Source organism: Actinoallomurus soli (assembly GCF_024055715.1).
Taxonomy (GTDB): Bacteria; Actinomycetota; Actinomycetes; order Streptosporangiales; family Streptosporangiaceae; genus Actinoallomurus; species Actinoallomurus soli.
This window is the reverse complement of record NZ_JAMXMV010000010.1, coordinates 54,448-278,348: the sequence shown is the minus strand read 5'-3', so window position 1 is coordinate 278,348 and position 223,901 is coordinate 54,448. Positions and strand designations below refer to the sequence as shown.

Below are 223,901 nucleotides of genomic sequence, written 5' to 3'. Positions count from 1 at the left end.
ACAGCGGCCTGCAGACGATTCCCGCGTCCCTGTACGAGGCCGCCGCGCTGGACGGGGCGAACGGCTGGCAGCGGTTCTGGCGGGTGACCTTCCCGCTGCTCCGGCCGGTCTCCGCCATCACCCTGCTGCTGGGACTGGTCTACACGCTGAAGGTCTTCGACATCATCTGGATCATGACTCGGGGCGGCCCGGCGGACTCGTCCACCACGTTCGCCACCTGGTCCTACCGCCTGGGTTTCGGCAACCTCCTGCCCGCGTTCGGCCCCGGCGCGGCGGTCGGCGACCTGCTGATCCTGATCGCCCTCGTCTTCGGCCTGATCTACATCCGCATCCAGCGAAGGCGGCCGCTGACATGACCGGCAGGACGACCTGGTGGAAGACGGGCGTGGGTCTCGTGCTGACCGCGCTGATGCTCTTCCCGGTGTACTGGATGATCAACGTGTCCTTCACCAGGGACCAGGACATGCGCAAGGACCCGCCGGACTGGTTCCCGTTCCACGGCACGGTGGAGGGGTACCGCGCCGTCATCGACCAGCAGCTGCCCTACCTGGGCACGAGCCTGCTGATCGGCCTGGGCACGGTCGCGTTGACCGTCGTCCTGGCGGCGCCGGCCGGTTACTCGCTGGCCAAGCTGCGCCCCCGGGGCGGGGGAGCGCTGAGCTTCGTGCTGCTGATCGCGCAGATGATCCCCGGGATCATCATGGCGATGGGGTTCTACGCCATCTATCTCTCCCTGGGCGTGCTCAACTCCCCGGTGGGTCTCGTCGTCGCCGACTCCACGATCGCCGTCCCCTTCGGGGTGCTGATCTTCACGGCGTTCATGTCCGGCATCCCGGATGAGCTCCTGCAGGCGGCCAGGATCGACGGCGCGGGGAGGTTCCGCGTCTTCTGGTCGATCGTCCTTCCGGTGAGCCGCAACGCGGTCGTCACCGTGTCGCTGTTCGCCTTCCTCTGGGCGTGGTCCGACTTCATCTTCGCCGGCACGCTCGACGGCGGCGGCGACCGCCGGCCGATCACCCTCGGGATCTACCACTACATCGGCAACAACAACCAGCAGTGGAACGCGATCATGGCGACCGCGGTCGTGGCCTCGATCCCCGCGACGGTGCTGCTGATCGTCGCGCAGCGCTACGTCGCCGCCGGCGTCACGGCCGGAGCGGTGAAGGACTAGTGGACTCCCCGCTCGAGAGGAATGAGAGACCGTTCATGACGGGCCCGGCCGTCTCCGTCCAGGAGATCCCCTTCAGCCACCACGGTTCGTGGTTCGACGTCTCACCGGTCATCGCGCAGAACGTCCGCGCGGACGACCTGCACCTCGTCTCGCACCAGACCGGCATGCACCCGATCCTGCGGTTCACGCCCACGGCGGGCGGTGCCCCCGTACGGACGACGGTCGAGGCGACGCCGAGCCGGCTCGGCTGGGCCGGTGACGGCGGGCGCGTCGACCTCGCCTACGAGGGGGCCGACACGATCCGGCTGCGCGGACGTGGCCTCGGCCTGCGCGTCGGCGCGGCCGAGCCCGAACTGACGCCCTTCAGCGGCACGTACCTCTACCGCGATCCCGTCGACGGCGCGCACGTCTTCACCGCGTACGAGACCGGGCGGCGGTACCGGGTGACGGTGCTGTCCGGCCGCGCCGAGGACGCGGTCGGCGTGCAGCGCCTGGGCCGCGGCGAGCGCGGCCTCCTGCTGACCGGTGACGGCGAACGCTGGGAGGCCGCCATCGAGGAGTTCGACAGCGCCCGGCGGCCGTACGCGCCCTCCGCCGCCTTCGACGAGGTCGTCGCGGCGGTGGAGAGGGAGTTCGCCGCCTTCGCCGACGCGGTCGCCCCGTGGCGCTCCGCCCGCACCCCGGCCGCCGAACTCGCCGCGTACGTGCTCTGGTCCGCCACCGTACGGCCGGCCGGGTTCCTGCGGCGCCCGGCCGTGCTCATGTCGAAGCACTGGATGGACAAGGTCTGGAGCTGGGACCACTGCTTCAACGCGCTCGCGCTGGCCGCGGGCGCGCCCGAGCTGGCCTGGGACCAGTTCCACCTCGTCTTCGACCATCAGGACGACACGGGCGGCCTGCCCGACTCGGTGACCCACTCGGAGGTCCTCTACAACTTCGTGAAACCGCCCATCCACGGCTGGGCCCTCCGCCGGCTCCGGGAACGCCTTCCCGGTGACCTCGATCCGTCTCAGCTGTCCCTCGCGTACCGGCGGATCGAGGCGTGGACGAACTTCTGGCTCACCGCCCGGCGCGCCCCTGGCGAGTCGTTGCCGCACTACCAGCACGGCAACGACAGCGGCTGGGACAACGCGACGACCTTCGATCCCGACCACGTCATCCAGACCTCGGACCTGGCGGCGTTCCTCATCCTGCAGATGCGCGAACTCGCCGGTCTCGCCGCCGAACTCGGGCGCGCGGACGATGCCGCCGGGTGGCGGCGGGCCGCCGACCGGATGCACGCCGACCTGCTGGAGCAGCTGTGGACGGGCGAGCGGTTCGTGGCCCGCGCGGTCGGGTCCGGGCGCACGTGGGGCGGTTCGAGCCTGCTCGACCTCATGGCGATCGTGCTGGGCGAGCACCTGCCTCCCGACCTGCGCTCCGTGCTCGCCGGGCGGATCGAGGCGCACCTCACGCCGTACGGCCTCGCGTCCGAACTCCCCACCTCCGATCACTACCGGGCCGACGGGTACTGGCGAGGCCCCATCTGGGCGCCCTCCACCGTGCTGATCGAGGACGGCCTGCGCCGGGGCGGGCGCGCCGACCTCGCCGACGAGGTGAGCGACCGCTTCCGCGCGCTGTGCGAGAGGTCCGGCTTCGCGGAGAACTTCGACGCCCTGACCGGCGCCGGGCTCCGGGACCGCGCCTACACCTGGACCGCGAGCGCCTATCTGATCCTCGCCGAGGCCTACGAACGCCGCCGCGCCGCGGGCTCGTGACCGCGCCGGGCGGAGGGCGCGGTGCGGGTCCGGACTCGGGGACGGTGGGCTGATTCGTCCCGAGGTGGGTGTTCCGTGCGACGATCGTGTCGTGAAGATCCTGATTCGAGTGGTCATCACCGCCGTCGCCCTCTGGGTGGCGACGCTGGTGGTCAACGGCATCGACGTCACGGCCGCCACGACACCGCGAAAGGTCGGCACGCTGGTCGTCGTCGCGGTGGTGTTCGGCCTGATCAACGGATTCCTCAAGCCGATCATCAAGACCGTCGGCTGCGCGTTCTACGTCCTGACCCTGGGACTGTTCGCGCTGGTCGTCAACGGCCTGCTGCTGTGGCTGGCGAGCTGGGCGGCGGGCAGGATGCACCTGCCGTTCCACGTGTCCGGCTTCTGGGCGGGGTTCTGGGGCGCGATCGTCGTCGGCGTGATCAGCTGGCTGCTCAACCTGTTCGTCCACGACGACGAGGACTGAGCCCGCTGGACGCCCGTCAGAGGAGGCCGGCGTCCTTGAGGTGACTCGTGTCGTTGAACGTCACGAGGCGCAGCTCCTCGTCCTCACGGGCCCAGACGGTGAGCGCGGCGTTGGCGACGACGGCGCGCTCGATGTCGAGCAGCTCCTCCTCGGAGAGGCGCTCGATGATGTACCGCGTCAGGACGACGATCGCGTCGTGCGCGACGACGAGGACCCGGCCGCCGGGGTGCTCCCGCTCAATGTCGGCGAGGACGCTGCGCAGCCGCAGGGCCACGTCGGCCCAGGACTCCCCGGCGGGCGGCCGGTAGTAGAACTTGCCGAGCCTGCGCTTGCGCTCCGCCTCCTCGGGGTGGCGCGCCTGGATGCCGCGCTGCGTCAGCATGAACAGCACGCCGAGCTCGCGGTCGCGCAGCCGCTCGTCCAGGACGACCGGCGGCGGGTCGGCCAGCTGCTCCAGGGCGAGCCGCGCGGTGTCCCTCGCCCGCAGGTACGGCGAGCAGACCACGGCCGTCGGCCGCTCCTCCGGGGGCAGCGCGGCCAGCCGGCGGCCGAGCGCGGTCGCCTGGTCCCGCCCGAGCGGTGACAGGGGGACGTCGGCGTCGCGCAGGGTCATGTCGACCGCGTCGAGCCCACGGGCCGCCGCGTCGTGCGCGGCGACGTTGCCGGTGCTCTCGCCATGCCTGGCCATGCCCAGCCACTGGAGTGACCTCACAGCACCGTGACCTTACCCGGACATCTCAGGACGCGGGACAGGTCTCCCCGCACGTGAGGCGGATCAGCATCTGCAGGAACACCTGCTGGACCTGCCGCGGGTCGAGGGTCACGAACGCCTGCCCGCCGGTCGCCGCGGCGATCCGCTGCAACGGGCCCGGGTCGACGTCCGGCCCGAACGCGATCGGAACGATCGCCACCGGCCGCATCGGGTCCCCGGCGCGGGCGAGCTCCTTCACGAGGGTCTGCAGCGAGATCGTACGGCCCGGGTCGTAGTTCATCCCGTCGGTCAGCACGACCACGACGTTGTTGTGATCGGGCTGGTAGGTCCGCACCGCCTCCTGGTAGGCGGCCAGCACCGAGTCGTACAGGCCGGTGCGGCTGCCCGGCACCGGCGCCGCCGCCTCGAAGGAGCGTTCCAGCAGGTCGCGCTGGGTGCCCGCGCCGACCTTGTCGCTGAGAGTGCGGTACGGCACGATCCGGCGGTAGTCGCGGGTGCCGTCGAGCCCGGTGGAGAACTCCCACAACGCGACCTGGGAGTTGTCACTGAGGATCTTGATCCCTCCGGTGGCGACCTTGGCGGTGGCCTGCATGCGCGTGTCCCGGGTCCCGGGGACCGGTTCGCTCATGGAGGGCGAGACGTCGAGGAGGATCAGCATGCGCGCGCCGAGCACCGTACGCTGCCACATCTGCAGGACCCGGCCGGCGTTGACCGGGTCGGGCGCCGGCAGCCGGGCCGGAGCGCGGGCCACGACGCCGTACCGCTCGTCGAAGCCGGTGCCGGCCACGCCGTCGGGAGTGCGCAGCCCGAGCCCCTGCAGGGCGACACGGGTCTGGGACTGGGCCAGCGTGGTCTGGAAGTCCTCGACCGTCCGAGAGCGTTCCCGGTCGGTCGTCGTGGAGACGTACGGGAAGTCGAGCGCGATCGTGCCGCCGCCCGGGTACAGCGCGGCGACGGGCGGGGCGTCGCCGGCGTGCGCGTGCCGCCAGACCGACTGTTCGGACAGGACGACCGCGGTCGGCGGCCGGGAGGGCGAGGCGATCTGCGCGTACGCGGCCCGCTCGTCGGGGAGGGCGGCGCCGAGGTCGGAGTAGAGGGTCACGGCGAAGGTGGACAGCCCGCTCCGGCCGGAGCCCGCGGCGTGCTGCGCGAGCAGCAGCGCGCCGAGACCGGCGGCGTCGCCGGCGGGGTCGAGGAACCGGACCCGGAGGGCGGGCGGCGGGCCCCCGGTCCCGGGCAGCCGGGGGGACAGCAGGAGCCGCCAGCCGGCGGTGGCGGGCGCGTGACCGCGCGGCACCGCGAGGACGAGCGGCGACATCGCGACCGACGCGCCGGACGCCCGTACGGCGGCGGCGCCGGCGGCGGTGCGGCGGGCGATCGGGAGCCACAGGGACGAGTCGGGGATCCACGCGTCGGGGCGGGGCACACCGGGTTCGGCTCCCTGACCGGACAGGGCGGCCGCGACGTCGGAGGGCCGCTGCCGGGTGATCGTGACACGGCACGAGTCTCCGGAGTCGTACCGGCGTGCGGCCTGCTCGATCGCCGGGGCGATCGACGGGGCGACCGCGACGGTGATCGCCCGGCCGTCGCACCGGCTCGGGCCGGAGCCGAGCGAGCACGCGGCCAGGGCGGGCAGCATCACCAGCAGCGTGCCCAGTGCCTTGGTCCCGGTGGCGCGGCGAGAATAAGGCATCCGCGGTGTCCGTCCGCTCATTGACGGCTTCCCGTCACCCGTCGGAAGAATTATCCAGTCGGCACCTGCGAATAACGCCTACTTCCGGACATTCCGCCCGAGGGGTCTCGACGGGCCGCATCCCTTACGTCACCGGCGTCCCGGACGTCGCATGATGAAACGCCAAACACAGGGCGGCGACCGTTTCCGGACATAACAGAATGAGATGACTGAAGTGCGGAATAACGGCTGACTAGACTCTTCGCCGTGGGACGTCATGTCTCGCCGCAGCGCATGCGGTCGCTCCGCGGGGTGACGGTCCTCGCCCTCGTCGGGATCGTCGTGCTGACCGGCGTCCTGGCCTTCGCCGGCCACTCCATCTGGGTGCGGGTCCGTGAGCCGGCGCCGACGCGGCGGACGACCGCGGCCGTCCGCGCCGCGACGCTCGCGCTGTCCGTCACCGGCCCGCGGTGCCGTGTCTTCGTCGGCGTTCCCGGCGGGGACATCCTGGTGAACCGCACTCTCGTGCGCGGGCAGACCCTCTGGTTCGCCGACGCGCGCCTCAACGTGGTGCTGAGCGACGCCGGGGCGGTGGACGTGCACGTCAACGGCGTCCGGCGCCCGCCGGGCGAGCAGGGCCGGCGCATCGCGTTCACCGCCGTGCGCGGCTGACGCCCGCCGGGGCGGGCAGGGCGGGCGTATCGCGTTCACCGCCGTGCGCGGCCCACGCCCGCCGCGCTCGCGCCGGGCCGTGCCCGCGCCGGGTGAACGACCCCGTCCGAGACCGCCGTGGGCGGTCTCGGCGAGGGCGGGCCGGTCAGTTACGCGAGGCGCGGCGCTTGCGGGAGAGCTCGGCGCCGCCGACCGCCGCGACGACGAGGACGGCGCCCAGGCCGACCCACCACCAGCCCGCGCTGGAGGTCTTCGCGGTCTTCTGCGCGGCCGGGGTGCTCGACGGCGTGGCCGCCGCCGACGGGTCACTGTCGGCCGTCGACACGGCGGGCGCCGATCCGGCCGGTGCGGGCGCCGACGCGGCCCCGCCCACGACCGTGAACTTGTACTCCCCCGTGACCGGGTGCCCGTCCTCGGCGACGACGCGCCAGCCGACCGTGTAGACGCCGGCGGGCAGGACGCCGGCCACCCGCTCGGTCACGGTGGCGCCCGACGCGTGCGCCTTGCCGGACTCGTGATGGCCGCCCTTGGCGTCCAGCAGGACGACGCCCGGGAACCGCACCGGCCCGGCGTAGGTCAGCTTGATCTGGGCCGGCGACGCCACCTTGGCGCCCTTGGCCGGCTTCGCCGCGACGAGCGTGGTGTGGGCGGACGCCGGCGACGCCGTGAGGAGGCAGCCGGCGGCCACGGCGGCGGTCGCCGCCGCCAGTCGGGTGAGGGACCTCCGGCCCGCCCGCGAGAGGCGGGGGAGTCGCGGGATGTGCATGGGATCTCTCCGTTCGTGATGATCGCTGAGCGTGCGGGGTGACCGGATCGGCCGGACCCGGGAGGGAGGAACGTGCGGCCCGGCGTTCAGCCGGACGCCGGGCACGGAGCGGGCGGTCCGCGCCGGGTGAGGACATGGCGCAGGCCCCGGTCCGGCGGGCGGGCGGCAGGGCCGCCGGCCCCGTGCCGCCGGTACGGGGCCGGCGGCGGGGGAGCGGACGTCGCGAGCAGCGCCCGCAGCGGTCGTACGGCGGCGGCCGCGGCCCTCCTGGCGAGCCGCCACACGGCGCGCTCGCCGCGCCGCAGCCACCAGGCGGAGACGACGGCCGCGGCGACGTGCGCGAGCGTCATCGCGGGGGCGCCGTGAGGGCCGTGGATCCCGGCATGGTGGGTCAGGTGCTGGCCGTGCTGCGCGGCGGCGAACAGCACGTGCAGCATGAACTGCCCGCCGAGCAGCCCGGCCAGGATCGTGCCCAGGGCCCGCTCGGTGCCCGCGAGGACGGCGGCGACGACGGTCAGCCCGGCGAGCCCCGCGCCGACCGCCGCGGGCGGAACCGGCCCGTGCGAGGCGACGGCGTGTCCGGCGACGGCGAGGGCCGTGCAGACGGCCGCGAAGACCACCGCGCGGGCCAGACGGAACACCGGATCGTTGGGCATGACCCCTCCATCCTCCCATCGCCGCGCTCCCGGGGACGGTTCAGCGAGCCTATTGACGTTGGGGATCATCCGTATCTAATTTTCATTAGGCCGAATCCGTCCGTTGATTCTTTACAACCCACGAACGCGGCAGGAGAGTCCATGCCCTCGCTCGTCCGCCGGTCCGCCCGTACGCGCCCTCGGGTCGTCACCGGGCTCGCCCTCGTCGTCGCCGCACTGGCCGCCGGACCGCCCGCGCACGCGGCCGGCGCCGGAGGGGCGTCACTGCGGGTCATGACGTACAACCTTCAGGCCGGCGCGGGCGCCGACCACGTCTTCGACCTCGAACGCCAGGCCCGCGCGATCGAGGCGCAGCATCCCGACGTCGTCGGGCTGGAAGAGGTCGACGTCGCTTGGGGGACGCGCAGCGACTACGTCGACGAGGCGTCCTGGCTCGCCCGGCGGCTGCACATGCGGGTGTTCTTCGCGCCGATCTACACGCTTCCCCCCGACCGGGCCGGCGCGCCCGACCGGGAGTTCGGCGTCGCGGTGCTGTCCAGGTTCCCCATCCTGCGCGCGGAGAACCACGAGATCACGCGGCTGTCCACGCAGGTGGCGAACCCCGTACCGGAGCCGGCCCCCGGCTTCCCCGAGGTGCTGATCAAGGCGCGCGGAAAGCGGATCTGGGTGTACGACACGCACCTCGACTACCGCGCCGACCCCTCCGTACGCCGGGCGCAGGTCGCCGACATGGCGGCCATCATGGCGCGGCGGCAGGGTCCTAAGCTGCTGCTGGGGGACTTCAACGCCGAGCCGGACGCGCCCGAGCTCGCGCCGCTCTGGACGCGGCTGAACGACGCGCTGACGGTCGCCGGGCAGTCCGCGACGCCCACCTTTCCGGCCGACGCCCCGGTCAAGCGCATCGACTACATCACCTTCACCCCGGGCCCGCGTGTCACCCGCGCGTTCGTACCGGACACGCTCGCCTCCGACCACAGGCCCGTCGTGGCCGACCTGAGGGGAATTCGCTGATGACGACACGACGTGGAGTGCTCCGTGGCATCGCCGCCGGCGGCGCGGCCGTCCCGCTCGCCGCGCTCGGCTCGACGGGCGCCCAGGCGGCCCCGGCCGCACCCGCCGCACGAGGCGGCGGGGTCCGTACGGGCTTCGAGGTGCTGCGCGCCGGGGGCTACCGCGAGCTGCGCGGCCAGAAGGTGGGAATGGTCGCCAACCCGACGGCGGTGATCCGTGACCTGAGCCACGAGGTGGACGTCATGCACGGGTCCTCCGGCGTGGACCTCGCCGCGGTGTTCGGCCCGGAGCACGGGTTCCGGGGCTCGGCGCAGGCGGGCGGATCGGAGGGGTCCTACAAGGACCCGCGCACCGGGATCCCCGTCTACGACGCCTACGCCAAGACCCCGGAGCAGATCGCCGACTACTTCACCAGGTCCGGCATCGACACCGTGGTCTTCGACATCCAGGACGTCGGCGCGCGCTTCTACACCTACATCTGGACGATGTTCGACTGCATGCGGGCGGCGATCCAGGCGGGCAAGCGCTTCGTGGTGCTCGACCGGCCGAATCCGCTCGGCGGTGTCGAGGCGACCGGGCCCGTGCTGCACACCGAGTACGCCTCCGGCGTGGGCCGCGAGCCGATCGCCCAGCAGCACGCCATGACCGTGGGCGAGCTCGCCCGCCTGTTCGACGGCGAGTTCCTGGGCGGGAAGGCGAAGCCGCAGGTCGTCCAGATGCGCGGCTGGCGGCGCGGCATGACGTGGGAGGAGACGGGCCTGCCCTGGGTGCTGCCCTCGCCGAACATGCCGACGATCAACACCGCGGTCGCCTACCCCGGCATGGGCCTGTTCGAGGCGGTGAACCTCTCGGAGGGGCGCGGCACCACCGTGCCCTTCGAGATGGTCGGCGCGCCGTACGTCGACTGGCACTGGGCCGACGACCTGAACGGCCTGGGCCTGCCCGGCGTACGGTTCCGCGAGGCGTACTTCGCTCCCACCTTCAGCAAGTGGGTCAACCAGAACTGCGGCGGCGTGCAGCTGTTCGTCACCGACCGGCGGCGCTTCGACCCGATCCGCACCGCCCTCGCCATGATCATCAGTGCCCGCCGGCTCTACCCGAAGGACTTCGCCTGGCGGGAGAGCAAGGCGCCCTACTGGATCGACCTCCTGACCGGATCCGACCAGGTCCGCACCGCGATCGACGGCGGCGCGAACATCGACCAGGTCGTCGCCGGCTGGCAGGCCGACCTGGCGCGGTTCCGCGCCCAGCGGCAGCGCTACCTGCTGTACCGCTGAAACTTCGCACACCTTTGCCGTACCGCTGACCTCCTCCGCCCACCCCCGCATCCCCCAGGAGAGACGATGCGCCGTGCCCTGCCGATCTTTCTCGCCCTCGCGGGCCTGTGCGCACCCGCCGCGGTCGCACAGGCCGCTCCGCCACCGGCCGCCCCGGTGAAGGGCGCCTCGGCCCCCGCGCGTACGACCACGGACGGACCGCCGACCGTCACCGCCGCCGACCTGAAGTTCACCCCCGGCCGGGTGCTGCGGGACGGCACGCCGCAGCAGGCGGGCCTGTCGCCCGACGCGGTCGCCGCGATCGGCAAGGACGCCGCGAGCTTCATGAACCCCTCGCCGACGATGCCGTACTACCCGGGTGCCGTCGTGCTGGCCGCCCGCAACGGCGTGGTCGCGGCGCAGGACGCGATGGGGTACGCGCTGCGGTACTCCGACGACAAGCCCACCGAACTGCCGCGGGACCAGTGGATCCCGATGCGCAACGACACGATCTTCGACCTGGCGTCCATGTCGAAGCTGTTCACGACCGTCGCGGCGATCCAGCAGATCCAGCACGGCCGTATCGACCTGAACCAGACCGTCGCGCACTACCTGCCCGCCTTCGGGCAGAACGGCAAGGACACGATCACCATCCGGGAGCTGCTCACCCACACGAGCGGCCTGCGGCCGGACCTGCCCTTCTACAACTATCCGGACCGCGCCTCCCAGGAGGCGGCGCTGTTCGCGGACACGCCGCAGGCCACGCCCGGTACCGCGTACATCTACTCCGACCTCAACATGATCACGATGCAGTTCGTGCTGGAGAAGGTGACCGGCAAGACGCTGGACGTGCTCGTACGGGACGGCATCACCCGGCCGCTCGGCATGCGCGACACCGGCTACAACCCGCCGCCGTCGGAGAAGCCGCGGATCGCCGCGACGGAGTACGAGCACAAGCCGTACGCCGCCCTCGACCGCGGTCTCGTCTGGGGCCAGGTCCACGACGAGAACTCCTACGCCCTCGGCGGCGTCGCCGGGCACGCCGGAGTCTTCTCCACCGCCCACGACATCGCGATCTTCGCCCAAATGATCCTCGACGGCGGCCGGTACGGCCACGCGCGCGTCCTGGACGAGGACTCCGTCCGGCTGCTGTTCACCGACTTCAACACGGCGTTCCCCGGCAACGCGCACGGGCTCGGCTTCGAGATCGGCCTGCGCTGGTACGAGGACGCGATGACCTCGCCGGTCACGATCGGGCACACCGGCTACACCGGCACCAGCATCGTGATCGACCCGATCTCCCGGTCGTTCGTCATCCTGCTCACGAACCGGGTCCACCCCACCCGTAACGGCCCCAGCATCAACCCGGCCCGCCGCGCCGTGGCCCGCGACCTGGGCCGCGCCGTCCCCGTACGGCCCGCCGAGGGCCGGGACGCGTGGTTCTCCCAGATGGCGGACGGCAAGACCGCGACGCTGACCGCGCCGATGCCGGCCGGCGCCACCAAGCTGTCCTTCGATCTGTGGTACGACACCGAGGAGACCGACCTCGGCGTGCTGGAGACCACCACCGACGGTACGACCTGGACGCCCGCTCCGCTGTCCCTGCGGTCCGGACGTAACAGCTGGACCGTGAACGGGTCGTTCTCCGGCTTCTCCGGACGACGGTGGGCCAAGGCCACCGCGACGCTCCCGGCCGGCGCGACCGCGGTCCGCTGGCGCTACACCTCCGACCCGGCCTACCAGGGCCGTGGCGTCTACGTCGACGGCGTACGGGCCTGGGACGCCGGCGGCCACGTGGTGTTCAACGGCGAACGCCCCGCCGATGCGGCCCGCTTCCAGCCGGCGGGCTGGGTGCTGAGCTCCAACTGACAAGCAGCGCCGAGGATCGTGGTCGCGTCAGCGACGACGATCCTCGGCACTGACGCCCGCGCGACCCGCACCGTCCGGACCGGCGCCCGCGTCAGGCTCGGTCGGCCTGCCGCTGTGCGATCCATGCGGTGACGACGCCTGTCATGACCAGAGCGCCACCGGTGACGCTCGCGGACGTCAGGTGTTCGCCGAGAAGTGCCAGGCTCCCCGTGACACCGACCAGGGGCTCCAAGAAGAGCAGGAGGCCCGCTCGGGTGCTGCCGATGCGGGCGACGGACAGGTTCCACATGAGCATGCCCGCCACGCTGGTGCCGAGGGCAAGAAAGGTCAGTTCGGCCCAGGCGCCGGGGGCGAGTGCGGCAAGACGGTGCGGGGCGAGTGTGCCGACGAGCGCCAGGTACGGGACGGCACCGATCGTTGTGGAGATGGCGGTGGCGGTGCGGGGGCCGTGAAGGGTGCTGAGCGGACGCAGGACGATCGTGTAGGCACCGAACAGCAGCGTCCCGAGGAGGACGAGTCCGAGTCCTTCGAGGGGCCGGGCGCCGGAGCCGCTGGGTACGGCCTCCGGGCCGGCGATGACGGCGACTCCGCCCAGGGCGACGGCGGATCCGATCCAGGCCCGGCGGGGAGTGCGCCGGCCGAGGAACAGCCGTGCCAGGGACAGGATCCACACGGGTTCGGTGGCCAGGACCAGGGCTGCCGTCGAGGCGGGAAGCCACTGGACGCCGAGGGCCACGGGCAGGTTGTAGCCGACCATTCCGAGAAGACCGGCGGCGATCGCGCGGAGAGCGCCGGCCCGGTTCAGGCGCCGCAGCCCGCTCGCGCACCAGGGCAGGCACGCGAGCCCGGCCATCATCGCGCGCAGGACCGTCAGGGGGAGCGGCGCCAGCTGGTCGACCGCCGCTCGGGTCGCCACCGGAGCGAGCCCCCACATGAATACGGCGGCCGTACCGCTGAGTGTCGCGATGACGACCGGTCCTGCCGCACCGGCCGCGTGCGCGGCCTCGGCGGTGTTCGTCGTGTCCGTGCGCGGGGGCGGATTCATGGATCCACGGTGCTGTAATGGCCTTGTGCAGTTCAACACTTACACGGTGGCCGGGGCCCTCGTCGCGGCGGAACTCGTCAACGAACCGTCGGCCTCGGCGGCGTGGCTGTCCGTCCTGCTGGAGCGCCATGAGGTCCACCGGCCGAGGATGGATCAGGCCGCAGCGGCCGAACTGCACCGCTGGGCCGACGCACTGCGGCCGGCCTTCGAGACGACCGGGACCGAGCAGGCCGCCGTGGTCGACGCGCTCTTCGTCGCCGCGGACTGCCGCCCCCGGCTGGTCACCCACGACGGGCTGCCTCATCACCTGCACTACGCGCCCCTCGACGCGGAGGTGCCCGCTCGGGTCAAGGCCCTCACGACGGCCGGACTGGCTCAGCTGATCGCCGACGGCGCCGCTGAACGGCTCGGCAGCTGCATGCGCGAAGGATGCACCGTCGTCTTCGTGGACACCTCGCGCAACGGCCGGCGCACGTTCTGCAGTGTGCGATGCGCGAACGCCGTCAACGTCCAACGCCACCGTGCGCGGCGACGGTACGGCGAGCCATGCCGGTAGCCGGCCGGCGGGGTTCGCCGCGCATCAACGAGAGGGCCGGCCCGCGAGCGGGTTTCCCTCGATAGGGGGAGGGCACTGTGCCATCCCGGCTCCGCCGGGGGAGTCGGACGGTACCGGTTCAACGAGATGTTTGCCATGGCCGAGACACCCGCTCTTCGGTCCGCTGAGCCGGTTACCCCTGGAGATCGCCATGCCCATGTCGCCTGCCCGTCCGACGGATGCGGACACGTATGTGAGCCTGTCGTCGGGGCGCACGGTGCCGGGCGTCCCCCGTTGGGCCTTCTGGGCCGCGCACGGAGCGGCGCTGGTGAACGTGCCGTCCGGTCTGTGGCGGGTCGGACTGGCCGCCGGATTCAGCCTCGGGCTGGCCGACTCGGAGATGAAGGCCCTGCACACTCCTGGCCGGGGTTCGATCTACCTGATCGCTCTCAGCGTGTTGTCGGAGGCGTTCGGTGCCCTGGCGCTCGGGCTCATCCGACCCTGAGGTGAGAGCTGGCCCCGGTGGATCCCGTTCGTGGGCGGCAGGACCATTCCGGTTCTCACCGCCACGATTCCGGCCGCACTCGGCGCGGTGGCCACGACGATCTATGGGGGGCTGTTCGTCTACACCTGCTTCCACGCCGAGATCAACGCCGCTGCCTGGGCGTCCTGGCTGATCAAGGTCGTGTACGCGCCGCTGGTGCTCTGGGGGCCCTTGCTCGCCCTGGTCACCGTCCATTACCACCTGCGCCGCCGTCGCTCCGCCCAATGAAACGTCGCGTTCGAATCCGGAGGGATTCCATGCACCTGAAAAAGGATTCCATGCACCTGAAAAAGATCGTCATGCTGTTCACGGTGGCCACCGCCGCCACCGTGGGAACCGCGACCGCGGTCGGCGCCGTTCCCGAACCCGAACACGGTCGGCCCGAAGTCGCGAGCGTCGCTGGAACCGCGCAGGTGCGGCTGACCTATCTCGCCGACAAGGACATCCGCACGTTCAGCATCAACGCGCACGGCGTGCCGTACACCCACGGTCCGGTGCCCGGGGCCGACGGGCGTACGCTCCCCGGATCACCGAACGATGCGACCGGAACAGTGAAGATCTCGCACTATTCCGCAGAACGTAATACGACCTACACCGCCGTCGGGCGGGTCGACTCGTTGATGACCGCCCCGGGGGTCGCGACCCTGACGGCGGTCATCACTCAGGTCAGCCCCGGCGGACCTCCGTGGGTGGGCATGCGGCTGGGGTTCAGTGTGTACGACGGCGGCAAAGACGCTCCAGGTCACTCCCGCGACCGTGTCGGATTCTCATGGGAGTACGCCGACATGGTGAAACACGACGGCATGTGGGGTGGCAACGAGGCCGAGATCGGAACCAGCATGGCACCGGCTCCGTTCGCCCCCGTGACCGAAGGCGGCTTCACCGTAGAGCACGCCGATCTGCTGCCGCTGCCCTCCGACACCGATCGTTCCTGACCGGACGGTCGCTGCCACGACCGGCTGGTGGAAGCCGGTGATGGCAGCGGATCGCTCGAACTGGATATGGTGGGACAAGAGGGGAGTACTTCCCAGCGCCCACCCGGTCAGTACGGGCCTCCCACGAGGTCCCCGGGCGGCGGTCCGCCGCGTGACGGCGGGTGAAGGAGACCTCGGCCGTATCGACGTGCCGGGAGTTCCCGTGTCTCAATCCGTCGCATCGCCGCTGTTGTGGGCGATCACCATCGCCGGGGTCATCGCGCTGTTCGCGGTCGACCTGATCATGACCCGCCGGCCGCACACCCCCTCACTGCGCGAGTCGCTGGCGTGGTCCGGCTTCTACATCGCCCTGCCGTTCCTGTACGGCGTCTTCGCCTGGAAGTGGTTCGGGGCGCGGACCGGGACGGAGTACTTCACCGGTTACCTGGTCGAGAAGTCGCTGTCCGTGGACAACCTGTTCGTGTTCATGCTGCTCCTCGCCGCGTTCGCCGTGCCACGGGCGCTCAGCCAGCGCGTCCTGCTGTACGGCATCGCGGGAGCCCTCGTGCTGCGCGCCGTCTTCATCGCGGTCGGCGCGGCGGCGTTGCAGGCGGTGGACTGGGCGTTCCTGCTGTTCGGCGCGGTCCTGCTCGTCACCGCGGTGAAGATCCTCAAGGACGCGGTCAAGGACACGGACCACGCGGTCGACGTCTCCTCACTGCGCTCGGTCCGCCTGCTGCGCCGCCTGATGCCGGTGACCGACGACTATCAGGGGCCACGGATGTTCGCGCGACAGGGTGGCCGGCGGGCGCTGACGCCGTTCGCGCTGGTCGTCGTGGCGGTGTTCGCCGCCGACATCGTGTTCGCCGTGGACTCGATCCCCGCCGTCTACGGCGTCACCCAGGACCCGTACCTCGTCTTCACGGCGAACGCCTTCTCCCTCTTCGGCCTGCGCGCGCTGTACTTCGTCCTGCAGAACACGCTCAGCAAGCTCGTCCACCTGGGCTATGGGCTCGCCGTCATCCTCGCGTTCATCGGCGTGAAGCTCGTGCTGCACTGGGCGCACGGTCCCTGGCCGCAGGTCCCGGAGGTCCCCACGCCGCTGTCCCTCGTCGTCATCGTCGTGACCCTGCTGACGGTGACCGCGACGAGCCTGTACGCCCGGCGGCGCGCCCCCGCGCGGCTGAGGGCCGCCGAGGATTGAGTAAAGGATCATTAAAAGGTCCAGGAACTGGTATCACCACTGGCATGCGCAGCAAAGCCGACCTGACGGCCGCCATCAGGGACGGCGGCCCGGCCGTCCTCGTGATCAACGCCCGGGCCCGTACCGGCGAGGCCCTCCTCCAGCACGCCCCCCGGCGGCTGGCCGAGCAGGGCGTCGCCGTCGCCCGGGTGATCAACGTGCGGCGACCAGGCCGCCTTCCGCAGGCCCTCGACGAGGCGGTCGCCGAGAAGCCCGACCTGCTCATCGCCGCCGGTGGCGACGGCACGCTGAGCACCGCGGGCAAGCGCGTGGCCGACCTGGACCTGGCGCTCGGCGTGCTGCCCGTCGGGACCACCAACAACTTCGCGCGCAGCATCGGCTGGTCCGGGGACCTGGACGGCGCGATCGCGACACTCGGATCCGGCAAGGTCGCCGACGTCGATCTCGGCCAGGCCGGTCCGGACGCCTTCACGAACATGGTCAGCCTGGGCGTGTCCGTCCAGGTCGCGGGCCGGGTGCCGCATCGCCTGAAGCGGCATCTCGGTCGCACCGCCTACCCGCTGACCGCGCTGGCGGCTCTCCCCGGGCATCGGCCCTTCCGAGCCCGCATCACCGCCGGCGACACCGAGTTGGAGTTCGAGACGCACCAGCTCAACATCGCCAACGGCGCCTTCCACGGCGGCCGCCGCATCGCCCGTGACGCCGACATCGACGACCGGCTGCTGCTGGCGTACCGCTTCGGCGCGGCCAGCCGCCTGCACCTGGTCGGCTCCGCCGTCCGGCACGCGCTGACCGGGTCGTACCTGAGCATGGAGGACGAGCCGTTCCTCACCGCCGGCGACCTGCGCCTGGAGACCGACCCCGTCCTGCCCCTCGACGTCGACGGCGAGATCCGCGGCAGCACCCCGGTCCACATCCGCGTCCGCCCCAACGCCCTGCGCGTCATGGTCCCCCAGGACTTCACCGACCGCTGAACCACCACCCCACTTCTGGCCGGTCCAGCCTTGTCCGGCGATCCTTATGCGGCCAGAGGCTTGATTCCCCTGCCTTCGCTACGGCCGGGTTCCTCGGGGCGCAGTGAGATTCGGATCCTCTTCGTCTTCGACCCGTGAACAGCTCAAAGCCAGCTGAGAGAAGCGCCGCCTGATCTCGCTCGCCACGGGTTCGAGGGTGTCCGGCAGCGGCCAGGGCGGTCTGATGAGCGATCGATCAGCGGCATGCTGGCGGACATGACGGGACCGAAGCGTTTCCGACCGGCGGGTGTCGGTCTGCTCATCGTCGTGCTCGCGGCCGGTTGTGGCGGCGGCCATGGGAAGCGGGACGACCGGCCGGCGCAGGTCAAGGCGGCGTGCGAGCGGTCCGTTCAGGACAGGCTGAGGGAGTTCCGGGCGGAGTTCTCCGGTGAGCAGGTGAACGTCGATTCCGGTCATGGCCGTGCGACGGTAGGGGGGTCCGTCCTCGCGGTCTTCCGGTCTCCGGGTCCGCCGGGTGCGCCGACCGCGCTCGCGGGCTACCGGTTCCAGTGCTCGGCCGAGCGGCGGAAGGGCGGCTGGCAGACCGTAGCGCTCACCGGCCTGCCGAGGCTCCCCGGCTGACACGCCCTCTGATCACCGGCGGTCACTGCTCCTAGAGCGCAGCGACCGCCAGTGCTCCGGTATTCAGCGGCCGCGGGGGGCGTACATGATGACGACCACGCCGGCCAGGCAGATCAGCGCGCCGATCACGTCCCACCGGTCCGGACGGAAGCGGTCGACGACCACTCCCCACGTGAGTGAGCCGGCGACGAAGACACCGCCGTAGGCCGCCAGGATCCGGCCGAAGTGCGCGTCGGGCTGTCCGCAGGCGACGAACCCGTAGACGCCCAGCGCGATGATGCCCGCGCCCGCCCAGATCCACCCGCGGTGCTCTCGGACACCCTGCCAGACCAGCCACGCGCCGCCGATCTCGAACAGCGCGGCGAGGACGAACAGGGCGATGGAGCGGGCGACGAGCATGGCGGCAGGGGATCCTTCCGGATGGCGGGTGGGCGGTCAGGTCGCTGCGCCGAACAGGTCGGTGAGCAGGGCGGCGCCGTCGGCGGGGGCGCGGACCTCCAGGTGCGCGACGGAGCCGTTCAGGTGGAGGCGGAAGTCGAAGAACGGGCAGCACCGCTGTTCCTCGGCGGCGAGCGCGGCCAGTTCACCCGCGTGCCCGGCGGGCAGCGTGAGGCGTACGCCGTCGTCGATGGGTTCGTGCTCGGCGCCGGTCAGGACCCGCTGCCAGTGCGCGGCGCGCTCGGTCACCTCCCGGGCGGTGAGCGAGCAGGCCACCGGGGCGGTGCGCCAGCGTTCCGTCTCCGTCTCCGACTCCGGTCGCGGACGCCGTTCCGTCTCCGTCTCCGGTCGCGGGAACGGTTCCGATGGCGCCGGTACGGTTCGTGCCGCCGGGTCGAGGAAGCCACATTCGGGATCGCACCCGCCGGCCCGGTCGGGCAGGGCGTCCAGGTGGGCCAGCGCCCGGTGGAGCGTCGCGGTGAAGGCGGTCAGCTCGGCGATACGACGCTCGGCTTCGGTAAGGCGGGCGGCCACGCGAGGTCGCAGGTCGGCCTTGACGTCCGCGCACGCGCCGGACTCCCAGACCGCGAGCAGGTCGGCGATCTCCTCCAGCGGCAGGCCCAGGTGCTTGGCGGCATCGATGAACGACAGCCGTTCGATCGCGTCCTGACCGTAGACGCGGTATCCGGCCGGGGTGCGATCGGCCGGCAACAGGCCCGCGGTCTCGTAGAACCGCAGCGTGGTGGCCGGGACGCCGGAGCGTTCGGCGAGCTGGGAGATGCGCATCGAGGTCACGGACCGACGGTAGACGTTCGAGTCGGCTCGAAGGTCAAGTCCGCCCGACGACCGCGGTTCCCGGCGGTCGGAGCGATCAGGTGGTGGCCGTGCCGATCACGACGTCCACCGAGTTGCAAAGAGGCTTTGCAAAGACTCTTTGCACCTGTTTATGATCGGGGGGTGGCAGATCGTCCTCCGGCTCAGGAGATCAGCGATGTGGCGGCGCTCCGGCTGCTCGTGCACCCGCTGCGGCACAAGATCGAGAAGTGCCTGCGCGACGGGCCGATGAACTCCGCGACCCTCGCCCGGGCGCTCGGCGAGAGCACCGGATCGACCAGTTACCACCTCAGGCAGCTCGCCAAGCACGGGTTCATCGAGGAGGTTCCCGAGCTGTCCAAGGGACGGGAACGCTGGTGGCGCGTCGTGCCCGGCGACCGGCGGTTCCCGCCCTACAGCCGCCAGACGCCGGAGATGCGCGTGGCGCTCTCGGAGATGGCGCGGCAGAACATCGCGGAGTTCGTCGAGTTGTTCTCGCGCTTCGCGGACGACCCTGAGGCGCTGGGCGAGTGGGCGGACGCGTTCCTGTTCTCCCGCGCCACCATTCGTCTCACGCTCGATGAGGTGAAGGAGTTCTTCGAGGAGTACATCGCGCTGGTCTACCGCTTCTCCCGGCCGGCGGAGGAGACGCCTCCCAGCGCACGCCCGGTGCATTTCCGGCTGCTCGGCATCCCCGAGGCGGCGGCCACCGAACCCGAGGCGGGCTCCGCGGAATGACCCGGGTCGCCGAGCGGCAACTCGGCGACCCGGTGTGCGGAGTCCGTGTCACCACGCCCATGCGGCGTGTCTTCGCGTACACGAATCCCAGAGAAAGGAGAGCACGTCATGCTGCTCTCGTTCAAATCCCGCCGCGTCCGCGCGGTCGGGTGGGCGATCGGCCTGCTGGTGCCGTCGTTGCTCGCGCTCGCGCCGTCGCCGGTGGCGCCGGCCCGAGCCGCGTACGCCGCCGCGCCGCGCGCCGCCCGCGACGGTCTCGCCCGCACCGACGTCTCCTTTCGCGGCGGCGACGGCCTGGTCCTGCACGGGACGGTCGTCGCGCCGAGCGGGACCACGGGTCGCGTTCCGGGCATCGTCCTGGTGGGCGGCTCGGGTCCGGGGCCCCGGCAGGAGTACGCGCAGGAGGCCGAGGCGTTCGCCCGTGGCGGCGTCGCCACGCTCGTCTACGACAAGCGGACCATCGGCTATTCCAAGATGCACCGCGACTTCTCCCTCCTGGCCGCCGACGCGCTCGCCGGCGTACGGACCCTCCGGGGCCGTCCGGGCGTCGACCCGGCGAAGGTCGGGTTGTGGGGGTTCAGCGAGGGCGGCTGGGTAGCGCCGCTGGCCGCGTCACGGTCCTCGGACGTCGCCTACCTGATCACGATCGGCGGCCCCGGCCGTACGCCGCTTCGCACGCAGACCTGGAACCTCGCCGTGCATCTGCGGCATGACCACGTCTCCGGATCACTCCTCGACACGATCATGGGGCCGGCGGCGCACCTCGTCGACGGCGCGGGCCTGTTCCCGGAGGGCGGGCACGACCCGGTGCCCGTGCTCCAGCGCCTGCGGCAGCCGGTGCTCGCGCTGTGGGGCGAGCATGACGCCCAGGTGCCGCCACGGGAGAGCGCGCAGATCTTCCAACGCGTCCTCGCCCGCGCGGGGAACGACCACGTGACCATCCGGTTCGTCGCCGGCGCCGGCCACAACGGCCACCGTACGAGCGACGGGTTCGAGAATCTCGGCGGCCCGCTGCTGGGCGGCCACCCGCTGGGTGCCCTCCCGCCCGGCTACGCGGACACGATGACGTCGTGGATCCACCAGGTCGCCGCCGGTCACCCGCCGATGTCCAGCGCCGCCACGCCCCCGCGGCAGGCGCTCACCAGCCGTGCCGCGTCGAACGGCGCCTGGTACGAGGCCAACGGCCTTCAGTGGGCCGCGATCGCGTTCTTTCTGCTGGCATTCGCCGGATACCCGGTCACCGGGATCGCGCGCCGGATTCTCGGGCGCACCGCAGCGGCCCCGGTCCGCCGACCGGCCCGCCTGCTCGCGGCGACGGGTCTGGTGACCGTCGCCGGAACCCTCCTGTACACGGTCGCGATCTTCGCGACCGGCGGGCGGCTGGGCGACCCGGTCCTCGCCGGTCGCCCGATCTCCTGGCTGATCCTCCAGCTCCTCGCCGTCATCGTCGCCGGCGCCACCGTCGTCACCGCCGTCTCCGCCTGGCGGGACCGGCGTACGCCGGCGGCCGGCGGCCGGGTCCGCGTCGCCGTGGTGGCGACGGCAGGAGCGATCTTCATCCCGTGGGCGGTGTACTGGGGCCTTCTCGCCTGGTGACGAACGTGATCACCGGCGGTCGCTGCGCCACGGCAGGCAGCGACCGCCGGGGATTTCGTCTCAGCGGCCGCCCAGGCCCTTGTCCAGGCCGGCGCGGCGCAGCGCGTCGGCCATCGCGCCGCCTCCGCCGCCTCCGCCTCCGCCGCCGGAGCCGCCGCGGTCGCGCCGCTGCCGGCCGCCCGTACGGTCGCCGCCGTCGCGACGGCCGCCCTGGCGGTTGCCGCCACCCTCGCGGCGGCCGGCGCCGCCCTGCGGACGGCGCTCGACGTCGTCCTCGATGCGGAGGGTGAGCGAGATCCGGTTGCGCGGGATGTCGACGTCGAGGACCTTCACGCGTACGACGTCACCGGACTTGACCACGTCGCGCGGGTCCTTGACGAACGTACGGGACATCGCGGAGACGTGGACGAGGCCGTCCTGGTGGACGCCGATGTCGACGAACGCGCCGAAGGCCGCGACGTTGGTGACCACGCCTTCCAGCACCATGCCGGGCTGGAGGTCCGCGACCTTGTCGACGCCCTCCTTGAACGTCGCCGTCTTGAACGCCGGACGCGGGTCGCGGCCCGGCTTGTCCAGCTCCTTGAGGATGTCGGTGACCGTGGGCAGGCCGAAGGTGTCGTCCACGAACTCCTGCGGCTTGAGCGAGCGCAGCGCCGTGCTGTTGCCGATCAGCGACTTCAGGTCGCCGCCGGTCCTGCTCAGGATGCGGCGCACGACCGGATACGCCTCGGGGTGCACGGCGGAGCTGTCCAGCGGGTCGTCGCCGCCCTGGATGCGCAGGAAGCCCGCGCACTGCTCGAAGGCCTTCGGGCCGAGCCGGGGCACGCTCTTGAGCGCCTCACGGGTGCGGAACGGGCCGTTGGCGTCACGGTGGGTCACGATGTTCTCGGCGAGCCCGGAGCCGATGCCCGACACGCGGGTGAGCAGCGGGACCGACGCGGTGTTGACGTCGACGCCGACGGCGTTCACGCAGTCCTCGACGACCGCGTCGAGCGAGCGGGACAGCTTCACCTCGGAGACGTCGTGCTGGTACTGGCCCACGCCGATCGACTTGGGGTCGATCTTGACGAGCTCGGCGAGCGGGTCCTGGAGCCGGCGGGCGATCGAGACCGCGCCGCGCAGGGAGACGTCCATGTCGGGCAGCTCGCGCGAGGCGTACGGCGAGGCCGAGTACACCGACGCGCCCGCCTCCGAGACGACGATCTTGGTGACCTTGGAGTACTTCTTGATCAGGTCGGCCGCGAGCTGGTCGGTCTCGCGGGAGGCCGTGCCGTTGCCGATCGCGACCAGGTCGACGTCGTGCCGCTCGACCAGGCGGCCCAGGCTGTCGAGGGCCTCCTTCCAGCGGCCGTGCGGCTTGTGCGGGTAGATGGTGTCGGTCGCGACCACCTTGCCGGTGGGGTCGACCACCGCGACCTTCACGCCGGTGCGGTACCCCGGGTCCAGGCCCATCGTCGTACGGGTGCCGGCGGGCGCGGCCAGCAGCAGGTCGCGCAGGTTCGCGGCGAACACCCGTACCGCCTCGTCCTCGGCCTCCTGGCGGAGCCGGAGCCGCAGGTCCAGGTCGAGGTGGACGAGGATGCGGGTGCGCCAGGCCCAGCGGACGGTGTCCATGAGCCAGTTCGCGCTCGACGGCACGCCGAAGCGGTGCGCGATGGCCAGCTCGTACGGGTTCGGCCGCGCCGGGTCGGGCTCCTCGGAGCCGGGCTCCAGGGTGAGGTCGAGGACGTCCTCCTTCTCGCCCCGGAACAGCGCCAGGACCCGGTGCGAGGGCAGCTCCGACAGCGGCTCGGCGAAGTCGAAGTAGTCGGAGAACTTCGCGCCCGCCTCCTCCTTGCCCTCCCGGACCTTCGCGACCATCCGGCCACGCGACCAGACGCGCTCGCGCAGGTCGCCGATGAGGTCGGCGTCCTCGGCGAAGCGCTCGACGAGGATCGCGCGGGCGCCGTCCAGCGCCGCGGCGGCGTCGAGGTCGGCGCCTGCGTACTTCGCCGCCTCCGCCTGCGGGTCGAGGCCGGGGTCGGCGAGCAGCGCCTCGGCGAGCGGCTCGAGACCCGCCTCGCGGGCGATCTGCGCCTTCGTGCGCCGCTTCGGCTTGTAGGGGAGGTAGATGTCCTCCAGCCGGGCCTTGGTCTCGGCGGCCATGATCTGCGCGCGGAGGGCGTCGTCGAGCTTGCCCTGCGACTCGATCGACTCCAGGATCGCCGTGCGGCGCTCGTCCAGCTCCCGCAGATAGCGCAGCCGCTCTTCGAGCGTGCGCAGCTGCGCGTCGTCGAGCGCGCCGGTCGCCTCCTTCCGGTACCGGGCGATGAACGGCACGGTGGCGCCGCCGTCGAGCAGCTCGACGGCGACCTGGACCTGTCGCTCGCGCACGCCGAGCTCTTCGGCGATCTTCTGGTGAATCGACGTCGACACGATGTGACCTCTCACTGAGCTTCGGGAAGCATTGTGCAGGCAACGGCCGCCGTTGTCGCGCCGTGTGCCGGACACGGCAGTGGTCGCGACCGGCGGAAAAGCCCATGGATCGAACCGGAGGCCGGGGTTACGCTGATGATCTCATGATCGTTACGGGGAGGCGGGATGACGGAAGTGACGGCGCTCACGGAGAACACCTCGGCGGGGGAGTACACGGAGATCACCTCGGCGGAGGAGCTGCGCGACCTGCTCGGTGAGCCGATGCCGCGCGCCCTCGCCAAGGAGCGGGTCCGGCTGCACGCGCGGGACCGCGAGTGGCTCGCGGCCTCGCCCCTCTGCCTCATCGCGACCGCCGACGCGACCGGCGCCTGCGACGTCTCCCCGAAGGGCGACCCGCCCGGATTCACCCACGTCATCGACGACGTCACGATCGCCATCCCGGACCGTCCCGGCAACCGGCGCGTGGACGGGTTCCACAACATCCTGGCCAACCCGCACATCGGCCTGATCTACGTGATCCCCGGCCGGACCGAGACGCTGCGCATCAACGGCCGCGCCCGGGTCGTCCGCGAGGCCCCTTTCTTCGACGCGATGGTGGTCAAGAACCACCGCCCCCGCCTCGCGATCGTCGTGGAGATCGAGCAGATCTTCTTCCACTGCGCCAAGGCGTTCCTCCGCTCGGAGCTGTGGAAGCCCGAGACATGGAACCCGGACGCCCTCCCGCCGCACGCGCGGATCGTCAAGGACGTCCAGTTCACCGAGGAGACGTTCGAGGAGCTCGACCGCTACTACAGCCCGGAGAACTACACCAAGCGCCTCTACGGCTGACCGGGTCCCGCCACCGTCAGGTGCGGGAGCGGGCGCCCCGGATCTCCAGGTCGGCGAGGAGGGCGGCGGTCGCGCGCGCCACCTCGTCGACCGCGCGGTCGAAGACGGCCTGGTTGTGGGCTGCCGGGCTCCGGAAGCCCGACACCTTGCGGACGTACTGCAACGCCGCCGCCCGAATGTCCTCGTCGGTGACGTCTTCGGCGGCCGGCGGCCGCAGCGTCTTGATGCTCCTGCACATGGGGCCATCCTGCACCCGGGGTCGGACAACCGGTCCCCGCGGTGATCGACTCGCCGTAGGCTGCTGTCCGGTTCGTCCGAGGTGATGGGGGATCGTGGTGGCGCTGCCGGAACATCTGGAGCTCTTGCTCACGGACGAGCCGGTCCTCGATGTCTACGCGTACGGCCCGTGGCGGGTTCCCGACGGGCTGTTCGAGGAGATCGCCGCTCGCATCGACGATCTGCTCGCCGACCCGCGCTGCGCCGACCTCACCACCGACGATCACAAGCTGCTGACGCTGCCCGCCTCGCTGGTCGCCGCGGACCTGTACCAGGTCATCGGCTTCCTGCCCGGGGTGAGCGCGATCCGCGCGGGTTCCCAATGCCAGCTGACCGACCGGCTGCTCCGCCGCCACCTGAGCGATCCCGCGCCGCTGACCACGTCGAACACCTGGTGGGGCACCTCGACCAACCTCTGGCGGCCGCCGCTCGACTGGCTGATCGAGGTGCCGGACCGCGAGCTCGCGATCCGGCTCGCCCGCGACTGCCTGGCCGTGCTGGAGGGCATCGAACCGCTCGAAGGCCGGCGGCGCGCGCTGCTGCGGCTGTACGACGCCCCGCCGGACTGCGACGTCAACCTCTCCAAGAGCGGACTGCGCGCGCGATGGGCCGCGCACGCCGACGACGAGATCCTCGCGGAGGTGCCCGAGCTGGCCGGGCCGGTCGGCTACCTGGAGTGGGTGTGGTCCGGGTTCCGGGCGGCGACCGACCACCTGTCCGACGTCGTGCCGAACTCCCGGCTCGTGGGAACCCACCTGAGCCGGCTGCTGCTGCAGTGCGGCCTGGACCGGGTGCCCGTCGAGCTGTCCGTCGTGCTCGGCCAGGACCTGTACAAGGAGGTGTCCGCGCGGTTCCGGCGGGAGCGGAGCGGATTCCGGGCCTCCGCGTGGCAGGAGGAGATCCGGCTGTGGCTGGCCGAGGCGCTGGTCGAGGGCGCCGCCGACGTCTGCCGTGCCTGGCTCGACATGGCGACCCGGATGGTGGCCTGCGCCCAGGGCCTGCCCGGCGAACCGCAGCGCACCGGCGCACGGGACCACACGCCGATCGACGAGTTCCAGCGCGACCTGCGGAGGCTGTACGGCAGGCGGCGCCGCGTCGTCAACCCGCTCGTGGACAGGCTCGCGGACGACCGGAAGGACCGGGAGAACCGGGAGAACCGGCCCGCGTCCCGTCAGGACGGCACCGCGTCCTCCGACGTGGCCACCGGCCTCGTGGGGCAGCCCGAGGTCACCGCCCTGCTGGGGGAGGTCACCGAGGAGAGCGGGACCGTGCGCGTGCTCCTGTCCGGGCCGGAGGGCACCGGCCGGCGCCTCGCCGTGGAGGAACTGGCGACGGCGCTGCGGCTGCCCCGCGAACCGCTCTGGCTGACCCACACCCTGTTCGCGGGCCGTCCCCTGTACGAGGCGGCCGCCAGGCTGCACGCCGACGTCCGCGACTCCGCCGGGGAGCGGCTGCTGGTCATCGACGGCCTGGACGAGTTCGCCGACGAGGCGGGCAACGGCCGGGAGCTGCTCGGTGAACTGCACCGCCTCCTGACGGTGCACCCGGACCTTCACCTGGCCGCGCTGTGCGGAGAGGACGGGGCCGAGCGGATCCGGGAGGCCGACCCCGCGCTGCTGCACCGGTTCCGCGTCGCCCGTACCCGGCCGTTCACCGCGGAGGAGTACGCCGAGCTCTTCGACCGTGAGGTGCGCCGGCGCGGGGTGCGGACGTACAAACGCGCCCGCGACGCCGCCGGTGAGCTGCTCGCCGCGACCCCGCCGACGCAGACGCTCCGCAACGCCCGTCTCGTCCCGGACCTGGCGGACCGGGCCGTGGCGGCCGCGCGGAGCCGTACGGAGCCGGGCGCCGAGCTCATCGTCAAGCGCGCCGACGTGCCCCGCGCGTTCGGCGCGGCGGCGGCCGAGGACGACCCGCTGGCCGAGCTGGCGGCCCTGACCGGGCTGGAGACGGTCAAGCGGGAGATCGGCCTGCTCGTCGCGATGACGCGTGCGGACCGGCTGCGCCGGGAGCGGGGGCTGCCCGGTACGGCTCCGACGCGGCACATGGTGTTCACCGGCGATCCCGGCACCGGCAAGACCATGGTGGCCCGGCTGCTGGCCCGGATCTACAAGCAGCTCGGGGTGCTGTCCTCCGGTCACCTGGTCGAGGCGTCACGGGCGCACCTGGTGGGGGAGTACATCGGCCAGACGGCCCCGAGGACCCGCCGGCTGGTCGAGCGGGCCCTCGGCGGCGTGCTCTTCATCGACGAGGCCTACACGCTCACGCAGCCGTCGTTCAAGAGCGACTACGGCCTGGAGGCCGTCGCGGAGCTGGTGAAGCTGATGGAGGACCACCGGGACGACCTCGTCGTCATCGTCGCCGGCTACGAGCGGGAGATGGCCGACTTCCTGACCGCGAATCCCGGGCTGGACTCGCGGTTCGCCCGGCAGCTGCACTTCGCCGGCTACACCGACGACGAGCTGTGCGCCGTCTTCGAGCGGCTGGCGGCCGGCGAGGGTATCGTCCTCGCGCCGGGCGTCGGCGACGCGCTGCGGGCGGTGCTCCGGCGTACGGCGCGCGGACCGTCGTTCGGCAACGGGCGGTTCATGCGCAACCTGCTCGACGCCGCCGTCGCCCGCCAGGCGCAGCGCGTCACCGGCCTCGACCGGCCCTCGCGGACGGACCTCGTCACGCTGCGCGCGGAGGACCTGCCGCCGCGCGCCGACCCGGAGGCCGAGACGTACGGCCACTATCTGTGACGGCGCGGGGCGGCCGGTCCGGGGCCGCCCGGAGGCGGGTCCGGATCAGGAGAGGCACTCCGCGAGGAACCCCGCCATCGCGGACCAGGCGCGCCCGGCGGTGCGGGCGTCGTACTGGATCCCGCGCTCCGGACTGTTCGCGAACGTGGCCATGAAGGCGTGCATCGCGTGACCGAACGCCTCGATCCGCCAGTCGGCGCCGGCCTCGGTCAGCTCGGCGGCCAGCGCCACGACGTCCTCCGGCGGGGCGAACGGGTCCTCCCAGCCGTGATAGATGGCGACCGCGCATTCGATCGGCCGTACGGGCCGGCCGGGCGGGGGCTTCAGCACCCCGTGGAAGGACGCGACGCCCCTGACCGGCAGGCCGGTCCGGGCCATGTCGAGCACGCAGAGCCCGCCGAAGCAGAACCCGATGGCGGCCAGGCGGGAGGGATCGACCTCGGGCAGCCCGGCGGCGACGGAGACCACCGTGGCCAGCCGGTCCGCGAGCATCGCGCGGTCCGCCAGGAACGGTCCCATGTTCGCGTCGAACCCTTCCGGCGTGGAGGCGCTGACGCCCTTGCCGAACAGGTCGACGGCGAACGCCTGGTACCCCAGCGGAAGGACGCGCTCCCGGCCGATCTGGATCACGGCGTCGCTGAAACCCTCCGCCCCGTGACAGATCAGGACCGTGGGTGCCGGAGCCGGGACCGCCTCGCTCGTGATGAGCAACCCCTCCAGGGCGGCGGAGCCGTGACGGTACGGGACGGGCCTCGTCACCACGGGCGGCGTGCCGGTCATGGAGCTCCGCTCGGTCATCGGGGGAGCACCTGGTCCGCGGAGTGCACCACGTGGTCGACGAAGCCGTACGCGCGGGCCTCCTCGGCGGTGAAGTAGCGGTCGCGGTCGGCGTCGGCCTCGATCCGCTCGACGGGCTGTCCGGTGTGCTGGGCGATGCGCTCGAACATGAGGCGTTTGACCGCGCGCATGTGCTCGGCCTGGATCCGGATGTCGGCGGCCACGCCGCGGATCCCGCCGGACGGCTGGTGCATGAGGATGCTGGTGTGCGGCAGGGCGTACCGCTTGCCCGCGGTTCCGGCGCAGAGCAGGAACTGCCCCATCGAGGCGGTGAAGCCCATCGACAGGGTGGCCACGTCGTTGGGGATGAACTGCATGATGTCGTAGATCGCCATACCGGCGGTCACCGAGCCGCCGGGCGAGTTGATGTAGAGGTGGATGTCGCGGTGCCGGTCCTCGGCCGACAGCAGCAGCATCTCGGCGCAGATCCGGTTCGCGATCTCGTCGTCGACCTCCTGCCCGAGCACGATGATGCGTTCGCGCAGCAGCCGCTGGAAGACCTGCTCGGTCGCGGGTGGCGCGGGAGCCTCGGCGGTGCGAAGGGTCGGTTCGAGGAGTATCTCCGGGTAGACGGTCATGGCGTCAGGAAAACGGCGGCTCAGACGCGGCGTCCAACAACTTCTGCGGCCGTTTGACAACCGGCGGTCGTCGATCGAGGCTCTCTCGCGTGGAACCCGATCTGCAGGGGATGCGGGCCTTCGTCGCCGTCGCCGATGAACTGCACTTCGGCAGGGCGGCCGCCCGGCTGTTCCTCACGCAGCAGGCGCTGTCCAAACGCGTCCGCCGGTTGGAGAACGCCCTGGCAGTGCCGCTGTTCGACCGCACCACGCGCCGGGTCGCCCTCACGCCGGCCGGCCGGCGGTTCCTGCCGCTCGCCCGGGACGCCGTCGCCGCGTACGACGCCGCCGTCGCCTCCGTCCGTGAGCCGACCGGGCCGCTGCGCGTCGAGGTGTTCGCTGAGCGCTTCACGCCGCTGCGGATCCTGCGGGAGACGGTCGGCCGCCTGCCGGGCCTGCGGGTGGAGCCGACGATGCGCCAGGGACTGGCGACGGCGCTGTCGGCGGTGCGGAGCGGGGAACTGGACGCGGCGTTCGGTCGCGTGCACGATCTCGGCCGGCCCTGGCCCACCGATCTCGACCACCGGCCCGTGCACCTCGAACCCCTGCACGCGTTCGTCGATGCGGATCACCCGCTCGCCGGCCGCCCGGTGCTACGGCTGGCCGACCTGCGGGCGGCGGGCATCGCGATGCCGGACGCCGGCGGCGCCGAGGAATGGCGCGGCTATCTGCTCCGGCTCCGCGACGAACTCCAGGTGCCGGTGCGCTTCAATGAGCCGGCGATCGGCGTCCGCGGGTACGGGGAGCAGATGCGCGGGGAGAGAAAGGCCGTCATGCTCAGCGAGGCGGGCACCGACCTGCCCGACGACCTGCGCATGCGGCGGATCCCGATCATCGAGCCGGTGGTGATGCACGTGTGGTCCGTCACCTGGCGCCGGGAGAACCGCGATCCCCGGCTGCGCGGCCTGCTCGCCGCGCTGCCCGTTCCGCCCGTCCCCGACCCCGGCGACGATCGTGTGTGGATCCCCGAGCCCGACCGCGCGGCCCTCGCCTGATGATCAGCCGTGCTCGGTCAGCAGTTCAAGGACGGCCCGTTCGGCGGGGCCGCGGGTGGCGAGGTCGCCGAAGTCGCGGTTCTCGCCGAGCCGTCCGAGGATCGGGGCGATGGTGACGCCGCGCTCGTACAGCTCGATGATCCTGGGGTCGATGTAGGAGGCCCGGGCGACGGCGGGAGTGTTGCCGAGATAGTCGGCGACCTCGCGGACGACACGGGCGACGGCGCGCTTCCGGGTGCCGTCCGCCGCGGCCGCGGGCTCGGACACCGCGAGGCCGACGGCGGCCAGGACGGTGGCGTGCCACGTGCGGAAGTCCTTGGCGGAGAACTCCCCGCCGGACAGCTCCCGCAGGTGATCGTTGATGTCGGTGGACGTGACGTCGTGCCAGCGCGGCCCGCTGCGGTAGGCGAGGAGCTCCTCCCCTCCGCTCCGGCGTCGTTTCAGGCTGCGGACGACGGCGCAGACGCCGTCGTCGGCGACGGCCTGCTCACGCTGCTTCGACCCCTTGGCGATGTAGTCGAAGATGATCTGCCCGCCGGTCAGGGTCACGTGCTCCTTGCGGATCGTCGCGAGGCCGTACGTGCCGTTCTCCGCCGCGTACTCCTCGCCGCCCGGCCGGAAGAACCCCAGGTCGATGAGGCGGACGGCGGCCGCGAGCACGCGGTCCCGGGTCAGTCCCTTCTCCGTGAGGCCGCGCTCGACCCGTTCGCGCACGCGGGGCAGTGCCCGGCCGAACTCCAGCATCCGGTCGTGCTTCTCCCGGTCCCGCTGCTCGCGCCACAGGTCGTGGTAGCGGTACTGGCGCCGCCCCGCCGTGTCGGTGCCCACCGCCTGGATGTGGCCGTCGGCATGGGGGCAGATCCAGACGTTCTCCCAGGCGGGAGGGATCACCAGGGCCTTGACCCGGGCGAGGGTCTCTGGGTCGCGCACCGGCTTGCCGTCGGGGTCGACGTAGCGGAAGCCCCGCCCGCAGCGGATCCGCCGGATGCCCGCGCACCCCAGATCGCTGCGCGAGAGTTCCACGTCGGTCGTTGTCACGCACCCCGTCTACCCCCGCAGGGGGCAAGCATTCGGGCAGACGGGATTATCTGCCTCGTCCCGGGAAAGGGCCTTCTTCACGGACGGCAGCGGAGGAGAGTCAGGGGGACGCATCGTGAACGGTCTGCTCTCCGGGGCGTTGGCGGGCGCGGCGGGTACGGCGGCGCTCAACGCGGTCACGTACGCCGACATGGCCCTGCGCGGACGTTCCGGCAGCCAGGTCCCGGAACAGGTGGTGGAGAAGACCACCGAGCGCGCCGGAGTGTCGCTCGGGGAGGACGAGACCGCGGAGAACCGCCGCCAGGCCCTCGGCGCGCTGCTCGGATTCGGCGTGGGCATCGGGGTCGGCGTCGCGTACGGCCTGATCCGCTCGCGCGGGAGGACCCTGCCCGACGCGCTGGCCCTCGGGGCGGCGGCGTCCGTGGCGAGCGAGGGACCGGCCGTGGCGCTGGGGCTGACCGACCCGCGTACCTGGGGGGCCGCCGGGTGGATCTCGGACGTCGTGCCGCACCTGGCGTACGGGATCGTCACGGCCGCCACCTACCGGGGCCTCCGCGCGAACCGCTGACCGAAGGGAGCAGGCGAATGGGCGCCAAGAAGCCGGAACGGGACGTGCCGCTCGACGAGGGCGTGGCGAACAGCCGCGACGTCGGCGGCGAGCCCGACCCGGAACAACCGGACCAGGGCACCACCACCGGGACGACACCGAACGAGACGTTCGTCGGCCGGGTACAGGGCCAGGACGTCGGCTACGCCGAGGAGACCGGCGCCGAACGCCGCGCCCAACAGGACGACTGACCGGCCCCGTTCAGACTTGCGGGCCGGAGGCGCCGGCGTGATCAGTGGTGGTGCCGAAGGCCCGGCGGTAGTCGCGGGGTGGCAGGCCGACGTGGCGGGTGAAGTGGTGGCGCATGGTGAGGGGGGTGCCGAAACCGCAGCGACCGGCTATGGCGGTGATGGGCAGGTCGCTGATCTCGAGGAGGTGTTGGGCGGCCAGGACGCGCTGGGTCAGGAGCCATTGCAGAGGGGTGTCGCCGGTCGTCTCGACGAAGTGGCGGGCGAAGCTGCGCTCGGACATGCGGGCCAGGCTCGCCATCTCCGTGACCGTCCATGGGTGGGCCAGGTCGTTCAGGACTCGTTCGCGCAGCTCCGACAGGCGGTCGGCCTGGCCGGCGCCGGTGGGAACGGGACGGGTGATGAACTGTGCCTGCCCGCCGGGCCGGAACGGCGCGGTGACCATGGTGCGGGCGATCTCGGCCGCGGCGGCGGCGCCGTGATCGCGGCGGACCAGGTGCAGGCACAGATCGATGCCCGCGGCCACGCCCGCAGAGGTCCACACGGCGCCGTCCCCGACGAACAGGACATTGGGGTCCACGGTCACATCGGGGTAGCGGCATGCGAGTCCCTCGGCGTCGAGCCAGTGCGCGGTCGCCCGGCGGCCTTTCAGCAGACCGGCCGCCGCCAGCAGGAACGCGCCCGAACACAGGGACGCGACGGTGGCGCCGCGTGCGTGGGCGGCGCGGAGCGCGGCGAGCACATGCGAGTGGACGGGCCGTGTGGGGTACTGAACGCCGGGTACGACGACCAGGTCGCACGCTTCCAAGCCGTCCAGACCGAGATCGGGAACGCAGGTCGCGCCCGGCTGCATGGGCACCGTGGCGCCCTGCGGGGAGCAGGTGCGCAGTTCGAACGGGGGGACGCCGCGGGCGGTGCGGTCGAGTCCCCAGACCTCGGTGGCCACGGCGTAGTCGAATACGCGGGTGTGCTCGGTGACCAGTACTCCCACACGCAGCATGGCGGAAATCTATCTCACGTTGCCGTTTCTGCCGCTCACGGCTCGGGCGGACCGCCGACCAGGCTGGAAGGCGATCTTTTCCGCGACGTGAGGAGTGCGGCGTCATGCCGTTGGCTTTGTTGGCTTTGGCCGTCACGGCGTTCGGTGTGGGGACTTCGGAGTTCGCCATCATGGGACTGTTGCCGCAGGTCGCCCAAGGGGTCGGGGTGTCGATTCCGGCCGCGGGGGGCTTGATCACCGGATACGCCGCCGGGGTGATCGTCGGTGCGCCGCTGCTCACCGCGGCCTCGGCCCGTTTGACTCGCCGTGCGACCCTGCTGGTCGTCGCGGCGCTGCTGGTGGCGGGCAGCGTCTTGTCCGCGGTCGCCTCCGGCTATGGCCTGCTGCTGGTGGCCAGGGTGGTCGCGGGCGTGCCGCAGGGGGCGCTGTTCGGGGTCGGGTCAGTGGTCGCGGTGCAGATCGTGCCGCCGGAACGACGTGGAACCGCGATGTCGATCATGTTCGGCGGGTTCACCATGGCGAACGTGGCCGGGGTGCCGGTGGTGACATGGCTGGGGCAGGCGGCAGGCTGGCGGGCCACGTTCTGGGCGATCGCGGCGTTGGGCGCGCTGTCGGGAGTCGGTATCGCCGCGCTGGTCCCACGCCGGCTGCGGTCCGAGGGCGAGGCCGGGCTGCGTTCGGAATTGGCGACGCTGCGGCGGCCGCAGGTCTGGCTCGCGATGGCGGTGACGACGGCGGGTTTCGGTGGTGTCTTCGCCTCTTTCACCTACGTGGCGCCGATGATGACCGACGTCGCGGGGTTCAGCGCTTCCAGCATGACGGTGCTACTCGTCATCTTCGGTCTGGGCATGGCCACCGGCAACCTGCTGTCGGGCCGCTACGCCGGACGACGGCTCATGCCCAGCCTGTACGTGTTCCTGGCCGGACTGACCGTCGTGCTGAGCCTGTTCGTGGTGACGGCGCACAGCAAGGCCCTCGCGGCCTGCACCCTGTTCATGCTCGGACTGTTCGGCTTCGCGACCGTCCCGGCGCTGCAGATGCGCATCCTGGACACGGCCGCAGGCGCCCCCACCCTCGCCTCCGCCCTGAACCTGTCGGCGTTCAACATCGCCAACGCGCTCGGCGCGTTCCTCGGCGGTACGGTGATCAGCGCCGGGTTCGGCTACACCAGTCCCAACGCCATCGGCGCGGTATTGGCCGCAGCAGGGCTCGCACTGGCCATCTGCTCAGGAAAGATCGACGCGCGCGCCAAGGGGCGATCGCACGATGACCGGCACGCCCGAAACCGAACGCTACACACCCGGCCATGACGCCTCCGCCATCGACTTCATGGCCGCCGGAACAGCCGCGACGCACGCGCGTTTCTTCCTGCCGCTCGGTCGACACCGGATCCCACCACTGAGCAGGTCACCGAAGGTGACGACGTGCACGGCGATTGTTCTGTCGGGTGGTGCCGTCGCGTTCTGAGGTGTCTACACAGAGGAGACGAATTCTTCTCCGTGTAGACGGCTCGGGAGGCGAGGCACTCGGCCGAGCGTGGGCAGTGCGTCGAGGCCGCCGCCGTACCTCAGGTGGCCGCCGTTCGCGAGGAGTACGCGCGCCGCCTGGTCACTTCGCGTTCACGGCCGCCGTGCGGGACCATACGGCGGCCGGTGACGTGCGGACGGGCGGTCAGGTCTTTGAGACCGCCTTGCTGACGCGGTTGGGGCCGTCGTACTCCTCCTCCGGGATCTTTTTCAGGTCGTCCAAGACCTCCTTCGGTGCGCCCTTCTTCTCGGCGTGCTCCAGGAGCTGCTCCTTGGACGCCGGGTAGTCGATGCCGGACAGATACTTCTGCACTTCGATGAAGTCCTGAGCCATCGTCAAGGCCCCCCTTTCTCGATGAGGTAGGCCCTACCCACGCGGGTCCGGGGACTCACTGGAGCGAGTCGCGGCCCACCTCGAAGCGCTCGTGGTAGCGCTCCTCGGCCTCCTTCAACAGGTCATCGCTCAGGGCGGCGACGGGCTCGAAGTCGGCGATGAGAGGCTCGTGGTCCGGGCCGAAGTCGCAGGGCTCGCCGGACAGGACCCAGGCATGGCGGTCGTCCCCCTTCTCGGCCAGGTGCGCGTACTTGCGGATCTGGCGGGCGATCCAGTCCTCCAGCGGCCGGCTCCACCACTGGGGTGCCTGCAAGGGGACGACCGACAGGCCCGGCAGTTCCAGTCCGCTCTCGTAGTCACGGCTGGTCCCGTCGGCGTCCGACTCGGGGCCGCCGGAGTGCCGCAGGTACAGGTCCTGCCGGCCGTTCACCAGCTCCGTCAGTTCGCTCAACTTCTCGATGCTGCGCATGGTGCCTTCCTTCCGTGCCGCAGACCACTACCCGGTGAAACGGGGACCTCACGGCCGGTTCGCGGCTTTTACCTGCGGTGGGAGCCCATCACGGGTGGGTCGAGACGATCGACTACACGGCCACCGACGTCGGCGCCGAACTACGCGCCCGCACCGGCGGGCGCGGCCCCGACGTGTGCATCGAGGCGGTCGGCATGGAGGCGCACGACACGGGCGCGCAGCACCTCTACGACCAGGGCAAGCAGCAGCTCCGGCTGCAGACGCACCGGCCGGCCGCGGTCCGCGAGGCGATCTACGCCTGCCGCAAGGGCGGATCGGTCTTCGTCCTGGGCGTCTTCGGCGGCGCGGTCGACAAGTTCCCGTTGGGAGCGATGATGAACACGGGGCTGACGGTGCGCGGCGCCCAGCAGCACGGCCAGCGCTACATCCCCCTGCTGCTGGACCGGATGGCGAAGGGCGAGATCACCACCGCTCACCTGGCCACGCACGTCATGCCGCTCGATCAAGGTCCGGAGGGGTACGACCTGTTCAAGCACAAGAAGGACGGCTGCGTACGGGCGGTGTTCCGGCCGGGGGACTGACCCCGGAGGGCCCCCGCCCCCGACCGGGGGACCGTGATGACCGAAGAGGACCTGATTCCGAAGTCCGGGGGGCTGTTCTTCGTCGGGAACGCCACCACCGTGATCCGGTACGGCGGGTTCACCCTGCTGACCGACCCCAATTTCATCCGCCGGGGCCAGAAGGTCCACCTCGGCTGGGGCATCATGACCACGCGGCTCCTGGATCCGGCGATCTCCGTGGACCGCCTGCCGCCGCTGGACGGCATCGTCCTGTCCCACCTGCACGGCGATCACTGGGACCGGGTGGCGCGGCGGAACCTCGACAAGGAGCTGCCGATCGTCACCACGACCCACGCGGCACGGCGGCTGAAGCCGCAGGGCTTCGGGAACTCCTACGGCCTGCGCACCTGGGACGAGCACGAGTTCGTCAAGGGCGACCGGGTCGTGCGGATCACCTCGGCCCCCGGGCGGCACGCGCCGGGGCCGTTCCAGCTGATGCTCCCGCCGGTGATGGGCAGCATCCTGGAGTTCGGGTCGCGGGGCGGGCGGGTCGACCTCCGGATGTACATCAGCGGCGACACCCTGATGTACGACGACCTCGCTGAGATCCCGCGCCGCTACCCGGACATCGACGTCGGCGTGGTGCACCTCGGCGGCACGAAGATCCTCGACACGCTGCTGGTCACCATGGACGGCAGGCAGGGCGCGGACTGGGTGGAACTGGTGAACGCCGCCCGCGTCGTCCCGATCCACCACAACGACTACACGGTGATGAAGTCCCCGCTGTCGGACTTCGACGGGGAGATCCGCCGGCGCGGCCTCCAGGACCGGGTCCAGGTCGTGCAGCGCGGAACGGTCATCGAGCTCTGACCAAGGAGCCCCGCCGGTGAGCGGCGCGGCCGCCGTTCACCGGCGGGATCGCGGTTCACCGGCGGGATCGCGGTTCACCGGCGGGATCGCCGTTCCCGGCGGGGCCGGCGCGTTCACCGGTGGCGCCGGCCCGCTCAGCCCTCGCGCCAGTCCGCGGACTGCAGGGCCCCCGCCGCCTGCGGTCCCATCAGCCCCAGCGCGCCGTCGACGAACAACGACGCCCCCGTGACGTACGAGGCCGAGGGGTCGGCGAGGAACGCGATCGCGGCGGCGACCTCCCGCGCGTGACCCGGCCGGCCGAGCGGGTAGCCGGGCCGGCTGCCGGGCTCGGGCGGCTGGTCCGCCTGGCCGGTCATCGGTGTGGCGATCTCACCCGGCGCGATCGTGTTCGCGGTGATCCCGTACGCCGACAGCTCCAGCGCCAGGACACGGGTCAGCATCTTCAGCCCGCCCTTGGCGGCGCAGTACGGGCCGGAGCCCACGCGCGGATACTCCTCGTGGACGCTCGTGACGTTGACGATCCGTCCGCCGCCGCCCTGGTCGATCATCCAGCGGGCGGCGCGCTGCGAGCACAGGAACGCCCCGTCGAGGTCCACCGAGACGACGGAGCGCCACTCGTCGTAGTCCATCTCCAGGACGGGGCGGCTGCTGCCGGTCCCGGCGTTGTTCACCAGCACCCCGACGCCGCCGAGCTCGTCGGCCAGTTCGTCCACCACCCGCGCGGCGACGACCGGGTCGGTGAGGTCGTGGCGGCGCACGGCGCAGTTCCGGCCGAGGCCACGGACCTCCTCGGCCGTGCCCTTCGCGCCGTCCTCGTCGGAGTGGAAGGTGATCCCGACGTCGTAGCCGCGCTCGGCCAGCACGACCGCGGTCGCCTTGCCGATGCCGGAGTCGGCGCCGGTGATGACGGCGATGCGCGGGTATTCGGTCATGGACACGGGTGCTTCTGGTCGGCTCATGCGCCGCCCCTACCCAGCGCCCCGGCCGCCACTCCGGTCAGCCGCTCAGCGGAGCGAGCAGGCCCTCCTCCAGCACCGTCCCGGCCAGCAGCTCCTTGTAGCCGACCTCGTCGAACACCACGGTGAGACGGCCCTCCTTGGCGCCGAGAACGGTGCCGCGTCCCCAATCCTGGTGCTCGACCCGGGCACCGGGCGCGAACGCCGGGCGTTCGGAGTCGGCGGGGGTGGAGCTCCCCGACGCGCAGTTGTCGCAGTTCCCGCACGGATCCTCGACCACCTCGCCGAAGTAGCGCAGCAGGAAGCGGCGGCGGCAGTCGGTCAGCTCGGCGTACCGGCGCATCATCTCGACGCGGGAGCGTTCCACCGTACGGTGCTTCTCGGCGATCTCGCGGGCGAGGGCGGCGGCCTCTGCCGGCGGCGGCGCGTCGGGGAGCGGCTCGACGCGCCGCCGCAGCCGCAGCGCGCCGGCCGTCTCCAGCAGGTTGAGCAGCGCGGTGACGCGCCGGTCCGACAGGTCCACGCGGCGGGCCAGGTCGCGCCGGGAGACCGGCCCGTCGACCGCCGCGGCGACGCGGGCCAGCAGCTCCTCGTCGGGCAGGCCCCCGGCGAAGAAGTGGCGCAGTCCGAGGTCCTCCGGTCGGTAGAGGCAGATCGCCTCCGCGGGGTCGCCGTCCCGGCCGGCCCGGCCGATCTCCTGGTAGTACTCGTCCAGCGACCCCGGCACCGAGGCGTGGACGACGAAGCGCACGTCGGGCCGGTCGATGCCCATCCCGAAGGCGCTGGTCGCGACGATCGTCTCGCCGTCCATGAACGCCTGCTGGGTCTCGGCCCGCTCGGTCTTGCGCAGCCCGGCGTGGTACGCCCGGACCCCGAGCCGCTCGGCGTACTCCTCGGTCTCCCGGCGGGTCGCGGCGTACACGATGCCGGAGCCGGGCAGTCGGCGGGCCAGGTCGACGACGGCGGCCGCCTTCTCGTCGGCGTCGTGGAACATCGTCACCGACAGGCGGATCTCGGGCCGGTCGAAGCCGCGGATGATCCGTGCCGGGTCGCGCAGCCGCAGCCGCTCGGCGATCTCCTCCCGCACGGGGGGCGCCGCCGTCGCGGTCAGAGCGGCGACCACGGGCCGGTGCGGCAGCCCCTCGACGATGCCGCCGATGCGGAGGTAGTCCGGGCGGAAGTCGTGGCCCCAGGCGGAGACGCAGTGCGCCTCGTCGATCGCGATGAGGGCGGGCGGGGCCTCGGCCAGCACGGCGCGCACGTCGGGCCGGGCGAGCTGCTCCGGCGCGAGGAAGACGAAGCCCGTCGCCCCCTCGCGGAGCAGGGCGTACGCCTGGTCGCGGCGTTTCTCACCGACGGTCGCGTTGACGCTGATCGCGGTGAGTCCCTGCTCCCGCAGCCCCTGCGCCTGGTCCCGCTGCAGGGACAGCAGGGGCGACACGACGACCGCCGGTCCGCCGAGGGCGACGGCCGCCAGCTGGTAGATCGCCGACTTTCCCGCGCCGCTCGGCATGACCACGAGGCAGTCGCGGCCCTGGACCAGCTCCTTGACCGCCTCCTCCTGCGCGGGCCGCAGCGCGTCGATGCCGAGCCGCGTGCCGGCGATCTCTCCTAGATTCCGAATCCCCGTCATGCGGGCAGGGCTACCCCGGAACGACCTGGGAGAACGCGGCACGGCCACCCGGTTCAGCCGCCGATGGCCAGCAGGCCGGCGACGCCCAGGGCGTACAGCGCGAGCACCGTACGGCTGTCCACGCCCATGCGGAGCCGGTCGCGCCGGGGCCGGAAGATCAGCCCCGCCATGTAGACCAGCGTGAGCAGGGAGCCGAGCGCGGTGAGGTAGATGTCCGACCGGTGCGCGTCGGGCAGCACCGGCCGGCCGGAGATCAGCGACGCGACGAGGAACAGCACCGGCAGGAAGGCGTTCCCGCCGAAGATGTCGCTGATCGCCAGCTGGTGGTCGCCCATCCGGACGGAGGTCAGCCCGGTGCTGATCTCCGGGAGCGAGGTGGCGGCCGCGAGCACGGTGGCGCCGAAGGCGACGCCGCTCATGCCCAGCCGGCCGAAGAACTCCTCGCCGCTGCGCTCGATGACCACGCCCGCGACCAGGGTGGCGATCGCGGCGAGGCCGAAGATCAGCGCGGCGTGCCGGGTTCCGATCCCCGAGGAGGTGGCCTGCGCCTCCTTCTTCGTCTTCGAGTGGCCCTTCCGCTCGGGCTGGGTGTCGGGGGCGTCACCGCCCTCGTGCCACGGCAGGCCCCGGCCGGCCCGCCTGAGCAGCAGCAGACCGGCCACCCAGACGACGGCGATCAGGACGGAGGCGGGGTCGAGCCGGGCGAAGTGGAGGTCGCCGGGCAGCTGGGTGCCCATGACGACCACCGCCAGCACCGCGACCACGAGCGCGCCTTCCAGGACGAGGCTGAGGCTCGCCGCGACGTACGTCAGCGGCGCGCCGGCGTCGGCGACGTCCAGGACGACCAGGACGACGGTCTGCGCCGCGATGCCGCCGAGGATGTTGCCGACCGCGACGTCGAGGTGGTGGGACAGCGCGGCGCTCACGGTGATCGCCGCCTCCGGCAGGTTGGTCGCGACCGCCAGGAGGATCAGGCCGCCGAGCGCGCTGCCCAGGTGCAGGCGTTCGGACAGGACGTCGGTCGTGTCGGACAGCCGTATCCCGGCGTACCAGATGACTCCGGCACTGAGCAGGAACAGGACGAGCAACACCAACGATGGCAGATCACCCATGAAGAGCGCTTTGCCCGAAGATTGCTGCTTCATGCAATGATCGCCGCGTCACGTGCCGACCCGGATGCCGCGAATTTCGGTGGCGCAGGTGGGAACAACGGCTCACCGGGTCCTGTTACATCTCACGTGGCCGGTGTGCCTGGTGTCCCCGGGCCTCACCTATCGCCTTCGCGGACTACCGTTCGGCTGGAGCCGCGTTGTGCCTTTCGCCGAGAGGCGACCCGCACACCGGTACACACATCGAGGGCCCCGCCGGGCGACGTTCCGGCGGGGCCCTCGTCCTTCCCCGGTTCGACGTCCGCGTCGATCCCGTCCGCGCGCAGCGGGCGCATGAGGTGCTCGATCTCGTTCGCCCGGCCGGCCTCCGCCTCCAGCCGCCACAGTCTGCGCAGCGCGATGCCCTCCCGCAGTGCCCAGGGACAGATCTCCAGGCGGCGCACCCCCAGGGCGGCCATGATCTCGTCGGCGACGACGGCGCCGGCCAGGATGTGGCGGGCGCGGGCGCGCGAGACCCCCTTGAGCCGCGCGCGCTCCTCGGTGGTCCGCGCCGCCAGGCCGGCGATCCGCCGTCGCAGGGCCCGGCGCTCGAGCGCCCGGCGGCCGTCCGGCCCGCGCTCCCCGCAGAGCTTGGCGAGCTGGGTGAAGATCTTCGACGTCGCGACCGCGTGGTGGCCGGAGGACCCGTCGGTCAGCCGGTCGACGCCGTACGCGGCCAGCCGCTCCGCGACGTGGGCGCGGAGCCGTTCGAGCTGCCGCCGGTCCGGCGGGTCGCCGGACAGCAGCTCCCGCGTGAGCCGGCCCGCGCCGAGCGGCATCGACAGCGCCGCGTCCGCCTCGGCCCCGTCCCCGGTGGCGATCTCCATCGAGCCGCCGCCGATGTCGGCCAGCAGGATCGGCCCGACGGACCAGCCGTACCAGGCGCGCACGGCCAGGAAGGTCAGGCGCGCCTCGTCGGGGCCGGTCAGGAACCCCAGCTCCACGCCCGTCTCCTCGGCGACCCGGGCGAGGACCTCCTCCCGGTTGGGCGCGTCGCGGATCGCGGACGTCACGAAGGGGAGAAGCTCGGCGGCGCCGATCCGCGCCGCCGCGTCGGCGGCCGCGGCCACCGACGCCACCACCCGGTCGGCCTCCGCCCGCCCGAGCCGGCCATCGGCCGGGATCGCCCCGCCCAGCCGTGTCGGCTTCTTGACGGAGACGACGGTCCGTACGGGGCAGCCCGGGACGAGGTCGACGACCTTGAGATGGGCGGCATTGGACCCGACGTCCAAGATGGCGGTGCGCATGATCGCTTCAGTACCCGGCTGCCGCGGAGCGAAGCACTTTGCCCGATTCATGCGCCGCCGAAACGTCGGTTACGGCACGGGCTGGACTAAGGTTCCTTCCATGGCGGCGGATCAGGAGACCGTACGGGTCGATGTGTGGATCTGGTCGGTGCGGCTCGTCAAGACCCGCTCGCTGGCCACGGCCGCCTGCCGGGCCGGCCACGTCCGGGTCAACGACGAGCGCGTCAAGCCCGCCGCCGCCGTGAAACCCGGAGATCAGGTGCGGGTGCGCCTGGCCGGGCGCGAACGCGTCGTCGTCGTGCGCCGCGTCGTACGCAAACGCGTCGGCGCGCCCGTCGCCGTCGAGTGCTACACCGACCACAGCCCGCCGCCGCCCCCGCGCGAGGCGCTGCTCCCGATCGCGCGCCGCGAACGCGGTGCCGGACGGCCCACCAAGCGGGACCGCCGGGAGATCGAGCGGCTGCTCGGCCGGGGGCCCGGCCGCGGCTGACCACGCCGCCGGCGCCCGCAGGCTCCGTCAGCGCACGCTGACGGCGGTGACGCCGCGCATCGTGGGGACGAGGACCAGCGACCCGGCGAGGGTCGGCGAGGCGAACCGGCTGACCTCTCCGATCCGGTGCGAGGCCAGCGAACGCCCGTCGGACTCGGCCAGGGCGTGCAGGACGCCGGCGTCGGTGTCGAGGGTCCACACCGCGCCGCCGCCGACCACGGGTGAGCCCTTGACGTTGCCCGGCGCCCGCCAGGCCCGGCGCAGAGCGTCGCCGCCGGTGACGTCCACGCGCTGCAGGCCCTCCTCGCAGGGCAGGAAGACCGAGGAGCCGTCCCGCGCCATGCCGCCGAAGGAGACGCAGCCGTGCAGGGAGGCGCGCTGGCCGCCGACGCCGCCGAGATCGTGGCCGTCGAGGAGGTAGACGTCGCCGGTCTTCCCGGCGATCATCACCCGGTCGCCGGGCAGCAGGAGGGGGCCGGTCGAGCCGAGGTCCTGGTCCGCGCTGTTCTCCGAGCCCCAGTTCTTCGGCGCGAAGTACGACAGGCGGCGGGACAGGTCGGCCGACAGCCGCAGCACCGAATCGCTGCCGTCGTACGCGCCGCCCAGGCTCGCGCCGTTCCCGACGGCCACGTAGACGTCGCCGGACGCGCCGACGGCCGGGCCGGACGGCGCCCACATGCCGCCCATCCGGCGCGTCGGGACCGCGTAGGACGCGACGTCCCCGCCGCCGTCGGCGCGCGCGGCGGCGACGTAGCCGACGTAGTTCCCGCAGTCGCCGTCGAGCCCGCCGAACGGGACGTACACCCGGCCGCCGGCGACCGCCAGGGCCCCGCGCTGCTGCTCGGACGTACGGTCCCGGCCGGGCACGACGTCGAGGTCGCGCCTGAGGCGCACCCGTCCGTCCGCGGCGTTCAGGCCGACGAGGGCGTGCCGCCCGCCGGTCGTCTCGGCGGCGACGAACACCGTGCGGGTGCCCGGGTCGTACGCCGGGGTCCCCGTGATCCCGAGCGGGTCGATGTTGCCGCACGGGAGCGCCGACCGGGGCACGGGCGTGCCGAGGCGCCGCCGCCAGACCTGCCGCCCCGTCGCGAGGTCCAGCGCGTAGACGGTGTCGTTCTCCGTCCCGACGTACGCGGTGCCGCCCACGACGATCGGCTGTCCGTACACCGCCCCGTCGAGGCCCGCCGTCCACGCGTCGCCGAGCGTGCGCGGCGCGGGGAACCCGGCGGCGAACCCCGCCCGGTCGTTCGCGCCGTGGTACGTCGGCCAGGAGACCGCCGGGCGCACGGGCGCCGGGGCGGTCCCGGCGGGCGCCGGTGCGGTGCTGTCCGCCCGGGACCCCCCACCGGAGCCGCACGCCGTCGCGGCGGTGAGGACGATCAGTGCGGCGCCGTACGCGACCCTGCCCATGCGCCCATTCTCACCGCGCCGGGCGGCCATCACACGGCGATCGGCCGTTCAAGAGCCTCCGACCGCCCGTGCACTCGCCGGACGACGGCTCAGCGGGGTTCGGGCAGCGCGGCGCCGGGCCGCAGGTGGACCATGGTCGTCGTTCCGTCCTCGGCGACGATCCGGATGTCGGAGCGTCCGGGCGCCGGCACGGCCGCGTCGACCTCGACGGGGCGGTGGATCATGCGGCGGAGCAGGACCGGGGACCGCGCCGAGTTGCCGCCGACCCCGATGACGATCACATCGTCCTTCCGGTCGTACGAGGCGTAGGTGAACGGCAGGCGCTCGGTTTCGTACTGGTCGCCGAAGTCCGTGTCGAACAGTTCGATGGCGGTGATGTCCCCCTGGTGGTCCGCGCTCAGCTGGTCGAAGAAACCGGCCCAGCCGTTCCGGTCGATCATCTTTGGCTCTGTCATCTCGATCACCTTTGTTCCTCCGCGGGAAAGAGGCCGTGGACGGCCAGGGCCACCGCGACGCCCGTGGCGGCGCCGGCAGCCACGTCCCCGGGGTAGTGCGCGCCGGTGTAGACGCGGGAGTAGGCGACCAGCGAGGCCAGCGCCGCGACCGGAACGCTCACCCGCCACGGCGCCTCGCACGCCAGCGTCGTCGCGAAGGCCGCCGCGCCCGCGCTGTGACCCGACGGGAATCCCGGCGAGTCGGGGACCCGGCCCGGCCGCCGCCGGCTCAGCGTCTCGGGAGGCCGCTCCCGGTGGAACACGTAGATCCGTACGCCGTTGGCGAGCGTTCCCGCGACGGACATCGCCAGCGCCGCGCGCACGGCGGCGCGCCGTGACCGCCGGCCGCCACCGGCCCGCAGGGTGCCCGCGATCAGCCACCACACGAGAAGCTGGTCGGCGACGCGCGAGGCCCGCGGCATGACCTCGTCCAGTGCCGCGCAGCCGGCGGAGGTCACCGCCCTCATCACGCGCTCGTCGACCCGGCGTACCCACCGCACCCGTCTCTCCTCCGTCCCGACGACCCGTACCTCCGCTGAGGGCCTACCCCGAGCGGCCGTCCGGATGCGGAGATCGCCCAGGTGAGGGGCATGACACCCGGTTCCGGCCGATTCATCGAAGCGCAGGTCAAAAGTCCGTAAAGGGATCAGTGCGGTGTGTAAGGAGAGTCTCCACGGGAAGCGAGGCGTGGGTAGACCGGCGACCGAAAGGGAGGCCAAGAGGCGGATGGGCGTGCGCACCTGGATCAAGGAGTGGCCGGTCTACCGGCAGTTCACCGACGGCGACCGGCTCAGCCGCGGCGCCGCCGCGATGTCCGCCACCACCCGGGGGCTGCGTCCGCGAACCGAGACCGCGGACAAGGTCGTCAAGTCCGTCTGCCCGTACTGCGCGGTCGGCTGCGCCCAGAACGTCTACGTGAAGGACGACAAGGTCGTGCAGATCGAGGGCGACCCCGACTCGCCGGTCAGCCGGGGCCGGCTGTGCCCGAAGGGCTCGGCGTCGCTGCAGCTGACCACCGGCGACGCCCGGCGCTACGAGGTCCTGTACCGGCGGCCGCACGGCACCGACTGGGAGCGGCTCGACCTGGACACCGCCATGGACATGGTCGTCGACCGGATCCTGGAGACCCGGCGCCGGACGTGGGAGTGGGAGGCCGACGGCAAGCGCGTCAACCGGACCCTCGGGATCGCCAGCCTCGGCGGCGCGACGCTCGACAATGAGGAGAACTACCTCATCAAGAAGCTGTTCACGGCGCTGGGCATCATCCAGGTCGAGAACCAGGCGCGGGTCTGTCACAGCTCCACGGTGGCCGGGCTCGGCACGACGTTCGGCCGGGGCGGGGCGACGACCTTCCTGCAGGACCTGCAGAACGCCGACTGCATCATCATCGAGGGCTCCAACTTCGCCGAGTGCCATCCCGTCGGCTTCCAGTGGGTGATGGAGGCCAAGGCGCGCGGCGCGACGGTCATCCACGTGGACCCGCGCTTCACGCGCACGAGCGCGCTGGCCGACCTGCACGTGCCCATCCGCGCCGGCAGCGACATCGCGTTCCTCGGCGGGATGATCAACTATGTCCTGAGCAACGAGGCCGACTTCCGGGAGTTCGTCCTGGAGTACACCAACGCCGCGGCCATCGTGAGCGAGGAGTTCGAGGACACCGAGGACCTCGACGGCGTGTTCTCCGGGCTGCACGAGGACACCCGCCACTACGACGTCACGACGTGGCAGTACGAGGGCACCGAGGTGCAGGCCGCCTCCGGCGAGCGCGACTCGCTGTACGAGGAGCGCACCGGGAACGGTCAGAGCGTCGCCGCCTCCGGCCGGTCGGAGTCGCACGGCTCCGGCGGCCCGGCGATCTCCGGTGAGGCGCGGCGGGACCCGACGCTGACGCATCCGCGCTGCGTCTACCAGATCCTCAAGCGGCACTTCGCCCGCTACACCCCGGAGATGGTGGAGGAGACCTGCGGCATCCCGCGCGAGACGTTCCTGCGCGTGTGCCGGACCCTGGTGGAGAACTCCGGCCGCGACCGTACGAGCGAGTTCGTCTACGCGGTCGGCTGGACGCAGCACACGATGGGCGCGCAGTTCATCCGCGCCGCGTCCATCCTGCAGCTCCTCCTCGGCAACATGGGCCGGCCGGGCGGCGGCATCCAGGCGCTGCGCGGGCACGCGTCCATCCAGGGCTCCAGCGACATCCCGACCCTGTACAACCTGCTGCCCGGCTACATCCCCATGCCGCACGCCCACGAGCACGAGGACCTGGACACCTTCGTCGAGGCGGTCCGCACCGACAAGGGCTACTGGTCGAACATGCGCGCCTACGCCGTCAGCCTGCTCAAGGCGTACTTCGGCGAGGCGGCGACGGCCGACAACGACTACTGCTTCGGCCACCTGCCGCGGCTGACCGGCTCGCACAGCACGTACGAGACGGTGCAGGCCCAGCTCGACGGCACGTGCAAGGGCTACTTCCTCCTGGGGGAGAACCCGGCGGTCGGCTCGGCCAACGGCCGGATGCAGCGCCTGGGCATGGCGAACCTGGACTGGCTCGTCGTCCGCGACTTCTCCCTCATCGAGTCGGCCACCTGGTGGAAGGACGGCCCGGAGATCGAGACCGGCGAGCTGCGGACCGAGGACATCGCCACCGAGGTGTTCTTCTTCCCCGCCGCCGCGCACACCGAGAAGGCCGGGTCGTTCACGAACACGAACCGGATGCTGCAGTGGCACTTCGCGGCCAAGGAGCCCGACGGCGACGCCCGCAGCGACCTGTGGTTCATGTACCACCTGGGCCGGCGCATCAAGGAGCGGCTGGCGGGCTCCGCCGACCCCATGGACCGGCCGCTTCTCGACCTGGCCTGGGACTACCCGACCGAGGGCACCATCGCCGAGCCGAACGCCGAGGCGATCCTCGCCGAGATCAGCGGCAGCCACGTCGGCGGCCGCCCGCTCGACGGGTACGACCAGCTCCGCGACGACGGGTCGACGTCCTGCGGCTGCTGGATCTACTGCGGCGTCCACGCCGACGGCGTCAACCAGGCGGCCCGGCGCAAGCCGTACACCGAGCAGGACTGGATGGCCCTGGAGTGGGGCTGGGCCTGGCCCGCCAACCGGCGCATCCTCTACAACCGCTGCTCCGCCGACCCCGAGGGCAAGCCGTGGAGCGAGCGCAAGGCGCTCGTGTGGTGGGACGCCGAGCAGGGCCGCTGGACCGGCCACGACATCCCCGACTACGTCGCGGACCGGCCGCCGTCCTACCGTCCGCCCGAGGGTGCGACCGGCGTCGAGGCGATCAGCGGCGTCGACCCGTTCATCATGCAGGCCGACGGCAAGGCCTGGCTGTACGCGCCCGCCGGCCTGACCGACGGCCCGCTGCCCACGCACTACGAGCCGCAGGACTCGCCGGTGCGCAATCCGCTGTACGAGGGGCAGCAGCGCAACCCGGTCCGGCAGGTCTTCTCCCGGCCGGAGAACCGCTTCCACCCCGGCCCCGGCGAGAAGGGCGCGGAGGTCTTCCCGTACGTCGTCACGACCTACCGGCTCACCGAGCACTTCACCGCGGGCGGCATGACCCGCTGGTCGCCGTACCTGGCGGAGCTGCAGCCCGCGTTCTTCTGCGAGGTGTCGCCGGAGCTCGCCGCCGAACGCAGCCTGGAGCACGGCGGCTGGGCGCACCTGGTCACCGCGCGCGGCGTCGTCGAGGCGCGCGTCCTGGTGACCGAGCGGATGACGCCCCTCACCGTCGGCGGCCGCACGGTGCACCAGATCGGGCTGCCGTACCACTGGGGGTCGAACGGCTACACGACCGGCGACTCCGCCAACGACCTGTCGGCCGTCGCCCTCGACCCGAACGCCCACATCCAGGAGGTGAAGGCGCTCAGCGCCGACATCAGACCGGGCCGCCGCCCGCGCGGCCCCGCCGTGCCGCGCCTGCTCGCCGAGTACCACCGCCGCGCCGGCATCACGGAGGAGACCGGAATGGAGGTCCGCGGATGACCGAGTCCCTCATCGGACGCAACCTGCTGGCCGGGAACGAGCCCGACCCGGCCGGGGACGCCGGCCACCGCGACCACCCGCCGCGCGTCGGGTTCTTCACCGACACCTCGGTGTGCATCGGCTGCAAGGCGTGCGAGGTCGCCTGCAAGGAGTGGAACGCCATCCCCGAGGACGGCCTCGAGCTCACCGGCATGTCCTACGACAACACCCAGGGCCTGGGCGCCTCCACGTGGCGGCACGTCGCCTTCATCGAACAGCGCAAGCCCCTCGGGAACGCCGAGGCCGGCGTAGCGCACGAGGACGGCGTCGCGCAGGAGGCCGGCGTCGCGCGCGAAGACGGCCTCGCGCACGAGGACGGCGACGCCACGGACCTGCGCTGGCTCATGGCCTCGGACGTGTGCAAGCACTGCACGCACGCCGCCTGCCTCGACGTCTGCCCGACCGGCGCGCTGTTCCGCACCGAGTTCGGCACCGTTGTCGTCCAGGAGGACGTCTGCAACGGCTGCGGCTACTGCGTGCCCGCCTGCCCCTACGGAGTGATCGACCAGCGGAAGGAGGACGGCCGGGTCTGGAAGTGCACGATGTGCTACGACCGGCTCGGCGCGGGCCAGGAGCCGGCCTGCGCCAAGGCCTGCCCGACCCAGTCGATCCAGTTCGGCCCGCTCGACGAGCTGCGGGCCCGCGCCGACGAGCGTGTGCGGCAGCTGCACGAGATCGGGGTCACCGACGCGCGCCTGTACGGCCGTGACCCGGATGACGGGGTCGGCGGCGACGGCGCGTTCTTCCTCCTCCTCGACGAACCCGAGGTGTACGGGCTGCCGCCGGACCCGGTCGTCACCACCCGCGACCTGCCCTCGATGTGGCGGCACGCCGGCGTCGCCGCACTGACCCTGCTCGGCGGGCTGGCCGCCGTGTTCGCCGCCCACGGTCGGCCGGAAGGGAAGCGATGAGCGAGTCGGACGTCACGAAGGACGGGATCCGCGGCGAGCGCCCGGACCGCGAGGCCCTGGTCGGCAAGGGCATGCCCCGCCGCCGTAAGGGCCGGCGGGGCGAGCGGGCCATGGTGCCGGAGGCGAAGTTCACCTCCTACTACGGCAAGCCCGTCCTGAACCCCCCGACCTGGGAGCCGCTCGACATCGCCGGGTACTTCTTCCTCGGCGGCCTCGCGGGCGCCGGGTCGGTGCTCGCCGCCGGCGCCCAGCTCACCGGCCGCCGCAGCACCGCGCGGGCGCTGAAGATCTCCTCCCTCGTGGCGATCACCGGCTCGGCCGCCGCCCTGGTCCACGACCTCGGCAGGCCGGAGCGGTTCGCCAACATGCTGCGCGTCCTCAAGCCGACCTCGCCGATGAGCGTCGGCTCGTGGCTGCTGGCGGCGTACGGCCCGGCGGCCGGCGCGGCGGCGGTCCTGGACGTCACCGGGTTCCTCCCACGCCTGGGCCGCGCGGCGACCGCCGGAGCGGCGGCCCTCGGCCCGGCGGTGGCCGCCTACACCGCCGTGCTCGCCGCCGACACCGCCGTGCCCGCCTGGCACGGCGGCTACCGGGAGCTGCCCTTCGTCTTCGTCGGCTCCGCGGCCGCCGCCGCGTCGGGCATGGCGCTGATCACCTCCCCGGCGCGGGAGAACGCCCCCGCGCGCAGCGCCGCCGTCCTCGGCGTCGCGCTGGAGACCGCCGCCGCCAAGGTGATGGAACGCCGGCTCGGGCTGGTCGGCGAAACGTACCGGCAGGGCAGGGCCGGACGGCTGATGCGGGCCGCCGAGGCGCTGTCCGTGCTCGGCGCGGCCGGCGCGGCCCTCGGCGGACGCCGCCGTACGACGGCGGTCCTCAGCGGAGCCGCGCTCCTGGCCGCCTCGGCCTGCACGCGGTTCGGCGTCTTCCACGCCGGAACGCAGTCGGCGGAGGACCCCAAGTACACGGTCGTCCCGCAGCGTCAGCGTCTCGAGGCCGCCGGTTGACCGGCTGTTTGGGCTCCCTTTGAGTGGATAGCAGGCTGGTACGGCCCCGGAGGGCCGGTCGGTCGCGGGTGGGCGGAGGGTACGCATGGCGACGGTCGAGGATCGGGTACGGACTCCCACCAGCGAGGTGCTGGCGGAGCATTCGCTGGGCAGCCGCATCGGGGAGGTCCTGGGGACGACGGACCACAAGGTCGTCGGCTACCTGTACCTGGCGACGTCGTTCGCGTTCTTCCTGGCCGGCGGGCTGATGGCGATGATGATGCGGGCGGAGCTGCTTCAGCCGGGCCTGCAGGTCATGAACGAGCAGATGTACGACCAACTGTTCACGATCCACGGCACGGTGATGCTGCTGCTGTTCGCCACGCCCACCTTCGCGGGGTTCGCCAACGTCCTGGTGCCGTTGCAGATCGGCGCGCCCGACGTCGCCTTCCCCCGCCTCAACGCGCTCAGCTACTACTTCTTCCTGTTCGGCGGGCTGATGGTGCTGGGCGGCTTCCTGGCGCCCGGGGGCGCGGCGTCGTTCGGGTGGTTCGCCTACACGCCGCTGTCCGACTCCGTGCGGTCTCCGGGCGCCGGCGGTGACCTGTGGGCGATGGGGCTGATCCTGTCGGGCATGGGCACGATCCTGACCAGCGTCAACCTGATCACCACGATCATCTGCATGCGGGCGCCGGGCATGACGATGTTCCGGATGCCGATCTTCACCTGGAACAGCCTGTTCACCAGCATCCTGGTCCTGATGGCCTTCCCCGTCCTGACCGCCGCCCTGTTCGCGCTGGAGGCCGACCGCAAGCTCGGAGCGCACATCTACGATCCGGCGCACGGCGGGCCGCTCCTGTGGCAGCACCTGTTCTGGTTCTTCGGCCATCCGGAGGTCTACATCGTCGCGTTGCCGTTCTTTGGGATCATCACCGAGGTGATCCCCGTCTTCTCCCGCAAACCGGTCTTCGGCTACATCGGGATGGTGGCGGCGACGATCGCGATCACCGGCCTGTCGATGACGGTCTGGGCGCACCACATGTTCGCCACCGGTCAGGTGCTCCTGCCGTTCTTCTCCTTCATGTCGTACCTCATCGCGATCCCGACCGGCATCAAGTTCTTCAACTGGATCGGCACGATGTGGAAGGGGCATCTGCGGATGCAGACCCCGATGCTGTTCTCGGTCGGGTTCCTGGTGACGTTCCTGTTCGGCGGGCTGACCGGGGTCATCCTGGCCTCCCCGGCCCTGGACTTCCACCTCACCGACTCCTACTTCGTCGTCGCGCACATGCACTATGTGCTGTTCGGGACGGTGGTGTTCGCGACCTTCGCCGGGTTCTACTTCTGGTGGCCGAAGATGACCGGCAAGATGCTCAACGAGACCTGGGGCAAAATCCACTTCTGGACGCTGTTCGTCGGCTTCCAGACGACGTTCCTCGTCCAGCACTGGCTCGGGGCCGAGGGCATGCCCCGCCGCTACGCCGACTACCCCCACCGCTTCGCCGCGCTCAACATGATCTCCTCGATCGGCGCGTTCCTCCTCGGCGCCTCCACCCTCGCGTTCCTGTGGAACCTCTACCGCACCCACCGCTCGGGGGAGCGCGTCACCGTCGACGACCCCTGGGAGTTCGGCGGCTCGCTGGAGTGGGCGACCTCCTGCCCCCCGCCCCGGCACAACTTCCGCGCCATCGCCAAGATCCGCTCCACCCGCCCGGCCATCGACCTGCACTACCCGCGCCTCGGCCGCGCGCGGCCGGTCGAGGCGCGGGGCCCCGAGGACTAGGCGGCGTTCACCCTGCGACGGACCGCGCCGGCGAGGCGTCCCGTTCCTCCAGCTCCCGGCGCTCCTCCGGGGTCGGCACCTCGGCGGCGTACTTGGTGTAGGCCCGGTTCAGCCGGGACCGTACCTGGGCCATGATCCGGCGGGGCGTCGGCAGCGGGATGATGTGGTCGGGAAGGGCCTCGACCAGGTCGTCGGGGTGCACGGTCCGCGCGACCACGGCCCGCTCGCGCTCCGGCCGGTCGTGGGCCTCGACGTACTCCCCGTTCGGCAGGCGCTTGATCGTGCCGCTCTCGACGCCCTCGGTGACCTTGCGGGCGTCGGACCGCTGAAGGGACAGGCACAGCCGCCGGGTGACGGCGAACGCGACCACGGGGAAGACGAAGAAGCCCACGCGGAAGAACCAGGTGGTGTACTCCAGCGGGACCTTGAACGCCTCCGCGAGGACGTCGTTGCCGCCGGCCGCCCACAGGTTGCCGTACCAGGTGATCGCCGCGACGCCGAGGGCCGTACGGGTCGGCGCGTTCCGCGGCCGGTCGCACAGGTGGTGGGGCCGCGAGTCGCCGATCACCCAGCGCTCGAAGAACGGGTAGAGGCCGATGAGCGTGAAGAAGCACAGGGGCAGGACGGCGGCGGGCAGGAAGACGTTCCAGGCGATCGAGTGCCCCGCGAAGTCCCAGTCGATCCGGGGCATGATGCGCAGGGCGCCTTCGAGGAACCCGACGTACCAGTCCGGCTGGGCGCCCGAGGTGTCGGCGTCGGGCCGGTAGGGGCCGTACATCCAGATCGGGTTGATCTGCGCGAACGTGCCGAGCAGCGCGAGCGCTCCCAGGACGTACAGGAAGAACGCGATCGTGTGCGCGAGGAACTTCGGGTACGTCGGGGCGCCGACGACGTTCTGCTCGGTCTGCCGCTCACCCGGCCACTGCGTGTGCTTCTGGTGCCAGACGATCATCAGGTGCGCGCTGATCAGCGCGAGCAGGATCCCCGGGATGAGCAGGACGTGCACGGTGAACAGCCGGGGGATGAAGTCGTGGCCGGGGAACTCCCCGCCGAAGACGAAGAAGCTCAGGTAGGTGCCGACGAGCGGGATCGACAGCACGATGCCCTGCATGATGCGCAGGCCGGTGCCCGACAGCAGGTCGTCCGGCAGCGAGTAGCCCGCGAAGCCCTCGGCGACGGCGAGCGCGAACAGCGTCGTGCCGATCACCCAGTTGATCTCCCGTGGCTTGCGGAACGCGCCGGTGAAGAAGATCCGCATCAGGTGGACGCAGATCGCGGCGACGAACAGCATCGCGGCCCAGTGGTGGATCTGCCGCACGAGCAGGCCGCCGCGTACGTCGAAGGAGATGTGGACGGTGGAGGCGTACGCCTCGCTCACCTTCTCGCCGTGCAGGAACGCGTAGGACCCGGTGTAGACCGTCTCCGCCTGCGAGGGCTTGAAGAAGAGGGTGAGGAACACCCCGGTGAGGATGAGGGTGACGAAGCAGTAGAGCGCGATCTCGCCCAGCAGGAACGACCAGTGCTCGGGAAACGCCTTACGGATGTTCCGCCGGAGGAACGCCGCACTGCCGAGCCTCTCGTCCATCGCACGCTCGGTCCGCGCGACCGCGCTCGCCGCACGCCTGTTCACCGCCATGTGAGCTCCGTAGGGGGGTTGGATCTCCTGGCTGAGCGCCTACCCGTGAGGCGGGAGGCGTAACGCGATGCGGCCGCCCTCCGGCCGTGGTCGCGAACGCCCTCGTCGGCAGGTGTGACGGCGTCCCTCGGGGTATGGCCGAAAGCGTCGGACCTTCACCGCGGAAGGAGCGAGGAATGCCCAAGACGACCAAGAAGGGGACGGCCAAGAAGAGCGAATTGCCCAGCACGATCGAGCGTTCGGACGAGAAGGCCCAGCGCACGTTCGCCAAGGCCCACGACTCGGCGGTCAAGGAGTACGGCGAGGGCGAGCGGGCCCACCGGGTGGCGTACGGTGCGCTGAAGCACACGCACGAGAAGGTGGGCGACCACTGGGAGCCGAAGGACAAGGGCGCCAAGGGGCCCTCCGATCCGCAGTCCGAAGGCGGCCGTGACACGTCGCGCAAGAGCGCCGGCGGCGTCGACATGAACGCGTCCAAGGAGCACCTGTACGACCTGGCCAAGAGGATGGACATCCCCGGCCGCTCGAACATGAGCAAGAAGGAACTCGTCGACGCCCTCCAGAAGGCCAACGACCGCAAGACGGCGAAGGCCCGCTCGAAGAGCTGACACGGAGACGGTTGAGAGGAGACGACGATGTCCGAGCACACCGAGGAACCCGAGCCCCGTCGGCCCAATCTCCGTACGGGCTCCGAGACGCCGATCGATCCGGAGGACCTGGCGATGGCCGAGGGCCGGGACCCCACCCCGGAGAACATCGAGCGCGCGCGGCGGCGCATCGAGAGGCTCGGCGCACGGGAGGCCGTCGACAGAGCCACCCCGTGACGACCGCGCGCTGCCGCCGTTCGTCCGTCGCGCACCGGCCGTTCCCTCGTGGGGGCGGCCGGTTTTCGTCGTCCTGCACGCGATGGTTCTTTGCGTGGTGCGGAAGCGCTTTTTCTCGTCTCCTCGCCGGGAGCGGGACGCCGCTCGCTTAACGTTCTGTCGGTGATCTGTTGGCGCAGGCTCGCCGGCCGGGTGCGGAATATGCGACGGGCCGGTTCTTCGGGGGAGACGGCATGAGCTTGCTCGGGAGGACGAGACCGCAGGAATCCGTGCGTTCACCGGCGAGCCGGGCCGGACGCCGAATTCGCTGGTGGCCGGTCGCGCTGTGCGGCGGCTGGCTGGCGCAGGTGGCGGTCCGGATCATTCTGGCCGCTTTCCATGGATTTCCAATTCTGATTCCGGACGAGTCGGGGTATCTGCTGGCGGCACGGCTGCTGGCCGGTGGCGCGTCGAGCGACCTGTCCGGGCGCGTTCTCTATCAAGCCGGTTATTCGCTGCTCATCTGCCCGGCGTTCTGGCTCAGCGGCGATCCGGTGACCGTTTACCGGATCGTCCTGGTCATCAACGCCGTGCTCGGCGCGTCGCTGCTGGTGCCCGCCCACGTGGCGCTACGACGGCTCGGCCTGTCACGACGGCGGGCCTTCCCGTTGGCGATGGTGACGGCGTCCCTGCCGTCGGTGGTCTACTACGGGCAGTACGCGATGAGCGACGCGGTGCTCCCGCTGGTGGTGCTCACCTGGCTGCTGTGCGTCCACTCCTGGGTCGCCCGGCGGGGGCCGGGATGGGGGATCGCCGCGAGCGCCCTGGCCGCCTACTGCTGCAGCGCGCACGTCCGCGGCCTGATCGTCGTCCTCGTGCACGGGGGGCTCCTGGTGGTCCTGCTGGTGCGCCGCCGGCTCCCCGGGCGCGACCTCGCGGCGTCCGCCGCGGTGCTGGCCGTCGGCGTGGTGGCCGGGTGGGCGCTGAACTCCTGGGTCCGCGCGGAGATCTACCCCGGCGGTCCCATGGCGCTGGGGCCGCTGGTGGTCGACCGGCTGACCACGTGGAATGGATGGGGCTGGACGCTCGGCCTGGCCGTGGGGAAGATCTGGTACCTCACCGTCTCGACCTGGGGGCTGGCCGGGGTCGGCCTGGTGGCCGCCGCACGGGCCGTGCTCGGCCGGAGCACGCCGCTCCCGACGCGGGCGACGGCGGGTCTGACCCTCGCGACCCTGGCCGGGATCGCGCTGGCGACCTCGGCCGCGACACCGGATGAGGGCACGGTCGCGAACTTCGCCTACGGCCGGTACGTGACCTGTCTCGCTCCCGCATTGTTCCTGGCCGGGGCCGCCTGCGTCGCACGCGCCACGCGGGTGACCGCGGCCAAGGCGGTGGCGGCCGCGGCCGTCCTGATGCCGGTGTGCGCCCTCGTGGTGTGGCTGCACGCGGGCGTCCGCCTCACCCGCTCCTTCTTCCTGTCCCTGGACTTCCCCGAGATGAGCGCGCTGACGTGGAGTTGGGACCGCCTGCGGCTCTGGTGGGTCACGGCGGCCGTCCTGGTGCTCCTCCCGGGCCTCGTCCTCGCCAAGGGCCGTAGGGCCGGACCGGTTCTGGCCGCCCTCGTCACCGCCGTGAACCTGGCCGTGGTCGCCGCGGTCGTCGGGCGGGACGCCCGCTACTGGGCGGACGCCCTCTTCAAGGCGAGCAGCCTGTCCGACGCCGGCCTCCGCCCTGAGGACCGCGTCGGAATCGACTACCGGGATATGCGCTGGCAGATTTGGGTCTCTCAGGCATTTCTGGTGCAAAGCCATCTGCAGCCGATCGACCGCTTCGACTCCCGGACGCTGCCCCGGGGACTGACGCTGGTCATCGTGCCCTGGGACCCTCAGCAGCCACCGAGGGGAACGTGGCCCGCCGCTCCCCTGGATTTCGTTCCTATCTCGGCTCATTGGTCCGATTCTGGGAGCTGGGTCGCCTGGCGGCGCCGGTGACGAACAAGTGGTACGCGTCCCCTAAGCCGTGAATCGTACGGTCCTGGGCCAAAGGTGACGGTCGCCTTTTCCGCGGGAATGAGCCTTGCTCGATCATTAACCGATGCGCGCGTCGGGCGGCGAGCTGCGGGGTATTCACATCGCGCAATCTTCGGTCAATCCGAAATCCAGCCTTCTCGACTTGTTATAGGTGTCCAAATTGACTGGTTACGGAAAACGAAGGGCGGCTCGCGGCAAGATGCGGTCGCGTGTCGTACCTCTGGCGACCGCCGCGGTGGTCAGCGGCCTCGGCGTCGCGATGGCACTGCCGGGGTCGGCCGACGCCCAGCGCATCATGCCCGGGGCGTCCTCTCTGCGGTCGGTGGATCTCCCGGCTTACGACTTCTGCGAAGAAAACGACATCAGCTGCTGGGAGAACCTCGGCGGCGGCGGCGACGGCGACGGCATCCCCGGAGTCCCGGCGCTCGGGAACGGGGGAGCCAAGGCGATCGTCAAGGGCGGCGGCCACGCGCTGCCCGGCATCGAGGGCGCGGAAGGCCCGCAAGGCCCCGAGGGACCGCGAGGAATCCGCGGCAGGAAGGGTCGCGAGGGCCGCATGGGCCGCCGTGGCGCCACCGGCCCCACGGGTCCGACCGGACCTGGCGGCCTGACCGGCGCCACGGGCCCGACCGGTCCCACGGGTCCGACGGGTCCGACGGGTCCGACCGGCCCGAGGGGCCGTCGCGGCAACACCGGTCCGACGGGTCCGACGGGTCCGACGGGTCCGACCGGACCTGGCGGCCTGACCGGCGCCACGGGCCCGACCGGTCCCACGGGTCCGACGGGCCCGACCGGACCTTCGGGCCAGACGGCCTGCATCGACTCGACGGTTCAGGGCAACACGAAGTTCGTCGCACTGACCCAGAACGGGCAGGTCTTCATTCAGCAGGTCACGCTGACGCCGACGCCCACGCCCGGTACCTTCCAGAACTTCACTTCGGTGTTCACCAACGCGTTCCCGGGATTCGTCCCGAACTGCGTCACCGTGACGACGATGGGCAATAACGTGCACGTCACCGTCCGCGGCACCAACAACCAGGTTCTGCAGTCCGCGTGCACCGTCAACCCGACGTTCACCTGCGGAACGCCGATCAACCTCGGCACGGCCGCCTTCCGCATGGCGCTCCTGCCGTCGCGGCAGCACAGGATCGCGGTCCTGGACCGATAGGTCGGCGAGCCGCCGGTCGTCGTCCATCACCGTGATCATGGGTCCCGGGCATCACGAGGCTCCCGATGCCCGGGACTCCGCACGTCGGTGCGGGATCGGTCAGAGGCGGTTCCACACGTAGGTGGGCAGGCCGTGCGCGGAGGCGATGGGCTTCCACAGGGCGACCACCCTGCGCTTGGCGGGACCGGCCTTGTCGTTGGCGGTGATGGCGTCCTGGTAGGGCGCCGTCAGCGGGGCGACCTTGCCGCCGCACCCGCGTGCCCGGACCTTCTTCGCCCACGCGAGGTACGCCTGGTCGGCCTCCAGTGAGTCCTGATAGGCCATGATCATCGCCTGACGGAGACGGGAGCCGTTCGGCAGCCGGTCGACGTGGAGTGCCTTCGTCCGGGACAGTTCCTGCTGCCGGTCCCGTACGACCCGCTGGAATCCGGCGACGCCCGCGGAGACGTCGTCGCACGTCCGCAGGCGGGCGGGCAGGTGCCCGCGTGCCGTCTGCCCGGTCTTGAGGACCTGGTCCACGGCGGAGGCCTGCTGCGCGGCGGTGTCGGCCGTCGTCTTCTGTGAGGTGGGCGTCCCGCCCCCGCTCCCCGAGGAACCCTGCGTCAGGGCGTAGGCGAGGCCGCCGACGACCACGACCGCCGCGGCGATCCCGCCGACCAGCAGAATCTTCCGGTTGTTCCTCTTACCGCCGGTGCCCGGCGGCTCCCCGGGCTGCCCGGCGGCCGGGGGAGCGCCCTGGTCCCAGCCGTTCGGGTGGTAGCCGGGCGGCGCGGCGCCGTACGCAGGGCCGCCGAAGGGCTGTCCGACGGGCGGACCGAGGTACGGCGCCGGGGCGGTCTCCGGAGCGTTCCAGGGGGCGGGGGAGGGCTGGGACGGCGGCGGACCTCCCACCGGAGGACCTGGGTGCCGGCCGGCCGGAGGCGGGTCGGCCGCCATCGGCCCGCCGACCGGAGGGCCCAGGATCTGCGTGGCGTTGCCGGGATCGGGCGGGCCGTCGTCCGCGCCGGCGGCCGGCCGGGGGTCCGGCGGTGCGGTCCAGGGGCGATCCTCGCTCGGCTCCCAGATCGACGGGAGGGGCTCGGTCCGCGGGTTGGGCGGTGCGGTCGGTGAGTCGCCCGGCATTCCCATGGGGGAGTGCGGGCCCGGGCCGGGGTGCTCTCCCGCCGACGGGAGCAGCGTGCCGCACCGCGGGCAGGCGGACCGGCCTGGGGGCACCTCGCTCCCGCACGCGGGGCAGTCCATGTGCGATCCCTTCTCCTCGACCGACGTGCTCAGACGGAACTCCGACGGAACATTGTGCCGCCCCGCGGTGAGAGGTCGGCCTCGGGCCCAGGGAGAGGAGGACCGCAGGCGGAGACGCGGCGGGTGAGGGAGCAGCCTCGGAGCGTCCCAAGACGGTCTCCGTGACGGCCCGGCACCGGCCCCGTATCGACCGAGGTAGGCAAAGCGCACATCATTACGCAATCCAGACGTGACCAAGTCGCCTGCCTGTCTTAATTGACCCCCACGAGGATGCCTCGCGTCCGATCTTTCTCTTCCGAGAGGACCACGGTGTCTTCTGTCCCTCTTCGCCATGCGGGCGCGCTCGGCGCAGTGGCCGCCACGCTGGCACTCGGCGCCCTGGTCGTCCCCCGGGTCGCCGGCGCCGCCCCCTCGTCCGACGCGCTGATCGCCGAGGTGTACGGGGGCGGCGGCAACTCCGGCGCCACCCTCACGCAGGATTTCGTCGAACTGGCCGACCGCGGCTCCCAGCCGGTGTCCGTGGACGGGTGGAGCGTGCAGTACCTGTCGGCCTCGCCCGGCCCGACCTCGAAGTGGCAGGTGACCAGGCTGACCGGCAGCATCCCCGCCGGCGGGCGTTACCTGGTCGCCGAGGCGAAGGGCAGCGGCGGCACGGTCGCACTGCCCACGCCGGACGCCACGGGCTCGATCAGCATGTCCGCGACGGCGGGCACCGTCGCCCTGGTCACCGGCTCCGACGCGCTGACCTGCCTGACCGCCGCGGACTGCGCGGCCGACTCGCGCGTGCGCGACCTCGTCGGGTTCGGCGGCGCCGTGGTGCGCGAGGGCACCTCCGCCCCGGCGCCGAGCAACACGACCTCGGTGAACCGCGGGGCCGGCCTCGCGGACACCGACGACAACGGGACCGACTTCGCCACGGCGGCGCCGACGCCCGCGAACAGCGGCGGAGGGTCCGGCGACCCGTCGCCGACGCCGACGCCCACCCCGACCGATACGCCGACGCCGGGCAGCGTGCGGATCCACGACATCCAGGGCACGACGCGGATCTCCCCGGACAACGGGAAGCCTGTCACGAACGTCCCGGGGACCGTCACCGGAGTCCGGGCGACCGGCTCGTCGCGCGGGTTCTGGTTCCAGGACCCGCAGCCGGACGACGACCCCCGTACGAGCGAGGGTCTCTTCGTCTTCACCGGCTCCGGCACGCCGGCGGTGAAGCCGGGCGACTCGGTGCTGGTCTCCGGCACGATCTCCGAGTACTACCCCGGCGGGGCCGCCGGCGGCAACCAGTCGGTCACCGAGCTGAGCAAGCCGAAGTGGACGGTGCTCTCCTCCGGGAACCCGCTCCCGGCCGCGTTCGCCCTCGGCCCGGACACCGTCCCCGCGGCGTACACGCCGGACGCGGGCGGGGGCAGCATCGAGCCGCTCGCGCTTCAGCCGTCCACGTACGCGCTCGACCTGTTCGAGTCGCTGGAGGGCATGCGCGTACGGGTCGACGACGCGCCGGTGATCGCGCCGGCCAACGAGTACGACGAACTCTGGGTCACCACGCGACCGGCGGACCACCGCAGCGCCCACGGCGGAGTCCTCTACTCCTCCTACGACGACCCGAACAGCGGGCGGCTGGAGGTCACCTCGCTGCTCCCCGACGCGGAGCACCCCTTCCCGCAGGCGAACGTCGGTGACGCGCTGACCGGCACGACCGAGGGCCCGCTGGACTACGTCGGCTACGGCGGATACGAGCTGCAGGCCACGACCCTGGGCGCCCTGCACGACGGCGGTCTCACCCCCGAGGTGACGCGCAAGCAGGAGAACAAGGAGCTCGCGGTCGCGACGTACAACGTGGAGAACCTCGCGCCGAGCGACGCGCAGTCCAAGTTCGACCGGCTGGCCAAGGGTGTGGTGCACAACCTGGCGACGCCCGACGTCGTCGCCCTGGAGGAGATCCAGGACAACAGCGGCGCGGTCGACGACGGCACGGTCGCGGCGGACGTCACGCTCGGGAAGTTCGTCGACGCGATCGTCGCGGCGGGCGGCCCCCGGTACCAGTGGCGGGAGATCGACCCGGTCAACGACGCCGACGGCGGCCAGCCGGGCGGCAACATCCGGGTGGCGTTCCTGTTCAACGCCGGCCGGGTGTCCTTCATCGACCGTCCCGGCGGCGACTCGACCACCGCGGTCCAGGTCGTCGGCGACCACGGCGAGGCCGGGCTGTCGGTGTCGCCCGGGCGCGTCGACCCGGGGAACGCGGCCTGGACCGACAGCCGCAAGCCGCTGGCCGGCATGTTCGAGTTCCACGGGCACCGGGTGATCGTGGTCGCCGACCACTTCAACTCCAAGGGCGGAGACCAGAGCCTGCACAGCCGGTTCCAGCCGCCCACCCGGTCGTCGGAGGTCCAGCGGAGGCAGCAGGCGGCGGTCGTCCACGGGTTCGTCGAGGACCTGCTGAAGACGGACCGCAAGGCGAACGTGGTGGTCGTCGGCGACTTCAACGACTACCAGTTCTCCCCGGCCCTGCAGACGCTCACCGCCGGTGGCGTGCTGGAGGACCTGATCGGCGACCTGCCGCTTCCAGAGCGGTACAGCTACGTCTACGACGGCAACTCACAGGTGCTGGACCACATCCTGACCAGCCCGCGGGTGAGCGGCGGCGCCGACTACGACGTCGTTCACATCAACGCCGAGTTCGCCGGCCAGACCAGCGACCACGACCCGCAGGTCGTCCGGCTCCGGCCGAAGGGCTGACCGGCGCTCGCCCGGCCTGAGCCGGATCGCCGTTCACGGCCGTGACCCACGCCTCCGCGCGGGTCACGGCCGTGCCGTGTTCCACGACCCCCTCACCGCCGCCGGGGAAGCGGATCAGATGGGGTACATGCGGCCGCGTACGTAGGCGTAGACCCGTTCGACCAGCCCCGTTCCGGTGTCGATGAGCGTGGTGAGCGACAGAGGGTCGGAGGAGCGCTGCCGGACCGATGCCTTCGCCTTCACCTCGGCCGCCTTCCGGCCGAGGGCGGCGAGCTCGTCCGCGCCGAGGTGCTCGGTGAGCGGCGGGAACAGCTTCTGCTCTTCGGACCGCATGTGGGCGCAGATGTTCCTTCTCAGCTCCGCCAGGACGCGGGTGAGCTCCGCGCTCGGAAGATCGTGCCTTTCCAGCCGCCTCACCAGCGCCTCGATGGTCTCGTGCTCGTCCATGAACGGATCGAGCAACCGCGGCCCCTCGGGCAGGCGGTCGCGGACCACCGGATACAGATAGGCCTCCTCGGCGACCGAGTGCCGGATCATCTCGGCGATCAGCAGGTCGACCAGCGAACGCCACAGCGGTTCGGGCGCGGTGAGATGATCCAGCTCACACAGGAGCTGCCGGAGTTCGTGGTGGTCCTCGGTCAGGACGCTGCACAGATCGTCCGATGGGCTCATTCCGGCACCTCGAAAGTCGCTTCCGCGACGGCCTCCTTGCGGGCCGTGCCCCGGCCAGGGGCGGCCAAACCCGGCGCACGGCGAATCCGCCGGCGCGGGCGGCGCGCCGGAGGAGGCCCGCTCGGCGAGCGGGCACTCGGGGAAGCAGGTCGCAACCCGCATTACTCTGGCGGGCATGGTCCCCCGCCCCGACGCTCCGCCGAACACCGCCGAGGTCAAGCTCGCCCGCATCCGGGCGATCACCGACGCGGCGCTCGCGCACATGGGCGTCGACGACGTGCTGGACGAGCTGCTGGACCGGGTGAGAGAGATCCTCGAGGCCGACACCGCGGTCGTCCTGCTGCTCGACCACTCCGGCCGGCAACTCGTCGCGACCGCCGCCAAGGGCATCGAGGAGGAGGTCTACCAGGCCGTCAGAGTGCCGGTCGGCAAAGGCTTCGCCGGGAGCGTCGCCGCACGACGGGAGCCGGTGATCATCAGCGACGTCCGTACGGCGGACATCGTCAACCCGCTCCTCATGGACAAGGGACTGCACTCGCTGCTCGGCGTTCCGCTGGTGAGCGGCGGCGTGCTGCTGGGCGTCCTGCACGTGGGGACCACCCGGGCCCACCGGTTCACCGGCGAGGAGGTCGAGTTCCTGAGGATGGCGGCCGACCGCGTCGCCCTGGCGGCGCGTTCGCTGTTGTCGGAGACCGAGCAGACGGCCGCCCGCGAACTCCAGCGGAGCCTGGTCCCGGCCGCGCTGCCGGAGCTGGACGGCGTCGAGATGGCCGCGCGGTACAGCCCGGGGCGGGCGAGCGTGGGCGGCGACTGGTACGACGTGTTCAGTCTGCCCTCCGGGGAGCTGGGCATCGTGATGGGAGACGTCGCCGGGCACGGTCTGCAGGCGGCGGTCATCATGGGCCGCATGCGCAGCGCGCTGCGCTCCTACGCCCTCGAGACCGACGACCCGGCGGAGGTCCTGCACAAACTCGACCGCAAGATGCAGCACTTCGAGCCGGGGGCCATGGCGACCGTCCAGTACGCGATCTGCGATCCGGGTCTGGAACGCGCCAGGGTGTCCTCGGCCGGCCACCTGCCCCCGGTCCTCGCCCGGCCGGGGGAGCCGACCGTGTCCCTCGAACCGCAGATCCCCTCCGGCCTGGTGATCGGCGCCGACGTCACGGTGAAGCGCCACACGTCCACGATCGAGATTCCACCGGGCGCCCTGATGTGCTTCTACACCGACGGGCTCGTCGAACGCCGCCACGCCTCCATCGACGATGGCATCCGCAGACTGTGCGACGCCGTGCGTCCCGACCGCCCCGAAGCGGTCTGCGCGGCGGTCATGGCGGCGCTCGTCGGCCGCGAGCAGATGCAGGACGACGTCGCGCTCCTCGCGGTGCGGCGCGCTTCCGCCTGAGGCGCCGCGGCGGGTCGCCGGCGCTCGGAGGGCCGCCCGCGCTCGGAGGGCCGCCCGCGGAAGAGGCAGGGACCTTCGACCGTGGCGCATCGGGCGACCGGCCGTGTCTGCTGGAGCGATCGGCACCGAGCCGGGCGCGCGCCCGCGGAGCGGGCCGTCCGGGCGAGCGTGAGGAGTGACTGATGCGGGTGGTCTCGGAGTCGCGGCTGGCGGCGGTGCTGGCGGGACTGCCGCACCGGCCGCGCGTGGTGGCCGGCGGGAACTTCGCCACCCCCTGGCAGGCGCTGGCGGTGCTGGATGCGGCGGTCGCGGAGTACCGGTTGTTCGTGCTCAACGGCCAGGCGGGCCTGCCGGATCGGGAGGGGGTCGTGCTGGAGACCCCGTTCGTCGGGCCGGGACAGCGCGGGCGCGCCGGTCTGCGGTACTTCCCGTGCCGGCTGTCGCTGGTGCCGCACCTGCTGAACGAGGTGCTGGTGCCCGACGTCGTGATCGTGCAGACCTCCCCACCGATAGACGGGACCTTGTCCCTGGGCATCGAGGTGAACGTGCTGCCGGCGGCGATCGAGGCCGCGCGGGCGCGTGGCGGGCTGGTCGTCGCCCAGGTCAACCCGCAGATGCCGTACACGTACGGCGACGCGGCCCTGCCGGTCGGTGAGATCGACTACGCGATCGAGGCCGACCGCGCGCTGGCGGTGCCCGTACGGCGCGAACGGGGTCCGCTGGCACGGGTGATCGGCGAACGGGTCGCGGCGCTGGTGCCGGAGGAGGCGACGCTGCAACTGGGCATCGGGGCGGTGCCGGACGCGGTGCTGGAGTCGCTGCGAACCCGGCGCGGACTGGGCATCTGGTCGGAGATGTTCAGCGACGGAGTGCTCGGCCTGGAGAAGGCCGGAGCGCTGTCGTCGGCGCACCCGATCACCGCGTCCTTCGCGTTCGGGTCGCAGGAGCTGTACGACTGGCTCGACCGCAACCAGCGGGTACGGATGCTGCGCACGGAGAAGACCAACGAACCCGGCCTGATCGCCCGGCAGCCGCGGCTGGTCTCGGTCAACTCGGCCCTGCAGGTCGATCTGTTCGCGCAGGCCAACGCGGCGCGGGTGCACGGGGTGATCTACTCGGGCTTCGGCGGGCAGACCGACTTCGTGGTCGGCGCGATGCACTCTCCCGGCGGCCACGCGATCATCGCGCTGCCGTCCTGGCATCCGAAGGCGGACGTCTCGACCGTGATCCCGAGGCTGTCCGGACCGGTCACCTCCTTCCAGCACAGCTTCATCGTCAGCGAGCAGGGCACCGCCGCGATCTGGGGCCGTGACGCGGTGTCCCAGGCGCAGCAGATCGTCGACCGGGTGGCGCACCCCGACGCCCGCGAGGAACTGCGCGAGGCGGGCCGGGACCTCGGCTTCCCGCTGCGCTGACCGAGGGCGGACGCGTCGTTGGACCGGCATGGCGGGCCGACGGCGGTACGGTCGTGGGCATGACCACCCCCATCAAGGTCTTCCTCCTCGATGACCATGAGGTCGTGCGGCGGGGTGTCGCCGCCCTGCTGGAGTCCGAGGACGACATCACCGTCGTGGGTGAGGCCGACACCGCCGAGCGTGCCCTGGCCCGGGTGCCGGCCCTCCAGCCGGACGTCGCGGTGCTGGACGTGCGGCTCCCCGACGGTGACGGCGTGACGGTGTGCCGGGAGCTGCGCTCGCGCATGCCGGAGCTGGCCTGCCTGATGCTCACCTCCTTCTCCGACGAGGAGGCGCTGTTCGACGCCGTCATGGCCGGCGCCTCGGGATACGTGCTCAAGCAGATCCACGGCTCGGATCTGGTGGGCGCGGTCCGCACGGTGGCGTCCGGCCAGTCGCTTCTCGACCCGAGCAGCACCGCGAAGATGCTGGAACGCCTGCGCCGCCCTGCCCGCCAGGACCCGCTCGCGGACCTCACCGAGCAGGAGCGCAGGATCCTCGACCTCATCGGCGACGGCCTGACCAACCGCCAGATCGGCGAGCGCCTGTTCCTGGCGGAGAAGACCGTCAAGAACTACGTTTCCGGGATCTTCACCAAGCTCGGCATGAACCGCCGCACACAGGCGGCGGCCTTCATCACCCGCCTCCGTACGGACGGCCCCGATGACCGGCCGGGAGGCGCTCGAAATAGCATCTGATCATGACGAATGAAGCAGGTAACGGACGCATCGTGGTCGGCGTGGACGGTTCTGAGCCGTCGAAGCGGGCCTTGGAGTGGGCGATCCGCCAGGCCCGCGTGACCGGTGGGAGCGTGGAGGCGATCGCGAGCTGGCAGCTCCCCACGGCGTACGGGTGGGTGCCGCCGGCGGACGTGGACTGGGAAGGCGACGCGGCCAAGGAGCTGACCGAGGCGGTGCGGGCCGTCGCCGGGGACCAGCCCTCCGTCCCGATCCGATCCACGGTGGTGGAGGGCAACCCGGCCGAGGTGCTCGTGAACGCCTCCCGTGACGCCGAGCTCCTGGTCGTCGGCAATCGCGGGCACGGCGGGTTCGCCGGGCTGCTGCTCGGCTCGGTCAGCCAGCAGTGCGTGCATCACGCGCACTGCCCCGTGGTCGTGATCCACGGCGATGCCCCGGAGCACGGAAGCGCCTGAAGTACCTGCGGAGGCGGGGACGAAGGTCCCGCCGGTGGCGCGGCTTTGGCCTCTGCGGCGGGCCGGGTGGTCCGCGGTTGAGTAAAGGCAGCCGGAACAGCTCCGGCACCGCCTGAATGAGGTGAAGACGATGGCCGTCACCGACCGCCGCTCCGCGACCCACCGCCCGCACGCCCGTCCGTTCCACGCCGAGCCGGTGACCGAGCGGCCGGCCGCCCGCTACGTGTGGGCCCTGGCCCGCATCTCGCTGGGCTTCGTGTTCGTCTGGGCCTTCCTCGACAAGCTGTTCGGGCTGGGGCACGAGACCACGGCCAAGCAGGCCTGGATCCACGGCGGCCACCCGACCCTGGGGTTCCTGAAGTTCTCGGCGGCCGGCCCGTTCAAGGGCTTCTACCAGAGCATCGCGGGTGTGTCCTGGGCCGACTGGCTGTTCATGCTGGGCCTCGCCGGGATCGGGGCCGCGCTGATGCTGGGCATCGGGATGCGGATCGCGGCCGCGGCGGGCGCGGTCATGCTGGTCATGATGTGGAGCGTCGTCCTTCCGCCGCAGAACAACGTGTTCATGGACGACCACCTCATCTACGCCCTCCTGGTGATCGGCCTGGCCCTGGTCGGCGCCGGCGACACCATCGGCCTGGGCCGCTGGTGGGCGGGGACGCGCCTGGTCCGCCGCCTTCCCATCCTCAAGTGACGGTGACGGTCCCCGAGGGAAGAGCGCGTGGCGAAGGCCCGCGCTCTCTCCTCGTTCGTCCGCGGCGCGGACTCCGGAACGACGTGAGACGACGAACGGTGCGCTGGAGCCCTCCGGCCGGCCGTTCAGCCGGCCTGGCCGACACGGCGGCCGGTGATGCGGCTCGGCCGGATCCGCAGGTAGAGCTCCCGGACACCGCCCGCCCACGGCTCGACGCCCGCCTCACGCACCGACGCGCGCTCCTCCTCGGACTCCACGTGGTGCAGCGAACCCTGGATCAGAACGCTCCACCCCGCACGCGCCGCCGGGTCCAGCTCATCGATCTCGAACGCGACCTGGTACTCGGCGTTCGAGATCCCGGTGCGAAGGTCCTCATCGGTCGGGCTGTCCTGGGCGGTCCGGAAGACGATCGTGCCCTCGTGCAGCTTGTAGTTGACCGGGAGGATCGTCGGACCGTACCGGCCGACGTAGGCCAGCCGCCCGACACCGCCCGACGAGATCAACCGCAGGCACTCGCCCTCGTCCAGAAAGACCGGCGGGGGCGCTCCGCTGTCCTGCCCCTGGCCCGCAGTCCTCGCCTCGGCCGAGCCGGCCGCCTCACCCGTCATGCGATCACCCACATCGATCAGTCCCATTGAGCTCAGCCGGAGCCGTACCACCCGGGACGTTCCCCGATCCCCGCCGCCGAACCCGCCCCGCCGGGGCCCGGCCGCGTGGGCGGGACGTGCCCCGAAGTTCCACGGGGAACCGCCGGACGGCATCGATGGGAGGTGCGGCGGGGGACGGGGGCGAAGCGGGCCGCACGCAGCGAAGTAGCAGACCCGCTCCGCCAGGGGGAACCCCCGCCGCAACACTACCTTTACGTGACGGTAGGGTGAAGCCCGGTCGAGAGCGGTCACCCTGCCCGGTCACCGGGTCGGGAGCGGTCGCCCCGTCCTGGTCATCGCGTCCGCTCATCGCGGCCGGCCGGACATCCTCCCTCTCTGCGCCCGGCACGCCGTGCGGGGCCGCCGCCTGCCGCCCATCGCCCCATCACGGAGGATCATCGTGCCCACCTACCGCGTCCGAACGAACGACGGGGATCTGCGGACCGTCCAGGCGCTACGACTGTGCGCCGACCTTCATCATGTCCGCCTGGAGGAGCGCGCCGCCGGGGACTGGCGGACGGTGCTGGAGGTTCCGCTCGGGGAGGTCGAGCAGGTCCAGCGCCGGCTCAACGAGCCGAACGGAAGCTGGATCTGGATCACCGAGAAGCTGCCGGCCGCCCCGTCCGCATGAGGCGGTGGGCCGCCGGCTCAGGACGCGGATTTCAGCGCGTCGGTGAGTTCGGTGGAGAAGCGTTCGGCGTCGGCGAGGCGGGTGCGGATCTCCTCGCAGCGCAGTAGGACCATGTCGCGGTAGCCGGTCAGTCGTCCGGTCAGTTCGGACCGGCGCTCGGCGCACGGGTCGGTCCGGAGTTCGTCCAGGACGCCGAGCAGGTCCCGCATCTGCTCGAGCGTGAAGTCGAGCGGCTTCATCCGCTTGATGACCATGAGCCGGGTGACGTCCGCCTCAGTGTAGAGACGGAATCCGCCCTGGGAGCGCGCGGAGGGCGGGGCCAGGCCGACCTCCTCGTAATGCCGGATGGTGCGCAGGCTCAGCCCGGTGCGGTCGGCGACCTCACCGATCTGCATGTGCGTTGCGCCCATCCACGTCCTCCAGCGTCATCACCCGCGTCGCCTGCCGTAATCGCTCAAGCTTGCCACTTCCCGTCGTCCGGCGCGATCTACGGCCGGCCCGGCCGCGGGGGCCGCCGGGCCGGTGCCTCAGTCGCCGATTCCGGCCGCGAGCAGCGGGGTGAGCGTGATGTCGGGGTGCTCGCGTTCGATGGTGCGCAGGCGCCACTTGTCGCTGAAGACGGCGAGGAGGGAGCCGTCCAGGACCCGGGTGAGGACCTCGACGCCCCGCCGGCCGGCGAGGGCCTCCACCGACGCCTGGTCGGTGACCCGGGCGGTGGTGTACTCCAGGCGGCTCAGCTCGATCGGCGCGCCGAACTCCTGCTCCATGCGATGCGCGACGACCTCGAACTGCAGCGGGCCGACGGCGGCCAGCACCGGGGCCTGGTCGCCGCGCACGTCGCTGCGCAGCACCTGGACCGCGCCCTCGGAGCCGAGCTGGTCGATGCCGCGGCGGAACTGCTTGGCGCGGCCGTTGTCCCTGGCCCGGGCGACCATGAAGTGCTCGGGCGCGAACGCCGGGATCGGCGGGAAGACGATGGGGGTCTTGACGTAGAGCGTGTCGCCGACGGTCAGGCCGGCGGCGTTCGACAGGCCGATCACGTCACCGGGATAGGCGACGTCCACGGTGGAGCGGTCCCGGCCGAACACCGTCTGGGCGTACTTCGTGGCCAGTGGCCGGCCCGTCGGCTCGTGGATCAGGGTCATGCCGCGCTCGAACCGGCCGGAGCAGACGCGGATGAAGGCCAGCCGGTCGCGGTGCGCCCGGTCCATCCCCGCCTGGACCTTGAAGACCTGTCCGGAGAAGGGCCCGTCGACCGGGCGTTCCCGCCCGTCGGCGCCGGTCCGGGGCGTCGGCGCGGGGGCGAGCGCGCGGATCGCCTCCAGCAGGTTCCGTACGCCGAAGTTGGGCAGCGCGGCGCCGAACAGCACCGGGGTGCAGATCCCCGCCCGGTACGCCTCCAGGTCCAGGTCGGCGCCGATCTCCGCGACGAGGGCGAGCTCCTCCTGCGCGGTGTGCCAGGCGTCGCCCTCCTCGGCCGCCGCCCGCCCGGCCGGCACGGTCTCCTCGATCGCCCGCCTGGCCCCGCCCGGCGTACGGCGGTAGCGGGTGTACGTCCCGCCGGCGCGGTCGATCAGGCCGCGGAAGTCACCGGCGACACCGACCGGCCAGTTCAGCGGAGCCGGCTGCAGGCCGATGCGCTGCTCGACCTCGTCCAGCAGTTCAAGGGGCTCGCGGCCGGGCCGGTCCCACTTGTTGACGAACGTGATGACCGGGATGCCCCGATGGCGGCACACGTCGAACAGCTTGAGGGTCTGTGCCTCCAGGCCCTTGGCGGAGTCCAGCAGCATGATCGCCGCGTCGACGGCGGCCAGCACCCGGTAGGTGTCCTCGGAGAAGTCGGCGTGGCCGGGGGTGTCCAGGAGGTTCAGGAGCGTGTCGCCGAACTCGAACCGCAGCACCGAGGAGGTGATCGAGATGCCGCGGTCGCGTTCCATCTCCATCCAGTCGGAGGCGACTCCGCGCCGTCCGGCCTTGCCGTGGACCGCGCCGGCCTGCTCGATGGCCGCCGCGTGCAGCGCCAGGGCCTCGGTCAGCGTGGACTTGCCCGCGTCCGGGTGACTGATCACCGCGAAGGTACGGCGCCGGCCGGCCTGCTCCACGACGTCCGTGACCCGTTCGGTCTCCTGCTCGACCGCTGTCACCCTGGCGTTCCCTCCCGTACGTGCCCGTCTTCTCCCACCGGGCGCCTACCCTAACGTTAGGGTCGATTGAGGGTGGACCGTCCCGGACGACCGCCGGACTAGACGGCGGTGCCGAGGAGATAACCGAGGGTGGCGGCCAGCAGCCCCAGGGCCAAGCTCCCGAAGGCGTTGAGGCCGGCCTCCAGGAGCGAGCCCTCCTCCAGGAGACGGGCGGTCTCGAAGCCGAAGGTGCTGAAGGTGGTCAGGGCGCCGCAGAACCCGGTGCCGGCCAGGGCGACGACCGGCTTCGGCAGGTCGTGGGCGGCGCCGGTGAGCAGGCCGAGGATCAGGCAGCCGATGAGGTTGACGGTGAGGGTGCCCCAGGGGAGGACGCCGTTGCCGCGCTGCTGGACGAACCGGTCGATCAGGTAACGGCTGGGCGCTCCGAGGGCACCGCCGAGCAGCACCAACAGGACGGTCACCGCTCCTCCTCTCCCTTGTCGCGGCCGACATAGCGGTAGACCTCGACCGGCTCGAGGGTGACCAGGCCCTCGTCGATGAGCTCGTCGAGTTCGAGGAGGAAGTCGACGATCTTGTCTTCGGCGTCGACGATCACGATGGCCAGCGGCAGATCGTCGCTCAGGGACAGGATCCGGCTGGTGTGGATCCGGGACGAGGCACCGAATCCCTCGATGCCGCGGAACACGCTCGCGCCGGCCAGCCCGCGCTCGCGGGCGCGGTGCACGATCTCGGCGTAGAGCGGCTTGTGGTGGTACTGGTCGGTCTCGCCGATGAGGATCGTCACGCGGCAGGCGGTGCCGTGGAGTCTCATGCCCGCTCACTCCCTCGGTTCCGGCGTACGGGCAGCCCGGCGATCAGGCGGGCCAGCGCCATCCCGCACCAGACCGCGACCAGACCGCCCACCAGGCTATTGACCGCGTACGCGTCGGCGAGCGTCCACGCGCCGTGTCCCGCCAGATTCCTGATCTCTACGGCGAAGGTCGAGAAAGTGGTGTAACCGCCGAGGAAACCGACGCCGAGGAAGGGACGGACGTACCGGTTCGGCGGCCACACGTCGAGGACGAGCACCATGAGCAGCCCGAGGGCGAAGCAGCCGGTGAGGTTGATCGAGAACGTGGCCCAGGGGAAGTGACCGGGCTTGACCGGCATCGCCGCGGAGATGAGGTAGCGCGTGACGGTGCCGAGCGCGCCGCCGAGCGAGATCACCGCCAGGACGCTCCACTGCCGGTCGCGGCGCGGCGATCGCCTGGGCGCGAAGACGTCGCGTTCGGGATGGGCGCCCTCGCCGCGAAGGTCGACATCGGGGTCGGTGGGCAGGCCGGCGGGCTCCTCGAGGGGGTGGCCGACCGGGCCGTCGGGGGACGGGGAAGTCACGGCATCCTCTCGTTCGGCTGCATGCCACCTCCCTGACCTCGAGCCAGGGACCGTCAGCGGCCGCACCGCGGTTCAGGTGAGCCCCATCACCTCTGCCGTCTTCCATTCTGCCCTATGTCCCGAGACGCGATGGTCCCCCGTACGGGCGCAGCCCTGTCGGGGGCCATCGCGGAGATCGAGCACGGTCACCAGTGGTCGTGGTGGAGCACGGTCTCCAGGGGGCGCCGGCGGCGCCAGCCGTGCCGTTCGAGGTCCGGCACGGTCTCCAGGTGCGTGACCGGGCCCAGGCACAGCCAGGCGACCGGACGGATTCCGGCCGGGACGCCGAGCAGCCGGCGTAGGTACGGCTCCCGGTAGAAGGACACCCAGCCGACGCCCAGTTTCTCGGCGGTGGCGGCCAGCCACAGGTTCTGGATGGCCAGGCAGACCGAGTACAGTCCCGCGTCGGCGATGGCGTGCCTCCCCAGCACCGCCGGGCCGCCTCGTTCGGGATCGTAGGTGACCACGACCGACAGGCTGCTCTCCAGCACACCGTCGATCTTGATCCGGGCGAAGCGGTCGGCGTCGGCGCCCTTGAGCGTGGCCGCGAACTCGGCACGTTCGTGCTGAACGTGGTCGTGGAAGGCGCGCCGGACGGCCGGGTCCCGCACGAGGATGAAGTCCCAGGGCTGGGACAGCCCGACGCTGGGCGCGGCGTGCGCCGCGGTCAGGACGCGGTGCAGGACCTCTTCGGGTATGGGCGCGCCGGTGAACTCGGCGCGTACGTCGCGGCGGCGATGGATCAGGTCGTAGATATCGGCGTTCAAGGGCATGCTCCCGCTGCGTACGAGGACTCGTCCGGACGTCGACCCGGTCCGGGATCGACGGAGATCACGATCTTCCAGTGTCGAGCGGCTCACGGTGCACGCCCGTGGGGCATGCCGGAGCGGGCGGCGTGCGGCTTGCAGACGATCGAGCGCCTCCTCACCCGGGCCCGGCCGGACGCCGGGCGCGGCGCTCAGGGAACGTCCGTCCGGTTCAACCGCCGAAGAGCCGCAGGCGGTGTGCCATGGCCGCGGCCTCCCCGCGATTGGCGACGCCGAGCTTGGCGAGGATCCGGGAGACATGGACGCTGGCCGTCTTCTCCGTGATGAAGAGCCTCGCGCCGATCTCCCGGTTGGAGTGACCGTCCGTCAGCAGCCGGAGTACCTCGGCCTCGCGCGGTGTGAGCCCGAGCATGTCGATCTTCCGGGTCTCCTCCGCCGCCTCGGAGGCATCGGGGGTCGGAAGGCGTACGCTCCGGGCCAGCGCGTCGATCTCCTCCCGGAGGAATCCGGCGCCGAGGTCACCGGCCTCCTCCGCGGCGGCCGCGAGCAGCGCCCGCGCGGTGCGGTTGTCGCGTACGGCGATGGCCGCCTCGGCGGCGCGTACGCGCGCGTGGCAGGCGAGATGGGGATTGCCCGCCTTCTCCCACGCGGTGACGACATCGTGCCAGGCCGGGCTGGTCGTCTCGAGGGAGTCCATCTCGGCGGCGAACTGCGCCGCGTAGGCGTGCCATGGCGGAGTGTCGGCCGGGAGGCGGGCCGCCACCGCGGAGAGGACCTCGGTGAGGCCGCCGGCCGCGTGAGACTCCGCGAACGCGCGCAGCCGCGTCCGCGCCCGTACCTCGACCATCGCGCCGGTGGTGACCAGCGCCCACGTGTGGACCACGAGCTGGCCGCGCTCCGGCGCCGCGTCGAGGGCCCGCGCCAGCACCCGCCGGGCGTGATCGATCCGGTCCTCCCGCAGAGCGATCTCCGCGTCGAGGCGCGCCATCGGCAGGAGACCGTCCTCATGACCGAAATCCGGGCCGAATTCACCGGCGGCCAGCGCGAGGTACCGCTTGGCGGCCGCCAGGTCGCCGCGCGCGAGCGCGAGGTCACCGCGCAGCAGGTGCAGATAGGCCACGAAGACACCGCTGAGGTTCTCTTCCGACGCCTCCATCGCCGCCGCGGCGTCGGCCCAGCGCCCCATCGAGAAGAGGGCCATGCCGAGGTTCGCGGTCAGGAAGGCGCCGAGAGTGGCGGAAAGGCCGCTCTTGTGCGCCGCGTCCAGCCCCTCACGGGCGACGGTCACCGCCTCCGCGTACAGGCCGACGGCCCAGAGCTGGACGGAGAGGTTGACGCACGCGCGTGTCAGCCCGGGCAGGTCGTTGCGGCTCTTGGCGAGCACCCGCGCCGCCTCGAACACGGTCACCGCGTCCTCGTGGCGGCCGTCATAGGCGAGCGCCGTGCCCTGCGTCGTCAGGGCGGCCACCTGGAGCTCGTCGTCTCCCAGGGCGCGAGCGATCCGCACGGCCTCCCCGCTCACCCGGCTTCCGGCGGCGGCGTCTCCCCGAGTGGTCAGCGCGGAGCCCAGGATCTCCAGCACGGTGCCACGGGTGACGGACGTTCCCGTCGGGACCAGCCGCACGGCCTCCTCCAGAGCGGGCACGGCGTCCGCATGACCGAGGCGGAGCAGGAGCCTGCCACGGCGTGCGAGCAACAGCGCTGCTCTCTCGGGTTGCCGAGCGCGGTCGACATTGGCCAGGGCCTGCTCCGTCAGGACGAGACCCTCCTCATGTTCGCCGGCGAGCCACGCCGCGTGCGCCGCCTCGTACTCGAGTTCGTGCCGGTCCGCCGCCTCCGGCACGTGCGCCGACAGGTCCAGCGCGCGCCGGAGCAACTGGTACTGCTCGACGTGCGCGCTCAGTCCCTTGGCGACGGCCGCGGCCCGCAACAGGGCCGGCAGCTCGCGGGTCGGCTCACCCGCTCCCGCCCAGTGGTACGCGAGGCTGCTCGGCAGGTGTTCCGGCGAGAGGAGCTCCGGCCGGCCCTCGAGCGCGAGGGCGTACGCGCGGTGCAGCCGGATGCGTTCGCCCGGCAGGAACTCGTCGAAGACCGCCTCCCGTACGAGAGCGTGCCGGAAGTCGTACCCCTCGCCGTCCGCCGCGAGCACGTACGCGTCGATGGCCGAGCGCAGGGCATCGAGCAAGGCCTCGTCCGGCATGGCGGCCACCGCCGCCACGACCTGATGGGACACCCGGGACCGCTCGATCGCGACGAGCCGGATCACCCGTTGCGCCGGTTCGGGGAGGCGCTCGACCCGGCTGACCAGAAGGTCGCGCAGAGAGTCGTCCAGGCTGGACATCCCGCTGCGCCATACCCGGACCAGTTCCTCGACGAAGAACGCGTTCCCGCCGGAGCGCTCGAAGATCCGATCGACGAGCGCGGGTGGCGGCTCGGTGCCGAGCGCGCTCGTCATCAGCTCGGCCGTCTCCGCATGGGTGAAGCGTCCGAGTTCGATGCGCTGGACGCCCTCCACGCGATTCAGTTCGGCCAGGAACGGCCGGAGCGGATGGCCCCGGAAGAGGTTGTCGGTGCGATACGTCGCGACGATGAGAGCGCGGGTGCCCCGGAGGCTGCGGGCCAGGACGTCGAGGAGCGCCCGCGTCGACCGGTCCGCCCAGTGCAGGTCCTCGATGAGGAGCACCAGGGGCCGCTCGGCCCCGAGCCGTTCGACGAACACGGCGAACTGGTGGAAGAGCCGGGCCTGACCGGCGGGCGTCTCTCCGGTGGGGCCCGGCAGCAACAGCTCGGGGAACAGCTGAGCGAGCTCAGGCAGGGAGGGCAGCAACGAGATCAGCCGGTCCACACCGAGCCCGCGGACGAGCCCGCGGAGCGCCGTGATGATCGGCGCGAGCGGGAGGCCCTCCAATCCGGACTCCACGCACGCCCCGGACAGGACCAGCGCGCCGGAGTCCTCGGCCGCGCCGGTGAACCGCTCGACCAGCCGGGTCTTGCCGACGCCCGCCTCGCCACCGACCAGCACGACCTGCGGCCTGCCCCCGGCGGTCTGGTCGAGCGCCGTGGTGAGCCTCTCGTACTCTCGCCGTCTGCCGATGAACGACCGGTCGGGCGTCCTGTCCATGCTTCCTCCCGATGTGGCGGTGGGCGGCCGACGGGGCCGGCGACCGCCTCGCCTGGACGACGCGGGGTCCGGTATTCCAACGATGCGTGACCTTAACCGGTGCCCGTGGTCGGGAAGAAGCTCGAACCGCGGAGGGCCCCGGCGAAACCGCCGGGGCCCTCCGCAGTCGCGCCAGCTGGATCGGCCGGTCAGGGCCACGGGTTGAGGCGAACGGAATTGATCGGCGTGAAGTCGTAGTTCACGCCGATCGCCTGAGCGGCGATATGGCCGTTGGGTACGGTGCAGTTCGTGCCGTTATAGCCATAGCACAGATCGAGACTCGCGCCGCCCGTCTGGTTATTCGCGATCTGGTGCAACCCGTATTCGTTGCTGAGGTTGTGGTATCCGTAGCTCCAGAAGACGGCTTCTGGGTTACTGGTGGTATTGTCCTGATTCTGCGGGTAGATGCAGACCGCGCCGTCCGGGCATCCCTCCCATGTCGAGGCCTGCGCGAGGGTGACCGGGCCGAGCGCCATCGCGCCGGTCGCGGCGATCGCGAGCGCCGCGACCTTCCCGGCCGTGCTCCGCCAGGCGTATGCGGACCTGCTGAATGTGCGCTTCATGGTTGCTCCTTGGGTTTCGCGGAGAGAGGAAGAATCCGCGAGTGAGCCAATCACGGTCGGTGGGCGTCACGCCATTACACTTTCGTGGCGGTTCGTTCGACCACCATCGGAATCCGCTTGGCCCCGATCATCGTCCACTGGTCATGAGGTTCGACCTCAGAAGGGGAGGCGACGCGGATTTCCCGATAGCGGCTCAGCAGCATCTCGAGCGCGATTCTGGTCTCCAGGCGGGCGAGCGGTGCGCCCAGGCAGAAGTGGATCCCGTGCCCGAAGGCGAGATGCCTGTTCGACGGCCGGTGGACGTCGAAACGATCCGGTGCGTCGAACAGGTGCTCATCGCGGTTGGCCGACGCCAGCCATACGTTGACGAAACGTCCGGCCGGTATCCGCCGCCCGGCGAGCTCGGTCTCCCGGGTCGTACGGCGGGCGGTGCTGGTGAACGGAGGGCGGCTCCTGAGCACCTCCTCGACGGCCGCGGGGATGAGCCCGGGATCCCGGCGTAGTCCCGCGGCGACGCCGGGATTCTCGTCGAGGCACAGCACGGCGTTGCCGAGCGTGACCGTCGTGGTGATGTGCCCGGCGATCAGGAGTGCGCCCGTGAACCCGACGATCTCGTCGTTCGAGAGCCGGCGCCCTTCGACCTCCGCCCGGACCAGGCCGCTGATCAGGTCCGGGCCCGGCACCGCCCTCCTTCGTTCGATGTGCTCGATCAGGTAGGGCTCCATGTCCGCCAAGTGAAGATCATCGTCTCCGGTGCCGGGCGCGGTGCGGCCCCCGGCCAGCAGGATGTCCGCCCACCGGCGGAAGAGCACCCGGTCCTCGGCCGGGACACCGAGCATCTCGGCGATGATGACGACCGGTAGGGGATGCGCCAGATCGTCGATGAGCTCGAAGGCGCCCCCGCCGTCGGCCTTGTCGAGCAGTTCGGCGACGACGGCCGCGACGCGCGGCGCGAGCCCTTCGATCATGCGAGGGGTGAACACGCGTGACACCAGGCCGCGGAGCCGCCCGTGCCGCGGCGGGTCCATCCAGGAGAAGTTCCCGCTGTAGAACAGCTCCAGGCCGTCCGGGGTCCGGATGCCGTCCATCATCGCGACGGAGAAGGTGGACCAGTCCGAGAGGACGGTCAGCGCCTCCGCGTGGGAGAAGACGTGCCAGACGTCGCGCCGGTGATCGTGCCAGACGGGATGATCATGGCGCATCCGGTCGAGCCAGTCGAACAGCCGGGACGGCCGGTAGCCGCGGCCGGCCGTACCGGAGCCCGCCGTACCGGAGCCGGCCGGCGCTGGTCCCTCGCCGGTCTCCTGGGATGGGGTGTCGGGTGCGCGCACGGCTCAGGCCCTCCCGTCTTCCCGGATACGCGAACGGAGCCGCTCCAGCCGGTCGAGCACGGCGGGCAGCGGCGGCGCGGCGTTTCCCCCGCCGCGTCCAGACGAGGCGCTCCGCCCTGGTACGGGCGGCACGACCTCGATGTTCGGCCGGTCTCCGAGGTCCTTCAGATGGCGCTGCGTCACCGGGTTGTTCTCGCCCCCGGGCGGCAGGGTCGGCGCGACGGCGATCGCGGCGGTCGTGCACTGGAGCGCGGAGAGCATCGGGGTGTCGGTGAATCCCAGCGCGAACCGGGCGATGAAGTGCATGGTCGCCGGGTAGACGACGATCGCGTCCGGCCACTCGGCGTACCGGACGTGCGGGACGTCGGCGCCCGGGTGCTCGGGCCAGGTGTCCAGCGGGACGTCACGGCCGATGAGCGGCGCCAGCGCGCCGCGCGACACGAAGCGCTCGGCGCTGCGGGTGATGACGATCCGCAGGTCCGGCTCGGGATAGAAGTTCCTGAACCAGTTGATCCAGAACGGCAGCAGCGCCGCGGCGAGGGAGCCGGTGCCGAAGAGCAGCAGGCGGTCCGCGGTGAACGGCGGTGGCGGCCCCAGGGCCGGCATGCCGGGAGAGGTCTGGTCGTGGTCGTCCATGACGGTGTTCGTCGCCTTCCTGGGCGGGGGATCATCTGGTGGGAGCCGGGGTCCCGCCGGCCGCCGGGCCCGGTGACGTGTCACGAGAGCAGCAGGATCCGGTCCCACGCCGCCACGTCCCCGTCGGTGCCGCGCCGTCCGGGTCCGAGCAGGTGGCCGGGGGTGACCGTCAGCAGCGCCGCGGCACAGCCCGCCGCGCCCTCGTACATCCCGGCGGCGTCCACGCCGGTCCAGCGCGTGACCCTGCCGTCCTCGATGTCCGGGACCGAGTGCCGGAAGACGAAGGGGGCGTCCTCATCCGCCTCGTCCATCATGCGGAGGGCCATCCGCCGGGCTCCGGCCAGCAGGGCCGGGTCCCGGGCGGCCGTACCGACGCGATGCAGTGCCTGGACCAGCCCGGCGTGGCCGTGGCACACGGTCGGGCCGACGAGCCGCCGTTCCTCCTCGGCCCGCTCCATGACGGCCCGCAACGCCTCGACGGCGAGGCTTCGCCGGCCGGCGTCGTCCAGGGCCACGCCCGCCAGGTGCAGGGCGGCGGCCACTCCGGCCGTCCCCGTGCACCACGCCGCCGTGGACCGGGAACCGCCCTCGCCCGGCTCCTGCTCGGCGCCGGTCCGGGCGGGCCAGTACGGCCCGTGGGCGTCCCGGCGGGCCTGGGCGACCAGCCATTCGGCCATGACCTCGATCGCATCGGCCTGTCCGCGTACCGTGTGGCCGCGGGACAGGCTGAGGGAGAGCAGGGCCAGCGGCCCCGCGACGCCGTGCGCCACGCCGACCTCGAAGACGTCGTTCGCGCCCTCGGCCGGGAAGGGCGTCCCCTTCGACGCCGCCGTCCACCAGCCCGGTCGGGTCCGGCCGTTCACCTCGATCGGCTCGGTGAGCCGTACGAGACGCCGCAGCGTCGACCGGAGGGCCGGGACCGTGTCGGGGTGGGCGGCGGTTCCGTCGTCCACCGCGTCCAGCAGCAGCCGCCCGACTCCGGTGCAGCCGCTGATGAGGTCGTGTTCCCGCCCCGACACGCCGGCCGTGCCGGGGGCACCGGCGGAGGCGTTCAGCCGTTCCCGCAGCCTGCCCGCGACCGCGCCGAGCAGGTTCCGGCGCAACCCGGCATAGTCACCCTCGCGCGCACCGCAGGTCTGAACGGCCGACAGCACCGCGGCCGGTCCGAGCGCGAGCCCGGCCGAAGGCTCCGATGAGATCGCGTCCACCGCCCTCCGGAGGTGCGCGTGTGCCGTGGCGGCCCAGCGTGAGTCGCTCCAGGCGAGGGTTCCGTAGAACGACGCGACACCGGAGTGGCCGCGGGCGAGCCCCGTCGCCGCCCAGCCGCCGTGTGCGGGCGTGCGGTCCGCGGTCGATACCGCGGCGACGGCCACCGGGTCGGCGAGGCGCTCCGCGATGATCTGGATGAGTTCGGCCGCGCGCTGGGCGTCCGCGCCGCTCAGCGGTCCCGGTCCCGGATCCGGCGCCGGTCGCCCGGGTGCGGCGCTCATTCGCCGGCCCCCGGCTCCGGGCGCCGGCCCGGCCAGGACGACCGGAGTTCGGCCGATCGCCCGTCCAACGCCTCGGGGTCGCACTCGACGACCCCGGTGAACCGCTCCGGCCGGAACAGCTCCCCGATCATGTGGATGACGTCTTCGGCCGGCGTGGCGGCCAGAGACGCCGGCAGACGTTCGAGGCGGGCGGTGTCGTGGCCGCACCGGAGCATGTGCGAGATCCACGTCGCGAGGGACGCCTGAGAGTCGCAGGCACGGTACAGCTCGCCGACCGCGTACCGGCGCGCTTCGGCGATCTCGCCCGCGGCCGGCGGTCGCGTGACCGCCCGTTCCAGCAGTTCCCGGATGGCGTGGAGCGTCTCGGCGGTCGTCGCGGTTGCGGTGGCGGCCTGGATCTGGACGATGGGCCGTCCCAGGACCACGTCGACGGCGGTCGACACGTGATAGGCGAGTCCCCGGCGCTCTCGGACGGCGGTGGCCAAGGGTGCCGAGGGACGGCCGCCGACCAGGAGGTCGGCGAGCCGGCCGGCCGGCCCGCCGGGGTCCGTGAGGCCGACGCCCGCGGCGAGGAGGGCGATGTGGCTCTGTTCGGCGCCCGCGCGACCGGCGGCGATCTCGATGCCGGGCTCCGCGGGCGGCCGGCCGTCCGGGAGCGCCGTGTCCGGCCGGGATGACGGCGCCCAGGCCGCCAAGGCGGTCTCGGCCGCGGCGAGCATGCGGTCGGGCGGAAGATCACCGACCAGCACCAGGGTCGCCGACTGCGGCCGGATGACGGACCGGTGGTAACGCAGCACGTCATCGGCCGCGACCGTGCGGAGGTCGGTGGGTCTCGGCGGCGTGAGCAGCAGTGCCCGCTCGCCGAAGAACCGCTTGTTGAGGAGGGCCTGGCCGACTCGTCCGGGCAGGGTCTGCCCGGCCTCCGCCAGCGCGGCCACGCGGCCGCGCTCGGCGGCGACCCGCCCGTATCGATCGCCGTTCGGGTTCGCCACCGCCTCCGCCAGCACCCGGAGCAGCGTGGTCAGGCGGTCCGAGCGGGCGTGGCCCGAGAAGACGATCCACTCCCGTTCCCGGCGGGCCCGCAACGCACCTCCGCTGTCGCCGAAGGCCGTCTCCGTGGCCTGGGCGACCGGTCCACCGGCGCCACCGAGGACCGTACGGCAGAGGAGCTCGGCGCGCGCGGCGTCGGCGGGGCCGGCGATCTCGTTCGGGAGGTGAAGCCGGAGCTCGACCAGCGGAGCCGAGCGGTCCGGTACGGCCACGACGCGCAGGCCGCCGGGCAGCCTGCGGTCGACCGCCTCGCGCCAGAGGGGCACGTCGTGCCGCCCGCCGGGCCGAGGGGATTCCGGAGAGGGCGTTCCCCGACGTGTCGGCCCGTGGGTGAGCACCGCCCGTGGCGCGCGCCGCAGCGACTCGGCCGCGGCGGCGACCTGCTCGGCGCTCACCTCGCCGAACCTCCTCGGCAGCCGATCGAGGAGCGTTCCGTCGCCGAAGAGGATCTCCAGCCTGCCGACGGCCCGGGCCTGCGCCGCCACGGGATCGTGGTCGCGATGAACGCCCGCCGCCCGTACGGTGACCGCGCGGGCGAGCTCCGCGTCCGACGGACCGCGGGCCGCGAGGTCGAGCAGTTCCGCGTCGAGCGCGTCGATGATCCGGTCCGCCTCGACGGCCGGCTCGTGGACGGCCGTCAGGAGAAGGGTGTCGGGGTGACGGGCGTCGAGGGGCCCGAAGAAGCCGCAGCCGGAATCGAGCGCGTGGACCTGCATCCCCTGGTCGTCGAGCCGTCGCCGCAGCCGCGCGACCGGGCCCCCGGTGAGCAGGTCCTGGAGGACGACGTGGGCGAGGTAGCGCTCGAGGTGCCGGCCCGGATCCGGTGCCCGGTAACCGATCGCCACGGCCGGCGCCGCCGGAATCCGCGCCTCGTGGTGCGCCCGGATCGCGGCCTCCGGCGGCGGCTCGTCGAGCGGGTCGGCCGGGACCGCCTCCCGCGGTGGGAGATCCCCGAAGTGACGGTGGACGAGATCGGCGGCGTGGCCGGGGTCGAACCGTCCCGCCAGGGTCAGCACCGCGTTGCCCGGGGTGTAATAGGCGTCGAAGAAGTCCGAGGCCTCCTGGGGGGTGACCTTCTCCAGCTCCTCGAAACAGCCGTAGCCGTCATGGGCGTTGGGGAACGTCCGGTACAGGACGGCGGGGAGCAACGGCCAGGGGAATCCGCCGTAGGGCCGGTTGAGGACCCTCAGGCGGATCTCCTCCTTCACGACGTTCACCTGACCGCGGAGGACGGTCTCGGTGATGCGCGGTCCGCGCATCCGGTCCGCCTCCAGCCGCAGGACGAGATCCAGGGCCTCGGGTGGCACGTGCTGGTGATATTCCGTGTAATCCTGATGCGTCGAGCCGTCGGCCGTGCCCCCGGCCCGTTCGATCTCCCCGAAATGGGACGCGACCTCGGCATCCTCGCCGCGGTGGAACATCAGATGTTCGAAGAGGTGCGCGAAGCCGGCTCGCCCGGGCGGCTCGGTGCGGAAGCCGACGCCGTAGTGCACGCCGACGCCGAGCGTCGCCCGGCCGCGGTCGGGTCGCAGCAGCACGCGCAGGCCGTTCGCCAGCGTGATCCGCCTTGTGGTGGTCTCCCGCGCGGAGGCGTTCGAGTCCGTTGTCATCAGCCTTACCAGGTGAGGGCGGCGGCACCGTCGGAGTCGATGAGATCCGCGACGAGCGTCAGCGATCGGCGCAGGGACTCCTCGTGCCATCCCGCGAAGGCGGCGAAGTCGTACGCATGCGTGAGGATCCGGACGGCGGCTGCTCGTCCGACGGACGGCACCGGCGACCGCCCGTAGCCGGCGAAGAGCGCCCGGGCGAGGTCGCCGGGGGGTGGAGTGCCGGGCCGGACCGCCCGGAGCCCGACGCCCAGCTCCAGGATCTCGCCGAGCAGCCAGCCGAGGTCGAACGTCCACGGACCCGGCGTCACGTCCTCACCGGTGAAGAGGGCCCCGCGGCCCGGATCCGAACGATCGGGAACCAGGGCGCCGAGGCTCGGGCCGCCGTGCAGCAGCACCGGCGCGCCTTCCGTTCGCATGAGTCCTTCGCACCAGGTGGACACCCGGCACAGGCGATCCGCGCCGAGGACCTCGTCGATCAGCGTCCGCAGCCGCGCCGTACGCCCCACCTCGTCCTTCGCGGAGAGCCGCTCGGCGAGACGGGCGGGCCCGCGGGGCGGGCGCGCGGCGACGTCGGCCGGCACGGGCGACTCGTGGACGCGCCGGAGCGTCCGGCCGACGCTTCTCAGCAGCGGTGCGGCGCCGGTGCGCGCCGGGTCGTCACCCGTGAGGAGGGCACCCGCCAGCGACACCGGACCCGGCGCGTCATACCGAACACCGTCCTGGACGCGCTCGGGAAGGGCCGGCCGCACGGCGTCCCGGGGCAGCCGCGAGATCAGGTCGCGGACGCTCGCCGGGGGCGCCGGGAGGGGCGTGGCCATGGCCGGCCCCGGGCTCCGGATCCAGGCGAACCCCGCGTCTCCCAGGTCGAGGACGCAGGTACGCATGAGGTCGGTCCCGTAGGCGGCGATCACCGGGTACGGGTGGTCGTGCGTCTTCGATCTCATGACCGCGCCGCCTTCAGGATCGCCGCGCACTCGTCCCAGGCCACGTCGAGTCCTTCGGCGAGCGCGACCCCCGCGGTGTTGAGGACGACCTCGTCGACGCCGAGGTCCGTGTAGCGGTCGAGAGCACCGGCGATCGTCTCCGGCGAGCCGGTGATGAAGAGGTCGTGGTGGATGAGTGCGGCGCCCACGTCGAGGGGGCTCATGCCCTGGAGGTCGACCCCGGCGCGGCGGAGCATGTCCACGTAGTGCGGCCCCGCGACGTGCGCACGGGTCGCGACCTCGGCGAGCGCGCGCGGGTCGCGCGCGGCGGCGGCCGACGCGACCTGGACGACCGCGACGACGCGTGGTGCCTGTCGTCCCGCCTGTTCGGCGCCCTCCCGCAGGGCCGGGATGAGCTCCCCGCGCAGGTAGGCCGGCGGCGTCAGCCAAGTGATCGCGACGTCGGCGACCTGACCCGCCAGGCGCGCCATCGCCGGACGCAGGACTCCGAGTCCGAGTTCGACCGGCGGATGATCGAGGGGCGGCAGCCCGGTGTGGAGCTGGACGTACGTGCCGGGCAACCGGGACCGCCGCCCGTCGATCAGGGCGCGCAGCGCCGTCATGTACTCCCGCGTCGCGGTGAGCGGGCTCTCGTAGGGAGCGCCCCGGAGCGCCTCCACCAGGCGGGCCGCGCCCGGCCCGAAGCCGGCGACCACCGGCCGCCCGGTCAGAGCCGCGATCGAACGGATCTCGATCGCGGCCTTGTACGGATGCCGCAGTGGCATCAGCGACACGCTGGTCCCGACGGGCGGACGCAGCCCCCGCCCCGCCAGGTACGCGAACGCCTGGTGACTCTCCAGAAGGAGGGATTCCCCCATCCAGAGACGGTCGGCCCCGGCATCCCGCGTGAGGGCGGCGAACGGCGCGATCTGCTCCGGATGATGCGCCATGAATGGCAGGAGGATTCCGTATTTCACAGCAGACATCCCTTCAAAGCAATCCACCGGAGCTCCGATGGACCGGGCCGCGTGACCGGCACGCGGCCCGGCCGGGCGGAGATGAGGTCACCACTGCTTCGGGTGCGTCCGGCGGCTGCGCGTTCCTAGGCCTCGGAGGGCCCCACGCAGCAGTCGGTGCAGAAGACGTACCAGGTGGAGGGGGTGAACGAGTCGGCGGCGATCTCGGCGGCGGCCGCCCTCCCGAGTTCGTCGGCGTCGGTGTGCAGGTCGTAACCCGCGACCAGGTCCGTTGCGATCATGTAATCCTCCGTGCGGCTCGGATCAGTGGCCGTCCAGGATCCCCGCGGCCGTGAACGAGGGGAAGGGACAGCAGGGCCAGGTGACGAGGGTGAAGGTGTCGGCGGCCATCTCGGTGGCGGCCGCCGTTCCGAGTTCGTCGGCGTCGGTGTGCAGGTCGTAACCCGCGACCAGATCGGTTGCGGTCATGAGGTCCTCCGTGGAGGCGATGGCGGGTCGGTGCTCCGGCGGGCGGATGGTGCGGCATCGGCCCGCCCGCCGGAGCGAGGTGCGGGACCGGGCGATCCGATGGAGCGGGAGACCCTCTCCCGGCGTCACCCCGGTCCCGCACAAGGCGATTCACCGTCAGCAGCTGACGTCGATCGTGTAGGTGACCGAGACACAGATGATGGTGATCGCGGTGAACGTCGCCGGAGCTTCGGTGGCGGCCGCCGTACCGAGCTCGTTGGCGTCGGTGTGCAGGTCGTAACCTGCGACCAGGTCGGTCGGGCTCATGAGACACCTCCTTTCGCGGTGCTGGTTCCTTCATCCCGGCCGGGTCGGCCGGAAGCTCTTCGGGCGTGGCGGTCCGGTGCCGCCGACCGCCCTCGCCTCACCCGCCGACCGGGGTCTCGGCGCGCGAGGTCACCCGGGGGAAGGGAGGCGAGTCGAGGTTGCGCGCCGGAGTGAGCGGGTCGATGTTCGCCGCGCGCATGGCCGCCGCCACCGCGGCGGCCGGGTCGGCCGCGTCGGGCGAGGTCGCGTGCGCCAGCAGACCGGTGGCCACCACGCGGGCGCGGTGCTCGCCGAGGCTCAGCGAGGTGAAACCCCGCCGTGCGTCCGACGGCTCCCAGGCCATGGCCACGCCATCGCCGAGCGGCTCGGCGAAGAGGGAGGTGGTCGTCCCGACGCCGGCCGTACGGCCCGCCAGCCGGAGGAGATCCGTGATGACCGATTGAGCGGCGCCGGCGTCGAGGTAGAGGACCAGGCCGTCGCTGCGGGCGAACATCGGAGAGGTCGAGACGATCTTCGCGCGGTAGCGGACGTCCGCGCCTTCCAGCAGCTCCAGGGCTGCCGTCCACAGCGCGGGCACCATCGCCGGGCCGGTCACGTGGACGTAGATCCGGAGAATCGAGGCGCCGTGCCGGGGGCCGTTCGATCCGTCGGCGAGGAAGAATCCCGGTGACAGCGCGGGACGCGCGGCGGGCACCCGTAGCTCGATCGGCCGGCCGACCTGGAGAGGCTGCCCCGGCCGTACGGCCTCGCGTGCGCTCAGCACCCGGACGCCGTCCCGCTCGACGACGAGCCGTTCGCCATCGGCCCGGATCTCCCGAAGGATCGCCGGGGCCCTCGTCGTCCGATGCGGCATCCCCGAGAGAAGGCGTTCCTCCAGGAGGGGATCGCGGCGCGTGGTCGGGCGGTCGTCGATCGCCGCCGGGTTCCTGACGTGCCAGGCGAGGTAGAGGGCCTGGCCCAGGACCTCCAGGAACTCGGCCGCGTCGGCGGCGTGGATCTCCCGGCCGCAGACGGAGCCGCGGTGGCGGCCGGCGTCGATCTCGACCTCCGGCAGGACGCGCTCGACGCGGGGTGCCAGCAGCCCGGTCATGAAAGATCACCCAGCCCCAGGGTCGTCGCCGCGTCGGCGGCGTTGAGCAGCACCCGCCGGCCGATCCCGAAGGCGGCTCGGTCCACGGCCCGGATCCGGGGAGTGTGCTCCGCCAGGGAGAGGACCCGGTCCAGCAGATGCCAGCCGGCGAACGCGGCCGAGCGTTCGGCCAGGCCGGCGTCGATGGCGCCGCGTTCCGCCCGATGGCCCGACCAGAAGGCGGCGATCAGCGGCCGTCTTCTCTCGATCTCCCGGGCGCCCGCGCTGAGGATCTGCCGGTGGGTCAGCGGCGCGTCCGATCCACTGTCCGAACGGGCGCTCTCCGGGATGGCCGTGATGGCGCGGTACAGCCACTCGCCGGCGAAGCCTCCGATGTCCCGCGCGGGATCGGCGAGGCGGAACTCCTCCCAGTCCGTGAGGTACAGCTCCGACGCGGACAGCAGGAACTGGTCGAGCCGCAGGTCGCAATGGGTCGCGGTCCTCACGGCGGCCGTCTCCTTCTCGCGCATGCGCGTGAGGGCCGCGATCAGCTCGTCATCGCCCTGCAACAGCCGCCAGACCTCCAGGGCGGCGGCGCTGGACGCGGTGAACACCGCATCCGGAAGGGCGTGCAACCACGGCACCGGAGGAAGGTCGGGCGGGGAGTCGTCGAGGTCCTCCGGATCGGACCAGGCGCTGTGCAGCCGGCCGACGACCCTCCCGGCGCGATGCGCCAGCGCGTCGTCGAACGCCTCGTCGGCCGCCAGGTCGTTGCCGGTCCTGGCGTCGGGGATGAGCTCGAACACCACCAGGCGCGCGGCTTCGTCCCAGCCGAGGCACCGCGGTGCCGGGAGGCCGGGATTCCCCCGTTCGAAGGCGATGAGGCGATGGAGCCGGCGCGCCGCGCTCTCCGCCTGCCCGTCGATCCGCTTGACGAAGACCTGCTCTCCCGAGGTGGTGCGCCCGCTCCAGTTGTCGTTGCGCCCGGGGAAGGCGCGAGCGTTCTCGGGCGTCAACCGGCCGAGACCGAGCCGGCCGAGCACCTCGTTCACCTCTGGCAGCCGGCCGGTGTCGATCGCGCGATCGGGTGTCCGCGCCGTGCCGGCGGCGCCTGGGGCCGCCGTTCCCGGCTCGGGACGCTCCGCACGCGGCTCAGGGGACGGCTGCGCGAGGGGCTCGACGGACGTCTCACCGTTGCGAACGGCGTTACCGGCCAAGAGAGGCTTCATACGGGCATCGCTCCAGCGGTTGGTTACGGGGACGACCCTGACAAGCCGCTGTTGTGACGGTGATGGGAAAACGTTGAATCGGCTGCTCGGCGGTGTCTTGGAGGCGTTGATCGCCCTTTCCCGGCCGGGATCCGTTCCCGTAAGAGGCGGCCGGAGAGAGCCGGCCGAGTTCTACCTTCGTGGGATGGCCTCGCCAGGGCGTCAATGGTTGTCTGTCAGTCGGTGGTGCCATCGGGGGCGCTCTCGATATCTCACCCGATTGAATGCCTTTTCGTCGGCCGGCCTCATCAGCGGATCGCCGACGAGACGTGACCGGCGGGGAGCGGAATGCCGATCGAACTCGGGATACTGGGGGAGACGTATGTCAGCGCGGGTGCTCAGCCGATCGACGTCGGCCATTCGCGGCAGCGAAGTGTGCTGGCCGCTCTGCTGGTCGACGTCAACCATCCCGTTTCGCCGGCTCGACTCGCGCAGCGTGTCTGGGGTGAGGACCCGCCGGAGCGGGCCACGGGAACATTGCGCAGCTACCTCTCCCGGCTGCGTATCGCTCTGTCGACCACCGTCGGCGCCGATATCGAACGCACTTCCGCCGGATATGTCCTCAAAGTCAATGAGGAAGCGGTCGATCTGCACCGATTCCGCGCCCTGACGGCGCGGGCCCGGGCCAGCGGCGACGTCGCCGAAGCGGGCCGGTTGCACGGTCTCGCCCTGGCGCAGTGGCGTGGCGAACCCTTCGCCGACGTCGACTCCCCGTGGTTGACGGAGATGCGGCACGCCCTCCAGGCCGAACGGCTGGCGACGCACCTGGACTACTACGAGATCTGTCTACGGCTGGGCCGGCACGCCGCGCTGATTCCCGAGATGCTGACGCTGGCGGCGGGGCATCCGCTGAATGAGCGCCTGGCCGGGCTGATCCTCCTCGCCCTTTACCGGAGCGGACGGCAAGCCGAGGCGCTCGAAGAGTACGAGCGAATCCGGCTCCGGCTCGCCGAAGAACTCGGCGTCGACCCCAGCGCCGCACTCCAGCGCATGCATCGGCAGATCCTGACCAACGATCCCGGCCTCGACCCACCGGCATCGCCGGTCTCCGGCGCCACGCGCGTCCCGCGCCAGTTGCCCGCGCCGCCGTCGCCGTTCATCGGCCGAACCGACGAGCTCGCCGCGCTCGATCGCGCACTGGGCGGCCGGAGCGGACCGGGCCGGACGGTCCTCGTCTCGGCGATCGGCGGCGGCGCGGGCGTCGGTAAGACCTGGCTGGCCCTCCACTGGGCGCACCGGAACATGGACCGCTTCCCCGATGGACAGTTGTACGTCGACATGCGCGGGTTCGATCCATCCGAACCGCCGATGACGCCGGAGACGGCGGTGCGCACCTTCCTCGACGCCCTCGGCACGGAGACCACGGCGGTTCCGGAGAGCCTGGACGCGCAGGCCGCGCTGTACCGCACGCTCATCGCGGACAAGCGCATGCTCCTCATCGTGGACAACGTCCGGGACACCGCTCAGGTGGCGCCGCTGCTGCCGGGCAGCCCCTCGTCCGTCGTGATCGTGACCAGCCGGAACCAACTCGCCGGACTGGTCACCGCACACGGTGCCCGGCCGATGACCCTGGACGTCCTGCCCCATGACGCGGCGAGCCGGTTGTTCGACAGCCGGCTGGGTCCACACCGGACTCAGGCGGAGCCGGGTGCCGTCGCCGACCTGCTCGCCTACTGCGGGGGACTGCCCCTGGCGCTGAGCATCGTCGCCGCCCGCGCGAGCATGCGCCCCGATCTCCCCCTGGCACTGCTCGCCGGGAAGATGCGCGCCGGCTTGGCGGGCCTTGACGCGCTGGACGCCGGGGAGGTGACCGCGGACCTCAGAGCCGTCTTCTCAGGGTCCTATCGCACGCTCACTCCTGAAGCGGCCCGGTTGTTCCGGCTGCTGAGCCTCCATCCCGGGCGGGACATCGCCCACCCGGCGGCGGCCGCCCTGGCCGGCCTTCCGCAGGACCGGGCACGGGCGCTGCTCGCCGAACTGTTCCGGGCTCATCTGATCACCGAGCGCGCTCCCGGCCGATTCGCCATGCACGACCTGCTGCGCGTCTACGCCGCGGAACAGGCCCGGACGTTCGACACGGAGGCCGAACGATCCGCCGCCTGCCACCGGGTGCTGGACCACTACCTGCACTCGGCGGACGCCGCCGAGTCCTGACCGGCCGGCCACGGCGGAGCACACCGGAGGTGACCTTCCACCTTCGTGGAATATCGCACCGCGTCCGCATGCACTAAGTTCGTCGTCACCAGCGGGAGTTCTTGTGGCATGAGAGACTCCGATGCGGCCCTTTCATCATGTGGAAGCGAGGCTCGGGGGGCTGATGCGTCGCCTTGGAACTGCATCTGCACTGGAACCGGTGGATTACCGTAATACCTTCGCCGTTCTCGAAGACATCGCCGATTCGGTCGGGGGTGAATACTTCTTCGACCAATTCCGGGAGTCGCTGGCGTCACGTCTGGGCTGGACCGACTCTTTGATCGTCGACATTCCCGCGACCATGGGCGGCTTCCCCGGGCGGGACGTCGCCATCGATCATTTTCACAGTAACCGCTCCACCCCTTTCCTGGAGGAGTATCTCGACCGCTGGTACATGCAGAACCCTTTCAAGACGCGCCGGGCCGACCACTTGCTCGATCGTGCGGGCCATGTCTCCCTCCGAGACGTACGGGCCGGCTCGACGATGCGCGAGTGGACCTTCGTCGGGCACTACCTGCGCCGGCACCGGATCGCGGATCTCCTGAACGGCCGTATGGTCGGCAAGACGGGCGGGGCGGCGCTCGTGTGCGTCTACTTCGATGACGAGAGCGCGCTTCGCGAACATGACCGGGCCTTGATGGGGCACCTGCGGCGTTATCTCGGGCCCTGGCTGGACGAGCATTTCTCCCGCTCGCGCGACCCCTCCCCGGTGCCGACGGGTCTTTCGGAGCGTGAAGAGCAGGTGGCGGCGCTGGTGGCCGACGGGCTGAGCAATGTCCAGATCGCCAGGCGGCTGCACATCACGGTCGACACCGTGAAGAAGCATCTGACCCATGCGATGGCGAAGACCGGCTGCACGAACCGGACGCAGCTCGCCCTGATGCTTCTGGGCCACACGAGCATGAGCGGCTAGCGCACCGCGTCGCCGCGGGGCCGCCGGGAAGGCCTGCGGCCGCATAAGGCTCGGCTGAGGGGGTGTGACTCGGAAATAAGGCCGATGTAAGGCCGATGTAAGGCTTCTTCCGGATGCCGGAAGGGCCTGCGGTACGTGATCCTCCGGGTATGTTCACGACATCGGCGGCAGGCCCGGTCCGGCTGGGCGATGCCGATCCGCTCCGGCCTGCCGATTACCGTCGCCTCTTCGCGGTTCTGGACGACGTGATAGAGGCCGGCGACATTCACGTCTTCCGGCGGACTCTGCTCGTCTCGCTGGCACGGCACTTCGGCTGGACCACGGCGACGATTCGCCCCGCCTCGGCCGAGAAGCCCTCGCCGCCGCCGGTTTCCGCTGCTCGTGGTGCGGATGGCGTGATCGCCGTCCGCATCGACGCGGGGACCGCGGGCGCCGAGTATCTCGTGGTGGCCTTCGAAGAAGGCACCGCGGGAGATCTGGAGCGGGCCATCCTGAATAAACTGGCACGTCAGCTGGCGCCGTTGCTCCAACGGCACCTCACCCGCTGCCGGCATGGGGAGAATCGCGCATCGCTCACCAAGCGAGAGGTGCAGATCTCCGATCTCGTCGCCGGAGGCCTCAGTAACGGCGAGATCGCCCGCGAACTGCACGTCAGTATCGATACGGTGAAGAAGCATTTGACACACATATTCGCCAAGACCGGGTGCGCCAGTCGCACCCAACTGGCTCTGTTCCGGAGCGGTGGAAGAGAAGGCAAGGGCAACGTCACATGACCGGCGACGAGAGCACCGGGACGCTTCTCGAGCAGCGTGAGGAGCTCACCCGGGCGGAGCGTGTTCTCGGCCCCGACCATCCGCACACGCTCGCCTGCCGCGATCGACTGGCCTCGTCGTACTACGACGCCGGTCGCTTCGAGGAGGCGCTCCCGCTCTACGAGCGGCTCGTCGCCGACCGCGAGCGGACGCTGGGCCCAGGTGCCTTCGACACCGCGCTGGCGCGCAATCAACTCGCGGTGACACACGAAGCGCTCGGGAACCTGGACGAGGCCGTGAGCCTGCTCGAACAGGTGGTCCTCGCCATCGTGCAGATCTACCCGGCGGACGGCCCGAGCGCCCTGCGGACCATGGGAAATCTCGCCGTCGCCTATCGCCGGGCCGGTCGCCCCGTGGACTCCGCCGACCTGCTCGAGCAGATGGTCACCGCGCAGGCGCACAAGCTCGGCCCCGATCACCCGGACACGCTGGAATCCCGCCACGAACTGGCGCGCGCGTACGCCGACGCGGATCGCCTCGCCGATGCCGTCGGGCAGTACGAACGTCTGATCGCCGATCGGGCACGCCTCCTCGGTGCGGACCATCCGGACACCGTGGAGGCCCGCGCGGAGCTCATTCCCGCTCTCGAGGACACCGGCCGAGCCGCCGAGGCGGTCGAGCAACACCGGCAGATCCTGGCGAGCCTCGTGCGGACGGCGGGCTCCGAGCACCCGGACACCCTCACGGCGCGCAACGCCCTCGCCGTCTCGCTCGACGACGCCGAGCACTTCGAGGAGGCGGGCCTGCTGTACGAGCACAACCTCGCCACCGCCGAGCGCGTCCTCGACCCCGGGGACCCCGAGCTCATCGTCTTCCGGCGCAACGTCGCGGTGACGTACAACGCGCTCGGCCGGTTCGATGAGTCGGCGCCTCTGCTGGAGCAGGTGCTCGCCGGCCGCGAACGCCTCTTCGGACCGGACCACCCCGACACTCTGGAGTCGCGCTGCGAACTCGCCCAGAGCCACGACGGGGGCGGGCGGCGCGGCGAGGCCCTCACCGAGTACGCGCGGATCCTCGCCGACTGCGAGCGCGCCCTCGGCCCGGACCACCGGCTGACCCGCAGGCTGGCGGCGAACCTCACCGATCCTCCGGCGGCGTGGCGGAACCCCGCGCCGCTCACCGTCCACCGGCTGTGGCTGGTCTCGCTGAGCGCGATCATGATCGAGCGATCGCAGTGCACGACGCACGCCTCGCTCTATCCGTACTCCTGGCTCAACCGGGCCGGCGCCCGGGACGTGCTCGCCGATAGCTGGGACGTGGCCTCGGAACAGGACCTGCTGGAGACCCTGAAGTGGCTGGCCGACGGAGGTCACCGCATGTCGCTCGCCGAGGACCTCGGGCACCCTCCGCTCGCCTGGGACGTCGCGAGGTACGTCAACAACGTGCGCTACGGCTTCGCGGCCGGCTTCCTCGACGAGGCGACCGCGTGGCGGCTTCTGCACGGGATCGCCGCGCAGACCGTGCGGTTCTATCCGTCCTGGGCCGCCTTCGCCGACGACTTCCTCGCCGGCCGGGCGCGGTGGATCGAGGGCCTGCGCGGCACACCCGACGAGACCTGGCCGACGTCGCATCGCAGGACGGTCGAGGCGGCCCGGCGGCTCCTCGACCCGGCCAATTCCCGTAGCCCGTGGAACGCCGTCGCCTGGTCCGCCATCGAACACCCTGACCGGCCCGGTCCGCCGGTGGTATAGAACAGCGGCGATCAATCGAATCACGGGAAGACAGGCGCACGTGGGACTGCCGGAGCAGCTGAAGATCCTCCTCGGCGACGAGCCGGTGCTCGACCTGTACGCGTACGGCCGGCCCTGGCGGGTGCCGGACGGCACGTTCGAGGAGATCGCCGCCAGGGCCGAGACGCTCATGGCCGACGAACGGGCCGGCGGCCGGCCGGACCTGGTGCTCGACGAGATGTCGAGCATCCTCCAGTACCTGCTCGGCGTCGGCGCGATCCGCGCCGGGAACCGCGCCGACCTGGAGGCGGAGATCTTCGGGCGGTGGCTGGATCGCACGCCGGCCCGCAAGTCGGACATCTGGGGCGCGTCGGTCACGACGTGGCGTCCGCCGTACCAGTGGGATCTGCGGGACGGTGAGTGGTTCATCCAGAACCACGCGACCGCCCGCGAGCTGGCCCGCGACTGCGTGGCCGCGTTCGCGGGCCTCGAACCGGCCGAGTCGCGGCGGCAGGCGCTGCTCCGCCTGTACGAGACGGCGCCGTACGACCCGGCCGTCCCGCCCGAGGACCGGCGTGAGCAGTGGGCGGCGGCCGCGGACGAGGAGATCCTCGGCGCTCTGCCGGAGCTGGCGGGCCCGCTGGACCACCTCCGCTGGGTCTGTGAGGGGCTCCTGCCCACCCACGACCATCTCCGTGACGTCGTGCCGCTGCCCGGACCGCCCGGCTACGGCATCGCCGGCCTGCTGCGGGCGATCGGTCGGGAGTCGGTGCCCGCCGAGGTGGCCGTCGTGCTCGGCGCCCGTACGGCGGAGGTGACCGAGGCGCTCGCGGAGGCCGACCCGCAGGACTGGTCCGGCCGGATCCGCACCTGGCTGGCCCAGGGGCTGGCCGCCGGGCAGGCCGACGTGTGCCGCGCCTGGCTGGACATGGCGGTCCGGTTCGTGTGCGCGGTGCACGGCCTTCCCGGCGAACCGGCCGACCCGGATGAGTACGGCGTTCCCGTCGGCGGCTTCACCTATGACCAGATCCGGCTCTTCCAGCCGCGGCGCGTCGTCGCCAATCCGCTCGCCGCCCGCTTCGGCGCCGGCGGCGCCGCCGAATCCGCGAAGGCGAGCGCCGAGACCGCCGACTACGGATCCGCGCTGATCGGACAGCCGGACGTCGTCGCGATGCTGCGGGCGATGGGCGCGGCGCGTTCCGGCCCGGTGCGGCTGCTCATCGCGGGACCGGACGGCACCGGAAAGCACGACGCCGCCCAGGAAGTGGAGCGGATCATGCGTGGCCGCGGGCTGCCCGGCGGCCCCCTCTGGATGTCGGACGCCATCTACTCGGGGCAGAACGACGCGGTGGCCGCCTTCCACGTCGCCGTACGCGACTCCTGCGGCGAACGCCTCGTCATCATCGACAACCTCGACGTTCTGGCCGGCGATCCGCAGAACGGCGGCGCCGTGATGGAGGAACTGCACCGGCTGCTCGACGTCTACGACGACCTGCACGTCGTGGCGCTGACCGAGGCGCGCGGCGACGAGCGGCTGCGGGAGGTCAACCCGGGCCTGCTCCAGCGGTTCCAGATCGTCCGCACCCGGCCGTTCACCGCCGAGGGGTACGCCGAGCTCTTCCGCCGGGCGGTGGAGCAGCGCGGCGGCACCACCGAACCCGACGCCGCGACCGCGGCCGGCGCGCTCCTCGCCCGTACGCCGCCGGTCCGCAACCTGCGCAACGCCCGGCTGGCGCACAGTCTCGCGGAGACCCTGATCGAGCAGGTCCGGTCCCGTACGACGCCGGGAACCCGTCCGGCCGTGACCCTCGCGGACGTTCCCGCCGCCTTCGTCGCCGACGGCGTCCACACGGACCCGCTCGCCGAGCTCCGCGCCCTCGTCGGGCTCGGCGAGGTCAAGCAGGAGATCGAGCTGTGGCTGGCCCAGGCGGAGGCGGCGCGCAAGCGCCGTGAGGCGGGACTGCGCGCCGTGGTCCCCGCCCGGCACATGGTGTTCACCGGCAACCCGGGAACCGGAAAGACCCACGTGGCACGGCTGCTCGCGGGCATCTACAAGCGGTCCGGCCTGCTGACGTCGGGCCATCTGGTGGAGGCGACCCGCTCGGACCTGGTGGGGCAGTACGTCGGCCAGACCGCGGTCAAGACCCGGCGCCTGGCGGAGCAGGCGCTCGGCGGCGTCCTGTTCATCGACGAGGCGTACTCCCTGGCCCGGTCGGACAGCCCCGACGACTACGGCCCCGAGGCGATCACGGAGCTGCTCAAGTTCATGGACGACCACCGCGACGATCTCGCCGTGGTCGTCGCCGGGTACGAGGCGGAGATGTTCGACTTCCTGTCCGCCAACCCCGGTCTGGCCTCCCGCTTTCCCACGACGGTGCGCTTCCCGGACTACGGCGACGACGAGCTGATCGAGATCCTGGAGCTGCGGGCGGCCGAGGCGGGCCTGCGGCTCGGCGAGGGCGTCGCGGACAAGGTCCGCGGGCTCATCCGCCGGCAGCCGCGGGGACGCTCGTTCGGGAACGCCCGGCTCATGCGCAACCTCCTCGAACGCGCGTCCGCCCTGCAGTCCCGCCGCCTGGTCGACGCGGCGGACGCGGACCCCGCCGAACTCCGCGCCGAGGACATCCCCGGCACGCTGAGCGGCCGCGTCCGCACCAGGCGGTCCGCCGACCCGATCGCCGAACTCGACGCGATGATCGGTCTCACGGACGTCAAGCGGGAGGTACGGCGGCTGGTGGCCGAGGCGCGGAGCGAGAGCCTGCGCCGGGAGGCCGGCCTGCCGGTGAGCGCGCCCGCCCGGCACCTGGTGTTCTCCGGCAATCCCGGCACCGCCAAGACGTCGGTGGCGCGCGTACTCGCCGGTGTCTACGCCGATCTCGGTCTGCTGTCGTCCGGCCACCTCGTCGAGGTCTCGCGCGCCGATCTCGTCGCCCGGTACATCGGCCAGACGGCCGCGCAGGTGACCGGCGTGGTCGAGCGTGCGCTCGGCGCGGTGCTGTTCATCGACGAGGCGTACACGCTCACCCCGCGTCAGTCGCCCTGGGACTACGGCCATGAGGCGGTCGCCACGCTGGTGAAGCTGATGGAGGACCACCGCGCCGACCTCGTGGTGATCGTCGCCGGCTACGGCGGGGAGATGGACGTGTTCCTGAACGACAACCCGGGTCTCGCGTCGCGCTTCCCGAAACGGCTGGAGTTCCCGGACTACTCGGACGAGGAGCTCGTGGCGATCTTCGCGTCCATGGCGGAGAAGGAGGGCTTCGCCCTCGCACCGGACGTTCGCGACGCGGTCGGCGCACGCCTCCGCCGTACGGAGCGCGGCCCGTCGTTCGGCAACGGCCGAATGATCCGGAACCTGCTCGAAGCGACGATCGGCCGGCAGGCCGAGCGCATCACCACGGACCCGGGCGCGACGGACCTGAGCGCCACCGACATCGGCGTCCTGCGCGTCGAGGACCTGCCGGAAGAAGACGCGCCCGAGACGGCCGAGGGGCGGCCCGGCCTGTACCTGTGACCTCACTCGGCGGGGTCGTCCCGCTCCGGCGCCGCACGGAAAAAGCGGGGAGAGCTCTCCCCGCCACTCTCAACGTATAGCGCACCGGGGGGCTTGCGGCAAGACCCCGGTCGTGCCTCAGGATTGGCGGCCGAAGCCGGAACCCGCGGAAACGGGGAACCGGCCGGCCGGTTGCGGCCGTCCGTTTCCCCGTGCACGGAATCTTCCCCGGGCACGGAATCGCCGGGCCCGGGATCGGCGGGCGACCGCACCGGCTTCCCGGGATCCCGTGTGGCCGGGACATCGCCAGATCCGGAGGGAATGTGGGGCGGACGCCTGCAAGATCGTTCGTGGGCCGGCGGCGGGAGTACGAGGTGCTCGCCGCCGCGCTCGACGAAGCCGCCATGGGCGATGCGCAGGTGGTGCTGGTCGGCGGCGAGGCCGGCGTCGGCAAGACCCGGCTGGTCGAGCGGTTCGCCGACGGCGCCCGGGACCGTGGCGTCACGGTCCTCACGGGCGCGTGCGTGGCGTCGGACCGGGACGGTCTCCCCCTCGCCCCGATCCTCATGGCGCTCCGCGGACTCATCGGCAGGATCGGGACGGACCCGCTGATCGCGTTGTGCTCCGGCCTGCCGGACCTCGCCCGGCTCCTTCCCGAGCCGGGATTCGCGCCGCCCGGCGGCGCACCCGCGGGCCAGGCCAGGCTGTTCCACCAGTTCGCCGTGTTCGTCCAGCGCCTCGGCGCCGATCACCCCGTTGTGATCATCGTCGAGGACCTGCACTGGGCCGACGAGGCAACGCGCCTGCTCCTCGACGTGCTCGCGCGCAACCTGCGCGACACCCGCGTCCTCATCATCGCGACGTACCGCTCCGACGACCTTCACCGAGGCCACCCGCTGCGGCCCTTCCTGGCCGAGTTCAAACGCGTGGAAGGCGTCCGGCACCTCGAACTCGGACGTCTCGGCCGTGCCGAGACCGCCGAGCTGATCGCCGCGGCTCTGGGCGGGCGGCCGTCGTGCACGCTCGTCCGTCGCGTCTTCGACCGTTCCGGCGGGAACGCCTTCCTCGTCGAGGAACTCCTCCGGGCGCAGCGCGGCGGAACCTCCTTCAGCCTGGACGACTCACTGCGGGATCTCCTGATCAGCCGGATCGAATGCCTTCCCGATCTCTCGCGTCAGGTGATCCGGCTCATCGCGATCGAAAGGTCGCGGGTGCCGCACCCGGTCGTCGCCGCGGTGGCCGGCCTGCCCGACGAGACGTTGCTCGACGCGCTGCGCGCGGCCATCGACGCGCACGTGCTCGTCGCCGACGGCGAGGGGTACGACTTCCGGCACGCGCTCGTACGGGAGGCGCTCGTCGCCGATCTCCTGCCGGGTGAGCGCATGCGGCTGCACCGGGCGTACGCCGTCGCGCTCGAGACCCGGCCCGAACTGCTTCCTCCGGAGCGGCTGCCGGGCGGCCTCGCGTACCACTGGGCGGGTGCCGGAGAACCGGCGCGCGCGTTGCCGGCCCTGGTGCGGGCGGCGGCCGTCGCCAAGCGCCTGAATGCGCACGCCGAGCGGTGGCGGCTGCTGCGACGGGCCCTGGACCTGTCGGCGCAGGCTCCGGCCGAGGTGGATCAGGGCGATCTCGCGTACGAGGCATCGCACGCCGCCTGGCTCGCCGGGGAGTACGAGCAGGGTCTCGGCCTGATCGAGCGGGCGCTCGCCGGCGCCGACCGGGCGCGGCGCCCGGAGCGGACCGCGTTGTCGCTCGCACACCGTGGCAGGCACCTGCTCGGCCTCGGCAGGGCGGGCGACGCCGTGCCGGCGCTGGAGGAGGCCGAGCGGCTGGTACCCGCGGGCGACTCCGTGGCCCGTGGGACCGTTCTGGAGATCCTGGCCTCCGCGCTGATCGGACACGGCGACGCCGTTCGCGGACGTGAGATCGCTGAGGAGGCCCTGCGGATCGCTCGTACGGTGGGCGACGGCGAACTCCAGGTCGCCGCGCTGACGACCCAGGGCGCCGCACTGGCCCGGGACGGGCGGTACGAACGCGCGGTGGCCGCCTTCGAAGTGGCGCGCACGCTCGCCGGGAGCCGCGGCGACCTGCCCGGGCTCGCCCGCGCGTGCGTCCACCTCTCGGGGGAGCTGTGGGCGGCCGGGCTGCACGCGGAGACGGTGACCGTCGCACGGGAAGGGCTGGCCGCCGCACGAGCAAGCGGGCTCTCCGCCACGCTCGGCGCCCTCCTGGCCGCGAACCTCGGCATGGCCTTCTTCGCGATGGGGCTCTGGGACGACGCCGACGCCGTCGCGGTGGACGCGCTGGAGGCCCACCCGAGCGGTGCCTTCGCCGGTCATCCGCGCCTGCTGCGCGGCGAGCTCGCGCTCGCACGCGGGGACCTCACGGCGGCAGCGCGGTCCCTCTCCGCCGCCTGCGGGGACTTCGGCCCGGACCCCCGCCTCGACGACGGTCTCCTGGCGATGGCCCGGCTGGACGCGGAGATCGCGTTCCGGGAGAACCGCGTCGACCACGCCCGCCGTACGGTGGCCCGCGCCCTCGGCTCGGCGCGGGTACGCGGCCGGCTCGCGGCGCACGCGTGGGCGCTGGTGACCACCGGAGCGATGATCGAGGCGGGGGTACACCCGCGCGTCCCTGCAGGACCCGACGAGATCGCAGACCTCACCGAGCTGCTCCGCTCGGTCGCGGCCGACCTGCCGACCGACACGCCGCCGTGGCGGGCCCATGCCGCGCAGTTCGCCGCCGAGCTGGACTCCATCGGCGCGGCGAGCCCGCTCTGGCACGACGTCGTGGCGGCGTGGGAGAAGGCGGGGAACCCGTACCTCGCCTGTCACGCACGGCGACGCGCGGCCGAGGCGGCCCTCGCGATGCGGGACGACCGCGGCGCACGGAGCCTGCTCACCACGGCCGCGAAGGAGGCCCGTGACCTGGGCGCGAGCATCCTCAGCGCGGAGATCGAGGCGCTGGCGCGGAGCTTCCGCCTGCCGATCTCCGATGCCTCCGGGGCGCCGGTGAAGGCACGGAGAGCCGACCCGCTCGGTCTCACGTCACGCGAACGAGAGGTCCTCCGACTGCTGACCGAGGGGGAGTCGAACCGGGGCATCGGCGCGCGGCTGTTCATCTCCGAGAAGACGGCCAGCGTGCACGTCTCCCGGATCATCGCCAAGCTCGGCGTCACCAGCCGAGGAGAGGCCGCGGCCACGGCGCATCGCCTGCGACTGTTCGCCGACTGAGAGCGTGCTGCGGTGACGCGGTCGTCACCCGGTCCGGCCTTCGCCGGGAGGACGACGCGGCGTGCCGTGCCCGAGGTCAGGCGGGGTCGTCGAGCCAGGCGGTGATCTCGTCGGTGTGCTCGCCCAGGCGGGGCGGGCGTCGCCGGTACCGCGCCGGGGTGGCGGACAGCCCGATCGGGTCGGCCACGAGGTTCAGATCCGGCCCGTCGCCGGGAAGGGGGGCGTACGGGGCGAGGCCCAGGCGCTCGGCGAGCCCGAACGCCTGGGCCAGGTCGTTCACCGGGCCGCAGGGGACGCCCAAGGGGGTCAGGCGGGCGAACCAGTCGTCGGCGCCCGCACGGCGCAGCCGCCGCGCCAGCAGGCCGGCGAGTTCCTCGACGTGGGCGACGCGGTCGGCGTTCGTGGTGAAGCGCGGGTCGTCGGCGAGTTCGGGTGCGTCGAGTCCGCGGCACAGCGCGGCGAACTGCCGGTCGTTCCCCACGGCGATGACGATGGGCCGGTCCGCGGTCGGGAACAGCTCGTACGGCGCGATCGACGGATGCCGGTTGCCCATCGCGGTGGGCACGGCGCCGGCGAGGGTGTAGCCGGCCGACTGGTTCACCAGGCTCGACAGCAGGGTGGACAGCAGGTTCACCTGGACGTGCTGGCCCTGCCCGGTCGCGTCGCGATGGCGCAGGGCGGCCAGGATGCCGACCGCCGCGTGCAGCCCGGTGAGGACGTCCACGACGGCGACCCCGGTCTTGACCGGCTCGCCGGGACCGGGGCCGGTGACGCTCATCAGGCCGCCGACCGCCTGGATGAGCAGGTCGTAGCCGGGCAGCGCGGCCCCGGCGCCCGCGCCGAATCCGGTGACCGAGCAGTAGACGACGCCGGGGTTGCAGGCATGCGCCTGCTGGTAGCCGAGCCCGAACCGCTCCATGACGCCGGGCAGGAAGTTCTCGATCAGCACGTCGGCCCGGCGCATCAGTTCACGGGCGCGGCGCAGGCCGGTCTCGTCGCGCAGGTCGAGCACGACCGATCGCTTGTTGCGGTTGACGGCCAGGAAGTAGGTGGCCTCGCCGTGGGCGTGCGGCGGCCCCCACGCCCGGGTGTCGTCCCCGTGCTCCGGCCGCTCGACCTTGATCACGTCGGCGCCGAGGTCGGCGAGGAGCATGGTGGCGTACGGCGCGGCCAGCACCCGCCCGAAGTCGGCGACCAGGACACCGGACAGCGGCAGCTCGGTCATCGGTACTCTCCTCCCCGGCAGAACCGTCGCCGGACCCGCGGGCGGGGACCTGAGGCCCGCGGGTCCGGCAACGGCGGCGTCAGGCGCCGAGATCCGGCGTGCCGTCGATGATGGACCGTACCGTCGTCACTGGGCGCCCTCACCGATCGGAGCGGCCTCGCCGGTCGCCGGGACGCCGGACCGCCCGGTGACCGCCAGGCGCTGGTAGGGACGGGCGAGCACGAAGTACACCGCGCCGATGACCAGGAGCACGACGATCACCATCAGGGTGATCCAGTCGAAGTTGAACAGGCTGCCGCGCGGGCTGGACAGGCCGGACGGCCAGACGATGTTGAGCAGCATCAGCGCCAGGTACGCCGCGGCCAGGATGCTGACCGGCCAGCCCCAGCGTCCGAGCCGGAACGTCCCGGCCGGCTGCCAGCCCCGTGCCCTGGCGATGATCGAACCCACCACGGTCAGCAGGAAGGACAGGTAGATGCCCGACACGCCGAAGGAGACGAGCAGGGTCAGCGCGTTGACGCCGGCGGGCAGCTCGAACCACAGGATGTGGACGTTGTGCGCCGGGTTGACGTTGACCAGCAGGGTGAACAGCACGGGGACGACGCCGGCGACCAGGAGCGCGTTGACCGGAGTGTGGAACCGCTTGGACACCACGCTGAGCTTGTGGCTGAACGGGACGGCCTTGTCCCGGGCGTAGGAGTACATCAGCCGCGAGCCCGCGCCCTGGACCGCGGTGCCGCAGGAGAAGAAGGCGACGCACACGACGACCAGGAACAGGTTCTGTGACCAGGACGGGAGCTGGCCGAGGATGGCGGGCACCCCACCGTCGAACGACGCGGCGTTGGCGTAACCCTTCGGGTCGGACGGCATGGCCAGCAGCAGGCCGATGACGAGGACGGCCGAGGCCACCCCGCCGTACAGCAGCGCCGAGCGCATCGCCCGGGGCACGATCCGCGACGCCGACTTGGTCTCCTCGGCGATGTCTCCGGCGGACTCGAAGCCATAGAAGATGTAGGCGTGCGCGAGCACCGCGACGAGCGCGGCGCCGGTGAGCCAGTGGCCGCCGAAGTCGACCTTGAGCGGGTTGGCCGACGCGTGCTCGGCGCCCTTGCTGGAGAACAGGAAGCCGAACCCGTGGTGGAACCCGGCGATGCCCAGCGCGATGGCGACCCCGAAGGTGCCGATGGTCTCGACGAACACGCCGAGCTGGGAGATCCGCCCCATCAGCTTGGCGCCCACGGTGTTCATGAGCGTCTGGATCGCGATGAGCAGCACCGTCACCACCAGGATGGTGCCGTGCGAGGTGCCGTTCAGGTGCGTCCCGAACAGGTTGTTCAGCAGCGCGGTCAGGTAGCTGACGATGCCGGTGTCGACGCTGGCGACGGTGACGAGCAGGGCGAGGCCGTAGATCCAGCCGATCCACCAGCCGTACCGCGGGCCGACGCTCCACTTCCCGTACTGGTACAGCGCGCCGGCGATCGGGTAGTGGCTGGCCAGCTCCCCGAACACCAGTGCCACGAGCAGCATGAAGCCGACCACCGGCACCATCAGCCACAGGTAGCGAGGTCCGGCGGTGCCCACACCGAGCACGAACAGCGAGTAGACCCCGACCATCGGCGACAGATAGGAGAAGGCCACGCTGAAGTTGTCGAACAATCCCAGGACGCGGTGCAGTTCCTGTTTATAACCGAGGCGCTCTAGATGAGCCGCGTCCTCGTCAGGTTCGGTCGACACGCCGGTGCTGTCGGTCATGATGGCCTCGTTGATCTGTCGGCCGGTCTGGCGGGACCGGGCGGGGGGCGATGATCGTGCGCCGCGCGCCCACACCGGTCCCGGCTCGGGCACCTGCGCTGACACGCTGCGCTACATGATCGTTGCGTTGGGCTCGCAAATCATCTAGCCCTAAATGTTTTAGTGTCAAGGTTCGATACCAGGACTTAACCGAGGAAGGTGCGAATGGCGTCGGCACCCCCCGTTTCCGGTCTCACCACCGCCGCCGTCCGCGCGATCCAGGCCCTGGGCAACGGCCAGTCCGGCCGGGCCGACCAGATCGCGGATCGGCTGGCGGAGGCCATCCGCCTCGGCCTGATCGCTCCCGGTGAGCGCCTGCCCTCCGAGGCGACGCTGTCCGACCAACTCGGGGTCGCCACCCTGACGCTCCGGGAGGCCCTGGCGACCCTGCGCGAGCGCGGTCTCGTCGTGACCCGCCGCGGCCGGGCCGGCGGGAGCTTCGTCGCCCGGCCGGCCGGCGGCCCCCACAGCCGTCCAGGGCACGCCGACCTGACCGTCCGGCAACTCCGCGAGCTCGGCGACCTGCGGCTGGCGGTCTTCGGCACCGCGGCGTTCCTCGCCGCCCGCCGCGCGACGGCCCCCGAGATCGAGACGTTGCGCCGCCGCGCCGCGCGGCTGGCCGCGGCGGACACCGCCGCCGAGCGCCGCCAGGCCGACGCCGAGTTCGGCGTCGCCGTCGCCCTGGCGGCCCAGTCACCCCGGCTCACCCAGGAGGAGGCGAACCTGCGCGCCGAGTGGGGCGACCTGACGTGGACCCTGCTCGGCGACGCCGACCACGCCGAGGCCGTACGAGGCCGGCTCGCCCTCGTCGACGCCATCGCCGCCGGAGACCCCGAACGAGCCCGGCGACTGGCCGAACAGCAGGTCACGGACGAGGTGGAACTGCTGATCCGGTGGCGTGTCGGCGTTTACCAGACCGAGGCGGAGCAGTGACGACCTCCCCCGCCGAACGGGCCTGGGCCTCCCTCGCCGACGACGTCGACCGGATCCTGCGGTCCCTGCGCGACACCGCCGCCGCCTTCGAGACCTCCTTCGGGGCCCGGCCCGACGCGTACACGCTCGGCGACATCGCCTCGCTGCGCCCGCGCATCCGCGAGACCCTGGACGCCTTCGAGGACCTGGCCATCGGCACCGGCATCGTGGCCGCCCCCGGCCTCCTGCGCGACGCCCCGTACTGGCTCGAATGGTGGTGGCGGCCGTGCGGCGGAACCCCCGAGCCGCTGCGCGTCAACCTCGACCCGGACGGACCCGACTTCTTCGACTACTTCCACGACGAGTGGTTCGACGCGCCGATCCGCTCCGGGGAGCAGCACGTCACCGGCCCGTACGTCGACTACGCGTGCACGAACGAGTACACCTTCACGCTGTCCGTCCCCGTCTTCCACGGCACCCGGCCGCTGGGGGTGGCGGCCCTGGACGTCCCCTGCGACCGCCTGGAACGCCGCATCATGCCCGCGCTGTGCGCCGAGCCGTCTCCGTACGCGTTGGTGAACCCCGACGGCCGGGTCATCGCCGCCAACACGGCCGCGGCGGCGCCGGGAGACCGGCTGACCGCGTGGTGTGACCCGACCGACACGGTGAACTCCGCCGCACTGACCCGACTGTGCGCCTTGACGGGATGGACAGTGACATCCCTGCGGCTGCAGTGATGGGTGCGGTCGCCGCCCGGTGATTCAGCCGGTGGTGCAGTTCGTGCCGTTGAGGGTGAAACCGGTCGGGGCCGCGTCATTGCTCGTCCAGGTGCCCTGGAACCCGAATGACGTGTTGGCTCCGGCGGCGATGCCGCCGTTGTACGACGCGTTCTTGGCGGTCACCGTCGCCCCGCTCTGAGTCACCGTGGCGTTCCAGGCACTGGTCACCTTGGTGTCGCCGGGGAAGGTGAACGTCAGTGTCCAGCCGTCGATGGCGCCGGTGCCGGTGTTCGTGATGGTGACGTTCCCGGTGAGGCCGCCCGACCACTCGTTCTTCGTGTAGTCGACCCGGCAGGAGGCCCCGCTGCCGGTCCCACCGCCACCGCCGGTCCCGCCGCCACCGCTGCCTGGGTGCAGCTGGACGACGACCAGCGAGTACGCGGGGATCGTCTGGCTGGTGGCGGTTCCGGTGGTGGTGGAAGCGATGGACGTGGCGTTCCGGGCGTAGGTGTAGACGGTGGGTGCGGCCGTGGACGGGGTGAACCCGCTGTAGGAGATGTTCGCCGTGTACGCGTTCGACGGGTCCTTGTTGATGAAGAGCAGGTCCACATCGCCGTTGGTCCGTTTGACCGCGTGCGCGGTCAGGAGGGATTGGCTGCTGCTCGACTTCACGAGGCTGTCGCCCGGCGCGCCGAGCTTGGTCATCATCTGGATGCCGTAATAGGGAGCGAACGGTGTCTCCGCGGGCGGCTCACTGCCGGAGGCGTTCGAGAGCACGCCTTCGTCGTTGTAGTCGGTGGCACCGTCGACGGTGCCGGTGCCGTTGGAGCCATTGTGGAGGTTCCACCAGTCGACGTTGAACGCGCCGTTCTCCAGCCAGGTCAGGTAGTCGTCCGGCGCGAACAGGGCGGCCGGGTGCGTGTCCTTGTCGATGGTGGAGTTGGTCTCGGTGACGGCGATGCCCACGTTTCCGGCGTTGGCACCGGCGTACTGGTTGATCAGCGATCGCAGCGTGCCGGTGATGCCGGCGATCTGGGCCTGGGGCTTGGTCAGCAGGTCGGCGGCGCTGTTGCCGCCCGGGTACCAGTGCACGATCACAAAGTCGATCTTCGAACCGGCGATCGACAGGACGGTGTGGTTCCAGTCGGCACTGTCACCGGGCCCGGTGATGCCGTCCGGCCAGCTTCCGGGGGTGGTCAGCACCGCGCCGATCTTGATACTGGGGTCGACCGCCTTCATCGCCGACGCGTACTGCAGCAGGTTCGTGGCGTAGGTGGTCGCGCTCTTGCTGGAGTGGTCGTCGTGCTCCCATCCGGAGCCGTACTCGCCGTTGCCGTAGACCTCGTTGCCGATCTCCCAGTACTTGGCGCCGTATCCCTTGGTCACGTTGGCGTACCGCACCCAGTCCGCGGCCTCCTGCGGAGTGCCGGACCCGTAGTCGGCGATGATGATCGGCTGTGCGGCAGCCGAACGGACCGTGCCCATGAACGTGTCGAAGTCGGTGCCCGGCGCCACGTATCCGCCGTCGGCGGTGTTGGTCTTCCAGTGGTAGATGTCGGCGTACGAGCCGCCCGGGTAGCGCACCGCGCCGATGCCCGCCCCTTTCAGCAGTCCTGGAACAGGGGAGTCGTTCATCAGCCCGTCGTAAACGGCCACGTTCATGCCGAACGCGGCGGACGGTATGGAGGCCAGGGACCGGCCGGCGTCGACCGATACGGTGGCGGCCACGGCGGCTGATGCGGAGGTCGCGCTGATCGGTGCCAACGCCGCCGCGGCGGACACGAACGCCGCCGCGAGCACACGGAGCAGGAACCGAGTCGGGGAAAGGGGTCCGCGTCGTCGAACGGGCACTCCTGCCATGGGAACCTGACCTTCATGAAGGGGGAGCAGCCGGGGCTGAACGAGGGAACTCGGGGCCTCACGCCTCGGTGATGGTCCATTCGTTGTTGGTGCTGGGGTTCGGGGTCCACAGGACGGTGGCTGAGCCGTTGGAGCTGCTGCCGGCGCCGTCCAGGGCGGTTCCGGTGCCGCGGTTGATGATCTGGTAGCGGCCGTTGCCGAGGCTGTTCAGCCGCCACTGCTGGTTGTTGCCGCCGTTCCAGGCCGCCTGCAGGCAGCTCGCGCCGTTGGCGGTGTTGCCCCAGCTGTCGGCCACCATGCCGTTGGTGCGGTTGACGATGCGGTAGTAGCCGTTGCCCAGGTCCACCAGCTGCCACTGCAGGTTGGTGGACCCGTCGTAGCCCCACTGCTTCAGGGCCGAGCCGGAGGCGACGTTGCCGCCGCTGTCCAGGGTGAGGCCGGAGGTGACGTTGGCGATCTTCGCCCAGCCGGTCGGAATGCCGCCTCCGTCGTTCCCGCCGCCCGACCCATATCCGGCGGCGACCAGGTTGGCCTGCACCGCGTTCTCCGTGGCGTCCGACGGATAACCGGAGACGATCGCGCCCTCGTAGAAGGTGCCCGCGCTGAGGTTGGTATTGCCGTTGCAGCAGTCACCGCCGCTCCCGAGGATGATGGCCCCCTGCTTCTTCATCGGGCTGTAGCCGTTGGGAAGGGACCCGTCCCAGAGCGTCGTCAGGCCGCCGGACTGCGCGTCACCGCCTTTGATCGCGAACCGCGAGGTGCCGTTGTTCTTCAGCATCGCCGTGACGTACCGGTTGCCGAACGCCCGCTGGTTCGGGTTCCAGGACGTGCTTCCTCCGGGGAAGAGACCCCATTCCAGATCCGCCTGGACCCAGGGACCGGATCCGGAGCATCCGCCGAACCAGCACGACGTGCTGAAATTGATCGAATCCATCGCGCCGGGACCGTCGGCCTTCCGGCTCGTCTCACTGTTGCCGTAGTCGAAGCAGCAGCCATTGTTGACGTGGGTGCCGCTGGTCACCATGTACATGCCCTCGGGTGCGCTGCCGGTCGGAACGCCCGTCAGATGGCCATCTCGCCAATAGCTGTTGCCGGGGTTGATGTAGAGCGAGTAGGCGCGGCTCCCGTTGAGCGTCAGCGACTCGCTGGTCGCCTTCGCGGGGGTGTCGGAGCCGCCGACCCCACCGGGCCCCTGGTACCAGAGGTCGTTTCCATGCCCGGACTGGTCGTAGACGACGGTGATGACGCAGGTGGTGCCCGCACAGAACGAGTCCTGCGCCGCGGCGTCGGCGACACCGCCCGCGCTCAGCACGCCGATGTTCTTCGTCGCGTTGTCCGACGAACGCCTGACCTGGTAAAGGTTGCCGCTGTACGAGCCGTACAGCGCACGCACCGTGCTGTGGGCGGCGACGCAGGGCGTACCACCTGAGGCGTACAGGTCACAGGGGCCCGTACCCGCAGCCGACGCCGGTGCCGCCCAGGTGACGACGGCCGTCAAGACCGTGGCCAGCGCCGCCAGCATCGACGCGGCGATGACCGCCGGGGAATGCGCACCACGAGCCGGGTGGCCCGAGAGAACGGACGAACGCTGCACCTGGTCTTCCTTTCCGCTCAAGATCGCTCAGCCGCGCCTGCTGGATCGTTGGCCGCCGCTCCAGGGAAGGGGGAGCCCTCCGGACGGGAGAATTCGGCGGGCAGGCGGAATCTGCGGGACTTTAAACATTCGTGGCCTCGTTCCCGCTGTTCGATATTTCGGACGTCGTTCGGAATGGTTCGCGTGGAGATTAAGTTGCGTGTCGCTACGTGTCAACGACCTTTCATGGCGCTTTCGTGGTCACCTGCCCCCATTCGCTGGTTGGCGTCACTGTCGGGGTGTAAGGAGCGGGCAGCGTGGGTTCTGCCGATTGGAGCACGCATGCGGTCGAGTTGGGGCCGCGAACGGTGGTCAAAAGGTTCCGGGAGGGAGGGCGAGACCGGTGCGAGCGAGAATGGCGCGCGTTGACTCTGCTCACCATCTACGCGCCGGGGCTCGCCCCTGAGCCTGTGGAGCTGGACGTCGCGGCTGCGCGACCGACCGTCATGATGTCCCGATTGCCCGGTGAACCCTTGCGCGGTGATTCACTGAGCGAACAACGGATCAGGTCTCTGGCAGCGGCGGTGCGGGAACTTCATGCCGCGCTGCCGCCGGAGATCTTGGCCGACGTCCCGCTCAGGCCGGGCCACCAGCGAGAACTCATCGCCTGGATCCATTCGTGTGCTGTGCCGCAGATCCTTGCCCGACTCTCCGGCAAGGTGGGCGAGGCCATCGACCAGGGATTGTCGTGGCTGGCCGGTTCGGGCTTGGAAACGGCTGTATCACTCGAAGTCCCGTCCGTCTTCAGACCTGGAGACGGCAACCTCGCCAACTACCTGTGGGACGGTTCCCGGGTACGAGTCGTCGACTTCGAGGAGTCGGGCCGTGGCGATCGTGCCTTTGAGCTGGCTGAGATCACCGAACACGTGGCCAGTTGGGTCGAGAATCCCTTCGACGTTGAGTTCTTCCTGGATCAGTGTGACCTGACGACAGCGGAATCCGCCCCGGCTGGATGAGTGTCGCCGGCTGCTGGCCCTTGTCTGGCTGTTCATGCTGGCTTCGGACGACGGGACGAATCCCCGCAACCCTCCTGGGACCGCCGAACGACAAGCCGACCGTTTGTCTCGACTGCTCGCCTGCATGGGTACGCACGAGTCATGATCTTGCTCAGTGATCCCCGGGTTCTTCGGGTCCCCGTGGTCGAGTGCGGTGAACCGCTTGCCGAGGTCGGTACGGTTCCGCGACTCCTCCTCGACCCGCGCGAGCGGGATGCCGAGGGAGCCTACGGCCGCGTAAGGATGGGTGTCCTGCACCGCCTGCGCTCTGCCGCTGCCGATCTTCCCGGTGGGGTCAGGTTGCTCATCATCGAAGGCCACCGCGCGACCGGTGAACAAGCCCGGAGGTTCTCACTCTACGAAGAACGCCTGAGGAGCCAAGGAATCAGCGACCCGGTCGAGTTGCGGCGGCAGGCGAGCGCCTTCGTTTCTCCCGTCGATGTCGCGCCGCACTGTGCCGGCGCCGCGGTGGATCTGACCCTTGTCGGTGTCGACGGCCGTGAACTCGATATGGGAGGCCCGGTGAACGGCCATCGTTCCGGCCAGGAGCACACGTGCCCGATCAACGCCCCGGTGTCCCCTGCGGCCCGTACGAATCGTGACCTGCTCGCCGATACGATGACGGCCGCCGGCTTCGTCAACTACCCGACCGAGTGGTGGCACTGGTCATTCGGCGACCGTTATTGGGCTCTGTTGACCGGTGCGAAGAACGCCGTCTACGGGCCGGTGTGAGTTCTGAGAGCCGGAGCGCCCCGCCGGAGGCGTTCGTCCGGTTCGGAAGTCAGCGCCTTCCAGCGAGCGGCGGAACCCCGGTGATGGTACGCCGGCGGTCCGCCTCGTGGGCGAGCACGGTGATCATGTCGTTGACCGCGTGGTCGCCGTGCCGCTGCTTGAGTTTGAGAAGGACGCCTTTGCGGCTGGCTTCGGCGAGCATGGCGGTGAGCGCCACGGAGGGGACCTCGCGACCGGCGGAATAGTCGTCATAGACGGCTTGGGCGACCTTGTGTAGATCCGCATGCGGGCCGGATTCCATGAGGACCATGCGCGAGGCGTCCTTGAGATCCATGCACCCGAGCCTAGGCTCCGAAAGGACATCCTCGATAGCGGAACAGTGTTCGAGCTGGTAGCCAGGCTTTTGTTTGATCAGGACGCGCGCCCTCGCGCAGCGGAGTGCTCCCGTGGACGCTGCTCCTCATCCGTAGTGCCGCGAGCCGGAGCGGGTCACTTGACCACGGTCAAAACGATCAGTTCCTGGAGACTGACCTGCCCGCCGGGCTTTTCCGACTGATCGGTCACCACCCAGTGGGAGGGCATCGCGACGAAGACGTGCCCTTGAGGGCTCAGCTTGATCCGGTCATCGGCGAACCCGAGCCGTTCCAGGTCGTCCTTGGCGACGGCGGCGTTCTTGCCGACCAGGTTCGGCATCGTGACGTTGCCCGTCCTGGCCGGCCGGGCGCTTCCGACACCCGCACACCCCGTCAGCACGGGCATCGTCGCAAGGATCAGTGCCCCTACCAGGACGCGCCGGTTCATCGGTTCCTCCCCGTTCCGCCAAGCCGGGTCGATGATCTCACCTTGCCGGTCACAGCGAGCGCCGCGGGCGCGTCGGCGTCACTGCGAGTGCATGTGCCGGCGGAAGCTGCGGAGGCTGGACGGGTTGTGTCTGCAGCAGTCGGTGTGCCCTACGCAGGGCGGCCGCGTTCTACCTCGGCGCCGAACCAGCCCTCGTGGCGACCACGCTCATCGGCCTGGTCGCAGGGGCGCCGCCGGGTTGCCAGAAAGGCGTGAAGGTCCCGATGGAATATGCTCTTCTTCTAGTGATTTGCGGCGGCCTCCCACTTCCAGCATCCCTTCCGCTTATATCGGCAAAACAATCAAACGCCGAAGAGGAGGATATTTCGTGCGACTCGGTCGAGTCTCGACAAGCTTGAACGGCGGCTCGGGGATGGACGCGCGTGAGGCGAAGGTGGACCGCTACTCGGCCTGGCCCGTCAGCCCCTCACTAGGTAGATCCCGGCTGAGTCCTGCGCCAGGGCGCGCGCGAGGGAACGGCTGCTCCGGTGCCGCCCGCCGCAGCTTGACCATTACGTACCGCCCCCAGGCCGGCTGGACCGTGACGCGCGTTCCGAAGTGTTCGCCCGGCCGTCACTCTCGTTAGCCCAACGTGGCGATGATCCAGTCAGTCACGACGACCAGGGCGGTGACCACGGCCAGGAGACCACCGGTCAGGAAAACCAGGCCGACGACTCTGGTGCGGATCCACTGTTGTGGGGTGATCGGCGCGTCGTGTCGAGGAGACGGACGCCATATCTCGTATTGCCGCGCCCACCAAGTCGCCAGCTCTCGGAAGTTGGTCAGTATGGCGATTCCGACGCCAGCAAGCCATAGACCGGCGACGCCCACTCCGGCCGATAGGAGCACTGCCTCGGTGGACCTCTGGATCACAGCTCGTCCCTTGCTTAGGGCCGGGGGCACTCGTCTGTTCGGACGCTACAGGTCCACCCGCCCGGTCATTCCCTCTGCCGTCGCTCCTTCAGGCCTTCCGGGTCGAGGCGGGGGGAGGGAATCCGCGGTTGGGCATTCGTTCGCCGGGGCCGCCCGATCGGCACGACGGGAGGGACCGGCACCCACGCCGCACGCCCGTAGGGCGTGCCGGAGCGGGTGACCTGAGGCGGCGTGGGGCGCCGCCGCCTTGACGGCCACGACGAAATGATGGTTCGACAAGATCGACGCTGCGTTGGTCGGCTAGCGTCGGAGCCCCCGGTGAGTACGCGGATAGTGCGCGATCATGGACATGCGGCTGCGTCCGGTGACATATGGCTGCACATGCGCGAAACCCCGGCTTCCAGCATCTGGGCTGGTGGGCCGGGGTTTCCTTGATCAGGATGCGCGCCCCCTGCTGGATTCGAACCAGCGCACCCGGCTCCGGAGGCCGGTGCTCTATCCCCTGAGCTAAGGGGGCTCGGGACGGATAAAGACTAGCAGCCCACCGACCCTGCTCGAACACATTCCGCGGTCATACGAGCCACCAAGGCGCACATGAGCTGGGTGAACGTCGCTCACCGGGGGTGAGAAAAGATCGTCTCGCGTGGTGGTCGCCGCTCGGTGGGTCGCCGGCGGGGTCGCTGGCCGGTAGCCGGGCGCCTCGTGCGCGCGTCGACGGACGCCGGGCTGAAGCTGAAGTCGCGCTCAAGATCACTGGCGTCTACTGCTCCCTGTCGGCAGTGGACACCAGTGATCATGGAACGCCCGATCAGGCGGAGCGGTCGGTCGAGCGGAGCGGCGGGGCGCGGGAGGGGCGACGGCAGGTACAACGTTCGGTGAAGCCCCTGACATTGCGGGTCGTACCGGGACGAATCGCCCGACAGGACGGGGTGCCCGCGAGCGTTCTGTCCTCCCCGGCCGCGCGAGGGCGTCGTGGAGGGGGGAGCTGCCCCTTCTGTCCGAGTTGGTCGGTGGATCGGCGGGGTGTGTGGCTGAGTGTGGCATCAGTGTGGCCGTTATCCGCGTGTCCCGGCCCGGGAAAGCGTTAGCTTGGCGGTCGTGACACTGGGACGTGTGCTGGTCGTCGACGACGACGAGGTGATCAGGCAGCTGATCGCCGTGAACCTCCAGTTGGAGGGCTTCGAGGTGCTGACCGCCGTGGACGGGCAGGACTGCCTCGACCGGGTGCGGGACATCTCGCCGGACGTGATCACGCTCGACGTCATGATGCCCCGGCTCGACGGCTGGGTGACGGCGGTCAAGCTGCGCGACGACCCCGAGACGCGGGACATCAAGGTGGTCATGATCACCGCGCGGGCCCAGGAGCATGACATCCGGCGCGGGCATGAGATCGGCGTGGACGCCTATGTGACCAAGCCGTTCGACCCCGCCGAGCTGATCCGCACGGTCCGCGAGCTGGCCGGTGCGGGTCCGGTCGTCTGACCTGGGAAGCGGACGGATGCCCGGATCCGGCGTCGCGGGCCGGAGAATCTCGCGTGACGACGGCCCACGGCGATCGAATGTCCACATGCTGGTCGGCTAATCTCATGTCGTGACTCCGGCCGAGTTGAACGCCGCCGTCGTGGCCGCCGTCCGCGGGGCGGTCGACGAGGGCGAGTTCGCCGTTCCCGTGCCCGGCCGTGTGCCCGTCACGGTCACCGCGGACGGGGACTACGCGACCCCGATTCCACTGCGGCTGGCGCGCGACGCCGGGCGGCCCGCCAAGGAGATCGCGGAGCTGCTCGCCGACCGGCTCGGCCGGATGCCCGGGGTGGGCGACGTACGTGTGACGGGGCCGGGATTCCTGTCGATCGGCGTGAGCGCCTCGCTGATCGCGCGCATCGACGAGACGTACGGCGTCGTGCCCGTGCCGGTGCCGCGGGCGACCTGGCCCGAACGCCCGCTGACCTTCGACAACCCCGGATTCGTCGTGCGGTTCGCGTACGCGCGGGCGGCCGCCGTGCGCCGGCAGGCCGCCGACCTGGGCGTGCACGCGGCCGAGGGGCCGCTGACCGACCCGCGGGAGAAGCGCCTGCTCGCGCTGCTCGCGGAGTTCCCCGGCCGGGCCGAGCAGGCGGTGCGGACGGGGGATCCGCGGCCGTTCACCCGGCGACTGGAGCTCATCGCCGACGCGTATCACGACGTCCACGAGTGGTGCTCGCCGCTGCCCAAGGGCGACGAAATCATCACCGGCCACCATTCGGCACGCCTTAGCCTGGCTGAAGCGGCGTACATCGTCCTGGGCAACGGCCTCCGCATGCTCGGCGAGACCCCGAACGACCGTCTTTGAGCCCCGACAGAGAGAGCAGTCGATGAGTCGAGTTCACCCGGCCGGCCCTCGGCACGCGGACGTGCTGCCCGAGGACCACCCCCTGCCGCCGCCGAGCGACCTGAACGCGCTCACGCCGAGCGTGTGGCCGCGCGGCGCCCGCCGTGAGGACGGGGTGCTGACGGTGGGCGGCGTGGACGTCCGTGATCTCGCCACGGAGTTCGGCACACCGCTGTACGTCTACGACGAGGAGGACTTCCGGTCCCGCTGCCGGGAGTTCGCGGCCGCGTTCAGCGACGGCGACGTCTACTACGCGGGCAAGGCGTTCCTGTCCGTCGAGATCGCCCGGTGGGTGAAGGACGAGGGGCTCGGGCTCGACGTCTGCAGCGGCGGCGAGCTCGCGGTGGCGCTCCGGGCGGAGTTCCCGCCGGAGCGGATCACGTTCCACGGCAACAACAAGTCGATGGCCGAGCTGGCGCGGGCGCTGGAGGTCGGCGTCGGCCACGTCGTCGTCGACTCCTACGAGGAGATCGCCCGCCTGGGCCACCTCGCCCGGGAGATGGGCGTCCGGCCCAAGGTGCTGGTCCGCGTGACGACGGGCGTCGAGGCGCACACGCACGAGTTCATCGCCACCGCCCACGACGACCAGAAGTTCGGGTTCGCCCGCGAGACGGCGCAGGAGGCCGCCCGCCGGGTCATCGGCATCAAGGAGCTCGAGCTCGTCGGCCTGCACTCCCACATCGGCTCGCAGATCTTCGACACGGACGGCTTCGAGCTGGCCGCCCGGCGCGTGGTCGAGCTGCTGGACGCCATCCGCGAGGAGCACGGCGTCGAACTGCCCGAGCTCGACCTCGGCGGCGGGTACGGCATCGCCTACCTCGAGGGCGACGACCCGCTCGATCCGAAGCACATCGCCGACAACCTGCGGGGCATCGTCACCCGCGCCTGCGAGGAGAAGGGCCTCCCCGTCCCGCGCCTGACCGTCGAGCCCGGCCGTACGATCTCCGGACCGGGCGGCATCACGCTGTACGAGGTCGGCACGGTCAAGCCGCTGGAGGGGCTGCGCACCTACGTCTCCGTCGACGGCGGGATGAGCGACAACATCCGCACCGCGCTGTACGGCGCGGAGTACACCGCCGCGCTGGCCTCCCGGCGCTCGGACGCCGAGCCGATGCTGAGCCGCATGGTCGGCAAGCACTGCGAGAGCGGCGACATGGTCGTCCGCGACCTGTGGCTGCCGTCGGACCTCGCCCCCGGCGACCTGGTCGCGGTCGCGGCGACGGGGGCGTACTGCCGCTCGCTCGCCAACAACTACAACCACGTGCCCAAGCCGGCGGTCGTCGCCGTACGGGACGGCAGGGCGCGGCTGATCCTGCGCCGTGAGACCGAGGACGATCTGCTGCGCCTGGAGGTGTCGCCGTGAGCCCCGTCCAGCCCCTGAGGCCACCGTTGAAGATCGCCCTGCTGGGCTGCGGCGTCGTCGGCACCGAGGTCGTGCGCCTCCTGGACGAGCAGGCGGACGACCTCGCCGCGCGGGTCGGAGCTCCGCTGGAGCTCGTCGGCATCGCGGTGCGCCGGAAGGACAAGCGGCGCGAGGGGGTGCCGCCGGAGCTGCTGACGACGGACGCGACCGGGCTGGTGACCCGCCCCGACGTCGACATCGTGATCGAAGTGATCGGCGGCATCGAGCCCGCCCGCGGCCTCCTGCTGGACGCGATGAAGTCCGGCAAGTCGGTCGTCACGGCGAACAAGGCCCTGCTCGCCGAGGACGGCGCGACGCTCTTCGGCGCCGCCCGGGAGCACGGCGTCGACATCTACTACGAGGCGTCCGTGGCGGGCGCGATCCCGCTGCTGCGGCCGCTGCGCGAGTCGCTGGTCGGCGACCACGTGCACCGGGTGATGGGGATCGTCAACGGCACGACCAACTACATCCTCGACAAGATGGACACCTCGGGGTCCGGCTTCTCCGAGGCCCTCGAACAGGCTCAGGCCCTCGGGTACGCCGAGGCCGACCCGACCGCCGACGTCGAGGGGTTCGACGCGGCGGCCAAGGCCGCGATCCTCGCCCAGCTCGCCTTCCACACGCGGGTGACCGCCGCGGACGTGCACCGGGAGGGCATCGCGGACGTCACCTCCGCCGACATCGCGAGCGCCCGGGCGATGGGCTGTGTCGTGAAGCTCCTGGCGATCTGCCAGCGGGTGCCGTCGGACGACGGCCGGAACGGCCGCGGCGTGTCCGTCCGCGTCCACCCGGTGATGATCCCGCGTACGCATCCGCTGGCGAACGTCCGCGAGGCGTACAACGCGGTGTTCGTCGAGGCGCAGTCCGCCGGGTCGCTGATGTTCTACGGCGCGGGCGCCGGCGGCGCGCCGACCGCCAGCGCGGTGCTCGGCGACCTGGTCGCCGTCGCCCGCAACCGGGTGCACGGCACCCGCGGCCCCGCCGAGTCGACCTACGCCGACCTGCCCGTCCTGCCGATGGCCGACACGGTCACGCGCTACCACGTCTCCCTGGACGTGGCGGACCGGTCCGGCGTGCTGGCGCGCGTCGCCGACGTCTTCGCCGACCACGGCGTCTCGATCCAGGCCGTCCGCCAGGAGGGCCACGGCCAGAAGGCGCAGCTCGTCATCGTCACCCACCGGGCTCCCGACGGCGCGCTCTCGGCCACCGTCGAGAACCTCCGCGACAAGGAGATCGTCCGCGAGGTCGCCAGCGTCATGCGCGTCGAAGGCGACGAGTGAGAAGGGCGAGCGAGCAGAGACCGGTAGAAGGGCGTACTGAGCGGGAGCGGTCGCACTAGCATTCGGGCGATGGCCGCCTCCGCCGCACCAGCCGACGAAGCCGCCGAGCCGGACCGCCCCGCCGTACGACGTGACGGAGCGCTCGGCGCGGCGCTGCTGCCGGTGTCGGCGCTCCGGCTCGCCGCCCGCTTCTTCGTGCCCCTGGTGATGTGGTTCAGCGCCGGGTCGATCGTCCGGTACGTCCTTCTCCAGGGGATCTCCCATCTCGGGAGCGGCCGTCATCCCGGGGCCCGGCAGGTCGCCGTCCTGCTGCCGCTGAGCGTCGCCGTGCTGGCCTCGCTCGTCGTGACGATCGGGATGTTGTTCACGCTCGGCCGCGGCCTGTCGGTGATCGAGGATCCCGACGAGCCGTACGTCACCGCGGTCGGCCGGACGCTGTTCCCATTCGTGCTCGTCTACTTCGGCTGGAACCTCTACACCACGGACCTGCGCGAGGTGCTGCGGGCGGACGCCCAGCGGCGGGTGAACACCGGCGACGTCATGAACGTCGGCAACGTCCTCGACCTGCCGATCGCGGCCTGCCTGCTGGTCGCCGCGGTGTCGTGGCTGCTGCGGGTCCTCTGCGAACGCCGGTACGAGGAGAAGCACGGCCGCGTGATGGGGATCCTCACCGCGTTCTTCGAGGTGAACTTCACCCTCTACACGCTGTACTCGATCATGCAGTCCGTCATGGCGGCCAAGCGGTGGCTCGCGGACCGGGCGTTCTGGCACGCGATCACCCGGATCGTGCCCGCGCCGAGTCCCGGGCCGGTCAAGGACGCCCTCGTCCTGCCGCTGGTGTGGCTCGCCATCGCCGCGATCGTGTACGGGCTGGAGATGCACGACCGGGAGGCGATCCGCGGCACGCCGCTGGAACGGCTGCCCGACCGCCTGGAGGGGCGGCGGCGCCGCCTGGCGGAGGTGGCCAGCCGGAGCCTGCGGGACAAGTACGTGCCGATCGTGCACGCGCTCCGGCTGGCGCACCGCGCGGGGGCGTACGTCTTCGCCTGGTTCTGCCTCTGTTACGTGGCGATCGGCGCACTGCTCGATCCCCTCCAGCGGGGCGTCGTCGCGCTGATCGGCACGGACCACACCGTACGGTTCTGGAACCTCGTCCTCGTGCCGATCGAGTTCGGGCACCGCATGGTCGGCGAGATCCTGCGGCTCGCCCTGCTGGCGGCGACGTTCGACCTCGTGCGGCGCAGGGTCAGCGACGGAACACCAGTTGCGGACCGCCCAGCGCCGGCGACAGATCCTGATGCTGGTGGCGCATGACCAGCTCGAACGTGCCGACCGCCCAGTCGGGGACGAGCCCCATCACGTACGCGGGGTCCGTGCCACCGGGAATGATCGACGTGTGCCACTCGAACGCGCTCCAGCGGTGGCCGGCGTGGTCGCGCAGCGAGAAGTCGATGGTGAGATCGCGGGGATTCTCGGTCAGCGGCTCGGCCCGCAGCGTGGCCACCACGAGCGTCTCGCCGGGCCGGACCGGCCACCCGATGAGGTCGGGCGGCAGGTCGCCGTGCTTCAACTCGGCCCTGCCGTAGCTCAGCAGCGTCCAGCGGATCTGCTGGAACACGGCCGGCCGTCCGGGCGCGACCGTCCGCGTGTGCGTGGCGGGCACGTCCTCGCGGTAGTAGGCCCACTCCGGGCGGAACGGCAGGTACATCGCCCCGCCCAGCAGCGCCAGCAGGCCGACGATCCGGGCCGGCCGCCGTACGCGGGCCGCGCCACGCCGCATCCGAGCCGCGCCACGCCGCGTCCGAGCCGCCCCACGCCGCGTCCGAGCCGCCCCACGCCGAACCCGATTCGCGCCGCGCCGCGCCCGAGCCGCGCCACGACTGCTCGGACCCGCGCCGCGCCGTACGACGGATGCGCCGGTCCGCACGACGGACGCGCCGCTCCGCACGGCGGTCGCGGCCCGTCTCACCAGGGCTGCCGCGCGGCTCACGACGGCTCCGGGACCGCGTAGCCGGAGGGCGGTCTGCTCGTCAGGCGGGCGGCTTCGGCGGGGTCGAGGCCGAGGTCGACGTGCACCTCGGCGGCGAAGCGCCGCGGGTCGTCGCGGTAGAAGCCGAACGGCGCCTCCTGCGCGTCGTGGTCGGACACGTAGAGCCGGGCTCCGGCCACGGCCGCGGCCGGCACGTCGAAGACGTAGGCGCCCCGGCGTGGCATGCCCGGTTCGAACCGGACGTAGCTCAGCGGCGTGACGAGGGGCATGGACAGGCCGCCTCCGCCGCCGAGCTTGTCCGTCGGGTCGTAGTCGCCGTACCGGGTGTGCAGCCGTGCCTGCCCGGCGTACACGAGGGAGTGCCGGGCCTCGATGGTGGCCAGGACGACGACGAAGACGCCGGTCGCCGGGATCTGCTGCGCCTTGGTGTGGTCGGTCGGCGGGACGTAGATCGTCCGTGCGCCGTCGACCCGGTCGACCCGGATCGTGAACCGCGGCTCGGTGACGGTCCGGCCGATCCGCCCGTTCTTCACGAACGGGCCGTACGCCCGGGTGTAGCTCCAGCGCGCGGACTGCAGGGCCACCGCGGCGCAGGCGAGGGCGACGGCGAGTGCGATCGAGGCGATCCGTCTCATGACCTCACCGGGAGTCTCACGTCGGCGACCAGGACCGGGATGATGTGCGTGACCCGTCCGGATCTGTGCGTCAGCGGATCCGTCTCGTACCGGGTCTCGTAGCGGCGGGGCTTCCACTCCCAGTAGCCGCGCGGGTCCAGGACGCCCGACTCGGTGTGCTCGTAGTCCGCCAGGGCGACGGTCACGCGGTCGGGCACGCGGGTACCGGCCGCCAGTTCGTACTGCACGGCGACGTAGGTGGGCAGACGCGGCTGCAGTGAGCGGAAGAGGGTGTCGCCCGCGATGGCCTGGGCGTCCACCTGCTTCGGCCGGGGCCCGTCCTGCGTTCGCCAGTGCAGGAACATGCCGTGCGCGAACACGTCGTCATCGACACCGTACGTCCCGAGCGTCTCGCGGGTCGGGTTGGTCACCCATGCGTTGATCACCAGCATCCGCGTGGACTGTCCGAACTTCTTGACCGTGGCCACGTGGGCGCCGACGAGCCGGGTACGGAAGAGGTGCTGGTCGACCTCGCGTCCGGGCGGCGTCGGGACCGGGGTGTCCGCCGGGCCGAGACCCCCGGTCGCCCAGAGGGCCCCAACGGCGACCAGGACGGTGGCCGTGACGTATCCGGCGACGCGTGCTCGGGGGTGCACGGTCGATGATCCTAATCCGCGGCGCGCCGTCCACGATGTGAAACGGCGTGAGACGCGTGCCCACGGTGCCCGTAGACTCGCTGAACGACAGCGCAGGTCAGGAGGAACATCGTGAGCAGGGCATGGCGTGGCGTCATCGAGGAGTACCGCGATCGGCTCCCCGTGACGGCCGGGACGCCGGTCGTCACCCTTCTGGAGGGCGGCACGCCCCTGCTCCCGGCGACGCGCGTCTCCCAGCTGACCGGCTGCGAGGTCTACCTCAAGGTCGAGGGCGCCAATCCGACCGGGTCCTTCAAGGACCGCGGCATGACGATGGCGATCAGCAAGGCCGCCGAGGACGGCGCCAAGGCGGTGATCTGCGCCTCGACCGGCAACACGTCCGCGTCGGCGGCCGCGTACGCCGTGCGCGCCGGGATGGTGTGCGCGGTGCTGGTGCCGCGCGGGAAGATCGCCATGGGCAAGCTGGCGCAGGCGCTGGTCCACGGCGCCAAGCTGCTCCAGATCGACGGCAACTTCGACGACTGCCTCGAGCTCGCCCGCAAGCTCGCGGTCGACTATCCGGTGGCGCTCGTCAACTCGGTGAACAAGTACCGGCTGCACGGCCAGAAGACCGCCGCGTTCGAGATCATCGACGCGCTCGGCGGCGCCCCGGACGTGCACTGCCTGCCCGTGGGCAACGCCGGGAACATCACCGCCTACTGGATGGGCTACAAGGAGTCCGACGCGCGCCCGCGCATGCTGGGCTTCCAGGCGGCCGGCGCCGCGCCGATCGTCCGGGGCGAGCCGGTCACGTCGCCGCAGACCATCGCGACCGCGATCCGCATCGGCAACCCCGCGTCCTGGGACTTGGCGCTCAAGGCACGGGACGAGTCCGGCGGAGCCATCGAGGCCGTCACCGACCGGCAGATCCTGGCCGCCTACCGGCTGCTCGCCCGCGAGGAGGGCGTGTTCGTCGAGCCGGCGTCGGCGGCGAGCGTCGCGGGTCTGCTGCAGGCCAGTGACGAGGGGCTCGTACGCCCCGGCGAGCGGGTCGTGTGCACGGTGACCGGAAACGGCCTCAAGGACCCCGACTGGGCCATCTCGGGCGCCCCGGCGCCGATCACGGTGCCCGTCGACGCGTACGCCGCCGCGTCCGCACTGGAACTCGCGTGACCGAGCGGAGCGAGGGAGCCGGTAAGCAGAGCACCTTGGTCATGGGGCCGACGAAGGAGGTCTCGTGACCGAGCGGAGCGAGGGAGCCGGTAAGCAGAGCACCTTGGTCATGGGGCCGACGAAGGAGGTCTCGTGACCGAGCGGCGTCCCATGCCCACCGCAGTCCACGTACGGGTCCCCGCGACCAGCGCGAACCTCGGTCCCGGATTCGACGCGCTGGGGCTGGCGCTCACCCTGTACGACGACGTGGAGGTCGAGCTCGCCGACTCGGGCCTGTGGATCGACGTCACGGGCGAGGGCGAGGAGACCGCCAGGCGCGGCGAGCAGCACCTGATCGTCAAGACGTTCCGCGAGACGTACGCGGCCATCGGGCCGGCGCCCGAGCCGGGGCTGCGGGTCCGCTGCGTCAACCGGATCCCGCACGCGCGCGGGCTCGGATCGTCCTCGGCCGCAACGGTCGCCGGGATCCTCGCCGCCCGTGCCCTTCACCCGGAGGGCGCGGGCCTCACCGACGCGGACGTCCTCGCCCTGGCCACGAGGATCGAGGGGCACCCCGACAACGTCGCGCCGTGCCTGGCGGGCGGCCTGACCATCGCCTGGGAGACGACCGCCGGACCGCGCACGACCAGGCTGGACGTCGTCCCGGGCGTACGGCCCGTGGCGTTCGTGCCCGAGCACCGGCTCGCCACCGAGCGCGCCCGGGGCCTCCTGCCCGACGTCGTTCCGCACGCCGACGCCGCGGCGAACTCCGGCCGCGCCGCGCTGCTGATCGCCGCGCTCACCGCCCGTCCGGAGCTGCTGCTGGACGCCACCGAGGACCGGCTGCACCAGGCGTACCGCGCCCCGGCCATGCCGGAGTCGGTCGCGCTGGTGGACCGGCTGCGTGCGCGAGGCGTTCCGGCGGTGGTGTCGGGGGCCGGGCCGACGGTTCTCGCGCTGGTCTCCGCGGGTGAGGTTGATTCGATCGCCTCGGAAGTGGGTACTTCGTGGCACATACACCCGCTGAACGTTGACCCCCACGGCGCATGCGTTCAGCCGATCAATCAGGAAACGCGAGTCTCCGGGGAATAGCAGTGTGCCCAGGTGATGTTAGGCTAAGTGCTGCACCAGATGCCCCGTACGGGGGCATGGGCTCGTCAGCCATTCCGGCTTACGTCGGCCGTGTGACGCGGATGTGGTTCCCCGGCAACGAAACCGCTCGTTGTTCAGCGTTCTACCAAAACTACGGACGTATCGGGATCGGGGATCTCTCGCGAGAACCTGCCTCCACCATCTGGATGTGGCCAGAACTCTTCGCCGATCACATGGAGATCAGCAGAGCTCGACTGATCCGGCGCCCCCGCCGGTTCGCACGACCGGGTTGCCTGGCCGACGGCGGCCACACCCGCTCCCTGGGAAGGACCCTTAGTGAGCGAATCCACCGAACTCCTCTCGGACGCAGCAGTCACGACGGCTCCTGAAGCCGCGTCCGCCGAGAAGGCGACGACGGCTGCGCCGCGGCGCCGCCGCTCGGGCACCGGCCTGTCGGCGATGGTGCTGCCCGAGCTCAAGGCTCTCGCCTCGAGCCTCGGGATCAGCGGTACGGGCGGAATGCGGAAGAGCCAGCTCATCGCCGCCATTCAAGAGCGGCAGGCGCAGAACGCCGGAGGCGGTGAGCAGGCGGCCTCCGCGAAGAGCGCCGCCGAGGCCCCCGCCCCGCAGGAGACCGCCGCGGCGCCCGCCGTGGCCGAGTCCGCGGCCGCGGCCGCGCCGAAGCGCGAGCGTCCCGCCAAGCGCGAAGAGGCGCCGGCGCAGGAGCAGCAGGAGATCAAGGTCGAGGCCGAGGCCGCCGGCGACGCCGGCGCGCGCGACGGCGCCGGCCGGGAGGGCGGCCAGCGCCAGCGCCAGCGCGAGCGCGGCAACCGCAACCGGGACGGGCAGGGTCAGCGCGAGGACAACCGCGGCCAGCGTGACGACCGGGGCCAGCGCGGTGAGGACAACCGCGGCCAGCGCGGTGAGGACAACCGCGGACAGCGTGGTGAGGACAACCGCGGACAGCGCGGTGACGACCGCGGTCAGGGCCAGCGCGGTCCGAACCAGCGCCAGCAGAGCGACTCCGACGACGAGGACGGCAGTGGCGGCCGGCGCCGGCGCGGCCGGTTCCGCGAGCGCAACCGCGGCCGTGGCGGGCGCGAGCGCTTCGGCGACTCCGAGCCGACGATCAGCGAGGACGACGTCCTCATCCCGGTCTCCGGCATCCTCGACATTCGTGACAACTACGCGTTCGTGCGGACCACCGGCTACCTGCCGGGCCCGCAGGACGTCTACGTCTCGCTCGCCCAGGTCCGCAAGAACGGCCTGCGCAAGGGCGACGTGATCACCGGCGCGGTGCGCCAGCCCCGTGAGGGCGAGCGCCGCGAGAAGTTCAACGCGCTGGTCCGCCTCGACACCGTCAACGGCATGGAGCCGGAGCAGGCCCGCGGCCGCGTCGACTTCTCCAAGCTCACCCCCCTGTACCCGCAGGAGCGGCTGCGCCTGGAGACCGAGCCGAACCAGCTCACCACGCGGATCATCGACCTGGTCAGCCCGATCGGCAAGGGCCAGCGAGGTCTGATCGTCTCGCCGCCCAAGGCCGGTAAGACGATGGTGCTGCAGGCGATCGCCAACGCGATCACCAAGAACAACCCCGAGTGCCACCTCATGGTCGTCCTCGTCGACGAGCGGCCGGAAGAGGTCACCGACATGCAGCGGTCGGTGAAGGGCGAGGTCATCCACTCGACCTTCGACCGGCCCGCCGACGACCACACGATGGTCGCCGAGCTGGCGATCGAGCGCGCCAAGCGGCTCGTCGAGCTGGGCCACGACGTCGTCGTGCTGCTCGACTCGATCACCCGTCTCGGCCGCGCGTACAACCTCGCCGCGCCGGCCAGCGGCCGGATCCTGTCCGGTGGTGTGGACTCCACGGCGCTGTACCCGCCGAAGCGGTTCTTCGGCGCCGCCCGCAACATCGAGAACGGCGGCTCGCTGACGATCCTGGCCACCGCGCTGATCGAGACCGGCTCGCGGATGGACGAGGTCATCTTCGAGGAGTTCAAGGGCACCGGCAACATGGAGGTCCGCCTCCGCCGCGAGCTCGCCGACAAGCGGGTGTTCCCGGCGATCGACGTCGACGCCTCCAGCACCCGTAAGGAAGAGATCCTGCTGGCTCCGGAGGAGCTGCGGATCGTCTGGCAGCTGCGCCGCGTGCTGCACGCGCTCGACACCCAGCAGGCGCTGGAGCTCCTCATCGAGAAGATGAAGGAGACCAAGTCGAACGCCGAGTTCCTCCTGCAGGTGCAGAAGACCACGCTCAACGACTGACCGCGCGGCGGGAATCCGCCTGACACGACGCCCCGGAGCACCCCTCCGGGGCGTCGTCATGTCCAGGGCCCGTACTGAGGTGGAGCGGCGCGTCCGAGGCGTACCGGCAGACGCGGCGCGACACGCTCCAGCCGTATCAGGTGGGGCTAGCCCTACCTGCCGGAGGCTGGGATGCTCCATGGTGGGAGACGCCGCCGTTCAGCAGGCTGGACCCGTACGCTCCTACGGCAGGAAGGACCCCGGTGAACGGCACCGTCGAGACGTCGGCCTCCTCCGGACGCGGCCCCCTGCGTCTGCTCAAGGATCCGCTGACCTGGCGGTCCGCGGCCTTCCTGCTGCTCCACGCGCCGCTCGGCCTGGCCTACTTCGTCGGCTTGGCCGTGCTGCTCTCGGTCTCGGTCGGAACGGTCGTGATCTGGGTGGGCGTCCTCGGCCTGGCGCTGGCGATGATCCTCTGGCGGGCCGCCGCGATGCTGGAACGCCGCCTCGCGCACCTGGCGTTCGGCGTTCGGATCCCCAGCCCGTACCGCGCGCTGCCGGCCGGGCACAACCTTCTGCGCAAGTGGCGGACGATGGCCGCGGACCCCGCCACCTGGAAGGACCTCGTCTACCTGCTCCTCGCCTTCCCCCTCGGCCTGGCCGAGTTCATCATGTCCATGGTGCTGTGGGCGACGACCGTCTCGCTGGTCACGATGCCGATCTGGATCACGCAGAGCCGGGGCGGCTACCTGTACGTCACGGTCGCCGGTCACGACATCTGGTTCGACGACCCGGTGACCACGCTGCCCGCGGTGCCGGTGGGGATCGGGGTGTTCGTCCTGGCCATGTACGCCGTGCGGATCGTGGGCATCGCGCACGGGGCGATCGCGTCCTACCTCCTGGGGCCGAGTGAGACGCAGGCGCTCCGGGCCCGTACGGCTCAGTTGCGGGCCAGCCGGGCGCGCGGGGTGGACGCCGCGGAGGCCGAGCGGCGGCGCATCGAACGCGACCTGCACGACGGCGCCCAGCAGCGGCTCCTGGCCGTCGCGATGGACCTCGGCCGCGCCCGGGCGAAGCTGGACACCGACCCGGTGGCCGCGCAGGAACTCCTCCAGCAGGCCCACGCGGGCGCCAAGGAGGCCATCGCCGAGTTGCGCAACCTCGCGCGGGGGATCTACCCGGCGATCCTCACCGACCGGGGGCTGGACGCGGCGATCTCCGCGGTCGCGGCCCGCGCCCCGATGCCCGTCGAGGTGGAGATCGACCTGCCGACCAGGCCGCCCGCCGCCGTGGAGAGCATCGCGTACTTCATCGTCTCCGAGGCGCTCACCAACGTGGCCAAGTACGCCCGCGCGACGCGGGCGTCGGTGACCATCACCCGGGACCAGACCTGGGTCATCGTCGAGATCTCCGACAACGGCGTCGGCGGGGCCGAGGCCACTCCGGGCGGCGGACTGGCCGGGCTGGCGGACCGCGCGGCCGGCATCGACGGCATCCTGACGGTGAACAGCCCTCTCGGCGGGCCGACGGTGATCCGCGCGGACCTGCCCTGCGTGTGGTGACGTTCCTCTAGTCTGGGAGCGTGCGGGTCGTGATCGCGGAAGACGCCGTAATGCTGCGCGAGGGGCTGATCCGGCTGCTCGCGGATGAGGACATCGAGACGGTCGCCACGGCCGGTGACGGCCCGGGGCTGGTCGCCATCGTGGAGGAGCACCGGCCCGACCTCGCCATCGTCGACGTGCGGATGCCGCCCTCCTTCACCGACGAGGGCCTGCGGGCCGCGCTGGAGGCTCGGCGGCGGGTGCCCGGCACGCCGATCCTCGTCTTCTCCCAGTACGTCGAGGAGCGTTACGCGACCGACCTGATCGGCGACGGCGCGGACGGTGTCGGGTACCTCCTGAAGGAGCGGGTCGCCGACGTGGCGGAGTTCACCGCCGCCGTACGCCGGGTGGCCGACGGCGGCACGGTCATCGACCCCGAGGTGATCGGCCAGCTGCTGGGGCGGCGGCGCCGCGGGGACCGGCTGGAGGCGCTCACGCCGCGCGAGCGGGAGGTTCTCGGCCTGATGGCCGAGGGCCTGTCGAACGCCGCGGTCGCCCGCCGCCTCTATGTCACCGACGGCGCGGTGGAGAAGCACATCTCCAACATCTTCCTCAAGCTGGACCTGCAGCACACCGACAGCACCCACCGCCGGGTCAAGGCCGTGCTCGCCTACCTCGGCCAGAGCTGATCCGTACGGCCCTGCGGCCGCGGACCGACCACGCCCGTGGCAAATGTCCGGCATGTTGCTAATGTCCCGGAAGTGACCACGGGGTTGACGGGGATGGACGCCCGGCTGGCGTTCGACGGGCGGCAGTGCCGCATGGACTACTCACCTTCCTCCGGCGGCTGGCTGCGCCGTCGGCTGGGCCGGATCGCCTTCCCGGTGACCGCGCTGGCCGGCGTCCAGCTGACGCCGCCGGGCCGGCGGCGGCTCGGACGGCTGACCCTCCTCCTGCGCCAGGGCGCGGATCCGTTCTACGCGGTGGCCGGCGCGATGATCTCGGCCGACGACCATCCCTTCTTCGTCGAGTTCCCCCCGGAGGGCGAGGCGGACGCGCAACGGCTGGCGGAGACCCTGCACGGGGCCGTCGTCTCCACCGGCCTGGCGCAGTCCGCCGCCGGCGAGTTCATGGTCGAGGCCGCTTGGCCGCCGGCGGTCGAGACCTACGACGGGACCTGTCACTTCGACGGCCGGAACGTCCGCCTGGACTGGAAGGCCGGAGGCGAGGGACGGACCTTCCCACTCGCCGCCCTCGACGCGGTCACCTGCGTGCACGGCCAGGGTAGGAGGGGCGACTTCCTCTGGTTCCGCGCCGTCGGCGAGCGTGCCGACCTCGTACCGGACCCGCGGGACGGCGAGCGCTGCCTGCCGTTCGCGTCCGAGCGGGCCGAGGTGCTCCTGTTCGCCGCGGGCGTCGCGACCGCGCTCCGCGGCCGGCAGCTGGACCTGAACGCCCCGCCGGCCGACGGCGGTCTTCCGCACGGGCTGTCCGGCGTGGGAGGGCCGGGCGGCGCCGGCGTAGTCCTGCACGGGCTGCACGGGCGAGCCGAATTCGACGGCGCCCGCGTGATCGTGAGCAGCCAGGGCATGACCCGCGCGATCCCGCTGGCCGCCGTCGACCAGGTCGAGCTCGTCGAGGCGAACGGAGGCGTCGGTCACGTACGGGTCCGGCTCGCCGGTACGGCCGGTGATCGGTCCGCGCCCGACCCGTCTCTGGACGTGGATGCGGTACTGCACAACAACGACCCGGCCGCGCTGGAGTTCACGCTGCAGGTGACGCGCGCGCTGCAGGGCGTCACTCGCGTCCCCGACTCCGAGTTGCTGCGCACCGCCGGCCTGCGGCCGGACGTCGGCGAGGCGCTCGCCCGGGCCAGCGGGCGCGTCCGCGCCATGGCCCGCGAGCTGGCGGCGCTGTCGGCCGCGCTGGAACCCGGCGAGACGGTCCGTGAGATCGAGCTGGCCGTCGGCCGGCGCGTCCTGGTCTTCTTCCTCACCGACCGGCACCTGCTCAGCATGGGGCCCGACGACGCCCTCGGCGGCCACACGGCGGTGCCGCTGCACATGTTCGCCGACGTCCGCGCGACCTGGGACGAGACGCACGAGGGGAACCTGGTGTGGATCGATGAGGAGGGCGACGAGATCCCCTTCCACGGCATCTACCACCCGGTCCGCTTCCAGCAGACCTTCCGCGCCCTCCGCTTCGGCGCGTACGGAGGGCAGGAGCCCGGCGCGCCGTCGCCCGCGTACGCCGCCGCTCCGGGCGCTGGACCCCATACCGCCGCGCCGAAGGCCGGACCGCACACTGGTGCACCGGCGGGAACACCGCAGGCGCCGCCCATGTCCCCGGCCCCGCCGCAGGCCGGACGGCCCGACGTCGCCGCCGCCCTGAGCCGGACGAGGAGCGACGTGAGCCCGTTCCAGCGCGAGCTGGCGGCGCTGCTCGGTGTTCTCGACGCGGGCGAACCCGTCAAGGAGGTGGAACCCGGGCGGTGGGGCGGCAAGGCAGGACTCCTGGCGCTCACCGACCGGCGCGCCGTCTTCGCTGATCAGGAGGGCGGCCTGAACGCGCTCGCCTTCACCGACATCGACTACGTCTCCTACGACACCGACTATGACGGCAGCCCGGGCAGGCTGACGGCCACGGACAACGACTACGACACCATCGAGTTCACCTGGCTACGCGAGCCCGAACGGTTCGCGCACGCCATCGACGCCATGCGGCAGTGCCCCCCGGAGCGCGTCCCGGCGCCCGCCGGCGTCTCGCCCGATGCCGTACGGGCACGGCCGGATGTCGCCGCGGCACTGTCCCGTTCCCGTGCCGGAGACCAGGCCGGCGCCCAGCAGCTCCTCCTGCTCGGCGCGGGGCTGGGGCCCGGTGACCAGCTCTACGAACTGGAGCCGGCGCTGTTCGCCGGTGAGAACGGTCTGCTCGCGCTGACCGGACGCGCGGTGCTGTTCGCCGGTCCCGGAGGCCTGCGGCGCGTTCCGCTCCCCGAGGTCGCCGGCGTGCGGCATCACGAGTGGAGGCGCCGGGGCGACGAGGACCTGCACCTCGAGACCGGGTCCGGCTCCTGGGACCTGGTCTTCCGGCTGCGGGGCGGTGAGCGTTTCGAGGCGGCGATCCACTCCCTTCTCGCGGGCTCGCCTGTACGGCCGTCGCCGGCCGGCCCGGGACAGCACCTTGCGGCGGAGCCCGCCGGTCCGGCGTCCCCCTACACGGCGGAGCCCGCCGGTCCGGGATACCCGTACGCGGCGGAGCCGGAGATCGGGCTGTCCGACGTCTCCGGGTGGCTCGGTGGGATCGCCGAGGCCGCCGCGCGGCTCACCCAGCTCGTCAACGCGCAGAAGAACGGGCTGCTGACCGAGGCGGAGCTGAACGCCAAGTGCGCGGGCCCCCTGGCCGACGGCGAGCGGTTCGAGGCGGCGGTCGACGCGTACCTCGCCGGAACCCCCGTGTGGCCGGAGGCGGTGCGCCATCCCGGACGCACGGCCGCGAGCAAGGACGAGGTCCGCGCGTGGGTGGGCCGCATCGGCGAGACGGCCGCGAAGCTGGGCGACCTGGTCCGCCTTCGCCAGGACGGACTGCTCACCGCCGAGGAGTTCGCCGCCAAGTGCGCGGAGCTGCGGCGCCGCTGAACCGGCCCCCCTCAGCTCCGGTCGAGGAAGGCCAGGACGGCCAGGACGCGGCGGTTGTCGTCGTCGGAGGGCGGCAGGTTCAGCTTCCCGAAGATGTTGGACGTGTGCTTGGCGACGGCGCGCTCGGTGATGACGAGCCGCTGGGCGATCGCGGTGTTGGAGCGGCCCTCGGCCATCAGCTCCAGCACCTCGCGCTCCCGGGGCGTCAGGCCGCCGAGCGGCTCGTTCCGCGCGTTGCGCGCCAGCAGCTGGGAGATCACCTGCGGGTCCATGGCGGTCCCGCCGCCCGCGACCCGGCGCACCGCGTCGACGAACTGGTCCGCGTCGAACACCCGGTCCTTCAGCAGGTAGCCCACCCCGCCACTGCCGTCGGCCAGAAGCTCCCGCGCGTACAGCTGCTCCACATGCTGGGACAGGACCAGCACCGGCAGGCCGGGGACCTCCCGCCGGGCGTGCAGCGCGGCCTGCAGGCCCTCGTCGGTGAACGACGGCGGCAGGCGCACGTCGACGACCGCCACGTCGGGCTTGATCGTCAGCAGCGCCCGGGTCAGCTCGGGACCGTTGTCGACGGCCGCGGCGATCTCGAAGCCGTACGCCTCGAGCAGCCTGATCAGCCCGTCGCGCAGGAGGAACAGGTCCTCGGCGAGGACGACGCGCATCACTCTCCCTCTCGGGGGGTCAGTGCCCGGGAGCGGTGAGGACGCACGGCAGCTCCATCGTGACCATGGTCGGACCGCCCACCGGACTGCTGAGGGCCAGAACACCGTCGAATGTACCGAGTCGGCGCTCGATCCCGAGCAGCCCCGTGCCGCCGGACGCGTCGGCGCCGCCGTGGCCGTCATCGGTGATCACGAGGCGCAGCCGGTCGTCCTCGTACCGTATGTCGATCCAGACCCGTCGCGCGCCGGAGTGCTTGGCGGCGTTGGTCAGCACCTCCGAGACCGCGAAGTAGGCCGCCGACTCCACCGGGGCCTCCAGCCGGCCGGGCAGCTCGACCGAGACCTCGGTGTTCAGCGGACTGGCCATGGCCAGCGCCCGTACGGCGTCGCCGAGGCCGCGCTCGGCCAGCACGGGGGGATGGATGCCGCGCACGAGGTCGCGCAGCTCGGTCAGCGCCTTGGACGACGACTCGCGCGCCTCCGCGAGCAGCCGCCGGGCCTTCTCCGGATCGCGGTCCATCAGGTGCTCGATCGCGCCCAGGCTCATGCCCATGGCGACCAGCCGCGCCTGCGCGCCGTCGTGCAGGTCGCGCTCGATGCGCCGCAGCTCGGCCGCCTGGGTGTCCAGGGCGTCGGAGCGGGACTCCGTCAGGTGCGCGACCCGCAGCTCCAGCTCCCGCTCCCGCGTCGGGGCGAGCAGCCCACGGGTCAGCAGGGAGCTCGCCCGCAGGAGCCTCGGGGCGAGCCACAGGCCGATCAGCGTGTAGACGACGCCGAGCAGCGCCGCGTTGTCGGCCGAGTTCTGGTCGACGACGTGGATGAACGTGTACCAGTCGCCGCCCCCGGACTCGAAGATCGGCTTCCAGACCCCCGCCGCCAGCACCCATCCGTACGGGCCGTACATCGGGACGGCGAAGGCGACGAGCCCCAGGACGGCGCCCACCGTCGCGTCGACGAACAGCCACAGCACGTCCCGCCAGGTCGCCGGGTCGGCCACGGCCCACCGGTAGCGCTGGAAGACGCCCCTCAGGCCGCGGCGGAACCGCGGCCTCGGCTTGTACGGCTCCTTGATCTCCACTCCGAACCACGTATACGCCAGCCGCCGGCGCGCGCCGGCGTAGCTGCGGACCCCGGCGATCACCACGGGGAACAGCAGGAACCCGATGGGGAACGTCACCGCGAAGAACACGACGGAGAAGATGAACAACGCCAGCGACACCGGCAAGGCCAGCAACGCCAGCGCGAGTCCCCGTACGGCCGCGAGCGGGGCGGCACCGATTCTCATGTTCCCTCCGATTCCGGGCTCCATCATCCACCGCCGAGCCTGCCGTGGGGGCGGCATGACGGTCACTGGGCCTGAGAACCGCGCGATGGTGGTGCCAGCACCACTCTTTACCGGGGGCATACCTTCCGGCCCCTAGGGTGCTGACCGGCTGGGCGCGACACCGGCGCGTCCCTAGTGTCTCGTGACAGTCAGCAACCCGATTTCACGACCGCTAGGGGACTTGCGTATGCCCGGAACCGCCACCCTGCCCAGGAGCGACTTCGCCCCGCTGATCCAGGAGGTGCGCGCCGCCGGTCTGCTGGACCGCCGCACCCGCCGCTACGCCGGAACGGTGGGCCTGGACCTGCTGCTGTACGGCGCCGTGTTCGCCCTGGTCGCCGTCGTCGGCGACTCCTGGTGGCAGCTGGCCCTGGCCGTCCCCGCGGCGGTCCTCACGACCCGGCTGTACTTCGTCGGGCACGACGCCGGCCACGCGCAGATCGCCGGGACCCGCCGCGTGAACCGCCTCATGGGGCTGTTCATCGGGAACCTGGCGGTCGGCCTGAGCTACGGGTGGTGGACCGACAAGCACAACCGGCACCACGCCAACCCGAACCACGTGGACAAGGACCCCGACGTCGGCGTCGGAGTCCTCGTCTGGACCGCCGAACAGGCCGCCGACCGGCGCGGCGCCCTCGTCCGGTGGCTCACCCGCAACCAGGGGCGGCTGTTCTTCCCGCTGCTCCTCCTGGAGGGCTTCAACCTCAAGGTCTCCAGCGTCCGGTCGGTGATCGCGGCGGCACGCGGCGAGAGCGGGGACCGGCGGCGTACGGCGCTCATCGAGGCGGTCCTGCTGGCCGTGCACGCCGCCGCGTACCTCGGCCTGGTCTTCAGCGTGATGTCGCCGGGCATGGCGGTCGCCTTCGTCCTCGTGCACCAGGCGGTGCTCGGCGTCCACCTGGGCTCCGCGTTCGCCCCGAACCACAAGGGCATGCCGATGCCGGGCCCGGGCGAGCGCTGGGACCACCTCCGCAAGCAGGTCCTGACCTCCCGCAACGTCCGCGGAGGCCTCCTCACCGACTGGTTCCTGGGCGGGCTGAACTACCAGATCGAGCACCACCTGTTCCCCGGCATGCCGCGCCCGAACCTGCGTCGCGCCCAGCCCCTCGTACGGGCGCACTGCGCGCGGCTCGGCCTCCCGTACACCGAGGAGGGCCTGTTCGAGTCGTACGCCCACGCGCTCGGCCACCTGCACGCCGCCGGCGCGCCGCTGCGCTAGTCCGGCGATTCTCCCCGGAATCGCTCAAAGGCCCCGCGGCCGCCACTACGTGTGGCCGCGGGGCCGATCCCTTGTGGAACGGGCGTTCCGGGCGTACCCTGCACTGAACATGTCTGGACAGGTTTCAGAACAGGGGTGGACATGGCCGACGACGTGCCCGGACTCAAGCACCGGAGCATCGCGGAGACTCTCGCGCGTGAGATCCGGTCGGGCCGGCTGAAACGCGGCAGCCGACTGCCGGGCGAGCATGCGCTGGCGGCCCGGTTCTCGGTCAGTCGTAACACGATCCGCTCCGCATTGACCGAGCTGAGCAGGGAAGGCCTCATCGCCACCCACTCCGGAAAGGGGTCGTTCGTCACCTTCGACGGGCGGCCGCTCGACGACCGCCTGGGCTGGGCCCGAGCGCTGGCCGACCAGGGCGTGTCCACCGAGACGAAGCTGCTGCGCCTGGAGAGAGTGGACGACCCGGACCTCGCGGAGCGGCTGGGCGCCGACTCGCCGTCGTTCTTCGCCATCGACCGCGTGCGCACGCTGACGCATGGGCCGGCGGTGTCGCTGGAGCGCAGCAGGATCCCCGGTGTCGGCGGCCTCCTCGATCTGCCCGCCCGCGGGCTGATCGGTGGCTCGCTGACCGCCACCCTGGCCTCCGTCGGGCTCGTCGCCGATCACGGCGAGGAATGGGTGTCGGCCGGCCCCCTGGACGAGACCGACGCCGCCGAGCTGGGCCGTCCGCCCGGTGAGTGGTTCCTGAGAGCCCGCCGCGTCTCCTGGACGGCGACCGGAGAACTCGTGGAGCACGTCGAGAGCCTGCTGGACCCTCTGCGGTTCCAACTGCACCTGCGGTTCGGGAGCGCGTCGTGACGCGGGCCGAGGAACGCGCGCGCGGAACCCTGCACGGCCTGGCCATCGGCGACGCGCTCGGCATGCCGACGCAATCGCTGTCCCGGCAGCGGGTGAAGGACACCTACGGCGTGCTCACCGGGTTCCTTCCCGCGGCACCCGATCACCCCCTCGCGGCCGGCATGCCCGCGGGATCCGTCACCGACGACACCGAACAGGCCCTTCTCCTCGCCCGGCTGCTGATCGAAGGCGCCGGCCACGTGGACCCCGTCGCACTGGCCCGATCCCTCCTCGAATGGGAGGAGGAGATGCGCCGACGCGGATCGCTGGACCTGCTCGGCCCCTCCACGAAGCGCGCGGTGGCCGCCGTCGCCGCGGGCGCACCGGTCGAGGAGGCCGGCCGCTACGGCGACACCAACGGCGCCGCCATGCGGATCGCGCCGGTCGGGATCACGGCCGGGAGCGATCTGACCGCGCTCGTCGACAGCGTCGTCGAGGCGAGTTCGGTGACCCACAACACGAGCGTCGCGCTGGCCGGCGCGGCGGCCGTCGCTGCGGCCGTCAGCGCGGGAATCGACGGAGCCGACGTCAAGGAGGCCACCCGTCACGCGGCGGACGCCGCCGCGGTCGGCGTCCGCCGCGGTCATTGGGTGGCCGCCGCCGACATCGCCTCCCGCATACGGTGGGCCACCGAACTCGTCGCCGGCCGACCCGCGGAGGCCGCCGCCGACGATATCTATCGCCTCGTCGGCACCAGCCTGGCCACCCAGGAGTCCGTACCGGCCGCGTTCGCGATCCTGGCCGTGTACCCGGACGACCCCTGGCAGGCGTGTCTGCGAGCGGCGTCCCTCGGCGGTGACTGCGACACCATCGCGGCGATCGCCGGCGCCATCGCCGGCGCGTGCCACGGCGTAGCGGCCTTCCCCGGCGACGCCATCGACACGATCCGCGCGGTGAACGCGCTTCCCCTCGACGACCTCGCGGGCCGGCTTCTCGCTCTGCGCCCGTGACCGGCCCCTCCTCCTCCCCAGTGCCAACAAGAGGTGCTCCCATGCAAAGCGCCAGCGACAACAAGGTCGGCGCCGTCGAAACCCGCGGCATCGAACCGGTCCCGAACGAAGAACGCCGTGGTAACCCGCTTCAGCTCTTCTGGGTGTGGTTCGCCGCCAACATCTCCATCCTCGCGCTGCCGCTCGGCGCGACCCTGGTCGCCCTGCGCGGCCTGAACATCTGGCAGGCGGTGCTCGTCGGCGCCATCGGTTCCTTCGGATCGTTCGCCCTGGTGGGCCTGATCAGCGTCGCCGGCAAATGGGGCGGGGCGCCGAGCATGACCTTGTCGCGCGCCGTCTTCGGCCCCCGGGGCAACCGGGGCCCGACGTTGGTGTCCTGGCTGTCGCGGGTCGGCTGGGAGGTGGTGAACACCACCACCGCCGCGTACGCACTGCTCGCCATCCTGCACATCGCGTTCGGAGTGGGAGCGAACTGGGCGCTCACCATCGTCTGCCTGCTCGCCTTCGTGGCCCTCACTCTTCTGGTGTCCGGGCTCGGCCACGCCACCCTGGTGTGGATCCAGCAGAAGGCGACGTACGTCTTCGGTGCCCTCAACCTGGTCGTCGCCGGCTTCCTCGTCACCAAGGTGCACTGGCACGCGGTCCTGCACGCACACGCCGCACCCGCCAGCGCCGTGATCGCCGGAATCGGGATCATCGCCGGCGGCACGGGCATCGGCTGGGCGAACGCCGGCGCCGACATGGCCCGTTATCAACCCCGCCGAGTCGCCGGCAGCCGGATCGTGGCGGCCGCCTCCGCCGGCGCCGGCATCCCGCTTCTCCTTCTCATCACGCTGGGCGGGCTGCTGTCGACCGGCGACCACACGCTCGCCGCCGCCTCCGACCCGGTCGCGGCGATCCAGGCGATGCTGCCCTCCTGGATGGCCATTCCGTACCTGCTCGCGGCCTTCGGCGGCCTGCTGCTGTCCAACCACCTGTCCGTGTACTCGGCCGGCCTCACGATGATCACCCTGGGGGTCCGGCTCCGTCGCACCTTCGCCGTCGGCATCGACGTCGTGCTGACCCTGGCCGGGGGCGTCTACCTGATGCTCATAGCCAAGAACTTCTACGGTCCGTTCATCACCTTCATCTCACTGCTCGCCGTGGCCATCACCTCCTGGGTCGCCGTCTTCCTCGTGGACATGATCAGCCGGCGCGACTACGACCCCGCCGGGCTGATGGACACCACCCGCGCCGGCGTCTACTGGCACCGTGGCGGTGTGGCCTGGTCCGCCTTCGTCGCGTGGATCGCGGGCATCGTCACCGGCCTGCTGTTCACCGTCGCCGAGACGTCCGACACCGACGTGTGGTTCGCCGGGCCGCTATCGAAGACCTGGCCCGCCCGCAACGGCCTGGGCTGGCTCATCGCCTTCGCCGTCGCCGCCGCCATCTACCTCGCCCTGCACGGCGCGAGGGGATCCGCCCGCGCGGCACGGGTGACCGAACCGGCCCGGTCCGTGCGGGGAGCCGCCTCGTGAGCGCCCGGATCGAGCGACTGGTCCACGTCGGTAACGTGCTGATCGACCTGGTCATGAACATTCCCGCGCTGCCGCGGGCCGGCGGAGACGTCCTCGCCACGTCCAGTCAGGTCACTCCCGGCGGCGGGTACAACGTCATGGTCGCGGCCTCCCGCCAGCGACTGCCGGTCGCGTACGGCGGCGCGCACGGCAGCGGGCCGTTCGGCGAACTCGCCCGCGCACGCCTCGCCGAGGCCGGCATCTCGATCCTCCAGGAGCCGACCACCGGCGTCGACACCGGTTTCGACGTCGCGCTCGTCGACGGCAGCGGGGAACGAACGTTCGCCACCAGTGTCGGGGCCGAGGCCACCTTGACCTACGAGCAGTTGGCCGGGATCCGCGTCGGCGCGACCGACGCGATCTACGTCTCCGGCTACGGGCTGGTCTTCCCGGCCAACCGCGCCGCCCTGGGCCGTTGGCTCGGCACCCTGCCCGACCGCGCGACCGTGGTCGTCGATCCAGGCCCGCTCATCGCCGACATCCCCGCCGCCGTTCTCGAGCCGGTGCTCGCACGCACCGACTGGTGGAGCTGCAATCTCCATGAGGCGAGGACCATGACCGGCGAGACCGACCCGGAGCGGGCGGCCACCGCTCTGGCCGAGCGCACCGGCCGGGCCGGTGTGGTGGTCCGCATGGGCCCGGACGGCTGCCTCCTCCTCACCTCTGATCACGGCATCCGGCACATTCCCGCGTTCGAGGTCGCCGCCATCGACAGCAACGGCGCCGGCGACGCGCACGTCGGCGTGTTCGTCGCCGCGCTGGCGGACGGCCTACCGCCGGCCGAGGCCGCACGACGGGCCAACGCCGCGTCCGCGATCGCCGTCACCCGGCACGGCCCGGCGACGGCGCCCGGCCGCGACGACCTCGATCGTTTCCTCGCCTCGGCACCCTGAGGCCCCGGAATCCGACCACGTCACCCGCCGGGGCCGGGGTACCGCGGTTCAGGGGACACGGTCATCGCCGATCGCGCCCCGTGGGGCGGGAATGCCCGGGGGCCTCGGCATGTTGTGCTGTCTGGCACACTGGAACACGCTGCGGTACCGGTTCACATCCCCGAACTCCCTCGAGGATGACCCGGCGACCGCCAGGAGCGAGGAGAGATAGTGAAGCCTGAGATCCACCCCGAATACGTCGTCACCACCGTGACGTGCACGTGCGGGAACACCTTCCAGACCCGCAGCACCGCGCAGAACGGCGTCATCCACGCCGACGTGTGCTCGAGCTGCCACCCGTTCTACACGGGCAAGCAGAAGATCCTCGACACCGGTGGTCGTGTCGCGCGCTTCGAGAAGCGCTTCGGCAAGAAGGCCGCGGGCGGCGCCAAGAAGTAGGTCAGATCGTCGCGCCGGCCGGAGGCACGCTGCTCCGGCCGGCGTTCCGCCTGTCCGCCCACACATCCGGCCGACCGAGGACCTGACGTGAATCTCGACGATCTCGTCGGCGAGTACGCCGACATCGAAACGCGGCTCGCCGATCCGGCCGTGCACGCCGACCAGGCGACGGCGCGGAAGCTCGGCAAGCGCTACGCCGAGCTGCGGCCGATCGTCGAGACCGCCCGCGACCTGCGGGCCGCCCAGGACGACGCGGCCGCCGCCCGCGAGCTGGCCGCCGAGGACCCGGCCTTCGCCCAGGAGGCGGCCGACCTCGACGAGCGCATCGACGAGCTCGAGGAGACGCTGCGGCGCCTGCTCGTGCCGCGCGACCCCAACGACGACAAGGACGTCATCCTCGAGATCAAGGCGGGGGAGGGCGGCGAGGAGTCCGCGCTCTTCGCCGGCGACCTGCTCCGGATGTACCTCCGCTACGCCGAGCGCGCCGGCTGGAAGACCGAGATCATCGACGCCCAGCACTCCGACCTCGGCGGCTACAAGGACGTCACGGTCGCCGTGAAGGCCCGGGGCACCGAGGACGGCGTCTGGGCCCGCCTGAAGTACGAGGGCGGTGTCCACCGCGTCCAGCGCGTCCCCGCCACCGAGTCGCAGGGCCGCATCCACACCAGCGCCGCCGGCGTGTTCGTCATGCCCGAGGCCGAGGACATCGACGTCCAGATCGACCCGAACGACCTGCGCATCGACGTCTTCCGCTCCAGCGGCCCCGGCGGCCAGAGCGTCAACACGACCGACTCCGCCGTCCGGATCACCCACCTGCCCACCGGCATCGTCGTGTCCTGCCAGAACGAGAAGAGCCAGCTCCAGAACAAGGAGCAGGCGATGCGCATCCTGCGCGCCCGGATGCTGGCGGTCGCCCAGGAGGAGGCCGAGGCCGCCGCGTCGGCCGAGCGCAAGAGCCAGGTGCGCACCGTCGACCGTTCCGAGCGGGTTCGCACCTACAACTTTCCGGAGAATCGCATCTCCGACCACCGCGTGGGCTACAAGGCATATAACCTCGACCAGGTACTCGACGGAGACCTGCACAACGTCACGCAGGCCCTCGTCGACGCCGACATGGAGCAAAGACTCGCCGAAGCCACATGACCCACCTGCTGTCCGACGAGATCGCCCGTGCGACGGCACGCCTTGCCGCCGCCGGGATTCCGTCACCGCGCGCCGACGCCGAAGAGCTCGCGGCATTCGTGCACGGCGTCAAGCGCGCCGAGCTGCACACCGTGCCCGACGCGGCCTTCGACGCGCGCTTCTGGGAGGGCATCGCGCGGCGTGAGGCGGGCGAGCCGCTGCAGCACATCACGGGCCGGGCGTTCTTCCGCTACCTCGAGCTGAAGGTGGGGCCGGGCGTGTTCGTCCCCCGCCCGGAGACCGAGGTCCTCGCGGGCTGGGCCATCGACACCCTCCACAAGATGGACGTCGGCGACCCTCTCGTCGTCGACCTCGGCACCGGTTCGGCCGCGATCGCGCTGTCCATCGCCCAGGAGGTCCCCCGCGCCCGCGTCCACGGCGTGGAGAAGGATCCCAAGGCGTACGTCCACGCCACCCGCAACGTCGAGGACCTCGACGAACGCGGCCGCGTCCGCCTCCACCTCGGCGACTTCGCCGACGCGCTGCGCGAGTTCGACGGCGCGGTCGACCTGGTCGTGAGCAACCCGCCGTACATCCCCATGTCGGAGTGGGAGTACGTCCCGGAGGACGTCCGCGACTTCGACCCGGCCGCGGCCCTGTGGGGCGGGGGAGACGACGGCCTCGACGCCATCCGCGTCGTCGAGCGCACCGCCCGGCGCCTCCTGCGCCCCGGCGGCTGGGTCGCCGTCGAGCACAGCGACCTCCAGGGCCACCCGGTCTACTGGATCTTCGCCGAAGAACACGGCTGGCGCGACGTCCGCAACCACAAGGACCTCACCGGCCGCGACCGCTTCGTCACCGCCCGCCTCGGCACCGACTGACGAGTTCCACCTCGCAGGGCTTCGTGAAGCGGGGGAGCCGGTGCCGGACCCGTCGACGGTCAGAGTGGCGTTGATCGAGGCCGCCTGAGTGCGGCCGAGCGACCCGCAGCCGGAACGGATGATCCCGCTCCGGGCCGCTGCGGGGCGGTGGAAGAATGGCGGGCGTGAGCCGACGATACGACTGTTCGGACCCGCTGGAGCGGACGAAGGGGATCGCGGACGCCGTCTCGGCGGTCCGCCGTGGTGAGCTGGTGGTCCTGCCCACCGACACGGTGTACGGGATCGGCGCGGACGCGTTCACGCCGAGCGCGGTGACCGCGCTGCTCGACGCCAAGGGCCGCGGCCGCGACATACCCTCGCCCGTCCTCGTCGGATCGGTACGGGCGGCGCAGGCGCTGGTCGACGACCTCGGCACGTACGGCCAGGACCTCATCGACGAGTTCTGGCCCGGCGCGCTGACGATCGTGTGCCGCGCCAACACCACCCTCGCCTGGGACCTCGGTGACAGCAAGGGCACCGTCGCGATCCGGATGCCACTGCACCAACTCGCGCTGGAGCTGCTGAAGGAGACCGGCCCGATGGCGGTCAGCAGTGCCAACCGGTCCGGCGCCGCCCCGTCGCGCACGGCCGAGCAGGCGGAGACGCAGCTGGGCGACTCGGTCTCGGTCTATCTGGACGACGGTCCGAGCGGCGACGACATGCCGTCGTCGATCGTCGACCTGACGGGCGCGGTCCCGCGCCTGCTCCGCGCGGGCGCCATCCCCGAGGAGCGTCTTCGCGAGGTCTGCGGCGTCCTCCTCAGCGACGAGGACGACCCGGCCCCGGAGCCGCCGGCCGAGCCGGCCGAGGACCAGAAGGACATCGCGAAGGCCGCTGAGAGCCCGCAGAACGGCCGCCCGCCGGAGGCCGAGCCGCAGGCGAAGGCGCCGGCTTCTGCGGAGCGCACGGACACTGAGAAGGACGCCCCGCCCGCCGACCGCTGACGCCGCCCGCATCTCAGGTCGCCATGCGCTTTCGCCATTCGCTGAGCTTTGCGCCCGAGGGTTTGCGTTGTTGTGGCGATGAGAACCCTCGGCGCCAGTGTTCCGGATGGTGGCCTGGTAGCCGTCGCGGGCAAGATCCGAAGCGACGTGCTGGGGAAAGCGCCATCAGCGATGCGCGGTCGGCACTACCGACACGAGGTGAGCGCCGCAGCGAAGCCTGTGGTCGACGCTCGTTCGGTGCGAGACGTGCGAATCGCGAGGGTACGCGCGGCGCGTACCGTCGAATGCGGGGAGAAGCACGGCCTGCGGTGACGATCTGTGGTCTTTGGTCCGTCCTCGACCCGCAATCGCCGAGCATTCCGTCCGCCCTGGGACAGGCCCGAGACATAGGCGCACCCGCCTGGCGGCGGACGGGACGACGTCAGTAGTGCTGGCGCCAGGCACCGCACTTCCTGGTCGTGAACTTGCCCTTCTTCCAGGTGCCCCGGCACTCCTGGACGTACATGTGCTTGATCCGGGTGGACGTGACGGTCTGCCACTTGTCCTGGAGCCGGTCGCCCGTGAGCGCGACGACCCGTACGTCGTCCTTCTGCTTCTTCGTACCGGTGAAGGTGAAGCGGAGCGCGGCGCTGTAGCCGTCCTTCTCCGTGTCCTTGAGGTCGAAGGTCAGCGTCACCTTGGAGGCCTCGGTGTTGTAGAACCCGTAGGCATCGACGCCGGACAGGCCAACGGTGCGCCAAAAGCCGACCGCCGCGTCCGCCGGCGTCGTGGTCAGCGAAAAGGTCGTGATCAGGACGCCGGCTGCGAGGGTCACCATCGCGATTCGCCGCATTGATCCCTCCAGGATCGCTTGGGCGGTACGAGTGATGATCTTAGCAGTTTGACTGCTTTGCTCCAGATAAAGAAGAAGAGCCCTGGCGCGCCCCAGGGCTCTTCCCGTCAGCTCAGTGTCAAGCGACTACCGACTCAGGCGGAGATCTTCTTCCACTTGCCGGCCTTCTTGACGTCGAAGCTCACGCCATCCTTGTTGCGGTTGCCCAGCACCTCGCGGATGTAGACGGTCTTCGCGCCGGTGCTGCCGCCCACCGAGAAGGTCTTCTTGCCCTTCTTCGGGGTGAAGACCTGCGGGTACTTGTAACCCGGCAGCCCCTTGATCTCGATGCCGGCCGACCTGCCGTCGGCCTTGGTGTCCTTGCCGTAGACGTACAGCACGACCTTGCCGCCGGACGTGCCGTACTTCCCGTAGGTGTACACACCGGCGATGTCGTAGGCCCCGGTCCAGCGGGTGTAGCCCTTGTGCTTCGAGCCACCGATCTGCCAGTAGTGGTACTTGATGGACGCCTCGGCGCTGACGCCGGACTGCAGGCTCTTGCCGATGACGGCCTTGGTGTCCGCGCTTGCGGCGCTGGCGGGTGCCGCCATCAGACTGATGGCAGCTGCGGCTGCGACGGCCCCCGTGGCGACAAGAGTCGCGAAACGACGCATTGATCCTCCGTGTTCGGAGTTGGAATGAACGGTCATGGACCGTAGCACTTCCGAAGATTCCGTTGTGGCGGTTTTTCGGGTGATTTTTGGCCGCCAAAGGACGGGAACCGATGGGTGGCTACCAGCATCTAACGGACAGGCGGGAGGTGTGCCCTGATGTCGGCGGCGAAGAATGTCGGGGGCGGGGTCCAGGGTCCTTCTTTCCTGCATTCAGGCCGCCGGTGACGCGCCGGGAGCCGAACCTTCGCGGGGTGTCGAGCGTCTGACCTGAGCAGGAGACATCGCCGCGGTGGGGCGATGATCGTAGCGGCACCGAAGAGGGGCGTGTCCGGGCGATGGGGCGGCGCGGCCGGGCATGTGATCATCGGCACACTCGCGGACGCCGGCACCGTCCACTGCCACCGCGGCCTGCACAGGACCATTCGATCGAGTCTCGCCCCGGACCGCCGGAGTGACCATCGCCGCTTGGTCATCGGGAATAGAGTTGGGTCCCGCACGGCGGGCTCGGCGGACGGTGGAGGGAGGCTGGCGGTGCGGGAGTACATCCTCACGTTCTTGACGGCGTCGATCGTCACCTACCTTCTCGTCCCCCTGGTGCGGAAGTTCGCGATCGCCTTCAAGGCGATGACGCCGGTCCGCGACCGTGACGTGCACGCCATCCCCACGCCGCGGATCGGCGGCCTGGCGATGTTCTTCGGGATGTGCGCCGCGCTGCTGATGGCCTCACGGCTGCCGCACATGCGCGACGTCTTCACCGAGAGTCCCACGTGGGTGGGGCTGCTGTCGGCCGGTGGCCTGCTGGTCGTGGTGGGCATCGCCGACGACCGCTGGGAGATCGACGCGCTGACCAAGATGGCCGGTCAGGTCGCGGCGGCCGGGCTGCTCATCATGAACGGCGTCCAGCTGCTGTGGATCCCGCTGCCCGGGGCGACCCTGGCGCTGCCGCCGTCGTACGGCGTGCCGGTCACGATTCTCCTGGTGGTCGCGACCATCAACGCGGTCAACTTCATCGACGGGCTCGACGGGCTGGCCGCCGGCATCGTGGGCATCTCGGCGCTGGCCTTCTTCGTGTACGCCTACCTGGTCACGGTCGTCGCGCACCTCGACCACCAGAGCGCCCCGGCGCTGATCGCGGCCGTGCTGACCGGCATGTGCGTCGGATTCCTCCCGCACAACTTCAGCCCGGCGCGGATCTTCATGGGCGACACGGGGTCCATGCTGATCGGGCTGCTGCTGGCCACGTCCATGATCACTGTCTCGGGCTTCGACCCGGCGGCCCTCAAGGGCTCCATCAACCGGTTCCCGACGCTGCTGCCGCTGCTGCCGGTGGCGATCCTGGTCGTTCCCTACGCCGACATGCTGATGGCGGTGGTCCGCCGGACGTACGGCGGACGGTCGCCGTTCGCACCGGACAAGAAGCACATGCACCACCGGCTGCTGAACCTCGGCCACTCGCATCGGGGGGCCGCGCTGGTGATGTACCTGTGGACGGCGTTGTTCTCCTTCGGGGTGGTCGCGCTGTCGGCGGCGAAGTCGCCGCTGCTCGTCTTGGCCGCCGCGAGCGTGGTCGCGATCGCCGCGCTGGTCGTGATGGCGTTTCCGCAGCTGCGACCGCACGGACGGCGACACCGGACGGGTGAGGAGACCCCCTCGGACAAGCGTCCTCGGCAGGCCGCGTGAGCTGCGGGTTTTACCATTACTTGGTAGGTCATTCCGAGCAGTGAGAAGCTTGTGATACCTTTCACGAGCGGGCAACCGAACACCCACCGTGAACACTCGGAGCACTCATGCACTCCAACGACGCCCGGATCCTCCGCGGCGCCGCGATCCCGACCGGGCTCGTCGGCCTGGTGGCGATCATCGTCGGCCTGCTCTTCGCGGGCGGCAAGGGAGCCCTGGGCTCCGCGCTCGGGACCGTCGTGGTGCTTGCATTCTTCACCCTCGGGGTGGTCGTCGTCAGCTATGTCACGAAAATTTCTGAACAGATGGTCCTGATGGCCGGCCTGCTCAGCTTCCTCGTGAAATTCGTCGTCGTGTTGGGCCTCGTCGTCGCGTTCAAAGGCGTGACGATCTGGGATTCTCGTGCCTTCGGCTGGACGGTGATCGCCCTGACCATCGTCTGGCTGGCCGCCGAGACCAACGCGACCCTCAACGCGAAGACCCCGTATGTGAACTCTGCCCCCCGGGCGCAGGAGCAGGACAAGCAGGGCGCATGATGACAATGGACTACTCCAATATGACTACGCGGGAGGTGGCCTGCTATCGTCCGAGACGCGATGACCGGGGATGGGCGTCAGCCCAGCGAAGCAGAGAACCGCAAGTTCGCCAACGACATGTCGGCGGCACCCGCCACCCTGCTGGGAGGCATGCTCGTCTACGGCGGGGCGGGATGGCTGCTCGCGCGCTGGCTCCACGTCCCGGCCCTGCTCCCCATTGGGCTGGTGTTCGGCCTTGTCTTCGCGAGCTACCTGGTCTACGCCCGCTACGGCCGCTGAATAAGGCCTGCGGAGCCGTAGCCCACCGAGACGACAGCAAGGTTGCCGCCTTGATGAGCTACGACTGCGAAAGGATCGCCGGGTGAGTGCGCCGCACCTCCTCGCCAAGGACTTCGAGGCTCCGGGTCTCGGTCTGTTCGAGTGGAAGCCCCTGTTCCACATCGGCTCGTTCGCCGTGGCGAAGCCGATCGTCCTGTGCCTGATCGTGATGATCGTCGTCGTGGCCTTCTTCTGGGCCGCGTTCGCCAAGCCGAAGCTCGTGCCCCGCGGCGCGCAGAACCTCGGCGAGGTCCTGTACATGTTCGTGCGCGACGAGATCGCGCGGCCGTTCCTGGGCAAGGACGCGGAGAAGTGGATGCGCCTGCTGGTGCCGCTCTTCTTCTTCGTGTGGCTCGGCAACATCATGTCGGTGATCCCGTTCGCGCAGTTCCCGGTGAACTCCCGGATCGCCTTCCCGGCCGTGCTCGCCGCGCTGGTCTACATCACCTTCTGGGTCGTCGGCGTCAAGCACCAGGGCTTCTTCGGCCTGCTGAAGAACGCGACCATGCCGCCGGACCTGCCGAAGCCGCTGTACGTCCTCGTCATCCCGATCGAGTTCGCCTCGACCTTCCTGCTGAGGCCGTTCACGCACGCGGTGCGGCTCTTCGCGAACATGTTCGCCGGTCACCTTCTCGTCGCGCTGTTCGCGACGGTGGGCTTCCACTTCCTCTTCGAGAAGCTGACCCCGCTCGGCGCTCCCGTCGGCGTCCTCGGCGTCATACTGACCATCGCGATGACGGCCTTCGAGCTGTTCGTCCAGGCCGTGCAGGCCTACGTCTTCGCGCTGCTGGCCGCGTTCTACATCAGCGCCGGCCTGTACGCGGACCACTGATCCTCGACCGGTTCAACCCCAGAACCTGACCGGCGGGACTTCCGCCGGCCGACTGAAAAGGAAACGGAATGTCGCAGATCCTCGCCGCCGCCGCCGACATCAACCCCGGCCTCAAGTCGATCGGGTACGGCCTCTCGGCCATCGGCCCGGGCATCGGTGTGGGTGTCGTCTTCGGCCAGGGCGTGCAGGCCATGGCCCGCCAGCCCGAGATGACGGGCGTCATCCGCCAGAACATGATCCTGGGCTTCGCCTTCTCCGAGGCGCTCGCCCTGATCGGTCTGGTCATGCCGTTCGTCTACCACTGATCTGAAATCCTGACGGAAGGCTGTGCACGCCATGTTCCTGGCGCAACACGTCGCGGGGCCGCTGGCCGCGGAGAACCAGAATCCGAACCCTCTGCTGCCCGACGCGGCGGAGATGGTCGTCGGCATCTTCGCGTTCCTTGTCGTGCTGTTCTTCCTCGGCAAGATCCTCATCCCGCGCATCCAGAAGGCGCTCGAGGAGCGCACTGACGCGATCGAGGGCGGGATCAAGCGGGCCGAGGAGGCGCAGGCCGAGGCTCAGCGGACGCTCGAGCAGTACCAGACGCAGCTGGCCGAGGCCCGGCAGGAGGCCGCACGGATCCGCGAAGAGGCGCGCGAGCAGGGTGCGCAGATCATCGCGGAGCTGCGCGACCAGGCGCAGGCTGAGGCACAGCGGCTCGTCGACCAGGCGCACACCCAGATCGACGCCGACCGGCAGCTCGCGTTCACCCAGCTCCGTACGGAGATCGGGGAGCTCGCGATCGAGCTGGCCGGCCGCATCGTCGGCGAGTCCCTGGAGGACGAGGCCCGGCGTCGCGGCACCGTCGACCGGTTCCTCGACGAGCTCGAGGACCGTGCGCGGGCGGGGGCGTAACGAATGATCGGAGCGGCGAGCCGACGAGTGAGCGGAGTGGTCGGCGCCTTCGACGCGAAGCGTCCCGCGCCGGCCGCGAAGCGAACGAGGAGGGGAGCGCGACCATGATAGGCGCGAGCAGGGCCTCGTTCGTCGAGGCCAGGGAGCGGCTCGAGGCCGCCCTGTCCGCCACGCGTGACGCGGCGGCGTTCGGCGGTGAGCTGTTCGCCGTGGTGCACCTGCTCGACCGGGAGCACGTGCTGCGCCGGGCCCTGTCGGACCCGGCCCAGCCGGCCGACCGGCGGGCGGGGCTGGCCACGGCCGTGCTCGACGGCAACGTCACGCCGGCGGTCCGCGACTTCGTCGGCGACGTCGTGCGGCAGCGGTGGGCGCGGTCCACCGAGCTGACCGACGCGCTCGAGGAGCTCGGCGTGACCGCCATCGCGGCCGCCGCGGAGGCGCAGGGGCGGATCGACGACGTGGAGGACGAGCTCTTCCGCTTCGGCCGGATCGTCGAGGCGCAGCCGGAGCTGCGGGGCGCGCTGGTGGACCGGCGGGTGCCGGGCGAGCGCAAGGTCGAGCTGGTGACCACGCTGCTGGAGGGCAAGGCCACCGCGGCGACGTTGCAGCTGGTCAGCGAGGCCGTCGCACATCCGCGAGGACGTAGTCTGGAGCGAGCGCTCGAGAGCTACGGACGGATCGTCGCCGAGCGCCGCAACCGGCTGGTCGCGGTGGTCCGTGCGGCGGTCGAGCTGGACGAGGCGCAGAAGACGCGGCTGACGGCCGCGCTGTCCGCGCAGTACGGCCGCGACGTTCACCTGAACATCGAGGTCGACCCCTCCGTCCTGGGTGGTATTTCCGTCCAGATCGGGGACGAGGAAATCGACGGCACCATCGCTCGCCGGCTGGAAGACGTCCGCCGGCGAATCGAACGGGCGAGCTGAACCAAGCATCGGACTCACGGAGAGAGACGAAGAAGACATGGCGGAGCTGACGATCCGGCCGGAGGAGATCCGGGGCGCGCTCGAGCGCTTCGTCCAGGCCTACGAGCCGGAGACCGCCGCGCGCGAGGAGGTCGGGACCGTCGTCGAGTGCTTCGACGGCATCGCCTTCGTCGAGGGCCTGCCCTCGGCCATGGCGAACGAGCTCCTTGAGTTCGAGGACGGCACGCGCGGCATCGCGCTGAACCTTGACGTTCGGCAGATCGGTGTCGTCATCCTGGGCGACTTCTCCAAGATCGAAGAGGGCCAGCAGGTCAAGCGGACCGGCGAGGTGCTGTCGGTCCCGATCGGCGACGGCTACCTCGGCCGCGTCGTGGACTCGCTGGGGAACCCGATCGACGGCAAGGGCGCGATCGAGACGACCGGCCGTCGCGAGCTGGAGCTGCAGGCGCCGGGCGTCATGCAGCGGCAGCCGGTGGGCGAGCCGCTGCAGACCGGCATCAAGGCGATCGACGCGCTGACCCCGATCGGCCGTGGTCAGCGGCAGCTGATCATCGGTGACCGGCAGACCGGCAAGACCACCGTCGCGATCGACACGATCCTGAACCAGAAGCAGGCGTGGGAGAGCGGCGACCCGAACAAGCAGGTCCGCTGCATCTACGTCGCGGTCGGCCAGAAGGGCTCGACGATCGCGCAGGTGCGGGCCACGCTCGAGGCGGCCGGCGCCCTGGAGTACACCACGATCGTGGCGGCTCCGGCGTCCGAGCCCGCGGGCTACAAGTACATCGCCCCCTACACCGGTTCGGCCATCGGCCAGCACTGGATGTACGAGGGCAAGCACGTGCTGATCGTGTTCGACGACCTGTCCAAGCAGGCCGAGTCGTACCGCGCGATCTCGCTGCTGCTGCGCCGCCCGCCGGGCCGTGAGGCCTACCCCGGCGACGTGTTCTACCTGCACTCGCGGCTGCTGGAGCGGTGCGCGAAGCTGTCGGACGACATGGGTGCCGGCTCGATGACGGGTCTGCCGATCATCGAGACCAAGGGCAACGACGTCTCGGCGTACATCCCGACCAACGTCATCTCGATCACCGACGGCCAGGTCTTCCTCGAGACCGACCTGTTCAACCAGGGTGTCCGGCCGGCCATCAACGTCGGTATCTCGGTGTCCCGCGTCGGCGGCGCCGCGATGACCAAGGCGATGCGCAAGGCGACGAGCAACCTGAAGCTGTTCCTGTCGCAGTTCCGCGACCTGGAGGCGTTCGCCGCGTTCGCGTCCGACCTGGACGCCGCGTCGCGCGCCCAGCTGGACCGCGGCGCCCGCCTGGTCGAGCTGCTCAAGCAGCCGCAGAACAACCCGTTCCCGATGGAGCAGCAGGTCGTCTCCATCTGGGCGGGCACGAACGGCGAGCTCGACGACGTGCCGATCGAGGACATCCGCCGGTTCGAGGCCGAGCTGCTCGACTACGTCAAGCGCAACCAGCCGGGTCTGCTGGACGGCATCCGGGAGACCGGCCAGTTCGGCGACGACGCCCAGGCGACCCTGAAGGACGCCATCGCGGAGTTCAAGAAGGGCTTCGAGACGACGAACCACGGCCTGCTGGTCCAGGAGCAGCCGGTCGAGGCCATCGCCGAGGGTGACGTCGAGCAGGAGAAGATCACCCGCGTAAGGAAGAAGTAAGGCATGGGTGCCCAGCTTCGGACGATCCGGCGCCGCATCGCCACGACGAGGTCGATGGCGAAGATCACGCGTGCGCAGGAGCTCATCGCCTCGTCGCGGATCGTCAAGGCACAGCAGCGGGTGCGGGAGTCGGGGCCGTACGCCCGGCAGATCACGCGCGCCATCTCCGCGCTGGTCAGCCACAACGTCGGTGTCGGCCACCCGCTGCTGACCGAGCGGAGCGACAGCAAGCGCGCCGCCGTGCTGATCATCACGAGCGACCGCGGATTCGCGGGCGGCTACAACGCCAACGTCATTCGTGAGGCCGAAGGGCTGATGACGATGCTGCGGGAGCAGGGCAAGGAGCCCGTCCCGTACATCGTCGGGCGCAAGGGCGTCGGCTGGTACCGCTTCCGCGAGCGCGAGTTCGCCGAGGAGTGGACCGGTTTCAGCGACAACCCGCGGTTCGAGAACGCCGAGGCGATCGGCCGCACCCTCGTCCGGGAGTTCGAGAAGCCCGCGGACGAGGGCGGCGTCGCCGAGATCCATGTCGTCTACACCGAGTTCGTGTCGATGCTGACGCAGACGGCGCAGGTCCGCCGGCTGCTGCCGCTGGAGATCGAGGAGTCCGAGCAGGCCCCGGAGGAGCAGACCCAGGGCGTGCTGCCGGCGTACGAGTTCGAGCCCTCCGCGGAGGCCGTGCTCGACGCCCTCCTGCCGAACTACATCGAGAGCCGGATCTGGCACATGCTGCTCCAGGCGGCCGCCTCCGAGCACGCACAGCGGCGGCGGGCGATGAAGTCGGCGACCGACAACGCCAACGATGTGATCGAGAACCTGACGCGTGTTGCGAACCAGGCCCGTCAGGCCGAGATCACGCAGGAAATCAGCGAGATCGTCGGTGGCGCGAACGCGCTCGCCGAGAGCTCCGCGGGGAGTGAGTGAGAGTCACCATGACTGCTTCGGTAGAAACAGCCACGGCGACGGGCCGGGTCGCCCGCGTCACCGGCGCCGTCATCGACGTGGAGTTCTCCGTCGACACGATGCCGGACATCTACAACGCGCTGCAGATCGAGGTCACGATCGGTGGTGAGACCCGGACGCTGACCCTGGAGGTCGCCCAGCACATCGGCGACAACATGGTCCGCGCCATCTCGCTGCAGCCCACCGACGGCGTCGTCCGCGGCGCGCCGGTGGTCGACACGGGCGCCCCGATCTCGGTGCCGGTCGGCGACGGCGTCAAGGGCCACGTCTTCAACACCATCGGCGAGTCCCTCGACGTCCCGACCTCGTCGCTGGAGGTCACCGAGCGCTGGCCGATCCACCGGCACGCGCCGGCGTTCGACCAGCTCGAGAGCAAGACCGAGATCCTCGAGACCGGCATCAAGGTCATCGACCTGCTCACCCCGTACGTCAAGGGCGGCAAGATCGGCCTGTTCGGCGGCGCCGGTGTGGGCAAGACGGTGCTCATCCAGGAGATGATCACCCGTGTCGCCCGCAACCACCGTGGTACCTCGGTGTTCGCGGGCGTCGGTGAGCGTACCCGTGAGGGCACCGACCTGCTGCTGGAGATGAAGGAGGCCGACGTCCTCAAGGACACGGCGCTCGTCTTCGGCCAGATGGACGAGCCGCCGGGCACCCGTCTGCGGGTGGCCCTGTCCGCGCTGACCATGGCGGAGTACTTCCGCGATGTGCAGAACCAGGACGTGCTGCTGTTCATCGACAACATCTTCCGGTTCACCCAGGCGGGTTCGGAGGTCTCCACGCTGCTCGGCCGTATGCCGTCCGCCGTGGGTTACCAGCCGACCCTCGCCGACGAGATGGGCGAGCTGCAGGAGCGGATCACCTCGACCCGCGGCCACTCGATCACCTCGATGCAGGCGATCTACGTGCCCGCGGACGACATCACCGACCCCGCCCCGCACACCACGTTCGCGCACCTCGACGCCACCACGGTGCTCTCCCGTGCGATCACGGAGAAGGGCATCTACCCGGCGGTGGACCCGCTCGACTCGACGTCGCGCATCATGGACCCGGTCATCCTCGGCCGGGAGCACTACGAGACCGCCCAGCACGTGAAGCAGATCCTGCAGCGCTACAAGGAGCTGCAGGACATCATCTCCCTCCTGGGCATCGACGAGCTCTCCGAAGAGGACAAGGTCACGGTCGAGCGCGCCCGCCGCATCGAGCGCTTCCTGTCGCACCCGATGTACATGGCCGAGGCCTTCACGGGCCAGCCGGGTGAGAACGTCTCGCTGAGCGACACGGTCGCGTCCTTCAAGGCCATCGCCGAGGGTAAGTACGACCACCTCCCTGAGCAGGCGTTCTTCATGGTCGGTGGCATCGAGCAGGCCGAGAAGAAGGCCCAGGAGCTGCAGAAGTAACGCCTCGCGCGTTCGGAGGAGAGCAAGTGGCAAAGCTGCACGTCGAGCTCGTCTCACCGGAGCGTGAGATCTGGGCCGGCGAAGCCGATATGGTCGTTGCCAAGACCATCGAGGGTGAGATGGGCATCATGCCCGGTCACGCGCCGGTCCTGGGCCTGCTGGTGGACGGCAGTGTCGTGCGGATCAAGCCCGCCGACGAGTCGGAGACCATCTCCGCGATGGTCTCCGGCGGGTTCTTCTCGGTAGCCTCCGACGAGGTGTCGGTGCTCGCCGAGTACGCCGAGCTGGGCGGTGAGATCGACCTCGAGGCCGCCCGCGCGGAGTACGAGCGGGTCTCCGGCCTGGAGGGCGAGGAGGCCGCGGTCGCGCAACGGCGGGCCCGGGCGCGCCTGCGGGCGGCCGGCCAGGAGATCTGACCGTCTAAGGACTCGTGGGGGAAGTAGGGGGGAGTTGGGCGAGTACCTGGCTTGGGACATCGGCGGGTTGCTCGCTGTCGTCCTGGTGGCGGTGCTCGCCGCGTTCGCCCTCCTGTCGCTGCGGCGTTGGCTGCTCGAACGCCGCGGCGGCACGGTGGAGTGCAGCCTCCGCGACCCCCACGGCCGTGGCGTATGGCGGCTCGGCATCGGCCGGTACAACGGTGACGAGCTGCTCTGGTTCGCGATTTTCGGCATTCGGCTGAGGCCCCGGCGGGTCGTATCCCGCCGGGGCCTCGTCGTATCCGGGCGCCGTAAGCCGGAGGCCGAGGAGGAGGCCGCGCTGCAGCCGGACGCCGGCATCCTCGAGATTCAGGACGGTGAGGGCACCGTCGAGCTGGCGATGAGCGGAGCGGCGCTGACCGGCTTCCTCGCCTGGCTCGAGGCCGCCCCGCCGGGCTCACCGATCGCCTGACGCCAGAAGGCCTCGGGCGTTCCGCCGGCCGCCTGACGCAAGGCGCCCCCGCCGGGCCCGCCGATCGCCTGACGTCCGGCGCCCGGCGCCGGATCGTACGGCGGGCGAACCGTCACTTTGGGCTCAGCGCTCGCCGCCCGGCTTCCACAGCACGTCGCCGCGGTCGCCGTTCGCCTTGCGGGCGAGGATGAACAGCAGGTCGGACAGGCGGTTGAGGTACTGCGCGGTCAGCGGGTTCATGTCCTCGTGGACCGTCAGCGCCGCCCAGGTGGTCCGCTCGGCGCGCCGGGCGACCGTACGGGCGACGTGCAGCAGCGCCGCTCCGGGTGTTCCGCCGGGCAGGATGAAGCTGCGCAGTGTGGCCAGGTCGGCGTTGTGCTCGTCGCACGCGGCCTCCAGCCGGGTGATGTAGTCCTCGGTGACCCGCAGCGGCGGGAACTTCGGCTCCGCGACGACCGGCGTGCTCAGGTCCGCGCCGACGTCGAACAGGTCGTTCTGGACCCGGGTGAGCAGCGCGGCGATGTCCTCGGGCAGGTCGCCCATGGCGAGCGCGACGCCGATCGCGCTGTTGGCCTCGTCCACGTCGGCGTACGCCGCCAGCCGGGGGTCGGTCTTGGCCGTACGGCTCATGTCGCCGAGGTTGGTCGTGCCGTCGTCCCCGGTCCGCGTGTAGATCTTCGACAGGACGACGGGCTGGTCGTCACGCTCTTTCGCCATGCCCGCCACCCTATGAGTACGCGTGCGGGGCCGGGCGGCCGCCCGGCCCCGCACGGTGCTAGCGGAGCACTCGGCCGGCGGGCGCGTGCTGGACGTGCGCGCGGGCCGTCCGCGGAGCGGCGACGCGGTCGCCGTTGACCGGGAGCGTGCTGCCCGCGAAGACCTGGGCGGCGTGGGCCGCGCCGTCCGCGAGCTGGTCGAGGATGGTGCTGTTGTTATTGGTGTAGGTGTCGCAGGCCTGGTGGTAGCACGGGTCGTACGCGACGCCCGCCTGACCGCCGTAGGTCTTCGCCTCGGCCTCCGTCTTGATGCCCTCCGCGCCGGAGTCGAGGCCGCCGGCCGGAATGCCGTTCTCGATGAACGGCCCGTAGTCCGAGCGTCCGTTGAACTCGCTCGGCGAGGTCGCGAGCTTCCGCCGGCCGTAGTAGTCGAGGAAGACCTTTTCGATCGCGCCGGAGCCGGGGGGCGGGTTGGTGCCCGCGCCCTGGGAGTCGTCGCCGTCGTACACGCCCCGGACGCCGTTGGGCGAGCCGAGCATGTCGAAGTTGAGGTTCAGGGCGATCCTGGCCTTCTGCGCGGCGGTCAGGTGCGTGACGTAGTACTCCGAGCCGAGCAGGCCTTCTTCCTCGGCGCCCCAGAACGCGAACCGCACCTTGTTCTTGATGCCCTTGCCCAGCTTGCCGATCTGCTCGGCGATGGTGAGGACCGTGGCGGTGCCGCTGCCGTTGTCGTTGATGCCGGGGCCGGTGGTGACGCTGTCGAGGTGCGCGCCGAGGACGACGACGTTGTCCGCGCGGCCGCGCTTGGTCTCGGCGATGACGTTGTGCGCCGTCCGCTGCTCGCTGAAGGTGTCCGTCTTGATGTGCAGCGTCAGGATCCCGGACGATGCCGCCTGCACCAGGTCGGTGCCGAGCCGGTAGGTCGGGCCGATCACCGGGATCTGCCAGGGGGTGCTGGCGGTGCCCTCCACGGGGCCCATCCGGTCGGGCGAGGCGCCGTCGTTGTAGATGGCGATGGCGGCGGCGCCGGCGTTCTGAGCGTTGCCGGCCTTCACCGAGAAGTTGCAGCCGCCGCGCTTGACCAGGGCGATGTTGCCCTTGGGAAAGCCGGTGAAGTCGTCGGCCTCGCAGCCGCTGCCCACGCCGGCGCCCGCCGGGTCGACCGCCGTCGCGGTGGCGGTGACGTCACCGGAGCCGGAGAAGTCCAGGGTCGCGTAGTCGGTGCCATAGACGTAGTTCGCGCCGCCGGGCCGGTCGAAGACCGCGGGTGTCTTCTGCTTGTAGTAGTCGAACGGGAAGTCCTGCACCGTCGGCCGGTAGCCGGCCTTCTGCAACTGCTTGACGACGTACTTCGTGGAGACCTCGAAGCCGGGTTCGCCCGCCGCGCGGGTGCCGCCGTTGTCGGTGGCGATCGTCTGAAGGTCCTTCTGGTGCCGGCGGATGTCCTTCACTTTCACCAGCCGGTCGAGGCGCGGCTGTGCGGCCGCGTCCGCGGGGGTGGCGGCCCCGATGGAGGCCGCCACCAGGCCGATGAGGGTACCGATGGCGAGTTTTCGCAACGCCGTTCCCTTCGTGGGGTAAAGCGGAGGTAATGCCGCGCATCCTGACATCGCCGGGTTTCGCGCGCCAGGCCATGAGATCGACTCGTTGCAGGGATGCCGGAAATCGGGGACTAGAACGTGATTCGGGCCACTGTCCGAGATCGTCCCTGATCGCTATCGTTTCGCGCAGGCTCTCGAGGCGTGGAGGCGGCCGTGTACGACTACGTCATCGTCGGTGCCGGCAGCGCGGGCTGCGTGCTCGCGGATCGGCTGACCGCGGACCCCGGCACGAAGGTCCTGCTCCTGGAGGCCGGACCACCCGACGACGCCCCCGAGATCCACATCCCGGCCGGGCTCGCGGCGCTGTTCAAGAGCCAGTACGACTGGGACTACACGACGACCCCGCAGCCGCACGCCGCCGGCCGCACCGTCTACTGGCCGCGCGGCCGCACGCTCGGCGGCAGCTCGTCGACCAACGCGATGATCTACATCCGGGGGCACCGGCACGACTTCGACACCTGGCGCGACGAGTACGGCTGCAAGGGCTGGGGATACGCCGACCTGCTGCCGTACTTCATGCGCGCCGAGGACCAGCAGCGCGGCGCGTCCGACTACCACGGCACCGGCGGGCCGCTCCGGGTCGAGGACCTGCGCTTCAAGCATCCGATGGTCCGCGCCTGGATCGACTCGGCGACCGACTTCGGCCTGGCCGCCAACGACGACTTCAACGGCGCCGAGCAGGACGGGGCGGGGTTCTACCAGGTGACGCAGCGGCGCGGCCGCCGCTGGTCGACCGCGGACGGCTACCTGTCCCGCGCCGCCGACCGGCCGAACCTCACCGTCGCGACCGACGCGCTCGTCACCCGCGTGGTCATCGAGGACGGCCGGGCCACCGGCGTGGCGTACCTGCGCGGCGGCACCGAGCAGCGCGCCGTCGCCCGGCGCGAGGTCATCCTGTCCGGGGGAGCGGTCAACTCCCCGCAGGTCCTCATGCTGTCCGGGATCGGGCCGGCCGACCACCTGCGCTCGCACGGCATCGACGTGATCGTCGACCTGCCCGCCGTGGGCACCGGGCTGCAGGATCATCCGATGGTGCCCGTCATGTGGCACACCCCGGACACCAAGGCGCTCTGGGAGGGCGTCAACCTGCGCAGCCTCATGCTGTACCAGGCCCTGGGGCGCGGCCCGTACGCCTCGAACATCGCCGAGGGCGGCGGCTTCGTACGGACGCGGCCCGACCTGCCGGCCCCGGACCTGCAGTACCACGTGCTCCCCACGCCGTACCTCGACCAGGGCCTCACCGACGCGAACAAGCGCGCCATGTCGGTGTTCGCCACGACCGTGGCCGTGGCCGGCCGGGGGAGCGTGACGCTGCGGTCCGCCGACCCGCGGTGGAAGCCGCTCATCGACCCGGACTACCTGGGCGACGAGGCGGATCTCCAGGTGCTCCTCGCGGGCGTCCGCCAGGCCCGGGAGATCGCGGCGACCGGGCCCATGGCCCGGATCGTGGGCGGGGAGTACGCCCCCGGCCGCGACGGCGACGACCTCGCCGAGTGGGTGCGCCGTCAGGTCGTGACGCTCTACCACCCCACGAGCACGTGCGCGATGGGCGGCACCGAGGACTCGGTCTGCGACCCCGAACTCCGGGTGCGCGGCGTGGAGGGCCTGCGCGTCGTCGACGCGTCGGTCATGCCGGTGGTGCCGCGCGGCAACACCAACGCCCCGACGATCGCGATAGCCGAGCGGGCCGCCGACCTGATCGCCGGCGGCCCGCTGCTGCCCCCGATCGAGTTCGCCTGACCGTGGGGCCGCGCCGCCCGCCGGACCGGGCGCGCGTTCTCTCGGCGGCGACCTGCGCGGTCGCGCCGGGCCTTCGGGGCGCGGTGGACCGGGCGCCCGCGCCGAGCCCGCGACGGCGGCCTGCGCGGCCGCGTCGAGCGCTGGGTCGGGTGCCCACGTCGAGCTCGCGGCGGCCTGTGCGCCCGCGTTGAGCCCCGCCCGGATGGAGGGCGCCTGTGCAGGCGGGGCTCGGCGTGGGCGCACAGGCCCTGAGCGGGTTCACCGGGCGCGGCGGCGCAGGAGGCCGCGGGGCCGCTCCGCCTCGCGCGCCTCGCGGTCACGCTCGTCCATCAGCGCCTTCAGAATGTCCGGGTGCATCGTTGGTGCTCCTCGTGGTGCGGGCCGGCCGGTCCGGCCTCGCACTCATAAGGTTCGTCCTAAGGCGGTGGCCGGGGCATCGGAACAATGCCTCATCCCGGTCGCCCTCCGGGCCTAGATCCGCGGGCCCGCCACCGGCAGCCGCCTAAGTCACCGCGGTGCGCCTAAGAACCACCATCCGTGGTCCGGCGCGCCCGCATCGCCTCGTGGAGGGCCGCCCAGACGTCCGCCACGGGACCCACGTGCCCGAGCTTGTCGGGGTTGAGCACCGTGCGGATCGTCTGGATCCGCCCTTCGGCGACGTCGAGCACCCAGGCGGTGAGGACGTTGCCGTCCCGGTCGCGGAAGATCGCACCTGGCTGGCCGTTCACCGAGTGGGGCTCCAGCTCCGCTCCGCTCCGGCCGAAGAGCGGGATGAGCGCGCCGAGCGCCCGGGCCACGTTCCGGACGCCGATGAAGCGGTCGGCCCACTGCGGGGCCTTACCGCCGCCGTCGGCGACCAGTTGGACGTCGGCGGCCAGCAGGTCCCGAAGCCCGTCGAGGTCCCCCTCCCGGAAGGCGTCGAAGAACCGGCCGGCGAGCTCCTCGCGGTCGCGCCGGTCGGCCTCGAACCGGGGGCGGCCCGCGTCCATGTGGCGCCGCGCCCGCACCAGGAGCTGGCGGCACGCCGCCTCCGACCGGCCCACCGCCGACGCGACCTCCGGGAAGCCGAACCCGAACACCTCCCGCAGCACGAAGACCGCGCGTTCGAGCGGGCTGAGCCGCTCCAGGAGGAGCAGCGCCGCCATCGACACCGAGTCGGCCAGCTCCGCCGACCGCTCCGGGTCCTGGTAGGGATCGGCCAGCAGCGGCTCGGGGAACCACGGTCCGACGTACTCCTCCCGCCGGACCCGCGCCGAGCGCAGCACGTCGATCGAGATCCGGCTCACGGCGGCGGACAGGAACGCCTTGGCCGAGGCGGGCCGGGTCGGGGAGGCCGAGAAGCGCAGCCAGGTCTCCTGGACCGCGTCCTCGGCCTCGCTCACGCTGCCCAGGATCCGGTAGGCGATCGAGAACAGCAGCGGCCGCAACTCCTGGAACTCCTCGACCCGCTTCACATCGGCGCCTCTCCGTGACCCCGCCGCCCCATTGACCATCGTCACCAGGGCAGCCGGCCCTCCGCGCCGAAGAACCCGGCGGTCGGTCCGTCCGGGCCGAGCGTGGCCAGGCGCACCACGACCGCGGCGCCCTCCGCGGGGGTGAGGGTTCCGGTGTGGGCGTTGCTGTCGGTGTCGACGAAGCCGGGGGCGGCGGCGTTGACGAGGACGCCGTCCTTCCGCAGCTCATTGGCGTACTGCACGGTCAGCGCCGTCACCGCGGCCTTGGAGGGCGTGTACGCGGCCGACGGCAGCAGCGCCGCGAACGGGCCGTCCGGGTCGCTGGTGAGGGTCAGCGACGCGGCGTGACTGCTGACGTTGACGACGCGCGGCGCCGGTGACCGCCGCAGCAGCGGCAGCATGGCGTTGGTCACCGCGATCACCCCGAAGACGTTGGTCTCGAACACCGTACGGACCATGTCCAGGTCGACGGTACTGGGGATCTGATCGTGGGCGTCGGCGGGCGAAACCTGCCCGGAGCCGGTGATTCCGGCGTTGTTGACCAGCACGTCGAGGTGGCCGAAGCGCTCCCCGACCTCCGCGGCGGCCTTCTGAACGGTGTCCGGGTCGGTGACGTCCAGGATGAGCGCGTGCGCGTCACCGCCCGCCGCGCGCAGCGCCGCGGCGGCCTCCTCGCCGCGCCGCGGGTCCCTGGCGCCGACCAGGACCGTCATGCCCAACGCGCCGAGTCCCTCGGCGATCGCGCGGCCGATCCCCTTGTTCGCCCCGGTGACCAGCGCGATCCTCCGGTGTGTGGTCTGCTCGCTCATGACCGGCTCCTTGCGGTGGAGAGATGTGTTCTTCGCGGAATCCGTCTTCGCATCCCGAGACGAGACAGCCCGGTCCCCTGTGACATGCGGGCGCAGAATGGTCGGGCACAGGAGTCCCGGGCCGTGACGAGGCGCACGCGACCCGGCGACTCATCCCAGACCCGGAGGACGCATGAAGATCAAGGACGCCGAGGTCATCGTCACCGCTCCCGGCCGCAACTACGTCACGCTCAAGCTGACGACCGACGAGGGCGTCGTGGGGTACGGCGACGCGACGCTGAACGGGCGCGAGCTCGCCGTCGACGCCTACCTGCGCGAACACGTCCTGCCACTGCTGGCCGGCCGGGACGCCTCCCGGATCGGCGACACGTGGCAGTACCTCTACCGGGGCGCGTACTGGCGGCGGGGGCCGGTCACGATGACGGCGATCTCAGCGGTCGACCAGGCGCTGTGGGACATCAAGGGCAAGGTCGCGGGTCTGCCGGTGTACGAGCTCCTGGGCGGCCGGGCACGGGAGGCGGCCACCGTCTACGGCCACGCGAGCGGCGCGGACGTCGACGACCTCCTCGCCGACGTCGCGCGTCACCTCGAACTCGGCTACACCGCCGTGCGCGTGCAGGCGAAGATCCCGGGGATGGACGCGACGTACGGGGTGCACACCGGCTCGCAGCTGTACGAGCCCGCCTCCGGCACGCTGCCCACGGAGGAGGTCTGGAACACCGCCGCGTATCTCGACTTCGTCCCCACGCTGATGAGGCGGGTCCGCGAGGAGTTCGGATACGGGTTCCACCTGCTGCACGACGTGCACCACCGGCTCACCCCGATCGAGGCCGCGCGCCTGGGCGCGGCGCTGGAGCCGTACCGGATGTTCTGGATCGAGGACGCGACACCGGCCGAGGACCAGACGGCGTTCCGCCTGATCCGCTCGCACACCGTCACTCCGCTGGCGGTGGGCGAGGTGTTCAACTCGATCTGGGACTGCCGGGAGTTGATCACCGAGCGGCTCATCGACTACATCAGGACCTCGGTGACCCACGCCGGCGGCATCTCCCACGTGCGGCGGATCATGGACCTGGCCGACCTGTACGGCGTGCGCTCCGGCTCGCACGGGCCGGGGGACATCTCGCCGGTCGGCCTGGCGGCGAACTTGCACCTCGACCTGGCCATTCCGAACTTCGGGATCCAGGAGTACATGGGCCACCGGGATCCGGCCGGCGAGGTCTTCGACCAGGGCTACCGCTACGAGAACGGCATGCTGTGGCCGTCGGACCGGCCGGGGCTCGGCGTGGAGGTCGACGAGGAGGCCGCGCGGCGGTACCCGTACGACCCGAAGTACCTGCCGGTCGCGCGGCTGGCCGACGGCGGCATGCACGACTGGTGAGCCGCCGCCGGCCGTACCGCGCGTCTACCGGTAGTGCTTGCCGTGCAGGAGGCTGACCAGCTGCAGCAGCCTGGCCATGTCCTTGTCGGTGCGCTTGAACGACGTGAGGTTCATCGGCGCGGCGAACCGCTGCCGGGTGATGGCCTTGGCGCGCGCGAACTCCCGCAGCCCGTCGGCCCCGTGGATGCGCCCGAATCCGGAGTCGCCCACCCCGCCGAACGGCAGCGCCGGCACGGCGGCGAAGGCGATCACCGCGTTGATCGAGGTCATGCCGCTGCGCAGCCGCCGGGCCGCCTCCATCGCCGTCGAGCGGCTGCGGGAGAAGATCGCGCCGGCCAGGCCGTACGGCGTGGCGTTCGCGCGCCGGACGGCCTCGTCCACGCTCTTCACCCGGTGCACCGTGATGGTCGGGCCGAACGTCTCCTCCTGGACGGCGGCGGAGTCGTCCGGGACGTCCACCAGGATCACCGGCTCGACGAACGGCTCCTTCACCGCGTCCGCGCCTCCGACGAGCGCGCGGCCGCCGCGGGCGAGGGCGTCGTCGACGTGGCGCTTGATGACGTTCAGCTGGCCCGGCATCGTGATCGGGCCGTACGCGGCGTCGCGGTCCTCGCCGGGCCGCAGCGCGCGTGCCTGCGCGGTCAGCCTGGCGACGAAGTCGTCGTACACGCGGTCGACGACGTACACCCGCTCGACGCCGACGCAGGTCTGGCCCGCGTTCGACATCGCGCCCCACAGGGCGGCCTCGGCGGCCTCGTCGAGGCCGGCGTCGGCGTCCACGATGAACGCGTCCTTGCCACCGCATTCGGCGACGATGGGGGTGAGGCGCTCGGCGCACGCCGCCATGACCGTGCGGGCGGTCGGCGCCGACCCGGTGAAGGCGATCTTGTCGACGGCGCCGCGGGCGAGGGCCGCGCCGGTGTCGCCGAGGCCGGTCACGACCTGGAACACCGGCTCCTCCGGGATGACGGCGGAGATGATCTCGGCGAGCAGCAGGCCGACGCCGGGGGTGTACTCCGAGGGCTTGAACACCACGGCGTTGCCCGCCGCGAGGGCGTACGCGATCGAGCCGATGGGTGTGAACAGCGGGTAGTTCCACGGGCCGATCACGCCGACGACGCCGAGGGGCTGGTACTCCAGGACGCATTTCTGGTTGATGGAGACGAGGCCCGGGAAGACGCTGCGGGGGCCGAGGACCTTCTGGGCGTTGCGCGCCGCCCAGTCCAGGTGCGTGATCGCCAGGACGGTCTCCAGCTGGGCGTCGGCCACCGGCTTGCCGGTCTCCCGGTGGATCAGGGTCGCCATCCGGTGCAGTGACCGGGTCAGGGCGCCCTTGATGTTGAGCAGCCGGACGCGGCGCTCCTTCCAGCCCAGGTCGGCCCACCACACGGACGCGAGGCGGGCGCGCTCGACGGCGGCGTTCACCGCGGCCTCGTCGTGGATCGGATGCTCGCCGACGACCTCGCCGGTCGCCGGGTTCAGGGAGCGGAACGTCTCGGCGGTCTTCTCGCTCGCGGTCGCGGTCAACGGCGTCACCTTTGTCCCAACGAGATGGCTGTAGTCCAGTAAGTTACCCGTTACTGGCCGGGGGCGGGGAGTATGCCCCGTTCGATCGCGGCCGTGACCGCGGCGGTCCGGTCGGACACCCCCAGTTTGCCGAATGCCCGTAGCAGGTGGGTCTTCACCGTCGCCTCGCTGATCAGCAGCTCCCGGCCGATCTCCGCGTTCGTACGGCCACGGGCGACCAGCCGCAGCACGTCGATCTCCCGGCGGGACAGCTCGACCGGCGAGCGCATCCGGGACACGAGCTTGGCGGCCACCGAGGGGGCCAGGACCGTCTCGCCGCGCGCCGCCGCCCGTACGGCCTGCGCGAGGTCGTGCCGTGAGGCGTCCTTGAGCAGGTAGCCGGCGGCGCCCGCCTCGACCGCGCGGAGGATGTCGGCGTCCGTGTCGTACGTCGTCAGCACCACGACCCGGACCTGCGGGCGCTGCGCGAGGACGCGCGCGGTCGCCTCCACGCCGTCGCCGCCCGGCATGCGCAGGTCCATCAGCACGACGTCCGGCTCGTGCGCGCGGACCGCCGCGACCGCCTCGGCGGCGCCCCCGGCCTCGGCGACGACCGTCAGGTCGTCCTCGGCCGACAGCATGCCGCGAAGCCCCTCGCGGACGACCGGGTGGTCGTCGACGAGCAACACCCTGATCACGCGGGCACCTCCACCGTGACGATCGTTCCGGCTCCCGGCTCGCTCCGTACGTCGAACGTGCCGCCGACCTGGCCGACCCGCTCGCGCATGCCGTGCAGGCCGAAGCCGCGCGCCGTGCCGGGGCCGAAGCCTACGCCGTCGTCGCGGATCTCCAGGCGCACCGACTCCGGGGCGTACGCGAGGCGCACCTCGACCCGGTCGGCCTTCGCGTGCCTGCGGACGTTGGCGAGGCCCTCCTGGGCGATCCGCAGCAGCACGACCTCCGCCCCGGCGGTCAGCCGCCGCGGTTGGCCGGTGACGTCGTAGTCCGCCGTCACCCCCAGCTCCTCCGACATCCGCTCCGTCAGCCGCCCGACCGCCTCGTCCAGGGACGACCCGCCGAGCGGCGCGGGCGGCAGCGCGGCGACCAGGGCCCGTGCTTCGGCGAGGTTCTCCCGCGCGGTGCGCGCCGCGAGGCCGACCTGCCGCCGCGCCTCCTCCGGGTCGCGCCCGACGTACGCGTCGGCCGCCTGCAGCAGCATCAGGATGCTCGTGAAGCCCTGCGCGAGCGTGTCGTGGATCTCGCCGGCCATCCGCTCCCGCTCGGCCATGACGCCCGCCTCCCGGCTCACCTCGGCCAGCTCGGCCCGCGTCGTCTCCAGCTCCCGGATCAGCTCCCGGCGTTCCGCGCTCTGCGCGATGATCCGCTCGATCCACAGGCCGAAGAAGGCGGAGAACCCGATCACCACGACGGTCCAGACCACGAACGACACGACCGTCCCCGCGTCGGCGCCGCCGCGCACGAAGCGTACGGCCGGAACCGCGTTGAGGAGCACGAGCGCGGCCACGCTCTCGCGCCAGCGCACGATCATGAAGCACTGCGCGCAGGCCGCGAACAGCACGAGCGAGCTCTCCGGGGCCGTCAGCGCCGCCGCGCCGCACAGCACGATGAGCCCGGCGACGTAAACGTACGGCCCCGGGCCGAGCGTCTCCCGCCCGAGGAAACGCCGGCCGAACAGGACGTACCACGGCACCAGGGCGAGGAGGAGACCCGCCGCGACCAGCCCTGTCGCCGTCGGATGGTCGTTCAGCACGTAGATGATCGTGGCGACGAGGACCAGGCCGAAGTACGCCTCCCATCGGCCCAGTCCCCAGTCCCACGCGTCCTTGGCGGACATGGTGCTCATCCGTCGCGGCGCTTCCAGCGGAATGTCGTCAGGCACAGGACCAACCCTGCGACACCCCAGGCGGCCAGCACCAGTCCGGTACGCCCGTGCTCCCAGGAGTGCGCCGGCTCGGCGGCCAGCAGCGTGTCCGGGAGCAGCGCGGACCGCAGCCCCTGGCTGATCCACTTCAGCGGGAACAGCGCGCCGGCCTGCTGGACGCCGGACGGCAGCGCGCCGAAGGTGAAGTACACGCCGGAGATGAACTGCAGGACCAGGTAGGGCACGTTCAGCACGGCGGCCGCGCTGCGGCCCGAGCGCGGCACGCTGCTGACCGCGATGCCGAGCAGCGTGCAGACCGTCACTCCGGCGACGAACACCCAGGCGAAGGTCAGCCACCGCTCGGGCGTCTTCGGCGCCTCCAGCCCGAACAGCAGGTGCCCCAGCACGAACAGGACGACCGTCTCCAGCAGCGACAGGACCAGCGCCGCGATCGCCTTGCCGATGAAGTAGGACGACCTCGGCATCGGCGTGCCGTACAGCCGCTTGAGGGTGCCGTCGTCGCGCTCCTGCGTGATCGCGACGCCGAGGCTGACGAACGTCGTCGACATGATGCCGCTGGCGATGATCCCGGCCGCGAAGTACTGCCGGAAGTCGACGCCCGTACTGCCGACCTCGCCCTTGAAGATCGTGCCGAAGATGAGCAGCAGGATGACCGGCATCGCGACGGTGAAGACCACCGCCTGCGGCTCTTGGAGGAACGTCCTGAGCTCCAGCCCTCCCCGGGACAGCCCGATCCGTGCGGCGGACGGCATGGCGACGGCGGTCATCGGCCCTCTCCGATCATCGTGAGGTACACGTCCTCGAGCGTGGGACGGGTGACGGTCAGCTCCGGCACCTCGCCGTCGAACTTGTGGCTCAGCTCGGTGACGACCTGCGTGGGGGAGTCGGTCTCGATCGACTGCCGGCCCTCCGGCCCGACCCAGGCCACCCGCGCGGTGGCGGTCGCCCGGCCGCCGAGCTCCATCGGCGAGCCGATCTCGAGGACGCGGCCGCCGGCGATGACGCCGACCCGGTCGGCCAGCGCCTCGGCCTCGTCCAGGTAGTGGGTGGTGAGCAGGATCGTCGTGCCGCCGTGCGCCAGCCCCTCGATCAGCCGCCAGAACCGCCGCCGCGCGTCCGGGTCGAAGCCGGTGGTCGGCTCGTCGAGGAAGAGCAGCTCGGGACCGCCGATGATGCCGAGCGCCACGTCGACCCGGCGGCGCTGACCGCCGGACAGGTGCGCGAGACGGGCCCCCGCCTTGTCGGTCAGCCCGACCGCCTCGATCACCTCGTCGACGTCCCTCGGCCGCGGGTAGTAGCCCGCGAAGTGCCGGAGGATCTCCCGGACGCTCAGCTCGGGCCGCTCGTTCGAGCTCTGCGGCACGATGCCCAGACGGGCGCGCCACTCCCGGGTCGGTCTCCCGGGATCGGCCCCCAGCACCGACACCTCGCCGCCGGTCCGCCGCCGGTGCCCTTCGAGGATCTCCACCGTCGTGCTCTTGCCGGCGCCGTTCGGGCCGAGCAGGGCGAAGACCTCGCCCCGGAGGATGTCCAGGTCCACGCCGTTCACCGCGTCGACGTCGCCGTATCGCTTGCGCAGGCCCCGGACCCGCACCGCCGTTTCGTTCATGCCCCCAGCGTCGCGGCGATCCGGCCGGTCCGGGATCGGCGGTCCGGTGATTCCCGTGTCCACCGAACGGTGGACACGGGATCGAGGGGCTCAGCCCGAGAAGCCGACGTTCTCCCAGAACCGGAAGAGCCCGTGACCGACCGCGATGAGGTCGGGGTCGATCCCGAACAGGTCGGTGAGGTGGTAGACGAGCGAGAAGAAGTGGTCGTTGACCGCCGGGATCCACAGCAGCGCGAGCAGCGCCATGAAGGCGTACCCGCCGATCCTGTTCGCCTGCGCGACCCACCGGCGTGGCAGGTACGGCTCGACGATGCCGAAGCCGTCCAGGCCGGGCACCGGGAGCAGGTTGAGCACGGCCGCGGTCACCTGCAGGAACGCCAGGAACGCCATCCCCGTCCAGAACAGCAGGTGCGCCGGGTCCTTCGCCAGGTTGGTGATCACGACGCCGAGGACGATCGCGAAGACGAGGTTGGCGATCGGCCCGGCCGCCGAGATGAGGCTGTGCCGGAGTCTCCCGCGGATCGCCCCCCGGTCGATGTAGACGGCGCCGCCCGGCAGGCCGATCCCGCCGAGCAGCACGAACAGCACGGGCAACAGGAAGCTCAGCGTGATGTCGCCGTACTTGAGCGGGTTCAGCGTCAGGTAGCCGTTGGTCGCGACGCTCCGGTCGCCGGACCGCCAGGCGAAGAAGGCGTGCCCGAACTCGTGCAGGCACAGCGACACGATCCAGCCGCTGACCACGAACAGGAAGAGGAACAGCCGGGCGGTCCGCTCCGGGCTCATGCCGTACCGCCAGACCGCCAGGCCGGACAGGGCGAACAGGCCGAGGACGAACAGGAACGCCGGGCTGGGCCGTACGGCGGACCGCACCGCGCTTACGTTGGACATCGATCAGGTGCTCTCTGTGAGGGCGGGGACGGCATAGACGCGCAGGAAGTCCCGAGGATCGCCGTCGTGGGGGAGAACGATCATCGAGGAGATGATCCGGAACAGGAACTCCACCGCGCCCTCCACCGTGATGTCCGCGCGCAGCAGACCCTCCCGCTGGGCCGTCGCGAAGTACGGCCGGACGCGGTCGGCGCACAGGCGCAGGACGCTCTGGGCGGCCCCGGCGACGGCCGTCTGGGTGTGCCCGGCGGCCTCGGGGGTGAGGAGGGCGGCCACCCGCGGCTCGCCGCGCACGAACGCGACCGCGTCCACCACGCCCTCGACGATGCCGTCGGACACCGAGCTCTGCGTGCCGAGCCGGGCGGCCAGCCGGTCGAGGAAACGGCGCAGGTCGCGGAGGAGGACCTCGATGATCACCTCGTCCCGCCCACCGGCGAAGCTGCGGTAGACGGTCGCACGGGACAGCCCTGCCGCCGCCGCGATGTCCTCGACGGTCGTCTTGGCGACGCCGTAGCGTGCGAAGCAGCGCTCGGCGGCGCCCACGATCCGCTCCCGGACGTCGGTGGTGGCCTGCGGCATGCCTGGCAGGGTACCGGTCCCACCATGAGGGAATGTGAACACGGATCCCGCGTAGCGCCGAAGCACGGACACGCTGCGCGGCGAGCCCGATGACGGCGGCTGAGGAGGATGCCGACATGAAGATCGCTGGCGCGACCGCCCTCGTCACCGGGGCGACCGGAGGCATCGGCCGGGCCATCGCGCGCGAGTTGGCGGCGCAGGGCGCGTCGCTGGTGCTCACCGGCCGCCGCACCGACGTGCTGGAACCCCTCGCCGCCGAGCTCGGCGCGAGAGCCGTCGCCGCGGACCTCTCCGACCGGGACGGGGCCGTACGCCTCATGGAGCAGGCCGGTCCGGTCGACATCCTCGTCGCCAACGCCGGCCTGCCTGCGAGCGGGCCCCTCACCGACTTCACGCTCGAGGAGATCGACCGGGCGGTGAACGTCAACCTGCGCGTGCCGGTCGTCATGGCCCGCCTGGCCGCGGAGGGGATGACCGCACGCGGGCGCGGCCACCTGGTCTTCGTGTCCTCGATCGGGGGCAAGGTCGCGGCGGGCGGCACCGCGCTGTACAACGCGACCAAGTTCGGGCTGCGCGGTCTCGCCCTCGGGCTCCGCGAGGACCTGCGGCCGCACGGCGTCGGCGTCTCGGCGATCTATCCGGGGTTCATCCGGGACGCCGGGATGTTCGCCGACTCCGGGGTGAGCCTGCCGCCGGGCCTCGGCACGAACACGCCCGGCGACGTCGCCCGCGCGGTGACCCGCGCCATCGAGCGGGACCGCGCGGAGGTCGACGTCGCCCCGCTGCCGGTCCGCTTCGGAGTGGTGCTGGGCGGCCTGGCTCCGGGCCTGTTCGCCCGCCTTCAGCGGCGGGGCGGCGCGGACCGGCTCACCCGGGCCCTCGCCGAGGGCCAGCGCGACAAGCGCTGATGAGGGGAGTCAGTCGAGCTCGTAGTCGAGCGAGTAGGAGTGCCCGCCGTCCTCGGTGACGATGATCTGGCCTTCGCCCCTGATCCCCCGGAGGTCGCCGGTGCCGCTCGTCTCAACGATCTTCCAGGTCAGCCACGGCCTGCCGCGCTCGCCCCCCGCGCTGTGCTGGAGGAGGAACGCGCCCGTGCGGCCGTCGAGCGTGCCCTCGAACCGCTCGATCCCCACGTACGCGGCCGGCCCGGCCCCGGTGCCGACGGTGGTCAGCTCGGCGGTGCTGGCGCCGGTGAGGCCGCCGCTGAACGTCTTCTTCACGTGCACCCGCGTGCACGTGACCCCGTCACGCTCGTCGTAGGGCTTCTCGGCGTCCCACACGTCGAGGACGAACGTTCCTTCTACTCGCTTGCTCATGGGGGATGAGCATGGCGCCAAAGGCTGCCATCTTCTGTCAGGTACTCAGAAGAGCGTGCCGTCCCGTTCGATGCCGCGCAGCGCGTCGTAGTCGAGGGTGACGCAGTCGATGCCACGGTCCGCGGCGAGCACCCGCGCCTGCGGCTTGATCTCCTGGGCCGCGAAGATCCCGCGGACCGGCGCGATGAGCGGATCGCGGTTCAGGAGCTCCAGGTAGCGCGTGAGCTGCTCGACCCCGTCGATCTCGCCGCGCCGCTTGATCTCGACGGCCACCGTCGCGCTCTTGTCGTCCCGGCACAGGATGTCGACGGGCCCGATCGCCGTGGGGTACTCCCGGCGGATCAGCTTCCAGCCCTCGCCCAGCGTCGTGATGTGCTCGGCCAGCAGCTCCTGCAGGTGGGCCTCCACGCCGTCCTTCTGCAGGCCCGGGTCGATGCCCAGCTCGTGGCTGGAGTCGTGCAGGATCTCCTCGATCGTCAGGATCAGCTGCTCACCGGACTTGCCGTGCGTGACGGTCCACCGGCCCTCTTCCTCCTTGAGGGTGCACGGCGGGTTCATCCAGTTCAGCGGCTTGTACGCGCGGTCGTCCGCGTGGATGGAGACGCTGCCGTCGGCCTTCATCAGGATGAGCCGTGGAGCCATGGGCAGGTGGGCGGTGAGCTTGCCGGCGTAGTCGACACTGCACCGGGCGATGACGAGGCGCACGGTCGCCCACCTTAGTCGCAGCGCGTACGTGGCCGCGCGCGTTCGCCCGCCTTGGCCGCAGGGCGTACGCGACCGCGCGCGTCCGGGCGTTCAGAGCGGCTGGACGATGGATCCGATCTCCTTGCCCTCGACCGCGTACTTGACGGCGTTCGGATCGGCGGCGCCGACGACGTGGATGGTCTTGCCGTGGTCGCGGGCGAGCGTCAGCGCGCTCGCGTCCATGATGCGGAGGTTCCGCCGGAGCGCCTCGGACGCGGTGACGGACGGCAGGAAGCGAGCGTCGGAGTGCCGACGCGGGTCCTTCTCGTAGACGCCGTCGACGCCGTGCTTGGCCATGACGATCACATCGGCCATGGTGTCGATGGCCGCGTGGACGGCGGGGACGTCGGTCGAGAACCCCGACACGCCCATCCCGCCGGCCAGGATCACGACCTCGTTCCTGGCGAGCACGGAGCGCACCTCTTCGCGGTGGTAGAGGTTGCCGCTGCCGCTGGCGGGCCCGCGGGCGAAGATGTGCGCGGGAACGCCCATGGTGTCGAGCATGCCGTCGAGGAGCAGCGCGTTGACCGCGGTGGCGGCCATGCCGACGGCGTCGGCCTGCGGGCGGTCCAGGTGCCATCGGGTGGCCTGGGCTCCGCGGTAGATGTTGCCGCCGCCGACGATGAGGGTGACGACCACTCCCATGGCGCGGATGGCGGCGACCGACTGGGCCACCTCTCCCATCCGCTCGGGGTCGAGGGGAGCGTCGCGGGAACCCAGTGATTCGCCGCTGACCTTTAGAACGAGACGCCGGTAGCGGGGTGCGATGGTCACAGCGTGCGCTCCTTCTCCGCCCAGAGCGACTGGGCGGTCTTCCAGACCAGGTCGTAGGGGTCCTGGTCGTCCGGGTTCTCGTGACGGACGCGGAAGACGCCCGTGATGGCGACCAGCCGGTGTGAGCCGCCGACGGCGAAGTCGAGAAGACGGGGATGGTCGAGCCCGTAGGACTCGAGGTCCTCCAGCTCCACGCCGTGGACGACCATCGCCGCCGGTTCGACCAGGCCGCTGGCCAGACATCTCAGCCCGAAGTCCAGGTCGCCGACCTGGACGTACTGGAACGGCCGGAGCTTCCACCATCCGGGGAAGCTGCGATTGAGGAAGTCCCACACGACGCCGCCGCGCGGGGTCATGAAGGTCATGCCGTCCTCGACGAGCTCACGAACGGTGACCGGCTCCCGCGGCTGCCGGTCACCGACACAGAGCAGTTTGAACCGATCGATCCGAAGGACGAGGACCTCGACCCGCTCGTTCCACTGGGCGATCGACCCGACCCGCGGATCCTGTTCGGACGACATCATCGCCGAGGAGAGGCAGACGCCGATGTGCCGGTCGGGGCCGTTCTCGGGAAAGGTGAGGTCGACGTCGGCGGTGCGCCGGCTCTCCGGGACGATGTTGAAGCCGGAGGCGACTCCGAGCCCGTCGCTGAGGTCCCGTAAATAGGACAGGCAGTTCGAAGTGCACAGAATGGGAATACGCCGGCTGACGGTCGTGGCGGCGTCGATCGCCGCCCGGGTCATCTCCGGTATCACCTCGAGGCGATTGACGAATGCCTCACCCGCTCTGGTGAGCCGATAGGTCTTACGCCCGAACTCCCGATCGAGGATATGGACCTGCTGAGTGTCCCAGAACGCCTGGTCCAGTCGTTGAAGCTGCTGGGACACGGTCCGTTCGTCCCTGCCGAACCGGCCGGCGATCTCCTTGAACGACCGGTCGTACCGGAATGACCGCAGCCATTCGATCACTTCGTAGCTGAGGGCCGCCAAGATCGGGTCGAGCGTGGATTCCGGCATGACGAGGTCTCCCAGGGGGTCAGGGGCGGTTGCGGCGGAAGAAGAAGAACGCCGCCACGGGGCCGGCCGAGGCGCTCAGCGCCGTGATGGCGCCTTCGACGAGGCTCGCGTCGAACCTGCCCAGCAGCCCTCCGATCACGACGAGGAGGAGGGTCGCGGAGGACGAGGTCGAGAGGATGACCGCGAGCAGATGGCGCGTCTTCGCGTCGATGTCGGGTTCGCGCGTCACCGATCCGTTCTTCGGAAGATCGGAGATCAAGTAATGCGGGCGATCGTCGCGCGGAATTTCCGACTCCTCGGCCGGGTCCGGCTCTTCGATCGGGTGAGGTACGTTACACGACATCTTCGACGCTCCCCTCGGCAGCGCATGTCGTGTCATCATGGGGTATTCACCATGCCTTCGCAACCACATCACCTGCGGTAATGGCATGCATGGCAGCGAAACTTGCGGTGAACGTGCCGCAGGGAACGTCACTGTTACCGTGATCTGTGGTATTCAGCATTGTGCGCTCGACACCATTCCCGTACGGTTGACTCATGATCACGCCATTGGAACGCACCAAAAGCCACGAAGGCGAAGATCGCGACTTTTCCGCGCATACCGGCCGGCCGAGAAATCGTGTGAGCATCTCGTTGACCGGAGAGGCCATGGCCGCCGCCGAGACGCTCGCCGAGGAGCACGGGATCACCGAAGGCGAGGCCGTGCGCCGGGCGCTCGCCGTGTTCAAGTTCCTGAGCGACGAGACGGCGCGCGGCACCGTCTTCCGCATGCAGCTGGCGAACGGAGAGTCCGAGCGCCTCCGCATCCTCTTCGCCTGACGCGCCTCGACGGCGGCGTCGGGCCCGAGCGGGGGCCCTCGGGGGAATGACCGCTCCTCAGCGGCCGTCGGGCTCCGACGCCTCGGTGAGCGACCGGACGCGGCGCCGCAGGAAGTCGCGCTCGACCGCGTTCCCGGTGCGCGCGATCGCCGCCTCGTACGCCGCCTCGGCCTCGCCCGTACGGCCCAGGCGGCGCAGCAGGTCGGCCCGCACGGCGTGGTACACGTGATGCCGGTCGAGGTCCAGGTCGTCGACGAGCGCGAGCGCCGCCCCGGGCCCCGCGACCTCGGCCACGGCGACGGCGCGGTTGAGCGCCACGATCGGGCTCGGGGCGAGCGCGACATGCAGGTCGTACAGCCGCAGGATCTGTCCCCAGTCCGTGGCGGCGGCGTCCGGCGCGTCACTGTGCACCGCGTTGATCGCGGCCTGGATCTGGTACGGCCCCGGCCGGTCGCGCCGCAGACACCGGCGGACGAGGTCCTGCCCCTCGGCGATCAGGTCCCGATCCCACCGGCTCCGGTCCTGCTCGGGCAGCGGGACGAGGAACCCGTCCGGCGCGGTACGGGCCGCCCGGCGCGACTGCAGCAGCAGCATCAGCGCGAGCAGGCCGGCGACCTCGGGCTCGTCCGGCATCAATTCGGCCAGGAGCCGCCCGAGCCGGATCGCCTCCCCGCACAGCTCCTCCCGGACCAGCCGGTCCCCGGAGCCGGCGACGTAGCCCTCGTTGAAGATCAGGTAGACGACGGCCAGCACGCCTCGCAGCCGGTCCGGCAGGTCCGCCTCGCCGGGGATCCGAAACGGGATCCCCGCGTCGCGGATCTTCCCCTTGGCGCGGACGAGTCGCTGCGCCATCGTCGGCTCGGGCACCAGGAAGGCGCGAGCGATCTCCGCGGTGGTCAGGCCGCCCAAGAGCCGGAGCGTCAGCGCGACCCGCGCGGCGGGCGCCAGCGCCGGGTGACAGCAGGTGAACATCAGACGGAGCCGGTCGTCGCGCACCGGGCCCTCCTCGGGCGGCTGGTCGGCGGCGTACAGCAGGGCGGCCTGGGCGTGCCGGTCCGCGCGCGAGGCCTCGCGCCGCAACCGGTCGACCGCCCGGTTGCGCGCGGTCGTGATGATCCATCCCGCCGGGCTCGGCGGTGCCCCGGCGGCCGGCCAGCGCCGCAGCGCCTCCGTGAAGGCGTCCTGGACCGCCTCCTCGGCGACGCCGATGTCGCCGAAGACGCGGACCAGGACGGCCACCGCGCGGCCGTACTCCTCACGGAACACCCGCTCGACCTGCGCGGCGGCGGAAGACGCGGACACGTCAGTCGTTCACCATGGGACGCACCTCTACGGGCAGCGTCGTGATCCGGGTGATCTCATCCGCCCACTTCAGCGCGGCGTCCAGATCGGCCGCCCGGATGATCGTGAAGCCGCCGATGTGCTCCTTGCCCTCGGTGTACGGCCCGTCGGTCGTGAGCGTCTCGCCGTCACGAAGCCGTACGACCGTGGCCGTGTCGGCGGGATACAGCCTTCCCGTGAAGACCCAGGCGTCGGCGGCCTTGAGCTTCTCGTTCCAGGCCTCGACCTCCTGCATGATCTTCTCGAGCTCGGCGGCGGGCGGCGCGCCCCCGTCGGGCTGGTACACGGTGAGGATGTATTGCTTCATCGGAGGTCCTCTCCTCGGTACCCGGCGTTCTGCCGTGTCTCACTCCCTACACGAATCGCCCTGGTCCTGTTCGACAGACGGCGGCGGAAATCTCACCGTTCTCAGTTCGCTCTCATCGGAATCTCACGTGACGCGCCTAGCGTCCTCCACGCGGGGGCCGACTGATCGTCATAGCCGTTGTCAACTCAGGTGGGCGAGCGTATGAGCGACCAAGAACAGCAGAAGCAGTCCCCAAACCCCGGCGGCGTGAACCGCCGCGCGGCACTCACCGCCCTCGGCGGTGCGGGTCTCGGCGCCGCCGGGGTCGTCGCGCTGGGCCGCGCGGCGGCCGGCGCCTCCACCACCCGTACGCCCGGCGGCCCGAGCCCGGCGTGCGTGCTGGCGCCGGAGATGATCGAAGGCCCCTACTACCTCGACTACGAGCTCTTCCGCCGTGACATCACCGAGCGCAAGGACGGCGTCCCCCTCATCCTGCGCGCCACCGTCGTCGATGCGTCCACCTGCGCGCCCGTCCCGAGGGCCGCGCTGGACGTCTGGCACTGCGACGCGCTCGGCGAGTACTCCGGCTACACGGCGATGGGCGTGGGCGGCGCGAACGGCGGCGGTCCGGGCGGGCCACCGCCGACCGGCACGCCGACCGCCCCTCCGCCAGGCTCGCCGCCTCCGGGCGGCGGAGGAGGACACGCGGAGCCGACCGACAAGCTCACCTTCCTCCGGGGCGTGCAGCTCACCGACCGGCACGGCGTCGCGGAGTTCCGCACGCTCTATCCCGGCTGGTACATCGGCCGGGCGATCCACATCCACGCCAAGGTCCACCTCGACGGGAAGGTCGTCGGCCGCAGGTACACCGGCGGCCACGTGGCCCACACCGGCCAGTTCTTCTTCGACGAGAACGTCACCGAGCGGATCGCCGAACTCCGGCCGTACGCCGTCAACACCACGCGACGGACGACCCTGGAGGAGGACGGCATCTACCGGAGCGGCGGATCCGCAGGTCTCCTGACCCTCCGCCCGCTGCGCAACGGACCGGTCGCACACGGCCTGCTCGCCACCATCGTCATCGGCGTCAACCCCGACGCCACCCCGTGAACTCCCGGGCGACCCGCCTCACCAGGTGCCCCCGGCGGGTCGCCCGGTCGGCCGGTCAGTCCGTGACCGGGTAGGGGCTCCTCATCACGCCGAAGTAGCCCTCGGGCGCCCCTTCCAGGTGCGCCGGCGCTTCGTCCATGAAGGCGCGCAGCAGCGGGGTCGCGTTGTGCCGGTCGAGGTCCTCCTGCGTACGCCAGACCTCGTACAGGAAGAACCGGCCGTCCTCCTGCTCGTGAAGGTGGTACTGAAGGCTGCCCTCGTGTCCTCGGGACGGCTCGACGAGGGCCAGCAGCAACCGCCGGAGTTCGTCGGCGTGCCCGGGCTTGGGGGTCAGGAATCCGTAGAGCGAAACGGGGGCTTGCGCCGTCGATGTCGTCGTCATGAGCCCAACGTTAGAATCTCAGATCGATGTGAGGTTCAAGCCGTTCTGTTATGAGGTGCGTCACATGAAGATCGGGGAGCTGTCCCGCGAGACGGATGTGGCCATCCACCTTCTCCGCTACTACGAGGCGCAGGGTCTGCTCACCTCTCATCGCAGCGCGGGCGGTCACCGCCAGTACGGTTCCGAGGCCCCCGCCACCGTCGCCCGCATCCGCACTCTTCTGGCCGCCGGGCTCCCCACCAGGGTCATCCGCGAGCTCATGCCGTGTTTCGTCGGTGACGGCACCGAACTCCAGGCGTGCGTTCTCGACCACCTCCGAACCCAACTGGCCGAGCTGGACTCCCGCATCGCCGACCTGACCCATGCCCGCACCGCGCTCGGCGACCTCCTCGAAGCCTCCACCCGCGCACTCGCCCGCGCCTGAACCGGCTCTTCAAGCAGCGCGACGCAGTGGGCAGCGTGATCCGGTGACCGAGCGGCGATACCGATACGTCGGTCCCGTCGACCTCCTCTCGGCGGTCAAGCCGGGCGAGGAGAGGCACGCGATCGGTTCTCCCGGCGACCTCATCTCCTGGCTCACCGGCCGAGACGACGCCGAACTCGCTGAGCCCTTCACCTATGTCGTCGACCTGACCGGCACGCTGCGGCTGGCACCCCGGCGAAGCGAGCACGTGGCGTGCGCGGGCGGAGCGCCCGTCCTGGGCGCCGGCGAGCTCACCTTCCGCCACGAGTGGGGCCGCTGGATCGTGTACGAGATCAGCAACCAGTCGACCGGCTACTGCCCGGACGTCACGACCTGGCCCGCGGTCCGTGACGCTCTCGACCGCGCCGGCCTCGAGCACCCGGGCCACTTCACCCATCCGGTCATCTTCCGCCGCTGCCCGGCCTGCGACGAGCGGAACGTCGTCCGAGACGACGACTACCACTGCGTCTTCTGCGACACGGAGCTCCCCGCCGCCTGGAACGTCGACCCGCGCGCCTGACCTGCGGACCCCACGGAAGGCGACGAGCCCGCCGCAGGAAAGGCCGCAATCGCTCGAACGGCACACTCGGAAGGCTCGTTCGGGTTCCCCACCAGACCGCCCGCGTTCCCGCGAACCTTTGCTCTGCTCACGCCGGGTAGGCAGTGAACCGCTTCAGGTGTACATCCGAGGTGAGCAGAGCAAAGGCGGAGGGAAGGCGGGGCGGTAGGGGTGGGCCGTGAAGGGGCGGGTTCGACCGGTCGGCCGCCGTTCATCACGAAAGTGGAGCCAGAACCGGGTTCTCGCCTCGGTAGATGGCGAGAGAAGAGCAGTCTCCTGGCGGGCGACGGTCACCCGTCAAGCGATGGTCGGCGGTCGAGCCGCCTCCGCTGGCCGCCTCCCGCGCCGACCCGAGCGAAACCCTCGGTGAAGCATCGCAGAGATATGACGCACCAGGGCAAAGTGCGGCTGGGGGAGCGCTTCGCCGAGCATTTCGTACGCCGCCGAAACCGGCGGCGTACGACCCGGCAATCTCGGCGACAACGTGACCATCGGACGTGAGTGCGCAGTGATCACTGGCGGATGCTGCCGATAGCACGCAGTATTCGCAAGGGATCACATCGCGGGCTCGCCGCTGTAGCGACTCGTACTCCACAGGGCGGCCACCTGTACGCAGGTCCCGCCCTGGTTTCCGCTGTAGCTGCTTGTCCGCCAGGTGGTATTCGATTGTGATGTGTTCACGTCGTCGACAATAGCCTTCGAATCAGCGCCTGAGAATCCGTTGCAGGTGGCGCCAGGCTGCGTAGCTCGTCGAATGCAGCGGTGTAAGTATCCAGATCCTGGTCCTCTTCGCGGTAGGAGATGGTACTCAACGAGTCGACGGTTACGACCCGCAACGCGCCAGCACCGCTGATCTTCATAAGCGTGAATGCGCCGGTCACGCCCCAGTGGGCTCCCGCAGAGAACGGAATCACCTGCAGAGTGACTTGAGGTGATTGGGCGACATCCAACAGCCGCTGGAGTTGGGCGCGCATAACATCGGGGCCGCCTACCTGACGACGCAAAACGGCTTCGTCCAGGATCACGCGGATGGAGGGCGGCGTGGTGCGGGTCAGGACATCCTGACGTTTCATTCGTATCGCCACCAAGCGGCTGACCTGGTGTGGATCGTGTGCGAACGGGCCGGTCTCGATCAGAGCTCGGGCGTACTCCTCCGTCTGGAGTAGGCCGGGGATCAGCATCAGCTCAAAAAAGTCGATCGCTGATGCGTCGGCTTCGAGGCCGATGAAGTCCATCATCTCGGGGGAGAGGTCGGTGGCGTAGCGCTGCCACCAGCCCTTCTTGCGGCCGTTGCGGCACCAGTCGAACAGGCGGTCCCGTACGGCGGGGTCGGCGACGCCGTACTTGCCGAGGATGTACTCCAGGTCCCGTACCGGGACGTGGTGCAGGCCCTTCTCGATGCGGCTCAGCGAGGAGGGCGAGCGCATCAGGACGCGAGCCGCCTCGTCTAAGGTGAGGCCGGCCGCTTCGCGGTGGTCGCGAAGGGCCATGCCCAGCCTGCGCAGCCGGATCGTCGGCGTGATGGTGGCCATGGCGGCATCTTCGCCGGTCAGCGGCCCTGCCGCCACGGGAACCGGCTATGTGCAAATCGGCTCCTCGCCGTCATCCCCATTCAACGAAGCGTATTGAACGCGTTACTCACTGCGACGATGCTTGCGGCGTTATCAGGCGAGAGGAGTCGTCATGGGGGCGATGATCGTGCTGGGGACGCTGACGCTTCCGGGCAGCGAGCGGTGCGTCGCGCACGCCCGCCGCTTCGTCCGGGACCTGGTGGGGGAGGACCATCCGGCCGCCGACGACGCCGAGTTGTGCGCGGGCGAGCTGGTGACGAACGCGGTCGTGCATACGAGGTCGGGCGAGCGCGGCCACGTTACGATCGTGGTCGCGCGGGACGGAGACGTGCTGGAGATCCGCGTCGCGGACGACGGCGCGAGCGGAGACCTGCCCCATATGCGGGACGAGGCGTTCGCGGAGAGCGGCCGGGGCATCGTCATCGTGGCCGCGCTCGCCACCGACTGGGGCGTCCAGGCCGAACGCGACGGCACCACGACCTGGTTCCGCCTGCGCGGCTGAGGCCCGGCCGGTCACGCTCTTCGCCGCGGCGAAGCCCACCGGCGGCCTCATCCCTGAGCTCAGTGCGTCCCCCGTTCCCGTACCGAGGAGGTCTCGGATGTCCGTGCAGTCGCAGAACCGGTTCGTCGTGGTCACCGGAGGGCCCGGGGCCGGGAAGACGACGCTCATCGAGCATCTGCGCCGTGAGCGCTTCGCGTGTGCGCCGGAAGGGGGCCGCGCCATCATCCAGGACCAGGCGGCCATCGGGGGTCGGGCGTTGCCGTGGCGCGATCCCGGGCTCTTCGCCGAGTTGATGCTCGGGTGGGACCTGCGCTCGTACCGGCACGCGACGGAGTACGGGGCGACCGCGAACGCGCCGGTCTTCTTCGACCGCGGTGTCGTCGACGTCATCGGTTATCTGCGGCTGATGCGGCTGCCCGTACCACCGCACCTACACGCGGCCGCCCAGCGGTTCCGGTACGGCCGGCGGGTGTTCGTCGCCCCGCACTGGCCGGAGATCTACCGGCGGGACGACGACCGTCGTCAGTCCCCGGAGGAGGCGGAGCGGACCTTCCACGCCTGCGTCGCGGCGTACACCGACTACGGGTACGAGCCGGTCCTCCTCCCGCGCGCCGGGGTCGTGGAACGCGCGCGGTTCGTTCTCGACGCCATCGGCTGCGGCGCGCAGAAGGCTCGGTGAACGGCGCTCCGACTCGGCCGTTCGAGCGGCTTCGCCAGGGCTTCGGTAGGGGTGGACGGTGCCGGGCGGGGCGGGGCTTGGGAGCGGGCGGGGGCTTTGGGAGACTGCGGGCATGGCTGCTTCGCTGAACAAGGTCGGGGTCGTGGGGCTCGGGACGATGGGGGCCGGGATCGCCGAGGTGCTGGCCCGGAGCGGGCTGGCGGTCGTCGGGGTCGAGGTGGGCGACGAGGCGCTGCAGCGCGGTCGCGGTCACCTGGAGAGGTCCACCGGCCGGGCGGTCAAGCGCGGCAGGCTCTCCGCCGAGGAGCAGCAGGCGATCCTGGACCGGATCGAGCTGTCCACGTCGTTCGGCGCGCTCGGCGACTGCGACCTCGTCATCGAGGCCGTCCCGGAGCGGCTCGGGCTCAAGCGGCGCGTGTTCGAGCAGCTGGACGAGGTCTGCCGGGCCGACGCCGTCCTCGCCACCAACACCTCCTCCCTTTCGGTCACCGAGATCGCCGTCAGCACGAGCCGGCCGGAGCAGGTCGTCGGAGTGCACTTCTTCAACCCCGCGCCGGTGATGAGGCTCGTCGAGATCATTCACACGGTGCTGACCCGGCCGGAGGCCCTGGCCGTCGTTCAGGGGCTGGTCGAGCGGCTCGGCAAGGTCGGGGTGACGGTCGGCGACCGGGCCGGATTCATCGCGAACCGCCTGCTGTTCGGGTACCTCAACCAGGCGGCGGCGATGTACGACTCCGGGCACGCGAGCCGTGAGGACATCGACGCGGCGATGAAGGCGACCGGCCTGCCGATGGGGCCGCTGACGCTGATGGACCTCATCGGGCTGGACGTCTCGCTGGAGGTCTGCGAGGCGATCTACCGGGAGACGCGGGACCGGCGGCACGCGCCCGCGCCGATCCTGCGGCAGATGGTGACCGCCGGTCTGCTGGGCCGCAAGACCGGCCGCGGCTTCTACTCCTACGACGCACCCGCCGCAGCCGCCGAGGCCGCCGTGGCCTCCGAGGCGGCCCGGAACGCCGGGGCGCCGCTGCGGGTCGGGGTCGTCGGCTCGGGGCCGCTGGCCGTCGCGCTCATCGGCGGATGCCTGCGGGCCGGGGCCGACGTCCGGTTCGTCGCGGGGGACGCGGAGAAGGCCGACGCCGTCCGTACGGCGCTGGAGCAGCCCGTCGAGGGCGGTACGGAGCTGGCGCTGCTCGCCGACTGCGACCTCATCATCGAGGCGGTGGCCGAGGACACGTCGGTGAAGCGGTCGCTGTTCGCCGCGGTCGACGACGTCGCCAAGCCCGGCGCCGTTCTCGCCACGACGACGACCACGGCGCCGGTCATCGAGGTGGCCGCCGCGACCGACCGGCCGCAGGACGTCATCGGGCTGCACCTGCCCGACCCCGCGGGTGAGCTCGCCGAGATCGCCGCGACGGTGGTGACCGCACCGGAGGTCGCGCGCCGGGCCGCCGAGTACCTCACGGCGCTCGGGAGGCGTCCGGTGCGCTGCCGCGACCGGGCCGGGTACATCGTCGACGCGCTGCGCGTCCCGTACCTCAACGACGCCGTCCGGATGCTGGAGGCGGGCTACGCCGACGCGGACTCCATCGACGCCGCGATGCGCTACGGCTGCGGGTACCCGATCGGGCCGATCGCCGACCTCGACCGGCTCGGCCTCGGTCACGCGGTGGAGGCGCTGCGCGCCCTCTACACCGAGTCCCGCGAGCCGGCGTACGCGCCCGCGCCGCTGCTGGAGGAGCTGTTCACCGCGGGCCGTACCTTCCGCTGAGGGCCGGTTCGTCCGCCTGCGATGCGGTCCCTTTACCCTGAACGCCATGAGTCCGCGCAGAAACCGCCGTGACCGCGACACCGTCCGGGAGACCGGGGCGGGCGCGTTCGGCGGTCCGCAGCGGATCGAAGAGGGGGCCGACGGCGACTGGATCGTACGGCCGGTGGCGGGCGGGACCAAGGCGTACCGCTGCCCGGGCTGCGACCAGGAGATCATGCCCGGCGTGGGGCACCTCGTGGCCTGGCCCGCCGAGGGCGGTGGACTCGACGACCGGCGGCACTGGCACCGGCCGTGCTGGAACCACAGGCTGAACCGGCTGCCGAACATCCAGCGGTCCCGCCGGGGCCCGCGTTACTGAAGGGATCGAGATGGGGGAGATCCGGGCGAGCACGGTGCTGCCCGCGCGTCGTACGGACATCGAGCTGCGGACCGCCGACGGGCTCACCCTCGTCGGCGAACTCGCCCTGCCCGAGGACCGGCCGCCCGTCGCCACCCTCATCTGCCTGCACCCGCTGCCGACGCACGGCGGCATGATGGACAGCCACGTGCTGCGCAAGGCGTCGTACCGCCTGCCGGCCCTCGCCGGGCTCGCCGTGCTGCGGTTCAACACGCGCGGGACGACCAGCGAGCGGGGGACGAGCGAGGGGGAGTTCGGCGGCGGCGACGCCGAGCGGTACGACGTGGCGGCGGCGCTGGAATGGGCGGAGTACCACGACCTGCCGCGCGCGTGGCTGCTCGGCTGGTCGTTCGGCACCGAACTGGCCCTCAAGTGGGGGCGCGATCCGCTCGTGGAGGGCGCGATCCTGCTCTCCCCGCCGCTGCACCGGGCGACCGACGCCGACCTCGACGCGTGGGCGGAGTTCGGCCGGCCGCTGGTCGCGCTCGTTCCCGAACGCGACGACTACCTGCAGCCGCCGGAGGCCCGCGAACGCTTCAAGCGGGTGCCGCAGGCGGAGGTCGTCGGCGTCGACGACGCCAAGCACCTGTGGGTCGGCGAGCCGTACGTCCGGATCGTGCTGGGCGAGATCGTCCGCCGCGTCGCGCCGGACGCGTATCCGCTGCCCACCGACGTCGAGTAGAAGAATCCTTCGCAGCGGTATAAGGGTTCGCGACGGTCGTTCACGTTCCCTAAACCTCAGCGACCGAACACGGCCACTCCCTCGGCGGAATCACCCGGAGCGGTGAGGATGAGCTGGGTCCGGGCGTTCGCCGGGGCTGAGCCGAATTCTTCGCTGATGAGGTGATAGCCGTGCAGCTGTACAGCCGTGACGTCGGAGACGGGACACCGCTGGTGCTGCTGCACGCGTTCCCGCTCTCCTCGGCCATGTGGCTCGCGCAGCGGGAGTCGCTGTCCGCGCGGTTCCGGGTGCTCACCCCGGACCTGCGCGGCTTTGGAGGATCCCCGCTCGGCACCGCCGAGCCGTCGGTCGACGTGATGGCGGACGACGTCGCGGCGCTGCTCGACGCGAAGGGGATCGACCGGGCCGTCGTGGGCGGCCTGTCGATGGGCGGCTACGTCACCCTGGCGTTCTGCCGCCGGCACGCCGACCGCGTCCTCGGCGTGGTGCTCGCCGATACGAAGGCCACGGCCGACACCGAGGCGGCGGCGGCCGGGCGGCTGCGCATGGCCGAGCGGCTGGAGGCGGACAAGACCGTCGACGTCCTCCTGGAGGAGTTACTGCCCCGCCTGGTCGGGCCGACGACGATGCGGCAACGGGCGCTGATCTACGGGCGGGTGCGCGGCCTGGTGCAGTCGGCGCCTCCGGCGGCCGCCGCGTGGGCGCAGCGGGCGATGGCGGCTCGCCCGGACGCGCTCGACCTGCTCCGCGAGCTGCCGGTCCCGGCGCTCGTCGTCCACGGGGTGGAGGACGAGATCACGACGGAGGCGGACGCGCGGGCGATGGTCGACGCCCTGCCGAACGCCGAGCTCACCCTGGTGCCCCGATCCGGTCACCTCACCGCGGTCGAACAGCCGCAACTGTTCAACGAGACGGTCGCGGAGTTCGCGGCGGCGCTCGGCCGGACGACCCGCTGACCACCGGCCGACGGCCGTACGACCCGCCGGTCGCTCGGCGCCGGCGGCCCGCTCAGAGGCCCTCCTGGCGGGGCATGACGACCTCGCGGAGGATCAGCGCGAGCGCGGCCGCCGTGGGAATGGCCAGGAGTGCGCCGATCACGCCGAGGAGCGCGCCGCCGAGCAGGGCCGCGATGATCGTGACGGCCGGCTGGACGTCGACGGACTTCTTCATCACGCGCGGCTGAACCAGGTAGTTCTCGATCTGCTGGTAGATCAGGAAGAAGATCGCGGTGGCGATGCCGGTCCAGAAGCCGGAGAAGAACGCGATCGCCGTGACGAGGACGGCCCCGATCGTCGCTCCGATCAGCGGGATCAGGTCGGTGATGGCCACGAGCATGGCGAGCGCGATCGCGTACGGCACGTTGACGATCAGCAGGTAGATGTAGGACACGATCCCGGCGATGACCGAGATCAGGACGTTCCCGGCGACGTAGCCGCCGATGCGGGAGAGGATCTCGTCGCCCAGCAGCGCGACGCGGGCGCGCCGGGAGCGGGGCGCCAGGCGGTACATGAATCCGGTGATGTTCGGCAGCGAGCCGAGGAAGTAGAGCGTGAGGATCAGCACGGTGAACGTGCTGAACACGCCGCTGATCACCACTTGGCCGACGCCGAGGATCCCGTTGGCGGCCTGCTTGCCCAGGTCCTTGCTCTGCAGCGCCGTCTGGGCGCGTTCGAGCAGGTGGTAGCGGTGGTCCCAGTCCTGCAGCTTGGAGTTGTGCTGCAACTGCTCGAGATAGCCGTGGCCACTCGTGAGGTTGTTGATGAAGGCGGTGACCTGCTCGGTCATCGGCGGCACGATGGCGAAGCCGAAACCGACGAAGAACCCGACCAGGCAGAGAAAGACGATCAGCACGCCCCAGCGGCGGGACACCCCGACCCGCGTCAGCGCCTCGACCGCCGGGTTGAGGCCCACGGCGAGGAACAGCGCGACGACGATCAGGATGATCACCTGCCGGGCGTCGGTGACCGCCTTGACCAGCATGTACGCGGCGAGCACTCCGAGCGCGCCGTAGAAGCCGAAGACGAACGGATGATTGCGGGTCAGCGGACGGCCGGGACGGCCGAACGGGAACAGCGCGTCGACGCCCGCCTCCCGCTCCCGGGCCTCGATGTCGGTGACCGGGTCGACGGTGGCGACCTCGCCCGTCGACTTCCGGGGGCTCTCCGTAAGGGTTCCGGCCTCACCCGTCGGCTTCCGGGGACTTCCTGCGCGGGCTCCGGCCTCGCCCGTCGTTTCCGTGAGGGTTCCGGCCTCGCCCGTCGGCTGCCGGGCGCTGTCCGCGAGGGCTCCGGCCTCCTCGCGCGGTTCGCCGTCGTGGGGGGTTTCGGCCGGCACGCACGTCTCCTTGAGCTAGATGCTGGAAAGAGCCTAGGGGATCATCTCCCCTAGGCTCTCCGCCATCTCGTGCAGCGGTCCGTGGTGGCGGCCGCCACCACGGACCGGATCGTCGCCTCGTCACCCGGTCGAACCGGTCGGCGCGGCCGCGGCTCAGTGCGGCCGTACGGCGAACGAGGTCACTCCTGCCACCAGTCGTCCTCGTCGTCGCTCTTCTTGGCCTCCGCCGGAGCCGGCCTCGGCGCGGCGGGCGCCGGCTTCGGGGCGGGCTTGGGCTCGGCCGGGGCGATCGCGGGCTTCTCCGGCGGCGCGGAGATGGCCTCCTCGGTCGGGCCGCCCATCGGCGCGGACACGCCGCCGATGAGCTGACGCAGCTGGTTGAGGTGGCTGGTGATGCTGTCGCGCTGGCGCGTGAGCTCGTCCACCTGGCGCTGGGCCGTGGTGCGCATCCGCTCGGCTTCGCTCTTGGTCTCGCTGAGCAGGTGCTCGGCCTGGGACTTGGCCTCGGAGATGATCTGCTCGGCGTTCTTGCGGGCGTTCGCGACGAGCTGCTTGGCGTGGTTGTCGGCCTCGCGGCGCGTCTGCTCGGCCTGCTGGGTCGCCTTGGTGGCGCGCTGCTCGGCCGACGCGGCGCGCTGCTCGGCCTCGGCCACGAGCTTCTGCGTGGCGCTCTGCGCCGCCGCGTGCCGCTCGGCGTCCTGCCGCTCGGCCTCTTCGCGCCGGGCGGCCAGCTGGATCTCGAACTCCGCCTCGGCCTGGGCCCGCTGGGCCTCGCTCTCCTCCAGGATGCGGTTGGCCTGCGCCCGCATCTCGTCGGCCTGGCGCTTGGCGGTGGTGAGGATCTCGTCGCGCTCGCGCTTGGTGGACGCCCGCAGCTGCGCGACCTCGCGCTCGGTCGTGGTCCGGAGCTTGGCGATCTCCCGCTCGGCGCTGGCGCGCTTCTCGGCGACCTCGTGGTCGGCGGTGGCGCGCAGCTTCGCGACCTCGCGCTCGGTGGTGGAGGTCAGCTCGTCGGCGTGCCGGCGGGCCGCCGTGCGCACCTCCTCGGCCTCCCGCTCGGCGGCGTTGCGCATGTCGTCGCCCTCGCGCTTGGCGGTGGCGCGGACATCGGCCGCCTCGCTCTCCGCGGCGGCGCGCAACTCCGCGGCGTCGACCTTGGCCGCGGCCTTGATCTCGTTGGCCTCCGTGCGGGCGGCCTGCACGAGCTCGGTCGCCTGCTCCTCCGCGAGGCGCAGCAGCTGCTCGATGCGCGCGCCGAGGCCGGAATAGGTGGGGCGCTCCTGCTCCTGAAGCTGACGATGTGCGTCGGAGAGCTCCCGTTGCAGCGCCTGGGTCTGCTCGCGGCTTTGGCGGACCTCGGCGTCGAGCTGCTTGATGTGCTCTTCGACCTGGTGCCGGTCGTAGCCGCGCAGCACCACGTCGAACTCACGTGGGGGCGTGCTGTCTTCGAAGAAGTTGCTGAGCTGGGCGTCGATGTCGGACTGCATGAGGCTCAATCCTGCTGTGACGAGACGGCTACAAGTGGTGGAGGTACCAGACGATGGCCGCGCGAGTACTGCGTGTTACGGGGTACGGCACGGGCGCTACCACTTTCCGGCGACAGCAGAGTACTCCCGACACTGCCGTGTTGGGGGCTCAACTTTACGACCTGGGCACTTTGTCGCGATTGTCAGAGCCCATGTGGCGATCAGGTAAGGAACCCGGTTCGCACAGGGTGTTGATGAGTCAGTGTTCGCGCGGCTTCGCCTGAACCAGTTCCGTCAGAACGCCGCCGACGTCCTTGGGGTGCAGGAACGCGATCGAGGCGCCCATCGAGCCGTGCCGCGGCCGCTCGTCCAGCAGGCGCACGCCCTTGCCTCCGATGCTCTCGAGGGCGGCCACCACGTCGTCGACTCCGTATCCGATGTGGTGCACGCCTTCTCCCCGTTTCGCCAGGAACTTCCCCACCGGCGTATCGGGGTGCAGCGGCTCCAGCAGCTGCACGTACGAGGCGCCCGCGGGCCCGTCCGCGACGTGGAGCATCGCCTCCCTCACCCCTTGCTGCTCATTGACCTCCCGCGACGCCACGACCAGACCGAACGTGCTCTCGTAGAAACCGATCTTCTCCTCAAGATCATGGCATGCGATGCCGACGTGATCGATTCGGGTGAGCATGGCGCTGGCCTCCCTGGAAAGTCCCGGCTCTCTAGTGGGTATGTTGGCAAACGTCGCCCCCACCATTCGTCGGAGGTCTCGATCCATGGCCGGTTCCGTCATCGTCGCCGGAGCGCGGACGCCCATCGGGCGCCTGCTCGGCTCTCTCAAGGACTTCGCAGCGGTGGACCTCGGCGGGATCGCCATCCGCGCCGCCCTGGAGCGCGCCGGCCTGACCGGCGACCAGGTCGACTACGTGATCATGGGCCACGTGCTGCAGGCGGGGGCGGGACAGATCCCGTCCCGCCAGGCCGCCGTCAAGGCCGGCATCCCGATGAACGTCCCCTCGCTGACGATCAACAAGGTCTGCCTCTCCGGGCTGGACGCCATCGCCCTCGCCGACCAGCTGATCCGCGCGGGCGAGTTCGACATCGTGGTGGCGGGCGGCATGGAGTCGATGACGAACGCCCCGCACCTGCTGCCGAAGGCGCGCCAGGGCTATAAGTACGGCTCGATCGAGGTGCTCGACGCCACCGCCCACGACGGTCTCACCGACGCCTTCGACGGCGTCTCGATGGGCGAGTCGACCGAGCGGTACAACGCCGAGCTCGGCATCTCGCGCGAGGAGCAGGACGAGTTCGCCGCCCGCTCGCACCAGCGCGCCGCCGACGCGATCAAGAACCAGCTCTTCGACGACGAGATCGTCCCGGTGGAGATCCCGCAGCGTAAGGGCGACCCCGTCGTGTTCTCCGCCGACGAGGGCGTGCGCCCCGACACGACCGCCGAGTCGCTGGGCCGCCTGCGGCCCGCGTTCAGCAAGGACGGCACGATCACCGCGGGTTCGTCCTCGCAGATCTCCGACGGCGCGTGCGCGGTCGTCGTCATGTCCAAGGCCAAGGCGGAGGAGCTCGGGCTGACCTGGCTCGCCGAGATCGGCGCGCACGGCAACGTCGCCGGCCCGGACAACTCGCTGCAGTCCCAGCCGTCCAACGCCATCAAGCACGCCCTGGGCAAGCAGGGGCTGACCGTCCACGACCTGGACCTGATCGAGATCAACGAGGCGTTCGCGTCGGTGGGCGTCCAGTCGATGCGCGACCTCGGCGTCGATGCGAGCAAGGTCAACGTCAACGGCGGCGCCATCGCCCTCGGGCACCCGATCGGCATGTCCGGCGCGCGGATCGTCCTGCACCTGGCGTACGAGCTGCGCCGCAGGGGCGGCGGCGTCGGCGCGGCGGGGCTGTGCGGGGGCGGCGGCCAGGGCGACGCCCTGATCCTGAAGGTCTGAGGACCCGGGGTGGCACGACACGTCGACGTCGATGATCTGGTCGAGCGGGCGAGGAAGGGACAGCCGCGCGCGCTGGCGCGGCTGATCTCCCTGGTCGAGAACGCCTCGCCGCAGCTGCGGCCCATCATGGCCGCGCTGAACCCGCTCGCCGGCCGGGCGCGCGTCATCGGCCTGACCGGCGCGCCGGGCGTCGGGAAGTCCACGTCCACCGGCGCGCTGGTCAGGGCGTTCCGCGAGCGGGGGATGCGCGTCGGCGTGCTGGCGGTGGACCCGTCCTCACCGTTCACCGGCGGGGCGCTGCTCGGCGACCGGGTGCGCATGCAGGACCACGCGAGCGACTCGGGCGTCTTCATCCGCTCGATGGCCAGCCGCGGCCACCTGGGCGGCCTGTCCTGGGCGGCCCCGCAGGCCATCCGCGTGCTCGACGCGGCCGGCTGTGACGTCGTGCTGGTCGAGACCGTCGGGGTCGGTCAGGCCGAGGTGGAGATCGCCTCGCTGGCGGACTCGACGATCGTGCTGGTCTCGCCGGGCATGGGCGACTCGATCCAGGCCGCGAAGGCGGGGATCCTGGAGATCGCGGACGTCTTCGTCGTCAACAAGGCCGACCGGGACGGCGCGCAGCAGACCGTACGCGACCTGCGCAACATGATCGCACTCGCCGGCGACGTCGGCTGGAAGCCGCCGATCGTGCCGACCGTCGCGGTCAAGGGTGAGGGCGTCGACGACGTCATCCGGCGGCTCGACGAGCACCACGCCTGGATGGAGGAGTCCGGCGAGCTCCGCCGGCGCCGGCTGGCGCGGGTCCGCGACGAGGTCGAGGCCATCGCCGTCACCGCGCTCCGCGAGCGGATGGGCGATCTGCACGGCCACCAGCGCCTCGACGTGCTCGCCGCCAAGGTCCTGTCCGGTGACTGCGACCCCTACTCCGCCGCCGACGAACTCATCGCCGGCCTCACCGGCGACTGAACGCCTACATCCGCCACGTTCCCTCGTCCTGGCCGTTCCGTGTCATCCTGCGGAGCGCCAGGACGAGGGGGCGTAGCCGTCCTCGGGGACCTGGTCGGGGGCGGCGGAGGTGGAGTCGGCGCGGGGTGGGTGGCGGTGGCCGAACTCCAGGGTCAGCAGGGCCGCCCCGACGGTCAGGAGGCTCGTCCACGAGGGGAAGGCCACGGCCCGCCGTACGTAGCGCGGCCGGAACTTCCGGTTGAACAGGTAGAGCGACTCGACCTTGATGAACCGGTCGAGCAGGTGGATCAGGCGGTAGCCGCCCTGCTCCAGCGGCCCGCGCTCCGCGGTGTCGAACAGCTCGCGGAACGCCGCGAAGTTGAGGGAGACCTCTTCGATGCCGCGCTCGCGGGCGTACTCCATGACGTCGACGATCATCCGCTCGTTCAGGCCGTTCGGGGCGCCGGGGAGGCGGCGCATCGCGTCGAGGGAGATCCGCCGTCCGCAGGCGCTGGGCAGGTACCGCTGGAAGCCGATCGGCGCCCCGTCGGCGTCCCGGGCGACCACGACGACCGAGGAGGCGTGCCGCCCGGTCAGCAGGTCGTCCATGTTCATGGAGAAGCCGCGTTCCTCGGCGCCGTCCATGGCCTCGGCGGCCACGCCCTGAAGCCGCGCCCGCTCGTCGGCGGTCAGGTCGCCCTCGCGGACGACCTGCGCGGTCACGCCCGCGTTGCGGGTGCGCTGCACCGCCTGCCGGACGTTGCGCATGCTCCGGCCGCTCAGCCCGAACTCCTTCGGCGACAGCAGCACCTCGTCGCCGATCTCGATGGAGCGCAGGCCGTACGGGCGCCACAGGTCGAGCAGGTCGGCGCGGGCCCCGAGGACGGCCATCCGCCACCCGGAGCGCTCCGCCAGCGCGGCGAACTCGTCGACCGCGGCCGGGTAGGAGCGCGGGTCGCCGGCGGGGTCGCCGCCCGCGACCGCGACGCCGAACAGCACGCGGTATCCGATGACGGCCCGCCGGTCGGGGCTGAAGACGTAGGACTTGTCGCTGCGCAGCACGAACGGGGCGAGGGTGTCGGAGCCCTGGTCGTCGACCAGGCGCGCCGCCTCCGCGCGTTCCCGGTCACTGCCCGGCGGGGGCGGGGGCGCGGGCGTGAGCATCATGACCAGCATGGCGAGCAGCCCGCCGCCGCCGATGACGCCCAGGCTCGCCTCGAACCAGTGGTCGGCCGAGCCGCTGAAGTGGACCGGGCCGGGGCCGGACGCGGTGAGACCGGAGAGGATCTCGCGTCCGGCGTCGGCCGGGGTCGGGTCGGGCGTCATCTGGTGCCACTGCAGGATCATCACCGCCAGGCCGTACGAGATCGCGAGCCCGTAGGTGATGAGGCCGGCGCGGACGGCGGTGCGCACCCGGCTCGGCGAGGTCGTGAACTCCCCGCGGTACCGGACGAACGCGGCGAGGGCGACGGTGAGGAGGATCAGGCGGCCCAACTGCCAGGACTCGAGCGCGTCGAGGGCCGACAGGCCGGTGAGCAGCAGGATGACGTAGTACGCGACCCGGCGGCGCAGGAGAACGCCCCGCGCGGTCGCCAGGAGGATCAGCGCGAGCAGGAGCTCCTGGCCGTTCGGGAACAGTTCCCCGATGACGAGGTGCGCCGGGCGTTCGGGGCTCGAGCCGCCGACGGCGGGGAGTGCGACGGCGACCGCGGCCGCCGCGATGGGCAGCGCGAGCGGCCAGGTCGGCCGGCGATGGGAACCGGACGCGCGGTGGAGAGCTGAGACGCCTGCCACGGACACAAAGATCACCCCGGTTTATCCGTAACGGGCCGTTTGGTAGTGCTATTCCCCGCGGACCGTCTCGGTAAGATTACGGTGATGTGGCATAAGTCACCGTAACGGTTTTGAAGCCCAAACCCCGCAGAAGGTTCGTGATCATCTGCTTGGTGTTCGTGTCGGCGCGTTCGGCCAGGCCACTGTCCTTGGCGGCATCCTGGATCTTCTGGCCGGCGAGCACGTAGAGCTGCTGTTGCTGATTCGGGTTCGAGCTGAAGAACTGTCCGATTCGGTCGAACAGTCCGCGCTGTTGCGCGAAGACATAACTGCGTTTCGGATCGAGGTTGGTCTTCTCCAGCCTGGCGTGCGGCAGCCGGATCGTCACCGACGTGCGGTCCTTGTCGGTCGTGAGGGCTCCGTTGCTCAGCCCGGAGAAGTCGACGTAGGCGTCGACGCTCCCGCTGCCCACGAACAGCGTCCGCTGGCCCCGGAGCGCGCCGGGCAGGAAGCGCGCGTCCTTCTCCAGGTCCACGATGACCTGGAAGTCACCGGTCGCGGCCTCGTACCGCGAGAGGTTCTGGATGGACCGCAGCACGGCGGGACCGCTGCGGTCCTTCGTCTTCTCACCGAACGGGTCAAGCCAGTGCGGAAGCGCGTTGACCGCCTGCAGGACGGCGTACGCCAGCGCCAGGAGCACGACGATGAGCGCGATCCAGCGAAGGCCCGGCCGCCGGCGCGGCCGCCGGGATGCGGGGTCGTCTTCGGGGGCTTCCGGTCGCACCATTCTCGTCTCACTCACCTCTAGGGGGCTCGGCTAAGACCGGAATTACCCCCGAAGAGGCTCACTCATCCCACGAAAGGGGGTGACCTGGTCGTACGGTCGAAATCGTTATCCAGCGGTCTCGGCGTGCGGGGACACGGCCGCCTGCTCGACCTCCATCAGCGACTCGCCGCGCCGGCGCGCCTCGAACGCCTCCTTGCCGCCACGGACGCCGAACAGCCTCTTGGAGAGGATGAGGTACAGCACCAGGCCGACGTTGATGACGAGCGCGCCGATGCGGACGGCGGTGATCCGCTCCGTGAGCTCGTAGATCTCGACGGGCAGACCGAACGACGTGGCGACCACCGCGAAGTACTCGCCCCAGCGCTTGCCGAGCCACAGGCCGACCGCCTCGATGAGCTCGATCAGGGCGTACGCCAGGAGCCCCACCGCGAACCAGGTCAGCGTCTCCGACTTGAGGGTGAAGACGTGCCGGATCTCCTCGATGATGCGCGAGTGGTCCAGGTCCCAGCCGACCTGGTTGGCGAGCGGCCGCAGCAGCGGGACGTCCTTCTCGAAGGCGTGCTGGATCGACCCGCGGTTGGCCGAGAACCGCCACACGCCGTACGCCGCGGCGACGATCAGCAGGCCGCGGATCACCCGCTCGAGGGCGAAGAACCGCATGATCAGCTCGTCGCGCAGCTCCCGGCCGCGCGCGACGAGCGGGGCGCGGTCGGCCGGGCCCTTCCCGTGCGGCTCGCCGTGGACGTAGGTGCCGCAGCGCAGGCAGCGCCAGGCCTCCCCGGTCGGCGTGGCCACGTGCAGCCGGTTCCGCAGGGGCGGCTCGTCGGGGGCGTAGGTGACGTGCCCCGAACGGGCACACTTCAGCAGGCTCCAGTCCACGGCCCGACGATAGTGAAAACCGGCAGACAGAGCACGTCGTTCGCGCACAGACGGATCACGTCGTTCATGGACGGACGGATCACGTCGCCCGTGGACGGTCGCGTCAGCGGACGCGGAAGTCCCGGCCGCGCAGCGTGCAGGTGCGGTAGCGCGCGTAGTGGGCGCGCAGCCATCGGCGCCGCCGCTGCTCGTCCCAGCGGGCGAAGTCGTCCGCGGCCACCGTGTCGGTGATCCGCGGCGGCGCCTCGTCGAGCAGCCACGCCGAGACCAGGGCGCTGTAGTGCGCGCCGGCCGCGTGCCGGGGGTCGCCGCAGGTGCGCGCGTCCAGCAGGCTGATGTCGATCTCCTGCTCGGCGCGGTGGGCGTACCCCGGGGACAGGTCGCCGAGGTGGATGTAGACGACGCCGCGGCCGGGCCGGGGAAAGTCGTTGTCGGGCCGGTGCTCGACCCGGACGAAGCGCCCGGGGGTGCCGCTGAGGCGGGTCGCGAGCGGGGTCAGCCCCGCCTCCAGCGACGGCAGCGCCGCGCGCAGCGCCGGGTGCACACAGACGGTCAGCGGCCACTGGCGGCAGGCGTAGGAGAACGCCCGCGGCACGACCGGCGGGGTCCGCTGCTGCCCGTGGAGCCACAGCGTGGTGCCCGTGACGACGCCCGCCGCCGCGACCGCCGGCAGCGCCAGCCAGACGTGCCGGGTCAGCGCCCAGAGGTATCCGGTGACCAGGACGGTGCCCAGCCCGAACGCCCACAGCGCCTGGCCCGCGAGCAGCTCGGTGCGCAGCGCGGCGAACAGCCCGATGTGCCCGATGCCCGGCGGCGGCAGCAGGTCCGCCCACGCCCCGGGGCGGACGGCGCCCCACAGGTAGGTGAGGACCGCGACGACCGGGACGGTCGGCAGCCGGGGGACCACGCGGCCGGCGAGGTAGCCCAGAACGGTGTAGACCAGCAGCGTGAGGGCTCCGGCGAGCGGCCCGATCGGCTTCGGATGGCCCGCCTCCACGTGGATCATCGTCTTGGCGGCGACGACCACGGCCACGACGGTGTACGCGCACAGCGTGACGATCCCCAGCAGGAGCAGGTCCAGCAGCGGGCCGAGGGCGGGAGAGCGGGCGGTCAGCCCGCGGAGGTAGTCGAGGCGGTGCTCGCGCAGGGCGACCCACGCGGCGAACCCCGCCGACGCCGGACCGAGCAGGCACACCGAGGAGAACAGCGCCGCGACGGCGTCGTCCCAGTACGCGACGCCCGGGAGCAGCGCCCGCCACGCCGCGACGGCGCCGAGGAACGCGAGCGCCGGCACGGCCAGGAACAGGGCCGTACGGCGGGCGTCGATCCGCAGCACCCGGCCGAGGTCAGACACCGGCGGGCACCCGCGCCCGTGGACGGGGGACGCACGGCGCCTCGACCAGGCGCCCCCGCACCATGCTGAGACCCTGGTCGCACCACCCCGACAGCTCCGCCGGATCGGCGGCGGTCACCACGACCGCCGGGGCCAGGGCCCGCAGCAGCGGGATCAGCTCTTCGCGCTCGGAATCACCGATGCCGGCGAGCGGCTCGTCGAGAAAGACGAGCTCCGGCTCGTGCGCGCACGCCGCGGCGATGCCCGCGCGCAATCGCAGATCTTGCGGGAGCATGTCCATTTCGAGCGCCGCGGCGTCACTGAGCCCGAATCGCTCCAGAATCGCGTCGACCGCCCGGCGGGGCGTGCATTTGTAGTAAGACGCGTAGGCGACGAAGTCGCGGGTCGACAAGCCGGACGTCCAGGCGAATCGCGCGGGCAGCAGGCCGATCCGGGCGCGCACCGCGCGCCGCCCGGCCCGCCGGGTCACGTCCTGGCCCAGCACCTCGAGCTCGCCCACGGACGCGTGGCGCAGGGTCGCCAGCGTCTGCAGCACCGCCGACCTGGCCGGGCCCGCCGGAGCGGCCAGGCCCACGACACCGTATGCCATCTCGACCGTGGTGGGACGCAGGATCCACCGCCGTCTGCGGCGGATCCCCAGGCCCCGTGCCACGATCGCGGAAGAATTCACGATCATAATTACCCCCCGAATTGGCGACGCGTGCGCGAGGGCGGGGGCGATCGCGGCGCTGAACCGCTGCGCGACGCCCCTCTTTGCCGTCGTCCGCACGCGTCGACAATGGAACTATAACTTGCCTTGATGATGAGTGTCGGCGTTCCTTAGGCGGCCGCCGGGATTGCGGTTGATTCGCGGGATTCCCAGGTCGATCGCGCCTATATCAAGCGTGATTCGGCCGATGTCGGGCCGGTCAGGCGATAACGTATGTGAGTGGCCAAGCCGCTCAACCTGCCTTTCGACCCGATCGCCCGCGCCGGGGATCTCTGGGAACGCCGCTGGGGCCGGTCGCCCGCCATGCTGGCGGTGACCTCGATCATGCGGGCCCAGGCCATCCTGATCGCCGAACTCGACGCCCTGCTGAAGCCGTACGGCCTGACGTTCGCCCGGTACGAGGCGCTCGTGCTGCTGACCTTCAGCCGGAAGGGCGCGCTGCCGCTGTCGCGGATGGGCGAGCGGCTGATGGTCCATCCGACGAGCGTCACCAACACCATCGACCGGCTGGAGCGCCAGGGCTACGTCCGGCGGCGCCCCAACCCCCGTGACGGCCGGGGCGTGCTCGCGGAGATCACCGACAGCGGCCGGGAGACCGTGGAGCGCGCCACGGCCGACCTCCTCGCCGCGGACTTCGGGCTGGGCGCGTACGACGCGGGTGAGCTGGAGGAGATGTTCCGGACACTGCGCGGCCTCCGCGTCGCGGCGGGGGATTTCGCGGACTGAGCGGTGCCGGTGTCACCCGGCCGGGATGATTGGCGGCGAGATAATAGGACATCCTAGTATCTAGGGAGAGCCACCGGCCTGAGGAGCGCTCATGGACATCCGGGACATCGAAGAGGGCCGTCACCGCTGGCAGGAGCGGTACGACGCCTCCCGCCGACGCGACGCCGACTTCACCACGCTCTCCGGCATCGAGGTCGACCCGGTGTACGGGCCGCCGGCCGAGGACCCGCGCTTCGAGCGCATCGGCTGGCCGGGGGAGTACCCCTACACGCGCGGCCTGTACGCCACGGGCTACCGCGGCCGGACCTGGACGATCCGGCAGTTCGCGGGCTTCGGCAACGCCCGGCAGACCAACGAGCGGTACAAGATGATCCTCGGCGCGGGCGGCGGCGGCCTGTCGGTCGCCTTCGACATGCCGACGCTCATGGGCCGCGACTCCGACGACCCCCGGTCGCTCGGCGAGGTCGGGCACTGCGGCGTCGCGATCGACTCCGCCGCCGACATGGACGTGCTGTTCGACGGCATCCCGCTGGGCGACATCACGACCTCGATGACCATCTCCGGTCCGGCCGTGCCGATCTTCTGCATGTACCTTGTCGCCGCCGAGCGCCAGGGCGTCGACGTCCACGGTCTCGACGGCACGCTGCAGACCGACATCTTCAAGGAGTACATCGCGCAGAAGGAGTGGCTCTTCGCGCCCGAGCCGCACCTGCGCCTCATCGGCGACCTGATGGAGTTCTGCGCCCGCGACATCCCGGCGTACAAGCCGCTCAGCGTCTCCGGCTACCACATCCGGGAGGCCGGATCGACGGCCGCGCAGGAGCTGGCGTTCACGCTCGCGGACGGCTTCGGCTACGTCGAGCTCGGCCTGTCCCGCGGGCTGGACGTCAACCGGTTCGCGCCCGGCCTGTCGTTCTTCTTCGACTCCCACATCGACTTCTTCGAGGAGATCGCCAAGTTCCGCGCCGCGCGCCGCATCTGGGCGCGGTGGATGCGCGACGTGTACGGCGCGACGTCGGAGAAGGCGCAGTGGCTGCGGTTCCACACCCAGACCGCCGGGGTGTCGCTGACCGCCCAGCAGCCCGACAACAACGTCGTGCGCACCGCCGTCGAGGCGCTCGCCGCCGTGCTCGGCGGCACGAACTCCCTGCACACCAACGCCCTCGACGAGGTCCTGGCGCTGCCGAGCGAGAAGGCCGCCGAGATCGCCCTGCGGACCCAGCAGGTGATCATGGAGGAGACCGGCGTCGTCAACGTCGTCGACCCGCTGGGCGGCTCCTGGTACGTCGAGGCGCTGACCGACCGCCTCGAGGAGGAGGCCGAGCGGATCTTCGCGCGGATCAAGGACATGAGCCCGGACGGCTCCATCACCGGCGGGATCCTGCGCGGCATCGAGGACGGCTGGTTCATGGCCGAGATCGCCGACGCCGCGTTCACCTACCAGCAGCAGCTGGAGAAGGGCGAGAAGAAGATCGTCGGCGTCAACCGCCATACCGAGTCGATCGAGGAGCCCCTGGAGATCCTGCGCGTCGGGCACGAGGTCGAGCGTGAGCAGAACCGCCTCCTGGCCGAGCGGCGCGCGGCGCGCGACCAGGAGGCCGTCGACACGGCCCTGCGCCGGATGATCGACGTCGCCCGTACCGAGGAGAACCTGATCCCCGCCATGCTCGACGCCGTACGGGCCGAGGCGACCCTCGGCGAGATCTGCGGCGTGCTGCGCGAGGAGTGGGGCGACTACGCCGAGCCGGCCCGCTTCTGACCCGTCGCCTCGCCCCTGGAGGGCCGTCACCTCACGTGTCCGGGCGATCGTGGAGCGTGCTTGATCGATTTCGTGGCGGCCGTGCGTATTCGTACGGCGGGGCATGCGGCAGGATGGACACATGACGTCATCGGACTTCTCGTTGCACGGCGCGATCGACCTCGGCGCGCGGCGTGCCGCGGCCCAGAGACAGCAGCAGCGCCCGGCCTCGGGAGCTTCGGGAGACTCCTCCTCTTCGAGCGTCATCGACGTGACCGACGCGACGTTCAACACCGAGGTCGTCGAGCGCTCGCGCAGCGTGCCGGTGCTCGTCGACTTCTGGGCCGACTGGTGCCAGCCGTGCAAGCAGCTCGGCCCCATCCTGGAGAAGCTCGCCAATGAGGCGGGCGGCCGCTGGGTGCTCGCCAAGGTCGACATCGACGCGAACCCGGCGCTCGGCCAGCAGCTCGCCCGGATGGGGGTGCAGGGCATCCCGTTCGTGGCGGCCGTGGTCGCGGGCCAGATGCTCCCCGTCCTCAACGGCGCGGCGCCCGAGCCGCAGGTACGCCAGGTGCTGGACCAGCTGTTCGACGCGCTCCGCCAGCAGGGTCTCCTGCCGGAGGACGACGGCGCGGACGCCGCGCAGCAGCCGGCCGCCGACCCGCTGGAGCTCGAGGCCGAGGCCGCGCTGCAGCGGGGCGACCTCGACGGCGCCGCCACGGCGTTCGGGCGGATCCTGGAGACCAGGCCGAACGACCCGTTCGCCAAGAGCGGTCTGGCCCTGGTCGACCTGCAGCGCCGCGCCGGATCGTACGACCCGGCCGCGGTGCGCAAGGACGCCGCCGACCGGCCCGACGACGCGGCCGCCCAGGCGAAGGCCGCCGACCTCGAGCTGCTGGAGGGCCGGGTCGACGAGGCGTTCGACCGCCTGATCGACGCGGTGCGCCGCACGACGGGCGACGAGCGCGACGCGGCGCGCAAGCACCTGCTGTCGCTGTTCGACGTCCTGCCCCCGGACGACCCGCGCGTGGCCCGCGCCCGGCGCAGGCTCGCCTCGGCGCTCTTCTAGACCTCTCGACGGGATGGGCGGGTGATGACGGCAGTCGTCACGATCTCCGCGGCGTTCGGGGCGGGTGGCAGCGCCATCGGCCCCGCGGTCGCCGAGCACCTCGGCGTGCCGTTCGTCGACCGCGCCATCCCGTACACCGTGGCCGCCGACATCGGCTGCTCGCTCGAAGAGGCGCTCGCCCACGACGACCGCACCGAGCACGGGCTGGGCCGCATCCTGGCCGACGCCGCGCGCCTGCCGAACGTCACGCTCGGCGGCATGGACGTCCACCTCCCGCAGCGCGGCGTCGTCCCCGAAGAGGAGTTCGTCCGTCACACCGAACAGGTGATCAGGGAGGTCGCCGACCGGGGCGAGGGAGCGGTGATCCTCGGCCGCGCCGCGCAGGTCGTGCTCGCCGGCCATCCCGGCACGCTCCACGTCCGCCTCGACGGCCCGCGGAAACGCCGGATCGCCCGCGTCCGGGAGACGATGGAGCTGTCCGCGCAGGAGGCCGAACACCTCCTGACCGAGAACGATCGGGCGCGGACCGCGTACGTCAAACACTTCTACAGGACGGATCCGGCGGATCCCGGCCTTTATCATCTGGTCATCGACAGTACGCGGCTGGCCGCGGCTGCCTGCGTCGACATGGTCGTGAGGGCGGCACACGCGATCAGCTGACCTCATCGTCGCGCCGTACGCGGGGATGACACCATGGGCGTGCGGACCCTCGCCTTGCAAAGGAGCAATTGACGTGGCCACCGTGCCGAGCGTGTCCTATTCGATCACCGTCCGTCTCGAGGTCCCCGCAGGGGGTAAGGCGGTAAGCCAGCTCACCGGGGCGGTCGAGGGCGCGGGCGGCATCGTCACCGCGCTCGACCTGACGCCGGCGGGCCACGACAGGCTCCGCATCGACGTCACCTGTGCCACCCGTGACACCGAGCACGCCCAGGAGATCGTCGACGCCCTGGAGGGGCTCGACGGCGTCTCCATCCACAAGGTCAGCGACCGCACCTTCCTCATGCACCTCGGCGGGAAGATCGAGATGCAGTCGAAGGTGCCGCTGCGCAACCGCGACGAGCTGTCGATGGCCTACACCCCGGGCGTCGCCCGGGTCTCCCTGGCCATCGCGCGCAACCCGGAGGACGTCCGGCGGCTGACGGTCAAGCGCAACAGCGTCGCGGTGATCACCGACGGGTCCGCGGTCCTCGGCCTGGGCAACATCGGGCCGCAGGCGGCCCTGCCGGTCATGGAGGGCAAGGCGGCGCTGTTCAAGCGCTTCGCCGGGATCGACGCCTGGCCGATCTGCCTCGACACGCAGGACACCGACGAGATCGTCCGTACGGTGCAGATCCTCGCGCCGGCGTTCGGCGGGATCAACCTGGAGGACATCTCCGCGCCGCGGTGCTTCGAGGTCGAACGCCGGCTCCGCGACCTGCTCGACATCCCCGTCTTCCACGACGACCAGCACGGCACGGCCATCGTCGTGGTGTCCGCGCTGACCAACGCCCTGCGGGTCGTCGGCAAGGACCTGGCCGACGTGCGCATCGCGCTGGCCGGCGCGGGCGCCGCCGGGAACGCCGTGCTCAAGCTGCTCATGCACGCCGGCGCCAAGCACCTGGTCGTCTGCGACTACCACGGCGCGGTGCACGCGGGCCGCGACGACCTGGACGACTCGCTGCGCTGGATCGCCGAGAACACCAACCCCGAGGGCTACGACGGCGACCTGCGCGGCGCCGTGCGCGGGGCCGACGTGTTCATCGGCGTCTCGGCCCCCGGCATCCTGACCGGCGACGACATCGCGACGATGAACGACGACGCCGTGGTCTTCGCGCTGGCCAACCCGGACCCGGAGGTCGACCCGGCCGCCGCCCGCGAGCACGCCGCCGTCGTCGCCACCGGCCGCAGCGACTACCCCAACCAGATCAACAACGTGCTGGCGTTCCCCGGCGTCTTCCGCGGCCTGCTCGACGCGCAGAGCCGTACGGTCACGCAGGACATGCTCCTGGCGGCCGCGCGGGCCCTGGCCGGCGTGGTCACCGACGAGGAGCTGGGCCCGAACTACATCGTGCCGAGCGTGTTCCACTCGGACGTCGCGCACGCCGTCGCCGCCGCCGTGCAGAAGGCCGCCGAGTCCGCCAAGTGACCTGAGGACGACGTGAGCGGGCGCGGCGCCCGATGCCGCCCGCCCGCTCGAGTCGTTCCGCCGCGGAGTCGCTCCCGCCCGGCGCCGGGCCGGAGCCGTCTCCGCGCGGTGCCGCCTACCGGTCGAACATCTTGCCGTGGCGGCGTGGCCACTGGCGGCCATACCAGAAGATGATGACGCCGGTCAGCATGACGGCGATGCCGGTCGCGACCCGCGCGACGATCATCCCGCTGTCGGGGCCGGTGTGGGGCAGCGTCTGGTCCGACGTCCTGCGGACGCAGTTCGCGTGCCGGTCGACGCTCTTGACCGGCAGGTTGCGCCAGGTCACCGCGACGGTGGTGGTGCGGTCCTCCTTGACGTTGACCGTGGACCTGCGGGTGGCGCCCGCCGGGATGCGGTCGGCCACCGAGATCGATCCGTCGGTCAGGATGGCGTAGTCCTCCGCCTGCGAGCTGCCGTTGACGACCGAGACCTGGACCGTACGGCCCGGGCAGCGGACCTTGCCGATCTCGACGTTGAGCGGCGAGGACGAGCCGGCGGAGGGCAACGGCTCCCCGATCGACGGCCGCGTCGGCGAGTGCGTCGGCGAGGCCTTGTGAGAGGCCTTGTGCGTGGGACGGGAGCTCCGGGTCGGGCTCGCGGTCGCCGAGGCGCTGACGCTGGGCAGGGGAGTGCTGCTCGCCGCCCGTGAGGGCTGTGAGGAGTCCGTGAGCATCGGGAACACGATCAGCGCCCCCACGATGAAGAAGACGGCCGCGATCGCGACCCTCGACAGCGGCATCGCATCCTCCGGGGGGTGATGATCTACGCCGGTATTCTGCCGATTACCCACGCTCCTCGCGCGCGTAACCGACGGACCGGACCGTCCTGTGTTCCCACCGTCCCCGAGCAAAGCATGATGAAGGCATGGACGACGGCATTTCCACCGGCCGGCTGCTCGTAGCGACGCCGCAGCTGACCGACCCGAACTTCCGGCGCAGCGTGGTGCTGGTCGTTGAGCACGAGCCGGAGGGCGGCACCCTCGGCGTCGTGCTCAACCGGCCGACCCAGGTACCGGTCGACCAGGTCCTGCCGCCCTGGTCGGAGCTGGTGACCGGCCCGTCGGTGGTGTTCCAGGGCGGGCCGGTGGCGCTCGACAGCGCGCTCGCCCTGGCGCAGGTGCCGGGCACCGACGAACCGCTCGGCTGGCGGGCCCTCAACGGCAGCCCGGCCGTGGCCAGAGTCGGCCTCGTGGACCTGGACGTGCCACCGGAGATCCTCGCCCCGGAGGTGGCGCGGCTGCGGGTCTTCGCCGGATACGCCGGCTGGGGGACCGGGCAGTTGCAGTCGGAGATCGACGAGGGCGCGTGGTACGTCCTCTCGGCGGAGTCCGGAGACGTGTTCGCGGAAGAGCCGGACGGCCTGTGGCCCGCCGTTCTGCGGCGTCAGGGCGGCGAACTCGCCTTCGTCGCGACGTTTCCCGAGGATCCGTCACTAAACTGAGCACGTGAGTACGAAGATCCTTCCGGAGAGCGACACCAGACCTGATCTCTCCCACGGCGACGGTGATCATGAGCGGTTCGCGCACTACGTGCAGAAGGACAAGATCATGGAGAGCGCCGTCAGCGGCACTCCCGTGATCGCGCTGTGCGGCAAGGTCTGGGTGCCCAACCGCGACCCGAAGAAGTACCCGGTATGCCCGGAGTGCAAAGAGATCTACGAGTCGATGGCCGGCGGCGACGACGAGAGTTGACCGTCAAATCGGCGTGATGGACCCGCGCGTCGGGCGCTGACCCCCGGCGCGGCGGTCTAGCCTCTCCGTCTCGGGGGGATCGTGATGAGGCGGAGAGGTCTTACCGGGCTCTTCGGAGTCGTTCTCGCGTCGTGTGCCGCCGTGCCCGGCGGCGGCGCACGTGTCCAGCCGGCCCACGGGACGACGGCGGCCTGCGCGCGCCGGACGCCGACGGCCCGGACCCCGGCCGCCGCCGGGACGGCGATTGGCCGGACCTCGGCGGCGGCCCGTACGGTGACGGTCCGGGCGGCGCGCCCGGCGGACGGCGACGTCCTCACCCCCGATGAGGTCCGCGCGATGCTGGGCGAGTTCGGTGGCCTGCTCCGCACGCGGTACGGCTCGTCCGACGAGCGGACCCTCGCCGCCGCGCACCGGATCCCCGACCGGATCGTGGTCCCGCTGCGGTTCCACGTCCTGACCGACGGCCGGAGCGGCCGGCTCTCCCGCGCCGCCGTGGAACGACAGGTCGCGGTCCTGAACGCGGCGTACGGCGGGCGGCTGGCCGGTCCCGGAGGCGCGGTGCGATCGGCCTCCAGGGCACCGCAGGGCGCCGACACCGGGGTGTCCTTCCGGCTCGACGGCATCGACGTGACGACCAACGTCCAGTGGTTCGGCAAGCCTCATGACCATCGGTCGGAGATCGAGGGCGCGCTCGCCCGCGGCGGATACGGCACGCTGAACCTCTACACCGCCGCGGTCGGCTTCGAGATGCTGGGCTTCTCGACCTTCCCCAAGTGGGCGCGGGAGCGGCCGGGCGTCGGCGGAGTCGTGGTCGACTACCGTAGCCTTCCCGGCGGCACGTTCCCGCACTTCAACCGCGGCCTCACCGCCGTACACGAGATCGGCCACTGGCTGGGCCTGTTCCACACGTTCGAGAACGGCTGCCAGCCGCCGGGAGACGGCATCGACGACACGCCCGACGAGTCGGTGCCCACGATCGGCTGCCCGGCGTCCAAGGACAGCTGCCCGGCGCCGGGCACCGACCCGGTGCACAACTTCATGGACTACGGCTTCGACAGCTGCATGCGCGACTTCACCCCCGACCAGGGCCTTCGGATCAGGGCCATGTGGGCCGCCTACCGCCTCGGCGCGTCGTCGTCCCGCGGCCAGGCGCGCTACCGGTGAAACGCCAGGTGAGACGGGGCGGAACACCGGTAACCGTGATCTCCGGCGTCCCGGGCACCTCGGGAGGCCGGGCCCGTCCTGTCGGCCGGTCAAGGTAGCCTTCTTTCACCGTGAGCACGTTCGCCGCATCAGACACCCCACCCGCGCTGCCCAACCGGGCACCCTGGGGCACCGCGACCGCGCTGCGTGCCTGGCAGCAGGGGGCCCTGGAGGAATACTTCCGCACCGGCCCGCGCGACTTCCTCGCCGTCGCCACGCCCGGCGCCGGTAAGACCACGTTCGCGCTCCGGCTCGCGGCCGAGTTGCTGCACCGCAAGATCGTCGCCCGCATCACCGTGGTCTGCCCGACCGAGCACCTGAAGCGGCAGTGGGCCGACTCCGCCGACCGCGTCGGCATCAAGATCGACCCGGAGTTCAAGAACTCCCAGGGCCGTACGGCCAAGGACTTCCAGGGCGTGGCGGTGACGTACGCCCAGGTCGCCGCGCACCCCGCCCTGCACCGCAACCGCACCGAGACGCTCAAGACGCTCGTCATCCTCGACGAGGTCCACCACGCCGGCGACGGCCGGTCCTGGGGCGACGCGATCCGGGAGGCGTTCGACCCGGCCGCCCGGCGGCTGTCGCTCAGCGGCACGCCGTTCCGCACCGACATCAACCCGATCCCCTTCGTGCTGTACGAGGAGGGGCCCGACGGCATCCGGCGCAGCCGCGCCGACTACACCTACGGCTACGGCCCGGCGCTCGCCGACGGGGTCGTCCGCCCGGTGATCTTCCTGGCGTACGCCGGGGACATGCGCTGGCGCACCCGCGCCGGCGACGAGATCACCGCCAGCCTCAGCGACCCGCTCACCCAGGACCAGACCGCCCAGGCGTGGCGCGCCGCGCTCGACCCGAAGGGTGACTGGATCAAGCAGGTGATCGCCGCGGCCGACCGGCGGCTCACCGAGGTACGCCGGGGCGTCCCCGACGCGGGCGGCCTGGTGATCGCCACCGACCACGAGTCCGCGCGGGCGTACGCCAAGATGATCCGCGAGCTCACCAACACCAAGGCGACCGTCGTGCTGTCCGACGACCCGGGGGCCAGCAAGAAGATCAAGCAGTTCAGCGCGTCGGAGGACCGCTGGATGGTCGCGGTCCGCATGGTTTCCGAAGGCGTCGACATCCCGCGTCTCTGCGTCGGCGTCTACGCCACCTCGACCTCGACGCCGCTGTTCTTCGCCCAGGCGATCGGGCGTTTCGTCCGGGCCCGCAAGCGCGGTGAGACGGCGTCGGTGTTCCTGCCGTCCGTGCCGACGCTGATGGGCCATGCGGCGGAGATGGAGACCGAGCGCGACCACGTCCTGGACCGGCCGGTCCGCGAGGACGGCCTCGACGACGACCTCATCGCCGAGGCGAACCGCCAGCGCGACAACCCCGACGTCGGGGAGGAGCTGCCGTTCGAGACGGTCGAGGCGTCCGCGACATTCGACCGGGTCGTGTTCGACGGCGGCGAGTTCGGCATGACCGCCGCGCCCGGCTCGCCCGAGGAGGAGGACTTCCTCGGCATCCCCGGACTCCTGGAGCCGGACCAGGTCGCGCAGCTGCTGAAGCAGCGGCAGGCCGAGCAGCTGGCCGCCCAGCGCCGGAACAAGAAGGGCGAGGCGCCGACCACCGAGGACCACACCGCCGCCGAGGACCTGCACGCGCTGCGCAAGGAGCTCAACAACCTCGTCGGCGCGTGGCACCACCGCACCGGCCAGCCGCACGGCGTGATCCACGCCGAGCTCCGCAAGGTCTGCGGCGGGCCGCCCAGCGCGCAGGCCAGCAGCGAGGACGTCCGCAAGCGCATCGCCAAGATCCGCGAGTGGGCCGCCCGCCCGATGCCCCGCGTCCGCGACTGATCCCCCCCGCAGCGAGCCGACGAGCGAGCGGAGTGGTCGGTGAGGGACGAGCCGGCCGCGGAGCGAGTGAGGAGGGGAGCGCGGCAGAGGGCACTGCAGCGAGCCGACGAGCGAGCGGAGTGGTCGGTGAGGGACGAGCCGGCCGCGGAGCGAGTGACAAGGCGAGCGCGGCAGGGGGCACCGCCGCGAGCGCGGCAGTAAGCACTGAGGCGAGCGCGGCGGCGATGGAAGCGGCGGCTAGCGGCGGCCCGGGCCGTCCGAGAGGCCGAGCCGCCGGTGGATCTCCTCGACGATCGCCTCGATCGGCTGGTCGATCGATACGGCCAGCGCGTCCTCGTCCGGCGCCGGGATCTCCAGGTCGGCGAACTGGCTGTCGAGGAGCTGCCGGGGGAAGAAGTGCCCGTGCCGGGCGGCGAGGCGGGCGGCGATCAGCTCCTTCGAGCCGTCCAGGTAGACCAGGTGCAGGTCGGATCGGCTCTCCCGGAGGACGTCGCGGTACTTGCGCTTCAGCGCCGAGCACGTGACCACCGCCGGGCCGGTCTGCTCGTGCATCCACGCGCCGATGGCCCGCAGCCACGGCCAGCGGTCCTCATCGGTCAGCGGGACGCCCGCGTGCATCTTCTCGACGTTCGCCGGCGGGTGGAAGTCGTCCGCCTCGGCGTACTTCCAGCCGAGCCGGCCGGCCAGCATGGCGCCGATCGTCGTCTTCCCGCTGCCGGAGACGCCCATGATGAGGACTATCGGGTTCTGCATAGGTGGAAACGTACCGAGTGATCCCGAAATGAGGCGTCCGGCCCCCGGACTCAGTGGTGGACGATCGGCTGCCCGGCCAGCTCCACGCCAGCCGCGCCCATCTCCTCCAGCGCCCGCGCGACGGTCTCCTCGGCCACTCCGGCCGTCATCCCCAGCAGCACCCGCGTGCTGATGCCGGAGCGTACGGCGTCCAGGGCGGTCGCGCGCACGCAGTGGTCGGTGGCGATGCCCACGATGTCCACCGACTCGACCTCATGCTTGCGGAGCCAGTCGCCCAGCGGCGTGCCATCGTCGGTGGCGCCCTCGAAGCCGCTGTAGGCGGCCTTGTGCTCGCCCTTGCTGAACACCGCCTCGATCGGCGCGAGGTCGAGGCCCGGGTGGAAGTCGGCGCCCGGTGTGCCGATCACGCAGTGCGCCGGCCAGGTGTCGACGAAGTCGGGACTGTCCGAGAAGTGGTCACCGGGGTCCAGATGGAAGTCCCGCGTCGCCACCACGTGCGTGTACGCCCGTCGGTTGTCCTGCAGGTAGGTGGAGATCGCCGTCGCGACGTTCGCCCCACCGGTCACGGGCAGCGATCCGCCCTCGCAGAAGTCGTTCTGCACATCAACAATGATGAACGCCGTGCTCACGGCAGCCTCCCCGGCCAGATCTCCAGCACAGGAGAAGCTACCCCGCCCGGGCCGGAAACATCATCCGCGGGCCTCGTGATTCTCACGGAAGACGATTCCGGCGTGCGGCGAAGCATGGGTGACCACGATCCCTCACCCAGGAGGTAGCGCATGACGGAGGCAGGGCCATGACCGAGCGAAGCGAGGGAATCAACGGCGCAGCCCTACGAGTCGCCCCTCCGACGAAGGAGGGCCCATGACCGCCGACGTCGGCGAACAGGCGAGCGACGCCGAGCTCGCCGCACGATTCCGCCGGGACCCGGAGCTCTTCACGGCCGTCCACGACCGGTACTTCCGTGCCATCTACCTGTACGCGGCCGGCCGCCTGGACGCGCAGACCGCCGAGGACATCGCCGCCGAGACGTTCTGCGTGGCGTTCCGCGACCGCGAGCGGTTCGATCCCGGCCGCGGCGCCCTGCGGCCGTGGCTGTTCGGCATCGCCACGAACCTCGTGGCCCGGCACCGCCGCAAGGAGGCGCGGCACTACAGGGCCATCGCCCGCGCCGGTACGGAGCCGGTCGCCGACAGCCACGAGAACCGCGTCGTCGCGTCGGTGGCCGCCGCCCACATGAGGCCGCGGCTGGTCCAGGCCCTGGCACGGCTCTCCCCGGGCGAGCGCGACGTCGTCCTGCTCATCGCCCTCGGCCAACTCGGCTACGACGAGGTGGCCGACGCGCTCGGCATCTCCGCCGGCACGGTCGGCTCCCGGCTCAGTCGCGCCCGCAAGAAGCTCAAGGAGGCATTTCATGGATGAAGAACTGACGATGCTCGCCACCGCCCTGGCGGCCCCGGAACCGTCCGAGGAGGCGGCCGACCGGAGCCGGCACCGGCTCCAGAACACGATGCGCGGCGGCCCCGTCCGCCGGCGCCGGACGGGCCGGCTGGCCGGGGGCCTCGGCCTGACCGCCGCCACGGCCGCGACCGCGATCCTCGTGAGCACGACCGGAACGACGCATACCGCGCACCCCAACAGCCCGCCGTCCACGGCGGAACGATCCCTGTCCGCCCGGCAGATCCTCCTCGCCGCCGCCACGACCGCGGAGAAGGCACCTGCCACGTCCGGCGCCTACTGGTATGTCAAGCAGGAGGAGAGAGACGGCGCGAACGCCGAGCCGACCGTCGCGGAACGCTGGACGCGCCACGACGGCGAGATCTGGCGCAGGGACCTCAAGACCGAGGGTGAGATCTTTCACGAGGGCGTTCTGCCGGGACGGCCCAAGGCGCGGCCGTTCGACCTGGGCACCGACTTCGTGAGCTTCCAGCAGATCCAGAGACTGCCGACCGACCCGGATCGGCTGAAGGCCTGGCTGGCCGACTCCGCCGCGCACAGTGACATGAGGACCAGCGCCGGCCGTCTCACCGCCGAGGAGCAGCGGCTGGAGGCGTTCGAGTCGCTCGTCATGCTGCTCAGCACCCTTCCGGCCCCGCCGAAGGTACGCGCCGCGGCCTTCCGCGCCCTCGCGTCGTACCCGAACGTGAAGGTCGCCGGCCGGGCGAACGGCGGCCAGGTGGTGCGGTTCACGCTGCCCAAGGTCACGGAGCCGGCCCGGCCGGCTCCCTCGACCGCCGCGCAACGGGAGAAGGCGGCCAGGTGGGCGAAGGACCGGGCAGCGCGGGCCAAGGCCCAGGCCGCCCGCGGCGAGACTCACGACGACCCGCCCACGATGGTCGTCGACCCGGCGACCGCACAGGTCCGTGAGACGAACTTCCTCGCCCTCGGCGGCGGGGAGGAGTGGTTCCCGGATGGCGGCGGCGTTCGGATCACCACCGCATGGACCGACGCCCTCCCCAAGTAGTGCTCTGACCACTGGTGGTCGCTGCTCTTAGGGCGCAGCGACCACCAGCGATCACGTCAGCGTGAGCCTCGAACGACCGCGATCTCGACGCAGTTCGTCTCCTCGGCGCTGTGAGTGGACTTGCGCCATACCGTGCGGCAGAGCTCCATGGGTGCCCTCAGCTTTCGTACTCGGCGGCCACCTTGGCGATGAACTCAGCTGAACGAATGGGATCAAACGCGACGTTTCGGATCAAGTCTGCGGCCTCGATGAATGCCGTCACGTCGCCTGGCTCATCGAGGAGCAGGGACGAGCGTTTGTGCTCGAGATGAACGATCGCCGGGGCCTTCGGGAAGGTGAGCACTACAAACGAGCCCGCGAGACCGGCATGCGCCCCTTGGTCGTATGCAAGGACTCTGACCTCGACGTTGGGACGCTCGGCGACGCCGAGGATGTGACGGAGTTGTGCCGCCATGGTCGCCCGGCCGCCGATCGGCCGGTGTAGGACCGCCTCGTCCAGGATCGCGAGATATTGAGGCGGGTTCGGGCGGCTGAGCGCCGCCTGGCGGCCGAGCCGAGTGGCGACTCTCGTCTCAGCGTGCATCGCCGAGATTCCCGCCGCCTTCATCACCGCACGGGCGTAATCGGCCGTCTGCAGCAGACCGGGGACCACTATGAGCGCCACATCCGTGATGCGCGTCGCCTGCGATTCGAAGCCGATGAGTGCGGTGAGCTGGCTGGGCAGTCCAGGGTGGCGGGTCTCCCACCAGCCCGGCTGGTTCGCCTCGCGCGCCAGGGCCAGAAGGTGATCGCGTTCCTTGCCCGCCACGCCGTACAGGGCGAGCAGGGCGGCGACGTCCTCGCTGGTGATGTTCCGATGGCCGGTCTCCGTGCGGCTCACCGTGCTCGCGGACCAGCCGAGCCTCCTGGCGACCTCGCGGGTCGTGAGGTGGCTCTTCATAACTGTGCGCTGTCACTGTTGCTGCAACAAAGGAGACAGGCGCGGCGGCAGGGTCGCCGCGGAAACGGGGGTTCTGGATGTGCGAAGTACCGGTGGACGGGGCTCGTGAGCAGGCGGAGCGCGACCTGCTCGCCGAGCTCGTCGAGCTGTCGGCCGAGACGGCTCCGCGACGGTTCGCGCTGGGCTGCTCGACGTCCAGTGTGACGACGGCGTAGTGGTGGGCTGGGGGCTGGGCTTCGGCGACGAGGCGATCGTGTACGTCCCTGTCGGCGGTTGCGGTCAGCGGCTGTTCCGTACGGAGACCGCGGACCGGGCGCGGCGGCTGCTGGCCCGGCGCGCCGACGTACGGCTCATCTGGCTCGACCCGCCGACCTCGGAAGCGCCCTGATTCGCGCGAACTCCGGCGAGCTCCCGGCCGGACCGACCGGCTGCTTCGACGTCGCTCCTGACGTAGCGAGCCTGGCGAATCGGTCATCCATCCGTCACCGCCGACGGCAAGGTGACCGCGCCCGCGGCAACGAGGCCGCGCCGGCGGCAAGGTGACCGCGCCGGCGACAAGGAGGCTGCCGGGCTGGCGGCAACGGGCCGCGGTGACAACGGGACTGCGGCGGTGGCGAGGTCACGGCCGCGCGCAACGTGATGGCTGCGGCGGGGCGAGGAGACCGCCGTGGCGTTGCGGCCGGTTTGCCGGCTCGGGCGCTCACTTCAGGGCGTTGGCGGCGAGTCGCAGATCGGTGAAGGCGCGGTCGAGGTGGGTGTGCAGGTCGTCGGTAGGGTCGGCGCGCCACCGGCGGATGGCGATCGAGTAGGTGTCCATGCCCACCTGGGCGCACAGGGCGGCGAGCGGCTCGGCGACGCCGCGCGCCCGCAGGGCGTCGGTGAGTGCGGCGACCAGAGCCGCGGTCTTGGCCAGCGCCCGCTCCTGCAGGGCCGGCGTGGCGGCGATGACCGGCACCCGCCGCTCGGTGACCGGGAGGTTGCGCTCGACCAGCGGCACGGCCTGGTGAAACGCCGCCCGCAGGGTGGGGAGCGGCTTGGTGCCGGCCGGCACCGCGGCGACCGCTCCGGTCAGCAGGTCCCGCAGCTCCGCCTCGCCGTCGAAGAAGACCTCGCGCTTGTCGGCGAAGTGGCGGAAGAAGGTCCGCTCGGTGACTCCGGCGCGGGCGGCGATGTCCGCGGCCGCGGTCTTGTCGTAGCCACGCTCCAGATACAGCTCCAGTGCGGCCTCCTGGAGCCGCAGCCGCACTTCATCCCCGTTCCGTGGCACGGCGTTGACGCTATCACAATCGTCAGTTACTGACACACATTGCGTCAGTCGCTGACGAGTTGTACCGTCAGTCACTGTCACTGAAACGTCAGTATCTGACGAAAAGAAGGTCATCATGGAACAGCGTTTCGCCGGTAAGACGGTCGTGGTCACCGGCGCCAGCTCCGGCATCGGCGACGGCATCGCCCGGCGGTTCGCCGCCGAAGGGGCGAACGTCGTCCTCGCCGCGCGGCGCAAGGACCGGCTGGACGCCCTCGCGGCCGAGCTCGGTGTCCACCGCGCGCTCCCGGTCGTCACCGACGTCACCAGCCAGGACGACGTCCAGGCGATGATCGAGGCCGGCGCGGCCCGGTTCGGCGGCATCGACGTCCTGGTCTCCAACGCCGGCTTCGGCCTCGCCAAGGAGTTCGAGGAGACCACGGCCGAGGACTGGCGGTCGATCATGTCCACCGACGTCGACAGCTGCTTCTTCGGCGCGCAGGCGGCGCTGCCGTACCTGAAGGAGAGCCGCGGCAGCATCGTCCAGATCGCCTCCGCCTCCGGCCTCGGCGGCGACCGCCGGCTCAACGCCTACAACGCGGCCAAGGGCGCGGTCGTGAACTTCACCCGCGGGCTCGCCTTCGACCTCGGCCGGTTCGGCATCCGGGTGAACGCGATCGCCCCGTCACTGACCCTCCCGGAGGAGGCGGCGACGGCGTACGCCGCCATGATCGAGCGCTTCGAGCAGCGCCGGGCGCTGACCGGCTTCAGCACCCCGGCCGACATCGCCGCCGCCGTCGGCTTCCTGGCCTCGGACGACGCCCGTTTCATCACCGGCGTCATCCTGCCCGTCGACGGTGGCATCACCGCCGGCAGCGCCCAGCCCTCCCTCTTCTGACCCCGACCCTCCCTCTTCGAAAAGGATCTCCCCATGCCTGGAATGATCGACGCGCTCGACCCTGAGCTCGCCGCCGCGTTCGCCGTGATGCCCAAGGCCGCGAACGGCACCCTGCTCGAACTCTCCGACATCCCGGGCCTGCGCGCGCAGATGCGCGCGGCGTACGACCGGATGCCCGCGACCTCGCCGGACCCGCGGGTGACGATCGAGGCCCTGCGCATCGCCCGGGACGACCGGACCGAGTTGGAGGTGGTCCTGTACCGCCCGGCCGGTGCCGAGCCCACCCTGCCGGCTCTGCTGTGGTTCCACGCCGGCGCCCAGGTCCTCGGCGACGACGCCCGCAGCGACGACGCGTACCACACGGCCCTGGCCCTGGCCCTCGACTGCGTCCTGGCCGCCGTCGTCTACCGGCTGGCTCCGGAGACGCCGGCTCCCGGCGCCGCCGAGGACGGTTATCTCGCCTACACCCACCTCGTCGAGCACGCCGCCGAGCACGGGATCGACCCGCACCGGATCGGGCTCGCCGGGGCCAGTGGCGGCGGAGCTCCCGCCGCGGCCACCGCGCTCATGGTGCGCGACCGGAACGCTCCGCGGCCGCGTTCGCTGTCCCTGCTCTACCCGATGCTCGACGACCGCCTCGAGACGCCGTCGAGTTCCGAGGCCGTCTCCGAGGTCGTCTTCGCCCGCGCGGACATCCGGCTCGCCTGGGCCGCGGTCCTGGGCGACCGGCTCGGCGCGGACGACGTGGACCCGTACTCCGCGCCCGGGCGGGCCACCGATCTCGCCGGGCTGCCGGACACCTTCGTCGCCGCCGCCCAGTTCGATCTGCTGCGTGACGAGGGCATCGACTTCGCCCGCCGGCTGATCGCCGCCGGAGTCCCGGTCGACCTGCACCTCTACGCCCGCGCGTTCCACGCCTGGGACCGCTTCGCGGCCACGTCGGCCCTGACCCGCTCGTTCGAGCAGACCTGGCACGGCTTTCTCCGCCGCACCCTGCACGCCTGAGCCGCTACGGGCTCAGGCGCCGTTCAGGAAGTCGGTCGGGATCGCGGCGTCGCCGCGGGAGAGCTGAAAGGCCGACGGGGGGAGTTCGGCGAGGGCCTGCTGGTGGCGGTCGCGGGCCTCGGACAGGTCCTCGCGGCCCACGACCTCGCCGCCGACGACCAGCGGGCGCAGCAGGGGCCGGTCGTGCGGGCCGGGGGCCGGCTCGCTCAGCGAGACGACCTCGACGAGGGCCCGGCCGCTCTCGTCGCGGTGGCGGACCGCCCACTTGCGCCCGCCCCGGCTCGGCTTGCCGACCGAGTGCTTGGCGACCGGCCGCAGCGGCCCGTCGTCGGACTGGGCCCGGGCCACCAGTTTGTAGACCAGCGACGCGGTCGGCGCGCCGGAGCCGGTGACCAGCGACGTTCCCACGCCGTACCCGTCCACGGGCGAGGCGGCGAGGCCGGCGATCGAGTACTCGTCGAGGTCGCCGGTCACGATGATCTTCGTCTTGGGCGCGCCGAGCGCGTCGAGCTGTTCGCGGACCTCCCGCGCCATCTCGCCCAGGTCGCCGCTGTCGATGCGGACGGCGCCGAGCTCCGGTCCGGCCAGCTCGACCGCGACCGCGACCGCGCGGGCGACGTCGTAGGTGTCGACGAGCAGGGTGGTCGACGCGCCGAGCGCGTCGAGCTGGGCCTGGAAGGCGTGCCGCTCGCTGTCGTGGAGGAGAGTGAAGGCGTGCGCGCTCGTGCCGGCGGTCGGCACGCCGTACGTGCGGCCCGCCTCCAAGTTCGACGTGGTACGGAAGCCGGCGAGGTAGGCTGCCCGGGCGGCGGCAACTCCGGCCATCTCGTGCGTGCGCCGGGATCCCATCTCGATGAGCGGGCGGTCCGCGGCGGCGCGCACCATTCGGGAGGCGGCGGAGGCGATCGCACAGTCATGGTTGAGGATCGACAGCGCGAGGGTCTCGAGGATCACGGCCTCGGCGAAGCTGCCCTCCACGACGAGGATCGGCGAGCCGGGGAAGTAGCAGTCGCCCTCCGCGTAGCCCCAGATGTTCCCGGTGAAGCGGTAGGACTCCAGCCACGCCGCGGTCGGCTCGTCCACGATGCCCTGAGAGGTGAGGTACTCCAGCTCGGGGCCGCCGAAGCGGAACGACTCCAGCGCGTCGAGGAACCGGCCCGTCCCGGCGACGACGCCGTACCTGCGGCCGTTCGGCAGATGCCGGGCGAACACCTCGAAGATCGCCCTACGCTCCGCGGTACCGGCGGTCAGGGCACCCTGGAGCATGGTGAGTTCGTAGCGGTCGGTCAGCAGCGCCGTCGAATGATCCACGAGTGGCAGATTACGGTGTGGTGTGTACACCATGTTCGGGCAGCACCCCGGAAGGAGGGACTCAGGTGAGCACGGCTCCCGTCGAACTGGATCGGCCGGACGCCGCCGAAGACGTACGTTCGGACCGTCCGTGGGTGTCGGTCGTCTGGAACGACCCCATCAATCTCATGTCGTACGTCACCTACGTCTTTCAGAGCGTGTTCGGCTACTCGAAGATGAAGGCCGAGAAGCTGATGCTCGACGTGCACCACAAGGGCCGCGCCGTCGTGTCGAGCGGCACGCGGGAGGAGATGGAGCGCGACTGCGAGATCCTGCATTCGTACGGTCTGTGGGCAACGGTCCGGCAGGATGTGTAGATGAACACCTGGTTCACCCGGGTTCACGGGGGCGGCGTACGGCTGCGGATGACCCGGGAGGAGGCCTCCGTCATCCAGGCGCTGGTGACCCAGCTCCTCGATCTGCTCGGCGGGCCCGCGCCCGGACCGCGCGATGACGGCCTGCCGAACCTCAGCTTCTCGGAGAACACCACCGTCTCCGACGACCCGGTCCTGGCACGGCTGTTCCCGGACGCCTACAAGGACGACGGCGCCGCGTCGGCGGAGTTCCGGCGCTACACCGAGGGCGGGCTGCGCGACGGCAAGCGGGCCGCGGCCCAGCTCGTGCTCGACACGCTCGGCGACGGCGGCGAGATCCTCCTCGATGACGAGCAGGCCCAGGTGTGGCTGCGGTCGCTCAACGACCTGCGGCTCGCCCTCGGCACCCGCCTGGGGATCACCGAGGAGACCCTCGAACGGATTCGCAGGCTCGACTGGAACGATCCGCGGACCGCCCCGTTCGCGGCCTACGACTGGCTGACCTACCTCCAAGAGGACCTGGTTCGAGCCCTTTGGTAAGCATTCGTCCCTTGGGCCGGGCCGATCCGTCGTTCACGCCTCTCCTCCGACCGGTGGCTTGGTAGTTTGGCGGCGCCGCCGGACCCCGCGCTGGGAGGAGCGGACGTGACCGCCACCGACTCCGTCGACGTCCTCGTCCACCGGGCCCTGCTGTACGGCCACGAGGACGAGTTCCTCGACGTGACGATCCCCTTCTTACGGGAGGGCCTGACGCGCGGCGGCCGCCCGGTCGTGATCAGTGAGCGGGCCGGGCTCGTACGCCGGCGGCTCGGCCGCGGCGTGAGCCGGGTGGAGTTCCTCGACGCGCCGGGCTGGTTCGGCGTGCCGGCCCGTACCCTCACGGCCTACCTCGCGTCCGCGCGCGAGCGGTGGTGGTCCCGTGGGCCGCTGTACCTCGTCGCCGAGCCGGTGTGGCGGGCCCGCACCGGGCCGGAGGTCCGGGAGTGGGGGCGGCTGGAGTCGCTGCTCAACGTCGCGTTCGCCGACACCCCGACCAGCCTGCTGTGCGCGTACGACGTGCGCTCGCTGCCCGCCGAGGTCGCCGAGGACGTCGGCCGTACCCATCCGGAGCTGGTCGGCGCCGGCGGAACCCGGCGCAGCGCGCGGTTCACCGACCCGGCGGTCTTCTACGCCGAACGCAACCGGGTCCCGCTCACCCCGCCGGTCGAGCCGGTGATGAGCCGGGCGTTCTCGGGCGGCGATCTGGCCGGGCTGCGCGTCTTCGTCGCGGCGGTGGCCGAGCGCCACGGGCTGCCCCGCGAACGCCGCGTCGCCCTGGTGCAGTCGGTGGCCGAGGTGGCCGGGCACGTCGCACGCAACGGCGGGGGCCGCGGATCGGTGTGGGTCTGGTCGGCGGACGGCAGCCTGATCTGTGACGTCATCGACGCCGGGACCGCGCTCGACGACCGGTACCTCGGGTACTTCCCGCCCGCGCCGCACCGGCCCGCGGGCGCGGGCATGTGGGCGGTCCGCCAGCTGTGCGACCTCGTGGAGATCCGGTCCGGCGCCGACTGCTCGGTCGTACGGCTCCACATGGGCCACGGGGCCCGCTGAGGCCGGCCGACAGGGGCCGGCGGCCCGGTGAGGTCGGCCGTCACGGACCACGCGGCCCGGTGAGGTCGGCCGTCACGGACCACGCGGCCCGGTGAGGCCGGCCGCCACGGCTCCCGCCCGGGGTGACCGCCTTGGGCCACGGGCCCCGCCGAGACCGGCCGTCGATACCCTTTGCCCATGCTCACCATCGAACGGGCCATCGTCGACCAGATCGTCGCGCACGCGCGCGCCGACCACCCGGACGAGGCGTGCGGCGTCGTCGCCGGAGCCGCCGGCTCGGACCGTCCGACCCGGTTCATCCCGATGGCGAACGCCGAGCGCTCGCCGACCTTCTACCGATTCGACTCGATGGAGCAGTTCAAGGTGTGGCGGGAGATGGACGACCGCGACGAGGAGCCGGTCGTCATCTACCACTCCCACACCGCGACCGAGGCCTACCCCTCGCGCACCGACATCTCGTACGCCTCGGAGCCGGGCGCGCACTACGTGCTGGTCTCCACCCGCGACGACGACGAGACGGAGTTCCGCTCCTACCGGATCGTCGACGGGAAGGTGGACGAGGAGGAGGTCCGCGTCGTGGAGTCGTACGAACCCGACTCGGTAGACTGATCCCGTGACGACGATGACGGAGCGCCCGAACCCGGCCCGGCCCGTCACGCCCGTGCAGAACTTCCTCTTCGGCCACTGCCGCGCCGAAGTCGTCTACGACTGTCGCCAGGGCTGAGCCTTTCCCCCCAAGCCCGGAATCCCCGCGCATCCGGCCGTGTTGAGCCATGCCGGGACCGTACGACGAAGGAGCACACTCGCGATGGCGATCGAGGTTCGCATTCCGACGATCCTGCGTAACTACACCGACGGCGCGAAAGCGGTCGAGGGCGGCGGCGCCACGCTCGACGAGCTGATCGCCGACCTGGAGACCCGCCACCCGGGCCTGCGCGACCGGCTGGTCGACGAGAAGGGCCTGCGGCGGTTCGTCAACGTCTACCTGAACGACGAGGACGTCCGCTTCCTGGGCGGCCTCGGCACCAAGGTCTCCGACGGCGACACGGTCACCGTGCTGCCCGCCGTCGCCGGCGGCTGACGTGCGTTTCGACTCCCTGCTCGACTCCCTCGGGCGTACGCCGCTGGTCGGACTGCCACGGCTGTCGCCGTCGCCCGAGGTGCGTCTGTGGGCCAAGCTGGAAGACCGCAACCCGACCGGCTCGGTCAAGGACCGTCCCGCCTTCTGGATGATCGCGAAGGCGGAGAAGGAGGGTCTGCTCGCGCCGGGCCGTACGATCCTGGAGCCCACCTCCGGGAACACCGGCATCTCGCTGGCGATGGTCGCCAAGCTCCGCGGCTACGACATCGTCTGCGTCATGCCGGAGAACACCTCGGCCGAGCGCCGGCAGCTCCTGGAGATGTGGGGTGCGCGCATCATCTCCTCACCGGCCGCCGGCGGCTCGAACGAGGCGGTGCGCGTCGCCAAGCGGCTGGCCGAGGAGAACCCCGACTGGGTGATGCTCTACCAGTACGGCAACGAGGCGAACGCCCGGGCGCACTACGAGACGACCGGGCCGGAGCTCCTGGCCGACCTGCCGTCGATCACCCACTTCGTCGCGGGCCTCGGCACCACGGGCACGCTGATGGGCGTCGGCCGGTACCTCCGCGAGCAGGTGCCGGGCGTCTCGATCGTGGCGGCCGAGCCCCGCTACGGCGAGCTGGTGTACGGCCTGCGCAACATCGACGAGGGCTTCGTGCCCGAGCTGTACGACGAGTCGGTGCTGACCACGCGGTACTCCGTGACGTCCGCGGACGCGCTGCGGCGCACCCGTGAGCTGCTGGCGCAGGAGGGCATCTTCGCCGGCATCTCCACCGGCTGCGCCCTGCACGCCGCGCTCGGCATGGCGAACAAGGCCGTCAAGGCGGGCGAGCGCGCCGACATCGCGTTCATCGTCGCCGACGGCGGCTGGAAGTACCTCTCGACCGGCGCGTACGGCGGCACCCTGGAAGAGGCCGAGGAGCGCCTCGAAGGCCAGCTCTGGGCCTGACCGAACGCCACACGGGCGCTCACCGCAATCGAAAGTCGTTTCGGTGAGCGCCCGTGTACGTTGCGTGTCCTTGGCATACTGGGTCCATGCCCGAGACGTTGCCGAGCTGGACGGCGCACCTGCCGCGCTGGATCCCCCGGTCCCTGTCCGCCCTGCGCGGTCCGCGCAAGGGCGTCGTCGACCTTCCCCTGGACCTCTGCTGGTCGGGACAGGCACAGTACAACGTCGAGCGCTTCCCCCAGCGAGTCGCGCTCTACGAGTTGGTGATCGTCCAAGGACTCCAGACGCACTATCCGGAGTTCCTCAACGGCGACTACCTCCTCGAGGCGTGGCCTCTTCTGCATCGAAGACTGGGCGACGGTTATGTAGAGGCATGGGAGGGGCGTTTTCCCGAGCTGGCCAGGCTCGGCGCGTCTCCTGACGCCTTCGCGGCAGCCTTCGCGCGTTGGAAGGAGTCGCCGTGGGAATAGACTTTCCTCCCTTTCACCGGCGGCTCATCGAGGCGGGACTCGACCTCTGCGAGGAGCACGGGTTATTCCTCGCGGGCGGTTATGCGATGAAGGCCCATGGCCTGGTGGATCGGCCCAGCCAGGACATCGACTTCGCGACCGCGAATCCCCTACCGGTCGAAGAACTGACCGAGCGTGTGGTGGCGGGCTATCGGGCCAAAGGATTCGAGGTCGTCGCCGCTCCGGGTAACTACCGGTTCGCCCGGCTCGTGGTCACGGACCCGCTGACGAGTGAGTCCTGCGAGGTCGACCTCATGAAGGCGACCCTTCGGGTCAGCCCCATCATCGTGGACTCCTGCCCCGTGCTGGGCTTCGACGACGCGATCGGTCTGAAGATGCGAGCCCTGCATGATCGCGGCATCGCGCGCGATCTCATCGACGCGGCGGCGCTCGCCGGAGAGTACAGCTTCGAGCGCCTCGAATGGCTCTGCCGCTCGCACGAACCCGACTTCTCGTTGCGACGCCTGGCCTCGCGGCTCGAAGCAGCGGAGCTGCGCAACGACGCGGAGTTCGAGGCCTATGGCCTGACGCTGGAGGAAGTGCGGCGGGTGAAGCGGTTCGCGGCCGAGTGGGCGCAGGACATCAACCTGCGGCTCCTGGAGGAGGAAGAGGTCGATCTCGAGCTCTGAGCCCCGCCGGAGCGTCTCCACCCGCCGGCTCCCCGGTGAGACGGCGCCCTACCGCTGCGCCGTTGCGGTGATGCGGCCGTACGCGATGACGTGACCGCTCATGGTGAAGGTCGCGACGGCGGGCGGCGTGCCGGCCGGCAGACCCAGGCTCGGGACGTTCAGCGCGTACACCGTCACCTGGTAGCGATGCGCGATGTCGCCGGCGGGCGGGCAGGGACCCAGGTAGCCGGTGCCGCCCGCGTCGTTGGTGCCGGAGACGGCGCCCGCCGGAGGCGTCGCGCCCAGTGTGGTGTCACCGGCGGGGATGTCCCAGACCAGCCAGTGCCAGAACCCGCTCCCGGAGGGCGCGTCCGGATCGTACATCGTGACCGCGTAGCCGCGGGTCGCCGCCGGGGCTCCGCTCCAGGACAGGCGCAGTGGCCGGTTGCCCGCCGAGCAGCCGAACGCGTTCGCCCAGGACGCGGCCGGGAAGGCGCCGCCGTCCCGGACGTCCGGGCTGGTCAGCGTCAGCCGCTTCGCCGAGTCCGGAACGCCCTTGCGGATCACGGTGAAGCCGTAGCCCCCGTCGCCGGCGGGGCCGCGGTGCCCGTCGCGCGCGGCGGCGGCCGTCGCCGCCGATCCCACCATGACGGCGGCACCGGCCGCCGCCGCGAAGGTCCGAACGAATCTCTTCATCTCTTCCTCCTCGATCGTGCGTTCAACGATCGCGACGCGGATCGAGCGGAGGAAGACCGCCGGGATGCTGGTACCCGGAGTGCCAGGTCCCTCCGTGGACAGCGGGCACCGGCGGCATGGATCATGTCGATCAGGGGTGAGTCGGATGAGCCGGCACAACGCCGACCTGGCGGAGTTCCTGCGGGTCATGCGAGCCCGCGTACGGCCGGAGGACGTCGGCCTGCCGGTCGCGGGCAACCGCCGTACGCCGGGCCTGCGGCGCCAGGAGGTCGCCCAGTCGGCCGCGATCAGCGTCGAGTGGTACACCCGTCTGGAGCAGGGCCGGGTGGGTTCGCCCGGCGCGACCGTCCTCGACGCCCTGGCGCGAGCCCTCCGGCTGTCGGAGTCCGAGCGGCACCATCTGCACCTGATCGCGCGGGGGGAGGCGCCGCCGCCACGGCATCGGCCCGCGCCGGTCGGAGCCGCCCTCCAGGAGCTCCTGTGCGGGATGCCGCTGCTGCCCGCCTACGTCGTGGACTTCCGCTTCGACGTCCTGGCCCGCAACGAGCCCGCGGCGGCGTTGTTCGGCGCGGACTTCGGCAGCGGCGACACCGGCAACGTCGCGCGGATGCTGTTCCTCGTGCCGCGCATCCGCGCGATGCAGCTGGACTGGACCAGGATCGCCCGGGAGACCGTCGGTAACCTGCGCGCCAACCTCGCGCGCCACCGCACCGACGCCCGGCTGCGCGCGCTGGTCGACGAACTGCGCCATCGCAGCGACGACTTCGCGGCTTGGTGGAACGACCAGACGGTGCGCGAACGCGCCAACGGGACGAAGCGCATCCGCCACGAGGCCGGCGGCGAGCTGACCGTCCGCTACACCACCCTGGCCACGCTCGACAACTCCGATCAGTACCTGATCGCCGTCACCCCCGCCGACGCGGCCTCGGAGCGGGCGCTGCGCCGGATCGTCACCACGCGCGCCGGCGCGCTCACCGGGACGGCGAGGGCGCTGGGCTGAGTCCCGGCCGGTGCCGGACGTGTGGCGATCGTCCCATCCGTGCTCCCGACCGGGACCGTACGCCACCGGGACGGTAGGGTATTACCGAACGTGATTCGACTTGGTGGGGTGGGGAATGGGCGGCTTCGCGGCGGCCACGACGGTGCGACGGGTGGCGGAGGGGCGCTACGCCGCCGAGCTCGACGGGGACTTCGGCATCGGGGAGGCGATCAACGGCGGCTACTCGATGGCGGTCATGACCCGCGCGCTGCTGGAGGAGTCCCCGCACCCGCACCCGATCGCCACCAGCGCGAGCTTCCTGCGCGTCGCGAAGGCCGGGCCCGCCGAGGTCCGCGTCGAGCCCCTCAAGGCCGGGCGCACGGCGGCGGTGGCGCGCGTCACCCTCGTTCAGAACGACCAGGCCCTGGTCGAGGCGCTCATCACCACCGGCACCCTCGACGGCGATGCCGCCCCGGCGTACTCCGTCGAGCAGGAGAAGCTCCCGCCGGTCGAGGAGTGCCTGGAGTTCCCGCCGAACAACGGCTTCGCCCGGCAGGTCGACGTCCGGTACGACCCGGCCACGATGGGCTGGCTCGACGGGCGGCCCGCCGGAGTGCCCGAGATGCGAGGCCACCTCCGGCTGCGCGAGCCGTACGAACCCGACGGGATCCTCCTCGCGCTCGCCGTCGACGCGCTGCCCCCGGTCGTGCTCAACACCGGGGCGTCCGGCTGGGCGCCGACCGTCGAGCTGACCTGGCACATGCGGGCCGTTCCCGCGCCGGGCATGCTGGCCGTCCACGGCCGTGCCCGGCTCGTCAGCGACGGGTGGTTCGACGAGGAGATGGAGGTCTGGGACTCCGCCGGCCGCCTCGTCGCGCAGAGCCGCCAGATCGCCCGCGTCGGCCGCGGTTAGTTTCTCTCAAATCACACTGTGATGTGCGGCGCATCGAGCCGCCGATCAGGGCATGGTCTTTTAGCCTGTTGGGATCATGTCTGACGCGCCAATCGGGATCTTCGACAGCGGAGTCGGCGGGCTGACCGTCGCCCGCGCCGTCCTCGATCAGTTGCCGAACGAATCCATGTTGTACGTCGCCGACACCGCGCGATCCCCGTACGGCCCGAAGCCGATCGCCGAGGTCCGCGCCTACGCCCTCGAGGTTCTCGACCACCTCGTGGACGAGGGCGTGAAGATGCTCGTGATCGCCTGCAACACCGCCAGCTCCGCCGTGCTGCGCGACGCGCGCGAGCGCTACGACGTCCCGGTCGTCGAGGTCATCAAGCCGGCCGTGCGCGCGGCGGTCAGCGCCAGCCGTACGGGACGGGTGGGACTCGTGGCGACGCGTGCGACCGTGACGAGCCGGTCCTATGAGGACGCGTTCGCCGCTGCGCCTCATGTGACACTGACAAGTGTCGCGTGTCCGCGTTTCGTAGAGTTCGTGGAGCGAGGCATCACGATGAGCGACGAACTCCTCGACGTCACGCGCGGCTACCTCGAGCCGATCCTTGACGCGGGGTGCGACACCCTCATCCTCGGCTGCACGCATTACCCGTTGCTGACCGGCGTCATCTCATACGTCGCCGGTGACGGGGTAACCCTCGTGTCAAGCGCCGACGAGACCGCCAAGGACGTCTACCGGGTGTTGCACGACAGCCGCCTGGCCCGCGCGGAGGGCTCTCCCGAGCCCCGGCACCGGTTCCGGGCGACCGGAGATCCGACGCCGTTCGGCGTCCTCGGCCGCCGCTTCCTCGGCCCGGAGATCGGGCTCGTCGAACCCGCGATCGTCGGCATTCCGTTCACGGCTCGTTAGGAGGTCGGCCCGTGCGGCTCACGGTGATCGGCTGTTCGGGGAGCTTCCCCGGCCCGGACAGTCCGGCGTCCTGCTATCTCGTCGAAGCCGACGGCTTCGCGATCCTCCTCGATCTCGGCAGCGGAGCCCTCGGTCCACTTCAGCGCCACATCGGGCTGTACGACATCGAGGCCGTCCTGCTGTCGCATCTCCACGCGGACCACTGCCTCGACCTGTGCGGATACTGGGTCGCCCGGACGTACGCGCCGGAGGGGCCGAAGCCGCGGATCCCGGTGTACGGACCCGAGGGCGTCGCGGACCGGATGGCGCGCGCGTACGACCTGGAACTGGATCCGGGCATGCGGCAGGCGTTCGACTTCCAGACGCTGCGCACCGGGACGTTCCGGCTCGGGCCGTTCACCATCACGACGGCGCCGATGAGCCATCCCGTCGAGGCGTTCGGCTTCCGCGTCGAGCACGAGGGCACGGCGATCGCCTACTCCGGCGACACGGGGGAGTGCGAGGAACTCGTCCGGCTGGCCCGCGGAGTCGACCTCCTGCTGGCGGAGGCGTCCTTCCTCGACCGGCCGGACCTGCCGCCGGATCTGCACCTCACGGCACGGCAGGCGGGGGAGCACGCGACCCGCGCGGGCGCCGGGCGGCTCGTGCTCACGCACCTCGTGCCCTGGAACGACTCGGCGAGCATCCTCGCCGAGGCCAAGTCCAGCGGGTACGGCGGCCCGATCGAGCTGGCCTGCCCGGACGCGGTGTACGAACTCTGACGGGTGCGGGCGGGCGGCCCGGCCGGGCCGCCCACCCGGGCACGGTGTGCGAACTTCGAGCGTCACCGGTCCGGGCGCTGGATAGGGTTGGGCTCATGGCTCGCCCCGACGGTCGGTCAGCCGACCAGCTACGTCCCGTCCGCATCCAGCGCGGCTGGCTCTCCCACGCCGAGGGTTCCGTGCTGGTGGAGTTCGGCCGCACGCGCGTGCTGTGCGCCGCCTCCGTCCAGACCAGCGTGCCGCGCTGGCGCCGTGACTCGGGGCTCGGCTGGGTGACGGCGGAGTACGCCATGCTGCCGCGCGCGACGAACACCCGGAACGACCGCGAGTCGGTCCGGGGCAAGATCGGCGGCCGCACGCACGAGATCTCGCGTCTCGTCGGCCGGTCGCTGCGGGCCTGCGTCGACTACAAGGCGCTGGGGGAGAACACCATCATCCTCGACTGCGACGTGCTGGAGGCCGACGGCGGCACCCGCACCGCCGCGATCACCGGCGCGTACGTCGCCCTCGCCGACGCGGTCGCCTGGATGCGCGGCCGCAAGCTGGTCAAGTCCAGCCCGCTGGTCGGCTCCGTCGCGGCGGTCAGCGTCGGCGTCATCGACGGCGAGCCCCGGCTCGACCTGTGCTACGAGGAGGACGTCGCCGCCGAGACCGACATGAACGTCGTCTGCACCGGTGACGGCCGCTTCGTCGAGGTGCAGGGCACCGCGGAGGGCCAGCCGTTCGACCGCTCCGAGCTCGACGCCCTCGTCGACCTGGCGGCCGGGGGCTGCGCCGAGCTCACCCGCATCCAGCAGGAGGCACTCGCGCAATGAAGGTCGTGCTCGCCACCCGCAACCAGGGCAAGGTCGCCGAGCTGCGCCGGATCCTCGACGGCATCGACGTCGTCGGGCTCGGCGAGTTCCCGGACGCGCCGGAGGTCCCCGAGACCGAGCTGACGTTCGCCGGCAACGCGCTGCTCAAGGCCCGCGCGATCGCGGCGCACACCGGGCTGCCCGCCGTCGCGGACGACTCCGGCCTGTGCGTCGACGCGATGAACGGCATGCCCGGGATCTTCTCCGCCCGCTGGGCCGGCCGGCACGGCGACGACCAGGCCAACCTCGACCTGCTCCTCGGCCAGCTCGCCGACGTGGCGCCCGAGCACCGGGGCGCCCGCTTCGTGTGCGCGGCCGCCATCGCCTGGCCGTCCGGCGAGGAGGACACCGTCGAGGGCACCATGGACGGCGTCGTCATCGACGCGCCGCGCGGCACGAACGGCTTCGGCTACGACCCGATCTTCGTGCCCGAGGGCGACACGCGTACGAACTCCGAGCTGAGCGCCGAGGAGAAGGACGCCATCAGCCACCGTGGCAAGGCGTTCACCGCCCTCGCGGCCCGCATCCTCGCGCGGGTCGACCACGCGGGCTGAGCGCCACCGCCCCGTGCGGGCGCATAACCGTGCGTAGGCTGAGGGCCACCGCCGCGCGCGGGTGCGTAACCGTGCGCGGGCTGCGGGCCACCGCCGCGTGCGGGCACGCATCCGTGCGCGGGCTGAGGGCTACCGGCTCGCCGCGCCCTCATCGGGCGGCAGCACGCGCTCCACGACACTCGCGATCAGCGCCTCGACGTCCGCCTCGGGGAACACTGACCTACACCAAGAAGTAGGGCCCTTCCGCTCAGGAGTTCAGGGCCGGTTCTCCGGAGCGGGGTAGGTGAGGCGGCGCGTCGTCCTGGGAACAAACCGGCTGGAGGCCCGCGAATGGGACGCCAGCGGTTGCGGACCGACGGCGGGCCGGCGATAGGGACGAACCCCGTTTCCAGCCGGGTGACCCGTCACCGCGGACCGGGTTCTGCCCGTCACTGGACGGGGCGGCCGGGGGAAGCCCCCGATCTCTCGCGCACGAAGCGCCTGCCGGCCCGGCGATGGTGCCGGGGCGGGCGGCCCGAGACATCGATCAACCTGATAGGCGGCGCCGATGTGGATGTTCCGGCCCCTCGGGGTGTACCGGCCGCAAAGCGACACGTTCTTGCTGGCCAGAGAGCTGTGCTGCGATGGGATTCGGGGTTCCCGGGTGCTCGATCTGTGCACCGGGACCGGGCTGCTGGCGATCATCGCCGCCTACGCCGGCGCCGAGTCCGTGACGGCGGTGGATCTCGAGGGGCGCGCGGTGCTCACGGCGTGGATGAACACGCGGCTGCGGCGGGTGCCGGTGCGGGTGCTCCGCGGCGACCTGTTCGAGCCCATCGCGGACGAGGTGTTCGACGTCATCGTGGCCAACCCGCCGTACGTGCCCAGCGCGGACGCGCCACGCCGCGTGCGCGGCCGGGCCTGGGACGCGGGCCGGCAGGGCCGGGCGATGATCGACCGGATCTGTGCTCACGCGCCGGGGGCGCTGGCCGTCGGCGGAACCCTGCTGATGGTCCAGTCCGTACTGTGCGGGGTGGAGACGACACTGAACTCGCTGCGCCGGGCCGGGCTCAAGGCGTCGGTCGTGGCACGGCGGACGCAGCCGTTCGGGCCGGTGATGCGGTCACGGGCGGCGTTCCTGGAGGCGCAGGGGCTGATCCATCCGGGTCAGCGACATGAGGAGCTGGTGGTGGTCCGTGCCGACCGGAACTGAACGCCCGGACGGCCCGCCGGGGCGGGAACCGCGGCGCGTGGTCGTCGTGCCGGGTGGGCCGGTGCTCGTGGAGGGACCGGTGGAGCTGGTCACCGACGACGGCGGGATCCTACACTGTGATCGCTTCATGGTCGCCGTGTGCGCGTGCCGGCGCAGCCGCCGGTACCCGCTGTGCGACACCAGCCATCGCCGCAAGCGCAAGGACTGACTAGGGGAGCGGGCGACGCAGGGAGGTGCGGCCCGCCCGCCAGCTTCCCAGCAGGTGGGCGGCGAGGCGGTCCTCCAAGAGCGTGGTGGCCTGGATTCCGAGCACGACGTCGGCCGCCAGCTCCGGCTCCCGTGCGAGCAGGTCGCCGATCACGTCCCGGCGCATCACCTGCTCGTGCACGGCGTCGGCCTCGATGTGCTCGGTGAAGAACCGCGTGCACTCCGGCCCCGCACCCAGCCGGGTCAGGGCCCGCGCGAGCCGGTCCGCGC

The 223,901-nt window shown here is 71.5% G+C and carries 227 protein-coding genes and 1 tRNA gene (2 of these 228 only partly in view); 130 read left to right on the top strand and 98 right to left on the bottom strand.

The annotated features are described in order from the left end of the window. The 4 genes from NDW01_RS25250 to NDW01_RS25235 form a co-directional block, all read left to right on the top strand. Positions 1–356 carry the end of a carbohydrate ABC transporter permease gene (locus tag NDW01_RS25250; protein ID WP_252824335.1) on the top strand. It extends 547 nt beyond the left edge of the window, so 356 of the gene's 903 nt are visible here — the last part of the coding sequence; its start codon lies off the left edge, out of view; its stop codon occupies positions 354–356. Next, entirely contained in the window at positions 353–1,171 is an 819-nt protein-coding gene (locus tag NDW01_RS25245) for a carbohydrate ABC transporter permease (RefSeq protein ID WP_252824332.1), read from the top strand. Before NDW01_RS25250 ends, NDW01_RS25245 begins: the two co-directional genes overlap by 4 nt. A gap of 35 nt (positions 1,172–1,206) precedes the next feature. Next, the gene (locus NDW01_RS25240; protein WP_252824330.1) at positions 1,207–2,928 is read left to right on the top strand and encodes an amylo-alpha-1,6-glucosidase; all 1,722 of its coding nucleotides are present in this window, start codon (positions 1,207–1,209) and stop codon (positions 2,926–2,928) included. A gap of 91 nt (positions 2,929–3,019) precedes the next feature. Further along, positions 3,020–3,397, top strand: coding sequence for a phage holin family protein (locus NDW01_RS25235; RefSeq protein WP_252824328.1), 378 nt, complete (start codon positions 3,020–3,022; stop codon positions 3,395–3,397). A gap of 16 nt (positions 3,398–3,413) precedes the next feature. Here the strand turns inward: NDW01_RS25235 and NDW01_RS25230 are convergent, their stop codons facing one another. Beyond that, the gene (locus tag NDW01_RS25230) at positions 3,414–4,085 is read right to left on the bottom strand and encodes a histidine phosphatase family protein (protein WP_252824326.1); all 672 of its coding nucleotides are present in this window, start codon (positions 4,083–4,085) and stop codon (positions 3,414–3,416) included. 49 nt (positions 4,086–4,134) lie between these two features. Beyond that, the gene (locus NDW01_RS25225; RefSeq protein WP_252824324.1) at positions 4,135–5,802 is read right to left on the bottom strand and encodes a substrate-binding domain-containing protein; all 1,668 of its coding nucleotides are present in this window, start codon (positions 5,800–5,802) and stop codon (positions 4,135–4,137) included. A gap of 246 nt (positions 5,803–6,048) precedes the next feature. Here NDW01_RS25225 and NDW01_RS25220 point away from each other — a divergent pair, with 246 nt between their 5' ends. After that, the gene (locus NDW01_RS25220) at positions 6,049–6,453 is read left to right on the top strand and encodes a DUF4115 domain-containing protein (protein WP_252824322.1); all 405 of its coding nucleotides are present in this window, start codon (positions 6,049–6,051) and stop codon (positions 6,451–6,453) included. Between the two features lie 145 nt (positions 6,454–6,598). Here the strand turns inward: NDW01_RS25220 and NDW01_RS25215 are convergent, their stop codons facing one another. Both NDW01_RS25215 and NDW01_RS25210 read right to left on the bottom strand, forming a co-directional pair. Continuing rightward, the gene (locus NDW01_RS25215) at positions 6,599–7,219 is read right to left on the bottom strand and encodes a copper resistance CopC family protein (protein WP_252824320.1); all 621 of its coding nucleotides are present in this window, start codon (positions 7,217–7,219) and stop codon (positions 6,599–6,601) included. 86 nt (positions 7,220–7,305) lie between these two features. Beyond that, positions 7,306–7,875 (bottom strand): hypothetical protein, encoded by a 570-nt coding sequence (locus NDW01_RS25210; protein ID WP_252824318.1) that lies wholly within the window; start codon positions 7,873–7,875, stop codon positions 7,306–7,308. Between the two features lie 141 nt (positions 7,876–8,016). On the opposite strand from NDW01_RS25210, the gene NDW01_RS25205 reads away from it, so the two are divergent. The 3 genes from NDW01_RS25205 (at position 8,017) to NDW01_RS25195 (ending at position 12,011) form a co-directional block, all read left to right on the top strand. Beyond that, complete coding sequence (locus tag NDW01_RS25205) at positions 8,017–8,886, top strand: endonuclease/exonuclease/phosphatase family protein (RefSeq protein ID WP_252824316.1); 870 nt, start codon at positions 8,017–8,019, stop codon at positions 8,884–8,886. Beyond that, positions 8,886–10,163: an exo-beta-N-acetylmuramidase NamZ family protein gene (locus NDW01_RS25200; RefSeq protein WP_252824314.1), complete on the top strand. Its 1,278-nt coding sequence runs from the start codon at positions 8,886–8,888 to the stop codon at positions 10,161–10,163. The genes NDW01_RS25205 and NDW01_RS25200 overlap by 1 nt, the downstream gene beginning before the upstream one ends. Positions 10,164–10,229: 66 nt before the next feature. Then, on the top strand, positions 10,230–12,011 hold the full coding sequence (locus tag NDW01_RS25195) for a serine hydrolase (RefSeq protein ID WP_252824312.1): 1,782 nt from the start codon (positions 10,230–10,232) through the stop codon (positions 12,009–12,011). A gap of 91 nt (positions 12,012–12,102) precedes the next feature. On the opposite strand, the gene NDW01_RS25190 is transcribed toward NDW01_RS25195, so the two are convergent. Then, entirely contained in the window at positions 12,103–13,056 is a 954-nt protein-coding gene (locus tag NDW01_RS25190; RefSeq protein WP_252824310.1) for a DMT family transporter, read from the bottom strand. A gap of 25 nt (positions 13,057–13,081) precedes the next feature. On the opposite strand from NDW01_RS25190, the gene NDW01_RS25185 reads away from it, so the two are divergent. From NDW01_RS25185 to NDW01_RS25155, 7 genes are all read left to right on the top strand, one after another. Continuing rightward, positions 13,082–13,612 (top strand): CGNR zinc finger domain-containing protein, encoded by a 531-nt coding sequence (locus NDW01_RS25185; protein ID WP_252824308.1) that lies wholly within the window; start codon positions 13,082–13,084, stop codon positions 13,610–13,612. Between the two features lie 232 nt (positions 13,613–13,844). Next, on the top strand, positions 13,845–14,096 hold the full coding sequence (locus NDW01_RS25180; protein WP_252824306.1) for a hypothetical protein: 252 nt from the start codon (positions 13,845–13,847) through the stop codon (positions 14,094–14,096). 30 nt (positions 14,097–14,126) lie between these two features. Further along, positions 14,127–14,363 (top strand): hypothetical protein, encoded by a 237-nt coding sequence (locus NDW01_RS25175; RefSeq protein WP_252824304.1) that lies wholly within the window; start codon positions 14,127–14,129, stop codon positions 14,361–14,363. Between the two features lie 50 nt (positions 14,364–14,413). Further along, a complete protein-coding gene (locus tag NDW01_RS25170; RefSeq protein WP_252824302.1) occupies positions 14,414–15,070 on the top strand; it encodes a hypothetical protein in 657 nt (218 codons plus the stop codon). 202 nt (positions 15,071–15,272) lie between these two features. After that, positions 15,273–16,253 (top strand): TerC/Alx family metal homeostasis membrane protein, encoded by a 981-nt coding sequence (locus NDW01_RS25165; protein WP_252824300.1) that lies wholly within the window; start codon positions 15,273–15,275, stop codon positions 16,251–16,253. Positions 16,254–16,297: 44 nt separating this feature from the next. After that, a complete protein-coding gene (locus NDW01_RS25160) occupies positions 16,298–17,227 on the top strand; it encodes a diacylglycerol/lipid kinase family protein (protein ID WP_252824286.1) in 930 nt (309 codons plus the stop codon). 255 nt (positions 17,228–17,482) lie between these two features. After that, the gene (locus NDW01_RS25155) at positions 17,483–17,848 is read left to right on the top strand and encodes a hypothetical protein (RefSeq protein WP_252824283.1); all 366 of its coding nucleotides are present in this window, start codon (positions 17,483–17,485) and stop codon (positions 17,846–17,848) included. Between the two features lie 63 nt (positions 17,849–17,911). Here the strand turns inward: NDW01_RS25155 and NDW01_RS25150 are convergent, their stop codons facing one another. Both NDW01_RS25150 and NDW01_RS25145 read right to left on the bottom strand, forming a co-directional pair. Beyond that, entirely contained in the window at positions 17,912–18,247 is a 336-nt protein-coding gene (locus tag NDW01_RS25150) for a YnfA family protein (protein WP_252824281.1), read from the bottom strand. Between the two features lie 36 nt (positions 18,248–18,283). After that, positions 18,284–19,072, bottom strand: coding sequence for a MerR family transcriptional regulator (locus NDW01_RS25145; RefSeq protein ID WP_252824460.1), 789 nt, complete (start codon positions 19,070–19,072; stop codon positions 18,284–18,286). A 171-nt stretch (positions 19,073–19,243) separates the two neighbouring features. Here NDW01_RS25145 and NDW01_RS25140 point away from each other — a divergent pair, with 171 nt between their 5' ends. Together NDW01_RS25140 and NDW01_RS25135 are read left to right on the top strand one after the other, a co-directional pair. Beyond that, positions 19,244–19,837 (top strand): winged helix-turn-helix domain-containing protein, encoded by a 594-nt coding sequence (locus tag NDW01_RS25140; protein ID WP_252824278.1) that lies wholly within the window; start codon positions 19,244–19,246, stop codon positions 19,835–19,837. Between the two features lie 108 nt (positions 19,838–19,945). Beyond that, entirely contained in the window at positions 19,946–21,433 is a 1,488-nt protein-coding gene (locus NDW01_RS25135; RefSeq protein WP_252824276.1) for an alpha/beta hydrolase family protein, read from the top strand. A 60-nt stretch (positions 21,434–21,493) separates the two neighbouring features. Here NDW01_RS25135 and NDW01_RS25130 read toward each other — a convergent pair whose 3' ends face one another. Further along, positions 21,494–23,848, bottom strand: coding sequence for a Tex family protein (locus tag NDW01_RS25130; RefSeq protein ID WP_252824274.1), 2,355 nt, complete (start codon positions 23,846–23,848; stop codon positions 21,494–21,496). A 165-nt stretch (positions 23,849–24,013) separates the two neighbouring features. Between NDW01_RS25130 and NDW01_RS25125 the strand changes: the two genes are divergently transcribed. Beyond that, positions 24,014–24,676, top strand: coding sequence for a pyridoxamine 5'-phosphate oxidase family protein (locus NDW01_RS25125; RefSeq protein ID WP_252824272.1), 663 nt, complete (start codon positions 24,014–24,016; stop codon positions 24,674–24,676). A gap of 16 nt (positions 24,677–24,692) precedes the next feature. Here the strand turns inward: NDW01_RS25125 and NDW01_RS25120 are convergent, their stop codons facing one another. Further along, positions 24,693–24,914 (bottom strand): DUF2277 domain-containing protein, encoded by a 222-nt coding sequence (locus NDW01_RS25120; protein ID WP_252784411.1) that lies wholly within the window; start codon positions 24,912–24,914, stop codon positions 24,693–24,695. A 94-nt stretch (positions 24,915–25,008) separates the two neighbouring features. Here NDW01_RS25120 and NDW01_RS25115 point away from each other — a divergent pair, with 94 nt between their 5' ends. Continuing rightward, positions 25,009–27,693 carry an AAA family ATPase gene (locus tag NDW01_RS25115; RefSeq protein ID WP_252824269.1) on the top strand — a complete coding sequence of 895 codons (2,685 nt, stop codon included), beginning with the start codon at positions 25,009–25,011 and terminating at the stop codon, positions 27,691–27,693. A 45-nt stretch (positions 27,694–27,738) separates the two neighbouring features. Here NDW01_RS25115 and NDW01_RS25110 read toward each other — a convergent pair whose 3' ends face one another. After that, positions 27,739–28,491 (bottom strand): dienelactone hydrolase family protein, encoded by a 753-nt coding sequence (locus NDW01_RS25110; protein WP_252824267.1) that lies wholly within the window; start codon positions 28,489–28,491, stop codon positions 27,739–27,741. Further along, a complete protein-coding gene (locus NDW01_RS25105; protein WP_252824264.1) occupies positions 28,488–29,108 on the bottom strand; it encodes a ClpP family protease in 621 nt (206 codons plus the stop codon). Before NDW01_RS25105 ends, NDW01_RS25110 begins: the two co-directional genes overlap by 4 nt. Before the next feature lie 89 nt (positions 29,109–29,197). Between NDW01_RS25105 and NDW01_RS25100 the strand changes: the two genes are divergently transcribed. Further along, positions 29,198–30,142, top strand: coding sequence for a LysR family transcriptional regulator (locus tag NDW01_RS25100; protein WP_252824262.1), 945 nt, complete (start codon positions 29,198–29,200; stop codon positions 30,140–30,142). 3 nt (positions 30,143–30,145) lie between these two features. Here NDW01_RS25100 and NDW01_RS25095 read toward each other — a convergent pair whose 3' ends face one another. Continuing rightward, positions 30,146–31,180 carry a DNA topoisomerase IB gene (locus NDW01_RS25095; protein ID WP_252824260.1) on the bottom strand — a complete coding sequence of 345 codons (1,035 nt, stop codon included), beginning with the start codon at positions 31,178–31,180 and terminating at the stop codon, positions 30,146–30,148. Positions 31,181–31,295: 115 nt separating this feature from the next. On the opposite strand from NDW01_RS25095, the gene NDW01_RS25090 reads away from it, so the two are divergent. Both NDW01_RS25090 and NDW01_RS25085 read left to right on the top strand, forming a co-directional pair. Next, positions 31,296–31,748: a hypothetical protein gene (locus NDW01_RS25090; protein ID WP_252824258.1), complete on the top strand. Its 453-nt coding sequence runs from the start codon at positions 31,296–31,298 to the stop codon at positions 31,746–31,748. 17 nt (positions 31,749–31,765) lie between these two features. After that, the gene (locus tag NDW01_RS25085; RefSeq protein WP_252824256.1) at positions 31,766–31,978 is read left to right on the top strand and encodes a hypothetical protein; all 213 of its coding nucleotides are present in this window, start codon (positions 31,766–31,768) and stop codon (positions 31,976–31,978) included. A 10-nt stretch (positions 31,979–31,988) separates the two neighbouring features. On the opposite strand, the gene NDW01_RS25080 is transcribed toward NDW01_RS25085, so the two are convergent. Continuing rightward, positions 31,989–32,975, bottom strand: coding sequence for a GlxA family transcriptional regulator (locus NDW01_RS25080; protein WP_252824254.1), 987 nt, complete (start codon positions 32,973–32,975; stop codon positions 31,989–31,991). Between the two features lie 104 nt (positions 32,976–33,079). On the opposite strand from NDW01_RS25080, the gene NDW01_RS25075 reads away from it, so the two are divergent. After that, complete coding sequence (locus tag NDW01_RS25075; RefSeq protein ID WP_252824251.1) at positions 33,080–34,285, top strand: MFS transporter; 1,206 nt, start codon at positions 33,080–33,082, stop codon at positions 34,283–34,285. A gap of 361 nt (positions 34,286–34,646) precedes the next feature. Here the strand turns inward: NDW01_RS25075 and NDW01_RS25070 are convergent, their stop codons facing one another. Both NDW01_RS25070 and NDW01_RS25065 read right to left on the bottom strand, forming a co-directional pair. Further along, positions 34,647–34,835 (bottom strand): DUF2795 domain-containing protein, encoded by a 189-nt coding sequence (locus NDW01_RS25070; RefSeq protein WP_252824458.1) that lies wholly within the window; start codon positions 34,833–34,835, stop codon positions 34,647–34,649. A gap of 55 nt (positions 34,836–34,890) precedes the next feature. Continuing rightward, positions 34,891–35,304 (bottom strand): DUF6098 family protein, encoded by a 414-nt coding sequence (locus NDW01_RS25065; RefSeq protein ID WP_252824248.1) that lies wholly within the window; start codon positions 35,302–35,304, stop codon positions 34,891–34,893. Between the two features lie 77 nt (positions 35,305–35,381). Here NDW01_RS25065 and NDW01_RS25060 point away from each other — a divergent pair, with 77 nt between their 5' ends. Together NDW01_RS25060 and NDW01_RS25055 are read left to right on the top strand one after the other, a co-directional pair. Beyond that, positions 35,382–35,885, top strand: a complete 504-nt coding sequence (locus tag NDW01_RS25060) for an MDR/zinc-dependent alcohol dehydrogenase-like family protein (RefSeq protein ID WP_252824246.1) — start codon at positions 35,382–35,384, stop codon at positions 35,883–35,885. Between the two features lie 36 nt (positions 35,886–35,921). Beyond that, positions 35,922–36,734, top strand: a complete 813-nt coding sequence (locus tag NDW01_RS25055; protein WP_252824234.1) for an MBL fold metallo-hydrolase — start codon at positions 35,922–35,924, stop codon at positions 36,732–36,734. Positions 36,735–36,868: 134 nt separating this feature from the next. Here the strand turns inward: NDW01_RS25055 and NDW01_RS25050 are convergent, their stop codons facing one another. The 4 genes from NDW01_RS25050 to NDW01_RS25035 form a co-directional block, all read right to left on the bottom strand. Next, positions 36,869–37,666, bottom strand: coding sequence for an SDR family oxidoreductase (locus NDW01_RS25050; RefSeq protein WP_252824456.1), 798 nt, complete (start codon positions 37,664–37,666; stop codon positions 36,869–36,871). Positions 37,667–37,730: 64 nt separating this feature from the next. Beyond that, entirely contained in the window at positions 37,731–39,323 is a 1,593-nt protein-coding gene (locus NDW01_RS25045; protein WP_252824231.1) for a RecQ family ATP-dependent DNA helicase, read from the bottom strand. Positions 39,324–39,376: 53 nt separating this feature from the next. Next, entirely contained in the window at positions 39,377–40,435 is a 1,059-nt protein-coding gene (locus tag NDW01_RS25040; protein ID WP_252824229.1) for a sodium:calcium antiporter, read from the bottom strand. A 155-nt stretch (positions 40,436–40,590) separates the two neighbouring features. Further along, on the bottom strand, positions 40,591–41,718 hold the full coding sequence (locus tag NDW01_RS25035) for a Ppx/GppA phosphatase family protein (RefSeq protein WP_252824226.1): 1,128 nt from the start codon (positions 41,716–41,718) through the stop codon (positions 40,591–40,593). Positions 41,719–41,818: 100 nt separating this feature from the next. On the opposite strand from NDW01_RS25035, the gene NDW01_RS25030 reads away from it, so the two are divergent. Continuing rightward, on the top strand, positions 41,819–42,208 hold the full coding sequence (locus NDW01_RS25030) for an RNA-binding S4 domain-containing protein (RefSeq protein WP_252824224.1): 390 nt from the start codon (positions 41,819–41,821) through the stop codon (positions 42,206–42,208). A 27-nt stretch (positions 42,209–42,235) separates the two neighbouring features. Here the strand turns inward: NDW01_RS25030 and NDW01_RS25025 are convergent, their stop codons facing one another. The 3 genes from NDW01_RS25025 to NDW01_RS25015 form a co-directional block, all read right to left on the bottom strand. Beyond that, positions 42,236–43,618, bottom strand: coding sequence for an outer membrane protein assembly factor BamB family protein (locus NDW01_RS25025; protein WP_252824222.1), 1,383 nt, complete (start codon positions 43,616–43,618; stop codon positions 42,236–42,238). Positions 43,619–43,707: 89 nt separating this feature from the next. Then, positions 43,708–44,073 carry a DUF5335 family protein gene (locus tag NDW01_RS25020; RefSeq protein WP_252824212.1) on the bottom strand — a complete coding sequence of 122 codons (366 nt, stop codon included), beginning with the start codon at positions 44,071–44,073 and terminating at the stop codon, positions 43,708–43,710. A 5-nt stretch (positions 44,074–44,078) separates the two neighbouring features. Further along, on the bottom strand, positions 44,079–44,612 hold the full coding sequence (locus tag NDW01_RS25015; RefSeq protein ID WP_252824210.1) for a phosphatase PAP2 family protein: 534 nt from the start codon (positions 44,610–44,612) through the stop codon (positions 44,079–44,081). Positions 44,613–44,838: 226 nt separating this feature from the next. On the opposite strand from NDW01_RS25015, the gene fdh reads away from it, so the two are divergent. The 4 genes from fdh to ctaD all read left to right on the top strand — a co-directional run bounded on the left by fdh (position 44,839) and on the right by ctaD (position 51,818). Then, positions 44,839–48,102, top strand: a complete 3,264-nt coding sequence (fdh, locus tag NDW01_RS25010; RefSeq protein WP_252824208.1) for a formate dehydrogenase — start codon at positions 44,839–44,841, stop codon at positions 48,100–48,102. Further along, positions 48,099–49,052: a 4Fe-4S dicluster domain-containing protein gene (locus NDW01_RS25005; RefSeq protein WP_252824199.1), complete on the top strand. Its 954-nt coding sequence runs from the start codon at positions 48,099–48,101 to the stop codon at positions 49,050–49,052. The genes fdh and NDW01_RS25005 overlap by 4 nt, the downstream gene beginning before the upstream one ends. Continuing rightward, entirely contained in the window at positions 49,049–50,056 is a 1,008-nt protein-coding gene (gene nrfD, locus NDW01_RS25000) for an NrfD/PsrC family molybdoenzyme membrane anchor subunit (protein ID WP_252824195.1), read from the top strand. Before NDW01_RS25005 ends, nrfD begins: the two co-directional genes overlap by 4 nt. Positions 50,057–50,141: 85 nt before the next feature. Further along, the gene (gene ctaD, locus NDW01_RS24995; RefSeq protein WP_252824193.1) at positions 50,142–51,818 is read left to right on the top strand and encodes an aa3-type cytochrome oxidase subunit I; all 1,677 of its coding nucleotides are present in this window, start codon (positions 50,142–50,144) and stop codon (positions 51,816–51,818) included. A gap of 7 nt (positions 51,819–51,825) precedes the next feature. Here ctaD and qcrB read toward each other — a convergent pair whose 3' ends face one another. Beyond that, positions 51,826–53,454 (bottom strand): cytochrome bc1 complex cytochrome b subunit, encoded by a 1,629-nt coding sequence (qcrB, locus tag NDW01_RS24990; protein ID WP_252824191.1) that lies wholly within the window; start codon positions 53,452–53,454, stop codon positions 51,826–51,828. Positions 53,455–53,630: 176 nt separating this feature from the next. Between qcrB and NDW01_RS24985 the strand changes: the two genes are divergently transcribed. From NDW01_RS24985 to NDW01_RS24970, 4 genes are all read left to right on the top strand, one after another. Next, positions 53,631–54,062, top strand: coding sequence for a ChaB family protein (locus tag NDW01_RS24985; RefSeq protein WP_252824189.1), 432 nt, complete (start codon positions 53,631–53,633; stop codon positions 54,060–54,062). Positions 54,063–54,089: 27 nt separating this feature from the next. Continuing rightward, a complete protein-coding gene (locus NDW01_RS24980) occupies positions 54,090–54,278 on the top strand; it encodes a hypothetical protein (RefSeq protein WP_252824177.1) in 189 nt (62 codons plus the stop codon). A 233-nt stretch (positions 54,279–54,511) separates the two neighbouring features. Next, entirely contained in the window at positions 54,512–56,248 is a 1,737-nt protein-coding gene (locus NDW01_RS24975; RefSeq protein WP_252824175.1) for a hypothetical protein, read from the top strand. 238 nt (positions 56,249–56,486) lie between these two features. Next, a complete protein-coding gene (locus tag NDW01_RS24970; RefSeq protein ID WP_252824173.1) occupies positions 56,487–57,455 on the top strand; it encodes a hypothetical protein in 969 nt (322 codons plus the stop codon). Between the two features lie 99 nt (positions 57,456–57,554). Here the strand turns inward: NDW01_RS24970 and NDW01_RS24965 are convergent, their stop codons facing one another. Further along, positions 57,555–58,697 carry a zinc ribbon domain-containing protein gene (locus NDW01_RS24965; RefSeq protein WP_252824171.1) on the bottom strand — a complete coding sequence of 381 codons (1,143 nt, stop codon included), beginning with the start codon at positions 58,695–58,697 and terminating at the stop codon, positions 57,555–57,557. Between the two features lie 309 nt (positions 58,698–59,006). Between NDW01_RS24965 and NDW01_RS24960 the strand changes: the two genes are divergently transcribed. Further along, positions 59,007–61,439 (top strand): endonuclease/exonuclease/phosphatase family protein, encoded by a 2,433-nt coding sequence (locus tag NDW01_RS24960; RefSeq protein WP_252824168.1) that lies wholly within the window; start codon positions 59,007–59,009, stop codon positions 61,437–61,439. 114 nt (positions 61,440–61,553) lie between these two features. On the opposite strand, the gene NDW01_RS24955 is transcribed toward NDW01_RS24960, so the two are convergent. Continuing rightward, entirely contained in the window at positions 61,554–62,111 is a 558-nt protein-coding gene (locus NDW01_RS24955; RefSeq protein WP_252824166.1) for a hemerythrin domain-containing protein, read from the bottom strand. Positions 62,112–62,286: 175 nt separating this feature from the next. Between NDW01_RS24955 and NDW01_RS24950 the strand changes: the two genes are divergently transcribed. From NDW01_RS24950 to NDW01_RS24930, 5 genes are all read left to right on the top strand, one after another. Further along, complete coding sequence (locus tag NDW01_RS24950; RefSeq protein WP_252824164.1) at positions 62,287–63,513, top strand: PP2C family protein-serine/threonine phosphatase; 1,227 nt, start codon at positions 62,287–62,289, stop codon at positions 63,511–63,513. A 182-nt stretch (positions 63,514–63,695) separates the two neighbouring features. Continuing rightward, the gene (locus tag NDW01_RS24945; protein ID WP_252824162.1) at positions 63,696–64,928 is read left to right on the top strand and encodes an acetyl-CoA hydrolase/transferase family protein; all 1,233 of its coding nucleotides are present in this window, start codon (positions 63,696–63,698) and stop codon (positions 64,926–64,928) included. A gap of 59 nt (positions 64,929–64,987) precedes the next feature. Then, the gene (locus NDW01_RS24940) at positions 64,988–65,665 is read left to right on the top strand and encodes a response regulator (protein ID WP_252824160.1); all 678 of its coding nucleotides are present in this window, start codon (positions 64,988–64,990) and stop codon (positions 65,663–65,665) included. Positions 65,666–65,667: 2 nt separating this feature from the next. Then, positions 65,668–66,120 carry a universal stress protein gene (locus NDW01_RS24935; protein ID WP_252824158.1) on the top strand — a complete coding sequence of 151 codons (453 nt, stop codon included), beginning with the start codon at positions 65,668–65,670 and terminating at the stop codon, positions 66,118–66,120. A gap of 130 nt (positions 66,121–66,250) precedes the next feature. Then, a complete protein-coding gene (locus NDW01_RS24930) occupies positions 66,251–66,811 on the top strand; it encodes a DoxX family membrane protein (protein WP_252824156.1) in 561 nt (186 codons plus the stop codon). 125 nt (positions 66,812–66,936) lie between these two features. Here the strand turns inward: NDW01_RS24930 and NDW01_RS24925 are convergent, their stop codons facing one another. Further along, on the bottom strand, positions 66,937–67,419 hold the full coding sequence (locus NDW01_RS24925; RefSeq protein WP_252824144.1) for a pyridoxamine 5'-phosphate oxidase family protein: 483 nt from the start codon (positions 67,417–67,419) through the stop codon (positions 66,937–66,939). Between the two features lie 439 nt (positions 67,420–67,858). On the opposite strand from NDW01_RS24925, the gene NDW01_RS24920 reads away from it, so the two are divergent. Next, a complete protein-coding gene (locus NDW01_RS24920) occupies positions 67,859–68,089 on the top strand; it encodes a hypothetical protein (RefSeq protein WP_252784447.1) in 231 nt (76 codons plus the stop codon). Positions 68,090–68,106: 17 nt separating this feature from the next. Here NDW01_RS24920 and NDW01_RS24915 read toward each other — a convergent pair whose 3' ends face one another. The 19 genes from NDW01_RS24915 to lxmK all read right to left on the bottom strand — a co-directional run bounded on the left by NDW01_RS24915 (position 68,107) and on the right by lxmK (position 87,225). Beyond that, positions 68,107–68,499, bottom strand: coding sequence for a MerR family transcriptional regulator (locus NDW01_RS24915; RefSeq protein ID WP_252824142.1), 393 nt, complete (start codon positions 68,497–68,499; stop codon positions 68,107–68,109). Positions 68,500–68,616: 117 nt separating this feature from the next. Then, positions 68,617–70,233: a peptide chain release factor 3 gene (locus NDW01_RS24910; RefSeq protein WP_252824140.1), complete on the bottom strand. Its 1,617-nt coding sequence runs from the start codon at positions 70,231–70,233 to the stop codon at positions 68,617–68,619. Positions 70,234–70,331: 98 nt separating this feature from the next. Then, positions 70,332–70,694 (bottom strand): fluoride efflux transporter CrcB, encoded by a 363-nt coding sequence (gene crcB, locus NDW01_RS24905; RefSeq protein WP_252824138.1) that lies wholly within the window; start codon positions 70,692–70,694, stop codon positions 70,332–70,334. Next, a complete protein-coding gene (locus NDW01_RS24900; RefSeq protein ID WP_252824135.1) occupies positions 70,691–71,044 on the bottom strand; it encodes a DUF190 domain-containing protein in 354 nt (117 codons plus the stop codon). Before NDW01_RS24900 ends, crcB (NDW01_RS24905) begins: the two co-directional genes overlap by 4 nt. Then, positions 71,041–71,607 (bottom strand): fluoride efflux transporter CrcB, encoded by a 567-nt coding sequence (crcB, locus tag NDW01_RS24895; RefSeq protein WP_252824132.1) that lies wholly within the window; start codon positions 71,605–71,607, stop codon positions 71,041–71,043. Before crcB (NDW01_RS24895) ends, NDW01_RS24900 begins: the two co-directional genes overlap by 4 nt. A 185-nt stretch (positions 71,608–71,792) precedes the next feature. Next, positions 71,793–72,413 carry a 5,6-dimethylbenzimidazole synthase gene (bluB, locus tag NDW01_RS24890; RefSeq protein ID WP_252824129.1) on the bottom strand — a complete coding sequence of 207 codons (621 nt, stop codon included), beginning with the start codon at positions 72,411–72,413 and terminating at the stop codon, positions 71,793–71,795. Between the two features lie 211 nt (positions 72,414–72,624). Then, positions 72,625–75,534, bottom strand: a complete 2,910-nt coding sequence (locus NDW01_RS24885) for a helix-turn-helix transcriptional regulator (protein WP_252824119.1) — start codon at positions 75,532–75,534, stop codon at positions 72,625–72,627. A gap of 188 nt (positions 75,535–75,722) precedes the next feature. Next, positions 75,723–76,136 (bottom strand): hypothetical protein, encoded by a 414-nt coding sequence (locus NDW01_RS24880; RefSeq protein ID WP_252824117.1) that lies wholly within the window; start codon positions 76,134–76,136, stop codon positions 75,723–75,725. A gap of 74 nt (positions 76,137–76,210) precedes the next feature. Further along, entirely contained in the window at positions 76,211–77,467 is a 1,257-nt protein-coding gene (locus NDW01_RS43945; protein ID WP_252824114.1) for a cytochrome P450, read from the bottom strand. A 3-nt stretch (positions 77,468–77,470) separates the two neighbouring features. Continuing rightward, positions 77,471–78,103, bottom strand: a complete 633-nt coding sequence (locus NDW01_RS24870) for a flavoprotein (protein ID WP_252824102.1) — start codon at positions 78,101–78,103, stop codon at positions 77,471–77,473. A gap of 80 nt (positions 78,104–78,183) precedes the next feature. After that, positions 78,184–79,593 carry a lanthionine synthetase C family protein gene (locus NDW01_RS24865; protein WP_252824100.1) on the bottom strand — a complete coding sequence of 470 codons (1,410 nt, stop codon included), beginning with the start codon at positions 79,591–79,593 and terminating at the stop codon, positions 78,184–78,186. Beyond that, positions 79,590–82,253: a M16 family metallopeptidase gene (locus NDW01_RS24860; RefSeq protein WP_252824097.1), complete on the bottom strand. Its 2,664-nt coding sequence runs from the start codon at positions 82,251–82,253 to the stop codon at positions 79,590–79,592. Before NDW01_RS24860 ends, NDW01_RS24865 begins: the two co-directional genes overlap by 4 nt. Before the next feature lie 5 nt (positions 82,254–82,258). After that, positions 82,259–83,197 (bottom strand): phosphotransferase, encoded by a 939-nt coding sequence (locus NDW01_RS24855; RefSeq protein ID WP_252824086.1) that lies wholly within the window; start codon positions 83,195–83,197, stop codon positions 82,259–82,261. Further along, positions 83,194–84,126, bottom strand: coding sequence for an LLM class flavin-dependent oxidoreductase (locus tag NDW01_RS24850; protein WP_252824084.1), 933 nt, complete (start codon positions 84,124–84,126; stop codon positions 83,194–83,196). Before NDW01_RS24850 ends, NDW01_RS24855 begins: the two co-directional genes overlap by 4 nt. A 152-nt stretch (positions 84,127–84,278) precedes the next feature. Then, a complete protein-coding gene (locus NDW01_RS24845) occupies positions 84,279–84,434 on the bottom strand; it encodes an LxmA leader domain family RiPP (RefSeq protein WP_252824082.1) in 156 nt (51 codons plus the stop codon). 22 nt (positions 84,435–84,456) lie between these two features. Beyond that, a complete protein-coding gene (locus NDW01_RS24840; RefSeq protein ID WP_252784465.1) occupies positions 84,457–84,621 on the bottom strand; it encodes an LxmA leader domain family RiPP in 165 nt (54 codons plus the stop codon). 156 nt (positions 84,622–84,777) lie between these two features. Further along, entirely contained in the window at positions 84,778–84,927 is a 150-nt protein-coding gene (locus tag NDW01_RS24835) for an LxmA leader domain family RiPP (RefSeq protein WP_252824079.1), read from the bottom strand. A gap of 97 nt (positions 84,928–85,024) precedes the next feature. Beyond that, positions 85,025–86,017, bottom strand: coding sequence for a T3SS effector HopA1 family protein (locus NDW01_RS24830; protein WP_252824066.1), 993 nt, complete (start codon positions 86,015–86,017; stop codon positions 85,025–85,027). Further along, positions 86,014–87,225, bottom strand: coding sequence for a class V lanthionine synthetase subunit LxmK (gene lxmK, locus NDW01_RS24825; RefSeq protein ID WP_252824064.1), 1,212 nt, complete (start codon positions 87,223–87,225; stop codon positions 86,014–86,016). The genes NDW01_RS24830 and lxmK overlap by 4 nt, the downstream gene beginning before the upstream one ends. Positions 87,226–87,552: 327 nt before the next feature. On the opposite strand from lxmK, the gene NDW01_RS24820 reads away from it, so the two are divergent. From NDW01_RS24820 to NDW01_RS43935, 6 genes are all read left to right on the top strand, one after another. Beyond that, entirely contained in the window at positions 87,553–89,418 is a 1,866-nt protein-coding gene (locus NDW01_RS24820; protein WP_252824062.1) for an AfsR/SARP family transcriptional regulator, read from the top strand. A gap of 199 nt (positions 89,419–89,617) precedes the next feature. Next, on the top strand, positions 89,618–90,370 hold the full coding sequence (locus NDW01_RS43940; protein ID WP_252824059.1) for a helix-turn-helix transcriptional regulator: 753 nt from the start codon (positions 89,618–89,620) through the stop codon (positions 90,368–90,370). A 149-nt stretch (positions 90,371–90,519) separates the two neighbouring features. After that, positions 90,520–91,143: a helix-turn-helix transcriptional regulator gene (locus tag NDW01_RS24810; protein WP_252824057.1), complete on the top strand. Its 624-nt coding sequence runs from the start codon at positions 90,520–90,522 to the stop codon at positions 91,141–91,143. Continuing rightward, a complete protein-coding gene (locus NDW01_RS24805) occupies positions 91,140–92,873 on the top strand; it encodes a tetratricopeptide repeat protein (protein WP_252824053.1) in 1,734 nt (577 codons plus the stop codon). Before NDW01_RS24810 ends, NDW01_RS24805 begins: the two co-directional genes overlap by 4 nt. A gap of 40 nt (positions 92,874–92,913) precedes the next feature. Then, positions 92,914–96,366: an AAA family ATPase gene (locus NDW01_RS24800; RefSeq protein ID WP_252824049.1), complete on the top strand. Its 3,453-nt coding sequence runs from the start codon at positions 92,914–92,916 to the stop codon at positions 96,364–96,366. A 329-nt stretch (positions 96,367–96,695) separates the two neighbouring features. After that, entirely contained in the window at positions 96,696–99,578 is a 2,883-nt protein-coding gene (locus NDW01_RS43935) for a helix-turn-helix transcriptional regulator (RefSeq protein ID WP_308211774.1), read from the top strand. A gap of 76 nt (positions 99,579–99,654) precedes the next feature. On the opposite strand, the gene NDW01_RS24785 is transcribed toward NDW01_RS43935, so the two are convergent. Both NDW01_RS24785 and NDW01_RS24780 read right to left on the bottom strand, forming a co-directional pair. Beyond that, positions 99,655–100,803 carry a CaiB/BaiF CoA transferase family protein gene (locus NDW01_RS24785; protein ID WP_252824047.1) on the bottom strand — a complete coding sequence of 383 codons (1,149 nt, stop codon included), beginning with the start codon at positions 100,801–100,803 and terminating at the stop codon, positions 99,655–99,657. 126 nt (positions 100,804–100,929) lie between these two features. Then, entirely contained in the window at positions 100,930–102,555 is a 1,626-nt protein-coding gene (locus tag NDW01_RS24780; protein ID WP_252824045.1) for an APC family permease, read from the bottom strand. Positions 102,556–102,759: 204 nt separating this feature from the next. Here NDW01_RS24780 and NDW01_RS24775 point away from each other — a divergent pair, with 204 nt between their 5' ends. Both NDW01_RS24775 and NDW01_RS24770 read left to right on the top strand, forming a co-directional pair. Further along, entirely contained in the window at positions 102,760–103,527 is a 768-nt protein-coding gene (locus tag NDW01_RS24775; protein WP_252824043.1) for a FadR/GntR family transcriptional regulator, read from the top strand. After that, positions 103,524–104,243: a cache domain-containing protein gene (locus NDW01_RS24770; protein WP_252824039.1), complete on the top strand. Its 720-nt coding sequence runs from the start codon at positions 103,524–103,526 to the stop codon at positions 104,241–104,243. Before NDW01_RS24775 ends, NDW01_RS24770 begins: the two co-directional genes overlap by 4 nt. Positions 104,244–104,267: 24 nt before the next feature. Here the strand turns inward: NDW01_RS24770 and NDW01_RS43930 are convergent, their stop codons facing one another. After that, the gene (locus NDW01_RS43930) at positions 104,268–105,953 is read right to left on the bottom strand and encodes a cellulose binding domain-containing protein (protein ID WP_252824026.1); all 1,686 of its coding nucleotides are present in this window, start codon (positions 105,951–105,953) and stop codon (positions 104,268–104,270) included. 190 nt (positions 105,954–106,143) lie between these two features. Further along, positions 106,144–107,679 carry an arabinofuranosidase catalytic domain-containing protein gene (locus NDW01_RS24760; protein WP_252824024.1) on the bottom strand — a complete coding sequence of 512 codons (1,536 nt, stop codon included), beginning with the start codon at positions 107,677–107,679 and terminating at the stop codon, positions 106,144–106,146. 296 nt (positions 107,680–107,975) lie between these two features. Here NDW01_RS24760 and NDW01_RS24755 point away from each other — a divergent pair, with 296 nt between their 5' ends. Both NDW01_RS24755 and NDW01_RS24750 read left to right on the top strand, forming a co-directional pair. Continuing rightward, positions 107,976–108,674, top strand: coding sequence for a phosphotransferase family protein (locus NDW01_RS24755; RefSeq protein ID WP_308211773.1), 699 nt, complete (start codon positions 107,976–107,978; stop codon positions 108,672–108,674). 141 nt (positions 108,675–108,815) lie between these two features. Next, on the top strand, positions 108,816–109,445 hold the full coding sequence (locus NDW01_RS24750; RefSeq protein ID WP_252824022.1) for a M15 family metallopeptidase: 630 nt from the start codon (positions 108,816–108,818) through the stop codon (positions 109,443–109,445). Between the two features lie 49 nt (positions 109,446–109,494). Here NDW01_RS24750 and NDW01_RS24745 read toward each other — a convergent pair whose 3' ends face one another. From NDW01_RS24745 to NDW01_RS24730, 4 genes are all read right to left on the bottom strand, one after another. Further along, the gene (locus tag NDW01_RS24745) at positions 109,495–109,779 is read right to left on the bottom strand and encodes a hypothetical protein (protein ID WP_252824020.1); all 285 of its coding nucleotides are present in this window, start codon (positions 109,777–109,779) and stop codon (positions 109,495–109,497) included. Positions 109,780–109,934: 155 nt separating this feature from the next. Then, entirely contained in the window at positions 109,935–110,246 is a 312-nt protein-coding gene (locus NDW01_RS24740; RefSeq protein ID WP_252824018.1) for a PASTA domain-containing protein, read from the bottom strand. A gap of 621 nt (positions 110,247–110,867) precedes the next feature. Further along, positions 110,868–111,116: a hypothetical protein gene (locus tag NDW01_RS24735; RefSeq protein ID WP_252824015.1), complete on the bottom strand. Its 249-nt coding sequence runs from the start codon at positions 111,114–111,116 to the stop codon at positions 110,868–110,870. Between the two features lie 487 nt (positions 111,117–111,603). Next, positions 111,604–111,675, bottom strand: a tRNA-Arg gene (locus NDW01_RS24730). Between the two features lie 587 nt (positions 111,676–112,262). Between NDW01_RS24730 and NDW01_RS24725 the strand changes: the two genes are divergently transcribed. The 5 genes from NDW01_RS24725 to NDW01_RS24705 all read left to right on the top strand — a co-directional run bounded on the left by NDW01_RS24725 (position 112,263) and on the right by NDW01_RS24705 (position 117,522). Continuing rightward, on the top strand, positions 112,263–112,640 hold the full coding sequence (locus NDW01_RS24725) for a response regulator transcription factor (protein ID WP_252779297.1): 378 nt from the start codon (positions 112,263–112,265) through the stop codon (positions 112,638–112,640). 109 nt (positions 112,641–112,749) lie between these two features. Beyond that, entirely contained in the window at positions 112,750–113,487 is a 738-nt protein-coding gene (locus tag NDW01_RS24720; protein ID WP_252824012.1) for a DALR anticodon-binding domain-containing protein, read from the top strand. A gap of 22 nt (positions 113,488–113,509) precedes the next feature. Further along, the gene (lysA, locus tag NDW01_RS24715; protein WP_252824010.1) at positions 113,510–114,889 is read left to right on the top strand and encodes a diaminopimelate decarboxylase; all 1,380 of its coding nucleotides are present in this window, start codon (positions 113,510–113,512) and stop codon (positions 114,887–114,889) included. Positions 114,890–114,921: 32 nt separating this feature from the next. Beyond that, positions 114,922–116,208, top strand: a complete 1,287-nt coding sequence (locus NDW01_RS24710; RefSeq protein ID WP_252779298.1) for a homoserine dehydrogenase — start codon at positions 114,922–114,924, stop codon at positions 116,206–116,208. A gap of 69 nt (positions 116,209–116,277) precedes the next feature. After that, the gene (locus NDW01_RS24705; protein ID WP_252824005.1) at positions 116,278–117,522 is read left to right on the top strand and encodes a hypothetical protein; all 1,245 of its coding nucleotides are present in this window, start codon (positions 116,278–116,280) and stop codon (positions 117,520–117,522) included. Here the strand turns inward: NDW01_RS24705 and NDW01_RS24700 are convergent. The 3 genes from NDW01_RS24700 to NDW01_RS24690 form a co-directional block, all read right to left on the bottom strand. After that, the gene (locus tag NDW01_RS24700; protein WP_252824003.1) at positions 117,455–117,988 is read right to left on the bottom strand and encodes a hypothetical protein; all 534 of its coding nucleotides are present in this window, start codon (positions 117,986–117,988) and stop codon (positions 117,455–117,457) included. The genes NDW01_RS24705 and NDW01_RS24700 overlap by 68 nt on opposite strands. A 206-nt stretch (positions 117,989–118,194) precedes the next feature. Further along, on the bottom strand, positions 118,195–118,833 hold the full coding sequence (locus tag NDW01_RS24695; protein WP_252824000.1) for a hypothetical protein: 639 nt from the start codon (positions 118,831–118,833) through the stop codon (positions 118,195–118,197). Then, the gene (locus tag NDW01_RS24690) at positions 118,830–119,468 is read right to left on the bottom strand and encodes a hypothetical protein (protein WP_252823997.1); all 639 of its coding nucleotides are present in this window, start codon (positions 119,466–119,468) and stop codon (positions 118,830–118,832) included. Before NDW01_RS24690 ends, NDW01_RS24695 begins: the two co-directional genes overlap by 4 nt. Positions 119,469–119,579: 111 nt before the next feature. Between NDW01_RS24690 and thrC the strand changes: the two genes are divergently transcribed. The 6 genes from thrC to NDW01_RS24660 all read left to right on the top strand — a co-directional run bounded on the left by thrC (position 119,580) and on the right by NDW01_RS24660 (position 129,117). Continuing rightward, on the top strand, positions 119,580–120,620 hold the full coding sequence (gene thrC, locus NDW01_RS24685) for a threonine synthase (protein ID WP_252823995.1): 1,041 nt from the start codon (positions 119,580–119,582) through the stop codon (positions 120,618–120,620). Positions 120,621–120,770: 150 nt separating this feature from the next. After that, positions 120,771–121,691 (top strand): homoserine kinase, encoded by a 921-nt coding sequence (thrB, locus tag NDW01_RS24680; RefSeq protein WP_252824451.1) that lies wholly within the window; start codon positions 120,771–120,773, stop codon positions 121,689–121,691. Between the two features lie 336 nt (positions 121,692–122,027). Continuing rightward, positions 122,028–123,959: a transcription termination factor Rho gene (gene rho, locus NDW01_RS24675; RefSeq protein ID WP_252823993.1), complete on the top strand. Its 1,932-nt coding sequence runs from the start codon at positions 122,028–122,030 to the stop codon at positions 123,957–123,959. A 242-nt stretch (positions 123,960–124,201) separates the two neighbouring features. Further along, entirely contained in the window at positions 124,202–125,500 is a 1,299-nt protein-coding gene (locus NDW01_RS24670; protein ID WP_252823991.1) for a sensor histidine kinase, read from the top strand. Between the two features lie 20 nt (positions 125,501–125,520). Next, the gene (locus tag NDW01_RS24665; RefSeq protein ID WP_252823989.1) at positions 125,521–126,168 is read left to right on the top strand and encodes a response regulator transcription factor; all 648 of its coding nucleotides are present in this window, start codon (positions 125,521–125,523) and stop codon (positions 126,166–126,168) included. 72 nt (positions 126,169–126,240) lie between these two features. Further along, on the top strand, positions 126,241–129,117 hold the full coding sequence (locus NDW01_RS24660) for a DUF4429 domain-containing protein (protein WP_252823986.1): 2,877 nt from the start codon (positions 126,241–126,243) through the stop codon (positions 129,115–129,117). A gap of 11 nt (positions 129,118–129,128) precedes the next feature. Here the strand turns inward: NDW01_RS24660 and NDW01_RS24655 are convergent, their stop codons facing one another. Both NDW01_RS24655 and NDW01_RS24650 read right to left on the bottom strand, forming a co-directional pair. Beyond that, complete coding sequence (locus NDW01_RS24655; RefSeq protein WP_252823984.1) at positions 129,129–129,776, bottom strand: LuxR C-terminal-related transcriptional regulator; 648 nt, start codon at positions 129,774–129,776, stop codon at positions 129,129–129,131. A 19-nt stretch (positions 129,777–129,795) separates the two neighbouring features. Then, positions 129,796–131,061: a sensor histidine kinase gene (locus NDW01_RS24650; RefSeq protein WP_252823981.1), complete on the bottom strand. Its 1,266-nt coding sequence runs from the start codon at positions 131,059–131,061 to the stop codon at positions 129,796–129,798. Between the two features lie 226 nt (positions 131,062–131,287). Here NDW01_RS24650 and NDW01_RS24645 point away from each other — a divergent pair, with 226 nt between their 5' ends. The 9 genes from NDW01_RS24645 (at position 131,288) to NDW01_RS24605 (ending at position 140,042) form a co-directional block, all read left to right on the top strand. Further along, a complete protein-coding gene (locus NDW01_RS24645) occupies positions 131,288–132,319 on the top strand; it encodes a fatty acid desaturase family protein (RefSeq protein ID WP_252823979.1) in 1,032 nt (343 codons plus the stop codon). Between the two features lie 141 nt (positions 132,320–132,460). After that, on the top strand, positions 132,461–133,180 hold the full coding sequence (locus tag NDW01_RS24640) for a GntR family transcriptional regulator (RefSeq protein ID WP_252823976.1): 720 nt from the start codon (positions 132,461–132,463) through the stop codon (positions 133,178–133,180). Continuing rightward, positions 133,177–134,169: an ADP-ribosylglycohydrolase family protein gene (locus NDW01_RS24635; RefSeq protein WP_252823974.1), complete on the top strand. Its 993-nt coding sequence runs from the start codon at positions 133,177–133,179 to the stop codon at positions 134,167–134,169. Before NDW01_RS24640 ends, NDW01_RS24635 begins: the two co-directional genes overlap by 4 nt. Before the next feature lie 41 nt (positions 134,170–134,210). Continuing rightward, the gene (locus NDW01_RS24630) at positions 134,211–135,686 is read left to right on the top strand and encodes a purine-cytosine permease family protein (RefSeq protein WP_252823962.1); all 1,476 of its coding nucleotides are present in this window, start codon (positions 134,211–134,213) and stop codon (positions 135,684–135,686) included. After that, the gene (locus NDW01_RS24625) at positions 135,683–136,618 is read left to right on the top strand and encodes a PfkB family carbohydrate kinase (protein ID WP_252823960.1); all 936 of its coding nucleotides are present in this window, start codon (positions 135,683–135,685) and stop codon (positions 136,616–136,618) included. The genes NDW01_RS24630 and NDW01_RS24625 overlap by 4 nt, the downstream gene beginning before the upstream one ends. Positions 136,619–136,828: 210 nt before the next feature. Further along, a complete protein-coding gene (gene rpmE / locus NDW01_RS24620; RefSeq protein ID WP_252823957.1) occupies positions 136,829–137,056 on the top strand; it encodes a 50S ribosomal protein L31 in 228 nt (75 codons plus the stop codon). Between the two features lie 87 nt (positions 137,057–137,143). Beyond that, positions 137,144–138,199 carry a peptide chain release factor 1 gene (gene prfA / locus NDW01_RS24615; protein ID WP_252823955.1) on the top strand — a complete coding sequence of 352 codons (1,056 nt, stop codon included), beginning with the start codon at positions 137,144–137,146 and terminating at the stop codon, positions 138,197–138,199. After that, positions 138,196–139,059 (top strand): peptide chain release factor N(5)-glutamine methyltransferase, encoded by an 864-nt coding sequence (gene prmC, locus NDW01_RS24610; protein WP_252823953.1) that lies wholly within the window; start codon positions 138,196–138,198, stop codon positions 139,057–139,059. The genes prfA and prmC overlap by 4 nt, the downstream gene beginning before the upstream one ends. A gap of 164 nt (positions 139,060–139,223) precedes the next feature. Continuing rightward, positions 139,224–140,042 carry an L-threonylcarbamoyladenylate synthase gene (locus NDW01_RS24605; protein ID WP_252823950.1) on the top strand — a complete coding sequence of 273 codons (819 nt, stop codon included), beginning with the start codon at positions 139,224–139,226 and terminating at the stop codon, positions 140,040–140,042. A gap of 421 nt (positions 140,043–140,463) precedes the next feature. Here NDW01_RS24605 and NDW01_RS24600 read toward each other — a convergent pair whose 3' ends face one another. After that, the gene (locus tag NDW01_RS24600; RefSeq protein WP_252823948.1) at positions 140,464–140,874 is read right to left on the bottom strand and encodes a hypothetical protein; all 411 of its coding nucleotides are present in this window, start codon (positions 140,872–140,874) and stop codon (positions 140,464–140,466) included. Positions 140,875–141,008: 134 nt separating this feature from the next. Beyond that, on the bottom strand, positions 141,009–141,464 hold the full coding sequence (locus tag NDW01_RS24595) for a hypothetical protein (protein ID WP_252823946.1): 456 nt from the start codon (positions 141,462–141,464) through the stop codon (positions 141,009–141,011). A 594-nt stretch (positions 141,465–142,058) separates the two neighbouring features. On the opposite strand from NDW01_RS24595, the gene NDW01_RS24590 reads away from it, so the two are divergent. The 12 genes from NDW01_RS24590 (at position 142,059) to NDW01_RS24535 (ending at position 151,639) form a co-directional block, all read left to right on the top strand. Next, positions 142,059–143,207 carry an MraY family glycosyltransferase gene (locus NDW01_RS24590; RefSeq protein WP_252823944.1) on the top strand — a complete coding sequence of 383 codons (1,149 nt, stop codon included), beginning with the start codon at positions 142,059–142,061 and terminating at the stop codon, positions 143,205–143,207. Between the two features lie 107 nt (positions 143,208–143,314). Continuing rightward, positions 143,315–143,743, top strand: coding sequence for a hypothetical protein (locus tag NDW01_RS24585; protein WP_252823941.1), 429 nt, complete (start codon positions 143,315–143,317; stop codon positions 143,741–143,743). Between the two features lie 60 nt (positions 143,744–143,803). Further along, positions 143,804–144,022 (top strand): hypothetical protein, encoded by a 219-nt coding sequence (locus NDW01_RS24580; protein WP_252823939.1) that lies wholly within the window; start codon positions 143,804–143,806, stop codon positions 144,020–144,022. Positions 144,023–144,104: 82 nt separating this feature from the next. Next, a complete protein-coding gene (gene atpB, locus NDW01_RS24575; protein WP_252823937.1) occupies positions 144,105–144,893 on the top strand; it encodes a F0F1 ATP synthase subunit A in 789 nt (262 codons plus the stop codon). A gap of 68 nt (positions 144,894–144,961) precedes the next feature. Continuing rightward, a complete protein-coding gene (gene atpE / locus NDW01_RS24570; protein ID WP_252823935.1) occupies positions 144,962–145,198 on the top strand; it encodes an ATP synthase F0 subunit C in 237 nt (78 codons plus the stop codon). Between the two features lie 31 nt (positions 145,199–145,229). Continuing rightward, positions 145,230–145,790 (top strand): F0F1 ATP synthase subunit B, encoded by a 561-nt coding sequence (locus tag NDW01_RS24565; protein WP_252823933.1) that lies wholly within the window; start codon positions 145,230–145,232, stop codon positions 145,788–145,790. 104 nt (positions 145,791–145,894) lie between these two features. Further along, complete coding sequence (locus NDW01_RS24560) at positions 145,895–146,713, top strand: F0F1 ATP synthase subunit delta (RefSeq protein ID WP_252823931.1); 819 nt, start codon at positions 145,895–145,897, stop codon at positions 146,711–146,713. A 37-nt stretch (positions 146,714–146,750) separates the two neighbouring features. Continuing rightward, positions 146,751–148,388 carry a F0F1 ATP synthase subunit alpha gene (atpA, locus tag NDW01_RS24555; RefSeq protein WP_252823929.1) on the top strand — a complete coding sequence of 546 codons (1,638 nt, stop codon included), beginning with the start codon at positions 146,751–146,753 and terminating at the stop codon, positions 148,386–148,388. Positions 148,389–148,391: 3 nt separating this feature from the next. Then, entirely contained in the window at positions 148,392–149,312 is a 921-nt protein-coding gene (locus NDW01_RS24550; RefSeq protein WP_252823927.1) for a F0F1 ATP synthase subunit gamma, read from the top strand. Positions 149,313–149,320: 8 nt separating this feature from the next. Beyond that, positions 149,321–150,751, top strand: coding sequence for a F0F1 ATP synthase subunit beta (gene atpD, locus NDW01_RS24545; protein WP_252778884.1), 1,431 nt, complete (start codon positions 149,321–149,323; stop codon positions 150,749–150,751). A 26-nt stretch (positions 150,752–150,777) separates the two neighbouring features. Further along, positions 150,778–151,167 carry a F0F1 ATP synthase subunit epsilon gene (locus tag NDW01_RS24540; RefSeq protein WP_252778885.1) on the top strand — a complete coding sequence of 130 codons (390 nt, stop codon included), beginning with the start codon at positions 150,778–150,780 and terminating at the stop codon, positions 151,165–151,167. Positions 151,168–151,201: 34 nt separating this feature from the next. After that, on the top strand, positions 151,202–151,639 hold the full coding sequence (locus NDW01_RS24535; protein WP_252778886.1) for a DUF2550 domain-containing protein: 438 nt from the start codon (positions 151,202–151,204) through the stop codon (positions 151,637–151,639). A gap of 123 nt (positions 151,640–151,762) precedes the next feature. Here the strand turns inward: NDW01_RS24535 and NDW01_RS24530 are convergent, their stop codons facing one another. After that, entirely contained in the window at positions 151,763–152,356 is a 594-nt protein-coding gene (locus NDW01_RS24530) for a cob(I)yrinic acid a,c-diamide adenosyltransferase (protein WP_252823925.1), read from the bottom strand. A gap of 58 nt (positions 152,357–152,414) precedes the next feature. Continuing rightward, on the bottom strand, positions 152,415–153,914 hold the full coding sequence (locus NDW01_RS24525) for a M20/M25/M40 family metallo-hydrolase (protein WP_252823923.1): 1,500 nt from the start codon (positions 153,912–153,914) through the stop codon (positions 152,415–152,417). Between the two features lie 195 nt (positions 153,915–154,109). Between NDW01_RS24525 and NDW01_RS24520 the strand changes: the two genes are divergently transcribed. Beyond that, positions 154,110–155,696 (top strand): GMC family oxidoreductase, encoded by a 1,587-nt coding sequence (locus NDW01_RS24520; RefSeq protein ID WP_454923423.1) that lies wholly within the window; start codon positions 154,110–154,112, stop codon positions 155,694–155,696. A 521-nt stretch (positions 155,697–156,217) separates the two neighbouring features. On the opposite strand, the gene NDW01_RS24515 is transcribed toward NDW01_RS24520, so the two are convergent. Both NDW01_RS24515 and NDW01_RS24510 read right to left on the bottom strand, forming a co-directional pair. Beyond that, positions 156,218–157,150 (bottom strand): RNA polymerase sigma-70 factor, encoded by a 933-nt coding sequence (locus NDW01_RS24515; protein ID WP_252823918.1) that lies wholly within the window; start codon positions 157,148–157,150, stop codon positions 156,218–156,220. A gap of 41 nt (positions 157,151–157,191) precedes the next feature. Then, the gene (locus tag NDW01_RS24510) at positions 157,192–157,959 is read right to left on the bottom strand and encodes an SDR family NAD(P)-dependent oxidoreductase (protein ID WP_252823916.1); all 768 of its coding nucleotides are present in this window, start codon (positions 157,957–157,959) and stop codon (positions 157,192–157,194) included. A 172-nt stretch (positions 157,960–158,131) separates the two neighbouring features. Here NDW01_RS24510 and manD point away from each other — a divergent pair, with 172 nt between their 5' ends. Then, a complete protein-coding gene (gene manD / locus NDW01_RS24505; RefSeq protein ID WP_252823913.1) occupies positions 158,132–159,340 on the top strand; it encodes a D-mannonate dehydratase ManD in 1,209 nt (402 codons plus the stop codon). Between the two features lie 24 nt (positions 159,341–159,364). On the opposite strand, the gene NDW01_RS24500 is transcribed toward manD, so the two are convergent. The 7 genes from NDW01_RS24500 to NDW01_RS24470 all read right to left on the bottom strand — a co-directional run bounded on the left by NDW01_RS24500 (position 159,365) and on the right by NDW01_RS24470 (position 165,825). After that, entirely contained in the window at positions 159,365–160,867 is a 1,503-nt protein-coding gene (locus NDW01_RS24500) for an aldehyde dehydrogenase family protein (RefSeq protein WP_252823910.1), read from the bottom strand. A gap of 50 nt (positions 160,868–160,917) precedes the next feature. After that, a complete protein-coding gene (locus NDW01_RS24495) occupies positions 160,918–161,544 on the bottom strand; it encodes a response regulator (RefSeq protein WP_252823907.1) in 627 nt (208 codons plus the stop codon). Next, positions 161,541–162,701 (bottom strand): sensor histidine kinase, encoded by a 1,161-nt coding sequence (locus NDW01_RS24490; protein ID WP_252823904.1) that lies wholly within the window; start codon positions 162,699–162,701, stop codon positions 161,541–161,543. The genes NDW01_RS24495 and NDW01_RS24490 overlap by 4 nt, the downstream gene beginning before the upstream one ends. A 5-nt stretch (positions 162,702–162,706) precedes the next feature. Then, a complete protein-coding gene (locus NDW01_RS24485; RefSeq protein WP_252823902.1) occupies positions 162,707–163,516 on the bottom strand; it encodes an ABC transporter permease in 810 nt (269 codons plus the stop codon). After that, on the bottom strand, positions 163,513–164,358 hold the full coding sequence (locus NDW01_RS24480; RefSeq protein WP_252823900.1) for an ABC transporter ATP-binding protein: 846 nt from the start codon (positions 164,356–164,358) through the stop codon (positions 163,513–163,515). The genes NDW01_RS24485 and NDW01_RS24480 overlap by 4 nt, the downstream gene beginning before the upstream one ends. A gap of 90 nt (positions 164,359–164,448) precedes the next feature. After that, positions 164,449–165,246, bottom strand: coding sequence for a site-2 protease family protein (locus NDW01_RS24475; protein WP_252823889.1), 798 nt, complete (start codon positions 165,244–165,246; stop codon positions 164,449–164,451). Positions 165,247–165,249: 3 nt separating this feature from the next. Next, on the bottom strand, positions 165,250–165,825 hold the full coding sequence (locus tag NDW01_RS24470; RefSeq protein WP_252823887.1) for a TetR/AcrR family transcriptional regulator: 576 nt from the start codon (positions 165,823–165,825) through the stop codon (positions 165,250–165,252). Between the two features lie 116 nt (positions 165,826–165,941). Between NDW01_RS24470 and NDW01_RS24465 the strand changes: the two genes are divergently transcribed. Further along, positions 165,942–166,733 (top strand): SDR family NAD(P)-dependent oxidoreductase, encoded by a 792-nt coding sequence (locus NDW01_RS24465; protein ID WP_252823885.1) that lies wholly within the window; start codon positions 165,942–165,944, stop codon positions 166,731–166,733. A gap of 9 nt (positions 166,734–166,742) precedes the next feature. Here the strand turns inward: NDW01_RS24465 and NDW01_RS24460 are convergent, their stop codons facing one another. The 5 genes from NDW01_RS24460 to NDW01_RS24440 all read right to left on the bottom strand — a co-directional run bounded on the left by NDW01_RS24460 (position 166,743) and on the right by NDW01_RS24440 (position 170,105). Continuing rightward, the gene (locus NDW01_RS24460) at positions 166,743–167,141 is read right to left on the bottom strand and encodes a DUF3224 domain-containing protein (RefSeq protein ID WP_252823883.1); all 399 of its coding nucleotides are present in this window, start codon (positions 167,139–167,141) and stop codon (positions 166,743–166,745) included. Between the two features lie 45 nt (positions 167,142–167,186). Then, positions 167,187–167,846: an endonuclease NucS gene (nucS, locus tag NDW01_RS24455; protein WP_252778903.1), complete on the bottom strand. Its 660-nt coding sequence runs from the start codon at positions 167,844–167,846 to the stop codon at positions 167,187–167,189. 90 nt (positions 167,847–167,936) lie between these two features. After that, positions 167,937–168,659 carry an amino acid kinase family protein gene (locus NDW01_RS24450; RefSeq protein ID WP_252823881.1) on the bottom strand — a complete coding sequence of 241 codons (723 nt, stop codon included), beginning with the start codon at positions 168,657–168,659 and terminating at the stop codon, positions 167,937–167,939. Then, on the bottom strand, positions 168,656–169,675 hold the full coding sequence (locus NDW01_RS24445) for a hypothetical protein (RefSeq protein WP_252823878.1): 1,020 nt from the start codon (positions 169,673–169,675) through the stop codon (positions 168,656–168,658). The genes NDW01_RS24450 and NDW01_RS24445 overlap by 4 nt, the downstream gene beginning before the upstream one ends. Before the next feature lie 19 nt (positions 169,676–169,694). Continuing rightward, on the bottom strand, positions 169,695–170,105 hold the full coding sequence (locus NDW01_RS24440) for a hypothetical protein (RefSeq protein ID WP_252823876.1): 411 nt from the start codon (positions 170,103–170,105) through the stop codon (positions 169,695–169,697). Positions 170,106–170,212: 107 nt separating this feature from the next. On the opposite strand from NDW01_RS24440, the gene NDW01_RS24435 reads away from it, so the two are divergent. After that, complete coding sequence (locus tag NDW01_RS24435; protein ID WP_252823874.1) at positions 170,213–170,494, top strand: ribbon-helix-helix domain-containing protein; 282 nt, start codon at positions 170,213–170,215, stop codon at positions 170,492–170,494. 57 nt (positions 170,495–170,551) lie between these two features. Here the strand turns inward: NDW01_RS24435 and NDW01_RS24430 are convergent, their stop codons facing one another. Both NDW01_RS24430 and NDW01_RS24425 read right to left on the bottom strand, forming a co-directional pair. Continuing rightward, positions 170,552–171,796, bottom strand: a complete 1,245-nt coding sequence (locus tag NDW01_RS24430) for an RNA polymerase sigma factor (RefSeq protein ID WP_252823872.1) — start codon at positions 171,794–171,796, stop codon at positions 170,552–170,554. A gap of 1 nt (position 171,797) precedes the next feature. Beyond that, the gene (locus NDW01_RS24425; RefSeq protein ID WP_252823870.1) at positions 171,798–172,142 is read right to left on the bottom strand and encodes a YciI family protein; all 345 of its coding nucleotides are present in this window, start codon (positions 172,140–172,142) and stop codon (positions 171,798–171,800) included. A 201-nt stretch (positions 172,143–172,343) separates the two neighbouring features. Here NDW01_RS24425 and NDW01_RS24420 point away from each other — a divergent pair, with 201 nt between their 5' ends. Continuing rightward, a complete protein-coding gene (locus NDW01_RS24420) occupies positions 172,344–173,231 on the top strand; it encodes an intradiol ring-cleavage dioxygenase (protein WP_252823868.1) in 888 nt (295 codons plus the stop codon). Between the two features lie 55 nt (positions 173,232–173,286). Here NDW01_RS24420 and NDW01_RS24415 read toward each other — a convergent pair whose 3' ends face one another. Next, complete coding sequence (locus tag NDW01_RS24415) at positions 173,287–173,613, bottom strand: putative quinol monooxygenase (protein WP_252778911.1); 327 nt, start codon at positions 173,611–173,613, stop codon at positions 173,287–173,289. Between the two features lie 64 nt (positions 173,614–173,677). On the opposite strand from NDW01_RS24415, the gene NDW01_RS24410 reads away from it, so the two are divergent. Both NDW01_RS24410 and NDW01_RS24405 read left to right on the top strand, forming a co-directional pair. Then, positions 173,678–174,037 (top strand): MerR family transcriptional regulator, encoded by a 360-nt coding sequence (locus NDW01_RS24410; protein WP_252823866.1) that lies wholly within the window; start codon positions 173,678–173,680, stop codon positions 174,035–174,037. A 43-nt stretch (positions 174,038–174,080) separates the two neighbouring features. Further along, entirely contained in the window at positions 174,081–174,596 is a 516-nt protein-coding gene (locus NDW01_RS24405) for a hypothetical protein (RefSeq protein ID WP_252823863.1), read from the top strand. Positions 174,597–175,190: 594 nt separating this feature from the next. On the opposite strand, the gene NDW01_RS44430 is transcribed toward NDW01_RS24405, so the two are convergent. After that, complete coding sequence (locus NDW01_RS44430) at positions 175,191–175,316, bottom strand: DUF397 domain-containing protein (RefSeq protein WP_406567758.1); 126 nt, start codon at positions 175,314–175,316, stop codon at positions 175,191–175,193. Further along, positions 175,313–176,167 carry a helix-turn-helix domain-containing protein gene (locus NDW01_RS24400; RefSeq protein ID WP_252823860.1) on the bottom strand — a complete coding sequence of 285 codons (855 nt, stop codon included), beginning with the start codon at positions 176,165–176,167 and terminating at the stop codon, positions 175,313–175,315. The genes NDW01_RS44430 and NDW01_RS24400 overlap by 4 nt, the downstream gene beginning before the upstream one ends. Before the next feature lie 151 nt (positions 176,168–176,318). Between NDW01_RS24400 and NDW01_RS24395 the strand changes: the two genes are divergently transcribed. The 6 genes from NDW01_RS24395 (at position 176,319) to NDW01_RS24370 (ending at position 181,193) form a co-directional block, all read left to right on the top strand. Beyond that, positions 176,319–176,708 carry an ATP-binding protein gene (locus NDW01_RS24395; protein ID WP_252823858.1) on the top strand — a complete coding sequence of 130 codons (390 nt, stop codon included), beginning with the start codon at positions 176,319–176,321 and terminating at the stop codon, positions 176,706–176,708. A 97-nt stretch (positions 176,709–176,805) separates the two neighbouring features. Beyond that, positions 176,806–177,387 (top strand): AAA family ATPase, encoded by a 582-nt coding sequence (locus tag NDW01_RS24390; protein WP_252823848.1) that lies wholly within the window; start codon positions 176,806–176,808, stop codon positions 177,385–177,387. 112 nt (positions 177,388–177,499) lie between these two features. After that, entirely contained in the window at positions 177,500–179,158 is a 1,659-nt protein-coding gene (locus NDW01_RS24385) for a 3-hydroxyacyl-CoA dehydrogenase (RefSeq protein WP_252823846.1), read from the top strand. Positions 179,159–179,204: 46 nt separating this feature from the next. Further along, positions 179,205–179,516, top strand: a complete 312-nt coding sequence (locus NDW01_RS24380) for an ATP/GTP-binding protein (protein WP_252823843.1) — start codon at positions 179,205–179,207, stop codon at positions 179,514–179,516. Between the two features lie 10 nt (positions 179,517–179,526). Beyond that, positions 179,527–180,237, top strand: coding sequence for an alpha/beta hydrolase (locus tag NDW01_RS24375; RefSeq protein ID WP_252823840.1), 711 nt, complete (start codon positions 179,527–179,529; stop codon positions 180,235–180,237). A 170-nt stretch (positions 180,238–180,407) separates the two neighbouring features. Further along, complete coding sequence (locus NDW01_RS24370) at positions 180,408–181,193, top strand: alpha/beta fold hydrolase (protein WP_252823838.1); 786 nt, start codon at positions 180,408–180,410, stop codon at positions 181,191–181,193. A gap of 52 nt (positions 181,194–181,245) precedes the next feature. Here the strand turns inward: NDW01_RS24370 and NDW01_RS24365 are convergent, their stop codons facing one another. The 3 genes from NDW01_RS24365 to mce all read right to left on the bottom strand — a co-directional run bounded on the left by NDW01_RS24365 (position 181,246) and on the right by mce (position 184,725). Continuing rightward, positions 181,246–182,571: an AI-2E family transporter gene (locus tag NDW01_RS24365; RefSeq protein WP_252823836.1), complete on the bottom strand. Its 1,326-nt coding sequence runs from the start codon at positions 182,569–182,571 to the stop codon at positions 181,246–181,248. Positions 182,572–182,750: 179 nt separating this feature from the next. Continuing rightward, a complete protein-coding gene (locus NDW01_RS24360) occupies positions 182,751–184,058 on the bottom strand; it encodes a DivIVA domain-containing protein (RefSeq protein WP_252778923.1) in 1,308 nt (435 codons plus the stop codon). Between the two features lie 238 nt (positions 184,059–184,296). Beyond that, positions 184,297–184,725, bottom strand: coding sequence for a methylmalonyl-CoA epimerase (mce, locus tag NDW01_RS24355; protein WP_252779300.1), 429 nt, complete (start codon positions 184,723–184,725; stop codon positions 184,297–184,299). Positions 184,726–184,810: 85 nt separating this feature from the next. Between mce and NDW01_RS24350 the strand changes: the two genes are divergently transcribed. Continuing rightward, positions 184,811–185,989: an acetyl-CoA C-acetyltransferase gene (locus NDW01_RS24350; RefSeq protein ID WP_252823833.1), complete on the top strand. Its 1,179-nt coding sequence runs from the start codon at positions 184,811–184,813 to the stop codon at positions 185,987–185,989. 9 nt (positions 185,990–185,998) lie between these two features. Then, a complete protein-coding gene (meaB, locus tag NDW01_RS24345; protein WP_252823831.1) occupies positions 185,999–186,955 on the top strand; it encodes a methylmalonyl Co-A mutase-associated GTPase MeaB in 957 nt (318 codons plus the stop codon). A 42-nt stretch (positions 186,956–186,997) separates the two neighbouring features. On the opposite strand, the gene NDW01_RS43925 is transcribed toward meaB, so the two are convergent. From NDW01_RS43925 to NDW01_RS24320, 5 genes are all read right to left on the bottom strand, one after another. Next, positions 186,998–188,728 carry a bifunctional lysylphosphatidylglycerol flippase/synthetase MprF gene (locus NDW01_RS43925; protein WP_252823827.1) on the bottom strand — a complete coding sequence of 577 codons (1,731 nt, stop codon included), beginning with the start codon at positions 188,726–188,728 and terminating at the stop codon, positions 186,998–187,000. 76 nt (positions 188,729–188,804) lie between these two features. Then, positions 188,805–189,494 carry a DUF4230 domain-containing protein gene (locus tag NDW01_RS24335; RefSeq protein ID WP_252823824.1) on the bottom strand — a complete coding sequence of 230 codons (690 nt, stop codon included), beginning with the start codon at positions 189,492–189,494 and terminating at the stop codon, positions 188,805–188,807. Between the two features lie 105 nt (positions 189,495–189,599). Beyond that, positions 189,600–190,373, bottom strand: a complete 774-nt coding sequence (locus tag NDW01_RS24330; RefSeq protein ID WP_252823822.1) for a DUF2127 domain-containing protein — start codon at positions 190,371–190,373, stop codon at positions 189,600–189,602. A 103-nt stretch (positions 190,374–190,476) separates the two neighbouring features. Beyond that, a complete protein-coding gene (locus NDW01_RS24325; RefSeq protein WP_252823820.1) occupies positions 190,477–191,727 on the bottom strand; it encodes a hypothetical protein in 1,251 nt (416 codons plus the stop codon). Then, the gene (locus NDW01_RS24320) at positions 191,720–192,397 is read right to left on the bottom strand and encodes an ATP-binding cassette domain-containing protein (RefSeq protein WP_252823817.1); all 678 of its coding nucleotides are present in this window, start codon (positions 192,395–192,397) and stop codon (positions 191,720–191,722) included. Before NDW01_RS24320 ends, NDW01_RS24325 begins: the two co-directional genes overlap by 8 nt. 258 nt (positions 192,398–192,655) lie before the next feature. Here NDW01_RS24320 and NDW01_RS24315 point away from each other — a divergent pair, with 258 nt between their 5' ends. From NDW01_RS24315 to NDW01_RS24295, 5 genes are all read left to right on the top strand, one after another. Continuing rightward, on the top strand, positions 192,656–193,162 hold the full coding sequence (locus tag NDW01_RS24315) for a MarR family winged helix-turn-helix transcriptional regulator (protein WP_252823815.1): 507 nt from the start codon (positions 192,656–192,658) through the stop codon (positions 193,160–193,162). A 91-nt stretch (positions 193,163–193,253) separates the two neighbouring features. After that, a complete protein-coding gene (locus NDW01_RS24310) occupies positions 193,254–194,921 on the top strand; it encodes an acyl-CoA mutase large subunit family protein (protein WP_252823813.1) in 1,668 nt (555 codons plus the stop codon). A gap of 121 nt (positions 194,922–195,042) precedes the next feature. Further along, positions 195,043–195,969 carry a tetratricopeptide repeat protein gene (locus NDW01_RS24305; RefSeq protein ID WP_252823811.1) on the top strand — a complete coding sequence of 309 codons (927 nt, stop codon included), beginning with the start codon at positions 195,043–195,045 and terminating at the stop codon, positions 195,967–195,969. 24 nt (positions 195,970–195,993) lie between these two features. Further along, positions 195,994–196,629: a cytidylate kinase-like family protein gene (locus NDW01_RS24300; protein ID WP_252823809.1), complete on the top strand. Its 636-nt coding sequence runs from the start codon at positions 195,994–195,996 to the stop codon at positions 196,627–196,629. A 73-nt stretch (positions 196,630–196,702) separates the two neighbouring features. Continuing rightward, on the top strand, positions 196,703–198,094 hold the full coding sequence (locus tag NDW01_RS24295) for an NAD-dependent malic enzyme (protein ID WP_252778937.1): 1,392 nt from the start codon (positions 196,703–196,705) through the stop codon (positions 198,092–198,094). 115 nt (positions 198,095–198,209) lie between these two features. On the opposite strand, the gene NDW01_RS24290 is transcribed toward NDW01_RS24295, so the two are convergent. After that, positions 198,210–198,641, bottom strand: a complete 432-nt coding sequence (locus tag NDW01_RS24290) for a hypothetical protein (RefSeq protein ID WP_252823807.1) — start codon at positions 198,639–198,641, stop codon at positions 198,210–198,212. Positions 198,642–198,705: 64 nt separating this feature from the next. Here NDW01_RS24290 and NDW01_RS24285 point away from each other — a divergent pair, with 64 nt between their 5' ends. The 5 genes from NDW01_RS24285 to NDW01_RS24265 all read left to right on the top strand — a co-directional run bounded on the left by NDW01_RS24285 (position 198,706) and on the right by NDW01_RS24265 (position 202,870). Further along, entirely contained in the window at positions 198,706–198,894 is a 189-nt protein-coding gene (locus tag NDW01_RS24285) for a hypothetical protein (RefSeq protein ID WP_252823804.1), read from the top strand. Positions 198,895–199,000: 106 nt separating this feature from the next. Further along, positions 199,001–199,576: a YqgE/AlgH family protein gene (locus tag NDW01_RS24280; RefSeq protein WP_252823771.1), complete on the top strand. Its 576-nt coding sequence runs from the start codon at positions 199,001–199,003 to the stop codon at positions 199,574–199,576. Between the two features lie 4 nt (positions 199,577–199,580). Then, positions 199,581–199,826 carry a DUF3039 domain-containing protein gene (locus NDW01_RS24275; protein WP_252778940.1) on the top strand — a complete coding sequence of 82 codons (246 nt, stop codon included), beginning with the start codon at positions 199,581–199,583 and terminating at the stop codon, positions 199,824–199,826. Positions 199,827–199,967: 141 nt separating this feature from the next. Next, positions 199,968–200,990: a zinc metalloprotease gene (locus NDW01_RS43920; protein ID WP_252823769.1), complete on the top strand. Its 1,023-nt coding sequence runs from the start codon at positions 199,968–199,970 to the stop codon at positions 200,988–200,990. Positions 200,991–201,136: 146 nt separating this feature from the next. Then, on the top strand, positions 201,137–202,870 hold the full coding sequence (locus NDW01_RS24265; RefSeq protein ID WP_252824449.1) for a DEAD/DEAH box helicase: 1,734 nt from the start codon (positions 201,137–201,139) through the stop codon (positions 202,868–202,870). A 237-nt stretch (positions 202,871–203,107) separates the two neighbouring features. Here NDW01_RS24265 and NDW01_RS24260 read toward each other — a convergent pair whose 3' ends face one another. Beyond that, entirely contained in the window at positions 203,108–203,623 is a 516-nt protein-coding gene (locus NDW01_RS24260) for a gluconokinase (RefSeq protein ID WP_252823767.1), read from the bottom strand. Between the two features lie 50 nt (positions 203,624–203,673). Then, on the bottom strand, positions 203,674–204,252 hold the full coding sequence (locus tag NDW01_RS24255) for a nicotinamidase (protein ID WP_252823765.1): 579 nt from the start codon (positions 204,250–204,252) through the stop codon (positions 203,674–203,676). A gap of 235 nt (positions 204,253–204,487) precedes the next feature. Here NDW01_RS24255 and NDW01_RS24250 point away from each other — a divergent pair, with 235 nt between their 5' ends. Both NDW01_RS24250 and NDW01_RS24245 read left to right on the top strand, forming a co-directional pair. Further along, a complete protein-coding gene (locus NDW01_RS24250; protein WP_252823763.1) occupies positions 204,488–205,045 on the top strand; it encodes an RNA polymerase sigma factor in 558 nt (185 codons plus the stop codon). Continuing rightward, a complete protein-coding gene (locus tag NDW01_RS24245; protein WP_252823761.1) occupies positions 205,038–206,087 on the top strand; it encodes a CU044_5270 family protein in 1,050 nt (349 codons plus the stop codon). Before NDW01_RS24250 ends, NDW01_RS24245 begins: the two co-directional genes overlap by 8 nt. 56 nt (positions 206,088–206,143) lie before the next feature. On the opposite strand, the gene NDW01_RS44425 is transcribed toward NDW01_RS24245, so the two are convergent. Further along, the gene (locus tag NDW01_RS44425; RefSeq protein ID WP_406566982.1) at positions 206,144–206,236 is read right to left on the bottom strand and encodes a DUF397 domain-containing protein; all 93 of its coding nucleotides are present in this window, start codon (positions 206,234–206,236) and stop codon (positions 206,144–206,146) included. Positions 206,237–206,244: 8 nt separating this feature from the next. Next, positions 206,245–207,027, bottom strand: coding sequence for a helix-turn-helix domain-containing protein (locus tag NDW01_RS24240; protein WP_252823759.1), 783 nt, complete (start codon positions 207,025–207,027; stop codon positions 206,245–206,247). A 77-nt stretch (positions 207,028–207,104) separates the two neighbouring features. Here NDW01_RS24240 and NDW01_RS24235 point away from each other — a divergent pair, with 77 nt between their 5' ends. Together NDW01_RS24235 and NDW01_RS24230 are read left to right on the top strand one after the other, a co-directional pair. Then, positions 207,105–207,242 carry a hypothetical protein gene (locus NDW01_RS24235; protein ID WP_252823757.1) on the top strand — a complete coding sequence of 46 codons (138 nt, stop codon included), beginning with the start codon at positions 207,105–207,107 and terminating at the stop codon, positions 207,240–207,242. Between the two features lie 2 nt (positions 207,243–207,244). Beyond that, positions 207,245–207,415, top strand: coding sequence for a hypothetical protein (locus NDW01_RS24230; protein ID WP_252823755.1), 171 nt, complete (start codon positions 207,245–207,247; stop codon positions 207,413–207,415). Between the two features lie 312 nt (positions 207,416–207,727). Here the strand turns inward: NDW01_RS24230 and NDW01_RS24225 are convergent, their stop codons facing one another. Beyond that, the gene (locus NDW01_RS24225; RefSeq protein WP_252823753.1) at positions 207,728–208,294 is read right to left on the bottom strand and encodes a TetR/AcrR family transcriptional regulator; all 567 of its coding nucleotides are present in this window, start codon (positions 208,292–208,294) and stop codon (positions 207,728–207,730) included. Between the two features lie 115 nt (positions 208,295–208,409). Here NDW01_RS24225 and NDW01_RS24220 point away from each other — a divergent pair, with 115 nt between their 5' ends. Continuing rightward, a complete protein-coding gene (locus NDW01_RS24220; protein ID WP_252823750.1) occupies positions 208,410–209,171 on the top strand; it encodes an SDR family NAD(P)-dependent oxidoreductase in 762 nt (253 codons plus the stop codon). 33 nt (positions 209,172–209,204) lie between these two features. After that, positions 209,205–210,176, top strand: coding sequence for an alpha/beta hydrolase fold domain-containing protein (locus tag NDW01_RS24215; protein ID WP_252823748.1), 972 nt, complete (start codon positions 209,205–209,207; stop codon positions 210,174–210,176). Between the two features lie 12 nt (positions 210,177–210,188). Here NDW01_RS24215 and NDW01_RS24210 read toward each other — a convergent pair whose 3' ends face one another. Then, positions 210,189–211,520, bottom strand: coding sequence for a nicotinate phosphoribosyltransferase (locus NDW01_RS24210; protein ID WP_252823746.1), 1,332 nt, complete (start codon positions 211,518–211,520; stop codon positions 210,189–210,191). A 32-nt stretch (positions 211,521–211,552) separates the two neighbouring features. Between NDW01_RS24210 and clpS the strand changes: the two genes are divergently transcribed. The 8 genes from clpS (at position 211,553) to NDW01_RS24170 (ending at position 216,601) form a co-directional block, all read left to right on the top strand. Continuing rightward, positions 211,553–211,843, top strand: a complete 291-nt coding sequence (gene clpS, locus NDW01_RS24205) for an ATP-dependent Clp protease adapter ClpS (protein WP_252823733.1) — start codon at positions 211,553–211,555, stop codon at positions 211,841–211,843. Further along, on the top strand, positions 211,844–212,380 hold the full coding sequence (locus NDW01_RS24200; protein WP_252823731.1) for a DUF2017 domain-containing protein: 537 nt from the start codon (positions 211,844–211,846) through the stop codon (positions 212,378–212,380). Positions 212,381–212,485: 105 nt separating this feature from the next. Then, a complete protein-coding gene (locus NDW01_RS24195) occupies positions 212,486–213,433 on the top strand; it encodes a sensor histidine kinase (protein ID WP_252823729.1) in 948 nt (315 codons plus the stop codon). A 177-nt stretch (positions 213,434–213,610) separates the two neighbouring features. After that, positions 213,611–214,042: a Mov34/MPN/PAD-1 family protein gene (locus tag NDW01_RS24190; protein ID WP_252823727.1), complete on the top strand. Its 432-nt coding sequence runs from the start codon at positions 213,611–213,613 to the stop codon at positions 214,040–214,042. A 199-nt stretch (positions 214,043–214,241) separates the two neighbouring features. Then, a complete protein-coding gene (locus NDW01_RS24185) occupies positions 214,242–214,514 on the top strand; it encodes a MoaD/ThiS family protein (protein ID WP_252778956.1) in 273 nt (90 codons plus the stop codon). A 1-nt stretch (position 214,515) separates the two neighbouring features. Then, the gene (locus tag NDW01_RS24180) at positions 214,516–215,463 is read left to right on the top strand and encodes a PLP-dependent cysteine synthase family protein (RefSeq protein WP_252778957.1); all 948 of its coding nucleotides are present in this window, start codon (positions 214,516–214,518) and stop codon (positions 215,461–215,463) included. Positions 215,464–215,549: 86 nt separating this feature from the next. Then, entirely contained in the window at positions 215,550–215,933 is a 384-nt protein-coding gene (locus NDW01_RS24175; protein WP_252823725.1) for a hypothetical protein, read from the top strand. After that, positions 215,909–216,601 (top strand): nucleotidyl transferase AbiEii/AbiGii toxin family protein, encoded by a 693-nt coding sequence (locus NDW01_RS24170; protein ID WP_252823722.1) that lies wholly within the window; start codon positions 215,909–215,911, stop codon positions 216,599–216,601. The genes NDW01_RS24175 and NDW01_RS24170 overlap by 25 nt, the downstream gene beginning before the upstream one ends. 48 nt (positions 216,602–216,649) lie before the next feature. Here the strand turns inward: NDW01_RS24170 and NDW01_RS24165 are convergent, their stop codons facing one another. Then, positions 216,650–217,276 carry a YbhB/YbcL family Raf kinase inhibitor-like protein gene (locus NDW01_RS24165; RefSeq protein ID WP_252823720.1) on the bottom strand — a complete coding sequence of 209 codons (627 nt, stop codon included), beginning with the start codon at positions 217,274–217,276 and terminating at the stop codon, positions 216,650–216,652. A 145-nt stretch (positions 217,277–217,421) separates the two neighbouring features. Between NDW01_RS24165 and NDW01_RS24160 the strand changes: the two genes are divergently transcribed. The 8 genes from NDW01_RS24160 (at position 217,422) to NDW01_RS24125 (ending at position 223,632) form a co-directional block, all read left to right on the top strand. Further along, a complete protein-coding gene (locus tag NDW01_RS24160) occupies positions 217,422–218,276 on the top strand; it encodes a helix-turn-helix transcriptional regulator (RefSeq protein ID WP_252823718.1) in 855 nt (284 codons plus the stop codon). A gap of 115 nt (positions 218,277–218,391) precedes the next feature. Continuing rightward, complete coding sequence (locus NDW01_RS24155; RefSeq protein ID WP_252823715.1) at positions 218,392–219,168, top strand: thioesterase family protein; 777 nt, start codon at positions 218,392–218,394, stop codon at positions 219,166–219,168. 76 nt (positions 219,169–219,244) lie between these two features. Continuing rightward, positions 219,245–220,063, top strand: coding sequence for a glutamate racemase (murI, locus tag NDW01_RS24150; protein WP_252823713.1), 819 nt, complete (start codon positions 219,245–219,247; stop codon positions 220,061–220,063). 11 nt (positions 220,064–220,074) lie between these two features. Further along, positions 220,075–220,824, top strand: coding sequence for an MBL fold metallo-hydrolase (locus NDW01_RS24145; RefSeq protein ID WP_252823711.1), 750 nt, complete (start codon positions 220,075–220,077; stop codon positions 220,822–220,824). 95 nt (positions 220,825–220,919) lie between these two features. After that, complete coding sequence (rph, locus tag NDW01_RS24140; RefSeq protein WP_252823709.1) at positions 220,920–221,639, top strand: ribonuclease PH; 720 nt, start codon at positions 220,920–220,922, stop codon at positions 221,637–221,639. Continuing rightward, positions 221,636–222,232, top strand: coding sequence for an RdgB/HAM1 family non-canonical purine NTP pyrophosphatase (rdgB, locus tag NDW01_RS24135; protein ID WP_252823707.1), 597 nt, complete (start codon positions 221,636–221,638; stop codon positions 222,230–222,232). Before rph ends, rdgB begins: the two co-directional genes overlap by 4 nt. Before the next feature lie 547 nt (positions 222,233–222,779). Next, entirely contained in the window at positions 222,780–223,424 is a 645-nt protein-coding gene (locus NDW01_RS24130) for a HemK2/MTQ2 family protein methyltransferase (protein WP_252823704.1), read from the top strand. Next, on the top strand, positions 223,408–223,632 hold the full coding sequence (locus tag NDW01_RS24125) for a CDGSH iron-sulfur domain-containing protein (protein WP_252823702.1): 225 nt from the start codon (positions 223,408–223,410) through the stop codon (positions 223,630–223,632). Before NDW01_RS24130 ends, NDW01_RS24125 begins: the two co-directional genes overlap by 17 nt. Here NDW01_RS24125 and NDW01_RS24120 read toward each other — a convergent pair whose 3' ends face one another. Further along, a protein-coding gene (locus tag NDW01_RS24120) for an iron-containing redox enzyme family protein (protein WP_252823700.1) crosses the window boundary here: on the bottom strand, positions 223,633–223,901 show its end. Its footprint extends 718 nt past the window's final position; the window shows 269 of its 987 coding nt (coding positions 719–987); its start codon lies beyond the right edge, outside the window — the gene reads right to left on this strand; it ends in the stop codon at positions 223,633–223,635.

Excerpts from the sequence above, each read along its gene's own strand:
- NDW01_RS24705 (WP_252824005.1), top strand. The coding sequence starts at position 116,278 with ATGGCCGCCTCCGCCGCACCAGCCGACGAAGCCGCCGAGCCGGACCGC.
- NDW01_RS24955 (WP_252824166.1), bottom strand. The coding sequence starts at position 62,111 with ATGAGCCCATCGGACGATCTGTGCAGCGTCCTGACCGAGGACCACCAC.
- NDW01_RS24305 (WP_252823811.1), top strand. The coding sequence starts at position 195,043 with ATGACGTCATCGGACTTCTCGTTGCACGGCGCGATCGACCTCGGCGCG.
- NDW01_RS24565 (WP_252823933.1), top strand. The coding sequence starts at position 145,230 with ATGTTCCTGGCGCAACACGTCGCGGGGCCGCTGGCCGCGGAGAACCAG.
- NDW01_RS24435 (WP_252823874.1), top strand. The coding sequence starts at position 170,213 with ATGATCACGCCATTGGAACGCACCAAAAGCCACGAAGGCGAAGATCGC.
- NDW01_RS24310 (WP_252823813.1), top strand. The coding sequence starts at position 193,254 with ATGGACATCCGGGACATCGAAGAGGGCCGTCACCGCTGGCAGGAGCGG.
- qcrB (WP_252824191.1), bottom strand. The coding sequence starts at position 53,454 with ATGGCGGTGAACAGGCGTGCGGCGAGCGCGGTCGCGCGGACCGAGCGT.
- NDW01_RS25030 (WP_252824224.1), top strand. The coding sequence starts at position 41,819 with ATGGCGGCGGATCAGGAGACCGTACGGGTCGATGTGTGGATCTGGTCG.
- NDW01_RS24445 (WP_252823878.1), bottom strand. The coding sequence starts at position 169,675 with ATGCCGGAATCCACGCTCGACCCGATCTTGGCGGCCCTCAGCTACGAA.
- NDW01_RS24175 (WP_252823725.1), top strand. The coding sequence starts at position 215,550 with ATGCCCGAGACGTTGCCGAGCTGGACGGCGCACCTGCCGCGCTGGATC.
- NDW01_RS25120 (WP_252784411.1), bottom strand. The coding sequence starts at position 24,914 with ATGTGCAGGAGCATCAAGACGCTGCGGCCGCCGGCCGCCGAAGACGTC.
- NDW01_RS24695 (WP_252824000.1), bottom strand. The coding sequence starts at position 118,833 with ATGAGACGGATCGCCTCGATCGCACTCGCCGTCGCCCTCGCCTGCGCC.
- mce (WP_252779300.1), bottom strand. The coding sequence starts at position 184,725 with ATGCTCACCCGAATCGATCACGTCGGCATCGCATGCCATGATCTTGAG.
- NDW01_RS25035 (WP_252824226.1), bottom strand. The coding sequence starts at position 41,718 with ATGCGCACCGCCATCTTGGACGTCGGGTCCAATGCCGCCCATCTCAAG.
- NDW01_RS24595 (WP_252823946.1), bottom strand. The coding sequence starts at position 141,464 with ATGGCGGCACCCGCCAGCGCCGCAAGCGCGGACACCAAGGCCGTCATC.
- prmC (WP_252823953.1), top strand. The coding sequence starts at position 138,196 with ATGACCCACCTGCTGTCCGACGAGATCGCCCGTGCGACGGCACGCCTT.
- thrB (WP_252824451.1), top strand. The coding sequence starts at position 120,771 with ATGCCCACCGCAGTCCACGTACGGGTCCCCGCGACCAGCGCGAACCTC.
- NDW01_RS25170 (WP_252824302.1), top strand. The coding sequence starts at position 14,414 with ATGCACCTGAAAAAGATCGTCATGCTGTTCACGGTGGCCACCGCCGCC.
- lysA (WP_252824010.1), top strand. The coding sequence starts at position 113,510 with ATGAGTCGAGTTCACCCGGCCGGCCCTCGGCACGCGGACGTGCTGCCC.
- NDW01_RS25025 (WP_252824222.1), bottom strand. The coding sequence starts at position 43,618 with ATGGGCAGGGTCGCGTACGGCGCCGCACTGATCGTCCTCACCGCCGCG.
- NDW01_RS24700 (WP_252824003.1), bottom strand. The coding sequence starts at position 117,988 with ATGCGGCGTGGCGCGGCCCGCGTACGGCGGCCGGCCCGGATCGTCGGC.
- NDW01_RS24845 (WP_252824082.1), bottom strand. The coding sequence starts at position 84,434 with ATGATCGCAACGGACCTGGTCGCGGGTTACGACCTGCACACCGACGCC.
- manD (WP_252823913.1), top strand. The coding sequence starts at position 158,132 with ATGAAGATCAAGGACGCCGAGGTCATCGTCACCGCTCCCGGCCGCAAC.
- NDW01_RS24775 (WP_252824043.1), top strand. The coding sequence starts at position 102,760 with ATGGCGTCGGCACCCCCCGTTTCCGGTCTCACCACCGCCGCCGTCCGC.
- NDW01_RS24530 (WP_252823925.1), bottom strand. The coding sequence starts at position 152,356 with ATGGCGAAAGAGCGTGACGACCAGCCCGTCGTCCTGTCGAAGATCTAC.
- NDW01_RS24335 (WP_252823824.1), bottom strand. The coding sequence starts at position 189,494 with ATGGTGCGACCGGAAGCCCCCGAAGACGACCCCGCATCCCGGCGGCCG.
- NDW01_RS24805 (WP_252824053.1), top strand. The coding sequence starts at position 91,140 with ATGACCGGCGACGAGAGCACCGGGACGCTTCTCGAGCAGCGTGAGGAG.
- NDW01_RS24465 (WP_252823885.1), top strand. The coding sequence starts at position 165,942 with ATGAAGATCGCTGGCGCGACCGCCCTCGTCACCGGGGCGACCGGAGGC.
- NDW01_RS25040 (WP_252824229.1), bottom strand. The coding sequence starts at position 40,435 with ATGGGTGATCTGCCATCGTTGGTGTTGCTCGTCCTGTTCCTGCTCAGT.
- NDW01_RS25210 (WP_252824318.1), bottom strand. The coding sequence starts at position 7,875 with ATGCCCAACGATCCGGTGTTCCGTCTGGCCCGCGCGGTGGTCTTCGCG.
- NDW01_RS25080 (WP_252824254.1), bottom strand. The coding sequence starts at position 32,975 with ATGCTGCGTGTGGGAGTACTGGTCACCGAGCACACCCGCGTATTCGAC.
- NDW01_RS24240 (WP_252823759.1), bottom strand. The coding sequence starts at position 207,027 with ATGAAGAGCCACCTCACGACCCGCGAGGTCGCCAGGAGGCTCGGCTGG.
- NDW01_RS25150 (WP_252824281.1), bottom strand. The coding sequence starts at position 18,247 with ATGCTCGTCGCCCGCTCCATCGCCCTGTTCGTCCTCGCCGCGCTGTTC.
- NDW01_RS24165 (WP_252823720.1), bottom strand. The coding sequence starts at position 217,276 with ATGAAGAGATTCGTTCGGACCTTCGCGGCGGCGGCCGGTGCCGCCGTC.
- NDW01_RS24880 (WP_252824117.1), bottom strand. The coding sequence starts at position 76,136 with ATGAAGCGCACATTCAGCAGGTCCGCATACGCCTGGCGGAGCACGGCC.
- NDW01_RS24840 (WP_252784465.1), bottom strand. The coding sequence starts at position 84,621 with ATGACCGCAACCGATCTGGTCGCGGGTTACGACCTGCACACCGACGCC.
- NDW01_RS25230 (WP_252824326.1), bottom strand. The coding sequence starts at position 4,085 with ATGGCCAGGCATGGCGAGAGCACCGGCAACGTCGCCGCGCACGACGCG.
- NDW01_RS25200 (WP_252824314.1), top strand. The coding sequence starts at position 8,886 with ATGACGACACGACGTGGAGTGCTCCGTGGCATCGCCGCCGGCGGCGCG.
- NDW01_RS24425 (WP_252823870.1), bottom strand. The coding sequence starts at position 172,142 with ATGAAGCAATACATCCTCACCGTGTACCAGCCCGACGGGGGCGCGCCG.
- NDW01_RS24645 (WP_252823979.1), top strand. The coding sequence starts at position 131,288 with ATGCCCGGAACCGCCACCCTGCCCAGGAGCGACTTCGCCCCGCTGATC.
- NDW01_RS25055 (WP_252824234.1), top strand. The coding sequence starts at position 35,922 with ATGACCGAAGAGGACCTGATTCCGAAGTCCGGGGGGCTGTTCTTCGTC.
- NDW01_RS24410 (WP_252823866.1), top strand. The coding sequence starts at position 173,678 with ATGAAGATCGGGGAGCTGTCCCGCGAGACGGATGTGGCCATCCACCTT.
- NDW01_RS25155 (WP_252824283.1), top strand. The coding sequence starts at position 17,483 with ATGACGGGACCGAAGCGTTTCCGACCGGCGGGTGTCGGTCTGCTCATC.
- lxmK (WP_252824064.1), bottom strand. The coding sequence starts at position 87,225 with ATGAAGCCTCTCTTGGCCGGTAACGCCGTTCGCAACGGTGAGACGTCC.
- NDW01_RS24835 (WP_252824079.1), bottom strand. The coding sequence starts at position 84,927 with ATGAGCCCGACCGACCTGGTCGCAGGTTACGACCTGCACACCGACGCC.
- NDW01_RS24580 (WP_252823939.1), top strand. The coding sequence starts at position 143,804 with ATGACCGGGGATGGGCGTCAGCCCAGCGAAGCAGAGAACCGCAAGTTC.
- NDW01_RS24480 (WP_252823900.1), bottom strand. The coding sequence starts at position 164,358 with ATGAACGAAACGGCGGTGCGGGTCCGGGGCCTGCGCAAGCGATACGGC.
- NDW01_RS24740 (WP_252824018.1), bottom strand. The coding sequence starts at position 110,246 with ATGAACCGGCGCGTCCTGGTAGGGGCACTGATCCTTGCGACGATGCCC.
- NDW01_RS25135 (WP_252824276.1), top strand. The coding sequence starts at position 19,946 with ATGCTGCTCTCGTTCAAATCCCGCCGCGTCCGCGCGGTCGGGTGGGCG.
- NDW01_RS24750 (WP_252824022.1), top strand. The coding sequence starts at position 108,816 with ATGATCTTGCTCAGTGATCCCCGGGTTCTTCGGGTCCCCGTGGTCGAG.
- NDW01_RS24785 (WP_252824047.1), bottom strand. The coding sequence starts at position 100,803 with ATGACCGAGCTGCCGCTGTCCGGTGTCCTGGTCGCCGACTTCGGGCGG.
- NDW01_RS24560 (WP_252823931.1), top strand. The coding sequence starts at position 145,895 with ATGATAGGCGCGAGCAGGGCCTCGTTCGTCGAGGCCAGGGAGCGGCTC.
- NDW01_RS24985 (WP_252824189.1), top strand. The coding sequence starts at position 53,631 with ATGCCCAAGACGACCAAGAAGGGGACGGCCAAGAAGAGCGAATTGCCC.
- NDW01_RS24855 (WP_252824086.1), bottom strand. The coding sequence starts at position 83,197 with ATGAGATCGAAGACGCACGACCACCCGTACCCGGTGATCGCCGCCTAC.
- NDW01_RS24600 (WP_252823948.1), bottom strand. The coding sequence starts at position 140,874 with ATGCGGCGAATCGCGATGGTGACCCTCGCAGCCGGCGTCCTGATCACG.
- NDW01_RS24220 (WP_252823750.1), top strand. The coding sequence starts at position 208,410 with ATGGAACAGCGTTTCGCCGGTAAGACGGTCGTGGTCACCGGCGCCAGC.
- NDW01_RS24640 (WP_252823976.1), top strand. The coding sequence starts at position 132,461 with ATGGCCGACGACGTGCCCGGACTCAAGCACCGGAGCATCGCGGAGACT.
- NDW01_RS25240 (WP_252824330.1), top strand. The coding sequence starts at position 1,207 with ATGACGGGCCCGGCCGTCTCCGTCCAGGAGATCCCCTTCAGCCACCAC.
- NDW01_RS24655 (WP_252823984.1), bottom strand. The coding sequence starts at position 129,776 with ATGCGCGTCGTCCTCGCCGAGGACCTGTTCCTCCTGCGCGACGGGCTG.
- NDW01_RS44425 (WP_406566982.1), bottom strand. The coding sequence starts at position 206,236 with ATGGAGCTCTGCCGCACGGTATGGCGCAAGTCCACTCACAGCGCCGAG.
- NDW01_RS25045 (WP_252824231.1), bottom strand. The coding sequence starts at position 39,323 with ATGACGGGGATTCGGAATCTAGGAGAGATCGCCGGCACGCGGCTCGGC.
- NDW01_RS24550 (WP_252823927.1), top strand. The coding sequence starts at position 148,392 with ATGGGTGCCCAGCTTCGGACGATCCGGCGCCGCATCGCCACGACGAGG.
- NDW01_RS24970 (WP_252824173.1), top strand. The coding sequence starts at position 56,487 with ATGCGGTCGCGTGTCGTACCTCTGGCGACCGCCGCGGTGGTCAGCGGC.
- NDW01_RS24490 (WP_252823904.1), bottom strand. The coding sequence starts at position 162,701 with ATGTCCGCCAAGGACGCGTGGGACTGGGGACTGGGCCGATGGGAGGCG.
- NDW01_RS25020 (WP_252824212.1), bottom strand. The coding sequence starts at position 44,073 with ATGACAGAGCCAAAGATGATCGACCGGAACGGCTGGGCCGGTTTCTTC.
- NDW01_RS24360 (WP_252778923.1), bottom strand. The coding sequence starts at position 184,058 with ATGCAGTCCGACATCGACGCCCAGCTCAGCAACTTCTTCGAAGACAGC.
- NDW01_RS24850 (WP_252824084.1), bottom strand. The coding sequence starts at position 84,126 with ATGGCGCATCATCCGGAGCAGATCGCGCCGTTCGCCGCCCTCACGCGG.
- NDW01_RS24975 (WP_252824175.1), top strand. The coding sequence starts at position 54,512 with ATGAGCTTGCTCGGGAGGACGAGACCGCAGGAATCCGTGCGTTCACCG.
- NDW01_RS24300 (WP_252823809.1), top strand. The coding sequence starts at position 195,994 with ATGACGGCAGTCGTCACGATCTCCGCGGCGTTCGGGGCGGGTGGCAGC.
- NDW01_RS25145 (WP_252824460.1), bottom strand. The coding sequence starts at position 19,072 with ATGCGCATCTCCCAGCTCGCCGAACGCTCCGGCGTCCCGGCCACCACG.
- rph (WP_252823709.1), top strand. The coding sequence starts at position 220,920 with ATGGCTCGCCCCGACGGTCGGTCAGCCGACCAGCTACGTCCCGTCCGC.
- NDW01_RS24930 (WP_252824156.1), top strand. The coding sequence starts at position 66,251 with ATGGCCGTCACCGACCGCCGCTCCGCGACCCACCGCCCGCACGCCCGT.
- NDW01_RS24190 (WP_252823727.1), top strand. The coding sequence starts at position 213,611 with ATGCTCACCATCGAACGGGCCATCGTCGACCAGATCGTCGCGCACGCG.
- NDW01_RS25075 (WP_252824251.1), top strand. The coding sequence starts at position 33,080 with ATGCCGTTGGCTTTGTTGGCTTTGGCCGTCACGGCGTTCGGTGTGGGG.
- NDW01_RS24940 (WP_252824160.1), top strand. The coding sequence starts at position 64,988 with ATGACCACCCCCATCAAGGTCTTCCTCCTCGATGACCATGAGGTCGTG.
- fdh (WP_252824208.1), top strand. The coding sequence starts at position 44,839 with ATGGGCGTGCGCACCTGGATCAAGGAGTGGCCGGTCTACCGGCAGTTC.
- NDW01_RS24830 (WP_252824066.1), bottom strand. The coding sequence starts at position 86,017 with ATGACCGGGCTGCTGGCACCCCGCGTCGAGCGCGTCCTGCCGGAGGTC.
- NDW01_RS24820 (WP_252824062.1), top strand. The coding sequence starts at position 87,553 with ATGCCGATCGAACTCGGGATACTGGGGGAGACGTATGTCAGCGCGGGT.
- NDW01_RS24965 (WP_252824171.1), bottom strand. The coding sequence starts at position 58,697 with ATGGACTGCCCCGCGTGCGGGAGCGAGGTGCCCCCAGGCCGGTCCGCC.
- NDW01_RS25245 (WP_252824332.1), top strand. The coding sequence starts at position 353 with ATGACCGGCAGGACGACCTGGTGGAAGACGGGCGTGGGTCTCGTGCTG.
- atpA (WP_252823929.1), top strand. The coding sequence starts at position 146,751 with ATGGCGGAGCTGACGATCCGGCCGGAGGAGATCCGGGGCGCGCTCGAG.
- NDW01_RS25225 (WP_252824324.1), bottom strand. The coding sequence starts at position 5,802 with ATGCCTTATTCTCGCCGCGCCACCGGGACCAAGGCACTGGGCACGCTG.
- NDW01_RS24155 (WP_252823715.1), top strand. The coding sequence starts at position 218,392 with ATGGGCGGCTTCGCGGCGGCCACGACGGTGCGACGGGTGGCGGAGGGG.
- NDW01_RS25050 (WP_252824456.1), bottom strand. The coding sequence starts at position 37,666 with ATGACCGAATACCCGCGCATCGCCGTCATCACCGGCGCCGACTCCGGC.
- NDW01_RS24260 (WP_252823767.1), bottom strand. The coding sequence starts at position 203,623 with ATGCAGAACCCGATAGTCCTCATCATGGGCGTCTCCGGCAGCGGGAAG.
- NDW01_RS24200 (WP_252823731.1), top strand. The coding sequence starts at position 211,844 with ATGAACACCTGGTTCACCCGGGTTCACGGGGGCGGCGTACGGCTGCGG.
- NDW01_RS25110 (WP_252824267.1), bottom strand. The coding sequence starts at position 28,491 with ATGACCGAGCGGAGCTCCATGACCGGCACGCCGCCCGTGGTGACGAGG.
- NDW01_RS25195 (WP_252824312.1), top strand. The coding sequence starts at position 10,230 with ATGCGCCGTGCCCTGCCGATCTTTCTCGCCCTCGCGGGCCTGTGCGCA.
- NDW01_RS25160 (WP_252824286.1), top strand. The coding sequence starts at position 16,298 with ATGCGCAGCAAAGCCGACCTGACGGCCGCCATCAGGGACGGCGGCCCG.
- atpD (WP_252778884.1), top strand. The coding sequence starts at position 149,321 with ATGACTGCTTCGGTAGAAACAGCCACGGCGACGGGCCGGGTCGCCCGC.
- NDW01_RS24390 (WP_252823848.1), top strand. The coding sequence starts at position 176,806 with ATGTCCGTGCAGTCGCAGAACCGGTTCGTCGTGGTCACCGGAGGGCCC.
- NDW01_RS24900 (WP_252824135.1), bottom strand. The coding sequence starts at position 71,044 with ATGAGACTCCACGGCACCGCCTGCCGCGTGACGATCCTCATCGGCGAG.
- NDW01_RS24915 (WP_252824142.1), bottom strand. The coding sequence starts at position 68,499 with ATGGGCGCAACGCACATGCAGATCGGTGAGGTCGCCGACCGCACCGGG.
- NDW01_RS24510 (WP_252823916.1), bottom strand. The coding sequence starts at position 157,959 with ATGAGCGAGCAGACCACACACCGGAGGATCGCGCTGGTCACCGGGGCG.
- NDW01_RS24865 (WP_252824100.1), bottom strand. The coding sequence starts at position 79,593 with ATGAGCGCCGCACCCGGGCGACCGGCGCCGGATCCGGGACCGGGACCG.
- NDW01_RS24780 (WP_252824045.1), bottom strand. The coding sequence starts at position 102,555 with ATGACCGACAGCACCGGCGTGTCGACCGAACCTGACGAGGACGCGGCT.
- NDW01_RS24745 (WP_252824020.1), bottom strand. The coding sequence starts at position 109,779 with ATGGATCTCAAGGACGCCTCGCGCATGGTCCTCATGGAATCCGGCCCG.
- NDW01_RS24380 (WP_252823843.1), top strand. The coding sequence starts at position 179,205 with ATGAGTCCGCGCAGAAACCGCCGTGACCGCGACACCGTCCGGGAGACC.
- NDW01_RS24160 (WP_252823718.1), top strand. The coding sequence starts at position 217,422 with ATGAGCCGGCACAACGCCGACCTGGCGGAGTTCCTGCGGGTCATGCGA.
- NDW01_RS25205 (WP_252824316.1), top strand. The coding sequence starts at position 8,017 with ATGCCCTCGCTCGTCCGCCGGTCCGCCCGTACGCGCCCTCGGGTCGTC.
- NDW01_RS25190 (WP_252824310.1), bottom strand. The coding sequence starts at position 13,056 with ATGAATCCGCCCCCGCGCACGGACACGACGAACACCGCCGAGGCCGCG.
- NDW01_RS24215 (WP_252823748.1), top strand. The coding sequence starts at position 209,205 with ATGCCTGGAATGATCGACGCGCTCGACCCTGAGCTCGCCGCCGCGTTC.
- NDW01_RS25005 (WP_252824199.1), top strand. The coding sequence starts at position 48,099 with ATGACCGAGTCCCTCATCGGACGCAACCTGCTGGCCGGGAACGAGCCC.
- NDW01_RS24130 (WP_252823704.1), top strand. The coding sequence starts at position 222,780 with ATGTGGATGTTCCGGCCCCTCGGGGTGTACCGGCCGCAAAGCGACACG.
- NDW01_RS25125 (WP_252824272.1), top strand. The coding sequence starts at position 24,014 with ATGACGGAAGTGACGGCGCTCACGGAGAACACCTCGGCGGGGGAGTAC.
- NDW01_RS24925 (WP_252824144.1), bottom strand. The coding sequence starts at position 67,419 with ATGACGGGTGAGGCGGCCGGCTCGGCCGAGGCGAGGACTGCGGGCCAG.
- NDW01_RS24235 (WP_252823757.1), top strand. The coding sequence starts at position 207,105 with ATGTGCGAAGTACCGGTGGACGGGGCTCGTGAGCAGGCGGAGCGCGAC.
- NDW01_RS24650 (WP_252823981.1), bottom strand. The coding sequence starts at position 131,061 with ATGAGAATCGGTGCCGCCCCGCTCGCGGCCGTACGGGGACTCGCGCTG.
- NDW01_RS24375 (WP_252823840.1), top strand. The coding sequence starts at position 179,527 with ATGGGGGAGATCCGGGCGAGCACGGTGCTGCCCGCGCGTCGTACGGAC.
- NDW01_RS24945 (WP_252824162.1), top strand. The coding sequence starts at position 63,696 with ATGCGGGTGGTCTCGGAGTCGCGGCTGGCGGCGGTGCTGGCGGGACTG.
- NDW01_RS24440 (WP_252823876.1), bottom strand. The coding sequence starts at position 170,105 with ATGCCATTACCGCAGGTGATGTGGTTGCGAAGGCATGGTGAATACCCC.
- atpE (WP_252823935.1), top strand. The coding sequence starts at position 144,962 with ATGTCGCAGATCCTCGCCGCCGCCGCCGACATCAACCCCGGCCTCAAG.
- murI (WP_252823713.1), top strand. The coding sequence starts at position 219,245 with ATGTCTGACGCGCCAATCGGGATCTTCGACAGCGGAGTCGGCGGGCTG.
- NDW01_RS25065 (WP_252824248.1), bottom strand. The coding sequence starts at position 35,304 with ATGCGCAGCATCGAGAAGTTGAGCGAACTGACGGAGCTGGTGAACGGC.
- NDW01_RS24885 (WP_252824119.1), bottom strand. The coding sequence starts at position 75,534 with ATGGACAGGACGCCCGACCGGTCGTTCATCGGCAGACGGCGAGAGTAC.
- NDW01_RS24935 (WP_252824158.1), top strand. The coding sequence starts at position 65,668 with ATGACGAATGAAGCAGGTAACGGACGCATCGTGGTCGGCGTGGACGGT.
- NDW01_RS24470 (WP_252823887.1), bottom strand. The coding sequence starts at position 165,825 with ATGCCGCAGGCCACCACCGACGTCCGGGAGCGGATCGTGGGCGCCGCC.
- NDW01_RS24210 (WP_252823746.1), bottom strand. The coding sequence starts at position 211,520 with ATGGTGTACACACCACACCGTAATCTGCCACTCGTGGATCATTCGACG.
- NDW01_RS24485 (WP_252823902.1), bottom strand. The coding sequence starts at position 163,516 with ATGACCGCCGTCGCCATGCCGTCCGCCGCACGGATCGGGCTGTCCCGG.
- NDW01_RS25215 (WP_252824320.1), bottom strand. The coding sequence starts at position 7,219 with ATGCACATCCCGCGACTCCCCCGCCTCTCGCGGGCGGGCCGGAGGTCC.
- NDW01_RS24870 (WP_252824102.1), bottom strand. The coding sequence starts at position 78,103 with ATGGACGACCACGACCAGACCTCTCCCGGCATGCCGGCCCTGGGGCCG.
- NDW01_RS24475 (WP_252823889.1), bottom strand. The coding sequence starts at position 165,246 with ATGTCCAACGTAAGCGCGGTGCGGTCCGCCGTACGGCCCAGCCCGGCG.
- NDW01_RS24415 (WP_252778911.1), bottom strand. The coding sequence starts at position 173,613 with ATGACGACGACATCGACGGCGCAAGCCCCCGTTTCGCTCTACGGATTC.
- NDW01_RS24630 (WP_252823962.1), top strand. The coding sequence starts at position 134,211 with ATGCAAAGCGCCAGCGACAACAAGGTCGGCGCCGTCGAAACCCGCGGC.
- NDW01_RS24980 (WP_252824177.1), top strand. The coding sequence starts at position 54,090 with ATGTCCGAGCACACCGAGGAACCCGAGCCCCGTCGGCCCAATCTCCGT.
- NDW01_RS24280 (WP_252823771.1), top strand. The coding sequence starts at position 199,001 with ATGGACGACGGCATTTCCACCGGCCGGCTGCTCGTAGCGACGCCGCAG.
- NDW01_RS24810 (WP_252824057.1), top strand. The coding sequence starts at position 90,520 with ATGTTCACGACATCGGCGGCAGGCCCGGTCCGGCTGGGCGATGCCGAT.
- ctaD (WP_252824193.1), top strand. The coding sequence starts at position 50,142 with ATGGCGACGGTCGAGGATCGGGTACGGACTCCCACCAGCGAGGTGCTG.
- NDW01_RS24950 (WP_252824164.1), top strand. The coding sequence starts at position 62,287 with ATGGTCCCCCGCCCCGACGCTCCGCCGAACACCGCCGAGGTCAAGCTC.
- NDW01_RS24185 (WP_252778956.1), top strand. The coding sequence starts at position 214,242 with ATGGCGATCGAGGTTCGCATTCCGACGATCCTGCGTAACTACACCGAC.
- rdgB (WP_252823707.1), top strand. The coding sequence starts at position 221,636 with ATGAAGGTCGTGCTCGCCACCCGCAACCAGGGCAAGGTCGCCGAGCTG.
- NDW01_RS24860 (WP_252824097.1), bottom strand. The coding sequence starts at position 82,253 with ATGACAACGGACTCGAACGCCTCCGCGCGGGAGACCACCACAAGGCGG.
- NDW01_RS24250 (WP_252823763.1), top strand. The coding sequence starts at position 204,488 with ATGACCGCCGACGTCGGCGAACAGGCGAGCGACGCCGAGCTCGCCGCA.
- NDW01_RS24585 (WP_252823941.1), top strand. The coding sequence starts at position 143,315 with ATGCACTCCAACGACGCCCGGATCCTCCGCGGCGCCGCGATCCCGACC.
- NDW01_RS25105 (WP_252824264.1), bottom strand. The coding sequence starts at position 29,108 with ATGACCGTCTACCCGGAGATACTCCTCGAACCGACCCTTCGCACCGCC.
- NDW01_RS24420 (WP_252823868.1), top strand. The coding sequence starts at position 172,344 with ATGAGCGACCAAGAACAGCAGAAGCAGTCCCCAAACCCCGGCGGCGTG.
- NDW01_RS25085 (WP_252824256.1), top strand. The coding sequence starts at position 31,766 with ATGGGCGCCAAGAAGCCGGAACGGGACGTGCCGCTCGACGAGGGCGTG.
- nrfD (WP_252824195.1), top strand. The coding sequence starts at position 49,049 with ATGAGCGAGTCGGACGTCACGAAGGACGGGATCCGCGGCGAGCGCCCG.
- NDW01_RS24350 (WP_252823833.1), top strand. The coding sequence starts at position 184,811 with ATGGCCGGTTCCGTCATCGTCGCCGGAGCGCGGACGCCCATCGGGCGC.
- NDW01_RS24460 (WP_252823883.1), bottom strand. The coding sequence starts at position 167,141 with ATGAGCAAGCGAGTAGAAGGAACGTTCGTCCTCGACGTGTGGGACGCC.
- NDW01_RS25070 (WP_252824458.1), bottom strand. The coding sequence starts at position 34,835 with ATGGCTCAGGACTTCATCGAAGTGCAGAAGTATCTGTCCGGCATCGAC.
- NDW01_RS24400 (WP_252823860.1), bottom strand. The coding sequence starts at position 176,167 with ATGGCCACCATCACGCCGACGATCCGGCTGCGCAGGCTGGGCATGGCC.
- NDW01_RS24395 (WP_252823858.1), top strand. The coding sequence starts at position 176,319 with ATGGGGGCGATGATCGTGCTGGGGACGCTGACGCTTCCGGGCAGCGAG.
- NDW01_RS24385 (WP_252823846.1), top strand. The coding sequence starts at position 177,500 with ATGGCTGCTTCGCTGAACAAGGTCGGGGTCGTGGGGCTCGGGACGATG.
- NDW01_RS24245 (WP_252823761.1), top strand. The coding sequence starts at position 205,038 with ATGGATGAAGAACTGACGATGCTCGCCACCGCCCTGGCGGCCCCGGAA.